The organism is Microbacterium sp. AB (assembly GCF_032878875.1).
GTDB classification, from domain to species: Bacteria; Actinomycetota; Actinomycetes; order Actinomycetales; family Microbacteriaceae; genus Microbacterium; species Microbacterium betulae.
The window spans coordinates 2432891-2658020 of sequence record NZ_CP118157.1 but is presented as its reverse complement, the minus strand read 5'-3'; the positions used below and the strand labels follow the sequence as shown (position 1 = coordinate 2658020).

Below are 225130 nucleotides of genomic sequence, written 5' to 3'. Positions count from 1 at the left end.
CCGCACCGACATCCGCCGAACGGGAACGGGCGCTCGGCACGGGATACGGGCTCGGCGCCTACGTGCTGTGGGGCGTCCTGCCGCTGTACTTCGTCTTCCTCGCGCCGACGGGCCCCTGGGAGGTCGTCGGCTGGCGCGTCCTGCTCTCGCTGGTGTTCTGCGCGCTCCTTCTCACGGCCACGCGCGGATGGGGGCGGATGCTCGCCGTGCTGCGCAACCGGCGGCTCGCGTCGTGGACGGCGCTGGCGGGCGTCCTCATCTACGTCAACTGGCAGGCGTTCCTCATCGCGACGCAGTCCGGGCACGTGATCGAGGTGAGCCTGGGGTACTTCATCAACCCGATCACGACCGTGCTGCTCGCCGTCGTCGTGCTGCGCGAGAGGCTGCGCCCCGCGCAGTGGGCCGCGATCGGCATCGCCGCCGTCGCGGTCGTCGTGATCGTCGTCGCATACGGCGCGGTGCCCTGGATCTCGCTCATCGTCACCGCGTCCTTCGGCGTGTACGGTCTCGTCAAGAACCGCATCGGCCCGGCGGTCGACGCGGTGAGCGGTCTCGCCCTCGAGACCATGTGGCTCGCGCCCATCGCCGTCGTGCAGCTCGTCGTCGTCGCCGTCACGACCGGCATCACGTACGGCTCCGCCGGCGTCGGGCACACGGTGCTCCTCTCGCTCGCCGGCGTCGCGACCGCCGTTCCGCTGCTGCTGTTCGCGTCCGGCGCGCGACGCGTGTCGCTCACGACCGTCGGCCTCCTGCAGTTCGCCGCGCCCATCCTGCAGTTCATCTGCGGCGCCTACATCCTGGGCGAGCCCATGCCGACCGAGCGCTGGATCGGCTTCGGCATCGTCTGGGTGGCGCTCGTCGTGCTCACCGTCGACATGGTGCGGAACGCCCGTCGCTCGCGCCGCCTCTCCGTGCGCGCGGCGGAGCCCGTCGTCTGACATCCGATTCCTCGCGGGAGGACGATGCCCGTGCGGGGAGGACGTCTGCGCGCGACTCCTCCTCCGCCGGAGCAGCGGATGCCGTGCTGCGACCCCGCGGTGCTGCCCGTCCGCGCCGGAGACGCGCCACACCGCAGATAACGATTGCATCGCGATGCGACCCTGGGTATCGCCTGTGGACGCAAACGGAAACACCCTCGTAGCAATGCATCGGTAGCGTGCCCGCATCGCGGTCTCCACCGCTACCACAACGATCCCCGGATCACTGAGAAAGGACGGGACCACATGGTTCGATCCAGGAAGGCGCTGCTCGGCGCCGTCGCGTTGGCAGGAGCGACGGCGCTCGTGCTGGCGGGCTGCGCATCGGGCGGCACCGACACGGCGGAGTCGGAAGAGCCGGACGACTCCACCTCGGCGGAGGTCGGGGGAGACCTCGCGCTGAAGATCGGGACGGCCCTGCCCGTGACCGGCTCGCTCGCGTTCCTCGGCCCGCCCGAGATCGAGGGCGTCAACTACGCGCAGTCGCTCATCAACGAGTACACGGAGACATCGGGCCTCGAGCTCGACGTCGTCCACGGCGACTCCGGCGACCTCGACAACAAGGCGTACGAGACCGAGATCCCGCGTCTCCTCAGCGAGAACGTGTCGGCCATCGTCGGGGCCGCGTCCTCGGGCGTCTCGCTCCAGTTCATCGACCAGGTCGTCGGCGCCGGGGTCGTCCAGATCTCCCCGGCGAACACCTCCGACGCCTTCACGACGTACGACGACAACGGCCTGTACTTCCGCACCGCGCCGTCCGACGTGCTGCAGGGCGACGTGCACGGCAACTTCGTCGCCGAGCAGGGGTACCAGACGCTCGGCCTCATCGTGCTCAACGACGCCTACGGCACGGGCCTCGCGAGCTACATCACGGAGGCGTTCGAGAACGCCGGCGGCGAGGTCGTCGCGAGCGCGACGTTCAACCCGGGCGACACGACGTTCGACTCGCAGATCTCCGAGGTGCTCGCGGCCGACCCCGACGCGATCTCGCTGATCACGTTCGACGAGGCCAAGGTCATCGTGCCGAACCTCGTGTCGCAGGGCTTCCCCGCGGAGGACCTGTTCTTCGTCGACGGCAACATGGCGTCGTACGAGGCCGACTTCGACCCGGGGACGCTCACGGGCGCCAAGGGCACCTACCCCGGTCCGACGCCGGACCAGGTGCAGGAGTTCGTCGAGGGGCTCGACGCGTACGTGGAGGAGAGCGGAGCCGATGCGCTGAGCGACTACACCTACGCCCCCGAGGCCTTCGACGCGGTGAACCTCATCGCCCTCGCGTCGCTCGCGTCGGGGTCGACCGATCCGGCCGACATCGCGGCCAAGCTGCAGGAGGTGTCGGGCGGCACCGGAGACGGCGAGAAGTGCGAGACCTTCGCCGCCTGCGCCGACATCATCCTCGACGGCGGCACGGCGGACTACGACGGCGTCTCGAGCCCCGTCACGTTCGACGACGTCGGAGACCCGACCGAGGGCATGATCAACATCTACGAGTACCAGGACGACAACACCTACGTGCCGTACGAGGGCTGATCCTCTCCCGGAAGGCCCCGGATCCCGTCGCGGACCCGGGGCCTTCCCCGCGTCCGGGCGCACTCCGCCGCCCCGCCGTCCCCGTCCCCTCCGCGTTCGAATGACGAAACCGTCCCGCTTCCGCCTGCGAGGCGGGACGACTTCGGCATTCGAACGGGGCGGCCCGGACGCACGACGGCCGGGATGCACGCAGGCGCAGGGAGACACGGGGCGATCGGCTTGTTTTCGGTGCGCCGAAAACGTAGGTTTTCGGTGTGCCGAAAAATCTCTTCCGCTCCTTCGGGAGCCTCGTCCTCCTCGCGGCGGCGGCCTCGGGCTGCGCGGCCGGCGGCGCCTCGGGGCAGGACGACCGACCGGTCGTCCTCACGACCTTCACGGTGCTCGCCGACATCGCCCGGAACGTCGCGGGCGACCGCCTCCGGGTGGAGTCCATCACCAAGCCCGGCGCCGAGATCCACGGGTACGAGCCGACGCCCGGCGACATCCGCCGCGCCGCCGACGCCGACCTCGTCCTCGACAACGGCCTGGGCCTCGAGGCGTGGTTCGCGCAGTTCGTCGAGACGGTCGACGTGCCCCACGTCGTCGTCTCCGAGGGCGTCGAGCCGATCGGCATCGCGGCGGACGCGTATGCCGGCCGCCCCAACCCGCACGCCTGGATGAGCCCGCTGAACGTGCAGACGTACGCCGACAACATGGCCGAGGCGTTCGGCGAGCTCGCGCCCGAGCACGCGGCGGAGTTCCTCGCGAACGCGGACGCGTACAGGGAAGAGCTCCAGACGGTGCAGGACGACCTCGTCGACAGGCTCGCCGGGCTCCCCGAGAACGAGCGGGCGCTCGTCACGTGCGAGGGCGCCTTCTCGTACCTCGCCCGCGACGCGGGGCTCACCGAGGCGTACATCTGGCCGGTCAACGCCGAGCAGCAGGCGACGCCGCAGCAGATCGCCGCGGCGATCGAGTTCGTCGAAGACGACGGCGTGCCCGCGGTCTTCTGCGAGTCGACCGTGTCGGACAGGCCCATCCAGCAGGTCGTCGACGCCACCGACGCGGTCTTCGGCGGGACGCTCTACGTCGACTCGCTCTCGGAGGAGGACGGGCCGGTGCCGACGTATCTCGACCTCATCCGCCACGACGCCGAGACGATCGTCGCGGGGCTGACGGGGAGCGGGTCGTGAGCGCGGCGATCGAGGTCGACGACGTCACCGTCCGCTATCGCGACGTCGTCGCGCTCGACCGGGCGACGCTCTCCGTGCCAGCCGGGCGCGTGACGGCGCTCATCGGCATGAACGGCTCCGGCAAGTCGACGCTCTTCAAGACCGTCCTCGGGCTGATCCGGCCCGATGCCGGCGAGGTGCGCGTGGACGGCGCGGCCCCGCTCCGGGCACGGCGGAGGGGGATCGTCGGATACGTGCCGCAGAGCGAGGACGTCGACTGGACGTTCCCCGTCTCCGTGCGCGACGTCGTGATGATGGGCCGGTACGGCCGGCAGGGGGTCACCCGGCGCGCCCGGCCGGAGGACCGCGTCGCCGTCGACGAGGCGCTCGCACGGGTCGACCTGACCGCGCTCGCCGACCGTCAGATCGGGCAGCTCTCGGGCGGGCAGCGCAAGCGCGCCTTCGTCGCGCGCGGCATCGCCCAGCTCGCGCAGGAGCGAGCGGAGCGGGCGCGCGTCCTCCTCCTCGACGAGCCCTTCGCGGGCGTCGACAAGCGATCGGAGGCCACCATCGTGGGCCTGCTGCGCGAGCTCGCGGCCGAGGGCTGCACCGTCCTCGTCTCCACCCATGACCTGCACGCCGTCCCCGATCTCGCCGACGAGGCCGTCCTGCTGCTGCGTCGCCCGCTCTTCCACGGCGGGGTGCACGAGGCGCTGCGCCCGGAGAATCTCGCCCGCGCCTTCGGACTCGGAGCGGACGCCGCATGAACCCCCTCGATCTGCTCCTCGAGCCCCTGCAGTACGACTTCATGGTCCGGGCGCTCGCCGCGACCGTCGTCGCCGCGATCGTGTGCGCCCTGCTGTCGTGCTGGCTCGTCCTCGTCGGATGGTCGCTCATGGGCGACGCCGTCTCGCACGCCGTGCTCCCCGGGGTGGTCATCGCGTACATCGTCGGGGCGCCGTTCGCCCTGGGCGCGCTCGTCTTCGGCCTCCTCGCCGTGACCCTGATCGGCGTGCTCCGCGACACGAGCCGCGTGAAGGAGGACGCGGCGATCGGCATCGTGTTCACGACGCTCTTCGCGCTCGGGCTCGCGCTCATCTCGGTGACCCCGAGCCAGACCGACCTCAACCACATCATCTTCGGCAACATCCTGGGCGTCTCGGACGGGGACCTCCTCCAGATCGGCGTGCTCGCGGCCGTCGCCTTCGCCGTGCTGCTGATCAAGCGCCGGGACCTCACGCTCTACGCGTTCGACCCGACGCACGCCTTCGCGATCGGGCTCTCGCCGCGGCTGCTCGGGGCGATCCTGCTCGGGGTGCTCGCGCTCACCGCCGTCGTGGCCCTGCAGGTCGTGGGCGTCATCCTCGTCGTGGCGATGCTCATCATCCCCGGCGCGACGGCGCACCTGCTCACCGACCGCTTCGGGCGCATGCTCGTCATCGCCCCGATCCTGTCCGCGTCGTCGTCGATCCTCGGCATCTACCTGAGCTACTGGCTCGACGCGGCGTCGGGGGCGCTCGTCGTCCTCGTCCAGGGCGCGGTGTTCGCCCTCGTGTACCTCTTCAGCCCCCGCCAGGGCGTCGTCGGGCGGCGTCTCGTGCGACGACGCGCCTGAGGGGGTCCCGCGGCGCGGCGCCGTCGGCGGTCCGCGGACGGGCGGGACCGGTGCGGCGGGTGAGCCTCGCGAGGGCGCTCGCGCCCCAGCGGCCCGCGGACCGGCCGCACGTCCCGGCCCCGAGCCGGTCGGGCTCCCGTCGTCAGACGCCGAGCGTGCCGAGGTAGAGCTGCGTCACCTTGGGGTCGCTCAGCAGCTCGCGCCCCGTTCCCGTGTAGGCGTCGCGCCCCTGGTCGAGCACGTAGCCGCGGTCGCAGATCTGGAGGCAGCGCCGTGCGTTCTGCTCGACCATGATGCACGTCACGCCGGCCCTGTTGATCTCCGAGACCCGGATGAACGCCTCGTCCTGGCGGACGGGGGAGAGGCCGGCGGAGGGCTCGTCGAGGAGCAGCACCTTCGGGTCCATCATGAGCGCCCGGCCCATGGCGACCATCTGCCGCTCGCCGCCCGAGAGGCCGCCGGCCCGCTGGCCCAGGCGCTTCGCGAGATCGGGGAAGATCGACGTCACGAAGTCGACGCGCTCGGCGTAGAGCTTCGGCTTCTGATAGGCCCCCATCTGCAGGTTCTCCGCGATCGTGAGCGAGGGGAACACGTTGTTCGTCTGCGGGATGAACCCGACGCCGCGGGCGACGAGCCTGTTCGCCCGGAGGTTCGTGATCTCGTCGCCCCCGAGGCGGATCGCGCCGTCGCGCACGTTCACCTGGCCGAAGATCGCCTTCAGGAGGGTGGACTTCCCGGCGCCGTTGGGGCCGATGATGCCGATGAGCTCGCCCTGGTACGCCTGCAGCGAGCATCCGTTGAGGATGTTCACGCCCGGCAGGTAGCCGGCGTGCACGTCCTCGACGGAGACGACGAGGTCGGCGGGGTTCGCTTCCGTGGTCACTTCGGGTCCTCCTCATCGGCCTCGGCCAGTCCCGCGGCGGCGATCGCCTCGGGCGTCGCCGCGGCGGACGCCGACGCGTCCGTCGTCGGGTCGGCGGCGAGGACGGGGATGCGCCCCGTCACGACGCCGAGATCGAGCTCCTGGTGCGCGCCCAGGTACGCGTCGACGACGGCGGGGTTCCTCATGACGTCGTCCGGCGGCCCCTCCGCCACGACCCGTCCCTCCGCCATCACGACGACCCAGTCGGCGATGTGGCGCACCATGTGCATGTCGTGCTCGACGAACAGCACGGTCATCCCCAGGTCCTTCAGATCGAGGATGTGGTCGAGCAGCGACTGCGTGAGCGCCGGGTTCACGCCGGCCATCGGCTCGTCGAGCATGACGAGGGTCGGCTCGGTCATGAGCGCGCGGGCCATCTCGAGGAGCTTCCGCTGACCGCCCGAGAGCGACGCGGCGAAGTCGTCCTTCTTCGCGTCGAGCTTGAACTTCCTCAGCAGATCGAGGGCGCGGCCCTCGATCGCGGTGTCCTGCGAGCGCCAGAGGGCGGGGATGAGGCTCGTCCAGAAGCGCTCGCCGACCTGGCCCTGCTGCCCGAGCTTCATGTTGTCCATGACGGTCAGCAGGCCCAGCGCCTTGGTGAGCTGGAAGGTGCGGACGAGGCCCATCCGCGCCACCTTGTGGGCCGGCGTGTTCGACAGCGATCGCCCGTCGAACGACCACGTGCCGGTGGCCGGCCGGTCGAAGCCCGTCAGCAGGTTGAACAGCGTCGTCTTGCCGGCGCCGTTCGGGCCGATGAGGGCCGTGATCGCGCCGCGCGGGATCTCGAGGTGCTCGACGTCGACCGCCGTGATCCCGCCGAACGTCCGCGTGATGCCGTCGGCGACGATGATCGGATCGGCCTTGCTGCAGCCGGGAACGGCCTCGCCGACATGGAGCCCCGTGGTCTTGGGGCGGGCGACGGGCGACGTGGGGGTCGGAGTGCTATCGGACAAAGGTCAGCTCCTTCTTGTTGCCCAGGATGCCCTGCGGCATGAAGACGACGAGCAGCATGAGCGCGACGCCGACGAGGATGAAGCGCAGCGTCCCCGCCTGGACGCTCGACATGAAGGGCAGCAGCCCCGCGTCCACGAGGGCGGGGAGCACGTTCGAGAGGAACGTCTGGATGACCCAGAAGATGAGCGAGCCGAGCAGCGGCCCGAACACCGTGGCCGCGCCGCCGAGCAGGAGCGCCGTCCAGACGAAGAACGTCAGCGACGTCACGTACACGCCGGGGTTGACCGCCGACGGCAGCGCGTAGACGATGCCGCCGGCCGCCGCGAGCACGCCGCCCAGGACGAGCGACTGCATCTTGTACGAGAAGACGTTCTTGCCCAGGGCGCGGATCGCCTCCTCGTCCTCGCGGATGCCCTTCATGACGCGGCCCCACGGGCTGCGGGTGAGCATCCACACGACGAGCGCGGCGAAGCCGAGGGTGAGGAGCCCCATGATGCGCACCCACCAGCCGGTCTCGTTGTACGTCCACGGTCCGAAGCCGTAGGTGCCCGCGGGGATCGGGTTCGACTCGCGGAAGCTGCCGTGGTAGCCGCTCAGGCCGTCGGCGGAGCCCGTGACGTCCTCGAACGCGGTCGTGAGGAACAGCAGGCGCACGACCTCGGCCGCCGCGATCGTGGCGATCGCGAGGTAGTCGCCGCGCAGGCGCAGGGTGGGCACGCCGAGGACGAGCGCGAACACCGCCGCGGCGGCGAGGCCGATGAGCGCGGCGAGCCACCAGGGCAGGCCGAACGTGAGGACCGAGATCGCGTATCCGTATGCGCCCAGCGCCATGAACCCCGCGATGCCCATGTTGATGAGACCCGCGTAGCCGAAGTGCACGGCCAGGCCGAGCGCCGCGAGGGCGTATCCGAGCGTCGCCGGGCTGAGGATCGAGGACAGCGTGTTGTCGAAGATCTGTGACCAGTTCATGAGCGGTACCTAGCCGATTCTCTCGCGTCGGCCGAGGATGCCCTGCGGCCGGATGAGAAGGATGAGGATGAGCACGACGAGGGCGCCGACGAAGCGCAGGTCGGCGGGGATCCAGAGGCTCGAGGCCTCCACGAGCACCCCGATGATGAGCGAGCCGACGAGCGCGCCGTACGCCGTGCCGAGACCGCCGAGCGTCACGGCCGCGAAGACGAGGAGGAGCACCTGCGCTCCCATGTCCCAGCGGATGCCCGGACGGTAGTAGGCGTAGAGGACGCCGGCGAGGCCGGCGAGCGCGCCGGAGACGATCCACACGACGCGCACGACGTGGTCCACGTCGATCCCCGACGCCGCGGCGAGCGACGGGTTGTCGGAGATCGCGCGCGTCGCCTTGCCGAGCCGGCTGTAGGTGAGCCAGAGCGCGAAGGCGACGATCACGACGACCGCGATGCTCATGGAGACCATCTCGGTGACGCTCAGGCCCACCGCGCCGAACAGCGGTATCCGCGCGGTGGGAGCCATCGCCGGCAGCTGCTCGGTGCCGCCTCCGATGAAGAACTGGAAGACGTAGCGCAGCGCGAGCGAGAGCCCGATCGACAGGATCATCAGCTGCACGGTGCCGACGCCGCGCCGACGCAGCGGTCGCCAGATGATGGCGTCGAGCACGAAGCCCAGCACGCCGCTGAGGACGACCGCGAGCGGGATGCCGATCCACACGGGGAGCGCGAGGCTGGCGGGCCCGATGAGCACGAGGGCGACGATCGCGCCGAAGGACACCATCTCGGCGTGCGCGAAGTTCGACAGGCGCGTCGTCCCGTACACGAGCGAGACCCCGACGGCGGCGAGCCCGAGCATGAGGCCGAAGTTGATACCCTGGACGACGCGCTGCACGATCTGGTCGAAGAAGCTCGTGACGTTGCGCTCGCCCTCCCCGATGAAGAAGTTCACGGCGACGCGGCCGCCGGCGCCGACCGTGACGTCCTTCTCGTTCGGCGTGTCGTCCTCCTCGTCCACGACCGCGATGCCCTCGGGCAGCGTGTTCTCGTCGAGCACGACCGTGTAGTCGTCGCGCTCGGGGACCTTCACCTGCCAGCGGCCCTCGGCATCCGTCTCCACCTCCTGCGCGCCGCCGGGGCCGTCGATCGTCAGGGCGACCCCGGGGAGGGGCTCCCCGTCGAGCTGGACGTTTCCGCTGATCGTGTACGGATCGCCCTCCGCGGCCTGCGCCGCCGTGGGCGACAGCAGGGCGAGCAGGAAGGCGGCGACGAGGGCGGCGAGCACGGCGAGCGCGCCGATCCTCACCCGCCCTCGGGTCAGAGCTTGGTGCGTCATGGATCCTCCGGTCCGGCGCCGGTGCCGACGGTGGTTTACGTCGGGCATCGGTGTCCGACGGTATGACCCTAATGTGTCCGCGTCGTTTCCTGGGTGTGGCATGTGAGGCACGTCGCGCCCGCGATCGGACGCGCCGGTAGAATTCGTGCACGGGGCGGCGATCCTTTCGGCTCAGGAAGCCCCCACCGCGTCGGCAGGAGAGAACCACCCATGACAGAACACGACCCGTTCGGCTTCGTCGGCCTGACCTATGACGACGTCCTGCTCCTCCCCGGGCACACCGACGTCATCCCCAGCGAAGCGGACACGTCGTCGAGGCTGACCCGCCGCATCCGCGTGGCGATCCCCCTCCTGTCGAGCGCGATGGACACCGTCACCGAGGCGCGCCTGGCCATCGCCCTGGCCCGCCAGGGCGGCATCGGCATCCTGCACCGCAACCTCTCGATCGCCGACCAGGCGGCCGCGGTCGACCGCGTCAAGCGCAGCGAGTCGGGGATGATCACCGACCCGATCACGACGACGCCCGACGCGACCATCGCCGAGGTCGACGCCATGTGCGCGAAGTACCGCATCTCCGGCCTCCCCGTCATCGACGACGACGGTCGTCTCATCGGCATCATCACGAACCGCGACATGCGGTTCGTCTCCGACATCCAGCGTCCCGTCACACGCGTCAAGGACGTCATGACGAGCGAGAACCTCGTCACCGGGCCCGTGGGCATCGCGGCGGAGCAGGTCATCGCCCTCTTCGCCCAGCACCGCGTCGAGAAGCTGCCGCTCATCGACGACGAGGGCAGGCTCGCCGGCCTCATCACGATCAAGGACTTCGACAAGAGCGAGAAGTACCCGCTCGCGACGAAGGACGAGCAGGGACGCCTCCGGGTGGGCGCCGCGATCGGGTTCTTCGGCGACGCGTGGGAGCGCGCCGAGGCGCTGCGCGACGCGGGCGTGGACGTCCTCGTCGTCGACACCGCCAACGGCCAGTCGCAGGGCGTCATCGACATCGTCCGCCGGATCAAGGCCGACGAGTCGTTCGCGCACATCGACGTCGTCGGGGGCAACATCGCCACGCGCGAGGGGGCGCAGGCGCTCATCGACGCGGGCGTCGACGCCGTCAAGGTCGGCGTCGGGCCGGGCTCGATCTGCACCACGCGCGTGGTCGCCGGCGTGGGCGTGCCGCAGGTCACGGCCATCTACGAGGCGTCGCTCGCCGCGCGCGCGGCCGACGTGCCGGTCATCGCCGACGGCGGCCTGCAGTACTCGGGCGACATCGCCAAGGCGCTCGTCGCGGGCGCCGACACCGTCATGCTCGGCTCCCTCCTCGCGGGAACCGACGAGTCGCCGGGCGAGCTCGTCTTCCAGAACGGCAAGCAGTTCAAGCAGTACCGCGGGATGGGGTCGCTGGGCGCGATGCAGACGCGCGGCAAGCAGACCTCGTACTCGAAGGACCGCTACTTCCAGGCCGACGTGCCCACCGACGACAAGCTCATCCCCGAGGGCATCGAGGGGCAGGTGCCGTACCGCGGACCGCTCTCGGCCGTCGCCTACCAGCTCGTCGGGGGCCTCCGCCAGTCGATGTTCTACGTCGGCGCCCGCACGATCGACGAGCTCAAGACGCGCGGCAGGTTCGTGCGCATCACCTCGGCGGGGCTCAAGGAGTCGCACCCGCACGACGTGCAGATCGTCGTCGAGGCGCCCAACTACAAGAAGTAGGAGGAGGCCGCCTCCGGGGGGATGAGCGATCGACGGCGGGTAGGCTGATCGGGTGAGCAGTGACATCGAGCTGGGCCGCGGCAAGCGGGGTCGACCCGCCTACACGTTCGACGACATCGCGGTCGTCCCGTCGCGGCGCACCCGCAACCCGGAGGACGTCTCGACGACGTGGGCCATCGACGCCTACGCGTTCGACGTGCCGGTCGTCGGCGCGCCGATGGACTCGGTCGTGAGCCCGAGGACGGCGATCATGCTCGGCAGGCTCGGCGGCCTCGGCGTCCTCGACCTCGAGGGGCTCTGGACCCGGTACGAGGACCCCGAGCCGCTGCTCGCCGAGATCGCCTCGCTCCCCGAGCGCTCGGCGACCGCGCGCATGCAGTCGCTCTACGCCGAGCCCGTCAAGCCGGAGCTCATCACGGCGCGCCTCGCCGAGATCCGCGACGCCGGCGTCACGGTGGCCGGCGCGCTCTCCCCGCAGCGCACGAAGGAGTTCTACGAGCCCGTCGTCGCCGCCGGCGTCGACCTGTTCGTCATCCGCGGCACGACGGTCTCGGCCGAGCACGTCTCGAGCGCGGCGGAGCCCCTGAACCTTAAGGAGTTCATCTACGAGCTCGACGTGCCCGTCGTCGTGGGCGGCGTCGGCACGTACACGGCTGCCCTCCACCTCATGCGGACGGGCGCCGCGGGCGTGCTCGTCGGCTTCGGCGGGGGAGCGGCGTCGACCACCCGTGCGACGCTGGGCGTGTCCACGCCGATGGCGACGGCCGTGGCGGACGTCGCGGGCGCGCGTCGCGACTATCTCGACGAGTCGGGCGGGCGCTACGTGCACGTCATCGCCGACGGCGGCGTCGGGACGTCGGGCGACATCGTCAAGGCGCTCGCGATGGGCGCCGACGCCGTCATGCTCGGCGTCGCGCTCGCGCGTGCGACCGACGCGCCCGGCAACGGATTCCACTGGGGACCCGAGGCGCACCACCCGAAACTGCCGCGCGGCCACCGGGTGAGGGTCGACCAGGTCGGCACGCTCGAGGAGGTGCTCTACGGCCCCGCACTCGTCGCCGACGGCACGGCGAACCTCATCGGGGCTCTGCGCAAGTCGATGGCGACGACGGGGTACTCCGACCTGAAGGAGTTCCAGCGTGTCGACGTCGTCGTGAACCCCGTTCACTGATGTCCGATCCCGCGTCCTCCGGCCCCGCCGTGAGCGATCCGGACGAGCCCCTCGTCTTCCCGCCCACCCTGCGGGAGGTCATGCTGCGGCCGCGCTGGATCGCGATGCTCCTGCTGTGCCTCGTCGTCGCCGGCATCTTCTCCTGGCTGCTGTCCTGGCAGCTCGAGCGGGCGATCGACACGGATCCGCCCGTGGAGGGCGCGACCGAGGCGGTGCTCCCGATCGACGAGGTCGCGCAGCCGGGCGAGTACCTCGACGACTCGCTCGTCGGGCAGCGGGTCGAGGTCGAGGGACAGTGGGTTCCGGAGGACTTCGTCGTCGTGTCCTCGCGTTTCAACGACGGCGTCGAGGGGTACTGGGTCACCGGCCAGCTGCGCGTCGCCGATGCCGAGCGTCCGACGTCGGTCGCCGTCGCGCTCGGATGGACGGAGTCGCGCGAGGAGGCGGACGCCGCCGTGGCCGCCTTCGACGAGGCCGCGACCTCCGGCGGCGCGGCAGATCTCACGGGCCGCATCATCGCCGACGAGGGGCCGCAGCTGCCGCCGGGGGACGACCCGACGGAGATGATCCGGATGTCCCCCGCCGCGCTCCTCGGCGTGTGGCACGACACCGTCGTCGACGGCGAGCCGATCGACGTGTACCGCCAGTACCTCACCTCCGAGGATCCCGTCGCCGGCCTCGCGGAGACCGACCTCGTCGCGATCTCCTCGCCGGCGCCCGAGATCGGCAGCCCCGTCAACTGGCTGAACCTCTTCTACGCCGCCGAGTGGGCCATCTTCGCCGCGTTCTCGTTCTACCTCTGGTACCGCCTCGCCAAGGACGCCCGCGAGCGCGAGATCGAGGAGCTGACGGGCGGCAGCCCGGACGACGAGGACGACCTCGACGAGTAGGCCGTCGCGGGCCCGTCCCGCCTCGGGCGAACGATCAGGCGCGAGCCGTTTATGATGTCAGTCATGCCACAGCCCCGGATCTCCACCTTCCCTCAGATCCGCCGGGCGCTTCGTCTCTACCAGGTGACGTCCGTCGTCACCGGCGTCGGGCTCCTGCTGCTCGTCGCCGAGATGGTCTTGAAGTACACGCCGATCCACGTCGAGCTGTTCGCCGGCGGATCGGGGGGGCTGCTCTGGCTCGCGGATGCGATCCCGTCGGCCGAGTGCCGGTGGTACTCGTTGTTCTTCCCCGGCAGCGACGGCTGCGAGATCGTCTCCGCGGGGGACGGCCTGAACCTGTCGCTCGGCATCCTCATCGTCCACGGCTGGTTCTACGTCGTGTACCTCTTCGCGTGCTTCCGCCTCTGGAGCCTGATGCGCTGGACGTTCCCGCGGTTCCTGAAGCTCGCGGGCGCGGGAGTGGTCCCCTTCCTCTCCTTCTTCATGGAGTACTTCGTCGCCCGCGACGTGAAGCGCTACCTCGCCGACCGCGAGAGGGCCGCCGCGGAGAAGAAGGCGGCCAAGGCGGCGCAGGCCGCGTCGGAGAACCCGTCCGCCGACCACGCGGATCCGTCCGCCTCATCCCAGGAGGTCGCACGATGAGTGCCGACACCGCCGCGCGCCCCGTCCTCGTCGTCGACTTCGGCGCGCAGTACGCGCAGCTCATCGCGCGCCGCGTGCGGGAGGCCGGCGTCTACAGCGAGCTGGTGCCGCACACCGTCTCGGCGGCCGAGATCGCCGAGAGGAACCCCGTCGCGATCGTCCTGTCGGGGGGCCCGTCGTCGGTGTACGAGCCGGGAGCGCCGACCCTCGACCCCGGCGTCTTCGAGCTCGGCGTGCCGACGCTCGGCATCTGCTACGGCTTCCAGGTCATGGCACAGGCGCTCGGCGGCGAGGTGGCCCACACCGGCCTGCGCGAGTACGGCGCGACGGACGCCGCGCTCGTCGGCGACGGCGGCGTGCTGCTGGCGGGGCAGCCGGCCGAGCAGAACGTCTGGATGAGCCACGGCGACCAGGTCGTGCAGGCGCCGGAGGGCTTCGAGGTGCTCGCCGCCACCGCGGTGACCCCCGTCGCCGCGTTCGGGAGCGCCGAGCGCCGCTTCTACGGCGTGCAGTGGCACCCCGAGGTGAAGCACTCCGACTTCGGCCAGCGGATCATCGAGAACTTCCTGCACCGGGCGGCGGGCCTTCCCGCCGACTGGAACAGCGGCAACGTCATCGAGGAGCAGGTCGCCCGCATCCGCGAGCAGGTGGGATCGGCGCGCGTCATCTCGGCGCTGTCCGGCGGCGTCGACTCGGCCGTCTCGACGGCGCTCGTCCACCGTGCGATCGGCGACCAGCTGACGGCTGTGTTCGTCGACCACGGGCTGCTGCGCAAGGGCGAGCGCGAGCAGGTCGAGCAGGACTACGTCGCCTCCACCGGGGTGCGTCTCGTCACGGTCGACGCGGCGGAGACGTTCCTCGGTCACCTCGCCGGGGTCAGCGACCCCGAGCAGAAGCGCAAGATCATCGGCCGCGAGTTCATCCGCGCGTTCGAGAAGGTGCAGCGCGAGCTCGTCGAGGAGGCGAAGGCCGAGGGCGAGCCCATCGGGTTCCTCGTGCAGGGGACCCTCTACCCCGACGTCGTGGAGTCGGGCGGCGGCGCCGGCACGGCGAATATCAAGAGCCACCACAACGTCGGCGGGCTCCCGGAGGACCTCGACTTCGCCCTCATCGAGCCGCTGCGCACGCTCTTCAAGGACGAGGTCCGCGCCATCGGCCGCGAGCTCGGCCTCCCCGAGGGGATCGTCGGCCGCCAGCCGTTTCCGGGGCCCGGCCTCGGGATCCGCATCGTGGGCGAGGTCACCGCTGACCGTCTCGAGATCCTGCGTGACGCGGACGCCATCGCCCGCGAGGAGCTGAGCGCCGCCGGCCTCGACGGCGAGATCTGGCAGTGCCCCGTCGTGCTGCTCGCCGACGTGCGCTCGGTGGGCGTGCAGGGAGACGGCCGGACCTACGGCCATCCGATCGTGCTGCGCCCCGTCTCGAGCGAGGACGCCATGACGGCCGACTGGACGCGCCTGCCCTACGACGTGCTGTCGAAGATCTCCAACCGCATCACGAACGAGGTGCGCGAGGTCAACCGCGTCGTGCTCGACGTCACGTCGAAGCCCCCGGGGACCATCGAGTGGGAGTGATCCCCTCTCGAAGGCCGTCGTCGCATCCGCGTCGGCGGCCTTCGCCGTTCCGCGAGCGATCGGCACGCGGGAGGATGGGGGGATGACGTCCTACCGCATGCGCGACCGGCTCATCCGCGACCACACCGTGACCGTGCCGCTCGACTGGAGCGCGGCCGGCGACGGCCGCACGATCGAGGTCTTCGCTCGCGAGGTCGCCCATGTCGATCGCGTGGACGCACCCCTGCTCGTCTTCCTGCAGGGAGGTCCCGGCGGGAAGGGGCCGAGGCCCCTGCCCGGCGGCGACTGGATCGACGAGGTCCTCAAGACGCACCGCCTGCTGCTGCCCGACCAGCGCGGCACGGGACGGTCGACCCGCGTCGAGCGGGCGTCGATCGCGGGGATGGACGGCGCGCGGGCGGCCGCGTTCATCCGCCTCTTCCGCGCGGAGCAGATCGTCGCGGACCTCGAGCACATCCGGCGCGAGGTGTTCGGCGGCGTCCGCTGGCAGACGCTCGGGCAGAGCTACGGCGGATTCCTCACGCTCACGTACCTGTCGTTCCACCCCGAGGCGCTCGCGGCCTCGTATGTCACGGGCGGGCTGACGTCGACGCAGCCCGACGCCGCCGAGGTCTACCGGCGCACGCTGCCGCGCGTCGCGGCGAAGACGGCGGAGTTCTACCGCCGTCATCCGCACGACGCCGACGTCGTCGCGAGGGTCGTCGACGTCGTCGAGGGCTCCGACGTGCGTCTCCCCGGCGGAGACCGGCTCACGGCGCGGCGGCTGCAGACGCTCGGTCACGAGTTCGGCATGAAGCCCGGGTTCGATCGTGTCCACTGGCTCCTCGACGAGGCGTTCTCGCGCCCCGGCGTGCTGAGCGATCACTTCCTCGCGGCCGTGGACGACGCGACGCAGTACTGGGGCAACCCGCTCTACGCGCTCCTGCAGGAGGAGATCTACGCCCACGGCCGGGGGGCGACGGCGTGGGCGGCCGACCGGATGCGCGCGGAGCTCGGGGGGTTCGAGCCGGATCTGCGCCCCGTGCCCTTCACGGGTGAGATGTTCTTCCCGTGGACGTACGACGAGGTCGCGTCCCTGCGTCCGTTCCGCGACGCCGCGCACGCGCTCGCGGAGGACGAGGACCATCCCCGCCTCTACGATCGCGAGCGGCTCGCGGCGAACGAGGTCCCGGTCGCGGCGGCGATGTACTACGACGACATGTACGTCGACTTCGGGCAGGCCGAGGAGACGGCGCGCTTCGTGCCGAACACGCACCTGTGGGTGACGAACGAGTACGAGCACGACGGCCTGCGGCAGGACCCGCGCATCGTCCGGGAGCTCATCGACCGCGTCGTCGCCGAGGGCGGGCCGCTGAGCTGACGCGCGCGGCCGTCCGGCGTGCGCACCCCCGGAGCCGTACGATCGGAGACATCCGCACGGGAGCGTCCCGCGAGAGCGGAGCGCCCCCCGGAGAGACATGACCACCCCGACGACCCCCGCGCCCTCGGCGCGCCGTGCCCGCGGCGCCGTCTCCGCGCTGTTCCTCACCAACGGCGCGATCTACGCCAACCTCATCCCGCGTCTTCCCGAGATCAAGGACGCGCTGGGCCTGAGCGACACCGTGTACGGACTGTCCATCGCGGCCATGCCGGCCGGGGCGCTCCTCTCCGGGCTCGCGGCGGCCACGCTCATCCGTCGCGTCGGCTCCGGACGCCTCGCGGTGCTCGGTTCCGTCCTCCTCGCCGTCGCGATGCTCGCGGCGGGGCTCGCCCCGCTCCCCGTGCTGTTCGCGCTCGCCCTCTTCGTCGTGGGGATGCTCGACTCCGTCACCGACGTCGCGCAGAACACGCACGGCCTGCGGGTGCAGCGGCGGTACGGCCGTTCGATCATCAACTCGTTCCACGCGGTGTGGTCGCTCGGGGCCGTCATGGGCGGGCTGATGTCGGCTGCGGCGATCGCCCTGCGACTTCCGCTCGGCGTGCATCTCGCGATCACGGGCGCGATCTTCGCCGCGACGGCGCTCGTCGCGTTGCGCTTCTGCCTCCCCGGCCCCGACGGCGACGCGCTGGAGGACGGCTCGCCTCCCGCCGTCGTGCTCCGCTCGCGGCCGTCGCCGCGTGTCGCGCTGACGCTGGCGGGGCTCGCCCTCGTCGCCATCGCCGGCACGACCGTCGAGGACGTCGGCAGCTCGTGGGCGACGCTGTACATGGGCGAGTCCCTCGGAGCGCCGGCGCCGCTCGCCGCCATGGGGTTCATCGCCCTCATCGGCTCCCAGTTCGTCGGCCGGATCGTCGGCGACCGCCTCGTCGACCGGCTCGGACAGCGGACGGTCGCCGTCGCGGGAGGCGCGCTCGTCGTGGCCGGGATGGGTCTGGCGCTCGCGTTCCCGTCGATCCCCGGCACCCTCGCCGGCTTCGCGGCAGCCGGGTTCGGCGTCGCGACGCTCGTGCCGGCCGCGATGCAGGTCGCCGACGAGCTGCCCGGGCTCCGCGCGGGAACGGGGCTCACGATCGTGACGTGGCTCATGCGGCTCGGCTTCCTCCTCTCGCCGCTCGTCATCGGCACAGTCTCCGATGCGACCGAGCTGCGGGTGAGCCTGCTCGTCGTCCCCCTCTCCGGGGTCTTCGTCATCGCGCTGTCCGGCGTGCTGCGGCGCCGCGGATAGGCGCGGCGCCCGTCGCCGCCTCCGGCCGCGCGTTCTGCCCTGGGCGGAACGGGGTGCGACGGGCGGCGACGTGCGTCTACCGTGAGGGCATGGCCGAACCGATCCCGCTCCCGTCGCGTCCTGCGGACCCCGACCCGCTCTGGCGGCGTCTCGCCGGTGACCGCCTGCGTCGGATGCGGCATGCACGGGGGGAGACGCTGGCCGAGGTCGCGCGACGCGCCGGTGTCTCGGTGCAGTACCTCTCCGAGGTCGAGCGCGGGCTGAAGGAGCCGTCGAGCGAGATCGTCGCGGCCGTCCTCGGCGCCCTCGACGGCACGCTCCTCGACCTCACGACGGGAGTCGCCGAGGACCTGCGCGCCTCCGTCCCCGCCTCCGTCGCCCTCTCCGGGCCCGGAGCGCTCGCGCTCGCGGCCTGACGCCCCGCCGCCTCACCGCATCGTGAGCACGAGGTCGGCGAGCCCGTAGTCCACGGCCGCCGTCGCGGTGAAGACGCGGTCGCGATCGGTGTCGTGGCGCAGCGTCTCCCGGTCGTGGCCGGTGTGCCGTTCGAGGACGCCCTCCATGTCGCCGCGCACGCGCACGAGCTCGTCGGCGTGCAGGATGAGGTCGGGAATGGCGCCGCGGCTCTCCGCCGCCGGCTGGTGCAGGACGACGCGGGAGTGCGGCAGCACGGCCCGCTTGCCCGCGGTCCCCGCCGCGAGCAGCACGGCTCCCACGCCGATCGCCTGGCCCACGCACGTCGTCGCGACATCCGGGCGGATGTACCGCATCGTGTCGTAGACGCCCAGCATGGCGGCGGGATCGCCGCCCTCGCAGTTGATGTAGAGCTGGACGTCCCGATCGTGGCCGTCCGCCTCGAGATGCAGGAGCTGCGCGATGAGGGCGTTCGCGACGCCGGCGTCGATCGGCGTGCCGAGGTAGATCACGCGCTCGGCGAGCAGGTGCGAGTAGACGTCCATGACACGCTCCCCGCGTCCGTCCCGGGCGATGACGTTCGGGATCGTGTAGGTGCTCATGCGGTCGCCTCCGCTCCGAGCCCGACGCGGGAGCGCCGGTCGGGCATCACCTCGTGGAACCCGCTCACGATGCCGTCGACGAAGCCGTACTCGACGGCCTCCTGCGCCGTGAACCAGTTGTCGTGCAGCGAGTCGTCGAAGACGCGGCCGACGGGCTGGCCGGTGTCCTCGCCGATGATGCTCAGCACCGTGTCGCGCAGCCTCCGCAGATCGTCCGCCTGCAGCTCGACGTCCGCTGCCGAGCCGCCGATGCCCGCCGAGCCCTGATGCAGGAGCACGCGCGCGTGGGGCAGTGCGCGCCGCTTGCCGGGAGCGCCGGCGGAGAGCAGGAACTGACCCGCGCTGCACGCGAGGCCGATCGCGAGCGTCGACACGTCGCAGGGGACGAGGCGCATGACGTCGCGGATCGCCAGCATCGACGGCACGGAGCCGCCCGGGGAGTGGATCCACAGCGCGATGTCGGTGTGCGGATCCTCGGCGGCGAGCGCGAGCATCTGGGTCACGAGGAGGACGCCGTTGTCGTCGTCGAGCACGCCGTCGAGCACGAGCACGCGGCGATGGAAGAGCTCTCGTCGTGTCTCCGCGGTGAACTGGGGGGCCTTCGCGTCGTCTGTCATGCCCTCAGCCTGCGTGCCCGGGCCGGTGCGCGCGGCCGAATCCGCCCCCGGCGGATCTGCCGGGGGCGGATGGGGCCGTGACACGTCGCAGGAGTCCCGGTGCCGACACGCCGTGGGGCACGGCGTGTCGGCACCGGACCGGCGTCGTCCTTCCTGCGTCGTGCTCGGCCGGCGGGCTCAGCGGCGCGGGCCTCCGCCGCCTCCGCCCATGCCGCCGGCGAGGGCCTCGCCGGTCGTGGCGGTCGCCACGGACGAGCCGTCGACCGAGAACGTGTACGTCTCACCCGACACGACGTCGGCGCTCGAGAAGACGACCGTCTCGAACTGCTTCGCGGCGGTCACGGTGGCGAGCACGGTGCCGTCGGAGGAGAGCACCTCGACGGTCGACCCGGCCGAGCCCTGCGCCGCGGCGGCGACCCAGGCCTGCTCCGACTCCGTCGAGGGCGTCTCCGCCATCCCCGCGGATCCGAGCGCGATGAGCGTGCCGCCCGACACGGTGAACTCGCCGTTGGTGTCGAGCGCGCCGTTGCCCGAGTCCGTCGGGCCGGAGACGATCGTGGTTCCGCCCGTGATCTGCATCGACCCGTTGGAGTCGAGGCCGTCGCCGGCCGCGTCGATCGTGACGGTGCCGCCCGCGATGAGCACGACCTCGCCGGTGTCGCCCATCCCGCCCCCGCCGCCGAAGGAGTCCTGCGCGTCGTCGGCGCTCGCGGTGTCGTCGCTCGTCCCGGCGGAGCCGTTGATGCCGTCGTCGGTCGAGGTGATGTCGATCGTGCCGCCGCCGATCGCGATGGTGCCGGCCTCGATGCCCTCCTCCGAGGAGATCGTGACGGCGCCGTCCGTGACGACGACGTCGGTGAAGCCGTCGATGCCGTCGCTGCCGGCCGTGATGTCCAGGGTGCCGCCCTCGATGTCGACGTAGCCCTTCGTCTCGTCGGAGTCCTGGTCGGAGGTGAGCCCGTCGCCCCCCGCGTCGACGGTGATCGTCCCGTCGCGCACGGTGAGCGAGTCCTTGCCACGCAGGCCGTCGTCGGCGGCCGTGACGTCGATCGTGCCCGAGAGGACGACGAGGTCGTCCTTGCTCGTGATGCCGTCGTTCGCGGAGCCGTCGACCGCGAGCGAGCCGGTGCCCGAGATCGTCAGGTCGGCGTCGCTGTAGATCGCCGCGTTCGCGTCCGCGTCCGCGGCGTATGCGCCGGTCGAGGCGACGGAGTTCTCCGAACCGTCGGCGAGGAAGACCGCCACGTCGTCCGCGGTGTCGATCTGGATGCCCGGGACGCCGTCCGCCTCGATCGACGCGCCGTCGAGGATGAGGACGACCTGCGCGTCGTCGGGCGCGGCGACGACGACGGATCCCGTGTAGTCGCCGGACAGGCGGTAGACGCCGGCCGCGGCGATGGTCACCGTGCCGTCCGCGACCGTGACGCCGGAGGCGTCCGTCGTCGCGTCCGTTCCCGACAGCGCGATGTCGACCGCGTCGTCCGTCGACCATTCGTCGTCGTTCACGACCGTCTGATCGGCGTTCGCGTCGAGGACGGCCGTGACGCTCGAGACGTCGGCCGCCGCGGCGGAGGAGGTCGCGGTGCTCGTCTCGGAGGAGGACGTCGTCCCCGTGTCGGTCGCCGCGCTGACGGCCGCCGAGCATCCGGTGATGGTCGCCACCGCGAGCGCGAAGGCCACTCCGAGGCCTGCGCGCACGGCGCGTGGTCGGCCGGAGGCGCCGGAGCGGCGTCGGTCGGTTCGGTTGTCGGTCATGGTGTTCTCCCGTCGTGAGGGTCTGGTTCAGGCGGCGTGGAGCGCCGGATGGGCGCTCTCGTCGAAGTGCCGGCGGAGCACGCGGCTCCACTTGTTGGAGGGAAGGTCGGGGCGCATCGCCGCGAGGCCGGTGCCGAACTTGCTGATGCCCACGGGGCGGATGCCGCCGCGCCAGAGCAGGCGGTCGAGGGAGGACGCCCGGGACGACGACTTGGTCTCGACGATGACGAGGTCGGGCCGGGCCATGCCGTCGCCCCATGCGTCCGTCCAGGCGAGCTCGGTGTCGACCGTGGCCCGCGCGCCCTCGGGCAGCAGCAGCGTGGTGCGCCGGTAGGCCGTGTGCAGCGTGGGCTCGAGCGCGTCGGCGACGGCTGCGCCCAGGCCGAGCGACTCGACGGCCTCGGCGGCGTAGGCGCGGCCCTCGTCGGTGAGCCGGTCGACGGCGTCGGCCGGCTGCTCGATGCGCTCCTTGACGGTCGTGCCGCGGCTGCCGCGCGTCTTCATCTCGAGGAAGGCCGCATCGGTGTCGACGTAGTGGCGCGAGCGCAGCTTGAATCGGCGCCGGCGTCCGTGGGCGGCGAGGCGATAGCTCAGGAGGTCGGGGGTGTCGAAGTACATCGTCCCGTACTGCGACGCGCGGTCTCCGTCGATCTCGAGCACGCGGGTGCGCTCGTCCACGCCGTCCAGGATCCGGACGGCCTCGTCGGCGGTCATGAGGTACTTGCGGTCGACGCGCGTGAGCAGCTCCGCCTCGGCGACGAGGTCCTCGAGCGCGATGGGCGCGAAGCGGCGGGCGAAGCGGTCGGACAGCCGCGTGGCGGCGTTCACGCCGTCACCTCCTCGTGCGCCGGGAGCGTCGTGCGGCGGGCCGGCGAGGACGCCGTGCCGCGGCCGACGCGGTACCGCACGTCGACGAGCGTCGTGTCGTTGACGAAGTCGATGTGCTGGACCGAGAGCGCCCTGATCTCCCCGCCGAGGCGCTCCTCGAGCGCCTCGCGCAGGGCGTCCTCGTCGCCGATGGCCTCGTCGAGCTGCACCGTGCGATGCCGGTAGGAGGAGAAGAGCGCGGGATGATCGACGACCGCCAGGGTGAGGACGACGACGCCGACGAACACGGTCGACACGAGGCTGAACGTCTGGGCGAGCCCCGTCAGCAGGCCGATCGCGAGGGCCGCGAAGTAGTAGGCGACCTCGCGCTGGGAGATCTCGCTCGACCGCAGCCGGATGATCGACAGCACGCCGAACAGCCCGAGCCCGAGTCCCGCCGCGATCTCCGCCGACGCGAGGACGTTTGACACCGCGAAGACGCCGATGTTGACGCCGAAGAACGCGACGACGAGGTCGCGCCGGCGGTGCCGGTGGAAGTACACCGCGACGGTCAGCAGCGTGATGGCCACGAGATCGACGAGGAGCATTGTGAGATCGGGCATGTCGTTCACCTTTCGTTCACCTCAGTGAAGTCATGCGGCCTATGCGTTCCCTATGCCGCCGTTAGGCGAGGACATAGGGTTTCGACGCGGGGCGCCGGGAGACGCGTCCGTGGGCGAAGACCCACGCCCGCTGCGCGGCGAAGCCCGCGAACCACAGCGCGATCTCGGTGACGACCTTGGCGGTCACGAGCCCGACGCCGAGCGCGTCGAGCAGGGTCATGAGACCGACGTTGGCGGTGAGGACCGCGCCGGCCAGCGTCGCGTAGCGGACGAGCTCGACCCGCAGGGGCGCGCGCTCGCGACCGCGTCCGAACACCCACGTGCGGTTCACGGCGAAGTTCACGGTGGCGCTCACGAGCCGCGCCGCCACGATCGCGCCCTGCAGCCATCCGGTCGTCGCGAGGAACAGCCACAGCAGCAGCGCGTCGAGCGTCGCCGCGATCAGGGAGGACCCGAGGAAGGCGGCGAGCGGCGCCATGACGCGGAGCGAGTCGCGCAGCGGCCGGAAGTGGGAGCTGCGGTTCTCGTCGAGGTAGACGGTCTCGATGGGCGTCTGCGCGAGCCGGAAGCCGGCGCGGCGTGCGTTCAGGAGCATGATCGCCTCGTATTCGAATCGTTCGCCCGGGAGCCGCGTCGCCCAGGGCAGCGCCTGCGGCGGAAGGCCTCTCAGGCCCGTCTGCGTGTCGACGACCCGCTCGCCGATCGCCAGGGCGAAGAGCCTGGCCGACACGGCGTTGCCGAACCGGCTGCGCAGCGGCACGTCGTCTCCCGTGAAGTCGCGGACGCCCAGCACGATGACGTCGCCGGACCGCTCGGTCTCGCGCGCGACCCGGACGATGTCGTCGGGGGCGTGCTGGCCGTCCGCGTCGGCGGTCACGACGGCGGTGCCGGGATGGGCCGTGCGCGCGTATCGGAAGAGCGTGTGGAGGGCGGCGCCCTTCCCGCGGTTCGACCCGTGGCTGAGCACGGTCACGCCCTCGGCCTCGAGGGAGGCGAACACCGGCGCGGAGGCGACGCCGCTCCCGTCGTCGGCCACGACGATGTCGAGGCCGGGATCGCGCGCCCGCAGCGCGGAGGCGAGGTCGACGAGCCGGTGGTCGGGCTCGTATGCGGGGATGGCGACGACCGTCACGACGCGCCGCCGATGTAGAGGATGTCGCTCGTCGCGCGCTCGCCGCCGTTGGACGGCCTGTTCACGACCTCGCCGTCGAACCACATCTCGCTCGACCCGCCGCCGTCGAGGTTGTACGCCGTCTGCGCGCCGAGGCCGACCATGATCTCCGCGAGCTCGGGCAGGGTCGCGCCGCGACTGTAGCCCTCGTCGCGTCCGTCGACGACGACGAAGACGAGGTGCGTGGCGTCGACGACGCCGATCGCCGTGCGCGGCTGCTCGCCCTGGATGGAGTGGTTGCCGAAGTTCGTGTCGACCTCCACCTCGTCGACGCCGTCGATCGCCGCGCCGTCGCGCACGAGGGCGGGTCCGAAGGAGAGCGTGGTCCAGACGCCCGCATCGACGAGCGCCTGGGCGGTGGTCGCCGTCTCGTCGTAGATCTCGGCGTGGCCGTCCCGGTAGAGCGCGAGTCCCTCGCGTGCCCCGGCGTCGCGGTACGCGACGCCGTTGCGGACCTCGATGCCGGTGTCGCGGAAGCCGTAGTAGTCGCCGTTGACGGCGAACACCGCGCCATGTGCCTCGGCCATCTCCGACACGAGCTGGGTGATGTTCTCGCCGAACTGGTCCTGGGCGAACGCGGAGCGCAGCGCGGTGGGGTCGTCGAGCGTCACGTGCGCGACGTAGTGCGTGACGGTGTCGCTCCCCGAGCCCGTCGTCACCGTCTCGATCGAGACGTCCGCTCCCGAGCTGTCGGCGGCCATGGCGTCGCCGTCGACCGTCGCCGTCGTGCCCGAGGAGGCCGCCGTCCCCGACTCCTCCTCGGCCTGGGAGACGCTCGTCACCTCGACGTGGGGGATGAGGAAGCGATCGGCCGCCCACCAGGCTGCGGCGCCGGCTCCCACGACGGTGGTCGCGCCGCCGATGAGGAAGGCCCTGCGCGTCAGGATGCGTCGATCGGTCATGGCTCGATGCTCCTCGCGACGGCTATGGGGCCGCTATGCGAGGCGAACGGACGCGCTCCGAGGATCCCCGGGAAACGCCGAAGGCCGTCCCGGCGAACCGGGACGGCCTTCGCTCGGGAGCGTGGCGACTAGTCGTTGCCGCGGAGGATGGCGATCATGCGCAGGATCTCCACGTAGAGCCACACGACGGTGACCATGATGCCGAAGGCGGCCTGCCAGCCGAACTTGCGCGGGACGCCGTTGCGGACGCCCTGCTGGATCTGATCGAAGTCGAGGACGAGCGAGTACGCGGCCATGAACACGACGAGCACGCCGATGATCACGCCGAGCGGGATGCCCATGATCTCGACGGAGGAGCGCAGGCCCCATGCGGCGCCGTCGCCGAGGGCGCCCGTGAACATGAGGACCATGTTCACGAGCGAGAAGACGAGGTAGCCGACCATGGCGATGAGCAGGATCTTCGCGCCGCGGGCGGACGCGCGCACCTTGCCGCTCGCGAAGAGGGCGAGCGTCACGCCGACGACGGAGACCGTCGCGAGCGTGGCCTGCATGATGATGCCGGGGAAGAGGACCTCGAAGTACGCCGAGATCCCGCCGACGAAGAGCCCCTCGAATCCCGCATACGCGAAGATCAGCGGAACGCTCGGGGTCTTCTTGAAGGCGTTGACGAGACCGAGGATGCCGCCGCCGATGAGGCCGATGATCCACGGCGCCAGCGTGATGTCGCCGCCGCTCAGCGCGGGCGCCAACGTCCAGAAGAAGCCGACGACGGCGAACACGAGCATGAAGGCGAACAGGCCCACGGTCTTCCAGATCGTGTCCTCGACCGTCATGCGTCCGGTCTCGTACGCTCCCGCGGGCGGCGCCGCGAGCGCGCCCTCCATCCGGGCGTTCGCCGCGGCGTCGACGCCCACGTGGGCGAACTGGCCGCCCTGCACGAGGCCGCCTGCTGCGGGCGGGGTGGTGGGGGTGCTGTACTGCGCAGCCTGAGCGCCACCGGGGTAGCTCTGGACCGCGCGGGGATCCTGTGAGAAGGCGGGATGGTTGAAACCGGGGCTGGCCATGCTGTGGTCACTCCTATGGTCTGCTGACGGCATCGGCGAGTTCGAGGGGGACTCCACGATGATGCTGTCCCCCTACATTAGTCACGCGATGTTATGCGTGGGCTGTGATTCACGGGACGTTCGCACCCGGCGAACTACCCTGGGCGGCATGCCCTCCCGCCCTCCGCTCGTCATCGGCCACCGCGGAGCGCCCGGGTACCGCCCCGAGCATTCGCGTTCCTCCTACGAGCTCGCCTTCGCCATGGGCGTCGACGCCGTCGAGCCCGATGTGGTCGCGAGCCGGGACGGGGTGCTCGTCGTCCGTCACGAGAACGAGATCTCCGGCACCACGGACGTCGCGGATCGTCCCGAGTTCGCCGGACGCCGCACGACGAAGACCGTCGACGGCCGACGCCTCGCGGGGTGGTTCACGGAGGACTTCACCTGGGAGGAGCTGGCGACCCTGCGCGCGCGGGAGCGGCTCCCCGCCATCCGCCCGTCGAGCGCGGCCTTCGACGGCTCCGAGCCCCTCCTGACCCTCGTCGAGCTCCTCGGCCTCGTGCGCGAGGCGTCCGCCGACCGCGGCCGGGAGATCGGCGTCGTGCTCGAGGTGAAGCACGCGACCCACTTCGCGGCGGCGGGGCTCGACCTCGTGCCGCTCGTCGAGCGCGATCTGCGGGCGACGGGATGGCTCGACGGCTCGCGTCCGCTCGTCGTGGAGTCGTTCGAGCCGACCGTGCTGGCCCGCCTCCGCGAGCGCGGCGTCCCGGCCGCATACGTCTCGCTGCTGGAGGCCGCCGGCGCTCCGTTCGACCTCGTCGCGAGGGATGGAGCCGCCGCGCGGACGTATGCGGAGGCGGTGTCCCCCGACGGGCTCGACGACCTCGCCGACGCGGTCGAGGGGATCAGCGTGGACAAGAGGATGCTCCTGGAACGCGATCCCTTCTCCGGGCAGCGCCGCGCGGCCCCGCTCGTCGCGGCCGCGCGGGAGCGCGGCCTCCAGGTCTACACGTGGACGTGCCGGCCGGAGAACGCCTTCCTCGCCCCGGAGTTCCGCGGCGCCGGGGGCGGGGCGGCGCACGGCGACTACGCGGGGGAGTGGCGGGCGCTCCGCGACTCCGGCGTGGACGGCGTCTTCGTCGACCACGCCGATCTGGGCGCGCAGGTCTTCCGAGCCCCGTCCCTCAGCTGATGGAGCGGTCGGGCTCGTGCAGGAACATCCGGCGCACGGCGTGCTCCGCGGCGTCGATGTCGCCGGCGGAGATGCCGCGCGTCAGGTCTCGGACCTGACGGGCGGCGGCCTCCGGCGCGTCGAGGAGCAGCCGGGCTCCCCAGCTGCACGCCAGCAGGTCGCGCCACGCCCGGTCGAACGCGACGCGCAGGACCGGGTTCGCCGCGGCCTCGACGATCGCGTCGAGGAACGCGAAGGCCCGCTCGTAGATGAGCGGCTTCGACAGCGGCGTGGCCAGGCAGGCGACTGCGACCCCGCCGCCGAGCATCGCCGCGAACTCCCGCACCGGCGCGCTCATCCGCGGAACGGCGATGCGCAGCGCGATGCTGACCTGCGAGCCGAGATACTCGACGGCGTCCCGGAAGTCGTCTGCGGAGGCCTCCGCCACCCGGCAGCGGCGAGCCGCGACGTCGTAGACCAGTCCGACGCGCCGCAGTCGCACCAGCGATTCCCGCACGAGGATGCGCGGAACGCCGAGCGACTCCGCGATGCGGGCGTCGTCGACACGGCTTCGCGGCGCGAGTGCACCGGAGACGATCTCGTCGCGGATGTGACCGAACACGTCCTCGATGGTTAGTGCACGCGAATCGACGACGCGCGTGACATTTATGGTGCGCCCCATGGGAACCCCTCCCCTTCGCACCACGGTAGCGCTCCGCCCGTCTTCAGGCCAGTTCCGCCTGCCTTTCGGGGGGCGGCTGTCCCACGGTCGCGTCGAAGATCTCGAGGATCGTCTGCTCGGCGCGATGCGCGTCGCGAGCGCGGATCGCGTCTCGCAGGTCGTCGAACAGCGGCGCGATCGCGCGGGGGTGCGCGTCCGGCGACACGCCCCCTCGGATGTTGCGCTCGAGCGTGAAGCGCGCCTCGTTGGTCGCCGACCGGAACACGGGATTGCCGGTGTGCTCGACGAGGAACAGGAAGCACGTGAAATAGCGCTCGTGGACGCGCTCCGCGTCGCCGGAGTCGACCGCCTCCCAGAGGCTGTCGACCAGGGCGATGCTCGCGTCCTGCTCCGCAGGCGTCATCCGGGCGATCGCGATCCGGGCGGCGATGCCGGTCTGGTGCCGCGCGTACTCGATCGATGCCGCGACCATGGCCGGGGTGATCTCGGTGACCCGCGTGTACCGGCTGGCCGACATCTCGATCAGCCCCTCGCGTTCCAGGCGTTGGAGCGCCTCGCGCACGGGCATGCGCGAGACCCCGAGACTCTCGGCGATGTCGAGGTCGCGTATCCGTTCACCGGGCGCGAGCGATCCGTCGACGATCGCCGCGGCGATCCTGTCGTAGACGGCATCTCCCAGCCGGGCCGGCGGCAGATCGACTCTACGGGTGAAATGCGGCATCCTCAGCTCCCACTCGACGCGAACGGATGCACTTTACCGTCAGATCCTATTGTATGGTGCAGCGGCGCGGGTGAGGTACCTGGGGAGCGCTGCTCCGTCGGAGGCCGCGCCTAGACTCGGAGGCGACATGACAGACGCCCTCTTCCCCCTCGCCCCCGACGCCGACGACCTGCTGGCGGGGCTCAACCCGCCGCAGCGCGAGGCCGTCGAGTACCGCGGGCCCGCGCTGCTCATCGTCGCGGGCGCGGGCTCCGGCAAGACCCGGGTCCTCACGCATCGCATCGCCTCGCTCCTGCGCAGCCGGGAGGCCTGGCCGAGCCAGATCCTCGCGATCACCTTCACGAACAAGGCCGCGGGCGAGATGCGCGAGCGCGTCGAGCAGATCGTCGGCGACGGCGCACGAGGCATGTGGATCTCGACCTTCCACTCGGCGTGCGTCCGCATCCTGCGGCGCGAGGCCGAGCAGTTCGGGTTCACGAAGGCGTTCACGATCTACGATTCCGGCGACTCGCGCGCCCTCCTGAAGAGACTCGTGAAGGAGCGTGAGGCCGATGCGTTCGGCCTCACGCCCGCGGGCGTCCAGTCGAAGATCTCCAAGCTCAAGAACGAGCTCGCCGACGCGGAGTCGTACGCCCGCGACGCGAACATGAGCGACCCCGCCGAGAGGGCGTTCGTCGAGATCTTCGGCGACTACCAGCGCGAGCTGCAGAAGGCCAACGCGTTCGACTTCGACGACCTCATCGGTCAGACCGTGTTCCTCTTCCGGGCGTTCCCGCATGTCGCCGACGTCTACCGCAAGCGCTTCCGGCACGTCCTCGTCGACGAGTACCAGGACACCAACCACGCGCAGTACCAGCTGATCCGCGAGCTCACGCGGCCGGTCCAGACCGACGTCTCGTCCGGCGGGGCGGCCGTCCTGATCCCCGAGGCCGACGGGGCCTCCCTCACCGTCGTCGGCGACTCCGACCAGTCCATCTACGCGTTCCGCGGCGCCGACATCCGCAACATCACCGAGTTCGAGCGCGACTTCCCCGGCGCCAAGGTCGTGCTCCTCGAGCAGAACTACCGCTCGACCCAGAACATCCTCGACGCGGCGAACTCCGTCATCCGCAACAACTTCGACCGCAAGGACAAGAAGCTCTGGAGCGATCAGGGCGAGGGCGAGAAGATCGTCGGCTTCACCGGCTACTCGCAGCACGACGAGGCGCAGTTCGTGGCGGACGAGATCGACCGGCTCCGGCGCGGCGGCGTCGACTATCAGCAGATGGCCGTCTTCTACCGCACGAACTCGCAGTCGCGTGCGCTGGAGGAGATCTTCATCCGCGCGGCCGTCCCGTACAAGATCATGGGCGGCACGAAGTTCTACGACCGCGCCGAGATCAAGGACGCGCTCGCCTATCTCGTGGCCGTCGCGAACCCGGCGGACGAGATGGCCGTCCGGCGCATCCTGAACAGGCCCCGACGCGGCATCGGCGATGTGACCGAGACGGCGATCGCGCGCTTCGCGACCGACAACGGGATGTCGTTCCGGGATGCGCTCGCGCACCCGGCGGAGATCGGCCTCGGCCCCAAGCTGCAGAAGGCGATCGCCCAGCTCGACGACGTCCTGAGGGAGGCGAGCGGCATCCTCGTCCCCGCCTCGGGCGAGCAGCCGTCTCCGAAGGCGGTCACCGAGGGGCTGCGGGTGCTGCTCGACAAGAGCGGCTACTCCGACGCGCTGCGACGGAGCCGCGACCCGCAGGACGAGGCGCGCGTCGAGAACCTCGACGAGCTCGTCGCGGTCACCAGGGAGTTCGCGCGCAACAACCCGGAGGGGACGATCGTCGACTTCCTCACCGAGGTCGCGCTCGTGTCCGACACCGACGACATCGACGACGCGTCGGGGGCGGTGTCGCTCATGACGCTGCACACCGCGAAGGGCCTCGAGTTCGACGCCGTCTTCCTCACGGGCGTCGAGGAGGACCTGATCCCGCACCGGATCTCGGCGGGCGAGCCGGGCGGGCCCCAGGAGGAGCGGCGTCTCTTCTACGTCGGGATCACGCGCGCGCGCAAGCGCCTCTACCTGTCTCTCGCCATGACGCGCGCACAGTTCGGCGAGGTCTCGGTCGCGATGCCGAGCCGCTTCCTGCAGGAGATCCCCTCGACCCTCGTCGACTGGCGTCAGTCGCCGGGCGACGTCAACTCGCGGGGCGGGCTCCAGTCGCGCGCGCTCAACGGGCGCCGCACGACGGGAGACCGGTGGGGTGTGAAGCCGCTGCCGGCCGGGGGAGGACTCACGCCGACCTCGACCGCCATGGACAAGTTCCCCGGTCTCGTCACCAACAAGATGCGCGACAACGGCGACCTCGAGCTCGCCGCCGGCGACCGCATCCGTCACGACGACTTCGGCGAGGGACGCGTCGACGCGGTCACGGGCGACGGCGCGAAGCGCATCGCGCACGTGCGCTTCGACACCGCCGGCTCGAAGAAGCTGCTCATCAAGGTCGCCCCGATCACCAAGCTCTGAGCGTGATGGGGCCGCGGCCGGCGAGCGAGCCCGTGCGGCAGAGGCCCGGCTCGTCCGCCGGGCGGGCCGCCGCCTCCGCGAGGAACCTGGGGGAGCTGTGCGAACCGGGCTGCGGGCGTTCGGTCGCCCCGTAGGCTGGGCGCATGGGCCTGTTCTCGAGGAAGAAGAAGACCGACCCCGCCGACCAGGAGCCGTCCGAGCCCTCGGCCGGGGCGGGGGAGACCGCCGAGAGCGCGCCCGCCGACGAGTCCCCCGAGGTCGGCATCTCGTTCTCGGCCTTCCGCGGGGTGGGCGCGCAGTCCGGCCCCGAGGTCGCTGCGCCGTCCGACGACGCCGCCACGCCCGAGGCGTCCCCCGCCCCCGAGGCTCCCGCCGCCCCGCGCGTGACGCGCACCCCCGCGCCCCAGCCGGGCCCTCCCGCGCGTCCGGCCCTCCCCAAGGCCCCCGCTGCGCCGCCGGTCCAGCTCGAGACCGTGCCGGGACTGCGCGACAACGCCCTGCTGCGCGACGCCCTCGCGGCGCTGCCCGAGAAGCCCAGCGGCCCCCAGGTGATGGGCGTGCTGCGTCAGCTGCTCCAGGGCCACGTCTTCCTGCGGGTGAAGGGAGACGCACGCCAGCAGATCTCCGAGGGCAAGGCCGTGACGTTCGGCGTCGCGCGCATCGGGGACAAGAGCTTCATCCTCGCCTTCAGCTCCGGCAAGGCGCTGCGCGAGGCGGTCCAGAGTGACGGCGACGCCGCGACCTCCGCCGTGTCGCAGCCCGTGTCGGCCCTGCTGAAGCAGCTCGTCGGCGGGGACTTCGGCGGCATCGTCATCGACAACGCCTCCGCTCCGCACCGGGTCGTGCTGCCTCGTGACATCGTCGAGCAGGCGGTCACGCAGGCCGATCCCGAGTTCCGCCTGAAGTCGCTGCTCACCGCGCCGCGGGAGGCGGACACCCCTCGCCGGGTCGCCGCCCTGCTCGCCGAGGCTCCGCCGCTGTGGGTCGCCGTGGGCTCGCTGACGGAGGACGACTCGAAGATGGGCATCGCGGAGGCGCGCCTGTCCGACGGCACGCGCCTCGTGCAGATCCACTCCCATCCGCTCGAGATCGTCGCGCAGGGCCGCGGCGAGAAGGCGCTTCCGATCCAGGTCGCCAAGCTCGGCAAGATGCTGCGCGAGCATGCCGACCTCGGCGGCGTGCTGATCGACCCCGCCGGTCCGCTCATCACGCTCACACGCGACGAGCTCGCCCCCGTGATGGCTCTGGGGGAGTAGGCACGCGGCCGCCGGAGCGGGCCGCGTCAGCGCTCGCCGCGACCGCCGAAGGTCTCGAGCAGGCGCTGGAGCGAGTCGACGCGCGCCGCCGGCAGACGGCCGTCCGCGACGGCCTCGTTGAGCGCGCAGTCAGGAGCGTCGGGAAGGTGTGTGCACCCGCGCGGGCACTCCTCGGCGGCGGCGTCGAGATCGGGGTACGCGCGCAGGATGTTGGCGGGATCGACGTGGCCGAGCCCGAACGAGCGGACGCCGGGGGTGTCGATGACCCAGCCCGTTCCCACCGCGTTCCGGTATCGGAGGGACACGGTGGACGAGGACGTGTGCCGGCCGCGCCCCGTCACCTCGTTGACGTGGCCCGTCGCGCGTCCGGCATCCGGCACGAGCGCGTTCACGAGCGTCGACTTGCCGACGCCGGAGTGCCCGACGAAGACCGTGGAGTGCCCCACGAGCGCCCGTCCGATCTCCGCGACGGGGACCTCTCCCTCTGCGCTGCGGAACACGCGCAGATCGTCGAGGCCGTCGAAGTGCCGGAGGAATCCCGCGGGATCGGCGAGGTCGGTCTTCGTCACGACGAGCAGCGGCCGCACGCCGGCGTCGAGCGCCGCGACGAGGTAGCGGTCGACGAGCCGCGGGCGCGGCTCGGGGTCCGCGGCCGCGACGACGAGGAGCATCTGGTCGGCGTTGGCGACGATCACGCGCTCGACCTGATCGGTGTCGTCGGCGCTGCGGCGCAGCAGCGACGTGCGCTCCTCGATCCCCACGATGCGGCCGAGCGTGCCCTCGCGTCCGGAGGTGTCGCCGACGACGCGTGCGAGATCGCCCGTGACGATGGGGCTGCGCCGCAGCTCGCGCGCGCGCGCCGCCGTGACCTCGTGCTCGTCGGGACCGTCCTCGTCCATGAGCACCGTGAAGCGACCGCGGTCGACGCCGAGCACGCGGGCGACGCGGGCGTCCTCATGGGCCGGACGGCGCTTTGTGCGCGGCCGGTTCGCCTTCGGGTTGGGGCGCACGCGCACGTCCGACTCGTCGAGCTCGTCGTCGACGTCGTCGGAGTCGTCGAGCCAGCTCACGCGGAGCCGCTCCCGGCATCCGTCTCCACGAGGGTCTCCCACAGCTGCACGAACTCGGGCAGCGTCTTCGCCGTGGCGCCGATGTCGTCGACGACGACGCCGGGCGTGCGCAGGCCGACGAGCGCGCCCGTGGTCGCGATCCGGTGGTCGTGGAACGCCCTCCACGTGCCGCCGTGCAAGGGACGCGGGACGACCCGGATGCCGTCGGGCAGTTCCTCGGCCTCGCCGCCGACGGCACGCAGGTTCTCGGCGAGAGCCGCGAGGCGGTCGGTCTCATGGCCGCGGATGTGCGCGATGCCGCGGAACGTCGACGGCCCGTCGGCGAAGGCCGCGAGACCGACGAGCGTCGGCGTCAGCTCGCTGACCGCCGAGAGGTCGAGGTCGACGCCCTGGATGTCCTTGCCCGCGGAGACGGTCAGCGCCCCCGCACGACGGCTCACACGGGCCCCCATGTGCGAGAGGATCTCCGTCAGCTGCACGCCGGGCTGCGTGGAGTGCGCCGGCCATCCCGTCACCGTGACCTGGCCGCCCGAGACGATGGCCGCCGCGAGGAACGGCGCGGCGTTCGAGAGGTCCGGCTCGATCGCGATGTCCTTGGCGCGGACGGGTCCGGCAGGGACGATCCACTCGCCGTGGCCCGCGCGCTCGACGAGCACGCCGCGATGGGCGAGGGACTCGACGGTCATGTCGATGTGGGGCACGCTCGGCAGATGATCGCCCACGTGGCGCAGCCGCAGGCCGACGTCGAAGCGGGGGGCCGCCAGCAGCAGGCCCGAGACGAACTGGCTCGACGCCGAGGCGTCGATGTCGACCTCGCCGCCGCGCAGGTGGCCGTGGCCGTGCACGCGGAAGGGGAGCGACCAGCGCCCCTCGTCGTCGATGTCGACGCCCAGGTCGCGCAGCGCCTTGATCATCTCGCCCATCGGCCGGTGCAATGCGCTCTCGTGCGCCGTGACGAGCACCTCGCCGGATGCCAGGCCCGCGAGCGGGGTGACGAAGCGCATGACGGTGCCGGCCTGACCGGAGTCGACCGTCCCGCCGCCGCGGAGCGGCGTGGCGGGCGTGACGTGCAGGTCGGGTCCGAACGGGCCGTCGCCCGGCACCTCCTCGATCCCGACGCCGAGCGCGCGGAGGGCGCCGACCATGCGGCGGGAGTCGTCGGAGTGGAGCGGATGGCGCAGGGTGCTCGGGCCGTCGGCGATCGCGGCGAGGACGAGCTCGCGATTGGTGAGGGACTTCGACCCCGGGATCGTGAGCGTCGCCCTCAGGGCGCCCTCTGCGGCGGGCGCCTCGTACGCGCCCTGCGTCCTGTTCGCGGCGACATGGCCGTCGGGGGAATACCCACGTGCACTCATCGCGTTCCAGCCTACTGAATGCATGAGAGGAGACGGATGTTCGCCACCCTTGCGAAGCCGCACGACGGGGTCTGGGACGACCCCCAGCTCGGCGTCGTCCGCACCCGCCTAGACTCTGCTTCCATGAGCGACGCACAGTCACCCTCCGACGCCTCCGCCGTGGCGGAGACGCGTGCGCAGTTCGAGGAGCAGGCGCTGCCGTTCATGGACCAGCTGTACGGCGCGGCGATGCGGATGACGCGCAATCCCGCCGACGCCGCCGACCTGGTGCAGGAGACCTTCGTCAAGGCGTTCGCGTCGTGGGGGTCGTTCACGCAGGGGACCAACCTCAAGGCGTGGCTCTACCGCATCCTCACGAACACGTACATCAACACCTATCGCAAGAGGCAGCGCGAGCCCTATCAGGGCACGATCGACGAGCTCGAGGACTGGCAGCTCGGAGGGGCGGAGTCGACGACCGCGGCGAGCAGCCGATCGGCGGAGGCCGAGGCGATCGACCGGATGCCGGCCTCCGTCGTGAAGGACGCGCTGCAGTCGATCCCGGAGGACTTCCGGATGGCGGTCTATCTCGCCGACGTCGAGGGCTTCGCCTACCAGGAGATCGCCGACATCATGAAGACCCCCATCGGCACCGTGATGAGCCGCCTGCATCGAGGCCGGCGGCTCCTGCGCGGGATGCTGGCGGAGTACGCGGCCGAACGAGGCATCTCGGCCGCCCGGACAGGAGTGGAGAAATGAGCGATTGCGGCTGCGACAAAGCGCGTCGTGACCTCGAGGCCTACCTTCGAGGCGCGATCGAGCTGTGCAAGACCCAGCACACCGACATCAAGGAGCACATCGACAGGTGCCCCAGCTGTCAGGACGAGGTCCTCGTCGAGCGCACGCTGACCGAGGCCATCCAGCGCTCCTGCCGCGAGGAGGTCGCGCCGGAGCAGCTGCGCGACCACGTGCTCGCACAGCTGCGGGCCGCTCATACGGTTTCCTGAGCCGATCCTGATCCCGGCGGTGCGGGGCACGCGGCCGCCGGGTGGACAATGGACAGCGTGGAAGAGCTCTTCGTCCTCCTGCTGGTGGTCGTCACCGCATTGGCATTCGACTTCACCAACGGTTTCCACGACACCGGCAACGCGATGGCGACGTCCATCGCGACGGGCGCTCTGAGGCCGAAGGCGGCCGTCGCGCTCTCCGCGGTCCTCAACCTCGTCGGGGCGTTCCTGTCGATCGAGGTCGCGAAGACCGTCGGCGGCGACGTCGTCGATCTGAACCAGGCGCGGGGCGAGGAGCTCATGCTCATCGTGTTCTGCGGCCTCGTCGGCGCGATCATCTGGAACCTCGTCACCTGGCTCTTCGGGCTCCCCTCGTCGTCGAGCCACGCGCTCTTCGGCGGTCTCGTCGGCTCCGCGCTCGTGTGGGGCGCCGCAAGCGGCGTGAACGGCGTCGTGTGGGCGGGCATCATCGGCAAGGTGCTCATCCCGGCGCTGCTGTCCCCCGTCATCGCCGCGCTCATCGCGGCGGTCGGGACGTGGTCCGTCTACCGGATCACCGCGCGCCTCCCCGGGGAGAGGACCGAGAAGGGCTTCCGCTGGGGCCAGATCGGCTCGGCGTCGCTCGTGTCGCTCGCACACGGGACGAACGACGCGCAGAAGACGATGGGCGTGATCTTCCTCGCCCTCATCGCCTACGGCGCCGTCAGCCCGGAGGACGACGTGCCCTTCTGGGTGAAGCTCACGTGCGCCGTCGCGATCGCCCTGGGCACCTACCTCGGCGGATGGCGCATCATCCGCACGCTGGGCAAGGGGCTCGTCGAGCTCTCCGCGCCGCAGGGAATGGCCGCGGAGACGTCCAGCGCGGCGATCATCCTCACCTCGAGCCACCTCGGCCTGCCGCTCTCCACGACACACGTCGCGACGGGCTCGATCCTGGGGACGGGCGTCGGCCGCAAGGGCGCGGAGGTGCGCTGGAAGCTCGCCGGGCGGATGGCGATCGCATGGCTCATCACGCTGCCGGCGGCCGCCGTGGTGGGCGGGGCGTGCTGGTGGATCGGCAGCGCCTTCGGCGGAGTGACGGGCGTGCTCATCGTGTTCGCGCTCCTCGTCGCGCTGTCGGCGTTCATGTTCTGGCGCTCGAAGCAGAACGCGGTCTCGCACCGCAACGTCAACGACGACTGGCAGCCCGCACCCGTCACGGTCGACACCGTGAACGTCACGAGTGTCGTCACGGCGGGGAAGTAGCGCGCATGGGCATCGATCTCGGCGGCATCCTCGGCTCGATCGCGCAGGTGCTCGTCGCGGGCCTCCTGCTCGGCGCCGGGCTGCCGTCGCTCTTCGCGCTCGGCGTGCGTCTGCTGACGGTGGCGCCGGAGCCGGGGGCGCGCGGTCTCTCGCCCGCGCGTGCCGGGGCCTGGGCCTGCTTCGGCCTCTGCCTCGCGGCGGCGCTCCTCGGCATCGTCGTGATCGTGTTCGGCAAGCAGATCTTCGGCGGCTGAGGACCGGGCGGGCGGACACGGCACGGGCGCCGGCCGTCGTCCGTGCGGAGGGACGGCCGTCGCCCGCGAGCCTGCTCAGCGGCGCACGGCGGCGGGGCGCGTGTCCGAGGACTCGGCGGCCTCGATCTCGCGGACGAGCGGGATGACGGTGCGTCCGAAGGCCTCGAGCTCCTCCTGGAAGTGCAGGAAGCCGAGGAGCAGGAGGTCGACGCCGCGCCGGCGGTACTCGACGATCCGCTCGGCGACCTGCTCCGGTGTGCCGATGAGGCGCGTGCGGAACCCGTCGTTGTACTGCACGAGGTCCTCGAGCGACGAGTCGGCCCACATGCCCTTCCCGTCGCGCGTGGAGGCCCCGGCCTCCTGCACGCTCTTGCGGAAGCCCTCGACGCTCTTCGCGTCGGCGTGCGCGATGATCTCGCGCAGCTGCTCCTCGGCCTCCTTCTCGGTGTCGCGGACGATCGCGAACCCGTTGAGCCCGAAGCGCACGCGACGCCCGTGCTCCACGGCGACGCGGGTGACGTCGTCGAACTGCTCCGTGAACCCGTCGAAGTCCTTGCCGTTGGAGAAGTACCAGTCGGCATGGGCGCCGCCGTTGAACCGCGCCGCGGTCGAGTTCCCGCCCTGGAAGATCTCCGGGTGCGCGCGGCCCTCGACCGGATAGGGCCCGGGCCGGAGCGTGAAGTCGTTCACGCGGTAGAAGTCGCCGTGGAACCGCACGTTCTCCTCGGTCCACAGCCGCCGCAGCACCGCGATGAACTCCGCCGAGCGGCGATAGCGCTCGTCGTGCTCCAGCCAGGGGAGACCGAGCTTCGTGTACTCGTCCTTGAACCAGCCGCTCACGACGTTGACCGCGGCGCGACCGTGCGAGAACTGGTCGGCGGTGAGGATGAGCTTCGCGAGCACGGCCGGCTCCCACAGGCCCGGATGGACCGCGGCGATGACTGTGAGGCGTTCCGTCGCGAGGAGCAGCGCGAGCGATGTGGCGGTCGACTCGTGCTGCTGTGCGGCCCCGTAGCTCGAGAGGTAGCGGACCTGGCTGAGCGCGTACTCGAAGCCGACCTCCTCCGCCGTGCGCGCGAGCCTCACGTTGTAATCGAGGTCGAAGGATGTGCGCTGCTCCACCGTCGAGATGACGAGCCCTCCGCTGACGTTCGGCACCCAGTACGCGAACTTCAGCGGATCGCGCAGGTTCTCCGGCTCTGCTCCCATGGGATTCCTCCTCGTCTCCGGGCGGTTCGTGCCGTCCAGTACAGCACCCGACGGGGGCGCACGTCGGAGGATGACGAATCATTTCCGGCGTCGCCCCGACGGCGTCCCGCCTCGCCGTCGCGAACGGGGTCCGCCCGCGCGTGCCGCCGCCGGACCGGCCTCCGCGTCGCCGCACGTAGGCTGAACGGGTGAGCACCATCGACCCGCGCGCCGTCCCCGCCGACACGACCTCCCAGGACCGCCTCGCGAAGGCGGGTCTCGACTACCGCGTGGTGGACGGCTCCGATCGCGCGGCGCTGGCGCGCACGCTGCAGGCCGTCTCGCGCGGATTCCTCGGGCCCGAGGTCGACGAGCAGTCGATCGCGGAGCAGCACGAGCAGCTCTCCGACCGTCGCTACGTCGGCGTCTTCGACACGTCGGTCGCTCAGGCCGACGTGCCCGTGGCGACGGTCGACTCGTGGGTCACGCCCCTCACGGTGCCGGGCGGCGAGATCGACATGTGGGCGATCAGCGGGGTGACCGTGAGCGCCACCCACCGGCGCCGCGGCATCGCGCGCGCCATGCTGGAGGGAGAGGTGCGCGCGGCCGCCGACGCGGGCCTCGCGATAGCGGGTCTGACCGTCACCGAGACGACGATCTACGGCCGCTACGGCTTCGGACCGGCGATCCCCGTCAGCTCCTGGACGATCGACACGCGTCGCGCCGGATGGGCGGGGTACGAGCCGCGGGGCCGGCTGGAGTTCGTCTCACGCGAGCAGCTCGCGCACGACCTCGGCAAGGTGCACGAGCGGGGTCGCGCGCGGCGCGCGGGCGAGATCGCCGGATGGCCGCGGCGCTGGCGGCAGCACGCGGGGCTCTCGACCTCGGTGAAGGACGGCGACGCCGTGCGCGGCGTGCGGTACCGCGACGCCGACGGCGTCGTCCGCGGGGCGATGGCCTATCGCGTGACGGAGGACGAGCGCGACTTCGCCCTGTCGCGCCTCGCCGTCCGGCACCTCGCCGCCGAGACGCCCGACGCGGCGGCGGCCCTGTGGCGCTTCGCGCTGCAGCACGATCTCGTCGCGGAGGTGACGGCCGAGCTCCGCCCCGTCGACGACCCCGTGCGCTGGCTCGTCCGCGACGAGCGGGGCGCGGCCCAGACCGTCCGGGACCACGGATGGCTGCGCATCCTCGACGTGCCGCGCACGCTGGAGGCGCGCACGTACTCCGCCCCCGTCACGACGACGTTCTCGGTGACCGACCCGCTCGGGCTCACGACGGGCTCGTGGCGGCTGGAGGTCGGCGCCGACGGGCGCGGACGGGTGTCGCGGGCACCGGGCGCCGACGCGGACCTCCGCCTCGACGTCGCGCAGCTGTCGTCGCTGTACCTCGGAGGGACGCCCGCGACGGGGCTGCTCGCGGCCGGTCGCGTCGCGGGCGACCCCGCGGTCGCCGCGGACCTGGACGTGGCGCTCCGCCCGCCCCAGCCGCCGACGCTCGGCATCTGGTACTGAGCCGCGCCCATCCGCATCCCCGGGTCGTCCGCATCCGGCCCCGTATCACCAGCATCCGCCCTTGGTCGGTCGTCGGCGCCGGAGATCCCGTGAACGCCGGACCGTATCGCGCCAAATCATCCGGCGTTCGCGGGATCTCCGGCGTTCGGGGGGCGAGGCATGGCCGGGCCTCGCGGCACCTGCGCCGGTGAACGCGAAAGCGGCCGGTCGGAGAGACGACCGGCCGCTTTCGTGCGAACGTCAGGCGAGGGCGCGCGCGAGCAGGTCGGCCTGCTCGACGGCGTGGATCTTCGACGAGCCCGTCGACGGCGCCGCCGCCGCCGGACGCGACACGACCGACACCGTCCGGCCGAGGCGGCCGGCAATCTCGAGCGAGATGAACGGCCAGGCGCCCTGGTTCTCCGGCTCGTCCTGCACCCAGAAGACCTCCGCGTCGGGGTACTCCGCGAGGACGGCCTGGAGCGCCTCGACGGGCGCCGGGTAGAACTGCTCCACGCGCACGAGGGCGATCGCGGGGTTCGGCTTCTTCTCCAGCTCGCCGCGCAGATCCCAGTGGATCTTCCCGGCGTGGAGGAGGACCTTCTTCACCGCCGACCGGTCGATGCCGCGCTCGTCGTCGAGGACGGGCTCGAAGCGGCCGTTCGCGAAGTCCGCCACCTCGCTCGTCGCGCCGCGCAGGCGCAGCATGGCCTTCGGCGTGAAGACGATGAGCGGCTTGCGCGGGCGGGCGTAGGCCTGTCGGCGCAGGAGATGGAAGTACGACGCGGGGGTCGACGGACGGGCGACGATCATGTTGTCCTGCGCGCACAGCTGCAGGAAGCGCTCGATCCGGGCGGACGAGTGGTCCGGCCCCTGTCCTTCGTAGCCGTGGGGGAGGAGGAGCACCACGCCCGACTCCTGGCCCCACTTCTGCTCGGCCGCCGAGACGTACTCGTCGAGGACCGACTGGGCCCCGTTGACGAAGTCGCCGAACTGCGCCTCCCAGAGCGTGAGCGTGTTCTCCGCCTCGACGGAGTAGCCGTACTCGTACGCGAGGGCCGCGTACTCGCTCAGCAGCGAGTCGTAGACCCAGAAGCGCCCCTGGCTCTCCGAGAGGTTGACGAGCGGCAGCCACTCCTGGCCGTTGACCCGGTCGTGGAACGCGGCGTGACGCTGCACGAACGTTCCGCGGCGCGAGTCCTGGCCGGCGAGGCGGACGTTCGTGCCCTCGAGCAGGAGCGAGCCGAAGGCGAGCAGCTCGCCGAACGCCCAGTCGACCTTGCCCTCTCGGCTCATCTGCACGCGCTTGTCGAGAAGCTGCTGCAGCTTGGCGTGCACGCTGAAGCCCTCGGGCTTGTTCGCGTGCGCGTCGCCGATCTGGTGGATGACCTCCACCGGCACGCCCGTGGTCTCCGGGGCGCCGACGACGGTCTCGTCGGGGGCATCCGGCGTCACGACGGCGTTCGCGCCGGTCTCGGCCGCATGCGTCTCGGCGAACGCGACCTCGAGGCGGTTCTGGAAGTCGGCCTTCGCCTGCTCGTACTCCTCCTCGGTGATGTCGCCCCTGCCGACGAGCGCCTCCGTGTAGAGGCGGCGCACCGAGCGCTTGGCCTCGATGAGGTTCGTCATGAGCGGCTGCGTCATCGACGGGTCGTCGCCCTCGTTGTGGCCGCGGCGGCGGTAGCAGATGAGGTCGATGACGATGTCGCGGTGGAAGCGCTCGCGGTACTCGAACGCGGTCTCCGCGGCGCGGACGACCGCCTCGGGGTCGTCGCCGTTCACGTGCAGGATGGGCGCCTGGATGGACTTCGCCGGATCGCTCGCGTAGTGCGAGGTGCGGGCGTCCTGCGGGAGCGTCGTGAAGCCGACCTGGTTGTTGACGATGATGTGCACGGTGCCGCCCGTGCGGTACCCCCGCAGCTGCGACATCTGCAGGGTCTCGAGGACGACGCCCTGGCCCGCGAAGGCGGCGTCGCCGTGCACGAGGATGGGCAGCCAGGAGAACGTCGCGATGGGGCGGCGGTCCTGCTTGGCGCGGGCGATGCCCTCGAGCACGCCGTCGACGGTCTCGAGATGGGAGGGGTTCGCCGCGAGGAGGACCTCGAGACCCGACCCGTCGTCGGAGGTGAAGGTGCCCTCGGTGCCGAGGTGGTACTTCACGTCGCCGGAGCCGCGCTTGTTCCCGGGCAGGGCGCCCTCGAACTCCTGGAACACCTCGCCGTACGCCTTGCCGGCGATGTTCGTGAGCACGTTGAGGCGGCCGCGGTGCGGCATGCCGATCGCCGCGCCCTCCAGGCCCGCGTCGGCGGCGCCCTGCAGGATGCGGTCGAGGAGGGGGATGAGCGACTCCCCGCCCTCGAGGGAGAAGCGCTTCTGGCCGACGTACTTCGTCTGCAGGAAGGTCTCGAACGCCTCGGCCTCGTTGAGCTTGCGGAGGATGCGCAGCTGCTCGTCGTGGTCGGGCTTGACGTACTTGACCTCGTGCCTCCGCTGGAACCACTCGCGCTGCTCGTAGTCGGCGATGTGCATGTACTCGAGGCCGGTGGTGCGGCAGTACGAGTCGCGCAGGACGCCGAGCACGTCGCGCAGCTTCATCTGCCGCTTGCCGCCGAAGCCGCCCGTGACGAACTCGCGGTCGAGGTCCCAGAAGGTCAGCCCGTGCGACTCGATCTCGAGGTCGTGGTGCTCGCGCTGGACGTACTCGAGCGGGTCGATGTCGGCCATGAGGTGGCCCCGGACCCGGTAGGAGTTGATGATCTCCTGCACGCGGCTCGTCTTGTCGATGCGCTCGGAGAGGTCGACGGCGACGTCGGGGTTCCAGCGGATGGGCGCGTACGGGACGCGCACGGCCGCGAAGACGCCCTCGTAGAAGCCGCGCTGGCCGATGAGCAGCTCGTGCACCTTCTTCAGGAACTCGCCCGAGCCCGCGCCCTGGATGACGCGGTGGTCGTAGGTGCTCGTGAGGGTGATCGTCTTGCCGACGGCGAGCTCATTGAGCGTGCGCGGGCTGGAGCCCTGGAACTCGGCGGGGTACTCGAGGGCGCCGGCGCCGATGATGCAGCCCTGGCCCTTCATGAGACGCGGCACGGAGTGCACGGTGCCGATGCCCCCGGGGTTCGTCAGCGACACCGTCGTGCCGGCGAAGTCGGCTGCCGTCAGCTTGTTCGCCCTGGCCCGCTTGACGAGGTCCTCGTACGCGTCGAGGTACTCGGTGAAGCTGAGGGTGTCGGCCTTCTTGACGCTCGGCACCATGAGCGCGCGCGAGCCGTCGGGGCGAGGCAGGTCGATCGCGATGCCGAGGTTGACGTGCGCCGGCGCCACGACCGACGGCTTGCCGTCGATCTCGGCGTAGAAGACGTTCTGGCTCGGGAACTCCTTGAGCGCCTGGATGAGCGCCCAGCCGATGAGGTGCGTGAAGCTCACCTTGCCGCCGCGAGCGCGCGCCATGTGGTTGTTGATGATGATGCGGTTGTCGATCAGCAGCTTGGCCGGGATGGTGCGGACGCTCGTGGCGGTCGGGACGGTCAGCGACTCGTCCATGTTCTTCGCGAGCGTCTTCGGCAGGCCCTTGAGCGCCGTGACCGTGTCCTCGTCGGTCTCGGCGGGCTTCTCGACGGTCGGGTTCGGCCTCGTCACCGGCTGGTCGGCGGGGATGGGGGCGGGGGCGGCGGGCCGGGCGGTGGTGCGCGCGACGGGCTGCTGCCCGACGACGGGGATGGGCGCCGTCGGCGGGTTCGCGGAGGCTCCTGGCGGGGTGGGCGCTGCGGCGGATCCCGACGCGGCCGCGCCGTACGCCTCGAGGACGGGCCACCACTCCTTGTCGACCGCGTTCGGATCGACCTTGAACTGCTCGTAGAGCTCTTCGACGAGCCATTCGTTGGCCCCGAACTCGCCCTCGCTCGATGATGCACCAACGCCCGTCACCTGGCTTGACACGGCAGGATCGCCCACTTTCATCCCTGAATCGATGGCGCGCATGCTCCCGAGACGGACTCCCCCCGAACCGGACCTCCCGAGACGGACTCGCCGCACCGGGAGGATGCGCGTGCGTTCGGGGAACCAGCCTAGCTCAATCGCCGCCCCCTGAGCCGCGACGCGGCGCGCCCCGGGGCGTTCCGGAGGCGGGACCGGGACGACACGGTCCAGGGCGCGGCACTACCGTGGGCGGCATGGAATTCATCGGCCAGCCCCCTTCGGTCGACCTCACCTACTCCGACGTCTTCCTCGCGCCGCGCAGGTCGGGCGTCACGAGCCGTCTGCAGGTCGATCTCGCACCCGGCGACGGCACGCCGGCGACCATCCCGATCGTGTCGAGCAACATGAACTCCGTCACCGGCCCCCGCCTCGCCGCGGCGCTCGCCCGCCGCGGCGGGCTGGGCGTGCTGCCGCAGGACATGCCGCTGCAGCTGCTCGACGAGGCCATCCGCTGGGTCAAGCGCCAGCCCGTGCGGTGGGAGACGCCGATCGTCGCCGGTCCCGGGACCACGGTCGAGTCCGCCCGGCGGCTCCTGCCCGCGCTCGAGGGGCACGGCATCGTCGTGGGGCGCGAGCCGGGACCGGACGGGCGTCTTCCCGACGTGGCCGACATCCTAGGCGTGCTGCCGGCGACGCGCCTGGCCACGGCGCTTCCCGACGCGCAGCTCGGCGACCTCGTGCGCGGGCCGTCGCCGTCGATCGACGCCGACGACGTGACCGACGCGCGCCACGCGTTCGACCTGCTCGTCGAGGCCGGCCTCGACATGACGACCGTCGTGCACCAGGGCGCGCTCGTCGGAACCGTCACGCAGCGGGGCGCGCTCCGCTCCACGCTGTACCGGCCCGCGGTCGACGCCGCGGGCCGCCTCGCGGTGGCCGCCGCCGTCGGCATCAACGGCGACGTCGAGGCGAAGGCGACGGCGCTGGCCGCCGCGGGCGTCGACGTGCTCGTCGTCGACACCGCGCACGGCCACCAGGAGGGGATGCTGCGCGCCCTCGCGATCGTGGCGGGCCTGGGGCTCGGCATCCCGGTCGTCGCCGGCAACGTCGTCACAGCGGAGGGCGTGCGGGACCTCGTGTCCGCGGGCGCGACCATCCTCAAGGTCGGCGTGGGCCCCGGGGCGATGTGCACGACCCGCATGATGACCGCGGTCGGGCGGCCGCAGTTCTCCGCCGTGCTCGAGACGGCCGAGGCCGCACGCGAGCACGGCGCGCACGTGTGGGCGGACGGCGGGGTGCGCTATCCCCGCGACGTCGCGCTCGCGCTCGCGGCGGGCGCGGCCAGCGTCATGATCGGGTCGTGGTTCGCCGGCACGATCGAGGCCCCCGGCGGCCTGCGGGCCGACGACGACGGCCGTCTCTACAAGGAGTCGTGGGGGATGGCGTCGACGAAGGCCGTGCAGGAGAGGTTCGGGCGGCTGGACGCGTACGAGCGTGCGCGCAGGGAGCTCTTCGCGGAGGGGATCTCGTCGTCGCGCATCTACCTCGATCCGCTCCGGCCCGGGGTGGAGGACCTCGTCGACATGATCACCTCCGGCGTCCGCTCGTCGTTCACGTATGCGGGCGCCGCGACCGTCCCCGAGTTCCACGAGCGCGCGCACGTCGGCCTGCAGTCCGCGGCCGGCTACGAGGAGGGGAAGGCCCTCCCCGTCAGCTGGTGACGGGGAGCCAGGGCGGGGGAGCGTGCGACCGCCTCCGGCGCGCGGTACTCGACGTCCCGAGCTCCGGCCATCACCCGCTGCGCCTCACGCGATCCGGCACGGGCAGCGGGGAGGCGGTGGGACGGCACCTCCTCGGCCATCCCGACGACCGCGCGACGCCGACCGGTTCGATGCCGCGATCGCCGCGCGGCGCATCCGCATCCCCGTCCTCGTGGGGGCGGCGCTGTGCGACCCGTCGGTCGATCCGCGCGGCCGGTTCGCCGTCTCCCACGCGCTCGGAGGGCCGAGACGGCTGTCGGTGCGCGAGTCGGGCCATCTCGACGGCGCGGTCGCGGAGGCCGCCGAGGCGCGGATCCGGCGGCACGCGGCGGAGTCCCTCGCCGTCGCCGACATCGGGACGATCCCCGAGCTGCGCTGAGCGTCCGGGAAGGGTCCCCCGCCGCTTCAGCGGCGGCGCGTGCGCTCCGTGGCGTCGTGCACCTCGCCGACGAGCTCCTCGATGATGTCCTCGAGGAACAGGACGGCGGTCGTCTCGCCCTGCGCGTCGCGCACGCGGGCGAGGTGACGGCCCGCGCGGCGCATGATCGCGAGCGCGTCCTCGAGGTCGGTCGTCTCCTGCACCGGCACCATGTGGTGGATGCGCTTGGCGGGGACGGGCTGTGCCGCCTTCTCGTCCGCGTCCTCGCCCCCGGCGGCGCGCAGGATGTCCTTGAGGTGCACGTATCCGACGGGATCGCCCTCCTCGTCGATGATGACGTACCGCGAGTAGCCGTGCTTCGCGACGGCGCGCTCGACCTCGTCCGGCGTCACCCGCTCCGGCAGCGTCACGATGCGCGCGAGCGGCACGGCGACGTCCTTCGCCTTCTTGTCGGTGAACTCCACGGCCGCGGTCACGGTGCCCGCCGCGTCGGCGAGGACGCCCTCACGACGCGACTGCGCGACGATCGTGGCGACCTCGTCGAGGGTGAAGGTCGACGCCGCCTCGTTCTTCGGCTCCACGCGGAACAGCCGCAGCACGGCGTTGGCGATCCAGTTCAGGGCCCAGATGACGGGGTGGAAGACCTTCGACACCCACACGAGCGGGGGCGCCAGCAGCAGCACGGCGCGGTCGGGGATGGAGAAGGCGATGTTCTTCGCCACCATCTCGCCGAACACGACGTGCAGGTACGAGACGAACACGAGCGCGATGACGAACGCGACGGTGTCGACGAGCGCCTCCGTCATCCCGGTGAGGCCCAGCGGCACCGCCAGCAGATGGTGGAGCGCGGGCTCGGAGACGTTCAGGATGAGCAGCGAGCAGATCGTGATGCCCAGCTGCGAGGTGGCGAGCATGAGCGTCGCGTGCTCCATCGCGAACAGCGCGGTCTTCGCGGCGCGGGACCCCTTCTCGGCGAGGGGCTCGATCTGCGAGCGGCGTGCGGAGATGACGGCGAACTCGCCGCCGACGAAGAAGGCGTTCGCGAGCAGCAGCACGACGAGCCACGCGAGGCCTGCCCAGTCGCTCATCGTCGTCCCTCCTCGTCGTCGGCGCCTTCCGGCAGCGGGTCGGGCGCGAAGCGCACGCGGTCGACCCGGCGGCCGTCCATCCGCTCCACCGTCAGCGTGCCCTCGTCGACGCGCACGGCGTCCCCCACGGACGGGACGCGCTCGAGCACGCTCATGATGTAGCCGCCGATCGTGTCGTACGCGTCGTCCTCGGGGACCTCGACCGCTGCGCGATCGCGCAGCTCGTCGGGACGCAGCTGCCCGGGGAAGGTGACGGAGTCGCGGTGGCGCACGACGCCGGCGAGGCGCCTGTCGTGCTCGTCCGAGACCTCGCCCACGATCTCCTCGACGAGGTCCTCGAGTGTGACGACGCCCGCGGTCCCGCCGTACTCGTCGACGACGACCGCCATCTGGTAGCCGCCCGCGCGCAGCTCCGCGATGAGCGCGTCGAGGTGCACCGTCTCCGGCACCCGGAGCGGCTCGTTCGCGAGCGCGGCCGCGGGGACCTCGCCCCTGCGCGACCTCGGCACGCCGATCGCGGCCTTGAGGTGCACGACGCCGACGATGTCGTCCATCGACTCGTCGTAGACGGGGAAGCGGCTGTGGCCCGTCTGCCGCGCGAGCTGCACGACCGCGTCGGCGGAGTCGCCCGCGGCGACGGCGTGCACGCGCGGGCGCGGCGTCATGACGTCGGCCGCGCTGTGACGGGCGAAGGTGAGACTGCGGTCGAGGAGCGTGGCGGTGTCCTCCTCGAGCACGCCGGCGAGCGCCGAGCGGCGCACGAGGCTCGAGAGCTCCTCGGCCGACCGCGCCCCCGAGAGCTCCTCCTTGGGCTCGATGCCCATGGCGCGCAGCACGCCGTTCGCGCTTCCGTTGAGGACGGAGATGATGGGGCGGAACACCGCCGTGAACGCGATCTGGAACGGTGCGACGACCTTCGCCGTCGCGAGCGGCAGGGCCAGGGCGAAGTTCTTCGGCACCAGCTCGCCGACGATCATCGACAGGACGGTCGCCACCGCCATCGCCACGACCGTGGAGATCGGGGCGACGACGCCCTCGGGGATGCCCCACGAGGTGAGGACGGGCCGCAGCAGGCTCGAGAACGCCGGCTCGAGGGTGTATCCGGTCAGCAGGGTCGTCAGCGTGATGCCGAGCTGGGCGCTCGAGAGATGCGTGGAGGTGTGGCGGAGGGCGCGGATCGTCAGCGCGAGACGGGTCTCGCCGCGTGCCTCCCGCGCCTCGAGCTCGGCCCGGTCGAGGTTGACGAGGGCGAACTCGCTCGCGACGAAGAGGCCGGTGCCGATCGTCAGGACGAGCCCGACGCCGATGAGGACGTAGTCCATCAGTCATCGCCTCCGAGGACCGCGGAGGGCGGGCAGTGGGGCGATCGTCGGTAACTCGGAGGGTCGTCCATCGTGCGCCTCAGCATACGGCACCCGCCCGTGGCCGTCGCGCGGATCAGCGCGGCCGGGGGCGCTCCCGATACGCGCGGACGTACTGCGGCGGCCACAGCGCCGCCGGGTCCTCGTGCAGCTCGCCCGCCGCGCGCAGCGCGAAGTGCGGGTCGCGCAGGAACTCCCTCCCGGCGAAGACGGCGTCGGCCTGACCGTCCTGGAGGATCCGCTCGGCCTGCTCGCCGCTCGTGACGATGCCCACCGCGGCGGTCGGAGCGCCCGTCGCCTCGCGCACCCGTGCGGCGAACGGGACCTGGTATCCGGGGCCGGTCGAGATCCGCTGATGCGCGACGAGCCCGCTCGACGAGACGTCGAACAGGTCGGCGCCCGCGTCCCGCGCCCAGCCCGCCACGGTCGCGACGTCGTCGACCTCGAGCCCTCCCGGCGCGGAGTCGGTCGCGGAGAACCGGACGAGCACGGGAACGGCCTCCCCGACCTCCGCGCGCACGGCGCGGACGACCTCGAGCACGATGCGCGCGCGGTTCTCGAGCGAGCCGCCCCAGCGGTCCTCGCGCTCGTTCGACAGGGGGGAGAGGAACTCGTGCAGCAGATAGCCGTGCGCGGCGTGCAGCTCGACCAGGTCGAAGCCGGCGTCGACGGCACGGCGAGCCGCCGCGCGGAAGTCGGCGATCACGCGCAGGATCCCCGGCTCGTCGAGGGCGGCCGGCACCGCGAATCCCTCGTACGCGATCGCCGACGGCGCGACAGCGGTCCATCCGCCCTCGGCCGCCGGCACGCTGCCCTGTCGTCCGGCGAAGGGCCACCACGTCGACGCCTTCCGGCCGGCGTGCGCGAGCTGGATGCCCGCCGCCGCGCCGCGCGCGTGGACGGCCGCGACGACGGGGGCCCACGCGTCGCGCCGGGCGTCGTCCCAGATGCCGGTGTCGCGCGGCGAGATGCGTCCCTCGGGCGAGACGGCCGTGGCCTCGCTCACGACCAGCCCCGCGCCGCCCGACGCGAACTGCGCGAGGTGCACGTGGTGCCAGTCGCCGGGGAAGCCGTCCTCGGCGCTGTACATGCACATGGGCGAGACCCACAGCCGGTTCCGGAAGGTCGTCTCGCGGATGGTCAGCGGGCTGAACAGCAGGCTCACAGGGGTTTCCGTTCCGTTGGTGCGCGTGTGCGCGACGAGTAGGGTGTGCACATGCCGGGAGGACACGCATCGCGCTCCGAGGAGTGGACGGCGCGTGACGCCGCGGGCGTCTTGCGGACGCCAACGGCGCGAGACCACAAGTATTCCCGAGGCGTCGTCGTGTTGCGCACGGGGTCGTCCGCGTACCCCGGCGCCGCCGTGCTGTCGGCCGAGGGCGCGTGGCGCGCGGGCGTCGGGATGGTGCGCTGGGACGGCCCGTCGGAGGTCGCCGGGCTCGTGCTGCAGCGTCGTCCGGAGACCGTGATCGGTCCCGGACGGGCGGATGCGTGGGTCGTGGGCTCCGGCGTGGACGCCCGCACCAGGGGCGAGGCGGAGACGCGACGGCTGCGGTCGTTCCTGCGCGAGGGCGCTCACCCGACCGTGCTGGACGCCGGCGCGCTCGATCTCGCGGCGGAGGCGGCGGGGCCCATCGTCGTGACGCCGCACGAGGACGAGCTGCGCGAGGTGCGCATCCCCCTGGGCTTCGGCATCGACGACGTGGAGGACGATCCGCTCGCGCCGCGCCTGCACGGCCCCTTCCGGGAGCGGCTGCTCGTCGTGCGCGAGACCGCCGTGGCGCTCGGCGGCGTCGTGCTGCTGAAGGGCTCGTCGACGATCGTCGCGACGCCCGGCGGATGGTGGACGGCCGTCCGGGCGGGGACGCCCTGGCTCTCCACGGCGGGCACGGGCGACGTGCTCGCCGGTGCGATGGGCGCCGTGCTGGCGGGGGCGGCGGCCGGCGCGCGTGTCGCGGGACGGAGGCTCGACGCCGAGGAGCTCGGGCCGATCGCCGCGACGGCCGCGTGGCTGCACGGCACGGCGGGACGCATCGCGGCGGGCCAGGCGACGGAGGACGTCGCGGGGACGGACATCCGCGGCGCGGATCGCGCGGCCGGTCCCCGAGGGGCCGTCGCCGATGCCCCCGCCGCGGCATCGGGTCGTCCGATCACCGCCCTCGACGTCGCCGCGGCGCTGCCGGCCGCGTTCGCCGCCGCGTTCTCCGCGTAGACGGGACGCATCCCGGCTCGGCGGGGGCGATGCGACCGGGCGGGGTCCGTAGGATGGGCGCGTGCCGAGGCGGATGCTGCTGTGGATCGCGTTCGCGGTCGTCCACGTCTGGGTGGCGGCGGCCGGCTGGTGGATGCCGAACCAGCCCATGGGCGACGTGAACCTCGTGTACGAGACCTGGTCGACGCGGGCTCTGTCCGGCGAGGGGATCGTCGGGGTCACCGAGGCGTGGGTCTACCCGCAGCTCGCGCTCGTGCCGATGCTGCTCACGCACCTCCTCTCCGGGATCGCCGGCTACAACGTCGGGTGGGCGCTCCTCGTGACGCTGCTCGACGCGCTCGCGTTCCGCATGCTCGTCGGAGACGGGCGCTCGCGCTCGCGCAGGCGGGCCGCGTGGTTCTGGCTCCTCTTCGCGGCGCTGCTCGGGCCCGTCGGCATGTACCGGCTCGACGCGATCACGGTGCCGGTGGCGATGGCCGGGCTGCTGCGGCTCGCCACGCGCCCGGCCGCGGCCGCGGCCCTGCTCGCCGCGGGGGCCTGGATCAAGGTCTGGCCCGCGGCGCTCGCGGCCGCGGCCTTCGTCGCGATGCGCCGCCGCGGCCGCGTCCTGGCGGGCGCGCTCGTCGCCAGCGCCGTGGTCGTGGTCGTGGTCGTGGCGGCGGGAGGCGCGGCGCGCCTGTTCGGATTCGTCACGCTGCAGACGGGGAGGGGGCTTCAGCTCGAGGCGCCCGTCAGCACCGCGTACCTGTGGGGGACGATGCTGCGCCTGCCCGGATGGTGGGTCTTCTACGACACGGACATCCTCACCTTCCAGGTCACGGGCCCCGAGGTCGACACGGTGATCTCGCTCATGACGCCGCTGCTCTTCCTCGTCATCGCCGTCATCGCCGCGCTCGGGTACGCGAAGGCGCGCCGGGGCGCGTCGTTCGTCGTGCTCTTCCCGCCGCTCGCCCTCGCGCTCACGCTCGCCTTCATGGTGTGCAACAAGGTCGGCTCGCCCCAGTTCCACGACTGGCTCATCGCGCCGCTCGTGCTGTGGCTCGTCGTCGACGCGCGCAGGGCGCGGGGTCCCGCGGCGATCGCCCTCGCATGCGCCGCGCTGACCCAGCTCGTCTACCCGCTGCTCTACACGGGGGTCATGTTCGCCGAGCCGGTCGCCGTCGTCGTCCTGACGCTGCGCAACGCGCTGCTCGTCGTCCTGCTCGTCTGGACCGTCGTGCGGATCGCGCGGGCGCCCGTCCGCGCGCGTGCGAGCGCCGCGGCCGAGCTCTCGCCATCCTGATCCATCCGCCATCCGCCATCCGCCATCCGAAGGGAAATCCCATGCTCCTCGCCTTCTCCGTCGCCCCCTCCGGCGGCGACGACCCGGACGGCTCGGTGCACGACGCCGTCGCCGCCGCCGTCCGGGTCGTCCGCGACTCCGGCCTGCCGAACAGGACGACGAGCATGTTCACCGAGATCGAGGGGGAGTGGGACGAGGTGTTCGACGTCGTCAAGCGGGCGACCGAGGCCGTCGCCGCCTTCGGACCGCGGATCTCGCTCGTCATCAAGGCCGACATCCGAGCCGGCTACGAGGGCGAGATCGACGGGAAGGTCGAGCGCCTCGAACGTGCGATCGAGGACACCCGCGACGAGCGTCCCTGATCGCCCGTAGAATCGGTCGGTGACCACCACCTCGACCCCCACGTCGAGGGGTGCGGCGATGTGGGCGCTCCTCTCGCTCGCCGTCGGCGCCTTCGGCATCGGCATGACCGAGTTCGTGTCGATGGGCCTGCTGCCCGGCATCGCCGGCGACCTGCTGCCGCAGGTGTACGCGGAGAGCCCGGAGGAGGCCCTCGCACAGGCCGGCATCCTCATCAGCCTCTACGCGCTCGGCGTCGTCGTGGGGGCCCCGACGATCGTCGCCTTCGTCTCTCGCTATCCGCGCCGCCGCGTGCTCATCGCGCTGGCCCTGGCGCTCCTCGTGTTCAACGGCCTCACGTTCGTCATGCCGACGTTCGGGCTGGTGGGGCTGTCGCGCTTCCTGTCCGGTCTCCCGCACGGCGCCTACTTCGGGATGGCCGCCGTCGTCGCCGCCGACCTCTTCGGCGCGGAGAGGCGCGGCAGGGCGATCGCGATCGTCATGAGCGGCCTCACGATCGCGAACGTCGTGGGCGTCCCCGGAGGCACGCTCCTCGGCCAGCTGATGGGATGGCGCGCGGCCTACCTCGTCGTCGCCGTGGTCTTCCTCGTCGCGCTGCTGATGATTGTGCTCTTCGTGCCGGCCCGGCCCGGCGACGCGGGCCGCACGGCCCGGCACGAGCTCGGCGTCTTCCGCATCCCGCAGGTGTGGTTCACGATCGCCGTCGGCTCGATCGGCTTCGGCGCGTTCTTCGCCGTGTACAGCTACGTGGCCACGCTCGTGACGGAGGTCGCGGGGGCGGAGGAGCGGGTCGTCCCGATCGCGCTCGTCTCGATCGGCCTGGGGATGACGATCGGCAACTTCCTCGGCGGCGTCCTGGCCGACATCAGCGTGCGGCGCACGCTCGTCTACGGCCTCGCGGCGCTCGCCGCGGCGGCGGCGCTCGTGGGCGTCGTGTCGCATGCCGTCGTGCCGCTCATCGTCGGGCTGTTCGTCTTCGCGACGGTGTCGGCGACCGCCACGCCGACCGTGCAGCTGCGCCTGCTCGACGTCGCGAAGGAGCATCAGGCGATCGGCGCGTCGCTCAACCACTCGGCGCTCAACATCGGCAACAGCCTCGGCGCGGCCCTGGGCGGTGCGGTGATCGCCGCGGGATGGGGGTACGCCGCACCCGTCTGGCTCGGCGTCGTGCTGTCGCTCATCGGCGTGGCCATCGCCGTGACGGCCTTCGCCGTCGAGCGCCGCGGCGACGCCCGTCCGCCCGCCGAGGTCGACGGACTCTCTTCGGAGGGGCCCGGCACCTCGCCCATCCCGACCGCCTGACGCCGCAGCGCGGCACAGGACGTCGATCCGCACGGCGGAGCGGCGGCGCATAGGGTCGGAGGGTGACCGTCGACCGATGCGCCTGGGTGCGCGATGCCATCCGGCTGCTCGAAGCCGACGCCAATCGCAACGCCGACACCCACCTGCACGTCTTCCCGCTGCCGGCGGAATGGGGCATCGACCTCTACCTCAAGGACGAGTCCGTCCATCCGACGGGGTCGCTCAAGCACCGGCTCGCGCGCTCGCTCATCCTGTACGGTCTCGTCAACGGCCGCATCGACGAGGCCACGACGCTCGTGGAGGCCTCGAGCGGATCGACGGCCGTGTCGGAGGCGTACTTCGCCCGCATGCTCGGGCTCGACTTCGTCACGGTGATCCCGCGCGGCACGAGCCGCGAGAAGATCGAGCTCATCCAGTTCTACGGCGGCCGCTGCCATGTGGTCGACGACCCCGCCACCATGTACGACGAGGCCCAGCGCCTCGCGGACGAGGCGGGCGGGCACTACCTCGACCAGTTCACGTTCGCCGAGCGGGCCACCGACTGGCGCGGGAACAACAACATCGCCGAGAGCGTGTTCGAGCAGCTCGCGGCCGAGCGGCACCCCGTCCCGAGCTGGATCGTCGTCGGCGCCGGAACGGGCGGCACGAGCGCGACCTTCGGGCGCTACGTGCGCTATCGCCGCCATCCCACGCGCATCGCCGTGGTCGACCCCGAGAACTCCGCGTACACCGCCGCGTGGCGCACGGGACGCCTCGACCACACGACGGGCGTTCCGAGCCGCATCGAGGGCATCGGACGTCCGCGCGTCGAGCCGTCGTTCGTCCCCGGCGTCATCGACGAGGTGCTGCCGATCCCCGACGCCGCCTCCCTCGCGGCCATCCGGCTGCTGAAGGATCGCACGCTCCACTGGGCGGGAGGATCGACGGGGACGAACCTCGTGGGCGCGTTCCGGCTCATCGCGCGGATGATCCGGGCGGGGGAGCACGGCAGCGTCGTCACGCTCATCTGCGACGGCGGCGCGCGCTACGCCCGCACCTACTACGACGACGCGTGGGTGGCCGAGCAGGGCTTCGACCTCGCTCCGCACCGCGAGCGGATGGAGCGCTTCCTGTCCACGGGGGAGTGGAGCTGACGGGTTCGCCACGACGTCGCTGGGAGAATGTGCAGGATGGCCGCCCGGCGACGCCGCGCGCATAGTCTCGGAGGATGGACGCCATCTACACGACAGAAGCACTCGCGACCGGAGCCGGACGGAACGGGCAGGTCGCCGTCGCGGGGACGGACCTCGCCTTCGACCTCGCGATCCCGAAGGAGATGGGCGGATCGGGCGACGGTGCGAACCCCGAGCAGCTCTTCGCCGCGGGCTACGCCGCCTGCTTCCACTCCGCGCTGCAGGGCGTCGCGCGCTCGCAGAAGGTCTCGATCGAGGGCTCCTCGGTCGGCGCCCGCGTCTCGATCGGCTCGAACGGGGAGGGAGGCTTCCAGCTCGCCGTCCAGCTCGAGGTCGTCATCCCGGAGCTCGACCACGAGACGGCGCAGTCGCTCGCCGACGCGGCGCACCGGGTCTGCCCGTACTCCAACGCGACGCGCGGCAACATCGAGGTGCTCGTCACCGCGACCGACGACTGACCTCCGGGGCCTTATGGCCCGCTCCCACATGCCTTGAATGACGAATTCGACCCGGTTTGCAGCGGCGACCGGGTCGAATTCGTCATTCGAAGGTCGATCGCGGCCGGTGGCCGTCGTCCGCGCAACGCGGGCCCGGCTATGCGGCGAGGAGGCGTCCGAGGTGGTGGGAGACGGCCTCCGTCTCGATGAGGAAGCCGTCGTGGCCGAAGTCGCTGTGCAGCACCACGGCCTCCTGCCCGTCCAGCGTGTCCGGCACGCTGCGCGCGATGCGATGCTGCCCCTCGACGGGGAAGAGGCGGTCGCTGTCGATCCCGAGGACGAGCGTCCGCGCCGTCACGTGCGAGAGCGCCTCCTCGACCCCGCCGCGGTCGCGTCCGACGTCGTGCGAGTCCATCGCCTCCACGAGACGGATGTAGCTGTTCGCGTCGAAGCGCCGCGTGAACTTGTTGCCGTGGAAGTCGAGGTACGACTCCACGGCGAAGCGACCGCCGTGGCCGATCGGGTTCACGCCCGACTGCCAGGAGCGCTGGAAGCGCTGGTTGAGCTCGGTGGGGCTGCGGTAGTTCAGCAGCGCCATGCGGCGGGCGAGGGCGAGGCCGCGGTGCGGGCCCTCGCCCGGCGCGGCGTCGTAGTACTCGCCGCCGGCGAACCGCGGGTCGATCTCGATCGCCTCGATCTGCACGGAGTTGAGCGCGATCTGGTCGGCTGTGTTGATCGGCGGCGACGAGAGGATCGCGAGCCGCTCGACGCGCTCGGGCTGCCCCACGGCCCACTCCAGCGCGTGCATCCCGCCCATCGACCCGCCGACGACCGCGGCCCAGCGGTCGATGCCCAGCGCATCCGCGAGCCGGACCTGCGCGGCGACCTGGTCGCGGATGGTGAGGTACGGGAAGCGGGCTCCCCAGGCCTCGCCGTCGGGGTGGACGCTCGCGGGGCCCGTCGATCCCTGGCAGCCGCCGAGGACGTTGGGGGCGATGACGAAGAAGCGGTCCGTGTCGATCGCGAGGCCGGGGCCGACGAGGTCGTCCCACCACCCGGAGGTCGGATGCCCGGGGCCAGCGGGGCCGCTCACGTGGCTGTCGCCCGTGAGCGCATGGAGGATGAGGACGGCGTTGTCGCGCGCCGGGCTCAGCTCTCCCCAGGTCTCGTACGCGAGGCGGAAGCCCGGGAGGACCGAGCCGCTCTCGGTGCGGAGCGCGCCGAAGGCGGCGAACGAGCGCCCGCCGGCGGGGTCGCCGTCGCGCCACGCGCCCGTCGCGGGGGGCCGCCCGGCCATGGACCGGGCATCGGCCTCCGTGACGGGAGCGGAAGGCACCGTGTCCTCGGAGATCTGCCAGTCCATCCGTCCATTGTCCCGTGCCGCGACAGCCGCCCGGGACACTGTTACGTGTCGGCGCGAGAATCCCGCGACGCATCGAGAATCCGCGTCCGCGTCGACGATCCGTCCGCCGCCGGCATTCTCGCGGCGTACCTGGATTCTCGCGTCGGCGCGCCCCGCGCTCGCACACAGATGCCCCGGCCTGTACTCAGCCCGGGGCATCCGAAGAGCGGTGCGGGTCAGACGCGCGCCGCGGCCGCCGTCTCCCGTGCGGCCGTGAGCGCCTGCTCGAGGTCGGCCTTGAGGTCGTCGACGCTCTCCAGGCCGACGGACAGGCGCACGAGGCCCGGCGTGACGCCGCTCGTGAGCTGCTCCTCGGGGGAGAGCTGGGAGTGGGTCGTCGAGGCGGGATGGATGACGAGCGAGCGCACGTCGCCGATGTTCGCGAGGTGGCTGAACAGGCTCAGCGAGTTCACGAACGTCCGGCCGGCGTCGACGCCGCCCTTGAGCTCGAACGAGAGCACGGCGCCCACGCCCCTGGGCGCGTAGCGGTTCGCGAGCGCGTACCAGGGCGAGGAGGGCAGGCCCGAGTAGTACACCGTGGCGACGTCAGGGTGGCTCTCGAGCCACTCCGCGATCTCCTGCGCGTTCTGCACGTGGCGCTCGATGCGCAGCGACAGCGTCTCGATGCCCTGGATGAGCTGCCATGCGCTCTGCGGGGCGATCGAGGAGCCGAGGTCGCGCAGCAGCTGGACGCGTGCCTTGGTGATGTAGGCGAGCTCGTCGCCCACGGCCGCCGTGTAGCTGGCTCCGTGGTACGAGGGGTCGGGCTCGGTGAGGCCGGGGAACCGCTCCACGTTCCGCGCCCACGGGAAACGGCCGCCGTCGACGAGGACGCCGCCGATGACCGTGCCGTGCCCGCCGAGGAACTTCGTGGCCGAGTGCACGACGATGTCGGCGCCGAACTCGAAGGGACGGATGAGGTAGGGCGTCGCGATCGTGTTGTCGACGATGAGCGGGACGCCGCTCTCGTGCGCGATGTCGGCGACCGTCCGGATGTCGAGGACGTTGATCGCCGGGTTGCCGATGGTCTCGGCGAAGAAGAGCTTCGTGTTCGGCCGGACGGCCGCGCGCCATGCGTCGGGGTCGTCCTGGTTCTCGACGAAGCTGACCTGGATGCCGAGGCGGCCGAGCGTGTACTTGAAGAGGTTGTACGTGCCGCCGTAGATCGAGCTCGAGGAGACGATGTGATCGCCGGCCTGGGCGATGTTCAGCACGGCGAACGTCTCGGCGGCCTGACCGCTCGAGACCAGCAGCGCGCCCGTGCCGCCCTCGAGGGCGGCGACGCGCTGCTCGACGACGTCCTGCGTCGGGTTCTGGATCCGCGTGTAGATGTTGCCGGTCTCGGCGAGGGCGAAGAGGTTCTTCGCGTGCTCGGCATCCTTGAAGACGTACGACGTCGTGTTGTAGATCGGCGTGGCACGTGCCCCCGTCGCCGGGTCGGGCTGGGCGCCGGAATGGATCTGCTTCGTCTCGAAGCGCCAGTTCTCGGTCATGGGTGTCTCCTGGTCTTCCGATGCGGCTCGCGTCGTCTGGGGCGCCCGGCACCGGGCACGCAAGCGACAGTACGGGGGCGGGGGAGGAGGGGCAACGCGCGGGAAACGGGGCGTCACATCCGGCGACACGGGGCGTCATGCGCCGACCCGCCCCGTCATGGCGGACCGCCGCGGCCACGGCATACTGGGGGGATGGCGAACAGACGTGCGGTCGTGACGGGAGCGAGCTCGGGGATCGGGGCGGCCACGGTGCGAGCCCTGCGCGCGAGCGGATGGGACGTCGTGGGCGTGGCGCGTCGCGCGGACCGCCTCGAGGCGGTCGCGCGGGAGACGGGCGCCGACGTCTTCGCGGCGGATCTCACCCGGCAGGCCGACGTCGACGCGCTCGCGGCGTATCTCGACGAGACCGGCCCCGTGCACGCCCTCGCGCAGATCGCGGGCGGCGCGCGCGGCGTGGACCGGGTCGAGTCGGGAGACCCCGACGACTGGACGTGGATGTACGAGGTCAACGTCCTCGCCGCGCAGCGCCTCGTCGCGGCGCTCCTTCCCCGGCTGCGCGCGACGGTCGACGGCGGCGCGGGCCACGCCGACCTGCTCTTCGTGACCTCGACGGCGGCTCAGCTGGCGTATCCCGGCGGCGGCGGGTACAACGCGGCCAAGGCCGGCGAGTCGATGCTCACCGCGGCCCTGCGCCTGGAGCTCAACGGCGAGCCCCTCCGCGTCATCGAGATCGCGCCCGGCATGGTCCACACGGAGGAGTTCACGCTCACGCGCCTCGGCGGCGACCGGGCCGCCGCCGACTCGGTCTACGCGGACGTCGACAAGCCGCTCACGGCCGACGACGTCGCAGACGTCATCGCCTACGCGCTGAACGCCCCCGGGCACGTGAACCTCGACCTCGTGACCGTCCGCCCCGTCGCACAGTCGGCGCAGTACCTGCTGCACCGGGGCCCGCTCGAGACGCGCAAGGGCCGATGACCCGCCACACCCCCACGACAAGGACGACCGACGTGACACACGACGCTGCGATCGAGCGCGAGACCCTCACCTGGGACGGGTTCGGCTCGGCCACCCGCGACCTCGCCCGGTCCATCATCGCCACCGGATTCGAGCCCGAGGTCGTCGTCGCGATCGCCCGGGGAGGCCTCCTGCCCGCAGGCGCCATCGCGTACGGCCTGGGGGCGAAGAACTGCGGAGCGATCAACGTCGAGTTCTACACCGGCATCGGCACCGTCCTCGACGCGCCGGAGGTGCTGCCGCCCGCGCTCGACATGGAGTACCTCGACGGGCGCCGGGTGCTGCTCGTCGACGACGTCGCGGACTCGGGGCGCACGCTCGCGCTCGCGGTCCGGCTGCTGAAGGACAAGGGCGCCGACGTGCGCTCCGTGACGATCTACACGAAGCCGTCCACGATCGTCCAGCCCGACTACGCCTGGAAGGACACCGATCTGTGGATCGACTTCCCGTGGTCGTTCCAGGGCACGGTCCGCGAGGAGGACCTCGGCCTGCCCCCGACGGCGTGAGCGAGGCCGAGATGCCAGGAAAGACCCTTCCCGAGCTCGCCGAGGCGGGCCTCATCGACGGCGGATGGGCGCGGGCGCTCGAGCCCGTCGCCCCCGACATCGCGTCCCTCGGGGACCGTCTGCGCGCGGAGGTCGCCGCGGGCCGCCGCTACCTCCCCGCGGGCGACCGCGTGCTGCGGGCGTTCCAGCAGCCGTTCGACGACGTCCGCGTGCTCGTCGTCGGGCAGGACCCCTATCCCACGCCCGGCCATCCCATCGGCCTGTCGTTCGCCGTCGAGCGGGACGTGCGCCCCATCCCGCGCAGTCTGCAGAACATCTACGCCGAGCTCCAGGCCGACCTCGGCGTCCCGCCCGTGCCGCACGGCGACCTCTCCGCCTGGAGCACGCAGGGGGTCATGCTGCTCAACAGGGTGCTCACGGTCCGCCCCGGAGCCCCGGCCTCGCACCGCGGATGGGGTTGGGAGAAGGTGACGGAGGTCGCGATCCGCGCCCTGGCCGCACGCGGCACGCCGCTCGTCGCCGTCCTCTGGGGCCGCGACGCGGCGAGCCTCAAGCCGCTGCTGGGCGCCGTCCCGTCGATCGAGTCGGCCCATCCGTCGCCGCTGTCGGCGAGCAGGGGGTTCTTCGGGTCGAGGCCGTTCTCGCGGGCGAACGACCTGCTCGTGCGGCAGGGCGCGCGGCCGGTCGACTGGAGCGTCCCGGCGTAGGGTTGACCCATGCTGGAGGAGGAGTATCAGAGGAGGCGCAGGCTCCCCAGGCACCTGCGTCCGAAGCCCGAGCCCGAGCGTCCCTTCTCGTACACGATCCGGTCGGCGGAGCCGGAGGACATCGAGGACATCCGCGAGATCTACAACTACTACGTCACCAACTCCGTCGTGACCTTCGACGAGAAGAGGTGGACGCACAGGCAGTGGCGGGAGAAGTTCCTCCACCTGCAGAAGCTCGGCCTCCCGTTCCTCGTCGCGGTCGCTCCGACGGGTCAGGTGCTCGGATACGCGCTCGTCGCGCCGTGGTCGGGGAAGTCGTCGTACCGGTACACGGTCGAGAACTCCATCTACCTCGGGCACGCCGCCACGGGCAAGGGCCTCGGCAGGGCGCTGCTCGCCGCGCTCATCGAGGCGTGCGAGGAGAAGGGGCTGCGCGAGATCGTCGCGGTCGTGAGCGACAAGGGCGCGGAGGGGTCGCTCGCCCTGCACGAGCGCTTCGGCTTCGAGGAGGTCGGGCGGATGGGCAGGGTCGGCTTCAAGTTCGGCCGCTGGCTGGGGACGATCTACCTGCAGAAGTCGCTCGCGCCCCGGAAGAGGCCCGGCGTCCTGGCGCGGATGTTCGGCGGCGGCGACGCCTGACCCGCACCTCGACCGGACCGCCGGCGCGATCGTGCGGCGGCTCAGGCCGCCGGCGGATCGATCGTCGGGATCGCGGCCAGCAGGCGCCTGGTGTACTCCTCGCGGGGGGCCAGCAGCACCTCGGGCGTCGGGCCGTGCTCGACGACGCGGCCGTCCTTCATGACGACGACCGTGTCGCAGAGGCTCTGCACCACGCCGATGTCGTGCGAGACGAGCACGAGGGTCATCCGCTCGCGGGCACGGAGATCGGCCAGCAGCGCCAGGATCTGGGCGCGCACCGTGACGTCGAGCGCCGAGAGCGGCTCGTCGCCGAAGAGCGTCTCCGGACGGTGCGCGACGGCGCGTGCGATCGCGATGCGCTGACGCTGCCCTCCGGAGAACTCGTGCGGATAGCGGTCGGCCGTCCCGGCCTCCAGGCCGACCTCCTCGAGCACCTCGCGCACGCGGGCGCGGTGGTCGCCGTCGACGCCGAGCGCCCAGAGCGGCTCGGCGACGATGCGGCCGACGCTCATGCGCGGATCGAGCGACGCGTACGGATCCTGGAACACGACGCCCGTCGCCCGTCGCAGCCAGTGGAGCGAGCGCGCCCGCGCGCGGGCGTCGACGGCGCGGCCGTCGTACTCGACCGTGCCCGCGGTGGGGGCGTCCAGGCCCAGCAGCAGGCGGACGAGCGTGGACTTGCCGGAGCCGGACTCGCCGATGACGCCGACGGCGTCGCCGCGACGGATGTCGAGGTCGGTCGGATGGAGCGCGACGGTCTCTCGTCTCGGCTCGAACGGCGTGGCGCGCGGCGCGGCGTGCCGACGCTCGAGTCCGCGTGCGCGGATCAGCACGTCAGCCATCCGCCCCTCCTTCCCGCGAGAATCCCCCTGCGCCGCGAGGATCCGTCCGCCGCGTGCCCTCTCCCGGTCCGGATGGGTTCTCGCGGGACGAGCGGCCGGGGCCGGGGCGCCAGAGCGTCGCCGTCGCGTCGCGCAGGAGCCCCCGCGTCACGGGATGCGCCGGAGCCGTGAGCAGACGGGACACCGTTCCCTCCTCCACGACGCGTCCGCGCTCGAGCACGATCGCGTGCGTGGCGACCTGCGAGAGCACGGCGAGGTCGTGCGTGATGAAGACGAGCGACATCCCCGAGTCCTCCACGAGTGCGAGGAGCAGCCGCAGGATCTCCGCCTGGATGGTCACGTCGAGCGCCGTCGTCGGCTCGTCGGCGATGAGGATCCGCGGATCGCCGGCGAGGGCCGTGGCGATGGCGACGCGCTGGCGCTGGCCGCCCGAGAGCTGGTGGGGGTAGCGGGCCACGATCCGCTCCGGATCGGGGAGCGCCACGCGCCGCGCCGCCGCGACGGCGATCGCGGCCGCCTCGCGCTTCGAGACGCCGCGGTGGATGCGGACGGACTCCGAGATCTGCCGCCCGACGGTGCGGATGGGGTTGAGCGCGGTCTGCGGCTCCTGGAAGACCATGCCGATCTCGTCGCCGCGCAGGCGGGCGATCTCGCGGTCCGGTCGGCCCAGGATCTCCCGGCCCTGCCAGCGCACGCTCCCCGTCGCGGTGGCCCCGGCGGGGAGCAGGCCCATGATCGCCAGCGCGGTCAGCGACTTGCCCGACCCGGATTCGCCGATGATCCCCGTGCGCGTCCCGTCCGGGACGGTGAACGAGACGTCGTCGACGACGCGGCGCCCCGAGATCTCGATCGTGAGTCCCGACACCTCGAGGCTCATGCGATCACGACCGGCTGGCGGTGGTGGGGCTTCGCGCCGTCGCGGCTGAGGGTGGGGTCGGTCGCCTCCCGCAGCGCGTCGCCGAGCAGGTTCAGGGCGAGGACCGTGATCGTGATCGCGAGCCCGGGCCACAGCACGGACAGCGGATGGAGCGTGATGTAGCGCTGCGTCTCGCCCAGCAGGAGACCCCAGCTGGGCTCCGTGACGGGCGCGCCGAAGCCGAGGTACGACAGCCCGGCCTCCGCGAGCACGGCGGCGGCCATCGACCACGACAGCTGCACGATGAAGACGGGCAGGACGTTGGGCAGGAGGTGCCGGGTGAGCGTCTGCACCGTCGTGAGGCCCGAGGCGCGCGCGGCGAGCACGAAGTCGCTGCGCTGCACGCGGCGCAGCTCCGCCCGGGCGACGCGGGCGACGTTCACGCCGTACCCCACGCCGACCGACCACACGACGATCCACAGCGATCCGCCCCACACGGCGGAGAGCATCATCGCGATGAGCAGGACGGGGAAGGCGATGAGGATGTCCACGAGCACGGCGACGGCCTCGCGGACCGGCCGGGCGGTGAGGGCGCCGAGAGCGGCGAGCAGCACGCCGACGGCCGTGGCGACGGCGCCCGCGCCCGCCGCGACGAGCACGGTCGTGCGCGCGCCGATCATGAGGAGGCTCAGGATGTCCCTCCCGTTCGAGTCCCCGCCGAGCAGATGGGGCCATCCGGGTCCCGTCCAGCGGACGGAGAGGTCGACCGTCTTGGGGTCGAAGGGCGTCCAGAACAGCGAGACGAGCGCGACGAGCCCGATCGCCGCGACGACGATCGCGCCGAAGCGTCCCGTGCTGCTCCGCCAGAGCCTCGCCGGCCATGCCTCGGGTCTCATGCCGCCTCCCTCTGTCGCGGATCGATGATGCGGTGCACGAGATCGACGACGAAGCCGATGACGAGGACGATGCCGGTGAGGACGAGCAGCTCTCCCTGCACCTTCACGAGATCGCGTGCCCCGACGTCCGTCACGAGCATCCGCCCGATCCCCGGCAGGTTGAACACCTGCTCGATGACGACCGCCCCCACGACGATGCCGGCGATCTGCAGGCCGAGCACCGTGACGATCGACAGCCCGACGGACGGGAGCCCGTGCCGGATGAGCGCCTGCGTGCGCGTGAGGCCCTTCGCCGCGGCCGTCCGCACGTGGTCCTCGCCGAGCGCCTGGAGCGTCGCGCTCCGCACGAAGCGCAGCAGGAGCGCCCCCTCCACGACGCCGATCGTGAGGGCGGGGAGGAGGAGCGAGCGGATGGCCTCGCCGGGACCCGACCATCCGCCGCGGGGGAACCCCTGCGCCGGCAGCCAGCCCAGCGTGACGGCGAAGACCACGACGAGCATCATGCCCGCCCACACGACGGGCACCGCGGCGAGCAGCTGGGCCGCGATGCCGATCGCGGTGCCGTCCGCCTTCCCCCGGCGCACGGCGGAGACCACGCCCAGCGGCACGGCGATCGCGAGCGCGACGAGGAGGGACAGGACGCCGAGCGGGACCGTGACCTGCGCCTTGGAGGCCAGCTCCTGCGCGACCGGCGTGCCGGTGAGGAGCGACCGGCCGAGGTCGCCCCTCGCGATCCCCCCGATCCACTCGGCGTACTGGACGAGGGCGGGCCGGTCGAGGCCGAGGCCCTGGCGGATGGCGGCGACCTGCTCGGGGGTGCCCTCCGTCCCCGCGACGAGCTGTGCCACGTCGCCGGGGAGCACCCTGAGGGTCGTGAAGATGAGCACGCTCGCGAAGACGAGCCCCAGGACGAGAAGCGCGAGTCTTGTGAGCGTGTACCGGATCACGTGCGGGGAGGCGGTGCGCTCAGCCGGCGATCGTCACGGACGACAGATCGATGCGCGAGCTGACGGAGTCCACGGGGAAGCCCGACACGCCCGGCCCGACCGCGACGATGGTCTCGCCCGTGTAGAGCCAGTCCGCCGCGTGGTCCTCCGAGACGATGCGAGCCGCCTCGGCGAGGAGCTCGGCCGACTCGTCGGCGTCGATCGTCTCCGACGCCTGCGCGTAGAGGTCCTGCACCTCGGCGTTGTCGTAGTGGAAGTAGTAGTCCGGGTTCGCCCAGGCGCCGAAGTCGCGCGGCTCCACGTGGTTCACGAAGCTCAGCTGGTAGTCGCCGTTGGCGTAGACGTCCTGCAGCCACGTCGAGAACTCGACGGGGTTCACCGTCAGCTCGACGCCGATGTCGTGGAACGCCGACACGAGGAACGTCGACGCCGTCGTGCCGTAGAACGACGGGATGGTGAGCTCCAGCTGGAGATCCTCCTGGCCGGCCTCGGCGAGCAGCTCCTGCGCCCGAGCGGGATCGAACGGCGCGACGCCGGAGAGGTCCTCGTATCCGGGATCGAGCTCCGGGATGGGGCCGTACTGCGTGGTGCCGGCGCCGATGGCCTCGATGAGCGCGTCGTGGTCGATCGCGAGACGGAGGGCCTCTCGCACGCGGACGTCGTCGAGCGGCGCGACCGCGTTGTTGAAGCCGAGGATGAACTTGTCGGTCGTCTTCCCCCTCGTGAGGGTGAATCCGTTCGTCCCGTCGAGCTGTGGCGCGAGCTGCGGGTCGACGCCGGTCAGCACGTCGAGCGATCCGTCGAGGGCCGCGTTCACGCCCGCCGTGTAGTCGGGGATGTAGCTCGCGACGACCTCGGCGACGCCCGCGGGGTCGCCCCAGTAGGCGTCGTTGCGCGCGAGCACGATGCTGTCGCCCTGGTTCCACTCCTCCAGCGAGAAGGGGCCGGTGCCGTTGGCGGCGGTCTGCAGATCGGTCGTGTCTCCCTCGTCGAAGACGAGGCCGGCGGGGCCGGTGAGCGCGAACAGCAGGTTCTGGTTCGGCTGCGAGAGCGTGATGACGACCGTCGTGTCGTCGGGGGCGTCCACCGACGCCACGCCCGTGAGGTCGTCGTGACCGACGATCGACTCGTCCGCGACGACCTCGTCGATCGACGCCACCGCGTCTGCGGCCGTGAGGTCCGCTCCGCTGTGGAAGGCGACGCCCTCGGCGAGCGTGAACGTGTAGGTGAGGCCGTCGTCCGAGACGTCCCACTCCGTCGCGAGCGACGGGACGATCTCGTTCTCCTGCGTGCGGGTGACGAGCCCCTCGTAGACGTTGCCGACGAGGATCTGCTCGAGCGCGGCGCCCGAGGTGTGACGGATGTCGAGGTTGGTCGGCTCGAGGACGAGGCCCAGGCGCAGGGTCGCGTCGGGATCGGGCTCGGCGGCGGGCGCGGTCGTCTCTCCGGCCGTGCCGCCGGTGCAGCCGGCGAGGACGAGCGCGGGGACGACGAGAGCCGCGCCCGCGGCTGCGCGGACGGTGCGGGATGTGCGGGTCATGCGGAGGGCGTTCCTTCCGGGGCTGCGCCCGCCGGTGCGGCGAGCGGCGCGATGAGAGCGGCGAGGTCGTCGAAGGCGACCTCCTGGACGTTGTGGGGCGCGTCGATCGCGACGACGTTCGCGGAGGGGAGCCGGTCCGCGAACTCGGCGGCATCGGCGTCGCTGAGATAGCCCGAGGTGCCGCGGACGAGCGTCAGAGGCGCCTCGGTGCCCGCCAGATCCGCCCATCCGTCCGCCGGGGAGAACGCGAGCGCCTTCGGCGCCTCGTCGGCGCCCGCGGGGGAGAGCAGCCGTGCGTAGTGGTGCTTCCACTCCGCCCGCCCGTCCTCGCGCACGCGCGTGTTGAGGAGGACGCCGCGCCGCGCCTGGTCCAACGAGCCGCCGAGGCCGAAGGCCACGGCGCGCTCGACGATCTGCTCCCGCGTGTCGAACACGGTCTCCTCGTAGAAGCGCCGCAGCTCCTCGGGGCCGCCGAGAGCCGTGACGGCGGGGGTGATGTCCACGACGACGACCCGTGAGACGAGATCGGGCCGGGCGGCGGCGAGCGCGGCCGCCGTCAGGCCGCCGAGGGACTGCCCGACGAGCACGACGGGGGCGTCGGCCCACGCCTCGATGCCGGCGGCGACGTCTTCGGCGAGCCCGCGGGGGGCGTAGACGGCGTCCTCGCGCCAGGAGGAGTCGCCGTGCCCGGCGAGGTCGACGGCGAGCGCGGGGATCCCGAGGGCGATGACGGTGCTGTCCCACGTGTGCGCGTTGAGCCCCGCGCCGTGCAGCAGCACGACCCGCGGCCGTGCCTCTCCGTAGGCGAGGGCGCTGAGCGCGCGTCCGTCGGCGAGATCGATCGCGACCCTCCGGGCGGACGGCGCGGGTCGCCGCTGCGCCGCGGCCTGCTCGTGCAGGAAGGAGAACTCGTCGAACGGGTCGCCCGGGACGATCGAGGCTGCGGGGCTCATGGGTCTCCTCGGAGAGAGGGTTGCGGGACGCGACCATTGTGACGACGGAATCGGTTCGGAGAGAAATCGGAGATCAATGTGCCACGAGTGAGCGTGTAATATTTGAGCGTAATGCCTCAAAATCAAAGTTTCTGCTTGTCGTTCTGGTTTCGCGATCTCCCCGTGGCCCCTGCGTGCGGGGCTTCCTGGGAGTCCCGCGCGATGAGGTAAGGCAATCCTTCTCGAGGTGTAGACTCAGAGCGTCATGGACATCATCGAGACCTCGGAGCACGGCGCGAAGACCTGCCGCACGTCGCGTCACGCGCGCGTGCAGCACCTCGTCACGGCGGACGAGCATGCGCTCGTCGATCTCGAGACGCTCATCGCGACGCTTCCGATCTGCTCGACGGGGCGCATCTTCATCGAGGTGCCCGACGCGTCCTGGATCGGTCGCCTGGACGCACCGGCCCGGATGATCGTCACCTGGCTCGATCGGTCGCAGCGGACGGGGGATCCGGGGACGGGTCGCACGTGCGCGCCCGGTCAGGCCCTCGCGCGTGCGGTCAACGCCTGGGCGGACGAGATGATGTGCGCGGGCGACGACACGACCCGCGTCACGCTCCTCGGAGGCTTCCTCGGCACGGCCGACATCGCCGACCACCTCACCGAGGCTCTCGGCACCCCGGCCGACGCCATCCACGTGCCGGACGCGTTCGCCGGGCTCATCCGCTGACGTATCCGCCGTCCTCCAGCCCCGCCTCGATCTCGAAGCGGTTGGCGAGGGGGTTCCTCCCCGCCAGCAGGTAGAGCACGGGCATGAGGAATCCGTAGCGGCGCCACTGGCGACCGTGCACCGCCTCATGCCGCAGGAGCCCCGGCGGAAGATCGCGGTCCCCCGTCAGGAAGCACGCCCCCACGCAGACGCCGCCGCGCGGGAACGTCCACGCCGGCATGCCGCGGAAGACCCACAGGCCCTCGCGACGCTCCACGCGCCCCCGGCTCCACAGTCCTCCCCACAGCCACCCGACCGCCGTGCCCCAGAGGCGGCCGACGCGGCTCGCCGGCGAGTCGAGGAGCCATGGCGGGATGCGCGCGTCGAGCGCGCGGCCGTGCTCGACGCGCAGCTCGGCGATCTCGCGCCAGTGGCGGGGGACGGGGTCAGCCGGAAAGGCGATGCGGAGGCGCATGAGCCCATCCTCTCGCACGGACGTCGGGCGTTCGTCTCCCATCCGCCCGCGGCGCGCCGTCGGCCAGCGCGGGCGGATGCGCGGCGCGCGTGCGACCGCCGGCGCCGGATCGCGTTCGGATCCCACGGGCACGGTGCTCCTCCGCTCGTGCGGCCGGGGCGTCCCGGTCAGTAGAACTCGACGGTGTCGACGACGTTGCGGAGCGGTTCGCCGTCGAGGAGCCGGCGCGCGTTGTCGGCGAAGAGGCGTGCGATGCGGACGTCCTCCTGCGTGGACAGGGCGGCGGTGTGCGGGCTGACGAGGACGCGCGGATGGTCCCACAGCGGGCTCCGCGACGGGAGCGGCTCGGTCTCGAACACGTCGAGCGCGGCGTACGAGACGCGGCCGTCGTCGAGCGCGCCGAGCAGGGCGCTCTCGTCGACGACGGTGCCGCGGCCGACGTTCGCGAGGATGACCCCGGGCTTCGCCGCGCGCAGCACCTCCTCGCCGATGAGGTGCTCGGTGCCGTCGGTGCCGGGGAGGGTGACGACGATCGCGTCGACGTCCGACACTGCCGTGACCAGCTCGTCGACGGGGACGATGCGATCGACGCCCTCGACGGCGCGTCCCGAGCGGTTCGTCCCCCACACCGTGGCGCCGAACGCGGCGAAGCGCTGCGCGGCGGCCTTGCCGATGCCGCCGAGGCCGACGACGAGCACGGTCATCTCGTCGAGGTGGCGCATCGTCCAGCGGTCATCCCATGTGCGCGCGTGCTGGGACCGCTGCAGCCGCGGGAGGTCCTTCGCCCCGGCGAGCACGCCGAGCACCGCGAACTCGGCCAGCGTGGAGCCGTGCACGCCGGCGCTCGTCGTGAAGGTCACGCGGTCGAGCTCCTCGTCCGAGAGCCCGGCCGCCTTGACCTGCGCGCCGCCGCCGGCGGCCATGACGTGCACCCAGCGCAGGGCGGGGTTGGCGCGCACGGTGCGGGCGAGCGCAGCCGGATCGGCGTCGGGGATAGAGAAGAGGACCTCGGCGGAGTCGACGAGATCCTCGAAGGCCGCCTGCTCCTCGGCGGAGCGGACGCGTGCCGGGTCGCCGCCCCAGTCGGCCGGCCAGCGCATGGGCCGGTAGAGCCGGTGGTCGCGCACGATCTCGAGGCGGGGCTCTCGCCGCTCGATCTCCTGGCACAGCCGCTCGGACAGGTCCGTCGCGACGACGGCGCGCAGCCGCGGGGTGCTTGCGGTCATGGCCGTCCTCCTCGACGTGGGATGTCCTTCCACACTAGACGGCGGGTGCGGCGTCCTGGACGCGTTCCGCAGGCTCGCCGACTCGCGTCCACGTCGCAGGACGACGCCGCGCGGGCCGGCTGCGCTCAGCGGGCGAGCGAGCCGATGATGCGCAGGATGGTCCCGAGGTCGTCGAGCGCGGCGGCGGGGGATGCCGGGGCGAAGCCCGCCACCGACGCCCCGGCGAGGGGCAGCTCCGCCCGCAGCGCGGCGATCGCGGCGACGAGCGTCGACGGCTCGAGCCCGAACGGGTGGGGCTCGGTCACACCCGACACGTGCGCAGGGTCGAGGACGTCGAGGTCGACGTGCACGTAGACGCGTGACGCTCCCGTCGAGGTCACGGCCTCGACGAGGGCGTCGGGCGTGAGCGATGCGGGAGCGAGGCGGCGCAGCCCGCTCGTCTCGATGAAGTCCGCCTCCGCCTCCTCGAGCGAGCGAGCCCCCGCGAGGACCACGCTCTCCGCGGCGACCGCGCCGGGGGAGAGGGAGAGACCGTCGGGGCCCTCGCCCAGGACGCTGCGCAGGGCCATCCCCGAAAACGCTCCGGAGGACGAGGAGCGCACGTCGTGGAGGGCGCCGTGGGCGTCGAACCAGACGACCGCGAGATCGCCGTCCGCGACGTGTCCGATCGCGGGGACGGACACCCCGCCGTCGCCCCCGATCACGATGACGGGCTCGCCCTCCGCGGCGAGCGCGGCGGCGATCCCCTCGCGGACGCGCAGCAGCGCGCTGGCCCGCAGCACCCCCGTGCCGAGGGAGTCCCCGGCCTCCAGCGGGACGTCGACCGAGGAGCACGCCGCGCGGGGGAGATCGCCGGCGATCGCCTCCGCGCCGTCGATGTGGGCCATCGCCCGTGCGGAGGAGGAGCCCTGCCACTGCGGGACCACGAGGAAACGCGCCATCCCCCCATCCTGCCCGCCCGGCACCGCGCGCGCGACTCCCCCCGGGCCGGAGCGCGTCGTCGTCGGCGCCGATCCGTGCGTGCGCTCCTCGGCGGACGCGACGCCGCGAACGGCGGACGCCGCCCCCCCCGAGGGGAGGGCGGCGTCCGAGGGAACCGCGGGTCAGGCGCCGATCTGCCCCTGGGGGCCGCCGGCCTTGAGGGCGGCGAGCCGCGCCTCGACCTCGGTGAGCTCGCCCACGTCCTCGAGCGACTCGAACTGCGCGTCGAGGCTCGACGCGGCGATCTCGGCCTTGCCGGTGGCGAGGGCCTCCTGACGGCGGACCTTGTCCTCGAAGCGGCCCAGCTCGCTCGTCGGGTCGAGCACGTCGATCGACTTGACGGCGTCGTGCACCTTGTTCTGCGCCTCGGCGGTCTTGGCGCGTGCGAGCAGCTCGGCGCGCTTGCCCTTGAGCTGCTCGAGCTTCACCTTCATGCCGTTGAGGCCGTCCTTGAGCTTGGCGACGACCTCCGTCTGCTGCGCGAGCTGCGGCTCGACGGCCTTGATCTCGTTCTCGCTGGAGAGCTGGCGCTGCAGCGCGACCTTGGCGAGGTTGTCGAACTTGTCGGCGTCCGCGGCGTTGCCGGAGGCGCGCAGCTCATCGGCCTTGCGGCTGGCCGCGAGGGCCTTGTTGCCCCACTCGGCCGCGGTCTGACGGTCCTCGGCGGTGTCGCGCTCGAGGAGGCGCAGGTTGCCGATGGTCTCCGCGATGGCGGCCTCGGCGTCGGCGATGCTGTTGGTGAAGTCGCGGACGAGCTGGTCGAGCATCTTCTCCGGATCCTCGGCCTGATCGATGAGCGCGTTGACGTTGGCCCTGATGAGGGTCGAGATGCGTCCGAAGATCGACTGCTTGGTCATCGGTTTTCCCTTTCCATGGGGTGGTGACGTTCGGTGGGTGGGGGGAGCGGAGCGCTGCGCGGTCCGCGGCGGATGCCGGGAGCTCGTGTCGTGGGTCTCAGAAGCGGCCACCTCCGCCGCGTCCGCTGCGTCCGCCGCCGGAGCGGCCTCCGCCGAAGCCGCCGCCGCCGGAGCGGCCGCCGCGTCCGCCGAACGAACCGCCTCCGCTGCGACCCGACCGGCCGCCGCCGTAACCGCCGCCGCCGAAGACGCCGCCTCCGCCCCATCCGGAGCTCGAGCGCCGGTTGCCGCCGAGCGAGCTGCCGATGAGCCCGCCGAGCAGGCCCCCGAGGAAGTCGTCGCCCGACGAGCCGGACGACGCGCCCCGGGCCGGGTAGCGGCTCTCGAACACGCCGACGTCGCTCTGCGCGAGCTGGACGGCCTCCTGCGCGTGCCGCAGCGCGGACTGGGCGTGGACGAGGGCGGTCCCGGGATCGGACTGCTGGAGTCCCTCCGCACGCGCGAGCTCCGACCCCGCCTGCGCGAGCCTCGTCCGGGCGTCCGCTCCGACGCCGCCCCGGCGGGCCGCGAGGAACTGCTCCGCGGAGGCCACCTGGCTGCGTGCCTGGAGGACGGTCTGGCCGAGAAGCTGCTCGGCGCGCTGGCGCTTCTGCACCGCGTCGCGCCCGCCGGCGATCGCGTGGTCGATCTCGTCGTCGGCCTTCTGCAGGCTCTCGAGCAGGACGAGCGGCCTCCGGCCCGTGCCGGAGAGGTTCTGTCTCGCGTGCTCCACCTGCTGCTCGGTGCGCGCGATGGCGGCGGCCACCGAGCCGTCGGGGTCCGGGAGCTGCTTCGCGGCGGCCACATCGCCTTCGAGCTCGACGACGAGGGCGTTCGCCTGCTTCTCGCCCTCGGCGAGCGCCGCGCCGAGCTCGTCCACGGCGGTGCGCAGGCCCCGCGCCTGCGCGATGGCCTGCTCCGCGTTGCGGATGGCCACGGCGGCCTCGCCCGCCTTGGCCGAGCCGATGAGCCTCTGCGCGGAGGCGAGCTGCTCGTCGGCGAACACGAGACGCGTCCGCGCCTGCTCGGGGTTGTCGGACACGGTGTCGAGCGCCTCCGGCGCATACCGCGTCAGGAGGACGCCGAGCGCCTGCTGCGCCTCGGCGGCCAGCTGCGTCGCCTGCGCGCGCTTCTCCTGCACCTGCGCGAGGGCCTCCGGGGCGTTCTGCTCGAGCTGTCGCAGCTGGGCGAACGCCTCGGCCTTCTCCTCGAGCGAGGCGCCCGCGTGCTCGCAGAGGGAGACGATCTCGGCGTTCCCCGCGCGCACATCGCTCTCGGCGTCCTCCTCTCCGTCGTCGAGCTTCTGCTTGAGCTCGAACGCGCGGCCGAGGTCGGCCTTCGCCGTGGCGAGCGCCTCCTGGAACTCGGTCGTCGCGCCCTCCCCGAACTGCGCGATCGCGAAGCCGAGCTCCTGCTCGCTCGCCTTGACGGCGTCGTCCGTGGCGATGAGGAGCGACGCTGCGCGCCGCTGCAGCTCTGCGAGGGGGACCTCGGGCTCTGCGGGCGCCGATCCCGGCGTGCTCGACGGGCTCTTCCGCCGGTTCCGCGTCAGCAGCACGACGACGATGACGACGCCGGCGACCACGACGAGCCCGATGATCCACGGCCATCCGCTCGATCCCGAGCGTGCGTCCTCGAGGCCGTCGGCCGCGACGTCCACGGCGCCGGCCCAGTCCCCGTCGCCGAGGACGTCGAGGAGCTCCTCCTCGATCGCGTCGAGGCGGGAGTCGCCGACGGGGCCGTCCTGGGCGGCGGAGATGTAGAGCTGGCGTCCCTCCGTGGCGATCGCGAGGAGGTACTGGTCGGTCCCGAGCCCGTTGAGCTCTGCCGTGTCGTCGGCCCACTGCACGCGGTCCGACGGGTCCTCGAAGTCGTCGACGTACACGACCCACAGGTCGACGTCCGTCTCGTCCGAGAGCTGACGCAGGCGGTCGTCCGCGGCCTGCTCCTCGTCGGAGGTCAGGACGTCCGACCCGTCGTACACGTACGCGTCGTCGAGTGCGACGGGGCTCTCCGCGAGCGCCGCCGTCGCGGACCCTCCCAGCAGCACGGCCATGCCGGCGCCCAGCATCACGGTCCACCTCGCCCGCATGGCGGCATCCCCTCCGCGGGCGACCACGGGCCCGCCCTCCGATCCTATGCGCGGGCCGGCATGGGGAGGAAGCCGGGGTCGGCGTCCACAGGAGATTCATCGCGCGGGGCGGACGGGCGGGCGGAGAGCGGCGCCCGCCCGCGGGCCGGCGCCGCTCTCCGCCCGGCGGCGACTCCCGTGCCGGTCACCGCACGCTGCGGATGCGCGTGATGAAGAAGGCGCCCAGCAGTGCGGCGACGATGGCGACGGGGAAGACGACGCCGTAGCCGCCCGTGCCCACGACGATCCAGGAGGTGACGAGCGGGCCGATCGTCTGTCCCGCCGTGGTGGAGAGGTTGAGGATGCCGAGGTCCTTGCCCGCCTCCTTCTGGCTCGGGAGCACGTCGACGTTGAGCGCCTGGTCGACCGAGCTGTAGACGCCGTAGCCGAAGCCTGCGATCGCGGCGAAGAGGAACATCCCCGTCGAGGTCGGCCAGATCCACGGCATGGCGATCCCGAGCGCGAAGAGGAGGCTCGCGGCCACCACGATGGGGCGGCGGCGCTTGAGGAGGTCGGACAAGGGGCCCGACGCGAGCGAGCCGACGAGGGAGACCACCAGGGTGATGATCGACATCGTCGCGATCGTCGCCGCGGACTCCGAGACGGTCTGGCCGAGGTGATCCTGCACGATGTAGAGCTGGTACGCCATGATCATCTGGTAGCCGAGCAGCATGAACAGCCGGCTCCCGAACGCGCGGTAGAAGTCGGGCGCCTTGCGCGGAGGGCGGAAGGAGCGCACGAGATCCCCGAGCCCGCCTCCTGCGGCGGGCAGGTCCTCGGCGGACGGCTCCCGCGGCCAGACGATGAGGCAGACGAGCGCGGATCCGAGCATGAGGGCACCGGCGAGGACGAAGCCGGGAATCGGATTCGTGATGAACGAGGCCCCGACGATGCTGCCGAGGGGCGCCCCCGCGACGGCGCCCGCCCCGAAGAAGCCCGACATCGTCCCGCGCAGGCGCATCGGGATGCGGTCGGACAGGACGGCGACGCCCGGCGCGAGCATCATGTTGAGCCCCACCATGCAGAGGCAGTAGACGACGGTGATGGCGACCGGGCTCTCGATGAATCCGATGGCGGTGAGCGAGGCCCCGCCGAGCAGGCCGCCGCCGAGGATCCAGGGGCTGCGGCGGCCGAACCGGCTGCGCGTCCGGTCGGACAGGTTGCCGAAGACGAGGTTCGACACGAGCGAGACGATGGCGGTGATCGCCATCATCGTTCCCAGCAGCGCCTCGGGAGAGGCCACGCCGATGTCTCGGAGGCGTTGGGGGAGAAGGACCGCCGCGACGATCTGGAGGCCGAGGATCCACAGGATGCCGAAGACGAAGAAGCCGACGCCGAAGCGTGCGATGCGCGTCGTGAGCAGGATCGTGCCGGTGTCCGGCGCGACGTCCTGAGAGGGGCGCGTCTCGTGCGTCTTCGCCGTCGCTGACGCGTTGTGCGGGTCCATTCGATCTCCTTCGGTCGGCTCTGGCACACCGGCGGTCGTGGGGTCGCCGTGATACCGTGGCCAGGTTACCACTCGGTAGGTATTTGCGAGAGACGTGAGGAAGAGCCCGTGCGCAACCCCCTGATCCCCGGCTTCCATCCCGACCCGAGCGTGTGCCGGATCGGCGACGAGTACTACATCGCGACGTCCACGTTCGAGTACCTGCCCGGCATCCGGATCTTCCGCTCCCGCGACCTCGAGAACGTCGAGCTCGCCGGTCATGTCGCCGTGCGCGACGGCCAGGTCGGGGCCGTGGGCGTCCCCACGGGGGGCGGGGTGTGGGCGCCGACGATCCGCCACCACGGGGACAAGGTGTGGCTGGTCGTGCCCGACATGATGGGAACGGGACGCGGCAACGTCCTCTTCACCGCGGACAGCCCCGAGGGGCCGTGGTCGGACGGCGTCGTGATGGACGTGTTCGGGATCGATCCGGACATCGCGTGGGACGAGGACGGCGTCTGCTACGTGACGATGTCGGGTCTCGGCGTCAACGACGACGGCACGATCGTCCACCTCGGGATCACGCAGGTGCGCTTCGACCCCGAGACCGGGAAGGCCCTGTCCGAGCCGCGCTCTATCTGGTCCGGCACCGGCGGGATGTTCCCGGAGGCGCCGCACCTCTATCACATCGGCGACTGGTGGTACCTCCTCATCGCCGAAGGCGGCACGGAGCGCGGGCACTCGGCGTCCATCGCGCGCAGCGCGTCGCCGGAGGGGCCCTTCGAGGGGTTCGAGGGCAATCCGCTCGTGACCGCCCGCGGCACCGACCGCGCCGTTCAGAACACCGGACACGGCGATCTCGTGCAGCGGCCCGACGGCTCCTGGGCGATGGTGCTGCTGGGCACGCGTCCGCGGTCTTCGACGCGGGCGTTCGCGCCGCTGGGGCGCGAGACCTACCTCACCCCGGTCGCATGGGGCGAGGACGGATGGCCCCGTGTCGAGCCCGTCCTCCTCGGAGACCGCCGGGACGTCGTCGAGCGCGACTACGTCTTCCCCGCCGACGGCCCCGCGGCCCTGGACGGTTTCGACGGGGACGTCATCGCCGTCCGGGCCTTCCCCCGCGACGTCGCCGATCTCGACGCCCGCCCGGGATGGGCGCGTCTCGAGGGGCGAGGAGCCGGGATGGAGGACGAGCATCCCGTCTTCCTCGGCGTCCGTCAGGTGACGGAGGCGAGCGAGATCGAGGTCGTCCTCGACGTCTCAGCCGGGCGCGGAGGGATCTCGATGCGTTACGACGAGGACTCGCACCTCGACGTGGATGCGGACGCCGAGTCGGTCACCATGACCATGACGGCGCGGGGCCTGCAGCAGAGCTGGACGCGGCCCCGCGCGGAGACCGGTTCCGTCGTGCGGCTGAGGATCGTGGCCGATCCTCCCGCCGTCGGGGTGGTGACGGCCGGCGCATCGTGCGACCGCCTGCGCGGAGAGGTCTTCGACGAAGGCGGATGGGCGGAGATCGCCGGCGTCGACGGCGCCTTCCTCTCCTCCGACTTCTGCGAGTCCTTCACCGGCCGCGTCGTCGGGCCGTACGCGCGTCACGGCGTCGTCGACGTCGAGAGGATCCGCTACGCCGGGCAGGACATCCTGCGCTGACGAGCGAGGCCCGCTCCGCGATCAGGCGGGTCTCTCCCGCAGCACCGCCGACAGGTACGACCGGAGGTGCGCGGCCATGTCGACGCGCTCTCGTCCCTCGCTGCCCAGCGAGTACAGCCACTGGATCTGCAGGCCGTCCATGAGCGCGGCGAAGTTGCGCGCGACGTGCTCGGGGTCGAGCCCCGGTGCGAGCTCGCCCCGTTCCGCGCGCGCGAAGAACTCGTCCCGGATCTCGGCCATCGTCGTCTCCGAGCGGTCCGCGAAGTAGCGGTGGGCGGGATGGCCCTCGGTCGTCGCCTCGGCCTCCAGGGCGGCGAACGCCTCGATCAGCGGACGCCGCAGGGCGTTGCGCTCCACGATCCGCACGAAGCTCTCGATCGGGTCGATGCCGCGCTGGGCCTCCTCGTCGACGGCCGCGCGGTCGCTCTCGTCGCGGTAGGCCAGGACGGCCTGGAGCAGGGCGGCCTTGTCGGGGAAGTGATGGAGGAGGCCCGGGTGCGTCATGCCGACGCGCGAGGCGAGCTCGCGCAGCGACGCCGCGTGGTAGCCGACCTCCGCGAAGAGCAGGATCGCCGCCTCGACGATCGCGTGGCGTCTCGACCGCCCTTTTGCGTACCCCACATGCGCCATGGTATCCGCCGGCATCCCACCACTCCGGCGGGAGCGCACGGGAGCGATGTCGTCGGCGGCCGCGTGCCGCAGGCGGGCGGCGGGTGCGCCCCGTGGTGGGATGGACGAGGCGGGAAGGGCGTGGATGGACGACAGATACGGCACGGACGTGCTCGCGGCCGGATGGCGCGACAAGGGCAGGAAGACGTCGAGACCGGTGGCCGCCGAGCTCGACCTCGTCGTCGAGGTCGCCGGCGACGGCTACTGCGGCGCGATCACGCGCGTCGAGAACGGCAACGTGGAGCTCGAGGACCGGAAGGGGCGCACGCGCGTCTTCCCGCTCGGCGCCGGCTTCCTCGTCGAGGGCGAGCCCGTCGCGCTCGTCGTGCCGACGGCGCAGCCGCGGGGGCGCCGCCGCACGGCGTCGGGGTCGTTCGTCGCGGACGACGGACGTGCCCGCGTGGCGCTGCCGAGCCGCATCCTCGTCGAGGGCAGGCACGACGCCGAGCTCGTGGAGAAGGTGTGGGGCGCCGACCTGCGCACCGAGGGCGTCGTGGTCGAGTTCCTGCAGGGCGTCGACCTGCTCCACGACCTGCTCCGCGACGAGCCGCCGACGGCGGAGCGCCGCTACGGCGTGCTCGTCGATCATCTCGTGCCAGGGTCGAAGGAGACACGGATCGCCGAGCAGATCGCGCGCGGGCCGCACGGCGTGCACGTGAGGATCGTGGGCCATCCGTTCGTCGACGTGTGGCAGTGTGTGAAGCCCGCCGCCCTCGGCATCGCACGCTGGCCCGAGGTGCCGCGGGGGCAGGACTGGAAGACCGGCATCTGCCGGGGGCTCGGATGGCCGTCCGAGACGAAGGAGGACCTCGGGCTCGCCTGGCAGCGCATCCTGAGTCGCGTGACGACGTACCGCGACCTCGAGCCCGCGCTCCTCGGTCGCGTCGAGGAGCTCATCGACTTCGTGACGGCGCCCTGACGCGCCGCGTCCGAAGCCGGGAAAGTACTCTGGGAGGCATGCCCGAGCCCCGCACGTTCCGCGACCATCCCGTCTCGTTCGTCCGCCGCAGCGGGCGGATGTCGGACGGCCAGGAGCGGGCGTGGGCCGCGCTGTCGCCGCTGTACGTCCACGACGTGCCGCGCGGCCTCGCCGCGACGTCCGTCCATCCCGACGCGCGCTTCGATCCCGTCGCCGTGTACGGGCGCGAGGCGCCGCTCGTCGTGGAGATCGGCTCGGGGCAGGGGCACGCGATCGTCCACGCCGCGTCCACGCGGCCCGACGCGGACTTCCTCGCGGTCGAGGTGTTCCGCGCCGGCCTCGCGCGCACCATGCTCGACGCCGACCGCGCGGGGGCGCGCAACCTGCGCCTCATCGAGGCGAACGCCCCCGAGGTGCTCGAGACGCTGCTGCCGGAGGGAGCGGCCGACGAGCTCTGGATCTTCTTCTCCGATCCGTGGCACAAGAACCGCCACACCAAGCGCCGGATGGTCCGGCCGGGCTTCGGGGCGACGGCCGGACGCGCGCTGCGCGACGGCGGCGTCCTGCGGCTCGCGACCGACTGGGAGGACTACGCGCGGCAGATGCGCCAGGTGCTCGACGACGCGCCCGAGCTCGAGCGCGCGTTCGACGGCGACTGGGCGCCGCGCTTCGACGGCCGCGTCATGACCGCGTTCGAGCGCAAGGGCGTCGAGCGGGGGCGCGACATCCGCGACCTCGCCTATCGCCGCGTCGCGCGGGGCTGAGCGGATGGCACGGGCGACGGGGCAGGCCGCGGAGCGGCCGGTGCGCGCGCTGCCGCTCGTCGCCGCGCTCCTGACGTGCCTCGCCGCGCCGGCGTTCTTCGTGCTGCTGATCCCGTGGCTGGGATGGACGCTGCTGGCGGCGGGACTCGCGGTCGCGGTCGTCGCCGACCGCGCGGACGGCCACGTGCCGTGGCGACGCGCGGCCGCGTCGCCGTCATCCGGCGCCCCCGCGCCGCGCCCGTCCCTCGCACGCGACCTCTCGCTCATCGCGGCGGGCATGCTCGTCGTGAGCGCCATCCCGCTCGCCGCCGAACTGGACAACGCCGCGATGCTCCGCTTCACGCTGGCGCTGGGCGGCGCGGTCGTCGTCCCCTACGTCGTCTCGCGCTTCGTCTACCGGGACCGGGCCATCCGCTTCCCCTGGCGCGGGGGAGGCCGCTGGCGGCCCATGCAGTGGGGATGGCTCGTCGCCGTGCTCGCGCTCGGCTGGCTCATCCTGCCCTTCTACTTCGTCACCTCGGGCGTCTATCTCAACTGGCCCGTCGTCGACACCCCCGACCTCATCGCGCGGCTCTTCGTGGGCGTCGGAGCCGTGGGCATCTGGGACGAGCTGTTCTTCATCTGCACGGTGTTCGCGCTGCTGCTGCGGCACTTCCCGACGGCGGTCGCGAACGGGCTGCAGGCGATCGTCTTCGTCTCCTTCCTGTGGGAGCTCGGCTACCGCGCCTGGGGCCCCGTGCTGACGATCCCGTTCGCGCTGCTGCAGGGGTGGATCTTCCTCCGCACGCGCTCGCTCGCCTACGTCGTGACGGTGCACCTGCTCTTCGACGCCGTCGTCTTCCTCGTGCTCGTCCACGCGCACAACCCCGGGGCGCTGCCGCTGTTCCTCGTGTGAGAGACCGACGTCGCGTCTGTGGGTGGAAAAGGCCGCTTTCCCGGCGCGGAAAGCGGCCTTTTCCACCCACGAACGCGTCGGCGGGCGGATGCCGCGGAGGGGCATGTCGGACGCCCGTGCCAGGCTGGGGCCATGACGGCTGACGCGACGACCGACATCCGCGAGGCGGCGCTCGCCGCGCTCCGGCAGCTCGTGGGGCGTGAGGACGCGCGGTTCCACGACGGGCAGTACGAGGCGATCGAGGCGCTCGTCGCGGGACGCCGTCGCGCGCTCGTCGTGCAGCGGACGGGATGGGGCAAGTCGGCGGTCTACTTCGTCGCGACACGGCTGCTGCGCGACGGCGGCGCGGGCCCCACCGTGCTCGTCTCGCCGCTCATCGCGCTCATGCGCGATCAGATCGCGGCGGCCGGGCGCGCCGGAGTGCGCGCGGTCGCCATCAACTCCACGAACGCGCACGAGTGGACGGAGGTCCTCGCGCGGCTCGACGCCGACGAGGTCGACGTGCTGCTCGTGTCGCCCGAGCGCCTGAACAACCCGTCGTTCCGCGACGAGCGGCTTCCGGCCCTCGTGCGGCGCGTCGGCATGCTCGTCGTCGACGAGGCGCACTGCATCAGCGACTGGGGGCATGACTTCCGCCCCGACTACCGGCGCCTGCGCGACCTCATCGCGCAGATGCCGCCGTCCGTCCCCGTGCTCGCGACGACGGCGACGGCCAACAGCCGCGTCGTCGCCGACGTCGTCGACCAGCTCGGCGCCGAGGGCGTGACGACGATCCGCGGTCCCCTCGCCCGCTCGTCGCTGCGCCTCGGCGTGCTGCGGCTGCCCGATGCGACGGCACGTCTGGCGTGGCTGCTGAGCCACCTCGACGAGCTCCCGGGCTCCGGCATCGTCTACACGCTCACGGTCTCCGCGGCCGTCGACACGGCCCGGCTGCTGCGCGAGCAGGGGCACGAGGTGCGTGCCTACACGGGGCAGAGCGACGCCGACGAGCGGGAGGAGTCGGAGGGGATGCTGAAGCGCAACGAGGTCAAGGCGCTCGTCGCGACGAGCGCGCTCGGCATGGGCTTCGACAAGCCCGACCTCGGCTTCGTGCTGCACCTCGGCGCGCCCTCGTCGCCCGTCGCGTACTACCAGCAGGTCGGCCGCGCCGGCCGCGCGACGGAGTCCGCCGACGTCCTCCTGCTGCCCGGCCCCGAGGACCGCGACATCTGGCACTACTTCGCGACGGCGTCCATGCCAGACGAGGAGCGGGCCGAGCGGGTCCTGTCGGCGCTCGGAGCGTCCGATCGCCCGCTGTCGACGGCCGCGCTCGAGGCGGTCGTCGACATCCGCCGCACGCCGCTCGAGCTGCTGCTCAAGGTGCTCGACGTGGACGGCGCCGTGCGGCGCGAGAAGGGCGGATGGATCGCCACCGGCGAGCCGTGGACCTACGACGCCGAGCGCTACGGACGGATCGCCGCCGAGCGTCGCGCCGAGCAGGATCACATGCTCGAGTACGAGACGACGACGGCGTGCCGTATGGAGTTCCTCCAGCGGCGCCTCGACGACGACACCGCCGTGCCGTGCGGGCGCTGTGACAACTGCGCCGGCCCGTGGATCTCCGCGGAGGTCGGGCAGCGCGTGTCGGAGTCGGCGGCCTCGGCGCTCGATCGCGTGGGCGTGCCGGTCGAGGCGCGTCGTCAATGGCCTTCGGGCCTCGACCGCCTCGGCGTGCCGCTCAAGGGGCGGATCCCCGCCGAGGAGCAGGCGTCGGAGGGCCGGGCGCTCGCGCGCCTCACCGACCTCGGATGGGGCGGACCCCTGCGCGAGCTCTTCGCCGCGGGCGCTCCCGACCAGGCGGTGCCGCGACGGCTGCTCGACGCGTGCGTCCGCGTCCTCGCCGACTGGGGATGGCAGGAGCGCCCGGTCGCGGTCGTGTCCCTGCCGTCGCGGACCCGTCCGCAGCTCGTGGCGTCGCTGGCGAACGGGATCGCGTCGATCGGACGGCTGCCGTACATCGGCGAGCTGGCGGGCGAGCCCGGCGCGCCGGCCGGACGTCCGAGCGGCAACAGCGCCTTCCGCGTCGCCGAGCTGCACGACCGGTTCTCCGTCGCAGGTCTCGACGTGCCCGCCGGGCCGGTGCTGCTCGTCGACGACCTCGCCGACAGCCGGTGGACGCTCACGGTCGCCGCGCGCGACCTCCGTCGTGCGGGCGCCGCGTCCGTGCTGCCGTTCGTGCTGGCGCTGCGGGGCTGAGGGCGGGGCCCGCCTCCTCGCGGGACCTTCGGCCCTTCCCGTCGATGCGGCCGACGCGATAGCGTTCGAGCGTGGGCGCGGGACGCTCACGACAGCAGATCTCGAAGGCGAGGACATCATGAACGACACGGTGGTCGTCGGCGTGACCGAGACCGAGGGCTCGCGGCGGGCTGTCGACTGGGCGGCGCAGCGCGCCGCGGAACGACGGGACCGTCTGCTGCTCGTCTCGGTGGTCGGCGGTGCGACCGGAGTGGTCGGCGAGGAGCCGGTCGTCGGCGAAGCGGCGCGCGCAGCGCAGTCGCTCCTCGACGCCGAGGCTCGACGGATCGCAGACCTCGGCGTCGACGTGCAGACGCGCGTCGAACGCGGACGCCCCGTCGAGCGGCTCATCGCCGCATCGGAGAGGACGGCGCTGCTCGTCATCGGCAGCGAGTACCGCGGTCCCCGGTCCGGCCGGTCGCGGGGACCCCACGGCGTGCGGATCACCGCGGGCGCGCACGTTCCGGTCGTCGTGGTCCCCGACGTGGGACTGGGAACGCGATCGGGCGTCGTCGTCGGCGTCGACGGGTCGGAGACCTCCGAGAAGGCGCTCGCGTTCGCCGCGGCCGAGGCCGACCGGCAGGGCGAGCCGCTCATCGCCGTGAGCGCGTGGTCGACGGTGCCGGTGCCGTTCGTGATGACGAGCTACCCGCCGTCGTACCTGGACAGCCTGCAGGCGATCGCGGAGCAGAACCTCGGGCTCGCGCTGTCCGGCGTGCCGCAGGACTATCCCGACCTCGAGGTGCGCCGCGTCGTGGAGAAGGGGCAGCCCGCCGACACCCTCACCCGGCTCGCGGCGAGCGCACGTCTCGTCGTGGTCGGCAGCCACGGCCGCGGCCCCGTCGGACGGTTCCTCCTGGGCTCGACGAGCGAGATCGTCCTCGCCCGGATGGCGACCGTCACCGTCGTCGTGCGGTAGCCCGCGATCCGCGGGGCCGTGGAACGCACGGTGTCGTCGCCTCGCTCACCCGACCGTGACGAGCGTGCGCTGCCATCCCGTCGCGCCGTCGGGCGCGATGGGGGTGCGCTCCTCGACCTGGATCCCGCCGTCCTTGTCGGTGGCGCGCACCGTGACGTAATGGGCTCCCGGCTCCGCGTCCCAGTCGAGTCGCCACTGCACCCACGTGTCCTCGTTCAGGGGAGACGACAGGGTCGCCTCCTGCCACGCGCCGTCGTCGACACGGACCTCCACGCGCTCGATCCCCACGGTCTGCGCCCAGGCGACGCCCGCGATCGGCACCCGGCCGGCCGTGACCGACGCGCCCGCGCGGGGCGTGTCGATGCGCGAGGAGAGCTTGATCGGCGCCTCGGCGCTGTAGCCGCGGGGCGTCCAGTACGCCTCGTCGGCCGCGAACGTCGTGACCTTCAGCTCGGTCACCCACTTCGTCGCCGACACGTAGCCGTAGAGGCCCGGCACGACCATCCGCACGGGGAAGCCGTGCTCGAGCGGGAGCGGCTCGCCGTTCATGCCGACGGCGAGGATGGCGTCGACGCCGTCGTCCGTGAGCGAGGCGAGCGGGGTGCTCGCGGTGTACCCGTCGACGCTGCGCGAGAGCACCATGTCGGCGTCGGGCCGGACGCCGGCCATCCGCAGCACGTCGCGCACGGGGACGCCGAGCCAGATCGCGTTGCCGACGAGGTCTCCTCCCACCTCGTTGGAGACGCACGTGAGCGTGATGGCGTACTCGTCCAGGCCCATCGCGACGAGCTCGTCGAAGCCGATCTCGACGCGTCGGTCGACCATCCCGTCGACCACGAGGCTCCAGGTCGCGGGGTCGACGGCGGGGACCGTGAGCGCCGTGTCGACGCGGTAGAAGTCGGCGTTCGGGGTGAAGAGGGGCGAGAGGCCGTCGACGTCGAGCTCGGCGCCGTCGGGCACGGAGACCGTCGAACGCGGCGAGGGCAGACGGAGGGCCTCGCGCAGTGCGGTGACGGAGGAGGACGCGGCGTTGAGCGCTCTCGCGCCGAGGCCGACGACGAGCGCCGAGGCGCCGGTCAGGGCCGCGATCACGAGGAACCCTCTGCGGCTCGTGCCCTTCTCGGGCGGGGCCTCCGACGGAGCGCCGGCGCCGGCGTCGTCGCCGCGCCGGAGCCGACGCGAGAGCAGCACGAGAGCGACCGAGCCGGCGATCGTGCCCGCCACGGCGGGCGCCCACGCGAACGCCGTCGCGCCCGGACGCGTCACGGTCGCGGCGAGCGACGCGGCTCCCGCGACCGCGACGACCACGACCCCGAGGGGCGGCCGCAGACGCTCGAGCACGCCGGCGATCGCCGCGGCGACCAGCACGGCGAGGGCGAGCCCGAGGAGCAGGGCGTCCTTGTCGCGCTCGCCGAACGTGGAGATCGCGAACTCCTTCAGGGGCTGCGGCACGACGTCGACGACGAAGCCGCCGACCGCGAGGATCGGGCTCCCCTCGCGCGCGACGAGGAGGGCCGTGAGCTCGGCGGCCGCGAGGAAGACCGCCGCCGACGCCGCCCCGGCCAGCATCGCCCCGTACCTCGACGATGCCCGCTCACGCGATCTCTCCATGCGTCCCCCTTCCGCTCATCCTGTCATTCGGAGCGGTCGCGTGGACGGATGGCGGCGATCCGAGGATCATCCGAAGGGCGGCGCGGCGCCCTCCCACATGCCGAGGAACGCCATCCACGCGCCGCCCGCCACCGTCCACACGGCGATGATCACGACGGACATGAGGAACGCCACGCGGAACCACTCGCCGACCTTGACGTACCCCGACCCGTAGATCACGCCTGATGGTCCCGAGGCGTAGTGCGAGAGCGCGCCGAAGAGGTTGCCGATGAAGCCGAAGACGAGGGCGGCGAACGTCGGGGGCGCTCCCGCGGCGATCGCGGCGCCGACGAACACGGCGTACATCGCGACGATCTGCGCGGTGTTCGAGGCGAAGAGGTAGTGCACGTAGAAGTACACGAGCGAGAGGATCGCGAAGGCGACGATCCAGGGCATGCCGCCGACGAGGCCCGACACGACCGCGCCGATCCAGTCGATGACCCCCAGCGTGTTGAGCTGCCCGGCCATCCCCACGAGCACGGCGAAGAACACGAACGTGTTCCATGCCGAGGAGTTCCTCGCCATGTCCTTCCACGTGAGCACGCCGCTGAGGAGCAGGATCGCGATGCCGACGAACGCGGCCGTCGTCGCGTTGACGTCGAACGTCGATCCGAGGACCCACATGAGGAGCAGGAGGACGAAGGTGCCCGTCATCACGATCTCGCCCGAGGACATCCGCCCCATCGCGCGGAGCTCCTCGCGCGCCATCGTCGGCGCTTCGGGCGTCTTCTTCACCGTCGGGCCGTAGAGCTTCGTCATCGCCCACGGGACGATCGCGAGGCTCAGGATGCCGGGGACGAGCGCCGCGAGGGCCCACGTGCCCCACGAGATGTCGATCCCGAGGTCCGCGGCAGCCTGCTGCGCGACGGGATTGCCCGCCATCGCCGTGACGAACATGGCGCTCGTGATGACGTTGACGTGCGCGGCGGTGAACGTGAGGTACGAGCCGAGCCTCTTCCGGGACTCGTCGGTCTCCGGGGTCGATCCCTGCACCTCGGCGATCGAGCGGATGATCGGATAGACGACGCCTCCGGCACGCGCCGTGTTCGAGGGGGTCGCGGGGGCGAGGACGAGATCGGTCACCGCCATGCCGTACGCGATGCCGAGCGGAGATCGACCGAGCCAGGAGACGAACATCAGCGCGATGCGGCGTCCGAGGCCCGTGAGCAGGAAGCCGTCGGCGATGAAGAACGCCGCGACGATGAGCAGCACCGTGGGGTTCGCGAAGCCGCTGAGCGCCTCGCCGGAGGCGACGTCCATGGCGCCGGTGATCATCGCGGCGGCGAGCCCGATGAGCGCGACGGACGGCGTGGGGAAGGGCTGGAGGATGAGCCCGATGATCGTCGCGACGAAGATCGCCAGCATCTGCATGCCTCGGTCGTCGACCCCGGCGGGCGGCGGGACGAAGAAGATCCCGAGCGTCACGACGAGCATGACGCCGAGCTTCCACAGACGGGAGACGTTCGCCGCGCCGAGGCCGCGGCGTCCGGTGTCCTGCTGCGTGGTCAACGTTCTCCCCGTCGTCGCGACGACATGCGCCGGCTCGCCTCTGGCCGTTTCGATCCTAATGACGCGCAGCGGGGCGGGCGAGCGGCATGCCGGAGAGCCGCATCCCGGTGTCCGCGTCGACGAACAGCCGGTCCCGCATCGATGGGACGCCCGATCGGCATCGTCTGCAACGCCGGAGGGAATGGGCACGAGGGCACCGGGGTTCGGTTCTGTCATGGAGCTCGAGGTGGTGCTGCCCGACGAGTCGCCGTCGATGCCGGTGGAGAGGCTCGTCGAGCTGGCGCGAGCCGCCGAGGAGCTCGGGTACGCGACCGCGTGGTTGCCCGACCACGTGCTGCCGCCGGGCGCGTACGGCACCGCCTTCGGGGGCGTGTACGAGCCGCTCGTGACGATCGGGCATCTGTCCGCCGTCACCGAGCGGCTGCGCCTGGGCACATCGGTGCTCGTGGCTCCGCTGCGCGACCCGTTCGTGCTCGCGAAGCAGGTCGCGACTCTGCAGCAGCTCTCGGCCGGACGGGTGATCCTCGGCGTCGGCGTCGGATGGAACGAGAAGGAGTTCGACGCGGTCGGAGCGGACTACGCCCACCGCGGCGCCGTCACCGACGATGCGCTCGCCCTGTTGCGGCACCTGCTCGGGGGAGGGGCGGCGCCCTACCGTGCGCGACGCTTCTCCTACGAGCAGGGAGTGTTCGCTCCGACGCCGGACCATCGGGTCCCGGTCATGGTCGGCGGCGACAGCGATGCCGCGTTGCGCCGTGCGGCTCGGTCCGGCGACATCTGGCAGGGGCTCCCCACCAGCCCCGGTGCCTTCGCCGAGCGGGCCCAGAGGCTGGCGGGGCTCGCCGTCGACCGCGACGTCCTGGCCACGTTGCGGATCGGCTGGGACGGGACGGCGCCCGTCGGCCGGATCGCCGACGAGGTCGTCGCCTATCGCGAAGCGGGGGCGGCTCGGGTGGCCGTCCATTTCGGGGAGCACGACGGGACGCGCGTGCGGATGGCGGCGCTGGCGGAGGCGCTGAGCGAGCGCTGACGCTCGGCCCGGCGATCCTGTCAGGGCCGTCCTCGTGCGGCGTCCCCCGTGGCGCGTCGGAACAGGTCGATGGCGTCGTGGATCGCCTCCCGGCCACCGGCGGCGTCGACGGGGGAGCCTCGGCGCTTCCGCATGACGTAGTGCAGCACGGTCATCGCGAGCCCCACCACCATGCGCGCCTCGTCCTCGAGCCCCGGCTCCGCGTCGGGCGTGCGACCGCCGGCCGCGAAGCGATCCAGGAGCACCGCGGCGTACTGGTCCTCGAGATCGCTCATCCGGGCGATCATCCGGTCGACCAGCTCGGGGCTGCGCTGGATGGCGAGCCTGCGCGTCCGGGAGAGCTCCGGATGGGGCTCGTGGACGGACAAGGCGGTGGTGACCATCGTCAGGAAGTCCTCCAGCACGCTCGGACCGCTCGCGCGGACGAACGCGTGGACCGCCTCGTCCGGCGGGAAGGGCGGCAGGGCGCCGAGGACGACCCCCTCCTTCGAGCCGAAGTAGTTGAAGAAGGTGCGGGGGGAGACCGTCGCGGCCTCGCAGATCATGTCGACCGTGACGTTCTCGTAGCCGCGCTCGAGCACGAGCGCGAGGCCGGCGCGCTCGATCGCGGCCTGAGTGGCCGCGCGTTTGCGCTCGCGCAGCCCTCCGGTCCGCGCCGTCTCACTCATACCGCAGGGCGTCGATCGGATTCTGCCGTGCGGCGCGTCGGGCCGGCAGGGTCCCCGCCAGGAAGGCGATCCCCATCACGACCAGGATGATCGTCGCGACCGACGCCGGAGCGAACTGCATGACCTGGAGGCCCTCGAGATCCGTCAGGACGGTGTCGGCGAGCACGGTGCTGATGAGGCTCCCGAGGCCGATCGCCACCACGGCTCCCAGGGCGCTCCCCAGGAAGCCGATGAACACGGCCTCGGCGCTGAACAGCGCGAACACGTTGCCGCCGCTCATGCCCATGGCCTTCATCAGGCCGATCTCGCGGGTGCGTTCCTGGACGCTCATGAGCAGCGTGTTGACGATCCCGAAGCCGGCGGCGATCAGCGCGATCACCGCGAACGCGTTGAGCACCCCGATGATGCCGTCGATCACGGACTGCACCGCGCCGATCTGGTCGGTCACGGTCTGCGCCGAGAAGCCCTCATCGGCGAGGTCCGCCTTGAGGGCGGCGATCTGCGCGTCGGTGGCGTCGGGGTCGAACGTCGCGGTCGCCGCGGCGTAGCCCTGCTGCAGGCTGTCGGGCACGCCGGTGTCCTGGACGGCGACGAGCTCGTCGGTCAGGCTCTGGCCGAGCGCGGCGCCCGAGGAGAAGAGCGACTCGTTCTGGACGCCGACGACGACGGCGTCCACCTCGTGCATCTCGCCGAGGTAGTCCGAGATCCCGATCGTGACGGTCTGCCCGACGGCCTCGTCGGCGGCTCCCAGCTCCAGCGCGTCGAGGTACGAGGTGGGCAGCAGGATCTCGTTCGCGTCCGAATCCGCCGACAGCTCCGCGCCGGCGGCCAGGTCGGGGACCGACACGGCGGCGCTCGCGTTCGCGCTCAGCTCGAACCTCTCGCCGCCCCCGTGCGAGATGTACGACGTGTTCACCGACACGACGGGGCTCACGGCGAGGATCCCGTCGACGGCGGCGATGGCGTCGAGATCGTCGTCGTCGAGCACCTCGGTGGCCGCGGCGCCGGGCATCCCCTGGCCGCTGCCCGCGGCGGCGTCCGGATCGTAGGGCGCCGGACCGCCGTCGTCGGCCGCGGTCTCGTCGGCGGCGTGCGTCACGGTCAGCACGTCGGTCGAGCCGATCGAGGACACCTGCGCGTCGATGTAGTCCGAGACCCCCGTCCCGATCGCGCTGGTGATCGTGAGCGTGAAGGCGCCGAGGAAGATGGCCACGACCGTCAGCGCTGTGCGCGTCGTGCTGCGGAAGCTGTTGGACACGGCGGAGGCGAGGACGTCCCAGATCTTCACGACCGTGCCCCCGCCCCGTCGAGAGCCGGTCCCGAGACCGCGTCGATCAGGCCGTCGCGGACGAACACCTGCCGATCGCAGCGCCCGGCGAGGTCGGGATCGTGGGTCACGATCACGAGGGTGATGCCGTGTTCGCGATGGAGGTCGAAGAGGATGTCCTCGACCAGCGACCCCGTCGCCGTGTCGAGGTTCCCCGTGGGCTCGTCGGCGAAGATCACCTTCGGGCCGGTCACCAGTGCTCGTGCGATCACGACGCGCTGCTTCTGGCCACCCGAGAGGTTCGTCGCCCTGTTCCCGGCCTTGTCCGCCAGCTGGAGCTGCTCCAACGCCGCCATGCCGCGCTGCTTGCGCTCCCGCGCGCCCACGCCGGCGATCTTCAGGGGGAGGACCACGTTCTCCAGCACGGTGGCGTTGGGGATCAGGAAGAACTGCTGGAACACGAAGCCGAAGTCCTCGTTGCGCAGCCTGCTCACCCGCCGCGCGCCCAGCGCCGCCGCATCCTCGCCTCCGACCAGCAGCGCGCCCCCGTCGGGAGCGTCCAGCAGCGCCAGCAGGTGCATGAGGGTGGACTTGCCCGACCCGCTCTTGCCGACGATGGCGATCGACTCGCCCTCGGCGATCTCCAGGGACACGCCCTTGAGCGCCTCGAATCGCGCCTGGCCCTTCCCGTACGTCTTGCGTATGTCGCGCGCTTCCAGGATCGGGCTGCTCATCGGGATGCTCTCCTCGTCGTCGGTCCAGCGGGCGGGGTCCAGCACAAACGTGCAGAGCCTGCAAGTTTATAGTAACTGCACTTCTCTGGTTCGTCGCCGGACTCAGCGGACGCGTGCCGCCAGGGCGTCGGCGATCGCGGACATGCCCGCTTCGTTGGGGTGGAACGAGGATGCGGTCTTCTTGACCGAGGGCTGGAAGCCGAACACCCAGGGCTCCGTCGAGCCGAGACCGTGGCCCGTGCTCAGCTTCGAGGCCCGGACGAGCTCGGCGCCGGCTCGCTCGGCGGCGATCTCGTGGCCGCGGACGAGGGCGTCCTGGATGCGGAGGAACACGGCTGTCTCGGCGTCGGAGAACAGCGGATCCTCGCCGTGGTCTCGACCGTCGAGGACGGTCAGGTAGTCCACCAGCACGACGCGCGCGTTCTCGGCTCGGGCGCGCACCCCCGCCACGATCGCGACCAGTCCCCGCGCCACGGCGTCGACGCTCTCCTCCGTCGGCTCGGGGACGCCGCCGGAGAGCCCCTGGGTGAGCATCGTCGCGATCGGGCCGTCGGGTTCGAATCGCGACCACGCGGCGTGCAGCATCGAGCCCGCGAACTGGAGATCGTTTCCTCCGGCCGTCACCGTGACCAGGTCGGCGTCCGGGGGCACGCCGTCGATCTGCGGAGGGAACTCCACTCCGGCCGCGATCGTCTGCGGAGTGTGGAGGATGGTGGCGGTCGTCGCGCCGGAGACCGACAGGTCGGTCAGCTCCGCGCCGAGACGATCGGCCAGCAGATGAGCGTAGTTCCGGGACGATCGCATCGCGTTCGCATCTTCCACCGGCTCGACCCCGGGCCCCGCGGCGAAGGAGCTGCCGAGGCCGACGATCTTTCGATGCTCCGTCATGGCCAGATCATCTCAGAGCGGTCGCCGTGACGGAGCCGAGGAGGGCGGGCACCACGTGCGGGCGGTCGTGCACGCCGCCGGCATCGGCCCGCAGATGGGCGCACCCGGGAAGATCGTGCGCATCAACGGCATCGGGACCGTCGGCGTCGGGCCGCTTCGACGCCGCGATGGGAGAGCTCGAGGAAGACCACGGCGCCTCGGACTTCCTGAAGGTCGCCGCCATCAGACGGTTCGGCAGACGGGAGGAGATCGCCGCCGTCCTCGCCTTCTGCGCCGGCGAAGCCCCGGGCCATCTCACCGGCACCGACATCCTCGTCGACGACGGCACGCGCACCGGGCAGGACTTCACGAAGAAGCGGTGAGCCGCGAGCGGCAGCGGGGCGTCCGACCGGGGCGGCCGGCGTCGGGACGGCGACACGATCCGACGTGCCGCACGTCCCGACTCATCGGAGACGCCTGTCCCGACTCCTCACACACTGTGCCCCCGGAGGGATTCGAACCCCCGACCTTCGGTACCGGAAACCGGTGCTCTATCCCCTGAGCTACGGAGGCGCACTGATCGAGGATATCAGCGCGACGGAGTGCTCTCGTCCACATCCGGCACGGGCTGCTGCTCGGCGGCCTCGACGCGGAAGGGCTGCGCGATGTGCGCGATCGCGTCCGCGAGACGGCCGGCGAGATACGCGTGACCGGCGTCGCCGGGATGGTTCGTCCCCGTCTCGGAGGTGTCGATGACCCAGTCGTAATCGGCCTCGGTGATCCACTCCTCGGACACGGGCGAGATGTACCACCATCCCCGTGTCGACGCGAGGGCGGCGAGCTCGGCGTCGATGCGCGCCGTCGTCTCCTCGACGGGCAGCACCTGCGGGGCGGGTCCCAGGACGACCACGGCCGCATCCGGGTACAGCTCGACGAGCGCGTCCCACGCGCCGTTCACCGCGTCGGCGTAGCGGGAGAGGTCCTGGCGGCGGTCGTTGATGGAGCCCTGCAGGATCACGAGATCGGGGTCGAGAGCCGGGTCGAGCGCCGCGATGCGGTCGCCGTAGTCCGGCCCGTCGATGCCGGGCTTCAGATATCCGCTGCTGCGCACGCCGTCGACGATCGTGTCCCAGCCGAGGCTCTCGCCGACGAGGTAGGCGTACCCTCCCTCGGGATCGGTCGCGGCGGAGCCGTACGTCCACGAGTCGCCGAAGATCAGCACCGTCGGGTCGTCGGCCAGGAGGATCGGCGCGGGCTGGACCGCGGCGGTCTCCGCCCCGCCGGCGGCCTGCGGGGTCGCGACGGGGGCCCACGGCCGCCACACTCCGAGTGCGACGGCGCTCAGCAGGGTGACGCCGACCGCCGCGAGCGCCGCGACGGACCGGCGGCTCCGGCGATCCGCGGTCATGTGAAGAGGATAAGCGCCGGATGTGAGGACGCCGTCATGGTTGCGGAATGCGTCGGCCTAAACTTGACGGGTTATGAACCCGGAAGCCCTCGCAGCAGCCCTGCTCGCCATCCTCACGCCGATCGCCGAGCGCCGCCGTCCCGAGGAGCCGCTCGCGCTGGAGGCCGCCGATCTCGCGTTCGACCGGCCGAAGAACCGCGACCACGGGGACTGGGCGAGCAACGTCGCGCTCAAGCTCGCCAAGCCTCTCGGCACGAGCCCGCGCGAGCTCGCCCAGGAGATCGCCGACGCGCTCGCGGCGACGGACGGCGTCGCCTCCGTCGAGGTCGCCGGCCCCGGGTTCGTCAACATCCGCCTGGAGACCGCCGCCGCAGGAGCCCTCGCGAGGACGATCGTCGAGGCGGGCGCCGACTACGGCCGCAACGACACCCAGGCCGGCAACAGCATCAACCTCGAGTTCGTCAGCGCGAACCCCACGGGCCCGCTGCACATCGGCCACACGCGCTGGGCCGCGCTCGGCGACTCCATCGCGCGCGTGCTGAAGGCCAGCGGCGCCGACCTCGTCAGCGAGTACTACGTCAACGACGCGGGCGCCCAGATGGACAAGTTCGGCGCGAGCGTGCTCGCCGCCGCGAAGGGCGAGCCCACCCCGGAGGGCGGATACCCCGGGCCGTACATCGCCGACCTCGCCGCATACGTCCTGGAGCGCCGCCCCGACCTGCTCGAGCTCTCCGACGAGGAGCAGCTGAGCACGGCGCGCGAGCTCGCGTACGCGAAGCAGCTCGATGAGATCAAGGCGTCGCTGGAGGCGTTCAACGTCCACTTCGACGTGTTCTTCAGCGAGCGCATGCTGCACGCGAAGAACGCCGAGACCGGGGCGAGCCTCATCGACGACGCCGTGGAGCGCCTGCGCGCCCAGGGGCACGTGTTCGACGAGGGCGGCGCGGTGTGGGTGCGCACGACGGCCTTCGGAGACGACAAGGATCGCGTCGTCCGTCGCTCGGACAGCGAGATCTACACGTACTTCGCGGCGGACGCCGCGTACTACCTGAGCAAGTCGGACCGCGGCTACCGGCACAAGATCTACCTCCTCGGGGCCGACCACCACGGCTACGTCCACCGTCTCAAGGCGCTCGCGGGCGCTGCGGGCGACGACCCGCAGAAGGACATCGAGGTGCTCATCGGCCAGCTCGTGTCGGTGAACGGCGCACGGCTCTCCAAGCGGGCGGGCAACGTCATCGAGATGGACGACCTCGTCTCGTGGATCGGTGCCGACGCCCTCCGCTACTCCCTCGCGCGCTACCCCGCGGACTCGCCTCTCGCCCTCGACCCCGAGCAGCTGCGCAGGCGCACGAACGACAATCCGGTCTTCTACGTGCAGTACGCGCACGCCCGCACGGTCAACGTCGCCCGCAACGCGGCCGAGGCGGGGGTCGACCGCTCGGAGTTCGCCCCGGAGCTGCTCGCCCACGAGACCGAGGCCGCGCTCCTCGGCGCGCTGCAGGAGTTCCCGCGCCTGGTGGCGTTCTCCGCCGAGCTGCGGGAGCCGCACCGCATCGCGCGGTATCTCGAGGAGCTCGCGGGCCTCTACCATCGGTGGTACGACACCTGTCGCGTCACGCCCCTGGGCGACGCCCCGATCGAGGCCGTGCACCGCACGCGCTTGTGGCTGAACGACGCGACGGGACAGGTGCTGCGCAACGGCCTCGACCTGCTGGGCGTGAGCGCGCCCGAGCGGATGTGACATGGCGCGCCGTCCGGTTCGCGGTCTCGTCATCGCAGGCGTCGTCGTCCTCGCGGCCGTCGCGGCGTTCTTCGTCGGCGACGCGATCGCGCGCGCGATCGTGCAGGACCGCGTCCGCGACACGATCGTGTCCGAGCTGGCGCTGCCGTCGGACCAGCGGATCGACGTCGCCGTCGGCGGCCTCGTCATCCCACAGCTCGTCGTCGGGCGCCTCGACGACGTGCACGTGGCGGCCGAGGACGTCGCGCTCGAGGGGCTCTCGGGCGACATCGAGGGCGACGCGCACGGCGTGCCGACGCGCGGCGACGACGTGACGGCGCTCGGCGCCACGGCGACGATCCGGATGGACGCCGAGGACGTCGACGCGCTTCTCGCGACAGCCGGCGGGGAGTGGACGTCATGGGGCGACGTCTCGGTCGCGCTGCCGGGGCCGGCGGCGACGTTCTCGGCCGAGATCAACGTGTTCGGCGCATCGCTCCCGCTCGAGTTCAGCGCCGTCCCCGGCGTCTCGGACGGCGACGTGGTCGTCGTGCCCGACGCCGTCCGGATCGGGGACCTCGAGCTCGACGCCGCGAGCATCGCGCAGGCCCCGGTCGATCTCAGCGCGCTCGCCCAGCCGCTCACCGTCTGCCGCGGCGACACGCTCCCGTCCGGCGTCGAGGTCACGGCCGCCGACGTCTCCGACGAGCGCCTCGTCATCCGCCTCGCGCTCGCCGACGGCTTCCTCGACGGCATCGAGACGTTCGACGCCGCCATCTGCGCGTGACCCCGCCCATTCCGGCACGTGCGGCCCATCCCGCCGGCGAGGATCCATGCACGCCGTGAGGATGCGGGCGCCGCGTGCCCTCTCACGGTGCAGGTGGATTCTCGCGGGAGAAGGCGGTGCCATACACTCGAAGACACCGCGACGATGTGACCATTCCGTCCCGCGGAGAACTCCCGTCCACTGATTGGTGACCCGTGTCCTCGTCCGCCCTCGCGCCCGAATGGCTCACGACGCCCGCCGACCCGAACGATCTCGCGGCCGGCGTCTGGCCGGCCTCCGCGGCGCGGGACGCCGACGGGGCGATCGAGCTGGCCGGGATGCCCGCGACCGCCCTCGTCCGCGAGTTCGGCACGCCGCTCGTCGTGATCGACGAGGACGAGGCCCGTCGGAGGGCGGCCGAGACGCTCCGTGCGTTCACCGGCGCCGCGGCACGGCGCGGGGGGGAGGCGCGCGTGTACTACGCCGGGAAGGCGTTCCTCAGCGCGGAGATCGCGCGGTGGATGGTCGAGGCCGGGCTGAACGTCGACGTGTGCTCCGGCGGCGAGCTCGCGGTCGCGATCGCCGCCGGCGTCCCCGCCGCGCGGATCGGCTTCCACGGCAACAACAAGCAGGTCTGGGAGCTCGAACGCGCCGTCACGGCCGGCGTGGGCACGATCATCGTCGACTCGTTCATCGAGATCGAGCGCATCGCGGCCATCGCCGAGCGCATCGGCGCCACGCAGACGGTGCTCGTCCGCGTCAACAGCGGCGTGCACGCCGAGACCCATCACTTCCTCGCCACGGCGCACGAGGACCAGAAGTTCGGCTTCGCCCTCGCCGCGGCCGAGGAGGCCGTCGCGCGCATCCGCGAGCTCCCCCGTCTCGCGTTCGCCGGCCTGCACTGCCACATCGGGTCGCAGATCTTCGGCCTGGCGGGCTTCCGCGAGTCCGCGTCGCGCGTGATCGAGCTGCACGCCCGCCTGCGCGAGGGCGGCGACGTCCCGCTGCTCAACCTCGGGGGAGGGTTCGGCATCGCCTACACGCGCGCGGACGACCCGTCGCCCATCGACGGGCTCGCCGACGGCATCGTCGGCGTCGTCGCCGACGAGTGCGCCGTCCGCGGCATCCCCCTTCCGGCTCTCGCCTTCGAGCCGGGGCGCAGCATCATCGGCCCCGCGGGCGTGACGCTGTACGAGGTCGGGACGACGAAGCCCGTCGCCGTGCCGACCGGGGACGGCGAGGCCGAGCGGCTCTACGTGAGCGTCGACGGCGGCATGAGCGACAACGCCCGGCCCGCCCTCTACGGCGCGCAGTTCTCGGCGCGCATCGCGTCGAGGGAGGGCACGGGCGCGCCCGCGCTCGTGCGGGTGGTCGGCATGCACTGCGAGTCCGGCGACGTCGTCGTCGACCACGAGTACCTGCCGGGCGACGTCGTGCCGGGCGACCTGCTGGCCGTCCCGGCGACGGGCGCGTACACGGTCCCGCTCGCGAGCAACTACAACCACGTTCCGCGGCCGCCCGTCGTGGCGGTGCGCGCGGGCCGGGCCCGCGTGATCGTGCGCGGCGAGACGATCGACGATCTGCTCGCGCGCGACGCGGGCCTCGTCACCGACGCCGGCCGGGAGGCCGGAGGGGGAGAACGATGATCGACCACCGCACGCTGAGGGTCGCCCTTCTGGGCGCAGGCTCCGTCGGATCGCAGGTCGCCCGCCTGCTGCTCGAGAGCGGCGCCGACCTCGCCGAGCGCAGCGGCGCGAGCCTCGAGCTCGCGGGCATCCTCGTGCGCGACGTCGACGCTCCGCGCGACGTCGAGCTGCCGCGGGAGCTCCTCACGACCGACGCCGAGAGCCTCATCGTGGGCGCCGACATCGTCATCGAGCTCCTGGGCGGCATCGAGCCCGCCCGCACGCACATCCTCGCGGCGCTGACGTCGGGCGCCGACGTCGTCACCGGCAACAAGGCGCTCCTCGCGACGCACGGCGTGGAGATCTTCGACACCGCCGACCAGGTCGGCGCCTCCGTGTCGTACGAGGCCGCCGTCGCCGGCGCGATCCCGATCATCCGCCCCCTGCGCGACTCGCTCGCGGGCGACCGCATCGTGCGCATCTTCGGCATCGTGAACGGGTCGACGAACTACATCCTCGACCGGATGGACCGCGAGGGGCTCTCCGCGGAGGACGCCCAGCGCCTCGCGACGGAGCTCGGCTACCTCGAGGCCGACCCGACCCTCGACCTCGAGGGCTACGACGCCGCGCAGAAGGCCGCCATCCTCGCGAGCCTCGCCTTCCACACCCGGGTGTCGATCGACGACGTGCACCGCGAGGGCATCGAGGGCATCACGGCCGACATGATCGACGGCGCGCGCCGCGCCGGGTTCGTCATCAAGCTGCTCGCGGTCTGCGAGCGACTCGAGGGGGCGGCCGCCGACGGCGAGGACGAGGCGATCTCGGTGCGGGTCTACCCCGCGCTCGTCGATCGCGAGCACCCCCTCGCGAGCGTGCACGGCGGCAACAACGCCGTGTTCGTCGAGGCCGAGGCCGCAGGCCCCCTCATGTTCTACGGCGCGGGCGCGGGCGGCGTCCAGACGGCCTCCGCCGTGCTCGGCGACGTCGTCTCGGCGGCCCGCCGCCACATCGCCGGCGGCGTCGGCGTCGGCGAGTCGGCGCGGCAGAGCCTGCCGACGGCTCCCATCGGGCGCATCTCGACGCGCTACCAGATCACCCTCGAGGTGTCGGACGAGCAGGGCGTCCTCGCCACGATCGCCGGCATCCTCAACGACGGCGGCGTCTCCGCGGCGACCGTCGAGCAGACCGTCGACGACGAGGGCACCGCCCGCATCGTGATCGGAACACACAGGGCTCGGGAGCAGGCGCTCAGCGACACCGTCGCGCGTCTCGCCCAGAGCGACGTCGTCGAGCGCGTGGCCTCCGTGCTGCGCGTGGAAGGAGAATGACCATGGCCCATGTCTGGCGCGGAGTGCTGCGCGAGTTCGCCGACCGCCTGGGCGTCACCGACGCCTCCACCGTCGTGACGCTGGGCGAGGGCGGCACGCCGCTCATCCCCGCGCCGTCGCTGTCGCAGCGCACGGGCGCGGACGTCTGGATCAAGTTCGAGGGCATGAACCCCACGGGCTCCTTCAAGGACCGCGGCATGACCGTCGCGCTCTCGCGCGCCGTCGAGCACGGCGCCAAGGCCGTCATCTGCGCCTCCACGGGCAACACGTCCGCATCGGCGGCCGCCTACGCCGCGCACGCGGGCATCACCGCCGCGGTGCTCGTCCCCGAGGGCAAGATCGCGATGGGCAAGCTCAGCCAGGCGGTCATCCACGGCGGTCAGCTCATCCAGATCCGCGGCAACTTCGACGACTGCCTGGAGATCGCCCGGGAGCTCAGCGAGCGCTATCCCGTGCATCTCGTCAACTCCGTCAACCCCGATCGCATCGAGGGGCAGAAGACCGCGGCGTACGAGATCGCGTCGCAGCTCGGCGACGCGCCCGACTTCCACTTCATCCCCGTCGGCAACGCGGGCAACTACACGGCATACTCGCGCGGCTTCATCGACGACGCGCAGGCCGGGACCACCACGCGCGTGCCGCGCATGTTCGGCTTCCAGGCCGAGGGCTCCGCGCCCATCGTCCGCGGCGAGATCGTCAAGGACCCCGAGACCATCGCCACGGCCATCCGCATCGGCAACCCCGCGTCGTGGGAGCTCGCCCTCGACGCCAGGGAGAAGACCGACGGCTACTTCGGCGCCATCTCCGACTCGGCCATCCTCGCCGCGCAGAAGCTGCTCGCGGGCACGGTCGGCGTGTTCGTCGAGCCGGCGTCCGCGATCGGCGTGGCCGGCCTCCTCGAGCGCTCGGCGGCGGGCGTCGTCCCCGCGGGCTCGCGGGTGACCGTCACGGTCACCGGCCACGGACTGAAGGACCCGCAGTGGGCCCTGAAGCAGGAGGACGGGTCGGAGGTCACGCCGACCGTCGTGGACGCGTCCACGGGCGATGTGGCGGACGTCCTCGGGCTCGCACCCGTCGGGGCGCCCGCGTGAGCTCAGCCCGGCGCACCGTGCAGGTCCGCGTGCCTGCCACGAGCGCCAACCTCGGGCCCGGGTTCGACACCCTCGGGCTCGCGCTGTCGATCTACGACGATCTCGCCGTCACGGCGCTGGCGGACGGCGAGCTCGAGATCGAGGTGTCGGGGTCGGGGGCGGACGAGATCCCGCGCGACGAGTCGCACCTGATCGTCCGCGTCATCCGTCACGTCTTCGCCTCCGTGGGGCGCGCAGCGCCCGGGCTGAGGATCGTCGCGCACAACGGCGTCCCGCACGGTCGGGGCCTCGGGTCGTCGGGAGCGGCGGTCTCGGCCGGCGTCCTCGCGGCCAAGGGGCTGCTCGAGGGCGACGTCGACCTCTCGGAGAACGACCTGCTGCGCCTCGCGACGCAGCTCGAGGGGCATCCCGACAACGTCGCGCCGGCGCTCTTCGGCGGCCTCACGATCGCATGGCTCGACGAGCAGGCACGCCCCCAGCACAAGAAGCTCCTCGTGCATCGTGGAGTCGCCCCCGTCGTCTTCGTCCCCGAGACGACCATGTCGACCTCGCTCGCCCGGAGCCTGCAGCCGCTGCAGGTGCCGCGCGAGGACGCGGTCTTCAACGTCTCCCGGTCGGCCCTGCTCATCGCCGCCCTCACCCAGAGCCCGGAGCTGCTTCTCGCGGCGACCGAGGACAAGCTGCACCAGAGCTACCGGGCGGAGGCGATGCCGGAGACGGACAGGCTCGTCCGGACGCTCCGTGGAGCCGGGTTCGCCGCCGTCGTCTCGGGGGCGGGGCCGAGCGTGCTCGTCCTCGCGGACGGCCCCGGTCGCCGTCTCGAGGCCGCGGAGCTGGCGGGGCGCGTGACGGATGCTCCGTGGGAGGCGCTCATGCTCGCCGTCGATTTCAAAGGTGGTACAGTGAGGGACATATCGGTGGGTGCTGACTAGCACGATCAAAGCCACCGTCGCAATTCTGCGAAGCCCCCCGCATGATCCTCGCCGTCTGAACAGACAGGCCGGGATCCACGCGCCTCGTGGCGCGCGTCAGGCGAATCTCGCCCGTGCGGTTCGGGTCATGCCACGCAAGACGACAGGAGTGCTCGTGGGGTCGATCTCCGAGATCCAGGACGACGCCGCCGACGCGGCGAACGAAGACATCCAGGCCGACGTGCGGACGGAGGCCGCTCCGGCCGCCGAAGCTCCGGCCGTCGAGCCCGCCGCGGCCGAGGCGCCTGCGGCGAAGCCCGCGCGCAAGCGCGCCCCGCGCCGCACGAAGAAGGCCGAGCCCGTCGAGGAGCCTGCCGCCGAGGCGGCTCCGGCGGACGAGAGCGCCCCGGCTCCGGCCGAGGAGGCGCCCGCACAGGAGGAGAGGCCGTCCGCTCCGGAGGAGACGCACGACGTCGCGCCGCGCGAGACGCCCGACGGCGAGACGACGGCGGAGGCCGAGCAGGCGGACGCCGCCGACGCGGCGCCTGCCGAGCAGGCCGAGGCGACGGAGGGCGGCACCGGCAGGCGCGACGGCCGAAGGACCGGCAGCCGCCAGGCGGGCGGCGACAGGACCGCCGCCGAGAAGGCCGACGAGGCGCAGGCCGGCAAGACGGACTCCGCCCCGCAGGACGGCGACCGGCCCGAGGGCGATGCCGACCGCTCGGACGACTCGACCGGCCGTCGGGGCCGCAACCGCAACCGCCGCAACCGCAGCAAGAACGGCGGCGAGGCGCAGGGCGACGACGGCCGCTCGACGCAGGACGACGCCAAGGACGACGAGGGCGACCGCTCCGACCGCGGGGGCCGTCAGAACCAGGGCCAGCGTCAGGGCCAGGCGCAGAACCCGGACCAGGGCCGTGGCCGCGGACGCAACAAGCGTCGCGGGGGAGCGGACGACGAGTTCGACACCGAGATCGGCGACGACGACGTGCTCGTGCCGATCGCGGGCATCCTCGACGTCCTCGACAACTACGCGTTCGTGCGCACCACCGGCTACCTCCCCGGCCAGCAGGACGTGTACGTCTCGCTCGGCCAGGTGAAGAAGTACGCCCTGCGCAAGGGCGACGCCGTCGTCGGCGCGATCAAGCAGCCGCGCGAGGGCGAGCAGCCGGGCCGCCAGAAGTACAACGCGCTCGTCAAGGTGGACTCCGTCAACGGGCTGTCCGTCGAGGACGCCGCGGGCCGGGTCGAGTTCGGCAAGCTCACGCCGCTCTACCCGCAGGACCGCCTGCGTCTCGAGACGGCGCCCGAGAAGCTGACCCAGCGCATCATCGACCTCGTCGCCCCGATCGGCAAGGGCCAGCGCGGTCTCATCGTCGCCCCGCCCAAGGCGGGCAAGACGATCGTGCTGCAGCAGATCGCGAACGCGATCGCGCAGAACAACCCCGAGGCGCACCTCATGGTCGTGCTCGTCGACGAGCGCCCCGAAGAGGTGACCGACATGCAGCGGTCGGTGAAGGGCGAGGTCATCGCCTCGACCTTCGACCGCCCCGCCGAGGACCACACGACGGTCGCCGAGCTCGCCATCGAGCGCGCCAAGCGCCTCGTCGAGCTGGGTCGCGACGTCGTCGTGCTGCTCGACTCGATCACGCGTCTCGGCCGGGCCTACAACGTCTCCGCACCGACCTCGGGGCGCGTGCTGTCCGGCGGGGTCGACGCCTCCGCGCTCTACCCGCCGAAGCGCTTCTTCGGCGCCGCGCGCAACATCGAGAACGGCGGCTCGCTCACCATCCTCGCCACGGCTCTCGTCGAGACCGGGTCGAAGATGGACGAGGTGATCTTCGAGGAGTTCAAGGGCACGGGCAACATGGAGCTGCGCCTGTCGCGCCAGCTGGCCGACAAGCGCATCTTCCCGGCGGTCGACGTCAACGCGTCCTCCACGCGCCGCGAGGAGGTGCTGCTGTCGCCCGACGAGGTGAAGATCACCTGGAAGCTCCGTCGCGCCCTCGCCGGACTCGACCAGCAGCACGCGCTGGGCGTGATCCTCGACAAGCTGAAGGAGACGCAGTCCAACGTCGAGTTCCTCGTGCAGATGCAGAAGTCGATCCCGGCGCCGGCCGGAGGCCGGGGCTCGGGCCATGAGAACGACATCCGCTGACGCGTGTTCGAGTCCGTCCAGGCGCTGATCGACGAGCACGGCCGGGTGCAGGAGGAGCTCTCCGACCCGGCCGTGCACGCCGACGCGGCGCGCGCCAAGCGCGTCAACCGCCGCTACGCCGAGCTCAGCAGGATCGTGCGCGCCCACGAGGAGTGGACGGCGGCGGGGGACGACCTCGCGGCCGCTCGCGAGCTCGCGAAGGAGGACGACGCGTTCGCGGAGGAGATCCCCGGGCTCGAGGAGCACCTCGCGGAGACGCAGGAGGGGCTGAGGCGCCTCCTCATCCCGCGCGATCCGGACGATGCGCGCGACGTGATCATGGAGATCAAGGCGGGCGAGGGCGGCGCCGAGAGCGCGCTGTTCGCGGCCGACCTGCTGCGCATGTACACGCAGTACGCGGCGTCGCAGGGATGGAAGACGGAGCTGCTCGAGCGCGACGAGTCCGATCTCGGCGGCTACAAGAACGTCCAGGTCGCGATCAAGGGCTCGTCCAACGACCCCGCGCAGGGCGTCTGGGCGCACCTCAAGTACGAGGGCGGCGTGCATCGCGTGCAGCGTGTGCCGGCGACCGAGTCGCAGGGGCGCATCCACACGTCGACGACGGGCGTGCTCGTCTTCCCCGAGGTGGACGAGCCGGAGGAGATCCACATCGATCCGAACGACCTGAAGATCGACGTCTTCCGGTCGTCCGGCCCGGGCGGCCAGTCGGTCAACACGACCGACTCGGCCGTGCGCATCACGCACGTGCCGACGGGGATCGTCGTGTCGATGCAGAACGAGAAGTCGCAGCTGCAGAACCGCGAGGCCGGCATGCGCGTGCTGCGCGCGCGTCTGCTCGCGAAGCAGCAGGAGGAGCTCGCGGCGGTCGCGGCCGATGCGCGCAAGTCGCAGATCCGCGGCATGGACCGTTCCGAGCGCATCCGCACGTACAACTTCCCCGAGAACCGCATCGCCGATCACCGCACGGGCTACAAGGCCTACAACCTCGATCAGGTCATGGACGGCGCGCTCGCACCCGTCGTCGCCTCCTGCATCGAGGCCGACGAGGCCGAGCGCCTCGCCGCGCTCGGCGACTGAGGCGCCCGGCTCGCACCGATCGGCCGGTCAGGGGTGCTTGTCGCCCACGTCGCGCCCCACGGCGAACGCCGCGGGCTCGGCGCCGTTGAGGGCGTGGTCGCCGAGGAGGCGCGCCTTGAACGGGTAGGGGTTGTGCGACGCCACGGCGCGCGCGTTCCGCCAGTGCCGGTCGAGGCCGAGGCCGGTGTCGAGCGACGACGCGCCGAGCACGTCGAGCAGGTGCGCCGTCGCGTCGAGGACCTGCTCCGAGATCGTCACCTGCGCCGAGGCGACCGCGAGCTCGACGTCGACGAAGCGCGCGTCGACGTCCTCGGGCGCCGCGTCGCGGTCCAGCCACAGCGACCAGGCGGCCTCCATCTCGCGGGCCACGCCGTCGAGGACCCAGCGCGCGGCGTCCGCGGTGGCCCTCAGCCGGCCGACGTGCTCCTGCACGACGGCGTCGTGGCGCGGCAGCTCGCCCGTGCCGGTGAAGTACACCCGGGTCTTGCCCCGCAGCTGCGCCGTCACCTCTCGTGCGGCCGACTCGGCGATCCCCGCGAGCGTGGCGAGCAGCACGGCCTGATGCAGTCCCGAGCCTCCGCGTCTCGGACCCTCCGCGGCGAAGCGGCGGACCTCGTCCTCCTCGACGCGCACGTCGTCGAAGACCGTCGTGCCCGTCGCGGTGAGCCGCTGGCCGAAGCCGTTCCAGTCGTCGACGATCGACACGCCCGTGCGGTCGGCGGGGACCACGGGCACGACGGGCGTCCCGCTCTCGTCGACGGCGCCGACGGGGAGCCACTGCGCGTACGCGTTGCCCGTGCCGTAGATCTTCCGCCCGTCGAGGCGGTATCCGCCGCCGGGACGTCTCGCGAGCACCGTCCCGACCTCGCCGAGGGCGGAGCCGCGCGGCTCCGTCGTCGCGCTGCCGAACAGATCGCCCGCCGCGACGCGCTCCAGCCACACGCGGCTGCCTGAGTCGTCCGCGTCTCGGAGCAGGAGCTCGACCTGGAAGAAGTGCTGCCGCAGCGCCTGCGGGATGTTCGAGTCCGCGGCCGCGAGCTCGCGCAGGAGGACGAGCAGCTGCCGCAGGCTCACCCCGTGCCCGCCGAGCTCCTGCGGGACGCGCAGGGCACCGAGGCCGGCCTCGCGGAGGGCGCGGACCTCGTCGTGCGGGAGCGCCCTGGCCTGTTCGCGTGCCGCGGCGCCCTCCGCGATGCGGGAGAGGAGCGGCGCGAAGCGCGCGAGCAGCTCGGCGTCGGAGACGGCGTCCGCGCTCATCGCGCGCCCTCGCTCCGCCGCAGCGCGGCGAGCGCCGCCCGGTGCCGCCGGGCCGGATGGCTCTCCGGCAGGAACGGCCCGGAGCCCGTGACCTTCTCTCGCGCGGTGCCGGGGGTGTACTCCGCCCGCATCGTCCCGCGCTCGACGAGGACGGGACGGACGTGGTCGACGAAGTCGGCGAACGACCCCGGCGAGACGAGGTACTGCAGGTTGATGCCGTCGACGCCGGCGTCCTGCCAGGCGTCGATCTCGTCGGCGATCTGCTCGGGGGTCCCCACGACGTGCCGGTTCGCCGCCCAGCGGACGAAGCGCTCGAAGTCCCACGACGCGTCGGGGGCGGTGCCGAGCACGGTGCGCAGCAGCGCGCCGGGGTCGGACGACGCGCGCAGCTCCGCGACCGTCGCGCGCAGGGGGTAGCGGTCGAGGTCCTCCTGCCAGAAGCCGCTCAGCTTGACGAGGATCGACTCGAGCGACTGCGTCTCCTGCAGCTCGCGGTCGAGGCGCCGAGCCTCCTCCTCCGTGCTGCCGACGACGACGCCGAGGCCGCCGAGGATCTTGACGTCCTCGGCCGACCGCCCCTGCGCGACCGCCGCGGCACGCAGCTGGCGCACGCTCGCCGGCGCCTGCTCCCTGCCTCCCGACGTGAAGAGCACCTCCGCGTTCGCCCCCGCGAACGAGATGCCCGTCCCCGACGCCGCGGCGTTGAAGAGGAACGGCGTGCGCTGCGGGCTCGGCTCGGTGAGATGCGGCCCCGGCACCGTGTAGTACGGTCCGACGTGGTCGATCGTGTGGACCTTCGACGGATCGGCGTAGACGCCGCGGGCGCGATCGGCGATCACGGCGTCGTCCTCCCAGCTCGCCTCCCACAGCTTGAAGACCGCCGTGACGTAGTCGTCGGCACGACCGTACCGCTCCTCGTGGCTCGGGAGCCCGCTGTGCCCGAGGTTCCGCCCCGCGCCGGGCAGGAAGCTCGTCACGATGTTCCACGCGACCCGGCCGTCGCTCAGGTGGTCGAGCGTCGACATCTTGCGCGCGAACGTGTACGGCGGCTCCTGCAGGATGTTCTCGGTGAGGACGAACGACAGGTCCGTCGTCTCGTGGGCGAGGATCGGGATGAGGACGGCCGGGTCGTTCACGGGCGTCTGCATCCCGGTGGCGATCGCCGCATCGCGGCTGCCGCGGTAGATGTCGTAGGGCGCGAGCACGTCCGCGAAGAAGAGGAAGTCGAACCGGCCGCGCTCGAGCGTCTTGGCGAGGTCGATCCAGAACGCCGTCGTGTTGAGCTCGGTCTGGCGGCTGTCGGGGCGGCGCCAGGCGCCGTGGTCGTGGTGCGAGAGCACGAACTCGTTGAAGGCGCTGAAGATGAGCGGCGGGCGGGTCATCGCGTGTTCTCCGTTCCGAGGATCTGCTTGCCGATGACGCCGGAGAGCACCTCGGTCGAGTAGGCCATGAGCTGTCCGGCCTCCGCGTCGCGGAGATGGCGCTGGATGGGCGAGGTGCGGAGGTACCCGCTCGCTCCGCCCACGCGGACGGCGAGCTGCGCCGTGTCGACCGCGACGCGGTTCGCGAGGAGCTTCGCCCGGTCGAACTCGCCGGCGTGCTCGGGGACGCCCTCGTCCGCGTGACGGAGCGCCTGACGCCAGTACGCGCGGACGGCCTCGATGCGGCTGTGATGGTCGGCGACGGCGAACTCGACCCACTGCTGCTCGGCGAGCGGCCGGCCGAGGATGACGCGCGAACGGGCATGGGCGACGAGGGCGGCGAGCGCGGCGTCGGCGATCCCCAGCGAGATGCCCGCGAGCCCCGCGCCGACGTAGTTGCGGTGTCCGGGCCCGGGGAGGCCGCCGCGTCTCTCTGCGGGCAGCGGCGTGCCCCGGAACGACAGCAGCTGGCTGCGCGTGCCGCGCAGGCCCAGGGAGTCCCAGATGGGGATGACGGAGATCGTCTCGTCGGGCTCGACGCCGAAGAACGCCGGGACGCCGTCGATCGCGACGTTGACGAGCAGGTGGTCGGCGATCTCGCTGCCCGAGACGAAGCGCTTGGCGCCGTCGAGCGTGTGCCCGCCGGGGGCGGGCGCGGCCTCCTGCTGGGGATTGAGGAAGCGGTTGCCGCTCGTCGGCTCCGACAGCGCGTTCGCGAAGCGGTCGCCCGCGAGGAGCGCCCGCGCGTAGTGATCGCCGAGGGTGTCCTTCGTGAGCTGTGCGAGGCCCACGGCCGCGCCCAGATGCATCGTCCAGATCGTCGCGACGGCCGGGTCGGCCTCGGCGAGCGCCCGCACGACCTCGCCGAAGAACGCATGGCTCGCGCCTCCGCCGCCGAGCTCCTCGGGGAGCGCCGCGGCGTCGAAGCCCTCGGCGTGCAGCTGACGCAGCCGGGCCTCGGGCAGCCGCGCCCGCTCGTCGTTCTCCGCCGCCTCGGCGGCGATGCCGGGCAGGAGCTCCTCCAGTCGGTCGCGCAGGCGTCGCTCGTCCTCCCGGACGAGCACGTCGGATGCGGTCGTAGCCATAGCGGTCCTCTCCGTCAGGGGGTCTCGCGTCCGCCGAAGCGGGCGAGCACGAGCTCCTCGAGCGTCGTGACGAGCGTGTAGACGATGGTGGTCGCGAAGATGAACACGGCCGCGGTCGACCACAGCGCGACGTACTGGGAGGTGCCGGCGGCACGCATGAGCTGCGAGCCCGCGCCCGTCCCGGTGATGAGCCATTCGGCGATGAGCGCCGCGGACAGCGACTGCGGGATGGCGAGCCTCGCGGCCGTGAAGAAGGCGGGGAGCGCCGACGGCAGGCCCACCTTGAACACGCCGGCCCACCGTCCTCCGCCGAAGACGGCGACCACGTCGAGCGCCTGCCGGGACGCTCCCGCGATGCCGAACGAGATCGTCACGAGCGCGGAGAAGAACACGACGATGAAGCCGATGGCGGCGAGCCCCGCGACCCCGCGCCCGAACGCGAGCACGATGAGCGGCGTCAGCGCGACGAGCGGGAACGTCCGCAGCACCATCGCGACGGGCATGAACGCCGTCGACAGGGCGGGGAAGAGCGCGAACAGCGTCGCGATGACGGCGGCGCCGCCGAGCCCCGCGACGTATCCGATGCCGGCGTCGTGGGCGGTGACGAGCAGGCCGTCGAGGACCTGCGCGCGGTTGAGGGCGGCCTCCCCGTCCGTCCAGAGGAACGCCCAGACGTCGGCGGGCGACTTCGCCACGAACGGGCTGACGCCCGTCACCACGAGCAGCGCCTGCCAGACGACGAGGATGAACACGACGGTCCCGAGGAAGACGCCGGCTCGGCGGAGCACGGCGGACGAGACGCCCGCGGCCCGGTGCGGGGGCGCGACGCGGGCCGGTGTCACGCGAGCGGCGCTCATCCGAGTCTCCGTGCGGCGGCGGACCAGGGGAGCAGCGCGCGGCCGAGCACGCTCAGCAGCGCATAGCCGATGCTCGTGACGAGGGCCGCGCTGAGGCCGAAGATCCACGTGCGCTCCACCTGGATGGAGCGCTGCGCGACGGCGAGCGCGACGCCGACGCCCGAGTCGACGCCGCCGAGGTACTCGCCGATGATCGCCCCGAGGATGGCGGCGGGGATGCCGATCTTCAGGGCGTTGACGGTGGCGGGCAGGGCGGCGAACAGCTTCACCTTCCGGAAGAGGTCCCATCGGTTCCCGCCGTACACGGCGATCACGTCGACCTCGATGCGGCGCGTGGCGCGGGCGCCGAGCAGGGCGCCGACGAGGGTCGTGAACAGCACGGCGATCGCGGCGAGGAAGATCGAGGGCGTCCGGCCCTGCACGACGGCGAGGACGACGGGGCCGATCGCCGCGGCCGGCGCGCATTCGACGAAGAGCGCGAGCTGGCCGACGGGACTGGACAGCGCGGGGAGCACCATGACGACGACGGCGAGCAGGAGCGCCACGCCGGCGCCCCAGAGGTATCCCTGGCCGGCGCTGGAGAGCGTCACGCCGATCTGCGCGAGATAGTAGCCCGTGCCGTCCTCGGCGATCTGGCGGACGAGGTCGGGCGGTGACGGCACGACGCCGTTGACGGCGAAGGCGGTGTCGGCCGCGATCCACCAGGCCGCGATGACGACCGCGAAGCCGGTCGCGCCGAGCGCGGCCCGCACGACGGTGCTACGCGGCATCGTCGTCCTCTTCCCGTCCCGTGCGGAACAGCAGCTCGACGAGGCGATCGCTCACGGCGTGGAACTCGGGGGAGCGGATGACGTCGACCGTGCGGGGGCGCGGCAGGTCGATCGGGACGAGCTCGACGATCCGGCCGGGGCGCCGCGACATCACGGCGACGGCGTCGGAGAGGAGGATGGCCTCCTGGATCCCGTGGGTGACCATGAGGGTCGTCGACGGACGCTCGGACCAGATGCGCTGCAGCTCGAAGTTGAGCCGCTGCCGCGTCATGTCGTCGAGCGCGCCGAACGGCTCGTCGAGCAGCAGCAGCTCGGGCTGCACGACGAGGGCGCGGGCGATCGAGACGCGCTGGCGCATGCCCCCCGAGAGCTGCGCGGGGCGGGCGTGCTCGAAGCCCGAGAGCCCGACGAGCCGGATGAGCTCGTCGACGCGCGCGCGGTCGACCGAGCGTCCCGCGAGCTCGAGCGGAAGGGCGACGTTGCGTCGCACGGAGCGCCAGTCCAGGAGCGCGGCGTCCTGGAAGGCCACGCCGACGTCGTCGCGCCTGCGGCCGCCGACGACCTCTTCGCCGTGCACGCTCACGCTGCCGCCCGACGGCGCGTCGAGGCCGGCGAGGATCCGCAGCACGGTCGACTTGCCGCATCCCGACGGGCCGATGAGCGAGACGAAGCCCCCTCGCTCGATCGAGAGGTCGACGCCTGCGAGCGCCTCGACGGGACGGCGCCCTCCGAACGACTTGCGCAGGTCCCGGATGTCGAGACCCGCCTCCGGCCCCGCCGAGGCGGGGCCGGAGGGATGCGGCGCCGGGGTCACTCGGCTCCGATCACGAGCTCGGGGCGCTCCGCGTACACGTCGGCGATGAGCGAGGTGTCGAAGAGGTCCTCCTCGGCGACGTCGTAGCCGACGAGCGCCAGGCTGTCGATGTTCCGCTGGACCGCGTCGTCGCTGATCGTCCCGATGCCGTTCTCGAGGGACTCGTCCGTGAGGATGAGTCGCTCCTGCTGCTCCCAGGATAGCTCGATGTCCTCGCGCGCGTAGTTCTGGTCCTTGCCGTAGTCGTCGACGACGAGGTCGATCGTCCCGTCGACGTCGTCGAAGGCGTCCTTCCAGCCGCGTGCGTAGGCCGTGAGGAACGCCTCCACCTCGTCGGCCTCGTTCGCGAGCGTCTCGGCGGTGACGACGACGGCCTCGCCCGAGTACGCGAGCCCGTAGTCGGCGAGGAGGAACTCCTGCGCGCCGAAGCCCGTGGCACGCAGCGGGGCGCCGCCGTCGCCGTAGCCCATGAAGCCGTCGATGTTGCCGAGCTTCAGATCGTTCTGCGCATCGCCGTAGGGGACGCGGTCGACGTCGTCGGGGTCGATGTCGTTGGCCGCGAGGAACGCTTCCCAGTTGGTCGCGCTCGAGTCCGCCACCGCGATGGTCTTGCCGACGAGGTCTGCCGGCGTCTCGATCGGGTCGGAGTCCGCCGAGACGAGGGTGAAGGGGTTCTTCTGGTAGGTCGTCGCGACGATCCGCAGGTCGGCGCCCTCGGCGTTCGCCTGGGCGACGTCGGAGGGGGAGGCGATGCCGACCCACGCGCTGCCGCTCGTGAGGGCGGTCGCGGCGGGCACGCCGCCGATGCCGCCCGCGACGAGCTCGACGTCCGCGAAGCCCGCCTCCTCGAAGTAGCCGCGGCGGTCGGCCTCGAAGTACCCCGAGAACTCGTGGTTCTTGAGCCACGAGAGCTGCACGGTGATGTCGCCGTAGTCCGCGGAGCCCTCTTCGGCCGTGCCGGACGAGGCGCACGAGGCGAGGGACGCGACGAGGGCGCCGGCGAGAGTCAGGGCGCCGAGCGCTCTGGCCGCTCGGGGACCACGGGGATGGGGCATGGCTGGCCTCTCTTGCTGTGCCGGACCGCAGGGCGTGGTCGGCATGACTTGTCAACAGGTAGGGCCACACTAGAGGGAGAGCGCCGACCGGGAGTCTGGTGTTTCCATGTGTTACACCGAGTTTTCCTGCGCGCAATCGTCCGGCGCGCTCGCTGTCGGAGGGGCTTGTCAACAGGTTGTAGCCTGGTGCGATCCGGGAGGCGCCCGGAGGAGGGGGCTCCCAGGTGACCGCTGTGTCCGCAGGTCTCGTGTCGATGCCGGGCATCCGCTCGCTGCCGAAGGCGGAGGTGCACGTGCACCTCGAGGGGGCGATCGAGCTCGCCGACCTGCTGGAGGCGGCGGCTCACACGGGCGTCGCCCTCCCGGGACCGGCTGCGACCCTGTTCGACACCTCGACGCACGAGCCCTCAGCCCGTCCGTCCGGGGCCACGCCCCTGTCGGCTTTCCTCCGATTCCTCGACTGGGAGGGGTCGCTCTTCTCGACGCCGCAGCAGCTCGCGCGGCTCGCGTACCGGTTCGCCGCCAGGCAGAGCGCCTCCGGCATCTCGTACACCGACGTCATCGTGAACCCCGCCCACTGGGCGTCCTGGCGCCGTCGGCCGGCCGCCTTCCTGGACGCCCTCGGCGCGGGCTTCGCCGATGCCGCCGCTGACGGCCTCTGTGCCGTGGGGATCTGCGCGTCCATCCTGCGGACGGCGTCGTCCGCCGAGGCGGAGGAGCTCGTCACGACGCTCCTCGGCGAGCGTCCGCAGGGCCTCGTCGGCGTGTCCGTGGACGGCGACGAGCGGGTGTCCGGGCGCACGGCGCCCCGCTTCGCCGACGCCTTCGGCCTCGCACGCCGCGGCGGGCTCCGGCGCACCGTGCACGCGGGGGAGTCGAGCGGCCCTGAGGGCGTGTGGGACGCGCTCACCCTGCTGCACGCGGAGCGCATCGACCACGGCGTGCGGGCGGTGGAGGATCCGCGTCTCGTCGATCGTCTCGCCGCGGACGGCGTGCCGGTGGGCGTGTGCCCGACCTCGAACATCGCCCTCGGCCTGTACGCGCGGCTCGACGAGCACCCGGTCGACGCCCTCGCGCGGGACGGCGTGACCGTGACGGTCAACACCGACGACCCGGCGGCCCTGGGGACGCGGATCGAGACCGAGTGGCTGCTGTGCGCGCAGGCGTTCGGATGGGACGATGGGCGTGTCGTCGGCCTCGCCCGGGACTCGTTCCGGGCGAGCTTCGCGCCGGACGGCGTGCGCGAGGAGGGCCTCGAGGCGCTCGCCCGGCGGGCGGACGCCATGGGCGCGGGGGAGAGGGAGCGATGACGGCGGATGCCGAGAGGCTGCGGCGGGCCGTGCTCGCCATCGCCCGCGAGACGGTGCGGCAGGGGGTCTCGCTGCCGGGCGAGCACGAGCTCGCGCGGCGGCTCGAGACGAACCGCCCCCAGATCCGCCGGGTCCTCGCCCTGCTGGAGCAGCAGGGGATCGTGCGCAGGCACCAGGGGGCGGCGACCACGGTCGATCCCGTCGCCCTGCGGATGACCGTCCGGCTGGAGGAGCAGATCGAGCACAGCCGGCTGCTCGACCGGCTCGGGTTCCAGCCGGGCGTGGCGGTGCTGGACCAGCGCGTCGAGCGCCTCGGCCCCGAGCTGGCGGACGTCCTCGACGAGCATCCCGACGCCCCCGTGCTCCGCGCGCGCAAGCTGTGGTCCGCCGACGGACGTCCCGCGATGCTCGCGGAGAACACCGTCGTGCTGCCCGACGGCGCCGCGCCGGACGCGCGGATCTCGGCCTTCGACCTCGTCGCGGAGCTGTGGGCCGAGCCCGTCGTCTGGGAGGTCGCGACGCCCGGCGTCGAGAACGTCTCCGGCGCCGTCGCGGGCGAGCTGGGCCTGGCGGACGGCGCCGCGTGCATGCTCCTCACCATCGTCGGCATGCTCCGGTCGGGCCGGCGCGTGTTCCACGCCGTCGAGCGGCACCATCCCGACATCGTGCAGTACTCCGTCGTGCGCCGCTTCCCGGAGCCGTGGTCGTGAGCGACGGCCGGCTGGACGCCGTCGACCTCTGGGACGGCCGGACGCACCGGGGGACCGTCGCGCTGAGCTGGTCGGACGGGCGGATCGACGACGTGTCCTCCGTCGGCGGCCCCGGCGGCGGGCTCAGCGTCATCCCGGGCCTCGTCGACACGCACGTGCATCTCGACGTCGCGGTGGCCGAGGCGGTCGCCGACTCGGCGTGGGCCGTCGTCACGCCCGACGCCGAGAAGTCCCTCCACGTCCTCGGAGGCGCGCTCCGCTTCGCGGCGGCGGGCGTCACGACGCTGCGCGACCTGTACGCGACGGGCCCGCAGCTCGCCGCGGCGCGCGCGCTCGCCGCGGGCGTCGTCGACGGGCCGCGGCTCCTCGCGTACGGCCCCGTCAGCATGACGGCGGGCCATGGCGACCTCTTCACCCCGCACGGCGCCCCCGTGCGCCCGCCCGTCGCCGACGGCGTGGACGAGTGCCGGCGGCTCGTCCGGCGATGGGCGAGGGAGGGCGCCGACGGCGTCAAGATCTACACCTCCGGCGGCATCCTCTCGCTGGGCGACGAGGTCGGATGGCGCAACCACACGCGCGCGGAGACCGAGGCGATCGTGGACGAGGCGCACGCCCTGGGCAGGCGCGTGGCCGCCCACGCCCTGAGCGCCGAGGGCATCAGGACCGCGCTCGAGGTCGGGGCGGACTCGATCGAGCACGCCACGGGCCTCGCGCGGGAGGAGATCGCCGAGGTCGTCGCGGCGGGCGTGCCGATCGCGCCCACGCTCGTCGTCCACGAGGCCATCCTGCGCGGCGACGACCCGCGTCTGGAGGCGGCGCGCGCCCAGACCAGGACGGTGGTCGCGGGGCGGGACGCGAACCTCGCGGCCGCCGCGCGCGCCGGGGCGCGATTCGTCCTCGGCACCGACGCGAACGGGCGTCTCGTCCCGTACACGGGAGCGCACGCCGAGCTGCGGAGGATGCGCGACCTCTTCGGGTGGTCGGCGGAGCGCGCGCTCGTCGCCGGCACCTCCGACGCGGCCGCGAGCCTCGGTCTGGGGCGGACGACGGGCGTCGTCGCGCCCGGCCTCTCCGCCGACCTGCTCGTCGTGCGCGGACGACCGTGGGAGGACCTCGACGTGCTCGCGCCGGAGCGGATCGTCGCGGTCGTCGCGAAGGGGCGGCTGCTCCACGGGCGCCTCCCGTCCGCCTGAGCGTCCGCGTCGTCCGCGGCGCGACCCGCTCCCGCGTGCGAGAGGATGAGCGGATGGACGAGCTGCACGAGCTGAGCGCGGTGACGCTGGCGGGCCTCCTGCAGCGCGGCGACGTCACGCCGCGCGAGGCGGCGGCGCACTTCCTCGCGCGCATCGCGCGGGCGGACGACGCGCTCGGCGCCTTCGTGGAGGTGACCGCCGAGCGGGCGCTCCGGCGGGCCGGCGCCCTGGGCGCCCCCGACCCGTCGCGGCCGCTGTGGGGGATGCCGCTCGCGGACAAGGACCTCACGGCGCGGGCCGGCGTCCCGACCCGGTACGGCTCGCGCGCCTTCGCATCGTACGTGCCGGAGCACTCCGACCCGCTCGCCCGGGCGCTCGACGACCTGGGCGCGGTGAGCCTCGGCAAGACGAACACCCCCGAGTTCGGGATGACCGGATACACCGAGTCGCGTGTCGCGCCTCCCGCCCGGAACCCGTGGGACACGACGACGGGCGCGGGCGGATCGAGCGGAGGCGCGGCCGCGGCCGTCGCCGCGGGGCTGCTGCCCGCCGCGCCCGCCTCGGACGGCGGCGGATCGATCCGCATCCCCGCCGCGACGGTGGGCGTCGTGGGGCTGAAGCCGTCGCGGGGGCGCCTCCCCGTCGGATCCGGGATGGACGCGCCGGGCGGCCTCTCGGTCGCGGGCCCCATCGCCCGCACCGTCGAGGACGCCGCCTTCCTGCTCGACGCCCTCGCGGCATCCGGCCCGTACCCGTATGCGACGCGCGCGCCCGGATCGGGTCCCTTCCACGACGCCGCACGCCGTGGGCCCGGGCGCCTGCGCGTCGGGGCGACGACCGTCACCCCGTGGGACGGCTGGACCGACACGACCCTCGACCCCGGTGCGCGTGCGGCGTTCGACGCCGGCGTCCGGCTGCTCGAGGCCGCGGGTCACGACGTCGCGGACGCCGGATGGCGGCCCCGGGGGTACCCCGCGCTCTTCGCGACGATCTGGCGGGCGTCCGCGGCGCGCATCCCGGTCGCCGACGAGCGGCTCGACGATCTGCTCGAGCCCCTCACGGCCTGGCTCGTCCGCGAGGGCAGGGCGCTTCCGGCCGAGCGCGTCCTCGCGGCGTACGCCGAGGCGGCCGTGTTCGAGCGGGAGACGATCTCGGCCTTCTCCCCGTTCGACGTCGTCGTCACGCCCGCGCTCGCGCTGTCGCCGCGGCCGGTCGGCTGGTATCCCGCCGACGATCCCGAGCGCAACTTCGCGCAGCAGTGCCGGTACGCGCCGCACACGAGCTTCGTGAACGTGGCGGGGCTGCCGGCGATCACCGTGCCGCTCCATCCGGACGCGACGGGGCGTCCCGTGAGCGTGCAGCTGATCGGCCGTCCGGGCGGCGAGGCCGTCCTGCTGTCGCTGGCCGCGCAGCTGGAGGCCGCTCGCGGGCCGTTGCCGCATCCGCCCGTCTGGTGAGCCGTCGGGCCCGCCCGCGTCGGGCCCGCTCGCCCGGGTCATTGGTGCCGAAGTGCGGTTGTCCGGCGTCATAACGACACTCCCGCACCGACGAGGGAAAGGGTGTCCGGGCGCGCGACCTCGCGTCAGATGTGGTACTCCGGCGCCATGAGGACGGCGCGGGCGTCGTCGCCGGACTGCCGCGCGCGGGCCTTGGCGGGGATGCCGACGAGCACGGTGTCGGCCGGGGCGCTGCGGGTGACGACGGCGTTCGCCCCGACGATCGACCGGGCGCCGATCACGACGGGGCCGAGCACCTTCGCGCCGGCCCCGACGGCGACGCCGTCGCCCAGGGCCGGATGGCGCTTGCCGGAGTCGTGCGTGCGACCCCCGAGCGTGACGCCGTGATAGAGCATGACGTCGTCGCCGATCTCGGCGGTCTCGCCGATGACGACGCCCATGCCGTGGTCGATGAAGAGCCGGCGGCCGATCACGGCGCCGGGATGGATCTCGATGCCCGTCAGCAGGCGGGTGAGCTGCGACCCGGCGCGGGCGACGAAGCGGAGCCGTCCGCGCCACAGCCGATGCCAGAGGCGGTGCGCCCAGACGGCGTGCAGCCCGGGGTAGAGCAGGGCGATCTCGAGCCCCGAGCGCGCAGCGGGATCCCGCCGCTTGGCGGCGGCGATGTCCTCGCGTACGCGGATCCAGACGGTCATGTGCGACTCCGAGGGGGCCTCAGCCTTCGCGGAGGTCCTCGAAGAGCGCCGTCGAGAGGTAGCGCTCGCCCGTGTCGGGGATGATGACGACGATCTTCCTCCCGGCGTTCTCCGGGCGCTGGGCGACCTCGAGCGCCGCCCAGACGGCCGCGCCGGCGGAGATGCCGACGAGCAGACCCTCCTGCGCGGCGAGGGCGCGCGCGGTGGAGAGGGAGTCCTCGAAATCGACCGTGACGACCTCGTCGTACACCTCGGTGTCGAGGATCGGGGGCACGAAGTTCGGGCCGATGCCCTGGATCTTGGCGGGACCGGGCGTCCCGGTGGACAGAAGCGGCGACGCGGTCGGCTCGACGGCGATGACCTGAACGCCGGGCTTGCGCTCCTTGAGCACCTGGCCGACGCCCGTGATGGTGCCGCCCGTGCCGACGCCCGCGACGAAGACGTCGACGTCTCCGTCGGTGTCGCGCCAGATCTCCTCCGCGGTCGTCCTGCGGTGGATGGCGGGGTTGGCCTCGTTGGCGAACTGCTTGGCGAGGATGGCGCCGGGGGTCTCCGACACGATGCGCTCGGCCTCGGACAGCGCGAGCTTCATGCCGCCCGTGGGGTCGGTGAGGACGAGCTCGGCGCCGAACGCCTTGAGGAGCACACGGCGCTCCTTCGACATCGAGGCGGGCATCGTCAGGATCACCCGGTAGCCGCGTGCCGCGCCCACGAGGGCGAGCGCGATGCCGGTGTTGCCGCTCGTGGACTCCACGATCGTCCCGCCGGGCTGGAGCTCGCCCGACTCCTCGGCCGCGTCGACGATCGCGATGCCGAGCCGGTCCTTCACGCTCGACCCGGGATTGAAGAACTCGAGCTTCGCGTAGACCTCGGCGCCGGCGCCCTCCGTGACGTGGTTGAGGCGGACGAGCGGGGTGTTGCCGAATGCGGTGGTGACGTCGGGGTGGATACCGGACATGACGGCCTTTCTGCGGAGGAGATCCTTCGATCGGAATCACCCTATGGCAGATCCGCCGAGCCCGCCCCGCGGGCGTCGTCGGGTTACGGGGCTCCCGCGGAACATAGACTTGACCGGCCATGACGATCCCCGCGGACGATCCGCCCCTCCCGATCCGCGCCGCCGTCGCGCAGGCCGCCGAGCGCCTCTCCCTCGCGGGCGTCCCCGATCCGTCCGTCGACGCCGAGCTGCTCCTGGCGCATCTGCGCGGCGACAGCCGCGGCGGCGTCCAGGCCGCGACCGTCCGGGGCGACCTCCTCGCCGGGGCGGACGCCGCGGCGTTCGCGGCGCTCGTCGAGCGGCGTGCGGCACGCGAGCCGCTCCAGCACATCACGGGTGCGGCGTACTTCCGCCACCTCGCGCTGTCCGTGGGCCCCGGGGTCTTCGTGCCGCGTCCCGAGACCGAGACGGTCGCGCAGCTGGCGATCGACGCGCTGCGCGCCGACCCCGCGCCCTCGCCGATCGGCGTCGACCTCGGGACGGGCAGCGGCGCGATCGCGTTCTCCCTCGCCACGGAGGTTCCCCACGCGCGGGTGTTCGCCGCCGAGCGGTCGCCGGAGGCGTTCGCGTGGGCCGCGCGCAACGCCGCCGCGGTCGGCGCGGACAACGTGCGGATCGTCCTCGCCGATCTCGCCGACGCGTTCGCCGATCTGGACGGCACGGTCTCGGTCGTCGTCTCGAATCCTCCCTACGTCCCGGACGACGCCGTCCCCCGTGACCCCGAGGTGCGGCTCCACGACCCCGCGGCCGCGCTCTACGGCGGGCCGGACGGCCTCGACGTCGTGCGCGTGCTGAGCGGGGTGGCCGCCCGGCTGCTGCGGCCCGGGGGCGTGCTCGTGATCGAGCACGGCGAGTGGCAGGGCGCGCCCGTCCGGGAGCTGCTCGCGGCGGACGGATGGCGCGCGACGGCGACGCATCCCGATCTCACCCTGCGGGACCGGGCCACCACGGCCGTCCGTCCCTGAGCGGCCGATCCGCCCGCTGTTCTCAGCGCGTGCGCCGTAGACTTGAGCCGCTATGTCCCCCCTCTTCGATCTGCGCGACGAGACGCAGCTCCTCCCCGGCATGCGCCAGGCGCGTCAGTCCATCGGCCGCGGCGAGCTCATCGTGCTGCCGACCGACACGGTCTACGGCGTCGCGGCCGACGCGTTCAGCCCGGCCGCCGTGCAGCGGCTCCTCGACGCGAAGGGGAGAGGCCGGCAGCAGCCCCCGCCCGTGCTCGTCGCGAACGCGGCTGCCATGCGCGCGCTCGTCGAGGACGTCCCCGAGCCCGTGCAGCGGCTCGTCGAGCGGTTCTGGCCGGGCGCGCTCACGATCGTGCTGCCCGCGCAGCCCTCGCTGAGCTGGGACCTGGGCGAGACGCGCGGCACGGTCGCGGTGCGGATGCCCGACCACAGGATCACCCTCGAGCTGCTCAGCGAGACCGGGCCGCTCGCCGTCTCCAGCGCGAACCTCACGGGTCGCCCCGCGGCCGTGACCGTCGACTCCGCGATCGGGATGCTCGGCGAGAGCGTGGCGGTCTACCTCGACCACGGCGCCTCGAAGACGGGCGTCGCCTCGACGATCATCGACGCCACCTCCCTCGTCGGCGTCCACGACGAGCCCCTCGTGCGCGTCCTCCGCGACGGGGCGGTCTCGCGCGGCGACCTGCGCGAGGAGCTCGGCGACCTGCTCGAGCCCGAGGCGGCGAGCGACGCGTGAGGCAGTACGTCTTCATCATCATCCTCACCGCCGCCCTCACCTTCGGCGTCGCGTGGGCGGTGTGGAAGCTCGCGATGCGCTTCAAGCTCTACCCCGGCATCCGCGAGCGCGACGTGCACAAGACGCCGACCCCGCGCCTGGGGGGAGTGGCGATCTTCCTCGGCATCGCGACGGCCTTCGCGGTGTCGGCGGCCAACCCCTACTTCGGCATCTTCTGGGACGAGCCGCAGCGGGTGTGGTCGATCCTCGGCGCGGTCACCCTCATCATGCTCGTCGGCGTCGCGGACGACCTGTGGGACCTCGACTGGATGATCAAGCTCGCCGCGCAGTTCCTCGCGGCCGGGATCATCGCCGTCGGCGGGCAGCTTCAGATCTACGCGCTGCCGCTGGGCGGGATGACCGTGTGGTCGAGCTGGGTGAGCATCGCGCTGACGGTCCTCTCGATCGTCGTCGTGATGAACGCCGTCAACTTCATCGACGGCCTCGACGGCCTCGTCGCCGGCGTCAGCCTCATCTCCAACGCGGTGTTCTTCGTCTACTCCTACCTCGTCGTGCGGGACACGGGGGCGACGGTCTACTTCAACCTCGCGACCTTCATCGCCGCCGTCCTCATCGGCGCGTGCATCGGCTTCCTCCCGCTGAACTGGAGCCCCGCGAAGCTCTTCATGGGAGACTCCGGCGCGCTCGTGCTGGGCCTGCTCATGGCCACGAGCGCGATCGCGATCACGGGCCAGCTGCCGCCGTCGATCCTCAACCCCGACGCCTTCGGCCGCTCGCAGCTGCTCGGCGCGTTCATCCCGATCCTGCTGCCGATCATCGTCGTCGTCCTGCCCCTGCTCGACTTCGGGCTCGCGGTCATCCGCCGCATGAGCGCGGGCAAGTCGCCGTTCTCGCCCGACCGCAAGCACCTGCACCACCGCATGCTCGACATGGGGCACAGCGGACGCGACGCGACGCTCATCTTCTACGCGTGGACGGCGATCTGCTCGCTGGCCGTGCTGCTCATGTACATCTCCACGCGCGAGGGCTGGCCCGGGGACTGGTGGATCGGCCTCGTCTTCGCCGCCGTCGGCATCGCCGCGTGCCTCGTGGTGACCTTCGTCCCCTCGCGCCGTTCGCCCCGTCGCACCGACGCCGTCCCGACGCCTGCCGGCGCACCGACCCCCCAGGAGGCCTGATGTCGCCATCGCCCGTCACGAGCACACCCGTCCTGCGCGCCGCGCTCGTCTGGGGCGCGATCGCCGCGGCGGTCGTCGTCGTCGCCTCGGGAGCGATCGGGCTCGCCGTCGCGGGTTCGCCCGGGCTGTGGAGCGGCGTGCTCGGCGCCGCGGTGGGCGCCGTCTTCCCCGGCCTGACCGCTGCGACGATCCTCTTCGCGAACCGGTGGTTCGGGACGCCCAACTACCCCGCGATCTTCTTCGGCGTCTTCCTGGGCGGATGGCTCGTCAAGTTCGTCGTCTTCATCGTCGTGCTCTTCGTGCTCTTCGGCCAGGCGTGGGCCGTCCCCGGCGTCCTGTACGGCGCGCTCGTCGCTGCCGTCGTCGTGTCGTTCGCGGTCGACGTGCTCGTCATCTGGCGGATCCGGGTCCCCGCCGTCTCGGACCCGCGCGTCGACGGCGACGCCGGCGACGAGGCGTGAGCGCCCGATTTCTACGAGGCGTCAAAGCCGGTCCGGACCTTTGATAGGCTTGATCCGCCCCTGTGAGACATCCGCAGCGCTGCTGAAGCGCAGAGGGTGGATAGGGAGCTCACTGATGAAAACGCACCGTGTCGACGTCGTTCGGCACGAGAAGCTGGAGCCACTCCGTTGACTCAAGCGATACCGATCGCCCCGATGTCCGCAGACGACGTCGAGTTCCATCCGCCGTCGATCTCGGAGTTCTTCCCCCCGGCGATCCTCTTCGAAGGCACGCCCTTCGAGTTCACGCGCATCAACCTCGCCCAGGTCATCGCGACCGTCGTGCTCGTGGCGATCCTGCTCATCGGCACGCGCAGGCTCCGCGTCGTGCCGGGGCGGTTCCAGAGCGTCGTCGAGTTCGGCTTCGGCTTCGTGCGCGAGCAGATCGCCTACCAGGTGCTGGGGAAGAAGGACGGGCAGCGCTTCGTCCCGATCCTCACCACCCTGTTCCTGGGCATCCTGTTCATGAACATCACGGGGATCATCCCCGGCATCAACATCGCGGGCACGAGCGTCATCGGCGTCCCGCTGCTCCTCGCCCTGACCGCGTACGTGCTGTTCATCTACGCGGGCATCAAGAAGCACGGCTTCGGCGGGTTCATGAAGGGCTCGCTCGTCCCGAGCGGGGTGCCGGTCTACCTCGTCCCGCTCATGGCGATCATCGAGTTCCTGTCGACCTTCATCTTCCGGCCGATCTCGCTCACGCTCCGACTGCTCATGAACATGATGGTCGGGCACCTCATGCTCGTGCTGTTCTTCGCGGCGACGCACTTCTTCCTGCTGAGCTTCAACTGGCTCACGCCGCTCGCCGTCGGCTCGCTGGCGCTCGGCTTCGCCTTCACCCTCTTCGAGGCCTTCGTGGCCTTCCTCCAGGCATACGTCTTCACCATCCTCACCGCGGTCTACATCCAGCTCGCGGTTGCGGACGAGCACTGACGGAGAGCCGTCCGGCCCTCCGCCCTACGAAAGGAAAAAACCAGTGGACGCTACGACCGTTCTCGCCGAGATCAGCGGCAACATCGCGACCGTCGGCTACGGCCTCGCTGCCATCGGACCCGCCATCGGCCTCGGCATCGTCGTGGGCAAGACCATCGAGTCCACGGCGCGCCAGCCCGAGCTCGCCGGCCGCCTCCAGACCCTGATGTTCATCGGCGTCGCCTTCATCGAGATCCTCGCCTTCATCGGCATCGCGACGCCGTTCATCTTCAACGCCCTCTGATCCATTCCGCGACTCACACGTAAGGAGACAGGATGCTGAACGCTCTTGTCACTGTCGCGGCGGAGGAATCGCCGAACCTGCTGCTCCCCGCGGTATACGACATCATCTGGTCGGGAGTCTGCTTCATCGTCATCCTCGGTGTCGTGGTGTTCGTCGCCCTCCCGCGTCTGACGAAGGTGCTCGACGAGCGCTCGGCCGCCATCGAGGGCAACATCGCGAAGGCGGACGAGGCCCAGAAGCAGGCCGAGGCCGCGCTCGAGGAGTACACGCGACAGCTCGCCGAGGCTCGCAGGGAGGCCGGCGAGATCCGCGAGGCCGCCCGCGAGGACGGCAAGAAGATCGTCGCCGAGGCCAGGGACAACGCCTCCGTCGAGGCCGAGCGCATCCAGGCCAGCGCGCATTCGCAGATCGAGGCGGAGCGCCAGTCGGCGATCGTGTCGCTGCGCGGCGAGGTCGGCTCGCTCGCCCTCGACCTCGCGGGCAACGTGATCGGCGAGGCGCTGAGCGACGACCGGAAGGCGCAGTCCGTGGTGGACCGCTTCCTCGCCGACCTCGAGTCGTCCGAGAAGGCGGCCAGGTAATGGGAAGCGCGACGACTCAGGCGCTCGCCGCGAGCGCGGACGCGCTCGCGAGCGCGCAGGTCGACCTCGACACGGCCCGCGAGCTGTTCGCGGCGTCGCGTGCCGTCGCCGGCTCGCCCGCCCTGAGCGGCGCGCTCGTCGACCCCGTCGCGACCCCCGATGCGCGCAGCGCGCTCATCGCCCAGGTCTTCGGCTCGCTGTCGCAGACGGCGCGGTCCCTCATCGACCGGCTCGCGGCCCACCGCTGGTCCTCGTCGTCCGATCTCGTGTCGGGCGTGGAGGAGCTCGCGATCCGCGCGACCGCGAAGGCGGAGCCGGGCGACGTCGAGGGGGAGCTGTTCCAGGTCTCCCGCATCGTCGCGTCGAGCCCCGAGCTCGAGTTCGCCCTCGGCAGCCGGCTCGGCGACGACGGGAAGAAGGGCGAGCTCATCGCCTCGCTTCTCGACGGGAAGACCAGCGCCGGCACGACGCTCATCGTCTCGTCGCTCGTGCAGCAGGTCCGAGGGCGTCGCGTGCGCGCCCTGCTCGCGCGCGCCCTGCGGATCGCCGCCGCGGAGCGTGGCCGCACGGTCGCGACCGTGCACACCGCCGTCCCGCTGACCGCCGCGCAGAGCGAGCGGCTCGTCGCATCGCTCTCCACGCGCTACGGCGGGGACATCACGCTCAACACCGTGATCGACCCGGCCGTCGTCGGCGGCGTCCGCATCCAGGTGGCCGACGACGTGATCGACGGCAGCATCTCGTCCCGCCTCGCCGACCTCCGGCAGAGGCTCGCAGGCTGAAAAGCCCTCCTCCCGCCCCGGCGGACGGCTCAGGGGCCGCAAGCTGCCCCACAACACGAAGGAAGACAATGGCAGACATCACCATCAGCCCCGACGTCATCCGTGACGCGCTGAAGGACTTCGTCGCCGCCTACGAGCCCACCGGTTCCGCGGCGAACGAGGTCGGCACGGTCATCGACGCGGCGGACGGCATCGCCCACGTGGAGGGACTGCCGGGCGTCATGGCGAACGAGCTCATCCGCTTCGCGGACGGCACCCTGGGCCTCGCGCAGAACCTCCACGAGGACTCGATCGGCGTCGTCGTCCTCGGCGAGTTCACGGGCATCGACGAGGGCCAGCAGGTCACCCGCACAGGCGAGGTCCTCTCCGTCCCGGTCGGCGAGGGGTACCTCGGCCGCGTCGTCGACCCGCTCGGCGCCCCGATCGACGGCCTCGGCGACATCACGGGCCTCGAGGGCCGTCGCGAGCTCGAGCTGCAGGCCGCGGGCGTCATGCAGCGCAAGAGCGTGCACGAGCCCATGCAGACCGGCATCAAGGCCATCGACGCGATGATCCCCGTCGGACGCGGACAGCGCCAGCTCATCATCGGCGACCGCCAGACGGGCAAGACGGCGATCGCGATCGACACCATCATCAACCAGAAGGCGAACTGGGAGTCGGGCGACCCGACGAAGCAGGTGCGCTGCATCTACGTCGCGATCGGCCAGAAGGGCTCGACGATCGCCGGCGTGAAGGGCGCCCTGGAGGACGCCGGCGCGATGGAGTACACGACGATCGTCGCGGCTCCCGCCTCCGACCCCGCGGGGTTCAAGTACCTCGCGCCGTACACCGGCTCGGCCATCGGCCAGCACTGGATGTACCAGGGCAAGCACGTCCTCATCGTGTTCGACGACCTGTCGAAGCAGGCCGAGGCGTACCGCGCCGTGTCGCTCCTCCTGCGTCGTCCGCCGGGGCGCGAGGCGTACCCCGGCGACGTCTTCTACCTGCACTCGCGTCTGCTCGAGCGCTGCGCGAAGCTCTCGGACGAGCTGGGCGCGGGCTCGATGACGGGCCTGCCCATCATCGAGACGAAGGCGAACGACGTGTCGGCGTACATCCCGACCAACGTCATCTCGATCACCGACGGCCAGATCTTCCTGCAGTCCGATCTGTTCAACGCCAACCAGCGCCCCGCGGTCGACGTGGGAATCTCGGTGTCGCGCGTCGGCGGCGACGCCCAGCTCAAGCACATCAAGAAGGTCTCGGGAACGCTCAAGCTCGAGCTCGCCCAGTACCGCTCGCTGCAGGCGTTCGCCATGTTCGCGAGCGACCTCGACGCGACCTCGCGTCGTCAGCTGGACCGCGGCGCGCGTCTGACGGAGCTGCTCAAGCAGCCGCAGTACACGCCGTACCCCGCTGAGGAGCAGGTCGTCTCGATCTGGGCCGGGACGAACGGCAAGCTCGACACGATCGAGGTGGAGGACGTCCTCCGCTTCGAGCGCGAGCTGCTCGACCACCTCAAGCGCAACACGTCGATCCTCGACACCCTGCGCGAGTCGGGCAAGCTCGAGGACGAGACGGTCGCCGAGCTCGAGAAGCAGGTCGACTCCTTCGTGCTCGAGTTCAAGCGCGGCGACGGCAGGCACCTCACCGACCCCGGCAGCGAGGTCATCGAGCCCGCCGTGTCGACCGACGTGAACCAGGTGCAGATCGTCAAGGGCCGCAAGGCGTAGAGCCTTCGGAGACGACGCATCATGGGCGCACAACTCAGGGAGTACAAGCAGAAGATCTCTTCTGCCCAGACGACCAAGAAGATCACGAAGGCGATGGAGCTCATCGCGGCTTCGCGGATCCAGAAGGCGATGGCGCGCGTGCGCGCCTCGTCGCCCTTCGCCCGCGAGGTCACGCGCGCCGTCTCCGCGGTCGCCACGCACGGCGACGTCGACCATCCCCTCACGCGCGAGCCGGAGACGGTGAAGCGCTCGGCGGTCGTCATCATCAGCGGCGACCGCGGTCTCGCGGGGGCGTTCAACTCGCAGGTGATCCGCGAGGGGCTGGAGCTCGCCGAGCTGCTGCGGTCCGAGGGCAAGGAGGTCTCCTTCTACCTCTTCGGGCGCAAGGCCGTCGGCTACTTCCAGTTCCGGAAGATCGCCACGACCGCGGAGTGGGTCGGCGACGCCGACACCCCGCACTTCGAGACCGCCGAGGAGATCACGCGGGCGCTGCTCGAGGCGTACGAGAAGGATGCGGACGACGGCGGCGTCGACGAGATCCACGTCGTGTACAACCGCTTCGTGAGCATGATGACGCAGACCCCGGAGACCGTGCGGCTGCTTCCTCTCGCGATCGTCGACGCGGGCGCGGACTCGGAGGCGCACGAGGTCTACCCGCTGTACGAGTTCGAGCCGGACCCGTACGAGGTGCTCGACGCGCTGCTGCCGGTCTACATCCAGAGCCGTGTCTTCAACGCGCTCCTGCAGTCGTCGGCGGCGAAGCAGGCCGCGACCCAGAAGGCGATGAAGTCGGCCAGCGACAACGCCGACAACCTCATCACCGACTACACCCGCCTGCGCAACAACGCACGCCAGGCCGAGATCACGCAGCAGATCGCCGAGATCGTCGGCGGCGCCGACGCGCTGGCGTCCTGAGCTGCAGACCCACCAGGAAAGAGACGAAAGTATGACTGCCAACGCCACGGCTGAGATCACTGCGGTGGTCGGGCGCGTCGCACGCGTCACGGGCCCCGTCGTCGACATCGAGTTCCCGCACGACGCCATCCCCGAGGTCTACAGCGCGCTGAAGACCACGATCACGATCGGCGACGTGTCGACCGAGATCACCCTCGAGGTCGCGCAGCACCTCGGCGACGACGTCGTCCGCGCCATCTCGCTGAAGCCCACCGACGGAATGGTCCGCGGCCAGGAGGTGCGCGACACCGGCGCGCCCATCTCGGTGCCGGTGGGCGACATCACCAAGGGCAAGGTCTTCAACGTCATCGGCGAGGTCCTCAACCTCGGCGAGGGCGAGACGCTCGAGGTGACCGAGCGGTGGCCCATCCACCGCAAGCCGCCGAGCTTCGACCAGCTCGAGTCGAAGACGCAGCTCTTCGAGACGGGCATCAAGGTCATCGACCTCCTGACCCCGTACGTCCTGGGCGGCAAGATCGGCCTGTTCGGCGGCGCCGGCGTCGGCAAGACGGTCCTCATCCAGGAGATGATCTACCGCGTCGCGGCCAACCACGGCGGAGTGTCCGTGTTCGCCGGGGTCGGCGAGCGCACGCGTGAGGGCAACGACCTCATCCACGAGATGGAGGAGGCGGGTGTCTTCGACAAGACCGCGCTCGTCTTCGGCCAGATGGACGAGCCGCCGGGGACGCGTCTGCGCGTCGCCCTCTCGGCCCTGACGATGGCGGAGTACTTCCGCGACGTGCAGAAGCAGGACGTCCTCCTCTTCATCGACAACATCTTCCGCTTCACCCAGGCGGGCTCCGAGGTCTCCACGCTGCTCGGCCGCATGCCGTCCGCGGTGGGATACCAGCCGAACCTCGCCGACGAGATGGGTGTGCTCCAGGAGCGCATCACCTCGACGCGCGGTCACTCGATCACCTCGCTGCAGGCGATCTACGTGCCGGCCGACGACTACACCGACCCGGCGCCGGCGACCACGTTCGCGCACCTCGACGCGACCACCGAGCTCTCGCGTGAGATCGCGTCGAAGGGACTGTATCCCGCGGTCGATCCGCTCGCCTCCACGAGCCGCATCCTCGACCCGCGCTACATCGGGGCCGACCACTACCGCGTCGCCACGGCGGTGAAGCAGATCCTCCAGAAGAACAAGGAGCTGCAGGAGATCATCGCGATCCTCGGCGTCGACGAGCTCTCGGAGGAGGACAAGATCGTCGTGTCCCGCGCACGCCGCCTCCAGCAGTTCCTCTCCCAGAACACCTACACGGCGGAGAAGTTCACGGGCGTGGCGGGTTCGACCGTGCCGCTGAAGGAGGCGATCGAAGGGTTCGACGCGATCGTCCGCGGCGACTTCGACCACGTCGCCGAGCAGGCGTTCTTCAACGTCGGCGGCATCGGCGACGTCGAGGCGAAGTGGGCGCAGATCCAGAAGGAGAACGCCTGATCATGGCGCTCAACGTCACCCTCGTCTCCGCCGAGGCGGAGGTATGGACGGGCGAGGCGAGCCTCGTGGTCGCCAAGACCACCGAGGGTGAGATCGGCTTCATGCCGGGGCACGAGCCCGTGCTGTCGATCCTCTCCCACGGGCAGGTCCGCATCACGCGGGTCGACGGCACGAAGGTCGTCGCGGATGCGCGCGACGGCTTCGTGTCGATGGAGGGCGACGAGCTCACCATCGTGGCCGGCAACGCTCAGCTGATCGACTGACAGACGTCGCTCCGCCGGCCCCGGGATCCGCCGATCCCGGGGCCGGCGACGTCCGTGTGCGCACCGCGGGTGCGCGGAAGGGGTCCTCCGTGCTCGTCCTGCTCCCGCCCTCCGAGACGAAGCGCCCGGGAGGCGACGGCGCGTCCCTGGACCTCGCCACGCTGCGGCTGCCCTCGCTGCGTCCGTTGCGCGAGACGGCCGTGGAGGCGCTCGTCCGCCTCTCGGACGACGCGGACCGGGCGGCACGCGCGCTCAAGCTGAGCGAGCGGCAGCGCGGCGAGGTCTCGGTGAACGCGGCGCTCAGGCGTGCCGCGACGATGCCGGCGATGGACCGGTACACGGGGGTGCTGTACGACGCGCTCGGCGCGTCCGCCCTGCCCGCGGGCGATCGTGCCTGGCTCGCGGACCATGCGCTCATCCAGACGGCTCCGTTCGGGCCGGTGGGGGCGGGCGACCCCGTCCCCGCGTACCGGCTCGCCGCGGGCACCTCGCTCCCGGGGCTGCCGCCTCTCCGGCGGCACTGGGCGTCGGCGACGACCGAGGCGCTGCGCGAGGCGGCGGACGGTCTCGTCGTCGATCTGCGGTCGAAGGCCTACGTCGAGCTGGGCCCCGTGCCGTCGGGCGTCGAGTCGGTCTACGTCTCCGTCGTCACCGCGGAGGCCGACGGCACGGTGCGCGCCCTCAACCACTTCAACAAGAGGGCCAAGGGGGAGCTCGCGCGCCTCCTCGCCGCGGACAGGCCTCGTCCCGCCTCGGCGGAGGACCTGCTCGAGTGGGCGGCCTCGGCGGACGTGGACCTGCGTCCGGGGACGGCACGCGGCGAGATCCTGCTCGTCGCCGGGCGGTAGCGCGGCATGCGTGCACTCTGGCATCGTGGGGGTGTGGCCGAGACCGGTCGCAGATAGGGGAGCACCCATGGACATCTACGGCCCCAATCCCGGCGACGCCGCCGTGGTGGCCTTCCTCGCGTTCGTCGCGATCGTCGGACCGATCGTGGGCATCGCCGTCTACGTCGTGACGTCGTGGTTCACGATGAAGGTCTTCGACAAGGCGGGAGTGCAGGGCAGATGGCGGGCGTGGGTGCCCGTCTACAGCACGATGATCTTCTTCAAGCTCGGCGATCTGAGCCCCTGGCTGGTGCTGTACGGGCTCGGCGGGACGCTCCTTCTCAGCTGGATCGGGGTCGGCTTCCTCTTCAGCCTCGCGCTCGGCGTGCTGTCGCTCCTCGCGGCGTACCGTGTCGGCCTCAAGCTCCAGAAGGAGGGCGCCTGGGTCGTCCTCTACTTCTTCCTCGCGCTCGTGTGGCTGGGCATCAACGCGTTCGACAGGTCGCGCTGGAACCCGAACGTGCCTCCCGCGAGCTGGGCGGGCAACGGCTTCCTCGGCGACCGCACCGTCTGGGACGGCGTCCCCGTCCAGCCGGGCGCGGCCGTCCGTCCCGGCTACGGACAGCAGCCCGGCTACGGACAGCAGCCCGGCTACCCCCAGCCCGGCTACGGACAGCAGCCCGGCGCGTACCCGCCTCCCGCGCCCGGCGCGTACCCGCCGCCCCCCGCCGGCGGCTATGCGCCGCCGACGCAGGCCTTCACCCCTCCGGGGCAGACTCCCACGACGCCGCCTGCGCCGCCCTCCCCTCCCGCTCCGCCCGTCGCGCCGTCGCAGCCGCCCGCCGAGGACGACGCTCCCGACGAGCAGCCCCCCGCTCGGCCGTGACGGACGGCCGTCCTCCCGCGGAGGTCCGCGCCGATCGGTGCGGCCCTCCCCGGCCTGAGGCGGGCGATCGGGTCCGCCCCTCGACTAGGATGTGATGATCCGCGCTCGCACAGCCGAGCGCCCCCGACCCCCGGAGGCGATTGACGTGCCAGACGCACCGCTGACGACGCAGACGAGGACCGTGCGCAGGTCCGGCGGCGACGTCACCGTCTCGTGGGCCGCGGTCACCGATCGCGGACGCAAGCGAGAGGTGAACCAGGACGCCGTGCTCGCGCAGTTCCCGCTGTTCGTCGTCGCCGACGGGATGGGCGGGCACATCGGCGGCGAGATCGCGAGCGCCAGCACGGTGGAGCGGCTGCAGGCCATGGTCGATCACGGCGCCGTCTCCCCTGACGGCATCGAGGAGGCCCTGCTGCGCGCCGTCGGCGACATCGGCGACCATCCCGAGACGACGGACGAGGGCACCGGGACGACGGTGACCGGGATCTACCTCGACGCCTCCGGGGACGAGGACGCGTGGGTCGTCCTCAACATCGGCGACTCGCGCGTCTACATCGACCGCGACGACGCCCTCGAGCAGGTCACCGTCGATCATTCGCTCGTGCAGGAGCTCGTGGCGTCGGGGAGGCTGAGCCCGGAGGAGGCGGAGAACCACCCGTACGGCAACGTCATCACGCGTGCGGTCGGGCCGAGCGAGAGCGTCGTCCCGGACTACGTGCGCATCGACGTGCGCGCGGGCGATCGCTTCGTGATCTGCTCGGACGGCCTCACCAAGGAGCTCACGGACTTCGGCATCCTGCACTTCCTCCGTCAGAACGCCGATCCGGCGGCCGCCATCGACGCCATGCTCGAGGCCGCCATCGAGAACGGCGGGCGGGACAACATCTCGATCATCGTCGTCGACGTCGCCGAGGCGGGAGCCGACTCCGCGACGCGGCAGCTTCCCGTGGTCGAGGGCGCCGACGCCGCGTCCCCAGGCCCGCAGCCCGCGTAGATCCCTCCACAGATCCGGCCGCGCCGCCGCAGCGCCCGCTCCCGCCCGCTGGGATGGAGGGATGACGAGTCCCCTCGACCCCCGTATCGACGAGCCGCTGTCCCTGCCCGCGCCGGCGCCTCCTCCCCGGCGCGCGCCGTGGCCGTTGCTCGCGGCGATCGTGCCCGTCGTCGGCGGGGTCGCGATGTGGCTCGTCACGGGGTCGATCCTGTCGCTGTGCTTCGCCGCCCTCGGGCCGCTCATGGCGGTCGCGTCGATCGTCGACGGGCGTCGCGGCTCGCGGCGCGAGAAGCGCAGGGCGGATGCGGAGCACGCCGAGGCGTGCGCGCGCGTCGAGCAGGAGGTCGCGCGCCGGCACGAGCGCGAACGCGCCGAGCTGCTGCGGCGCGACGTCGACGCGGGTGCGCTGCTGGCGGACGAGCGCCGGGTCTGGCGCGTGCCGGCGGACGAGCTGGTCGTGGGCCGCGGCGACGTCGGAAGCCGTGTCCGCGTGACCGGAGGCGAGGGGGAGCGGGCGGACGGCCTGCGGGCGCGGGCGAGCGTGCTCGCGGACGCTCCCGTCACGATCGCCCTCGACGAGGGCGTCTGCGTGCGCGGCGACAGGGTGACCGCGCGGGCGGTCGCACGGGCGCTTCTCCTCCAGCTCTGCCTGAGGTCGCCGCCGGCCGCGCTGGCGGTGGTCGCCGCTCCGGAGGACGAGGACTGGGCCGCCCGGCTGCCGCATCGGCGCGCCGACGCTCCCGACGGCGTGCATCGTGTCGCGTTCGCCGTCGACGCGGCCGCGACGCGTGTCCGCGCCGGCACCGTCATCGCGGCGACGGACGCCGACGGCGTCGTCCCGGACGCCTGCGGGGCGATCATCGAGGTCGACGGGCCGCTCCGCGGCCGGCTGCTGCGGGGCACGCAGACGCGCTCCCTCGCGCTCGAGGCGGTGTCGGCGGCGCAGGCCGGGGCCGCGGCCGACGCGCTGGCCGAGAGGAGCGGGGCGGACGGACGAGACGCTCCCGACCCGCAGGTCACCCTGGGCGCGCTCGAGCCGGTCGCCGCGGCTGCCGGAGGCGCGCGGCTGCCGGTCGTCATCGGCGCGTCGGGAGGGTCCCCGGCCGTGGTCGACATCGTCGCAGACGGTCCGCACGCGGTCGTGGTCGGCACCACGGGCGCCGGCAAGAGCGAGCTCCTCACGACCTGGGTCGCGTCGCTCGCGCGGACGTACACCCCCGATCGCGTCGTGCTCCTCCTCGCCGACTTCAAGGGAGGCACCGCGTTCGAGCCGCTCGCGCACCTGCCGCACGTGACGGGGGTCATCACCGACCTCGACGGGGCCGCGTCGCGTCGCGCCGTCGAGAGCCTGCGCGCGGAGCTCCGGCGGCGCGAGGCGCGGATCGCGGGCGCCGGAGCCCGCGACGTCTCAGACCCGGGGGTGGGGCTGCCCCGTCTGGTGATCTTCGTCGACGAGTTCGCGGCGATGCTGCAGGAGCACCCCGATCTCCACGCCGTCTTCTCCGACGTCGCCGCGCGCGGCCGTGCGCTCGGGATGCACCTCGTGCTCGGCACACAGCGTTCCAGCGGCGTGCTGCGCGACGCCCTCGTCGCGAACTGCCCGTTGCGGATCGCGCTGCGCGTCGCCGAGCGGGCCGAGAGCCGCGGCGTCATCGGCTCCGACGAGGCGGCCGAGCTGTCCGGGGGAGAGGCGGCGAGAGGCCTGGCCTACGTCCGCAGGGCGGCGGACGTAGCCCCGCAGCTCACGCGCATCGCGCTCACCACGGCGCCGGATCTCGCGGCGATCGCCGCGACGGGGGCGCGGACGCGTGCATCCGGTCCCTGGCTGCCTCCCCTTCCGTCCGCGATCGGCTTCGACGCGGCGCTCGCGCGGGCCCGTGACGAGGGGGCGGACGGCGACGCCGTGATCCTCGGCGTCGCCGACGACCCGGAGCGGCAGCGGCAGCCGGTCGTGCTGCTGCGTCCCGGCGTCGACAGGGGGCTCGTCGTGATCGGCGGGGGAGGCAGCGGCAAGACGGGCATCGTGCGCCTCGTCGCGTCGCAGACGCCCGATGCGCTCGTCGTGCCGCGCGACGCGGAAGGGGCGTGGGACGCCGTCGCGCGTGCGGAGAGCGAGCCTGCGCGCCTGCTCGTCGTCGACGACGTGGACGCGCTGCTCGGGCGCTACCCGCACGACTACGCGCAGATCGTCGCAGAGCGGCTGGAGGGCCTCGTCCGGGACGCAGGCGAGCTGCGGATGACCGTGCTCCTCACGACGGCCCGCATCACGGGAGCGGTCTCGCGCATCATCGATCCGCTGCCGCGCCGGGCGCTCCTCGCCCTCGCCACCCGCGCGGAGCATGCCGCGGCCGGCGGCGACGGCGCGAGCTTCGTCCCGGGCCGACCGCCGGGCCGCGGCGTCCTCGACGGCGGCGAGGTGCAGTTCGCGCTCGCTCCGGACGCGGCGTCCGCGCCGGCCGATCGGCAGCGGTCTCCCGAGCCGCGTCCGTGGCGCCCGACGGCCGAGATGACGGCGCTCGTCGTGCGCGCGCCCCATCGGCGGCGTGTCGCGCTCGCCGAGGGATGGGGCGCGGACGTCCGCATCGTGCTCGTGGACGAGATCGCGACGGGCATTCCTCTCGGCCGGCTCGCCGAGGCCGGCGCGCATCCCGTCGTCGTCGCGGGCGACCCCGAGTCGTGGCAGCGGCAATGGGGCCTGCTGCAGGAGGCCCGCGCGAGACTGCCGATCGTGGTCGGCGCCGAGTGCGCGGCGGAGCTGCGCGCCGTCACCGGGGAGCGGGAGCTCCCGCCCTATGCGCGGACGCGCGCGTCCCGGGCGTGGCTCCTCGCCGACGGACGGCCCCCGGAGCGGATCGTGCTGCCGTGAGCCCGTTCAGACGCTCGCGCGGATGCGCCCGACCTCGACGCCCCCGCCCTGGACCTCGAAGAGCGGATGCGTGCGCGCGAAGGCGTCGACGGCGTCCGCCGAGAGCGCCCCCGCGCGTGCCAGGAGCGTCAGCGCCACGAGGACGCCCGCGCGCGTCGATCCGTCGAGGACCTTGAGGGCGACGGTCGTGCCGTCGGGGGCGACCATCGTCTGCACGCCCTCCGCGCCGTACTTCGCGTAGACGCCGAACCGCTCGACGGCGATCGTGTCCGGACGGCCCGGTCCGTCCACGGCCCACGGGTGCTCGCGCACGGCGCGCACGAGGGCGCCGGCCACGCGATGCATGGCGAAGGGCGAGCGCTCGGAGGAGCTGCCGACGCGGTGGATCGCGCGGGCGAGGCCCGAGAGGGTCAGCGCGTGCACGGGCGCACCGCAGCCGTCGATCACGGTCGCGGCGACGCGCTCGCCCGCCAGCCGCTCGACGACCTCGCGGATGTGCACCTGCAGCGGATGCGCGACGTCGAGGTAGCCGTCGACTGGCCATCCGGCGGCGACGCAGGCGACGAGCATCGCCGCATGCTTGCCCGAGCAGTTCATCCGGACGCGCGAGGGCTCGAAGCGGTCGCGCACCATCGCGTCGCGCGTGGCGGAGTCGCTCGGCCACTGTGCCGGGCAGCCGAGCGCGTCCTCGCTGAGCCCGACCGAGCCGAGCATGTCGCGGACGACCGCGGCGTGCCGATCCGTCCCCGTGTGGCTCGCCGTCGAGAGGGCGAGCCGCTCGCCCTCGAGCGAGGCGCCCGCCGTGACCGATCCGATCGCCTGCAGGGGCTTGAGCGCGGAGCGCGGCAGCACGAGCGCCTCCGGGCGGCCGACGATCGCGGCGACCTCTCCGTCCGGACGGAGCACCACGGCCGCTCCGGCATGGCGGGACTCGACGAAGCCGCCGCGCTCGACGACGGCGAGCTCGGCGGCGTCCTGGGCGGCGAAGGTCTCAGCACTCACCAGACAACCCTAACGAAGCGACGTTCCGGGCGACGCCGGCCGCCCCGCGGGGTGCCAGGATGGGGTCATGCCCGGCGAACACCACTATGCGCTCACGACCACCTGGACGGGCGACCGCGGCACCGGCACGTCCGGCTACCGCGACTACGACCGCGCCGTCACCATCCGCGTCGACGGTAAGCCGGAGCTGCTCGCCTCGGCCGACACCCCGTTCCGCGGGGACGGGACGCGGTGGAACCCGGAGGATCTCCTGCTCGCCTCGCTGTCGGAGTGCCATCTGCTGTCGTACCTCCATGCCTGCGTCGGGCGCGGCGTGATCGTCACGTCGTACGTCGACGACGCCGTCGGCACGATGCGCCAGGAGGGCAACGGCGGGCGGTTCGAGTCCGTCACCCTGCGCCCGCGCGTGACCGTCTCCGACGCGTCGATGATCGACGCGGCCGTCGCCGCGCACGACGACGCGCACGAATGGTGCTTCATCGCGAGCTCGGTGAGCTTCCCCGTCCGGCACGAGGCGGTCGTCGAGGCCGGCTGACCCCTAGCGGCGCTCGTGCGGCAGCGCTCGCCTGATCTTCTCCAGCGTGTTGCTCGCCGGGAGCTCGTTGTAGACGCCGGCGAGCTCCTGCTCCGAGAGCGCGTGGATGGCGGTCATGATCTCGTCCGTGGCCGCGCGCCGCGCCTTGCCGGAGGAGGCGGGACCGTGCACGGACAGATCGAGCGGCTCGCCGAACCGCACTGTGACGCGCTCCGTGAGCGACGGCATCTTGGCGCCGACGGGCATCACGCGATCGGTGCCGATGAGGCCGATCGGGACGACGGGCGCTCCCGTCTCGAGCGCGAGGTAGGCGACGCCCGTGCGTCCCTTGTAGAGCCGGCCGTCGCGGGAGCGCGTCCCCTCAGGATGCAGCGCGACGGCCGCTCCCGTGTCGAGGATCTCCCGCTGCCGGTCGAGCGCGTCGAGCGCGGCCTGGCCGGCGCCCCGGTCCACGGGGATGGCGCCGACGGCGGTGAAGAAGGTCCGCGAGAACCAGCCCTTGAGACCCCTGCCCGTGAAGTAGTCGGACTTCGCGAGGAAGTGGACGGGACGCGGAGCCGCGGCGATCGGGATGACGATCGAGTCGATGAACGAGAGGTGGTTGCTCGCGAAGATCACCGCCCCCTTCGGCGGGATGTTCTCGCGGCCCTCCATCTTCGGACGGTAGACGGTCCGGGCGAGAGGCGCGAGCACGACGCGACCCAGCGTGTAGACCCAGCTGGGCCGGACGGGGGCGTCGCCGGGCTCGGCGGACTGCGCCTGCACGTCGTCGGTCATCCCTCCAGCGTACTGCGGCCGTATGCCGCGCCGGGAATCCCCGTTCGCTGGCGCGTTCAGCCCTTCCGGAGGCGAGATCGGGGAGGATGAGGGGAATCCCCGACGATTGAGGTTCCCGTGCGCTTCCGCTCCCTTGGCCTGATGTCCACCGTCGCCGTCGCGGCGCTCGCCCTCGCGGGCTGCACGTCGTCCGGCGACGCCGAGACGGACACGGAGGCCACCGCCGCGCCCGCGGACCTGTGCGACGCCGTGTCCCCCTCGGGAGACGCGGTCGAGTCCGTGACCGTCGACGGAGAGGTCGGAGAGCCGTCGACCGCCACGTTCGACGCACCGCTGGAGGTGCCCGAGCTCCAGAGCCTGCAGATCTCGGAGGGGGAGGGCGACCCGATCGAGTCCGGCGACTACATCAACTACGCGATGACGGCGTACGACGCCGCGTCCGGCGAGGAGCTCGGCCAGCTCGGCTACGACGAGGGCGAGCTGCTGCCCAGCTCGGTGGCCCCTGAGTCGCTCGGCCCCTACATCGGCTGCGCCTCGATCGGCTCGCGCTTCGTCCTGGGGTTCCCCGCGACGACCGACTCCACCACCGGCGCCGAGCTCACGGCGCAGGTCTACGTCTTCGACGTCCTGAGCGAGAACCCGACGGCCGCGTGGGGCGAGCCGCAGGAGCCCGTCGAGGGCCTGCCGACGGTCGAGCTCGCCGAGGACGGCGCCCCAACGGTGACGATCCCGGACGGCGCGACCGCCCCCGAGACGACCGAGCTCGAGACCCTCAAGCTCGGCGACGGCACGACCGTGGAGTCGGGCGACAACGTGCTCGTGCAGTACACGGGCGTCAAGCTGTCGGACGGAACGGTCTTCGACTCCAGCTGGGACGCCGGAACCCCCGCGCAGTTCTCCACCGCGGGCGTCGTCGAGGGATTCCAGAAGGCGCTCGAGGGGCAGACCGTCGGCTCCCAGGTGCTCGCGGTGATCCCGCCGGCCGAGGGCTACGGCGTCGAGGGCCAGGAGGAGAACGAGCTCTACGACGAGACCCTCGTCTTCGTCGTGGACATCCTCGGCACGCAGCACGCCGTCGCCGCGGAGTAGCACGCGCATGCGCCGCGTCATCGTCCTCGGCTCCAGCGGGTCCATCGGCACGCAGGCGCTCGACGTCGTCCGGGCGAACCCCGACCGGTTCCGTCTCGTGGGCCTCTCCACCGGCTCGAACGCCGAGACGCTCCGGGCCCAGGCCGCGGAGTTCGGCGTCGAGCACACGGCGCTGGGGGCGGAGGCGTCGGCGCAGCTCGTGCGCGACGTCGAGGCGGACGTCGTGCTCAACGGCATCACCGGCTCGGTCGGCCTGGGCCCCACGCTCGCCGCGCTCGAGGCCGGGCGGACGCTCGCGCTCGCGAACAAGGAGTCGCTCATCGTGGGCGGCACGCTCGTCAAGGCGCTGGCGCGGCCGGGGCAGATCGTGCCCGTCGACTCGGAGCACTCCGCGATCGCCCAGGCGCTGCGCGCGGGCGAGAGCCGCGAGGTGCGCCGCCTCGTCGTGACGGCGTCGGGCGGGCCGTTCCGGGGCCGCACGCGATCCGGGCTCGCCGGTGTGACGCCCGCGCAGGCGCTCCGGCACCCGAACTTCGCGATGGGCCGCGTCATCACGACGAACTCGGCGACGCTCGTCAACAAGGGGCTCGAGGTCATCGAGGCGCATCTGCTGTTCGACGTGCCGTACGACCGCATCGACGTCGTCGTGCATCCGCAGCAGCTCATCCACTCGATGGTCGAGTTCCACGACGGATCGACGATCGCGCAGGCGGGTCCGCCGCGCATGCTCGTGCCGATCGCGCTCGGGCTGTCGTGGCCGGAGCGTCTCGCCGACGTCGACGTCCCCATCGACTGGACGAGGGCGCAGACCTGGGAGTTCGAGCCGCTCGACGACGCCGCCTTCCCCGCCGTGCGCCTCGCGCGCCGTGCGGGCGAGGTCGGGGGCACGCATCCGGCCGTCTACAACGCGGCCAACGAGCAGGCCGTCGACGCCTTCCACGAGGGGCGCCTGCCGTTCCTCGGGATCGTGGACACGATCGAGGCCGTGCTCGACCGGCACGAGACGCCCGCCGGGCTCTCGCTCGAGACCCTCGCGGACGCCGAGTCGTGGGCGCGCCGGACCGCCGACGCCCTCATCGCGGCGCGCTGAGCCGCTCTGCCCCGGCTCTCAGTCCGCGTAGGGAACGCGCCAGGAGGGCTCGGGCACATCCCATCCGGCGTCGCGGAGCGCGCGGCGGGCGAGCTCGCGGGCCGAGTAGGGGGTGCGCACGCCCCTGATGTCGCGGTAGTCCTGGTGGCCGGGGCCGGCCCAGAGGATGGCGTCGCCGGGGCCGACGAGCTTCACGGCCTCGACGATCGCGGTCTCGGGGGGCGAGAACTCGTAGATCGGATGATCCGGCCCGGCCGCCCTGGCGCCCTCCAGGAGCGTGGCGCGGATGGCCGCGGGGTCCTCGTGCCTGGGGTGGTGGTCGGTGACGACGACGATGTCGCTGCCCTCGACCGCTGCGCGCCCCATGTCGTGCCGCTTCGTCTTGTCGCGGTCGCCGTCGGCGCCGAAGAGCATGAGCACCGTGCCGGGCGTCACCCGACGCACGGCGGCGAGCGTCTTCTCGAAGGCGTCCGGGGTGTGTCCGAAGTCGACGTACACGGCGGGACCCTCCGGACCCGACACGAGCTGGGTGCGGCCGGGGAGGAAGGCCCGGATCCCGCCGTCGCGTTCCAGGGCCGCGGCGATGCGGTCCCCGTCGTAGCCGGCTTCGAGCAGCATGACGATCGCGGTCCCCGCATTCGACGCCATGTGCGGTCCGATGACGGGCACGGTCGACGTGAGGGCGCGGCCGTCCGGCCCCGTGAGGGTGAAGCGCGTGCCCTCCTGGCGCTCCTCGTCGATGGTGACGATCCAGTCGGCGCCCGCCGCGAGAGCGGGGTCGGCCGCGATCGACGGCGTCGCGATCGTCACGACCGGCACCGTGGCGCGCCGCGCGTACTCCGCGCCGGGCGTCGAGTCGAGGGACACGACGGCCCTGCGCGAGCGCTCGCGCGTGAAGAAGGGCGCCTTCGCCTCGAAGTACTCGTCCATGTCGGCGTAGTCGTCGAGGTGGTCGTGCGTGAGGTTGGTGAACGCGGCGACGTCGAAGACGATGCCGTCGACCCGGTGACGGGTCAGCGCCTGGGCGCTCACCTCGACGGCCACGGCCTCCACCCCGCGCTCGCGCATGAGGGCCAGCAGCGCGTGGAACTCGCTCGCCTCCGGCGTCGTCAGCCGTGAGACGATCACGTCGCCCGCGATGTGCCGCTCCGCCGTGGAGGACAGGCCCGTCACGACGCCGAGCTGGTTCAGGACGCCGTCCAGCAGGTGCGTGACCGAGGTCTTGCCGTTCGTGCCGGTGGTCCCGAGCAGCAGCGGGAGGTCGTCGTCGCGCCCGGTCCGGTAGACCCACGCGGACAGGGCTCCGAGGACGGCACGCGGATCGTCGACCACCACGACGGGGAGCCCGGAGCCGGCGGCGATCTCCGCGCCGCCCGCGTCCGTCACGACCGCCACGGCGCCCTTCTCCGCGGCGACGGCGGCGAACTCCGCCCCGTGCCGGTTGACGCCGCGGATCGCGACGAAGGCCTCGCCGGGGCGCAGATCGGCCGTCGCGAGGGTCACGCCGCTGACCTCCACTCCGGACGCGTCGCCGCGCAGCTCTCCGCCGAAGCGCTCGGCGAGCGCGGTCAGCGGGCGCTTCGGCGTGTTCTCCGGCCGCAGGACGGGGGGCAGGTTCGACGGTGACTCGGACATCCTCCCCATCGTCTCACGCGCTCCGGAGGCGACCGCGCGGGGCATCGACGGGTGTCGCCGGCGACGCCCCGCGGCGGCTCAGCCGCGCGCGCCCCGGCGGTAGGCGAGGACGCTCACGACGAGTGCCGCGACGCCCGCGACGAACCCGCCCGCGCCGAGCGCTCCGACCGCGACGGGCAGCGCGGAGGCGCCGTCGGCCTCGGCCGTCCCGGCGTCGGCCGTCCCGGCGTCGGCGGTCTCCTCGCCGTCGCCGTGGCCGTGGGACGATGCGCCCGCCTCCGCCGGGGTCTCGGCGAGCGTCACCACGGGGGCCGCCGCTTCGAGGTCGTCGGGATCCTGGCCCTCCTCCGCGATCTCGGACCATGAGGCCGACCCCTCCTCGCAGACCTGCTCGACGGGGAACGCGAGCGACTCGGGCGCATCCTGCGCGTATCTCACGGAGAGCTCGACGGCCGCCCGCATCGCGTTGGGCACGGGCTCGTCGGCCGTGTAGGTGATCGTCGAGACCACGCCCGTCGACGCGTCGCGGTCGACGTCGATGCTCCATCCGGCCTGGACGGTGGGCACGGCGGAGTCGAGGCCCTCGTCGGGCGTCGAGATGACGAGCGCCGTCGTCGGGGAGTCGTCGCAGCCATGGCTGAACGAGAACGTGAGGACGTCGGACGCGCCGGCGACGGGGGTGTCGGGAGAGACCGAGACGTGCGCCTGCGCGGCGACGGGAGCGGCGACGACGAGGGCTCCGGCGAGCGCGGCGGCGGCCGCACGGCGGCCGCGACGGCGACGGCGGGTGGCGTTGACGGTGGTGGGGACGGTCATGAGGGTTCCTTCTGGCTCTGTTCGATCCGGACGCGCACGGACATGCGCATCCGCGGCGCATGCGCGCCGGAAGCGACACGGCCCGGAGCGGATGCTCCACGGGCGCGTCGGCGGGGCCCCGTCGGGACGGGGCGATCAGGAGGCGGCGGAGACGGGCGGCCCGCGCTGCAGGCGGGCGTCGTGGCACAGCCGGCTCGCCCGCGACGCGGGTGCGGCGGCGGGGAGGGACGGCGGCGCGGACGGCAGGACCGGCGCCGGGTCGGCTGCGCGGCGCGCCACCGCGACCGCCCACGACGCGATCGCGCGGAGCGCGTGCTCGCCGCGCCGGAGCAGGACGATCGTGGCGAGCGCCGACACCGCGTGCGCCGCCATCATGGCCGCGCCGGCCTGCCCGGCGAGAACGGCGGCGCTCGACGACGAGCCGAGCGCGGAGGGCGCCGCGAGATCGTGGACGTGCGCGGATGGCGGGGAGGACGCGGGACGCGAGACGGGGGCTCCGAGCGCGACGAACGTCAGGTGGAACGCGGCCTGCGACGTCAGCACCGTCGCGACGAGCCGCGGCAGGCTCGTCCGGCGCCCCATGAGCACGACGGCGGGCGGCGTCAGCAGCGCGGCCATCGCGAGGACGAGCAGGGGAGCGGGCGCCGCGCCCCCTCCGAGCGTGTGCGACACGGCGGCCAGCACGGTCGCCGTGCCCGATGCGGCGGCGCCGCGGAGGGCGCGCAGCTGCCGGGCGGTCACCCGCCAAGGATAGAGCGCCGGCGCGCATCGCGTCATGCGGGCGTTTCATAGCCGACACGGCTAGCGTGTCGGGGTGGGTGTGCTCGCGTTCCTGATCGGCGTGGTCGTCATGGTCATCGGCCTCGGCGTCTCCATCGCGCTGCACGAGATCGGTCATCTCGTGCCGGCGAAGCGGTTCGGCGTGCGCGTGGGCCAGTACATGATCGGCATGGGGCCGACCGTCTGGTCGAAGCGACGCGGCGAGACCGAGTACGGCCTGAAGGCGTTCCCGATCGGCGGCTACATCTCCATGGCGGGCATGTATCCGGCGGCGAGCGCCGACGCGAAGGCGCCCGCGCTCGCGGGGGCCGCCTCCGCGCGGGAGACGCGCAGGCGCAGCATCTACGCGACGCTCGTGCAGGACGCCCAGGCCGCGAACGAGGAGACCCTCGACGGCGTCGACGCGTCGCGCACCTTCTCCGGCCTGTCGGTGTGGAAGCGCGTCGTGATCATGCTCGGCGGGCCCCTCATGAACCTCGTCCTCGCCGTCGTCCTCTTCGCCGTGCTCTTCAGCGGCATCGGCATGCAGCAGGCCACGACGACCGTGTCCTCGGTCGCGGAGTGCGTGCTCCCTGCCGGCTCGACGGCCACCGAGTGCGCCGACGGCGACGCCGCGGCCCCGGCGCTCGCCGCGGGCATCGAGCCGGGCGACAGCCTCGTGTCGCTGGACGGCACCGCCGTGTCGACGTTCGCCGAGGCGTCCGCCATCATCCAGGCGAACCCGGGGCGGCCCATCCTCGTCGTCGTCGAGCGGGACGGGGCGGACGTGACCCTCACGCTGACCCCGATCGAGAACCGGGTCGAGGTGACGGCCGACGACGGCAGCACGTCGGTCGAGACCGTCGGCTACGCCGGCATCACCTCGTCCGTCGAGCGCGTGCGCGAGCCGATCTGGGCGGGGCCGCAGGCCGCCTTCGAGAACGTCGGAGCCGTCGTGCAGATCGTCGCCAACCTGCCGGCGCGCCTCTACGACACGGCATACGATCTGTTCACGGGCGGCGAGCGCGACGCGGACGGCCCCATGAGCGTCGTCGGCGTCGGGCGTCTCGCGGGCGAGGTCGCGGCCGCCGACGCGCCGATCATGGACCGTGTCGGGGTGATGGTGAGCCTGCTGGCGTCGCTCAACATCGCGCTGTTCGTCTTCAACCTCGTGCCCCTCCTGCCGCTGGACGGCGGGCACATCCTCGTCGCGCTGTGGGACGGCGTCCGGCGCGCGTTCGCGAAGCTCTTCCGCCGTCCGCCCCCGGCCCCGACCGACGCGACCCGGCTCGTGCCGGTCACGCTGGTCGTCGTCGTGCTGCTCGTCGGCATGGGCGCGCTGCTCTTCGCCGCAGACATCTTCAACCCCGTGCAGCTGCTCGGCGGCTGAGCGCGGGAAAGCCGGTAGCGTGACGGGGTGAACGTCGCTCCTGCCGTCCGGCCGTGGGTCGGCGTCCTGGCCCTCGTCGGAGCCACCCTCGCGTGGGCCGGCAACTTCCTCATCGGGGGCACGGCCGTCGGCGAGATGGGCGTCATCAGCCTCGTGTGGATGCGCTGGGCGCTCGCCGTCGCGCCGCTCTTCGTGGTCGCCCAGGTCGTGGAGAGGCCGGACTGGCGGCTCGTCCTCCGCAACTGGCCCCGCACCGTCCTCCTCGCGGTCTTCGGGATCGCCGCCTACAACGTCTTCCTCTATCTGTCGCTCGACGCCGACACGGCGCTCAACGCCTCGCTCATCAACGCGTTCAATCCCGCGCTCATCGCGATCGCCGCAGCGGTGTTCCTCCGCGCACGAGCGGGCGTGCGCGGCGTGATCGGCATCGCGACGGCGTTCGCGGGCGTCGTGTGGATCCTCACCGGGGGCGACCCGTTCGCGCTGGCGTCGCATCCTCTCTCCGCGGGCAGCCTCTTCATGCTCGTCGCGATCGTGGCGTGGACGGTCTACACGGTCCTGGGCCGCACGGGTCCGCGGCTGCCTCCCATCGCGTCCGTGGCGTCGCAGGCGCTCGTCGTGGCGGTCGGGATGGCGCCGTTCGCGCTGTTCTCGGGGCTCGACCTGCCCGACACGGCCGCGGGCTGGGGGTCGCTCGCGTACATCGCGGTCTTCCCCTCCCTCGTCTCCTATGTGCTCTGGAACATCGCGCTCCAGGTCATCCCCGCCCCGAGCGCGGGCGTCTTCCTCAACCTCATCACCGTGTTCACCGTGGCGGGGAGCATCCTGCTGGGCACACCGGTCACCGTCGACGAGGTCGTCGGCGGTGCGCTCGTGCTCGTCGGGGTCGCGCTGACCTCCGAACGGCGTCGATCCGGGTAAGACGCGCCGGGCCGCCGAGACGAACGACGAAACGGCCGCCCCGCAGCCGGCCCGGCGTCCGCCCCGCCCGGCGGCGAGACGCGCCGCGTCTCAGCCGAGCGCGTGGGTCACGAGGCGCTCGAGCGTGCGCAGGCCGTCGCGCGAGAGGATCGACTCGAGGTGCCCCTGCACCGATGCGAAGCCCTGGCCCCGCAGCGCGTACACGTCGCCCGTCGCGGCGTCGGCGGCGATCTCGACGGCGCCGACCTCCCCGCAGCGCGTCTCGCTCGGCGTCAGCCGGCTCACGCCGGGCGTCACGCGCGCCGTGAAGGTGTTGTAGAAGCCGATGGACGCCTCCTCCCCGAACAGGTCGACGCTCAGCTGCAGACCCTGGTGCGGGCTCGCGAGCGAGCCGAGCCCGATGCCGATGCGATCGGCGACGATCTGATGGCTCAGGCACACGGCCAGCAGCGGGCGATGCCGCGCGAGGCGGCGCGAGACGACGTCGCGCATCCGTGCGATGCGCTCGTTGCCGTCGTCTCGCGGGTCGCCCGGGCCGGGGCCGGCGACGACGAGCTCCGCGGCGTCGAGGCGCGAGGCCGACGCCTCGCTCCAGTGCACGATGTCCACGTCGAGGCCGAGATGGCGCAGCTGATGGGCGAGCATCGTCGTGAAGCGGTCCTCGGCGTCGACCACGAGCGCGCGGTGCCCCGCGAGCGGGGTCGCGTCCGACGCGCCCTGCTCCTGCATCCAGAACGGCGCGAGGCGCACGTTGCGCGAGGCGAGGAGGGCCGCGACGGCCGGGTCGTCGGCGAGCCGGCGAGCCGGTGCCGGCTCGTCGTCGTCCGGGACGATCGTGATGGCGCGCGGAATCGCGCCGATCGCGCCGAGCACGCCTGCGGCCTTGCCGTGGGTCTCGCTCACCTCGCCGTACGGGTCGGAATGGCGCACGAGCGTCGCGCCGACCGGCACGCGGAGGCGTCCGTCCTCGAGGTAAGCGGTGCGGATGAGGATCGGGGCGTCGAGATCGTGCCCGCCTTCGGCGTTCGGCGTGAAGAGCGCGGCGACGCCGGAGTAGTAGCCGCGCGGCGTCCTCTCGTGGCGGCGGATGACGGCGCACGCGTTCTGCATGGGGGAGCCGGTCACGGTCGGCGCGAACATCGTCTCGCGCAGGATCTCCCGCGGGTCGAGCCGCGATCGCCCGCGCAGCACGTACTCGGTGTGGGTGAGGCGCGACATCTCCTTGAGATGCGGTCCCGTGATGCGGCCGCCGTCGCTGCACACGGCGCTCATCATCTTGAGCTCCTCGTCGACGACCATGAAGAGCTCCTCGGTCTCCTTCGTGCTGGAGAGGAACTCGGTGAGCGTCTCGACCGTCGCACCGCCCGGGGGATGGCGGAACGTGCCGGAGATCGGGTTCATCGTGACGATGCCGTCCTGGGCGCTCACGTGCGCCTCGGGGCTCGCACCCACGGCGACGTGCCCGGGCGTGACGATCGCGAACGTCCAGTAGGCGCCGCGCTCGTGTTCGAGGAGCGCCCGGAACCACGTGAGGGCGGCGGTGCGCGGGTCGGCGTCGACACCGGCGACGTAGTCGCGGCGGATGACGAAGTTCGCGCCCTCGCCCCGGCCGATCTCGTCGGAGATGACGCGGCGGACGATGCCGGCGTACTCCTCGTCCGTGAGGTCGAAGCCGGCGTCGGCGAGCGGGATGGTGGCCGAGGGCAGCGAGGCGACGGCATCCGCGAGGGGCACGGCGGCGTGCGCGTCGACGGTGAGGCAGCGCAGCGGGGCGCCGTCGTCGTGCGCCTCGAACCCGCGCTCGCGCACCTGCCGGTAGGGGACGAGCGCGAGCACCTCTCGGGGCCTCCCGTCGCCATCCGTCAGCGGGATGTCTCCGAGCAGCTCGACGTCGATCGCCTCTCCCTCGAGCACCTCCACGGAGTCGCCGCCCTCGCGGGCGATGAGCGCGAACGAGGCGGCGGGATCTGCGGCCAGGCGCGCGATGATCGCAGCCGTGGCGGGGGTGGGGGCAGGGTGCCCGGTCATGCGTCGTACTCCTCTTGGGCGAGGCTGCCCTCAAACAGAGAAGACCGCCCCATCCGGTTGAACTGGGCGGTCGGTATCGAGGTTCGCGAGAGCGCCGCCGGTCAGGCGTGCCACCAGGTGCGGTTCGCGATCATGCGCCCGAAACTACCACAGGCGCGCGATGTGCCCCGTCGACGGCTCGTCTGCGCGGCCCGCTTCCGCGTCTCCGACCCCCTCGCGGGGAGCCGACGGACGCGGAGGCGTTCGTCGGCGAGCCGCCGCCGTTCTGACCTCGTCGGCCGTCCAGGCCGCTTCCACCTCATGCGGCGTAACCTGGGGACCGTGCCTGCAGTCAACATCGGTATGCCCCGCGTCCCCGAGACCCTCGCCCCGCGGCGGAAGTCCCGCCAGATCCGGGTGGGGAAGGTCCTCGTCGGCGGAAACGCGCCCGTCAGCGTGCAGTCGATGACGACGACGCCCACGACCGACATCAACGCCACGCTGCAGCAGATCGCCGAGCTGACCGCGTCGGGCTGCGAGATCGTCCGCGTCGCGGTGCCCAGCCAGGACGACGCCGACGTGCTGCACATCATCGCGAAGAAGAGCCAGATCCCCGTGATCGCGGACATCCACTTCCAGCCCAAGTACGTCTTCCAGGCGATCGACGCCGGCTGCGCCGCCGTGCGCGTGAACCCGGGCAACATCCGCAAGTTCGACGACCAGGTCGGCGCGATCGCGAAGGCCGCCCAGGCGGCCGGCGTCTCGTTGCGCATCGGCGTCAACGCCGGATCCCTCGACAAGCGCCTTCTCGAGAAGTACGGCAAGGCGACGCCCGAGGCGCTCATGGAGTCGGCCGTGTGGGAGGCGAGCCTGTTCGAGGAGCACGACTTCCACGACTTCAAGATCTCGGTCAAGCACAACGACCCCGTCGTCATGGTGAAGGCCTATCGCCTCCTCGCCGAGCGCGGAGACTGGCCGCTGCACCTCGGCGTCACCGAGGCGGGGCCCGCGTTCCAGGGCACGATCAAGTCGGCGACCGCCTTCGGCATCCTCCTCTCGGAGGGCATCGGGGACACCATCCGCGTGTCGCTGTCGGCGCCCCCCGCGGAGGAGGTCAAGGTCGGCCACCAGATCCTCCAGTCGCTGAACCTCCGCGAGCGCAAGCTCGAGATCGTCTCGTGCCCGTCGTGCGGGCGTGCGCAGGTCGACGTCTACACGCTCGCGAACGACGTGACGGACGGTCTGAAGGACATGACCGTGCCGTTGCGCGTGGCCGTCATGGGCTGCGTCGTGAACGGCCCCGGTGAGGCGCGCGAGGCCGACCTCGGCGTGGCGTCCGGCAACGGCAAGGGCCAGATCTTCGTCAAGGGCGAGGTCATCAAGACCGTCCCGGAGGCCGACATCGTGCAGACCCTCATCGACGAGGCGAATCGCATCGCCGACGAGATGGGCCCCGCCGCCCCCACCGGAACCGCGCAGGTCGTCACGGTCTAGGACCGCTCGCCCGCCCGTCCCCGCGGCCGTCCCGCCGTCATCGATCCAGCGGGCTTCCACGCGGCCGCGCGATCAGGCGACGTGCACCGCCACCTCGGCGAGGAAGCGGTCGCTGAGGTCCTGGATCCTCGCGACATCGTGGACGCCCGTCAGCGGCAGGATGAACTCGTCGACGCCCGCCTCGGCGAACGCCGCGATCGTGTCCACGAGCTGCGACGGCGTCCCTCCGATCGCCGGGCGGGCCGACCGGGCGGCTCTCTCCGCACCGTCGTCGCCCTGGAAGGTGAGCGCCTGCGTGGTGCGCCACAGCGTCGCGGGGTCGCGGCCGGCGTCCTCGAGCGCGGCGGTGAAGATCCGGTTCTTCGCCGCGAACAGGTCCGGCGTCGACCACATGTTCCATTCGTCGGCGTAGCGCGCGACGAGCTTCGGCATCACCTTCTCGCCCTTGCCGCCGATCAGGATCGGAAGCGGGGGATGCGGCTTCGGGTTCAGCGACGCGTGCTCGAGACGGTAGCGCTCGCCCTCGAAGTCGGCGAACTCCTCGTCCCGCAGGGCGGTGATCACCTGCAGCGCCTCGCGGAACCACCGGATCCGCGCGGGCACGTCGCCGAACTCGAGGCCGAAGGCGCGGTGCTCGTTCTCCTGCCAGCCGGCGCCGAGTCCGAGCACGAATCGACCCTGGCTGATGTCGCTGATCGCCGCCGCCTGTTTCGCGACGACGGCCGGGTGCCGGTAGGTGTTGCCGAGCACGAGCGAGCCGATCCGCACGTCCGGAACGGTCGCCGCGAGGGCGGTGAGCTGCGTCAGCGCCTCTCCTCGCGCGCCGTCGTTCGGCTCGTCGGTGTTGTCCATGAAGTGGTCCTCGAGCCACAGGCCGCGCCAGTCGACGGATCCCGCCCTCGGCGCTGCGGCATGGGCCGCGGCGGCACGAAGGTCGTGCCAGGACAGATTCGCGGGCAGCCAGAGACTGAACTTCATGCTCTGAGCGTAGCGATGCGGCGTGCTCGGCGAGCGGGCCCTCCTCCGGGTCGTGCTCAGTGCAGCGTGCCGGCGGGGACGGCGAGGTCCTCCTCCGAGTCGAGCGCGGCGCGGAGGGCGAGGGCGAGCGCCCGAGCGATGGTGGCGGTCGGCAGCGCGGGGGAGTCGTCCGGCACGGTCTCGGTCGACCAGGGCACGTGGATGAACCCGGCGCGCAGCCCCGGGTGCGCGGCGGCGAGGCCGGACGCCGCGTAGAAGACGTGGTTGCAGACGAAGGTCCCCGCCGTGTGCGACAGGGAGGCGGGGATGCCGTCGTCGGCGATCGCGCGGACGATCGCCTTGACCGGGAGCGACGAGAAGTACGCGGCAGGGCCTCCCTCGACGCACGGGGCGTCCGCGGGCTGCTGCCCGGCATTGTCGGGGATCCGGGCGTCGCGGAGATTGATCGCGACGCGTTCGGGCGTCACCGCGTCGCGCCCGCCGGCGAGACCCGTCGCGATGACGAGGTCGGGCGCGTGCTGCACGACGAGCCGGCGCAGCTCTTCCGCCGCAGCGTCGAACGCCACGGGAAGGGCGGCCGTGACGAGCGTCTCGGGGCCGCTCCACTCGCGTCCGACCTCGGCGACGGCCTCCTCGGAGGGATTGCGCGCGTCGCCGCCGAAGGGCTCGAATCCGGTCAGCAGCACGGTGGTCATCCGAACAGCCTAGGAGCAGGCGCGCCCTGCTCGATGCGGAGCAGGCCGGTTCAGAGGAGCTGGTTCCACGCGTCGAGCCGCTCGCGCAGCACGGTCTCGGTCAGGTGCGCGCGGCCGATCCCGGCGTAGTTCGGCGCCCAGGTCTCGACGCGGTCCTCCGCCCGCGCGCCGGCGTGGACGTCCCAGGCGCGCATGTCGTCGATCCGGACGCCCGCATGCCTCTCGTACTCGCGCAGCAGAAGGTGCGCGGCGTCGTGCGATCCGAGAAGCACGAGGTCTTGGCGGCACCAGGCGAGGTCGACCCCGCGCGGCCCGTCGCTCGCTCCGGACCAGTCGACGATGCCGGTGAGGGAGCCGCTCCGCCAGACGGCGTTGCCGCTCCAGAAGTCGGTGTGGGCGAGGACGCGCTCGCTCGTGTCGAGCCCCTCCCAGCCGTCTCTGCTGCGGCGTGCGAGCGGCCCGTCGCCGCGCGGGGGCGCCACGGGGTTGTGCGGGAGGCCGGATCCGGGGAGCGCATGGATGCGGGCAAGCACGCGCGCCATCTCGCGGGCGATCCGGTCCGGATCGAGCCCGGGCGGCGGCGTGGTGCCGCCGAGCATCGTCGTGACGATGAGCGGATGCTCCGCGTCGCCGTCGTGCGCGACCAGCTGCGGGACGAGGGCGCCGAGCGACGCGAGCCGGGGGAGCGTCGCGGCCTCGCGCGCGACGGCGTCGTCTCCGGGCGGGAACCGACGCACGACGAGAGGCCGTCCCTCATCGAGCACGACCGCCGTGACGGCGTGCTGCCCTCCGGACAGGAACCGGTCGAAATGCACCCGGCGGCCGAGGAGCTCCGCGGCATCGCGCACGAGCGACGCGACGTCCTGCTCGTCATTCCCCATCCGACCATCCTCTCAGGGGTCCCCTCGGAGTCGGAAGGCGCGCGTGAGCTTCTCGGGGTTCGCGACGCGGCGCAGCTCGCTGATGCCTCCGTCCGGCGAGAATTCGAGCACCAGGACGTCGTGCACGCCGTGCAGGCTCAGCGACAGCGCGGGCTGGCCGTTGACATCCACCGCCGCCACGCCAGGAGTGCCGCTCTCGGAATCCGCCCACGCCTTGTCGAGGATGCCCAGGAAGAACCGCGCGATGCGATCGGCGCCGAAGATCGGGTTGAGCGCGCTCTTGACCCGGCCGCCGCCGTCCGTCCACAGCACGGCGTCCTCGTCGAGCAGCGCCAGGACGCCCGTCACGTCTCCCTGCTCGATCGCGCGCACGATCCTGGCAACGGCTTCGGGGTCTCCGCAGGCGGGGGCGGGGGCGTGGTCGTCGATCCTCAGACGGCGCTCGCCGCGTGAGATGAGCTGCCTCACCGCGTCGGGGGAGCGATCGAGAAGCGGTGCGATCTCGACGGCGCTCATGCCGAAGGCGCGGTGCAGCACGACGGCGGCACGCGCTTCGGGAGTCAGCTGTTCGGCGAGGTGCAGCACCGTGATCGACAGCAGCTCGCGGTTCGCGACGACCTCGTCCGGCAGCAGCCCGGTGGCGACGGGCTCGGGGAGCCATGGCCCCGGATACTCCTCGCGCGTGGCCGCGAGCTGCCGCAGCCGGTCGATCGAGCGGCGTACGCACGTCGTGGTGAGCCAGGCCGGCCAGGAGCGCACGTCGGTGTCCGTCTCGGCGCGCAGCGCCTCGACGGCGACCTCCGAGACGACGTCCTCCGCATGGCCGAAGTCGCCCAGCATCCGGTAGGCGATGCCGACGAGCCGGTCGCGCTCTCCCCGCCACGCGGTCGCGGCGGGGGACGTGGACGGCATGGAGCCCACGCTAGCCATGCGCCGGATGCCTGTCGTCGACGGGCGGCTCCATCTCCGTCGCGATCGCGATGCGGTTCCACACGTTGATCGTCGAGATCGCGAGCACGAGGGCTCCCAGCCCCGCGTCGTCGAAGAGGCGCGCCGCCTCGTCCCAGATCTCGTCCGTCACCGTGTCGGGGCCGAGGCGCGTGATCGCGTCCGTGAGGGCGAGTGCTGCCCTCTCCCGGTCGTCGAAGAGCGGGCCCGCATGCTGCCATCCCGCGACGGCGGCGAGCTTGCGGTGCGGGATGCCTCGGGACCGGCCGTCGGTCACGTGCATGTCGATGCAGAACCCGCATCCGTTGACGATGGATGCGCGGAGCTTCACGAGCTCGTAGAGCTCGCGGTCGACCGCGCCTCTCGCGTAGGCCTCCAACGCGCCCACGGCGGCATAGCCGAGTCTGTTCGTGCGCCCGATGCTGATCCGTGTCATGGGTTTCTCCTCGTCGGCCGTCCGCCGGGTGCGGTGCGCCTCATGACAGGTGTCGGACGGCGCCGCCGGAGTGTGACGCCCCACGCCCGCGGGGAGCAGGACGGTCCCGCAGCCACGGCCTAGACTCGTTCCGTGGTCACCCGTCTGTCGCATCTCTTCGTCCGCACGCTCCGAGAGGACCCCGCCGAGGCGGAGGTCGCGAGCCACCGGCTGCTCGTGCGCGCGGGGTACATCCGACGCCAGGCGGCAGGCGTCTTCGCCTGGCTGCCGCTGGGCCTGCGCGTCAAGGCGAGGATCGAGCGGATCATCCGCGAGGAGATGACGGCGGCCGGGGCGCAGGAGGTGCACTTCCCCGCGCTCATGCCGCGCGAGCCGTACGAGGCGACGGGACGCTGGGACGAGTACGGAGACCTCCTCTTCCGTCTGCAGGACCGCAAGGGCGGCGACTACCTGCTCGCGCCCACGCACGAGGAGGCGTTCACCCTGCTCGTGAAGGACCTCTACAACTCGTATAAGGACCTGCCCCTCACGCTCTTCCAGATCCAGGACAAGTACCGCGACGAGGCCCGTCCGCGCGCGGGGCTTCTGCGCGGCCGCGAGTTCACGATGAAGGACGCGTACTCCTTCGACCACACCGACGAGGGCCTCGACCGCAGCTACACGGCGCAGCGCGACGCGTATGAGCGCATCTTCCGGCGCCTCGGCCTCGAGTACGTCATCGTGCAGGCCGACGCCGGCGCCATGGGAGGCTCGCGCTCGGAGGAGTTCCTCCACCCGACCCCCGTCGGCGAGGACACGTTCGTGCGCACGGAGGGCGGCTACGCCGCCAACGTGGAGGCGTTCACCACGACGGCGCCCGAGCCGATCCCGTTCGACGGCCTGCCCGACCCCGTCGTCTTCGACTCGCCGGGGACCACGACCATCCAGACCCTCGTCGACCACGCCAACGAGGTGCTCGATGGCGAGCGGACGGCCGCGGACACGCTCAAGAACGTCGTCCTCGCGCTCACGCATCTCGACGGGACGCGCGAGATCGTCGTCGTCGGCCTCCCGGGCGACCGCGACGTCGACGCCAAGCGCGCCGAGGTGGCGTTCGCGCCCGCCGAGGTCGAGCCCGCCACCGAGGAGGACCTCGCCCGTCACCCGCTCCTCGTGCGCGGCTTCATCGGGCCGTGGAGCCCGCAGGGCCCGATGCTCGGCGAGGAGTCGGCCACCGGCATCCGGTACCTGCTCGATCCGCGCGTCGTCGACGGCACGAGCTGGATCACGGGAGCCAACGAGCTCGACAAGCACGTGCACGGCCTCGTCGCGGGCCGCGACTTCGCGTCGGACGGCTTCGTCGAGGTCGCCTCGGTGCGCGACGGCGACCCCGCACCGGACGGCTCGGGTCCCGTCGCGCTCGCGCGCGGCATGGAGATCGGCCACGTCTTCCAGCTCGGGCGCAAGTACGCCGAGGCGCTCGGTCTCAAGGTGCTCGACGAGAACGGCAAGCTCGTCACGGTCACGATGGGCTCGTACGGCATCGGCGTGACGCGCATCCTGGCGATCATCGCCGAGCTCTCCCACGACGACAGGGGCCTCATCTGGCCCGAGACCGTCTCGCCCTTCGACGTGCACGTCGTCGCGACGGGCAAGGGGGACGACGCGTACCGGCTCGCCGAGCAGCTCGTCGCCGATCTCGAGGCCGCCCGTCTCGACGTGCTCTACGACGACCGGCCGAAGGCGTCGCCCGGCGTGAAGTTCGGCGACGCCGAGCTCATCGGGGTCCCGAGGCTCGTCGTGGCGGGTCGCGGCGCGGCCGACGGCCAGGTCGAGCTCTGGGACCGTCGCACGGGCGACCGCGAGGTCGTGTCCCTCGCCGACGCCGTGACGCGTCTCACGTCGCGCTGAGGGCGGGCGGACGCGGCGAGAGGAGGACGTCCTCGTCGCCATCCGCCGCCCCCACGGGATCGTCCTCCGCTGGGCGGCGTCGCACGCTGCGGGGCGCGCCCGGCGTGGCCTCCTCGCAGGTTCTCCCGGGCCGGATCCGGTATCGTTGCGGTGATATCGGCGTGACGTCTGCCGGTGAGAGCTGAATACGGAGGACGCTGTGGATATCGATCTCGGATTGCTGCGAACGGTCGAGCGCGAGAAGGAGATCCCGTTCGAGGAGCTCGTACGGATCATCGAGCAGGCGATCCTCACGGCTTACGGCAAGCACGTCTCCGACGACGGGCAGATCCCCGAGGGTGCGCGCGCGCATCTCGACCGCAAGTCCGGCCACGTCGCGATCCTCATCCCCGTGAGGGACGAGGAGGGCGCGGTCGTCGGGGAGGAGGAGACGACCCCCGAGAACTTCGGGCGCATCGCCGCCTACGCGGCCAAGCAGGTCATCAGCCAGCGCCTCCGCGACATCGCGGACGACGCCGTGCTCGGCGAGTTCCGCGGCAAGGAGGGCGACATCGTCGCCGGGGTCGTGCAGCAGGGCCCCAACCCCCGGATGATCCACGTCGACCTCGGGTCCGTGGAAGCCATCCTCCCGCCGGAGGAGCAGGTCCCCGGCGAGGACTACGCGCACGGCTCGCGTCTGCGCGTCTACGTGACGAGCGTCGCCAAGGGCACCAAGGGGCCGCAGATCACGGTGTCGCGGACCCACCCGGGCCTCGTCCGCAAGCTCTTCGCCCTCGAGGTCCCCGAGATCGCGAACGGCCTCGTCGAGATCACGTCGCTCGCCCGCGAGGCGGGACACAGGACCAAGATCGCCGTCGTGGCCCGCGACCCCTCGATCAACGCCAAGGGCGCGTGCATCGGCGAGCTCGGACGCCGCGTGCGCGCCGTGACGGAGGAGCTGAGCGGCGAGAAGATCGACATCGTCGACCACGACGACGAGCTTCCGAGGTTCGTCGCGAACGCCCTGTCGCCCGCGAAGGTGACCAGCAGCTTCGTCCTCGACGCGACGACCAAGGCCGTCCGCGCGCTCGTGCCCGACTACCAGCTGTCGCTGGCGATCGGCAAGGAGGGCCAGAACGCCCGCCTGGCCGCGAAGCTCACGGGGGCGAAGATCGACATCCAGCCCGACAGCATCCTCGAGCAGGGCTGAGCCCCGCGGAGGAGTCGGCCCGACCGCGGCCGTCCGCGACACGCGAGCGGCGGCGGCTCCGATACCGAGGTGTAGGATGGAACCCGTACGGATGTGCGTCGCCTGTCGCACGCGTGCTTCCCGAGCCGCTCTGCTCAGAGTGGTCGTCATCGACTCGGAACTCGTCCCAGACGAGGGAGCGGTCATGCCGGGAAGAGGCGCGTGGGTTCACCCGACGAACGATTGCATCGGAATCGCCCTCAAGCGCCGCGCCTTCGTGCGCGCATTGCGCGTGTCAGGCCCGCTTGACACGCAGACCTTCGAGAGATGGCTGAGCAGCTATGGAAATCAAGTGAACGGCTCGAAATGAGACCCGTCCGCCTTTAGAGGTCTGCCCTGTCCGGGGCGGGCCGCCCTGACAGGAGAATTGTGGCAAAACCACGCGTACATGAGATCGCCGCGGAGCTGGGCGTCGACAGCAAGCTCGCGCTCGCGAAGCTGAAGGAGCTCGGCGAGTTCGTGAAGAGCCCGTCGTCGACGATCGAGCCCCCCGTCGCGCGCAAGCTGCGCGCGGCGCTCGAGTCCGAGGGCGCCGCCAAGCCCGCCGAGGCCGCAGCCGCTGCGAAGCCCGCCTCCGCGCGCCCCGGACCGGCGGCCCGCCCCGGCGCCTCCCGCGCGCCGCGCCCCGGCGCGCCCACGCCCGGCCCCGCCAAGCCCGCGGAGAAGCCGCAGGCCGAGCAGGCGGACGCTCCGGTGGCGGCCGCCCCGGCCGCGCCCGAGGCCCCCGTCGCGGACGAGGCCCCGGTGCCCGCATCCTCGGCGCCCGCATCCTCGGCGCCCGCATCCTCGGCGCCCGAGGAGACGGCTCCCGAGGCCGACGGCCCGACCCCCGGACCCCGTCCGGGCGGACCGCGCCCCGGCAACAACCCCTTCGCGTCCCAGCAGGGCATGGGCAAGCGTCCTGCGGGCCCGCGTCCCGGGAACAACCCGTTCGCGTCCCAGCAGGGCATGGGCCAGCGCCCGTCGCCCGGCAACATCCCCCGTCCCCCCAAGCCGCAGGCCCCGCGCCCCGGTGCTCCCCGTCCGGGCGCTCCGCGCGCCGGTCGTCCCGGCGGCGCAGGCGGCGGTCGTCCCGGCGCTCCGTTCCAGCAGCGTCCCGGCGGCGCGGGCGCCGGTCGTCCCGGCGGTCCCGGGGCAGGCGGCGGCTTCCGTCCCGGCGGCGCGCCGGGCGGCGGCGGCTTCGCCGGTCGTCCCGGTCCCGGCGGTCGCGGTCGCGGCGGCACGGCAGGAGCCTTCGGCAAGGGCGGAGGCAAGTCCAAGCAGCGCAAGTCGCGTCGTGCGAAGCGTCAAGAGTTCGAGATGCGGGAGGCGCCGATCGTCGGCGGCGTCAAGGTCCCCCGCGGCGACGGCAACACGATCATCCGGATGCGCCGCGGCGCGTCGATCTCGGACTTCGCCGACAAGATCGAGTCGATCACGGGCATGACGGTCCAGCCGGGCAACCTCGTCACGGTGCTGTTCCACCTCGGTGAGATGGCGACGGCGACCGAGTCGCTCGACGAGGCCACGTTCGACGTGCTCGGCTCGGAGCTCGGCTACAAGATCCAGATCGTCTCCCCCGAGGACGAGGACAAGGAGCTCCTGGAGGGCTTCGGCCTCGACCTCGAGAAGGAGGAGCTCGAAGAGGACGAGGCCGACCTCGAGATCCGTCCCCCGGTGGTCACCGTCATGGGGCACGTCGACCACGGAAAGACGCGACTGCTCGACGCGATCCGCAAGACGAACGTCGTCGCGGGCGAGGCCGGCGGCATCACGCAGCACATCGGCGCCTACCAGGTGTGGACGGAGCACGAGGGCTTCGAGCGCGCGATCACCTTCATCGACACCCCGGGTCACGAGGCCTTCACGGCCATGCGAGCCCGCGGCGCCGAGGTGACCGACATCGCGATCCTCGTGGTCGCGGCCGACGACGGCATCATGCCCCAGACGGTCGAGGCCCTGAACCATGCGCAGGCGGCCGGCGTGCCGGTCGTCGTCGCGGTCAACAAGGTCGACAAGCCCGATGCCAACCCGGCCAAGGTGCGTCAGCAGCTGACCGAGTACGGGCTCGTGGCGGAGGAGTACGGCGGAGAGGTCATGTTCGTCGACGTCTCCGCTCGCGAGAACGTCGGCATCCAGGATCTCCTGGACGCCGTGCTCCTCACGGCCGATGCCGGGCTCGACCTGCGTGCGAACCCGAACAAGGCCGCCCGCGGCGTCGCGATCGAGGCGAAGCTCGACAAGGGGCGCGGCTCCGTCGCCACGGTGCTCGTCCAGGCGGGCACGCTGCGCGTCGGCGACCCGATCGTGGCAGGCACGGCCTACGGCCGCGTCCGCGCCATGATCGACGAGAACGGCGACGCCGTGGACGAGGCCGCTCCGTCGCGCCCCGTCCAGGTGCAGGGCCTCAGCTCGGTGCCCCGTGCCGGTGACACGTTCATCGTCACGGACGACGACCGCACGGCGCGTCAGATCGCCGAGAAGCGCGAGGCCGTCGAGCGCAACGCCCAGCTGGCCAAGGCCCGCAAGCGCATGTCGCTCGAGGAGTTCACGCGTGCCCTCGAGGAGGGCAAGGTCGAGTCGCTCAACCTCATCATCAAGGGCGACGTCGCCGGTGCCGTCGAGGCGCTGGAGGAGTCCCTCCTGAAGATCGAGGTCGACGACAGCGTGCAGCTGCGGATCATCCACCGCGGCGTGGGCGCGATCACGGAGTCGGACGTCAACCTGGCCACGATCGACAACGCGATCGTGATCGGCTTCAACGTCCGGCCCGACGCGAAGGCCCGGGAGGCCGCTGCACGCGAAGGCGTGGACGTGCGCTTCTACTCGGTCATCTACAACGCGATCGACGATGTCGAGCAGTCCCTCAAGGGCATGCTCAAGCCGGAGTACGAGGAGGTCCAGTCGGGCGTCGCGGAGATCCGCGAGATCTTCCGGTCCTCGAAGGTCGGCAACATCGCCGGTGTGATCGTCCGCTCCGGCACGATCACGCGCAACGCGAAGGCGCGCGTCATCCGCGACGGCGTCGTGGTGGCCGACGGCCTGGCGATCGAGTCGCTGCGCCGCTTCAAGGACGACGTCACCGAGGTCCGCACGGACTTCGAGGCGGGCATCGGCCTCGGCAAGTACAACGACATCCAGGTCGGCGACGAGATCGAGACGACCGAGATGGTCGAGAAGCCGCGTTCCTGACGCGACTTCCGCACAAGGGCCCTGCCGGGCGGCCTCGGCCGCCCGGCAGGGCCGTCCCATCCTGAGGAGGACACCATGGCAGGACAGGAACGACAGGCGCGTCTCGCGGATCGCATCCGCGTCATCCTCGCCGAGCGGCTCGAGAAGGGCCTGCGCGACCCGCGTCTCGGTTTCGTGACGCTCACCGACGTGCGCGTCTCCGGCGATCTGCAGCACGCCTCGGTGTTCTACACGGTCTACGGCTCCGACGAGGAGCGCGAGGCGAGCGGGGCCGCGCTGAAGGCGGCGACGGGCATGCTGCGCAGCGAGGTCGGACGGCAGCTGAACACCCGGCTCACCCCGTCGCTCGAGTTCATCCCCGACGCGCTGCCGGAGACGGCGGACCATCTCGCGGAGCTGCTGCGGGAGGCGCGAGAGCGGGACGAGGCCGTGGCGGGCATCGCCGCAGGGGCCCAGTACGCCGCGGGCGAGGACCCGTACGTCAAGCCGCGCGAGGGCGACGAAGAGGACGCCTGAGCCTCATCGGGGCAGGCGCAGCATCCCGTCGGCGGACTCGATGAGCCCGTCGGAGAGGAGCGAGAGGACGGCCCGGTCGCGCTGAGCTCGGTCGGGCCATCCCGCGAGCAGGGCTCCCTCCGCGATCGCGGACGGATCGCGCTCGCGGAGCGCGCGGAGGGCCGCCCCGCGTGCCTGCCGGTCGCTGCCCTCGTAGCGCGCCTGGCGACGTCGCGTGTCCGGCGTGCCCGGTCTGCCGGCGGTCAGCCAGGCGCATGTATGCCGGATCGGGCATGCGTCGCAGCGCGGGGCGCGGGCGGTGCAGACGATCTGCCCGAGCTCCATGGCGGCGGCGTTCATGACGGCCGCCTCCGACGGCGCCGAGGGGAGCAGCCGCTCCATCGCCTCGAGGTCGCGTCGGTGCGGCGGCCCCGGCTGCGCGCGGCCGTCGACCGCCCGGGCGATCACGCGTCGCGTGTTCGTGTCGACCACGGGATGCCGCTCGCCGTACGCGAAGCTCGCGACGGCGCGCGCGGTGTAGTCGCCGATGCCGGTGAGCGCGAGCAGCGCGTCGACGTCGCGCGGGACGATGCCGTCGTGGCGGTCGCGGATCTCCACGGCCGCGCGGTGCAGCCACAGCGCGCGCCTCGGATAGCCCAGGTTCGCCCATTGCCGCACGGCCTCCGCCGGCGGGTCGTCGGCCAGCGCCGCCGGCGTCGGCCAGCGCGTGAGCCACGCCTCCAGATGCGGGACGACGCGGGCGACCGGCGTCTGCTGCAGCATGAACTCGCTCACGAGCGTGCCCCACGCCCCGTACCCGGGACGCCGCCACGGCAGGTCTCTCGCGTGCTCCCGGAACCACGGCACGAGCGTGTCGGAGAGGGCGCTGGCGGGCATCCTCCCAGCCTACGTGCGGGCGCATCCGACATCGCCCCGTGCGCGGTCAGCGTGCGTACAGCCGGGCGCGACCGAAGCGTTATCGGACGGCGTCCTAACCGTTACCGAGTGCGCGGATCCTGGCACTACCGTCGATGAGGGGACGCGGAGAGGAGATCATCATGACGCACGTGACCAGGGGCATCGCGTTGGCCGGAGCGCTGACGCTGGCGCTGGTCGGCTGCGCGGCGGGGGATGACGCCGCCGACGAAGTCGTGACGGAGACGCCCTCGCCGACCTCGGGCGCGTCCGCGGAGGAGACCCCGAGCTCGCCGCCCCCGACCTCCGCCAGGCCGGGCGAGGTCGAGGAGGATCCCGCGGACCCGTCGACGTGGGAGATCGAGGACGGGGAGATCGGGCCCGTCGAGCTGGGGGAGAGCTTCGCCGACACCCTGGCCGAGCTGCCGAGCGATTGGATCAACGACTCGGCCTGCGCATGGGTGGCGTACTGGAGCGCGTCGGACGGCTCCTATCTCGTCTCGTTCCAGCGCGACCAGACGGAGGACGACGGACCGGTGACGGGGGTCACGGTCGAGTGGCTCAGCGACGTGACGGCCATCGGGCCCCGCACGGACGAGGGCCTCGGCGTCGGCGCCACGCGGGACGACGTGCTCGCGTCCCTCCCGGAGGCGGTCGAGGTCGACTCGCCCGTCGACGGGCTCTCGTTCCTCCGCGTCGCGGGCGACGACGCGGACGACGGTGCGCTGTTCTTCGAGTTCGCCGACGGCCAGGCCGGCGCGCAGTCGGTGACGGTCACCGCGCTGGAGACCCCCGCGTACGAAGCCTGCGCGTAGGGATCCGCACGCCCGCATCCCGCCGACGCAATACGCTGGACGGATGGCGTCACGAGATCCGAGCCCCGGAGGAGTCCTCCTCGTCGACAAGCCGGGCGGCATCACCAGCCATGACGTCGTGGCGCGATCGCGCCGGGCGTTCGGCACGCGGAGGATCGGCCACGCCGGGACCCTGGACCCGATGGCCACGGGGCTGCTCGTCCTCGGCATCGAGGGGGCGACGCGGCTGCTGACGTACCTCGTCGGGCTCGGCAAGACCTACACGGCGACGATCCGCCTGGGGCAGGCGACGACGACGGACGACGGCGAGGGCGATGTGGTCTCCGCGGCGGACGCGCAGGCGGTCGCGCAGGTCTCGGACGACGCGATCGCGGCGGGGGCGGAGCGCCTGACGGGCACGATCTCCCAGGTGCCGAGCGCGGTGTCGGCGATCAAGGTGGACGGACGGCGTGCGTACGACCGCGTCCGCGCCGGCGAGCGGGTCGAGCTCGCACCGCGCGAGGTGACCGTCTCGCGGCTCGACGTCGTCGCCGTCCGCCGCGGCGAGGGGTCCGTCGACCTGGACGTCGTCGTCGACTGCTCGTCCGGCACCTACATCCGGGCCCTCGCCCGTGACCTCGGCGCCGATCTGGGCGTCGGCGGGCACCTCACGGCGCTCCGCCGCACGCACGTCGGCCCGTTCGACGTGGCGCAGGCGGTCGCGGTCGACGACCTCGACGCCGCGACGCCGCAGGATCCGGCGGAGATCGCGGCGCGCGTGCTGGGACGCTTCGACGCGACGGCCGAGGAGGCGCGCGATCTGCGACACGGCAAGCGGCTGGAGGGCGCCGCCGCGCGGCTCGACGGGTCCCTCGCGGCGGCCGTCGATCCGGACGGCGCGCTCATCGGCGTCGTCGAACGACGCGGGTCCGCCCTCAAGAGCGCGATGAACATGCCGGAGCCTCGGGCGGGCCGCGCATGATCCTCTGGTTCACGATCGCGCAGGTCGCCGTCGCCACCGTCGCGGGCGTCCTCTGCGTCGTGCTCGGGCTCGCCGGGCGCCGCCCGGGCGACGTGTCCGTCGGAGCCCTGGCCCTCGTGCAGGTGCTGCTCATCGCGCAGATCGTGGTCGCCATCGTGGCCCCCCTCGTCGGCAACCCGCCCACGGGCGACCTGCTCGAGTATTGGGCCTATCTCGTGACGGCGGCGATCCTGCCGATCGCCGGCGTCGTGTGGGCCTTCGTCGACCGCACGAGGTGGAGCGTGGTCGTCATGGGCGTGCTCTCGCTCGCGGTGGCGATCATGGTGTACCGCATGCACGTGATCTGGACCATCCAGATCGCCTGACGGGACGCCGCGGACGCGCGGGATGAGCTGTCCGCGCGCCGACAGGAACTAAAGTGGACCCGTTATGACAGAACCCTCGCGCACCCGCCGCATGACCGGCGTCGGCATGGTCCTCGTGTTCGTCTACGGCATCCTGGCGCTGGCGGCCACCGGGCGTTCGACCGTGCAGATCCTGCGGGATTTCGACGAGGCGCCGCTCGCCTACTCGCTGTCGGCGGTGGCGGCCGTGGTCTACATCCTCGCCACGCTCGCGCTCATGTTCGCCAAGAGCCGCGTGTGGTACCGCATCGCGTGGGTGTCGGTGGTGTTCGAGCTCGTGGGCGTCGTCGTCGTGGGGACGCTCAGCATCGCGGCGCCCGAGCTGTTCCAGCACGCCACCGTGTGGTCGCTGTACGGGAGCGGCTACTTCTGGGTGCCGCTCGTGCTGCCGTTCTTCGGCATCTGGTGGCTCGTCGTGCACCACGGCCCCTCCCGCGTGCCGGCGGAGCAGGCCGTGCCGGTGGAGCAGACGCGGTGATCCTCTTCCGGGACGCCGCCGAGGTGCCGGAAAACTTCGGTCCGTCGGTGGTGGCCATCGGCAAGTTCGACGGCGTGCACGCCGGGCACCGCGCGATCATCGAGCAGATGCTCGTCGACGCCGTCGGCACGGGGGCGCGCACGGTCGCGGTGACGTTCGACCGGAATCCGCTCGCGCTCATCGCCCCGGAGAGATGCCCGCAGCCGCTCGTCGGCGTGAGGCAGAAGATCGACCTGATCGAGCGCACGGGGATCGACGCGACCCTCGTCCTCACCTTCGACGAGGCACTCGCATCCGAGGAGCCGGAGGCGTTCGTCGAACGCGTGCTCGTCGGCGCCGTCCGCGCCGAGCGGGTGCTGGTGGGCGGCGACTTCCGCTTCGGCCGGGGCGGCGCCGGCGACGCCGCGCTGCTCGAGCGGATGGGGGAGGAGCACGGCTTCTCCGTCGAGGTCATGCCCGACATCGCGAGCTCGGGCGACGGCCGTCGCGTCTCCTCGTCGTGGATCCGAGAGCTCCTCGCCGTCGGGGACGTCGAGCGCGCCGCGAAGCTGCTCGGGCGATTCCACACGGTGCGCGGGGAGATCGTGCACGGCCTCAAGCGCGGCAGGGAGCTCGGCTTCCCGACCGCGAACCTCTCTCCCGACTCCGAGGGCTTCGTCCCGGCCGACGGCGTCTACGCCGGCTGGCTCGTGGCGCCGCGCGGCGGCCTCGGATCGAGGGTGAGATACCCCGCGGCCGTCTCCGTCGGGACCAATCCGACCTTCGACGACGTGGAACGGCGTCAGGTCGAGGCGTACGTGCTCGACGAGGACGACCTGGACCTCTACGGTCTGCAGGTCGAGGTGCAGTTCGCCGCGCGCATCCGCGGCATGGTCGCCTTCGAGGGCATCGAGAGGCTCGTCGCGCAGATGACCGACGACGTCGTGCGCGTGCGCGAGGCGCTCCGGTAGGCGACCCGCCTCCGTGCGGGCTGGGCGATCGTCAGGAGCGCTGCGCCCCCGCCGCGCTCGCCGGGGTGAGGATCTCCACCTCCGCTGCGAGCAGCGCGCGGGAGAGGTCGTCGGGCGGCGACGCGTCCGTGACGAGGAACGACGCCGCGCCGAGAGGGGCCACGCGTGCGAAGAGGCGGTGCCCGAACTTCGACGAGTCGGCGACGACGGCCACGCGCGCCGCGTGGGACATCATCTCGGACATCATCGCGGCGTCGGCCAGGTTGCTCGTGCTGTATCCGTCGGGTGAGACGGCTCCCACCCCGATGATGGCGAGGTCGGCCCGGATGTCCATGTCCGGGCCCGCCGCCGTCGGGCGGAAGCTCACCGGTCCGGTCGTCGCCTGCGTGATCGTGCGGACCGAGCCGCCGAACACGTAGAGCTCGCGCAGCGCCGTCGGCGACACCTCGCCGGGGAGGACGAGGCTGTTGGTCGCGATCGTCAGATCGCGGTGATCGCGCAGATGGCGAGCGACGGCGAGCGTCGTCGTCCCCGAGTTGACGACGACCACCGCGCCGTCGGGCACGAGCCGCGCGGCGAGCTCGCCGATCGTCTCCTTCTCTTCGGCGCGCATGCGCATGCGGACGCCGAGACCCTGGTCCGGAGGTGCACCGGCGTCCGTGCTGACGGCGCCTCCGTGCGTGCGGATGAGCCTGCCCTCGGCGTCCAGCTGATCGAGGTCGCGTCGCACCGTGTCGATCGACACCGCGAAGCGCTCGGCGAGCTCGGCGACGGTGACCTGGCGGTTCGCCGCGACGTACGCGGCGAGCTCCGCCTTCCTCCCCGCGGGAAGGCGCCGTTCTCTGCGCTTGCCGTCCGCGTCCCCCGCCGTCATGCCGCCTTCCTATCACAGAGGACGGCTGTCCCCCGACTCGGCTGCGCGCAGGGAGCGGCGAAAGTGATGCTTGAAATCTGCGAAAGGTTGCAGCTAGCATGCCTGTAGCTGTACAAAACAGCATAAAGCTGTAGATAAACGCAGATACGGGAACCTGAGCAAAGGAGCTCACATGAACCACATGCGCACGGCCGCTGCGATCCTCGCGACGGCCTCGCTCGCCCTCGCCGGCTGCGCCGGCTCCGGGCCGTCCGAGTCGGGCGGCGACGTCGTCCTGGAGTTCGCCCAGTGGTGGGAGCCCGAGCTCCCCGACGGCGCGCTCCGCGGGCTGCTCGACGCCTTCGAGGCGGAGAACCCCGGCATCACCGTCGAGCTGCTCAGCGGGCCCTACGCCTCCACCCGCGAGCAGCTGTTCGCCGGAGCGGCGTCGGGGACGATGTCGGACGTCGTCGGTCTCGACGGCGCCTGGGTCAACGACTTCGCCAGGCAGGGCGCCATCGCCGACCTCACGGCGCTCATGGCGGATGAGGGGTACGACGACGGCGCCCTCGCATCGCAGGTGCAGGTGGACGGGGCGACGTACATGCTCCCCGTCGTCAACTTCGTCTATCCGCTGTACACGAACGACGCGCTGCTCTCGGCGGCGGGCGTCGACGGGCCTCCGAGCGACCGCACCGCGTTCGCGGAGGCGGCGCAGGCCGTCACCGACCTCGGCGACGCCTACGGCACGGCGATGCCGCTCTCGCTCGAGACGCCCAGCGGCATCCAGAACCAGGTCATGTCGTGGGTCTGGGCGTCGGGCGGGTCGATGCTCGACGAGGGCGAGCCCGACCTGACGAACGACGAGGTCACGAGCGCGGTGGGCTATCTCGCCGACCTCTACGAGGACGGCGTCTTCGCGCCCGGCGCCTTCACGATGAAGGAGCAGGACATGGTGGAGGAGTTCGCCAACGGGCGCGTGGGGATGATGATCGACTCCCTCGCGCACCTCACGACGATCCGCGAGGCGAACCCCGATCTCGAGTTCAGCATCAGCGCGCTCCCCGCCGAGGACGGGTACGAGGGCGAGCGCGGCATCCCCTACGCCTCCTGGGGCGTCGGCGTGTCGGAGAGCTCCCCGCACCAGGCCGAGGCCTGGAAGCTCGTGGAGTTCCTCATGAGCGAGTCCGGCAACGCAGAGCTTGCGTCCGCCGCCAAGGCGTTCCCGGGCAACGTGAACGCCGTGCCCGACTTCGTCGACGACGACGAGCTCTTCGCGCAGGCGTTCGAGATCTACCAGGACGGCTACCCGGCCAACGAGTTCACGGGGCTCCCCGTCGCGGAGGAGCTGATGCGCCAGTTCGACGAGCAGTTCCAGCGCCTGCTGGACGGCGAGATCGCGCTCGACGAGATGCTCTCGCGCACGCAGGAGTCGTGGGAGGCGGAGTTCTGATGCTCTCCGTCGCGGAGGAATCGCGAGAGATCGCCGCGCCGGGGACGTCCCGCCCGCCGGCGCGGGAGGCGGGCGCGCGCCGCCGGCGGATCGGCCGGCGAGCGGAGCCGTACCTCTACATCGCTCCGACGGCGATCCTCATCGGGGTGCTCCTCGTCGTGCCGATCGCGACGGTCATCGGCTACTCCCTCTTCGACAACGTCATCAGCGACCCCGACCCGCGGTTCGTCGGCCTCGCGCACTTCGCCGACCTCCTCGTCGACCCGCGCTTCCACACGTCGATCCGCAACACGCTCGTGTTCACCGTGACGAGCGTCGCGGCGCACCTCGTCCTCGGTCTCGCGTTCGCCCTGCTGCTCGACTCTCGCCTCCTGGGGCGCGCGAGCATCGCGATCTACCGCACGATCTACGTCCTGCCCTGGCTCTTCACGGTCGCGATCGTCGCGGTGCTCTGGCGTCTCCTGCTCAACCCGAACGGCGTGGTCAACCACCTGCTCTCCTTCCTCGGCGCAGGACAGATCGAGTGGCTCGCCGATCCCTCGCTCGCCCTGGGCGCCGTGACGTTCGTCAACATCTGGGCCGGCTACCCGTTCTTCATGGTGAGCCTTCTCGCGGGGCTCCAGGGCATCCCCTCGGAGCTCTACGAGGCGGCACGCGTGGACGGGGCAGGCCCCTGGCAGCGGTTCACGGCCGTCACCCTGCCGCAGCTGCGGCCGATCATCGTGAGCATGTCGCTGCTGGACCTGATCTGGACGTCTCAGCAGTTCGCCCTCATCTGGATGACGACGGGCGGCGGCCCCGTCGACGCCACGGAGCTGGTGAGCACCTTCACGTACAAGCTCGCGTTCACGCGGTACGAGTTCGGCGCGGCATCCGCGAGCGCGGTCATCGTCCTCGCGCTGTCGATGGTCCTCGCCGTGTTCTACGCACGGCATCAGCGGAGGAAGGACTGAACGATGGCGATCACCGCCTCGGCCACGACCACGCAGACCCTCGTCACGAGCCGGCGCGTCCCCCGCAGGGCCGTGTCGCGCAGGGCCCGCCGGACGACCGCGAAGGCCCTCACGGCGCTCGGCCTGTTCGCCGGCGCCCTCTTCGCCGGCCTCCCGATCCTGTGGATGCTCGCGAGCTCGTTCAAGTCGAACACCGAGATCTTCGCCTCGCCCCCGCGGCTCGTGACGGAGTCGTTCTCGTTCGCGGCGTACACGTCGATCCTCACCGACCCCGAGAAGCTCCGGTTCTTCGTCAACAGCTACGTCGTCGCGCTCGCGGTGGTCGCGTGCACGCTCGTCGTGGCCATCCTCGCCGCATACGCGTTCAGCCGGTTCGACTTCCGGTTCAAGGAGCCCCTCAACGTCATCGTCGTGAGCGTGCAGGCGGTCCCGCCCATCACGCTCCTCATCCCGTACTTCGGCCTGATCGTGGCGCTGGGCCTGTACGACACCTATCCGGGCCTCATCCTCACGTACCTCGTCTTCACGCTGCCGTACGCGATCATCATGATGACCGGCTACCTCAACACCCTGCCGCGGGAGCTCGACGAGGCGGTCCGGGTCGACGGGGGCGGCACCTGGACGGCGCTGTGGCGCGTCCTCGTGCCCGTGGCGACTCCCGGCATCGTGTCGGTCGGCATGTACACGTTCATGCTCGCCTGGAACGAGTACCTGTTCGCGCTCACGCTCACGCGCACCGTCGACATGCGCACCGTCCCCATCGGCATCCAGCTGCTCATGGGCCAGCACTCGTACGAGTGGAACGAGATGATGGCGATGAGCGTCGTCGGATCGATCCCCGTCCTGATCCTGTTCCTCTTCTTCCAGCGCTACTTCATCGGCGGTCTCACCGCCGGATCCGTGAAGAGCTGACGCCCCAGAGGACCCACGACCCCACCCCAGAAGGAGAGACACCCATGCTCGTATCCGGCAAGGACCTGCTCGACGTCGCCAGCGCGAACGACTTCGCGATCCCCGCGTTCAACGTCGCCGACTACCACATGTTCAACGGCCTCGTGGAGGTCAGCGAGGACAGGGGCGCCCCGCTCATCGTCGCGATCCATCCCAACGAGATCGACCTGCTCGGCTTCGACGTGATCCATGCCATCCGCAACCGCCTGCACCGCTCGCCGATCCCCGCCACGATCCACTGGGACCACGGGGCGAGCCACGAGCAGATGGTCGCGGCGATCCAGGGCGGGTTCACCTCGGTCATGCTCGACGCGTCGGCGGAGCCCTTCGAGCGGAACGTCGCGTGGACGCGGCGTGCCGTCGAGACCGCGCACGCCGTCGGCGTCTCCGTGGAGGGCGAGCTCGGCACGATCGGGAAGATGGAGTCGGCCGACGGGGGGATCGTCTACACCGACCCCGAGGACGCCGTCGCCTTCGTGCGCGAGACGGGCGTCGACAGCCTCGCGATCGCGATCGGGACGCGTCACGGCATCTACCCCGCCGACATCACGCCGCAGCTCAGGCTCGATCTGCTGCGCGAGATCAAGGCGGCCGTCGGGATCCCGCTCGTCCTCCACGGCGGGTCGAACAACCCCGACGACGAGGTCGGGGAGGCCGCGCGCAGCGGCGTGAACAAGATCAACATCTCCAGCGACATCAAGGTCGCGTACCACGAGGCGCTCCGCGGGGTGCTGGAGGACCGCGGCCTGCGCGAGCCCGATGCGATCGTCCCGCCGGCGATCGAGGCCTTGAAGGCGGTCGCGGCGCAGAAGATCGACCTGTTCGGCGCGGCGGGCAAGGCCGCGCTCTACCGGCCGCTGCCCGCGCGGAAGGCCGACCTCTTCACGTCGGGACAGACGGCGACGGCATGATGCGCGCCGCGGCGGGGGAGGGGAGGGGATCGTGAGGCCCGTCGTCCTGGGGCTCCAGGGCACGGTCGACTATCTCATCGAGTGGGACGGCGCGACGATCGAGGCGCTCGCCGACGAGTACGCCGTCGCCGTGGGAGAGCTCGCCGCACCGGGGTCCGTCGTCGACGAGAGGAGCCTGCTCGTGACGCTGCTGAGCTTCCTCGCCTCCGGCCGCGGCGGCGAGCGGCATGCGGCGTCGTCGGAGGTCGTCGAGCGGTTCGCCGCCCGCTTCCGCACCGAGGTCGCGCTCGGCGGCACGAGCGTGCGGGCCGCGCTCCTCCTGCGCCGCCTCGGCGTCCCGTCGCTCCTCCACCTCGTGAGCCGTGACGACACCGTCCGTCGTCTGCTGCCCGCGGAGTGCGCGTCCATCTCGAGCGCGACCGAGGACACCCTCGACCCGCACCTGATCGTCCAGTACCGTGAGGGCGATGGCGCACGGATCGGGGAGGTCGCGATCGTCGCTCCGAGCGCGAACCGCGTCATCGTCGCCGACGACCCTCCGGCGAGCGCGCTGCGTCTCGCGCCCGAGCTCGGCGATCGCGTCGCGGAGGCCGGGGTGTTCCTCGTCTCCGGGTTCAACACGATCCAGGACGAGGGGGTCCTGCGCGAGCGGCTCCGTGAGATCCGCGAGGTCATCGCGAGGATGCCGGAGGGCGGCGTGGTCGTCTACGAGGACGCGGGCTTCCACGACCAGCGCTTCGCACCGCTCGTGTCGCGCGCGCTCGCGGATGTCGTGGACGTGTTCGGCATGAACGAGGACGAGCTCCAGGCGAGGCGGGGCAGGACGCTCGACCTGCTCGACGTCTCGGCCGTGGCCGCCGCGGTCGAGGAGATGAAGGCGGAGCTGGGGCAGGCGACGCTCGTCGTCCACACGCGCCACTGGACCGTCGTGGCCGGGGAACGGGCGGCGTCGTTCGCGGCGGCGGCCGACGCGGGCAACGCCGCCGCGGGGGCCCGGTACCTGTACGGCGACGACATCGGAGACGCGCACGTCTCCTCGGTCGCCGCTCGCGAGCGCCAGCCCGCCGCGCGGGCGTTCGCCGCCGAGCTGGAGCGGCGCCTCGGTCGTCGCGCGCGGTGCCTCCCGGCGTTCGACCTGCATCCGGATCGGCCGACCACGATCGGCCTGGGCGACACGTTCGTCGGCGGGTTCATCGCCGAGCTGGCACGGGAGGACGCTCCCTGATGGACCTCGTCGTCCTGCCCTCCAACCGTCCGGCGCACCGGTTCTACCGGGGCGGACAGCGGATCACCGCGCTCAGGGGCGAGCCCGACGCGGGGAGCCACGAGCCGGAGGACTGGGTCGCCTCCGTCACGGCCGTGGCGGGCGAGGCGCCGCAGGGACTCACGGCGCTGCCCGACGGACGGCTTCTGCGCGATGCCGTCGAGGCGGATCCCGTCGCCTGGCTCGGCGATGCGCACGTCGCCGCCTACGGCGCGGACACCCGCCTGCTCGTCAAGCTCCTCGACGCGGGTCAGCGGCTCCCCGTCCATGCGCATCCCGACGACGTGTTCTCGGCGCGCGAGCTCGGGCGTGCGCACGGGAAGGCGGAGGCGTGGTGGATCCTCGAGGGCGGATCCGTCCATCTGGGGCTGAGGGAGACGGTCTCGCCGGCGGATCTCCGTGCGCTCGTGGAGGGGCAGGACACCGAGCGTCTGCTGGCGCTCCTCCATCGGCGGGACGTGGCGCCGGGCGACGTCGTCTTCGTGCCTCCCGGGGTGCTCCATGCGATCGGCGAGGGCGTGCTCCTGCTCGAGGTGCAGGAGCCCGAGGACCTGTCGATCCTGCTCGAGTGGCGCGGATTCGCGATCGACGGCGCGAAGGACGGGCACCTCGGACTCGGCCTCGACCGTGCGCTGGACGCGGTGGAGACGACGGCGCGGACGGGCTCGGACGTCGACGGGCTCGTCCATCGGGCCTCGGCCGGTCGCCCGCTGCCCGACGCCGCGGATCCGTACTTCCGGCTGGAACGTCGCGAGGCGCGCGGCGGCGCGGAGCTCGCGGCGGGATTCGCCGTCGTGCTGGTCGTCTCCGGCGACGTCGTGCTGCGGCCCGCGACGGGCCGGGATGCGCGGTGCGCTCGCGGGGCGACCGTGCTCGTGCCGCACGGCGCCGGCGTCGTCCGCCTCGAGGGTCGCGGCGACGTCCTGATCGCACGGCCTCCGGCGCCGTGAGACCCGCCTAGTACGAGCCGGCGTCCTCCGTGCCGGTCGCCGGACCGCCCGCCGCGCGGGCGCGCAGCTCGCCGAGGATGATGGCGCTGGCGCTCGTGCCGAGGCGCGTCGCACCCGCCTCCAGCATCGCGACGGCGGCTTCGAGCCCCCGGACGCCGCCGGAGGCCTTGACCTGCACCGCGGGGGAGACGCTGCGGCGCATGAGGGCGATGTGCTCGGCCGTCGCGCCGCCGCCGGCGAAGCCCGTCGACGTCTTCACGAACGTCGCGCCGCCCGCCTCCGCGAGGCGGCTGCCGCGGACGATCTGCTCGTCGTCGAGGAAGCTCGTCTCGAGGATCACCTTCGTGACGAGGCCGCCCGCGGCGTCGACGACGGTGCGGATGTCCGAGACGACGCGCTCGTCCTCGCCGCCGAGGAGCGCGCCGATGTGCACGACCATGTCGAACTCGGACGCGCCGTCCTCGTGCGCCTGCCGGAGCTCGGCGACCTTCGCCGCGGTGGACGTCGTGCCGTGCGGGAAGCCGATGACGGTGCCGACGGCGACCGCCGTCCCCGCGAGACGCCGCACGGCGTAGGAGACGTCGGACGGACGCACGCATACGCTGAAGACGCCCCACTCCGCGGCGACGTCGAGCTCGCGGTCGACGTCGGCCCGGGTGAGGTCGGGCTTGAGGATCGCGTGGTCGATGGCGGCGGCGACAGCCGTCTCGGTGAGCTCGATGGCCATCGCACCAGCGTACCCGGCGCCGCGGGCGGGACACCCCTCGTGGGGGCCTTCGCGGCGGCGGCGAGCGTCCGCCGATCCGACGCGATTGCATCACGATCGGCGGGCGTCGTCGCCGTCCGGGGGACGGCTCCGCTAGCGTCGGCCCTATGAAGCGCCGCGTCCTGCCCCTCCTCGCCGCCGGGATGCTGCTCGCCCTCGCCGGGTGCGCGAGCGGCGGCGTCGGCACGACGCCCGACGCCACGGGGGCCCCGACCCTCCCCGCGGAGACGCCGACCGTCACCTCGGCGCCGACGGCGAGCGCCGACCCCGAGTCCACGGAGGATCCCCCGGCGGCCGGCGACATCGCGCTGCCGGCGTCGTGCGAGCAGGTGTGGACGGAGCGGGGGCTCGGCATCCTCAGCGAGGAGGTCGCCCCGCTCAACGACGAGAGCCTCACCATGCTCTCCACGGAGGTCGTGCCGGCGCTCGAGGTCCTCGACGTCGCCCCGAGCATCCGCTGCACGTGGGGCGCGGCGAGCGAGGTCGGCACCGCGACCACCGTCGCGATCGTCGACGCGGCCCAGGCCGAGACCGTCCGCACGGCCCTGCGGGACGCGGGCTTCGCGTGCGAGGACCGCGACGTCGTCACGCGCTGCGACCGGGAGCAGACCCTCGAGGGCGAGACGACGGCGTCCTCGGGCGAGGTGCACGTGCTCGGCGGCAACGGCTGGGTGGCGACGCATTGGCTCAACACGAATCTCGAGCCCGACTACACCGAGGACATCATCGCGAGCCTCTGGGGATGACGCGCGCGCCGCTCGCAGGAGACGGCGCCGCGCATGCCGTAGAATGCCCGTGAGGCCTCCGCTCATCCGATCGACGCGACAGCGCCGGAAGAGCGGGCCGCGTCATCGGATGCCGAGTGGAAGAGCGACTCGGTCGCCGTCCGGCGAGAAGGCGGGCGACACCACCCGCAGCCTGGCAGCGCGTGACGCACGCACGACTTCGACCGGCAGGGCTCATGGAGCAGCCGGCAGCGACGCTCAGGAGGAGCATGCCGACCACGGCACCCGCGCGACAGCGCAAGACGTCCTCGTCCGCACGACGCGACGAGGAGGCCCCGATCATCCCGATCCTCGCCCGCAAGGTCCGCGAGATCGAGGCGAAGGCGCAGCGCAACAAGCTGGGCCCCACCAACCGGGTCAAGTTCCAGGTGATCGCGTTCCTCGTCCGCGAGGAGCGCGCGAGGGTGAAGGCCGACGCGGCGCTCGCGGACGGCGTGCGCGCCGAGCTCCTCAAGCGGCTCGACGGCGTGGCCACGATCCTCGCCAAGACCGCCGCCCGCGACACCTCGCTCATCCAGCTGCTCGAGGCCGACCACGCGACCTCGCCCGTCGCCCGCCGCATGCGGCGCGACTGGCTGCTCGAATCGGGCGCCGATCTGCCGCCGGAGGAGCTCGTCATCACCGACGACAAGCCGGTCATCGCCACGCCCGTCGTGTCCGTGGTCGTCTCCGAGCGCGCCGTCACGCCGCCGCAGGTGGAGGCCCGCCTCGACGCCAACCCGTTCCTCGCCCCCGACCTCGAGCGCGCCGTCCCCGCGCCGTCGCCGCGTCGCCGTCTCGACGGCTGGGAGCTCATGGGGCCGCTCTACAAGTCGTTCGAACAGGGAGCCGGCGGGGGCGCGGCCACCATGCCGCTGCCCCCCGTCCCCGAGTTCGACAGGCTCTCTCCCAAGGGCCTCGAGGTGATGCCGCACCAGTCCCGGTTCCTCGAGGCGGTGCGCGAGGGGCACCGATCCTTCCTGCTCGCCGACGAGCCCGGCCTCGGGAAGACCGCGGAGTCGGTGCTCGCCGCATCCGTCGCCGAGGCGTACCCCCTCGTCGTGGTCGTCCCGAACGTCGTGAAGATGAACTGGGCGCGCGAGGTCGAGCGATGGACGCCGCAGCGTCGCGCCACGGTCATCAACGGCGACGGGCGCGACGTCGACGCCTTCGCCGACGTGTTCATCGTGAACTACGAGATCCTCGACCGGCATCTCGGATGGCTCGCCACGATCGGCCTGCGCGGGATGGTCGTCGACGAGGCGCACTTCATCAAGAACCTCACGTCGCAGCGCTCGCAGAACGTGCTCGCCCTCGCGCAGCGCGTCCGCGAGACGACGCCGGGAGGCGATCCGCTGCTGCTCGCCCTCACGGGGACCCCGCTCATCAACGACGTCGAGGACTTCGACGCCATCTGGCGCTTCCTCGGCTGGACCAACGGCGAGAAGCCCGGCGCGGAGCTCATGGAGAAGCTCGACGAGACGGGCCTCACCCCCGCCGACAAGGCCTTCTACCCGGAGGCCCGCAACGCCGTCATCTCGATGGGCATCGTGCGCCGTCGCAAGAAGGACGTCGCCAAGGATCTCCCGGACAAGCTGGTCGCCGACCTCCCGGTGCAGCTCGACGACGAGTTCGGCCGAGGCATCCGCGCGGCGGAGCGCGAGCTGGGCGAGCGGCTCGCCGCCCGCTACCGCCGGATCATCGAGGCCAGAGGCGACCGCGGTCTCGCCGCCGGCGAGATCGACGACGACATCGTCCGCCTCGTCGCGCAGGGCGAGCTCGAGGAGTCGAAGGCCGCGGGCACGGAGGGCGACAACGTCTTCGCGATGGTGCGCCGCATCGGCCAGGCGAAGGCGCTGCTCGCGGCCGACTACGCCGCCCAGCTGCAGCGCTCCGTGGGCAAGGTCGTGTTCTTCGCCAAGCACATCGACGTCATGGACCAGGCGGAGGCGCACTTCGCCGCCGCGGGCATCAAGGCCGTCTCGGTGCGCGGCGAGCAGACGAGCGTCGTCCGCCAGGCCGCGATCGACGCCTTCAACAGCGACCCCGACGTCGGCATCGCCGTCTGCTCGCTGACGGCCGCGGGCGTCGGCGTCAACATGCAGGTGGCGTCGAACGTCGTGCTCGCCGAGCTCAGCTGGACCGCGGCCGAGCAGACGCAGGCGATCGACCGCGTGCACCGCATCGGGCAGGACGAGCCGGTCACCGCGTGGCGCATCATCGCCGCCCACACGATCGACACGAAGATCGCCGAGCTCATCGACCGCAAGCAGGGTCTCGCCGGCCGTGCGCTCGACGGCGAGGCGTTCGACGACGCGTCGAGCGACTCCGTCCAGCTCGCCGCCCTCATGCATCTGCTGCGTCAGGCCCTCGGCGGCGAGTAGCCGTTCGGGATTCGTCGCCCGGAGGGTGAATCGCACCCTCCGGGATGCCCTAGCGTTGATGTCATGAAGATCGGCATTCTGACGAGTGGTGGCGACTGCCCCGGCCTCAACGCAGTCATCCGCGGCGCGGTGCTCAAGGGCACCGAGGCCTACGACATGGAGTTCGTCGGGATTCGCGACGGGTGGAAGGGCCTCGTCGAGGCCGACTTCTCCCCGCTCACGCGTCGCGACGTCAAAGGCCTCTCGAAGGTCGGTGGCACCATCCTCGGCACGAGCAGGACGAACCCCTACGAGGGCGACCGCGGCGGCGCCGAGAACATCGCCAAGACGCTCTACGGGCACAAGCTGGACGGCATCATCGCGATCGGCGGCGAGGGCACCCTCGCGGCGGCGCAGCGGCTCAACAACGACGGCATCCCCGTCCTCGGCGTGCCGAAGACGATCGACAACGACCTGCGCGCGACCGACTACTCGTTCGGTTTCGACACCGCCGTCAACATCGCCACCGAGGCGATGGACAGGCTGCGCACGACGGGAGACTCGCACCAGCGCTGCATGGTGGCCGAGGTCATGGGGCGTCACGTCGGGTGGATCGCGCTGCACTCGGGGGTGGCGGCGGGCGCCCACATCATCTGCATCCCCGAGGTGCCGCTCTCGCTCGACGAGATCACGAAGCAGGTCCTCGCGGCGCACGAGCGCGGCCGCGCCCCGCTCGTCGTGGTCGCGGAGGGCTTCAAGATCGAGGGCCAGGACGAGGCGTACAGCGACAAGGGCCTCGACGCGTTCAACCGCCCGCGTCTGGGCGGCATCGGCGAGGTCCTCGCCCCGCTCATCGAGGAGGCCACGGGCATCGAGACGCGCGCGACCGTGCTCGGCCACATCCAGCGCGGCGGATCGCCGTCGGGCTTCGACCGGGTGCTCGCCACCCGCCTGGGCCTGCACGCCGCCGACGCCGTCGTGGACGGCGCCTGGGGTCAGATGGTCGCCCTCAAGGGCACCGACATCGTGCGCGTTCCGTTCGACGAGGCGCTCGGCGAGCTCAACAGCGTGCCGCTGTACCGCTACGAGGAGGCGGCCGCCCTCTTCGGCTGATCCGCGTCGGCGCGGCGTCGTAGGCTGGCGGCATGCTTCAGCTCGGTCAGCATCCGCCGGCCTCCCGGACGATCGTCCATCTGAGCGACACCCACCTCGTCGGGGGCGGCCGCCGTCTCAGCGGCACGATCGACGCGGACGCCAACCTCGTCGCGACCCTCGAGCGCGTCGAACGCCTCTCCGGGGGCGTCGACGCGCTCGTGTTCACGGGCGACCTCGCCGACCTCGGCGAGCCGGAGGCCTACGTGCGCCTCCGGGAGCTCGTCGATCCCGTCGCCGCGCGGCTCGGGGCGCCCGTCGTCTGGGTCGCCGGCAACCACGACGAGCGGCCGGAGCTGCGGCGAGACCTGCTGGGCCTCGCGTCGACGCAGGAGCCGCTCACGGGCGTCTGGGACCTCGGCGGCCTGCGTCTGGTCGCGCTGGACTCGACCGTGCCCGGATGGCACCACGGCGATCTCGACGACGCGCAGCTCGCGTGGCTGGCGGAGGTGCTCGCGGAGCCGGCGCCGCTGGGCACCGTCCTCGCCCTGCACCATCCGCCGCTTCCGAGCCACATCCCGCTGTTCGACGTCCTCGAGCTGCGCGACCAGGGCCGGCTCGCCGCCGTCATCGCCGGAAGCGACGTGCGCGCCATCCTGGCCGGTCATCTGCACTACTCCACGAGCGGGACCTTCGCGGGCGTCCCCGTCAGCGTCGCATCCGCCTCCTGCTACACGATGGACATCTCGCTGCCCGCGCAGCGGGTGAACGGGATGGACGCGGGGCAGTCGTTCCATCTCGTGCACGTGTACGAGGACACGATCACGCACTCCGTCGTGCCCATCGCGTCGGCGGAGCCCGGCGACGCGTTCACGCCCGCGTGGTACGCGGCCATGGCCGCGCTCACGCCCGAGCAGCGTCTGGACGCCTTCTCGCGCAAGCCGTCCTGACGCCCGGCCCGCCTATTCGGCCAGTCCCACGGCCTCGAGCAGCCAGGCCAGCTGGAACGCGCGGTCGTGCCAGGCGTTGTACCGGCCGCTCACCCCGCCGTGGCCGGCGACCATCTCGCACTTCAGCAGCGCGTCGGCGCCGGCCTCGCGCAGGCGCGCGACCCACTTGGCGGGCTCGACGTAGAACACGCGCGTGTCGTTGAGCGACGTCGTGGCGAGGATGCGTGGGTACGCCACGCCCTCGCGGACGTTCTCGTACGGCGTGTACGACTTCATGTACGCGTAGACGTCGGCGTCGTGCAGCGGATCGCCCCACTCCTCCCATTCGATCACCGTGAGGGGGAGCGAAGGGTCGAGGATGGTCGTGAGCGCGTCGACGAACGGCACGTCGGCGAGGACGCCGGCGAAGAGCTCCGGGGCGAGGTTCGCGACCGCGCCCATGAGCAGGCCCCCCGCCGACCCGCCCTCGGCGACCATGCGGTCGGGCGACGTGTAGCCGCGGTCCACGAGGAAGCGCGCCACGTCGACGAAGTCCGTGAAGCTGTTGCGCTTGCGCGTCAGCTTGCCGTTCTCGTACCAGGCGCGTCCCATCTCGCCGCCGCCGCGGACGTGCGCCACGGCGAAGACGACGCCGCGGTCGAGCTCGGAGAGCCGCGCATAGGAGAAACCGGGGTCGATCGAATGCTCGTACGATCCGTAGCCGTAGAGGTGGACGGGCCGCGGGGCCTCGCCGGGCGCGCCGAAGGAGCGCTTCCAGACGAGCGAGACGGGGATCTCGGTGCCGTCGCCCGCGGGCGCCCACAGGCGCTCCTGCCCGTAGTCCGCGGGATCGTAGCCGCCCAGCACCTCCACCTGCTTGAGCTCGCGCAGCTCGCCCGTGGCGACGTCGTAGTCGAAGACCGTGCCGGGTGTCGTGAACGAGCCGTAGCTCAGGCGCACGACCGGCTGCGTCCACTCCGGGTTGCCGCCCGAGCCGGCGTCGTACAGCGGCTCGTCGAACGCGATCTCGCGCACCGCGTGGGTCGCGTAGTCGAGGATGCCGACACGCGGGATGCCGCCCGAGCGGTATTCGACGATCGCGAAGTCGCGCAGGCAGTCGACGCTCTCCAGGCGCGTGCCGGGGGAGTGGGGGATGACGACCTCGGGCTCGGCGTCCTCGTCGTCGGCGGGCAGGCGGATGAGCTCGAAGTCGAGCGCGTCCTGGTTGTGGAGGACGTACAGCCAGTCGCGCCCCTCGATCACGGCGTGGTCGACGGAGTACTCGACCTTCGCCGAGCGATCCCAGATCGAGACGGCGTCGACGGCCTCGGGGTCCGCGAGGAGGAGCGGCAGGTCGGATGCCGCGATGACGTCGATCTCGCTCGTCGTGTTCGAGGCCGACTCGATGACGAGGTACTGGCGGCTGCGCGTGAAGCCCGCGCCGATCCAGAACGCCTCGTCGTCCTCGTGCGCGATCTCGACGTCGTTCTCGCGTCCCGCCTCGCCGACCCGGTGCAGCCAGACGCCGTCGGGGCGCCACGCGTCGTCGACCGTCGAGTAGAGGACGAACGCGCCGTCGGGCGTGAACCGGGCGCCGCCGCCGACGCCGTCGATGACGTCCGGCAGCAGCTCGCCCGTGGCGATGTCCTTCACCCGCACGGTGTACCGCTCGTCGCCCTGCGTGTCGACGCCCCACAGCAGCCGCGTGCCGTCCGTGGTGACGCTGAACGCCCCGAGCGAGAAGAACTCGTGCCCCTCCGCCTCCGCGTTCCCGTCCAGGAGCACCTCCTCGCCGGGCACGTCGACGCCGGCCTCGAGCCGCGGCGGCGTCCAGTCGTCCTCGCTCGCGAGCGGAGCCCGGCACTGCAGCCCGTACTGCCGGCCCTCGAGCGAACGGCCGTAGTACCACCATCCGCCCTGCCGGACGGGCACCGTCAGGTCGGTCTCCCGCACGCGCCCCTTGATCTCCTGGAAGAGCGTCTCGCGCAGCGGCGCGAGGTGCGCCAGACGCGCGTCGGTGTACGCGTTCTCCGCCTCGAGATGCGCGATGACGTCCGGGTCCTCCTTCGCGCGCAGCCATTCGTACCGGTCTTCGACGTCGTCGCCGTGGTGCGAGCGGACGACGGGGCGCCGGGCGGCGACGGGGGCGGTGGGCTGGGCGGGGGTTGCTTCGACGGTCACACGACAACGCTATCCGTGCGGGGGGCGGTCGACGGCGTGTCCGTCCACGACGTACAGATCGCTCCCATCCGCTGTACATCGCGGAGATCGGATGCCCCGGGGCCCCGGGTAGGATCGGGGCCATCCGTCCCACATCGCCGTGAAGACCCACGAGGAAGACATCACATGGCCCACGACGCCACGTCCATCCGCATCGAGACCGACTCCCTGGGATCCCTCGAGATCCCGGCCGAGGCGTACTGGGGCATCCACACGGCCAGGGCGCTGGAGAACTTCGACATCTCCAAGCGGCCCATCTCGGTGTACCCCGAGCTCGTGGTGGCGCTCGCGATGGTGAAGCAGGCGGCGGCGCGGGCGAACCGCGAGATCGGCGTGCTCGACGACGAGCGCGCCGAGCTCGTCGACAAGGCGGCGCAGCTCGTGATCGACGGCGAGCACCACGAGCAGTTCGTCGTGGGCGTCGTGCAGGGCGGCGCCGGCACCTCGACCAACATGAACGCGAACGAGGTCATCACGAACATCGCCCTCGAGCTCGCCGGGCGCGAGAAGGGCGACTACGCGTACCTCTCGCCCATCGACCACACGAACCGCAGCCAGTCGACCAACGACGTCTATCCGACCTCCATCAAGATCGGCCTCTCGCTCTCGCTCCGCTCCCTGCTGGAAGAGCTCGACCTGCTGCGGCGGTCGTTCCTCGCCAAGGCCGTCGAGTTCCACGACGTGCTGAAGGTGGGCCGCACCCAGCTGCAGGACGCCGTGCCCATGACGCTCGGCCAGGAGTTCCACGGCTTCGCGACGACGCTCGACGCGGACTACCGTCGTCTGCGGGAGAACGCCGTGCTCCTGCACGAGATCAACATGGGCGCCACGGCGATCGGCACGGGCATCACGACGCATCCCGGATACGCGTCCGCGGTGGAGCGCCATCTGTGCGAGATCACGGGACTCGACCTCGAGACGGCGAGCGATCTCGTCGAGTCCACGAGCGACACCGGCTCGTTCATGTCGTTCTCCGCGTCGCTCAAGCGCAACGCGATCAAGCTCTCCAAGATCTGCAACGACCTGCGGCTGCTGTCGTCGGGCCCGCAGGCCGGTCTCGGGGAGATCAACCTCCCCGCACGCCAGGCGGGTTCGAGCATCATGCCCGGCAAGGTCAACCCGGTCATCCCCGAGGTCGTCAACCAGGTCGCGTTCGCCGTGGTCGGCGCGGACGTGACCGTGACGATGGCGGTGGAGGGCGGCCAGCTGCAGCTGAACGCCTTCGAGCCGATCATCGCGCACTCGATCTTCCAGTCCATCATCTGGATGCGCCAGGCGATGCGCACGCTGCGCGTCAACTGCGTCGACGGCATCACGGCCAACCGCAAGCGCCTCGGCGCGATGGTCGGCTCCAGCGTCGGCGTGATCACGGCGCTGACGCCCTTCATCGGCTACGCGGCGGCGGCCGCTCTGGCGAAGACCGCGCTGCTGACGAACCGCAACGTCGCGGATCTCGTCGTCGAGGCGGGGCTCATGGACCGTGCCGAGGTCGACAAGCAGCTGAGCCCGCTGCGGCTGTCGGGACTCGAGCCGATCACCAGCGTCATCCCCGTCATCGCTCCCGAGGACGTGCCGACGACCCCCTGAGCCCGGTCCGGCTCAGTCCGTCATGCGGCAGTGGGTCGTGAGCTCCCCGATGCCGTCGATGCCGACGGTGACCGTGGAACGGTCGCGCAGCAGCACCTGCGGCGTGCGGGAGAAGCCCGAGCCCCCGGGGCTCCCCGTCGAGATGAGGGTGCCGGGGAGCAGTGTGACGCCCTGCGAGAGGTGCGCGATGAGCCGGGCGACCGTGCGGACCATCTGGTCCGTCGACGCGTCCTGCATCATGTGGCCGTCGACGCGGGTCCAGATGTGGAGATCCTGCGGATCGGCGATCTCGTCGGCCGTGACGACGTAGGGACCCACCGGGGTGAAGCCGTCGAGCGACTTGCAGCGGCACCACTGCGCCTCGGAGTACTGGATGTTGCGCGCCGAGATGTCGTTGACGACGGTGTACCCGAACACGTAGTCGAGCGCCTCCTCCTCCGTCACGTCCTTGGCGGGCCGCCCGATGACGACGCCGAGCTCGGCCTCGTAGTCCACGGTCTCGCTCAGGCGTCGCGACCAGGTCGTGGTCTGGTCGTGGCCCTGGAGGGAGTTGGGCCAGAACGTGAAGACGGTCGGGGTGTCGTCCGTCTTCAGGTTCAGCTCGCCCGAGTGGGCGGCGTAGTTCAGCCCGACCGCGAGCATGGTCGGCGGGGTCAGGAGAGCTGGCGCGAAGTCGAGGTCCGCGACGGGCGTCCACGCCCCCTCGTACCGCCCGGCGGCCTCGTGCAGGGCGTCGAGCGCCGCGTCCCCGCCGGCGATGAGCTGCTCGACGGTGCGGGGGCCGTCCTCGACGAGGGCTGCGACGTCGACGGCTCCGTCGAGGTCGACGAGCGCAAGGGAGGGGGCGACGCCCCCGGGGAAGGTCACGTGGGCGAAACGCATGGTCTCAAGGCTATCGGGCATGGCGACGCCGCCGACGCCCCGCTGCGACCGATATGAACAATGCGTTCCGCCGTAAAGTGTGAGCCATGACCTCCGGCACCGGCCTCCCCCCGTCGTCGCAGGAGCCGTTCGCCACTCCGCTCGACCAGCCCCGCCGGGCGGACGGGGCGTCGATCCCGCCGGGCGGGCATGTTCAGCCGCACCTGCCGAGGCTGCCGGTGCCCTCGCGGAGCGGCCGGACCGCCTGGTTCTGGCTGTGGGGCGTGCTCGCCCTCCTGCTGCTCGGCCTCGTGTCGTACTTCACGAGCGCCCTGGGGGCGGCGGCCTCGGTCGTCGGCCTCGTCCTCGCGCTCGTCCCCTTCGCCGTCGTCGTGTCGGCGATGCTGTGGGTCGACCGCTGGGAGCCGGAGCCCAGGAGCCTCGTCGTCTTCGCCCTCGCATGGGGCGCGATCGCGTCGGTGGGCTTCGCCCTGCTGTGGGACCTCGGCGTGACGCTCGCCCTCCCGCAGCTCGCCGCGCTCGAGTCCCTCGGCACGGTCGTGCAGGCGCCGATCGTCGAGGAGCTCGCGAAGGGCGTCGGCGTGCTCCTCGTGCTCCTGATGGGGCGCCGCGCCTTCGACGGTCCCGTCGACGGCGTCGTCTACGGGGCTCTCGTGGGCGCGGGCTTCGCCTTCACCGAGAACATCCAGTACTTCGCGGTCTCCGCCATCGAGGGCGGCGCCGCCTCGCTGACCTGGACGTTCGTGCTGCGCGGTCTCATGTCGCCGTTCGCGCACGCGATGTTCACCGCCGTGACGGGCTTCGCGCTCGGGCTCGCCGCGCGGCGCGGCGCCTCGTTCGGCGCGTCCCTCCGGACGTGGCTCGCGGGCCTGATCGGCGCCATCGTGCTCCACGGGCTGTGGAACGCGTCGGCCACCTTCACCGATCTCGGCGGCTTCCTCCACCTCTACGTCGTGCTGCAGGTGCCGCTGTTCGCGATCTTCCTCCTCATCCTCATGCGACTGCGGCGCGAGGAGGAGCGGCTGACGAAGCAGCGGCTGGGGGAGTACGCCGCGGCCGGCTGGTTCACCTCCCCGGAGGTGGAGATGCTCGCGACGCCCTCCGGACGGCGGGCGGGGATGGCGTGGGCGCGCTCGCTGCGCGGCGACCGGTCCGCGCTCATGAAGTCGTTCATCCGAGACGCGACGGCGCTCGCCGCGACGCGCCAGCGCGCGATCTCGGGGCGCGATCCGAAGGCGGCCGACGACGAGCGCGTGCTGCTCGTGCGCGCCGCCCATACGAGGCAGGCCCTGCTGTCGTCCTGAGCGCCCGAGGGAGGCCTTGACAGGCGCGCGCGCCGGGAGGATCCTGGTCTCAGATCAACTCAGCGCTCGGAAGTCTCGCAGGCATCGCCGCGGCCCGGGCGCTGAGTCCTGTCCGGGCCTCGTGCCGGCCGCGGTGCGCGTCCGCTCGCGAGCAGGCAAGATGGACGTATGAGCGCAGAACGCACGAGACCCGAGTTCGACGCACCCGAGGGCCCCGCCCCCGCCGAGCTCGTCATCCGAGACATCATCGTCGGCGACGGTGACGAGGCGAATCCCGGCGACACCGTCACGGTGCACTACGCGGGCGTCGAGTACGAGACCGGCGACGAGTTCGACTCGTCGTGGAACCGCGGCGAGAGCATCCAGTTCCCGCTGCGCGGCCTCATCCAGGGCTGGCAGGAGGGCATCCCCGGCATGAGGGTCGGGGGGCGGCGCGAGCTGGTCATCCCGCCCCACCTGGCGTACGGCCCCGCGGGATCCGGGCACTTCCTCAGCGGGAAGGCCCTCATCTTCATCATCGATCTCATCGACGTCGCCTGATCCGCTTCCCCGAGGGCGCCGCACGGACGACGAGCCGTGCGGTGCCCCGCGCGTCCCCGGGATGTCACCGGGAGTTCTCCCGCGTGTCTGGAATATATGCGACTGAATGCGTATTGTTCTGTCGTATGCCGCCACTGTGGGGCGGTCCGATCTTCAAGGAGAACCGATGACCATCGACATCCCCGGCTACCGTCCCGGCACCTACCAGCTCGACCCCGCGCACAGCGAGGTGGGCTTCGAGGTCCGTCACATGATGATCTCCAAGGTGCGCGGCGCCTTCGCGGTCAAGCAGGCGACCATCGTCCTGCCCGAGAACGTCCTCGAGGCCTCGGTGACGGCCACGGCGGACGCGGCCTCCATCGACACGAAGGACGAGGGGCGCGACCAGCACCTCCGGTCCGCCGACTTCTTCGACCCCGAGACGTACCCCGCGATCACGTTCACGAGCACGGGCGTCCGTCACGAGGGCGGGGACTTCTTCGTGGACGGAGACCTCACGATCAAGGGCGTCACGAAGCCCGTGACGTTCGCGCTCGAGCTCGGCGGCTTCGGCACCGACCCCTGGGGCAACTACAAGGCCGGGGCGACGGCACACGCGACGATCAACCGCGAGGACTTCGGCCTCACGTGGAACGCCGCGCTCGAGAGCGGCGGCGTGCTCGTCGGCAAGGACGTGAAGATCGTCCTCGACCTGCAGGGCACCCTCGAGGCCTGACCTCCTCCCTCGGGGCCTGACCTCCCCCACCACCCGCGAGAATCCATCCCCGCCGCGAGAATTCCGGCGGCGGGGATGGATTCTCGCGCGTGGGATGGAGTCTCGCGGACCGGATGCCGCGGCCGGGCGCGCTCAGGGAGCGGGGGACTCCGCGTCGTAGGCGAGGAACGACGGCGACGCCCTCAGGACGAGCGTCGCGACGAGGACGACGAGGACGCCGCCGAGCAGCGGCGGGAGCCACGTGCTCGGCACGCCTCCGAACCAGTCGGCCGAGACCGTCGCGAGCGTCCCGGCGTAGAGCGCGCCGAGGCGGGGGCCGCCCGTCACGACGACGATGAAGACGCCCTGCAGGCGTCCGCGGACGGCGTCGGGGACGGCGGACTGCAGCATCGTCTGGCGGTAGATGGAGCTGACGTTGTCCGCCGCGCCGGCGAGGGCGAGGCAGATCATCGCGACCGCGATGAGCGGGATGCTCGGGCTCCCCGGCCCGGCGGCGTCGGATCCGAGCCATCCGACCGCGCCGGCCGCGAGGACGAGACCGAACACGGCGGTGACGACGCCGAACGCCTGGACGGCGCGTGCGATGCCGAGCCCGTGCCGGCGGTACGCGGAGACGCGTCCCGAGAACAGGCTCGACCCGAAGGCGCCGACGGCGCCCGCCGCGACGAGCAGGCCGGTCGTCACCTCCCCTCCGCCCAGCAGCACGGCCCCGATCGCGGGGAACAGGGCGAGCGGGTTGCCGAAGGTCATCGCGACGATGTCGAGGAGGAACTGCGTGCGGATGTTCGGGGCGCGCATCAGGAAGCGCGTGCCGTCCACGAGCGACGCGAGGCCGGGGCGGGCGGTCTCGCCCTCAGGGCGCAGGCGGGGAAGCGTCCAGAGGCCGAGGAACAGCGAGAGCATGAGGACGAGGTCGAGCGTGTACGTCACGGGGTACCCGAAGAGCGCCACGAGGACGCCGCCGAGAGCCGGGCCGACCATGACCATGACCCCGACCGTGATGCCGTTGAGCGCCGCGGCGGCGGGGATGAGCGCGGCGCCGACGAGCCTCGGCGTGATCGCCATCTTCGTCGCCGAGACGATCGAGTTCGCGGCGGAGTTGACGATCGACAGGCCGTAGAGCCACCAGGCGCCGACGTGTCCCGTCCAGGCGAGGACCGCCAGCAGCGCGGTCGAGAGCCAGGTGACCGTCGCCGCGATCAGGGCCACGAGCCGTCTGTCGAAGAAGTCGGCGAGCATGCCGCCGTACAGCCCCGCGACGATCATGGGCAGCAGCCCCGCGACCGCGATCATCGCCACCGCGAAGGTCGATCCCGTCAGGTGGTACATGTGCAGCATCACAGCGGTGATCGTGAGCTGGCCGCCGAGGCCGCCGAGGGTCGACCCGACCCAGAGCCGGGCGAAGGCGGGGTGCTGCGTCAGGGGACGCGTGTCGAGGAGGACGCGCGACGCCATCAGCGCCGTCCCTCCGCGAGATGCTCCACGAGAGACGAGGCTAGCGGTTCGCCCGCGCCGTCCCGCTGCGGTAGACTCGTGTGGTTGCCGTTCGATCGGCCGCGGAGAAAGAGAGCCCACGCATCAGGCGATGGGCGCCGCGCAACGAGGAGAGAGGGGATCGAATCTATGGCTCTCGAAGCAGATGTCAAGAAGGCGATCATCGAAGAGTACGCGACGCACCCCGGTGACACCGGATCCCCCGAGGTGCAGGTCGCACTGCTGACGCAGCGCATCAAGGACCTCACCGAGCACCTCAAGGAGCACAAGCACGACCACCACTCGCGTCGTGGCCTGTTCCTGCTCGTCGGTCAGCGCCGTCGTCTGCTCGGCTACCTCCAGGACATCGACATCGCACGCTACCGTGCGCTGATCGAGCGTCTCGGACTCCGCCGCTAGGCAGAGCGCGACCAGCGTTCAATCGTCTTCCCGAAGGCCCGTCCCCGGTGTGGGGCGGGCCTTCGTCGTCATCCGGCGCGCTGCGGTCGTCGCTTCGCGCGGCGCGACCCCGTGGGGTCGTTCCGGCGGCCCGGGAGCAGCCCGGGGCTCGCGAAGAGCCAGCGGGGACGAGGCTCCACGAGGGGTCCCGTCAGCCAGCGCACGGGCCTCGTCGCGAGCAGCGTCGCGACGGCGATCGAGAGCAGGCACATGACGGGCAGCCAGAACCACGTCGGGTCGAGGCCGCGCAGCACGCCGGACTCCCGGAACGGGTAGAGCACGAACGAGTGAAGCAGGTACACGTACATCGTGTACTGCCCCAGCCGGGTCCAGGGGGTGCGCCGCCGGGGGACGAGGGAGAAGAACGCGGCGGAGAGCGCCACGCCGATCGCGATCGTCGCGAGCCGCACGGCCCCCGCCCACCACATGTGGTGCGAGAGGAGGTCGACGTACGCGTCGTCGTAGAAGAACCAGTACCGCAGCTCGACCTCGCGCCAGAGGTCGATGCCGGCCCACGCGACCCATCCGGCGAGGGCGAGCAGCCCCGCCGCGCCGACGGAGAGCCACCACGGGCGGCGCCGCAGCAGCCCGAATCGTTCGACGACGTCGTGCCGTCGCAGCCACCATCCGAGCACGAAGAACGGCAGGAAGCCGAGCGTGCGCGACAGGGAGAACGTGCTGTCGATGTTCGGCAGGTAGCCGGCCCCGACGGAGATCAGCACCGACCACGCGAGCGGCCAGCGCAGCAGGGCCAGATAGGGCAGCACGAGGCGGAAGATGCCGAGCGCGAGGAGGAACCAGAGCGTCCACGAGGGCTGCGTGATGTTCGGCTCGGCCCGTCCCTCGACGAGCCACTTGGCGAACCACCACAGCACCTCGAAGACGATGTACGGCAGGAGGATGTCGGTGACGACGCGCACCATCTGGCGACGCGACGGCGGTCCGGATCTCGAGAAGTACCCCGAGATGATCGCGAACGCGGGCATGTGGAACGCGTAGACCGCGAGGTAGAGCGCGTAGGCGACGTCGGAGTCGTAGACGAGGCGCTGGATCGCATGGCCGAGCACGACGAGGACGATGCACGCGAACCGCGCGTTGTCCCAGAACGGCACGCGCCGACCGCGCCGGGCGGTCGTCCCCGTCGACGTCGTGACCGTGGGCTGCGCCTCGCTCGTCATCGCGTCCTACGCTACCGATATCGGGAGGCGGACGTCGTCCGGTCCGCCGGTCGGGAATGGATTCACGTCCCGTCCGTTGTACCGGGTATATTCATTCGCATGGAACGGCGAGCGGGCGTCCGCGCGCGGAATCGGAGGCACTGATGAGCGACACGACCCCCCGGGCCGGGATGCAGTTCGGACTCATGTCCGTGAGCGACATCACGCGCGACCCCACGACCGGACACACGCCGAGCGAGGCGGAGCGCATCCGCGACGTCGTGACGATCGCCAAGCACGCGGAGGACGCGGGGCTCGACGTGTTCGCGATCGGAGAGCACCACAATCCGCCGTTCTTCTCGTCCTCGCCCACGACGACGCTCGCCTACATCGCGGCGCAGACCGAGCGCCTCGTCGTCTCGACCTCGACGACGCTCATCACGACGAACGACCCCGTGCGCATCGCCGAGGACTACGCGATGCTGCAGCACCTCTCGGGCGGGCGCATGGACCTCATGATGGGCCGCGGCAACACCGGCCCCGTCTACCCGTGGTTCGGCAAGGACATCCGTCAGGGACTGCCCCTCGCGATCGAGAGCTACAACCTGCTCCACCGGCTGTGGTCGGAGGACGTCGTCGACTGGCAGGGCAAGTTCCGCACGCCGCTTCAGGGATTCACCTCGACGCCGCGTCCCCTCGACGACGTCGCGCCCTTCGTCTGGCACGGCTCCATCCGCACCCCCGAGATCGCCGAGCAGGCCGCCTACTACGGCGACGGCTTCTTCGCGAACAACATCTTCTGGCCCAAGGAGCACTACCAGCGGCTCATCGACCTGTACCGCCAGCGCTACGCCCACTACGGACACGGGGCCCCGGAGGAGGCGATCGTCGGCCTCGGCGGCCAGGTCTTCATCGCGAAGAGCTCGCAGGACGCGGTCGATCGGTTCCGCCCGTACTTCGACGCGGCCCCCGTCTACGGCAACGGGCCCTCGATGGAGGACTTCACGGAGATGACGCCCCTGACGGTGGGCTCGCCGCAGCAGGTGATCGACCGCTACGCGTCGATGCGCGACACGTTCGGCGACTACCAGCGCCAGCTGTTCCTGACCGATCACGCGGGGCTCCCGCTCAAGACGGTGCTCGAGCAGATCGACTTCCTGGGCGCCGACGTCGTGCCCGTGCTCCGCGAGGAGCTCGCCCGCAACCGGCCGGCGAACGTCCCGGACGCCCCGACGCACGCGGCGCGCGTGAGGGCGAAGTACGGCGACGCCGAGCCGCGGCAGCCGCGGCCCAACGCGAACCGGGGCGACAACGTCACGGGCGGCTCGCCCTACCAGGACACCGACGGCGCGGCGTCCGCGCCGGGCTCGGCGTTCGGCGCGGCGGCCGGCAGGGGCGACGGGCGATGACGGCCAGGCGCCTCGTCGTCGTCTCGGCGGGGCTCTCCGATCCCTCCTCCACGCGGCTGCTCGCCGATCGCCTGACGAAGGCCGTCGTCGACGACCTGGCGTCCCGCGGGGTCGAGACGGAGGTCTCCGTGTTCGAGCTGCGCGACCACGCGCACGACATCGTGAACGACATGCTCACGGGCTTCGCGCCGAGGCCGCTCGCGGAGGTCATGGAACGGGTGGCGTCCGCCGACGGGCTCATCGCGGTGACGCCGATCTTCTCGACGTCGTACTCGGGGCTCTTCAAGTCGTTCGTCGACGTGCTCGACCGCGACGCGATCGAGGGCACGCCCGTGCTGCTCGGCGCGACGGCGGGGACGGCGCGGCATTCCCTCGCGATCGACTACGCCATCCGCCCGATGTTCACGTACCTGCACGCCGAGCCCGTCTCGACGGGGGTGTTCGCGGCGTCCGACGACTGGGGGCAGGGCGCGGACGCCGTCGCCCCGTTGCAGAAGCGCGTCGACCGCGGGGCGCGAGAGCTGGCGGACGCGATCGCCGGCCGCGGCGAGCGCCGAAGGGCCGACCCGTACGACCCCGAGACCTATCTCGGCGGCGGCTCCTCCTTCGAGTCCCTCCTCGGCGACGGCTGACCGACGCCTTCGGACGACGTCATCACGGTCCGACAGGGGAGCCGGGTCGATTCCGCCATTCGGACGGCGCCGTCGGCGCCGAGCCGCTCAGCCCGTGACCGGGAGCACGCGGTCCGCGAACACGAGCTCCGCGGCTCCGACGAGCATGAGGGACGAACGCAGCTTCGACCGCTCGAGACGCACGGATCGCGTCTCCCCGCCCACCGGATGGACGCGGACCGCATCGGTCAGGCGCTCCCTGCTCACGGAGAGCAGGTTGCCGAGATAGCCGGACAGGACGACCATGTCGGGGCTGAAGAGGTTCACGAAGTCCGTGAGCGCCTCGGACAGCAGCTCGGCCTGGCGCGACACCTCGGCCAGGAGCGCCGGGTCGCGCGAGAGGCCGAGGGCGATGTCCAGCTCGTCCTCGTCGATGTGCGTGCGGGCGAGGTGCGGGAGCAGGCGCTGCAGGCTGACCTCGGCCTCGAGGCAGCCCCGGCGTCCGCAGTGGCAGCGGGCGCCGTTCCTGTCGACGACGGTGTGGCCGAGCTCGCCCGCGAAGCCCTCCGTGCCGTTCAGCACCTCCCCGCCGATGATCACCCCGCCGCCGATCCCGGCCGACGTGCCGTTGGCGAAGACGATGTTGCGCACTCCTCGCCCCGCGCCGAACACCGATTCGCCCCGGGCGCCCACGCTCGCGTCGTTCGCGGCGATGACGTACCGCCCGAGGCTCTTCGAGAGGGCCTCGGCGATGCTCTCGTCGCGCCAGCCCAGGTGCGGCGCGAGCAGCACCCTGCCCGTGCGGGAGCGGACGAGGCCGGGCACGGCCACGCCGACGCCGACGATCCTGTGGTCGCGCTCGAGGTCCGCGCTCATCCCGTCGACGATCGAGCGGACGACGCGCACGGTCTCGCGCGCCGACGCCGGGGCGGGCGTGTCGTAGCGCACGCGACGCAGGACGCCCCCGCCCAGGCCGACGACGGCGACGGTGATCGCGTCGGACTCCGGATGCACCGCCACCGCGGCCACCTCCGGGTTCGCCTCGACGAGCACGCCGGGGCGTCCGACGCGGCCGGACCCTCCCCGCGCCGGTCCGTCGCGGATGAGACCCATCTCCATGAGCTCCGCCGTCAGCACCGTCATCGTCGACCGCGTGAGGCCGGTGCGCCGCACCAGCTCGGCGCGCGAGTGCGGGCCGTCGTGATGGAGGATGCCGAGCACGGTCGACAGGTTCCGCTGACGCACGTGCGCGTTCGTGGACGCGGCGGCGGGCTGGAGGGCTCCGCCGGCCCGCTCATCCGTCATGGTCGGCTGCGCCACGGTCGCTGTCCTCGGAGCGGTGGGGGAGGGGTCGCACAGCAGATGCTAACGCGCGGCGCCTCGACGCTTGTTGAAGATGTCGAACGCGACGGCCAGCAGCAGGACGAGCCCCTTGATGGTCATCTGCCATGCGGCGTCGACCGAGAGGATCGAGAGCCCCATGTTGAGCACGCCCATCACGAGGCCGCCGATGACCGCGCCGATGACGGTGCCGATGCCGCCCGTGACCGCCGCCCCTCCGATGAACACCGCCGCGATCGCGTCGAGCTCGAAGCTCTGCCCGGCGCTCGCGACCGCGCTTCCGGCGCGGGCCGTGCTCACGACGCCCGCGAGGCCTGCCAGCAGCCCCATGTTCACGAAGATGAAGAAGTCCACCCAGCGGGTGTTCACCCCGCTCATCCCGGCGGCGAAGCGGTTGCCGCCCATGGCGTAGATCCTCCGCCCGAACACCGTGCGGTTCAGGACGAAGGTGTAGACGAGGATGAGCACGGCCAGGATCAGCAGGATGATCGGCGTGCCGCTGTAGCCGGCGAGCAGCCACGCGAGCAGCAGGATCGCGACGCCCGCGACGGCGGTCTTCCCCCAGAACGTCAGGTCGCCCTCGCGGGGCAGCTCGAGCCGGCGCAGGGTCGCGCGCGTGCGCGCCTGCCGCGCCACGAGGCCGGCGACCGCCAGCGCCCCGATCACGAGCGTCAGCACGTCGCGGCCGCCGGCGATCTCGCCGAGCGCCGGCGGGAGCCAGCCCGCCCCGATCGCGGTGAAGTCGCGCGGCAGGCCGCCGATGGTGCCTCCCGTGAGCAGGACGAGGGTCAGCCCCCGGAAGAGGAGCATCCCCGCGAGCGTCACGATGAAGGCGGGGATGCCGACGAAGGCGACCCAGAACCCCTGCCAGGCGCCGATCAGCGCTCCGACCGCGAGCCCGAGGAGCACGGCGACCCATGAGGGCAGGGCCCAGTGCACGATCGCGATCGCCGTCACCGCTCCGACCATCGCGACGACGGAGCCGACCGACAGGTCGATGTGGCCCGCGATGATGACCATGACCATGCCGATCGCGAGGATGAGCACGTAGGCGTTCTGCTGGATGAGGTTGTTGACGTTGCCGGGCATGAGCAGCCGGCCGTCGGTCAGCGCCTGGAACAGCGCGACGATGACCACGAGCGCGGCGAGCAGGCCGTACTGGCGCAGGCTGATGGTGATCTTCGGGAGCTTCCGGCGCGCGGATGCGGATGCGTTGCTCACGGTGGTCAGTTCCTTCCGGCGGTCATGTAGTGCATGAGGGTCTCCTGGGTGGCGTCCGCGCGGGCGACCTCGCCCGTGATGCGCCCCTCGGAGATGGCGTAGATGCGATCCGAGAGGCCGATGACCTCGGGCAGCTCCGAGGAGATGACGACGATCGCCTTCCCCTGCGCCGCGAGCTCGTTGATGATGCCGTAGATCTCGTACTTCGCGCCCACGTCGATGCCTCGCGTGGGCTCGTCGAGGATGAGCACGTCGGGGCCCGCGAAGATCCACTTGCTCAGGACGACCTTCTGCTGGTTGCCGCCCGAGAGCTCGCCCGCGAGGGAGGCGACGGTGGGCGCCTTGATGTTCATCTTCTGGCGATAGCTCTCGGCGACCTTGTACTCGCGGTGGGGATCGATGACGCCGAACCGCGCGAGACGCGCGAGGGCGGCCGCCGAGACGTTCACGGTGATGTCCCCGATGAGGTTGAGCCCGTAGCGCTTGCGGTCCTCGGTCGCGTACGCGAGGCCGTTGCGGATGGCCTCCCGCACGGTGCGGAGCTGGATCTCGCGGCCGTTCTTGTACGCCCGGCCGCTGATGTTCGTGCCGTACGAGCGGCCGAAGACGCTCATCGCGAGCTCCGTGCGGCCCGCGCCCATCAGACCGGCGAAGCCGACGATCTCGCCCGCCCGCACGACGAAGCTCGCGTCCTCGACGACGGCCCGCCCGGGATCGAGGGGATGGTGGACCGTCCAGTTCTCGACGCGGAACAGCTCGTCGCCGATCCGCGGCTCCCTGGGCGGGAACATCCTGTGCAGGTCGCGGCCGACCATCGCCCGGATGACCCGCGCCTCGGTCGCCTCCTCCCTCGGCATCGACTCGATCGTCCTGCCGTCGCGGATCACGGTGATGGTGTCGGCGATCCGGATCACCTCCCTGAGCTTGTGGGAGATGACGATGCAGGTGATGCCCTGGGCGCGCAGCTGATCGATGAGATCGAGCAGGTGGCCGGAGTCCTCGTCGTTGAGCGCGGCGGTCGGCTCGTCGAGGATGAGGAGCTTGACGCGCTTCGACAGGGCCTTCGCGATCTCCACGAGCTGCTGCTTGCCGACGCCGAGCTCGGAGATGCGCGTCGCGGGGTTCTCGTCGAGGCCCACGCGCTCCAGGAGCTTCGCCGCCTCCCGATTGGTGCTGTTCCAGTCGATGACGCCGCGGGTGGCGACCTCGTTCCCGAGGAAGATGTTCTCCGCCACGGACAGGTGCGGGCTCAGGGCCAGCTCCTGATGGATGATGACGATGCCCTCGGCCTCGCTGTCGTTGATGCTCCTGAACGCCGCGGGGCGGCCCTCGAACTCGATCGTGCCGGCGAAGCTCCCGACGGGGTGCACGCCGCTGAGCACCTTCATGAGCGTCGACTTCCCCGCGCCGTTCTCGCCGCAGACGGCGTGGACCTCGCCGCGCCGCACGTCGAGCGAGACGCCGTCGAGCGCCCTGACTCCGCTGAACTCCTTCGTGATGTCGACCATCCGGAGGATGAGGTCGTCGCTCATCCGTCCTCCTTCGTTGCGTCGTTGCTGCCGTGACAGGGGGCGCCGGCATCCCGCGGTCGGCGCGGGATGCCGGCCGTCGCCTCAGAGGCCGAGATCGTCGGCGTCGATGAAGCCGGAGTCGACGAGCTTGCTCTCGACGTCGTCGGCCACGACCACCTCCGGCTCGAGCAGGTACGAGGGCACGACCTTCACCCCGTTGTCGTAGGTCTCGGTGTCGTTGATCTCGGGCTCCTCGCCGGCGTCGATCGACTGGATCATCTCGAACACCTGGTTGCCGAGGGCCCGCGTGTCCTTCCACACGGTCATCGCCTGCTCTCCCGCGAGGATGGCCTGGACGTTGGCGACGTCGGCGTCCTGTCCGGTGACGATCGGCCAGTCCTCGCCCACCGTGTAGCCGGCGGAGCGGAGGGACGCCTCGATGCCGAGCGCCAGGCTGTCGTTCGGCGACAGCACGACGTCGACGCGCTCGCCGCCCGTGTAGAAGGAGGTGAGCCGGTTGTCCATCTCCGCCTGAGCGTCGTCGGACGCCCAGCCCGGGATCCCGATGCTCGCCCATCCCGCCGAGCTCGAGGGCGCGCGGCCGCTGGGCACGACGAGCTGACCGCCCTCGACGTACGGCAGCAGCAGATCCCACGCTCCGCCGAAGAAGAACGCGGCGTTGTTGTCGTCGGGGCTGCCGGCGAACGGCTCGAGGTTGAAGGGCCCCTCGCCGTCGTCGAGGCCGAGCTGGTCGATGATGAACTGTCCCTGCAGCTGGCCGACCTGGTAGTTGTCGAAGGTCGCGTAGTAGTCGACGTTCTCGCTGCCGTTGATGAGCCGGTCGTAGGCGATCACCGTGGCCTCCTGCCCCGCGGCCTCCTCGAGGACCGGTCCCAGCGCCTCCCCGTCGATCGCGGCGATGACGAGGATCTTGGCGCCGCCGGCGATCTGGTTCTGGATCTGGCTGATCTGCTGGTTGACCTGGTTGTCCGCGTACTGCAGGTCCGTCGTGCATCCGGCGTCGTCGAGCAGGGCCTTGAGCTGCTCTCCGTCGTTGATCCAGCGTTCGAGCGAGCGGGTGGGCATCGAGATGCCGACGTTGCAGTCGGCGAGAGCGTCGTCTCCGCCGTCTCCGCCGCCGGACGCGCAGGAGACGAGGCCGAGCGCGAGCGCCGCGCTCGCCCCGAGCGCGAGGAGCTTCTTGTTCGTCATGGTGGTGCGTTTCCTCTCTGAAATGCGCGTGACGAACCGGCGGCGACGTCGCGCCGCCGGTCGGAGGGGCCCGCCGCCTTCCGCGCCTCCACTGGCGCCGGAGACGGGGCGCCACCCCGTCGTTCACGCTCTCACCGGTCGCCGGCTTATTGTGCCGACGCCGCGAACATATCGCAGCCGCTATTTGTTCTCTACTCAAACAAATAACGAATTGGTCTCGGTCCGGCCGCGACGCGCGCCGTGACGGCGGCGCCCGCCGTGCGGGCGTCGCGGTAGTGGCCGACGAGCTGCGCCGTGAGCGCGGCCCACGTGCGGGAGCGGACGCGCGCGTGCGCCGCGGCGCCGAACGAGCGCCGCTTGGACTCGTCGCCGAGGAGGTCCGTCACGCGACCGCGCAGATCGCCGAGGTCGCCGGGGCGGTAGAGCCAGCCGTCCACGCTGCTCCGCACGAGGTCGACGGGGCCGCCGCGACCCGTCGCGACGACGGGGACGCCGCTCGCGAGCGCCTCCTGCACCGTCTGGCAGAACGTCTCGCTCTCGCCCGGGTGCACGAAGACGTCGAAGCTCGCGAGCGCCTCCGCGAGGTCGGCGCCGCCGAGGAAGCCGGTGAACACGGCGCCGGGCAGCAGGCGCTCGAGCCGCGCTCGCTCGGGGCCGTCGCCGACGATGACGAGCCGCGCCCCGGGGATGTCGCTCACCGCGCGGAGGTCCTCGACCTGCTTCTCGGGGGCGAGCCTCCCGACGTAGCCGACGATCCGCTCGCCGGGAGCGACCCGCGCCCGCCAGCTCTCGGAACGTCTCGCGGGGGAGAAGCGCTCGGCGTCGACGCCGCGCCCCCAGCGCCGGAGACGGCCGACGCCGAGGCCCTCGAGCTGTGCCTGCGCGGCCGACGAGGGGACGAGGGTGAGAGTGGAGCGCCTGTGCAGGCGCGCGACGTGGGCCGCCGCGACCGACGCCGCACCCGGCACGCCGTACCGCTCGGTGTAGGAGACGACGTCGGTCTGATAGACCGCGACCGTCGGGACGCGCAGGGCGTCGGCGGTCACGGCGGCCTGCCAGCCCAGGACGAACGGCGACGCGAGGTGCACGACGTCCGGCTCGAAGCCCTCGAGGATCCGGCGCACGCGCCGGGCGGGGGCGAGCGCGATGCGCACATCGGGGTAGGAGGGGAGTGGGAAGGAGGGGACGAGCGTCGTGCGCCCCTCCGCGGCGTCCGGCCTCCGGCGAGCCGTGCCCGGCGCGACGACGAGCGTCTCGTGCCCCGCCGCCTCGAGATGGCGCACCACCTGGAGGACGGAGTTCGTGACCCCGTTCATGTGGGGGAGGAAGGATTCGGCGAAGAGCGCGACTCTCACGACTCCAGGGTGGCGGCGGCGCGACCGCGGCGGATGCCCGCCGGACGCCCGTTCCCGCGATGTTCACCGGATGTCCGGACGCGTTCAGCGGGGCGCCATCTGTCGGGCCCCGGGCGCCCGCACCGGACGCCCGCGCGATGTCAGGCGGTTCCGAGGGCGACGCTGATAGGGTGGGGTGGGCCGCGCGGACGTGCGGCCCGCAACTCAACACGACATGGAGCAGGCTGGCAGGAAGCTGGTCCCCTGAAGTGGTCTCCCGGGCGCGCGGCGCCCGGTGGATTTCTCCTGGTGGCCAGCGCAGGTGAGCGCGAGGCCTCGGTTCCGGCCATGCGGCCTATATCTGCCTGTTCCCGCTCCTTCGCATGAACCTCGCCCGTCACACGGGCGGACGAGGCTAAACAAAGAAGGAGAGACCTCTTGGAAGGTCCTGAAATCACCGCCGCCGAGGCCGTTCTCGACAACGGCCGCTACGGCACCCGCACAATCCGCTTCGAGACGGGCCGTCTCGCGCAGCAGGCGCAGGGCGCCGTCGCCGCGTACCTCGACGAGGAGACGATGCTGCTCTCCGCGACGAGCGCGTCGAAGAACCCCCGCGAGGGCTTCGACTTCTTCCCGCTGACGGTCGACGTCGAGGAGCGCTCGTACGCCGCCGGGAAGATCCCCGGCTCGTTCTTCCGCCGGGAGGGCCGCCCCTCCACCGAGGCCATCCTCGTGTGCCGCCTCATCGACCGTCCGCTGCGCCCGTCGTTCGTCGACGGCCTCCGCAACGAGATCCAGATCGTCGTCACGGTGCTCTCGATCGCGCCGGGCGAGTTCTACGACGCCCTCGCGATCAACGCCGCATCGGCGTCGACGCAGATCTCGGGCCTGCCCTTCTCCGGCCCCATCGCCGGCGTGCGCCTCGCCCTCATCCCCGGCCAGGCCGGGAACGACGACCAGTGGGTCGCGTTCCCCAACGCCGAGCTGCTCGAGTCGGCCGTCTTCGACCTCATCGTCGCGGGCCGCGTCGTCCAGGGGGCCGACGGCTCCGAGGACGTCGCGATCATGATGGTCGAGGCCGAGGCCACGGAGGCGAGCTGGAACCTCGTCAAGGCCGGCGCGACCAAGCCCAACGAGGAGATCGTCGCCCAGGGCCTCGAGGCCTCCAAGCCGTTCATCAAGCAGCTCGTCGCGGCGCAGGCCGAGATGGCCGCGAAGTCGTCGAAGGCCCCGCTGGAGTTCCCGGTCTTCCCGCCGTACAGCCAGGAGACCTACGACTTCGTCGCCGCGGCGGCGCAGGACGACCTGGAGAAGGTCTACCGGATCGCCGACAAGCAGGAGCGCCAGAGCGCGGACGACGAGGTCAAGGCCCGCGTCAAGGCCGCCCTCGTGGAGAGGACGGAGGCCGGAGATCTTCCCGCCGCCGCCCCGCTCGAGTTCGGCGCGGCGTACAAGTCGGTCACGAAGAAGATCGTCCGCGGGCGCATCCTCGCCGAGGGCGTCCGCATGGACGGCCGCGGTCTCGCGGACATCCGCCCGCTCGACGCCGAGGTGCAGGTCATCCCGCGCGTGCACGGGTCGGCGATCTTCCAGCGCGGCGAGACCCAGATCCTGGGCGTCACCACGCTGAACATGCTCAAGATGGAGCAGCAGATCGACTCGCTCTCGCCGGTGACGCACAAGCGCTACCTGCACCACTACAACTTCCCGCCGTACTCGACCGGCGAGACCGGCCGCGTGGGAAGCCCCAAGCGTCGCGAGATCGGCCACGGCTTCCTGGCCGAGCGCGCGCTCGCGCCCGTGCTCCCCAGCCGCGAGGAGTTCCCCTACGCCATCCGTCAGGTGTCCGAGGCCCTCGGGTCGAACGGCTCCACCTCGATGGGCTCGGTCTGCGCGTCGACGCTGTCGCTGCTCAGCGCCGGCGTGCCGCTGCGCGCTCCCGTCGCGGGCATCGCGATGGGTCTCGTCTCCGACGAGGTCGACGGCCAGACCCGCTACGCGGCGCTGACCGACATCCTGGGCGCCGAGGACGCGCTCGGCGACATGGACTTCAAGGTGGCGGGGACGAGCGAGTTCGTCACGGCGATCCAGCTCGACACCAAGCTCGACGGCATCCCCTCGGAGGTGCTCGCCGGTGCGCTGACCCAGGCGAAGGACGCGCGTCTGCGCATCCTCGAGGTCCTGAACGCCGCGATCGACGCCCCCGACGAGATGGCTCCCACGGCTCCGCGCGTCATCAGCGTGCAGATCCCGGTCGACAAGATCGGCGAGCTCATCGGCCCCAAGGGCAAGACGATCAACTCCATCCAGGACGAGACGGGCGCCCAGATCTCGATCGAGGACGACGGCACCGTGTACATCGGCGCGGTCGACGGGCCCTCGGCCGAGGCCGCCCGCGCCTCGGTCAACGCGATCGCCAACCCGACCAACCCGGAGATCGGCGACCAGTTCCTCGGCACCGCGGTCAACATCGCCAAGTTCGGCGTGTTCGTCTCGCTGCTCCCGGGCAAGGACGGCCTGCTGCACGTCACCGAGCTGCGCAAGCTCAACGGCGGCAAGCGCGTCGAGGCCATCGAGGACGTCGTGAGCGTGGGTCAGAAGATCCTCGTGCGCATCTCGAAGGTCGACGACCGCGGAAAGCTGTCGCTCGAGATCGTCGACGAGGACGCGGCCCCGGCCGTCGAGACGTCCGACGAGGTTCCCGTCGACGCCTGATCCGACGGCTCGCGCAACGGCCCGGTCGCACATCGTGCGGCCGGGCCGTTGCGCGTCCGCGGGAGCCCGTGGCCGCGCCCGTGATGAAAGAGTTATCGCGGCCTCCGCCGTGCACCGTCCGTCATCCGCTTCAATGGGACCTCGGGGGACGCGGGTCTTCGTCGCACCCTCGGCGAGGAGCGACATGGATGCAGGTTCACCGCGCGAGCGGCCCGATGCCTCGCCCGTCCGCGACCTCGACGAGGCCGCCCGCCTCGCGTCGGCGGCGGCGCCGACGCAGGCGATCCGCATCGGCGCCGATCGTCATCCGTCGGCGCCGCTTCCCGCCGTCGGCCCCGGCGTCGGCGCGGGGGTGCGTGCGCCCCTCGGCGGCTCCGGGATCGACGTCTTCCCGCTCATGCTCGGGGGCGCGGAGTTCGGCTGGAACATCGACCGGGCGGCCGCGTTCGCCGTGCTCGACCACTACGCGGAGCTCGGCGGCAACGCGCTGCACACGGCCGACAGCTTCGGCGCCGGCCGCAGCGAGCTCATCCTCGGGCAGTGGGCGGCGTCGCGCGGCGTGCGAGACGACATCGTGCTCGCGGTGCGCGTCGGAGGGCACCCCGACAACCCGGGGCTCGGCTCGGTGAACCTCGTCCGCGCGGTCGAGGCCTCGCTCGAGCGCCTCGCGACCGACCGCATGGACGTGCTCTACCTGGACGCGTCGAGCTCGCCGCCCGGCTCGCTCGAGGACGCGCTCGCCACGGCCGAGTGGCTCGTCGAGACGGGGAAGGTCCGCGCCGTGGGGGCTTACGGCCTCGCGGCGGATCAGCTCGTCGAGGCGCGCATCCTCTCCTCGGCGGGCTATCCCCGGCTCGAGGCGATCGACATCCCCTACAGCCTCATGCGCCGCGCCGACTACGAGGGCGACCTGCGCTTCGTCGCGGGGGCCCAGGGGCTCGCCGTCACGCCGTCGCATGCGCTCGGGCACGGCTTCCTCTCCGGGGTCCACCGCTCGCGTCTCGGCATCGGCCACTCGGTGCGCGCCGAGCAGCTGTCGAAGCTCATGAACCGCCGCGGGACGAAGGTGCTGAGAGCGCTCGACACGGTCGCGGCCGAGCTGGAGCTGCCCCATGCCGCCGTCGCGATCGCCTGGCTGCTGGCGCAGCGCGGGGTGGTCGCGCCGATCGTCAACGCCTTCACCCCGGCGCACGTCGACGAGCTGATGCGGGGAGTGGGCGTGCTCCTCGGGCGGGCGCATCGCGCGGAGCTGGCCAGGGCCGCCGACTGAGCGGACGCACCGCGTAGCAGAGTTCCGCCGTCGGCGTAACCGCCTCGGAATCGCGCTCGCCGGTGTCATAGGGTGGACGGGCCCGCGCGGTCCGCCCATGCGGCGACACGGACCGGCCGCGCGAGACGGGAGCGGGAGTGACGCACTACATCTACCTCGTCCGGCACGGTGAGCATCAATACGCCGAGCACGGGCTCGAGGACGGTCCGCTCTCGGCGCGCGGCGAGCGGCAGGCGTCGCTCCTCGCCGACAGGCTGTCCGGCGTGCCGTTCGACGACGTCTGGCACTCGCCCCTCGTCCGTGCGGCCGAGACGGCCCGGATCATCGCCGAGCGGATGCCCGCGGTCGAGCCGGTGCCGCACGCCCTGCTGTTCGACTGCGTCCCGACCGGCATGACCGATGAGACGCCCGCGGTGTTCGAGTCGTTCTTCGGCGGAATCACCGACGAGCAGATCGAGGCGGGCAAGGCGCAGATGGCCGACGCGGTGAACCAGTTCCTCGTGCGCAGGAACGGCGACGTCCACGAGCTGCTCATCACGCACAACTTCGTGATCGCCTGGCTCGTGCGCGAGGTCCTCGGCGCCCCCGACTGGCGCTGGATGACCCTGAACCAGGCGAACTGCGGTCTCACGATCATCTCGCAGCGCCAGGGGCGGCCGTGGAACCTCGTCGCCTACAACGACCTCGCGCACCTGCCGTTCGAGCTGCGCACGGGGCTCCCCGAGACGAGCCCCGTCTGAGGCGGCGGGAGCGGCGCGCCTAGGATGGACGCATGACGACACGCGTGGCCCTTGTCGGCGGCACCGGCAAGCTCGGCGGCATCATCCGCGGGGTCGTCGACGACCTCGACGGCTTCGAGGTCACGGCCGTGCTCGGCTCCCGCAGCGACCTCTCGGAGCTGGACGGGGCGGGTCTCGTGATCGACGCCTCCACGCCCGCCGTGAGCATCGACGTCGTGCGCGCCGCGGCCGCGCGCGGCGTCAACGTGCTCGTCGGCACGAGCGGATGGTCGTCGGAGCGCCTCGCCCTCGTGCGCCCGCTCATCGCCGCCGCCGGCACGGGTGCCGTGTTCATCCCGAACTTCTCGCTCGGCTCCGTGCTGGGCACGGCGCTCGCCGCGGCGGCGGCGCCGTTCTTCCCGTTCGCCGAGATCGTCGAGGCGCATCGCGACACGAAGATCGACTCGCCCAGCGGCACGGCGGTGCGCACGGCCGAGCTCATCGCGGCCGCCCGCGCGACACCCGTCGAGGCGCCCCACGTCGACCAGCGTGCGCGCGGCCAGCAGGTCGCGAGCGTCCCGGTCCACTCCCTCCGGCGCCCCGGCGTCATCGCGCGCCAGGAGGCGATCCTCTCCGGGGCCGGCGAGTCGCTCTCCTTCGTGCACGACACGGTCGACTCCGCCGCCGCGTACACGCCGGGCATCCGCATCGCGGTCGCCCACGCCGCTCGTGCACGGGGCGTCGTGGTGGGCCTGGAGAGCTTCATCGACATCGGCATCGGAGTCCCTGCGGCGGCCGTCGCACAGCCGTCCGACGACGCCCTGGCGCGGGCCGAGACCGCGGCCGGATCATGAGGACCCGCGTCGGCGTCGTCGTGATGGCGGCCCTCCTCCTCCTCTACATCGTCGTCGTCGGGCAGAAGGCGGTGGCCGCGCTCGGCATCGGCATCTCCACGCGCCAGCCGGTGCTCGTCGTCATGGGCGCCGCGATGATCGTGCTCCCGCTCATCGCCCTCTGGGGGCTCGGCCGGGAGCTGTGGTTCGGGTGGCGCGCGGAGCGGCTCGCCCGCCGTCTCGAGCACGAGGGCGGGCTCCCGACCGACGTCGTCGGCGCCTCGCCGACCGGCAGGATCACGCGCGCGGACGGCGACGCCCTGTTCCCGAAGTACCGTGCGCAGGTCGAGCGGGACGAGGGCGACTGGCGTGCGTGGTACCGCCTGAGCCTCGCCTACTCCGCCGCCGGCGACACCCGGCGCGCCCGTGGAGCCGTCCGCGAGGCCATCCGGCTCGAGGGCGCGGAGTCGACCGCGGAGGCCGCGCGCTGATCCGCGCTCAGGGCGCGGGGACGACTGCGGCGATCGCCGTCTCGACGGACTTCTGCGCGAACGCGTAGCCCGACCCCTGCAGCACCGCCGGCACGACGTCGGCGTCGGACAGCAGCATGGCGTCGGCGAAGTCGCGGCCGAGCAGGGCGCGGACGCCCCACGCGGGAGCCGGGAGCCAGAACGGGCGCCGGAGCCGGCGGGCGAGCGCGCGGACGAACCCGCTCGCGGTGACGGGGGCCGGGCCGGCGAGGTTCACCGGGCCCGTGAGGCGATGCTCGAGGACGTGCCGGACGGCGCCGACGGCGTCGTCGAGCGAGATCCAGGCCCAGACCTGGTCTCCCGGGCCGAGAGGGCCGGCGGCGCCGAGCCGCGCGAGGGGGATGAGGGGCTTCAGCACCGCGCCGGGATGGACGACGGGCGCCGTGCGCAGCGAGGCGACGCGGTCGCCGGCCTCCCGGGCGGCCTCCTCCCAGTCCCGGCAGAGCTCTGCCAGGAAGCCGTCGCCCGGTCCGGCGTCCTCCGCGAGCCGGCGTCCCGGTGCCGAGCCGTAGATGCCGGCCGCGCTCGCGGAGACGAACAGGGGAGGCTCCTCGAGCTGGCGGATCGCGCGGGCGAGGACGCGCGTCGGCGTCAGCCGCGAGGCGCGGAGCTCCCTGCGGTACCCCGGCGTCCAGGGCAGACGCCCGACGCTCGCCCCGCAGAGGTTCACGACCGCGTCGGCACCGGCCAGGACGGCGGGGTCGATGCTCGGCGCGTCGAGCCAGCGCACCTCGTCCGGGGCGGAGGGCGCTCTGCGGACCAGCCGCGTCACGTCGACGCCCGAGGCGCGCAGGTCGTCGACGAGCGCGCGTCCGATGAGGCCGGATGAGCCGGCCACGACGACGCGGGACAGGGTCGAGCCCGTCATCGGCGTCACGCGAGCACGGCCTCGAGGGAGATCTCGACCCCCGCGAGCGCTTGCGAGACCGGGCAGCCGGTCTTGGCGTCCTCCGCGATCCGCTGGAACGCCCCGGCGCCGAGGCCCGGGACGACCGCGCTGACGTTGAGGTGGCTGCCCGTGATCCCGGTGCCGGGCTTGAACGTGACCGACGCCGTGGCGTCGATCCTCTCCGGCGGGGTGCCGTTCCGGGCGAGGGCGCTCGAGAGCGCCATGCTGAAGCAGGACGCATGCGCCGCGGCGATGAGCTCCTCGGGCGTGGTCGTGCCGGCGGACCCCTCGCTGCGCGCCTTCCAGTCGACGGGGAACGCCCCGACGCCCGAGGAGAACGAGACGGTGCCCGATCCCTCGAGGAGGGGGCCGGTCCAGACGGTGCTGGCCTCGCTGGTGACGGTCATGTCGGTCCTCCGTGCGATTCGCGGTGGGGCGGTCAGCGGTCAGCCTATCCGCGGCGTCCGACGCACGGAACGGGCTTGCGCGGGGCGGATCCGCGTCATATTCGGCCTTCCGGCGCCCCGGCGGCCCTGCCGGTCGTATCATCGCCTCGATGTCTCCTCTCCTCGCTCTCGTCCTCCTCGTCGCGATCGTCCTCGTCGCGACGGTGGTCGGCGTGCTGCTGCGGCGCGGGGACGGACGGGCTCGCACGGTCCGCGCGGGCGCCCTGACACCGGACCAGCTCGCGCTCCCGCCGAGCGCCTTCGGCGAGCGGGCGACCATCGTGCAGTTCAGCACGGAGCTGTGCGCGAAGTGCCCCGCGACGCGGCGCCTCCTGGCCGGCATCGCCGGCGGTCGCGACGGCGTCGTGCACGTCGACGTCGACCTCACGCACCGGCCGGACCTCGCGCAGCGCTTCCACGTGCTGCAGACCCCCACCACGCTCATGCTCGACGAGCACGGCGTCCCGCGTGCCCGCATCGCCGGGGCGCCCGCACGCTCCACGGTCGCGGACGAGCTGGACCGCATCGAAGGGACCATCCATGCCTGAGAGCCCGTCGCCCGCCGGCATCGACCCGCGCAGCCCACGGTTCGCGGCGTCGATCACGAGCGTGCTCCTCCTCGTCGCGACCTTCCTGTCGTTCGTCGGCGTCTCGCCCGCGGCCGGGCAGGCGTCGCTCGCGCAGCGTGCCGCCGACCCGGGCTTCGTGGCCGTCCTCGTCGTCGCGCTGCTCTTCCTCTGGGGCGTCGTATCGCCGGGGACCGCGCCGTGGGGCGTGCTGTTCCGCAGGTCCGTCCGCCCGCGGCTGCAGCCGCCCGCCGAGCTCGAGGACCCGCGTCCGCCGCGCTTCGCGCAGGGCGTCGGCCTGCTCGTGACCGGCGTCGGCCTCCTGCTCCACCTCGCCGGCGTGCCCTGGGCGCTTCCCGTCGCGGCGGCCGCGGCGTTCGTCGCGGCGTTCCTCAACGGCGCCTTCGGGTACTGCCTCGGCTGCCAGATCTATCTCCTGCTCCAGCGCGCGGGGATCGTCGGCCGGCAGCGAGCCGCCTGAGCCGTCCGGGGCGTTCGCGGACTAGCCTGGACACCATGACCGGCGCCATCCCGACACCCTACGAAGACCTGCTGCGCGACGTGCTCGCGAACGGCGTGCACAAGGACGATCGCACGGGCACGGGCACGACGAGCGTCTTCGGGCGGCAGCTGCGATACGACCTCGCGCAGGGCTTCCCGCTCATCACCACGAAGCGCGTGCACGTCAAGTCGGTCGTGTACGAGCTGCTCTGGTTCCTGCGCGGCGAGTCCAACGTGCGCTGGCTGCAGGAGCACGGCGTGTCGATCTGGGACGAGTGGGCCGACGAGGACGGCGAGCTCGGCCCCGTCTACGGCGTGCAGTGGCGCTCGTGGCCGACGCCCACGGGCGAGGGCATCGATCAGATCGCCAAGGTCGTCTCCCAGCTCCAGACGAATCCCGACAGCCGCCGTCACATCGTGACGGCCTGGAACCCGGCGGAGGTCGACGACATGGCCCTGCCGCCGTGCCATGCGCTGTTCCAGTTCTACGTCGCGGACGGCAGGCTCAGCTGCCAGCTCTACCAGCGCAGCGCCGACCTCTTCCTCGGCGTGCCGTTCAACATCGCCTCCTACGCGCTGCTGACCCTCATGGTGGCGCAGCAGACGGGCCTCGAGCCCGGGGAGTTCGTCTGGACGGGCGGCGACTGCCACATCTACGACAACCACCGCGAGCAGGTCGCCGAGCAGCTCTCGCGAGACCCCTTCCCGTACCCGTCGCTCCGCCTCGCGCGGAAGCCCGCCTCGATCTTCGACTACTCCTACGAGGACGTCGAGGTCGTGGACTACCGGCACCACCCGGCCATCCGCGCGGCCGTCGCGGTCTGACCCGTGACGATCCGCTCGATCTGGGCGCAGTCCCGCACGCGCGCCATCGGCGGCGACGGCGGCATGCTGTGGCAGCTGCCCGAGGACACGGCGTTCTTCAAACGCGCCACGACGGGGCTCCCCGTCGTGATGGGACGGAAGACCTGGCTGTCGTTCCCCGAGCGGTTCCGGCCGCTGCCGGATCGTCCCAACATCGTCGTGACGAGGGACGAGGCCTTCCGGGCCGACGGCGTGATCGTCGTCCACACCCTCGAGGACGGGCTGCGCGCCGCGGCGGCGATCGACGACGAGGTCTGGGTCATCGGAGGCGCCGAAATCTACCGGCAGGCGATGGGCGTCGCCGACGAGCTGTGGGTGACCGAGGTCGACACCGACGCGGAGGGCGACGCCTACGCCCCCGAGATCGGGGACGAGTGGGAGGTCGTGCGCTCCGACCCCGCCGATCGCGACGCATGGCTCACGAGCCGCACCGGCACGCGCTACCGGTTCCTCGTGTACCGCCGCGCTGCCGCCTGACGCGTCGTGGGCGGAGCGCCCTCCGAGACGATAGCCTTGACTCCATGACGCACACGGGGAATCCCTTCGGACAGGTTCTCGTCGCGCTCGTCACCCCCATGACGGCCGACGGCGAGGTCGACTGGCCCGGCGTCGAGAAGCACATCGACGCGTGCATCCGGCAGGGCGCCGACGGCATCGTCGTCACCGGCACGACGGGGGAGACCTCGACCCTCACCGACGCCGAGAAGCTGCGGCTCGTCGAGGTCGGCAAGGACGTCTCCGCGGGACGCGCGAAGATCATCACGGGCGGCGGCTCGAACGAGACGGCGCATGCCATCGCCCTCTACCAGAAGAGCGAGAAGGCGGGCGCGGACGGCATCATGATCGTCACGCCGTACTACAACAAGCCGACGCAGGCCGGGATCCTCACGCACTTCCGCCTCATCGCCGACTCGACCGACCTCCCGGTCATCCTCTACGACATCCCCGGCCGCACGGGCGTGCCGATCCGGTACGAGACCATCCTGCGTCTCGCCAAGCACCCGAACATCCTCGCCGTGAAGGACGCCAAGGGCGACCTCAGCGAGGTCAGCCGCGTCCTGAACCAGACCGATCTGCTGTACTTCTCGGGCGACGACGCGAACGCGCTGCCCGAGCTCGCGATCGGCGCGACGGGCCTCATCGGCGTGACGGCGAACATCGTCTCCGGCCCGTACCGCACGATCGTCGACGCGGTGAACCGCGGCGATCTCGCGGCGGCCACCGCGCAGCACAAGAAGCTCGAGCCCCTCGTGCGCGCCGTCATGACGCACGTCCCCGGCACGGTCGCGGCCAAGTACGTCCTGCACGGCCTCGGCCGCATCTCCAGCCCCCGCGTGCGCCTGCCGCTCGTGGGCCCGGAGGAGTGGGAGGCCGCGATCATCGAGGACGAGCTGGCGCTCGTGAAGGGCGTCGACGGCGTCGACTTCTCCAACTTCCGCCCCGACCGCAACGCGGCCGCCGGCGGCGCGCTGCCCAAGGTGCCCGGCGCGACGCGCTGACGCTTCCGCAGCGGCGCCGGCCGCTGTGACAACACCGAACAACGACGAACCGGATGCCGGAGGGCATCCCGGAAGGCGGACGATGTCCATACCGGTTTTCGATCCAGCCGATCTCGCTCCCGGAGCCCTGCGGGTCACTCCGCTCGGCGGTCTCGGCGAGGTGGGTCGCAACATGACGACCTACGAGATCGACGGCAAGATCCTCATCATCGACTGCGGCGTGCTCTTCCCCGAGGAGCATCAGCCGGGGGTCGACCTCATCCTCCCCGACATGGAGCCGCTGCGCGGACGGCTCGGCGACGTCGTGGGCGTCGTGCTCACGCACGGGCATGAGGACCACATCGGCGCCGTGCCCTATCTGCTCAAGCTGCGCGCCGACATCCCGATCATCGGGTCCGCGCTCACGCTCGCGCTGACGGCCGCGAAGCTCAAGGAGCACCGCATCACGCCCGTCGCGCAGGTCGTGAAGGAGGGCGAGCGCCGCGAGGTCGGGCCCTTCGACCTCGAGTTCGTCGCCGTGAACCACTCCATCCCCGACGCGCTCGCGGTCGCGGTGCGCACCGATGCCGGCCTCGTGCTGCACACGGGCGACTTCAAGATGGACCAGCTCCCCCTCGACGGCAGGATCACCGATCTGCGCGCCTTCGCGCGCCTGGGAGAGGAGGGCGTCGACCTCTTCCTGCCGGACTCGACGAACGCCGACGTCCCGGGGTTCACGCCCCTCGAGCGCGACATCGGCCCGGTCCTCGACCAGGTCATCTCCAAGACCGCGGGCCGCGTCATCGTCGCGAGCTTCTCGAGCCACGTCCACCGCGTCCAGCAGGTGCTCGACGCGGCCGCGACGAACGGCCGCCGTGTCGCGCTGCTCGGCCGGAGCATGGTGCGGAACATGACCATCGCCGCCGACCTCGGCTACCTCGACGTGCCGGACGGGGTGCTCGTCGACTACAAGAAGGCGCGCGACATCCCCGACGACGAGATCGTGTACATGTCGACGGGATCGCAGGGCGAGCCGATGGCCGTCCTCAGCCGCATGGCGAACCTCGACCACGAGATCGAGCCGGGCGAGGGCGACACCGTCATCCTCGCGTCGAGCCTCATCCCGGGCAACGAGAACGCCGTCTACCGCGTGATCGACGGCCTCACGAGGCTCGGCGCGAACGTCGTGCACAAGGCGAACGCCAAGGTGCACGTCTCGGGCCACGCCGCGGCGGGCGAGCTGCTGTACTGCTACAACATCCTGAAGCCGCGCAACGTGCTCCCCGTGCACGGGGAGTACCGGCACCTCATGGCGAGCGCCAAGCTCGCTCAGGACACGGGGGTCGACCCCGCGCGCACGATCATCGGCGCGAACGGCACCGTGCTCGACCTGAAGGACGGCGTCGCGCGCGTCGCCGGCCAGCTCGACCTGGGCTTTGTCTACGTCGACGGCTCCACGGTCGGCGCGATCACCGACGCCGACCTCAAGGACCGTCGCGTCCTGGGCGAGGAGGGCTTCGTGTCCGTCATCGTCGTGGTCGACGCGCAGACGGGCAAGATCATCACGGGACCGGAGATCCACGCGCGGGGCATCGCCGAGGACGAGCGCGTCTTCGACAAGGTCAAGCCGAAGATCGTCGCCGCGCTGGAGGAGGCCGCGCAGAAGGGCGTCCGCGACAACCACGCGCTCTCGCAGACGGTGCGCCGTGCGACGGGACGCTGGGTCAACCAGGCGCTGCGCCGCCGTCCGATGATCGTCCCGCTCGTCATCGAGGCCTGAGGCCGCCCGCTCGTCTCCGGATCGGCGCGGAATCCCGCGCCGATCCGCGTCGTTCAGGGCGGATGTCGGTGCGGGGACGTACCGTGGAGGAATGCCACGAACGTCCGCCGCGCCCAAGAGCCAGGGAACGAAGAACACGCGCGCGGCCTCGAAGAAGGATGAGGCCGCGTCCGGCTCGCGCGCTCGGAAGAAGGCCGAGCCGGCGCCCCAGCGGTACGCCGACGACACCGAGAGGGACGGCCTCCTCGTGCGCGGCTGGAACGGGCTGGCGCGTGCCGTGGGCGGGCTCTTCCGGGCGTTCGGCCCCGAGGCGCTCGACAAGGACCAGCGCCGGGACGGCTTCCCGCTGCTGCTCGTGCTCCTCGCGGTCGTCGGCGCCGTGGTCGAGTGGTTCCTCATCCTCGACGAGGTCGCGGCGAACGTCAGCGCCTACACGTTCGGCGGGCTGATCGGACGCGCCGCCTTCGTCTTCCCCGTCCTCCTCCTGCTGCTGGCGGGATGGTTCTTCCGGCATCCGTCGTCGGTGAACGACAACGGCAGGGTCGGCATCGGCTTCGGGATGCTCACGATCACGATCGCCGGCTTCCTCCACATCGCCGGCGGGCGCCCCAAGCCGGTGCAGGGCATGCCGGCGCTGAGCGAGGCGGGCGGCCTGTTCGGCTGGCTCGTGGCCGAGGCGATGGCCTTCCTCATCACCGAGGTCGGCGCGTACATCGTGCTCTCGCTCCTCGCGATCCTCAGCGTGCTCATCATCACGAAGACGCCGCCGAACCGGATCGGGCAGCGCCTCGGCGAGCTCTACCTGTGGATGTTCGACGCGGAGCGCGCCGATCCCGGGGACGCGTCCGCGGGGGAGACGGCGCCCACGAAGGTGCTGGAGAAGGACGACGACGCCGAGAAGGACTCGGGCCTGCCGTGGTGGCGTCGCAACAAGTCGGGCCGCGAGGAGGATCCCGATGTCGTCGGCGAGCCGCAGGACCTCACCGATCTCCTCCCGAGCCAGTCCGACGGCGGCTACGACCAGGCCATCGTCACGGCGGAGGACACGCGTCCCGCGGCGGCCGACGCCGTGACCGAGGTGCTCACCGACTCGGTGCTCGCAGGCCTCCGCGGCACGGCCGACCTCGGCGAGAGCCGCACGGGCCTCGTCGGAGACGGCGAGGACCTCGACGGGGGAGAGGACGGGCTCCCGGGCTTCACGGGCTTCGGCACGGAGGGGCCGGGCGGCAGGGGGCCGCAGCCCCCCGCACAGCCGTACGTGCTGCCGTCGCCGGCGTCGCTCGCGGCCGGCCCGCCCGCCGTGGCCCGCTCGGAGGCGAACGACCGCGTCGTCGCGCAGATCACGAACGTCTTCGAGCAGTTCAAGGTGGACGCGACCGTCACCGGCTTCTCGCGAGGCCCGACCGTCACGCAGTACGAGATCGAGCTGGGCCCCGGCGTCAAGGTCGAGAAGATCACGCAGCTCTCGAACAACATCTCCTACGCGGTGGCCTCGAACGACGTGCGCATCCTCGCGCCGATCCCCGGCAAGAGCGCGATCGGCGTCGAGATCCCCAACGCCGACCGCGAGACGGTCGCGCTGGGCGACGTCCTGCGCTCCGCGGCGGCGCACAAGTCGACCCACCCCCTCACCATCGGGGTCGGGAAGGACGTCGGCGGCGGCTTCGTCGTCGCGAACCTCGCGAAGATGCCCCACCTGCTCGTGGCGGGATCGACGGGCTCCGGCAAGTCGAGCTTCGTGAACTCGATGATCACGAGCCTGCTCATGCGCGCCAAGCCGAGCGAGGTACGGATGGTGCTCATCGACCCGAAGCGGGTCGAGCTCACGAACTACGCGGGGGTGCCGCACCTCATCACCCCCATCATCACGAACGCGAAGAAGGCCGCCGAGGCCCTCCAGTGGGTCGTGAAGGAGATGGACATGCGGTACGACGACCTCGCGTCGTTCGGATTCCGCCACATCGACGACTTCAACAGGGCCGTCGTCGCGGGCGAGGTCGACCTGCCGGCCGGCAGCGAGCGCGTGCTCAAGCCGTATCCGTACCTGCTCGTCGTGGTCGACGAGCTCGCAGATCTCATGATGGTGGCCCCTCGCGACGTCGAGGACTCCATCGTCCGCATCACCCAGCTCGCCCGCGCATCGGGCATCCACCTCGTTCTGGCGACGCAGCGTCCGTCCGTCGACGTCGTCACGGGGCTCATCAAGGCCAACGTGCCGTCGCGCCTCGCGTTCGCCGTGACGAGCGTCACCGACAGCCGCGTCATCCTCGACCAGCCGGGGGCGGACAAGCTCATCGGCCAGGGCGACGCGCTCTTCTCGCCCATGGGCTCCTCCAAGGCCCTGCGCGTGCAGGGCGCCTGGGTCACCGAGGACGAGATCGAGAAGGTCGTCGCGCACGTCACCGGTCAGGCGCGGCCGGAGTACCGCTCGGATGTCGCGGAGGCCCTCGAGGCGAAGAAGAAGGAGGTCGACGAGGACATCGGGGACGACCTCGAGCTCCTCCTCGCCGCCGCCGAGCTCATCGTCACGAGCCAGTTCGGCTCGACCTCGATGCTGCAGCGGAAGCTGCGCGTGGGCTTCGCCAAGGCCGGACGCCTCATGGACCTGCTGGAGTCGCGGGAGATCGTCGGCCCCTCCGAGGGATCGAAGGCCCGCGACGTGCTCGTGACGCCGGAGCAGCTGCCGGGCGTGCTCGCGAAGCTCAGGGGCGACGAGCCGCCGTCGGCTCCCGCGCCGGACGCTCCCTCCGCCGGTCCTGCGGCCGAGGACGACGAGGACGACCGCTACGCCGACGACCCGGTCGAGGCGCAGTTCGCCGGTCGCGACACGGTGGACGAGAGCGAGTCCGAGGACGCGTGGGGTCTGACGGGACGCGACGAGCCGCGATACTGACCGCCGGCGACCCTCTGACAGACTGAGCCGATGGCCATCCACCCGCAGCTGCCCAACGCGATCACCGTCGCGCGCATCCCGCTCGCGATCGTGTTCTTCGTTCTGCTGCTCGTCGCCGGCCCGCTCGGCGATCCGCATCCGGTCCTCCGCTGGGCGGTCGCCGTGCTCTTCATCGTCGGCATCTCCACCGACTGGGTCGACGGCTATCTCGCGCGCAGGTACGAGATCGTCAGCGACTTCGGGAAGCTCTGGGACCCCATCGCCGACAAGCTCCTCACGGGAGCGGCCTTCGTCGGGCTGGCGATCCTCGGCGAGGTGTGGTGGTGGATGGTCGTCCTCATCCTCGTGCGGGAGTGGGGCATCACCGTCCACCGGCTGATCGTGTCCAGCCGGCACGTCGTCGCCGCGGCGTGGATGGGCAAGGTGAAGACGGCGTTCCAGGGCGTGGCGCTCTCCTGGGCGCTGCTCCCGCTGCACAGCCTCATCGGGCTCGAGGCATGGGCCACGGTGACCCTCGTGCTCATGTGGATCGTCGTCGTCCTCACGGTCGCGAGCGGCATCGACTACATCGTCGCGCAGGTGCGCGGCGCTCGGGGCGGGACCCCGTGAGCGCGACGCGGCGAGAGACGGCCGCGGTCGCGACCGAGCTCCTCCGCCGGTTGAGCGCGCGCAACTGGAGCCTGGGGACGGCGGAGTCGCTCACGGGCGGGCTCCTGGCGTCGGCGATCGTGGAGATCCCCGGCTCGTCCCAGCGCATGCGCGGGGGCGTCGTCGCCTACGACACGGCGATCAAGCACTCTGTCCTGGGAGTCGACGGCGACCTGCTCGCCGAGCACGGCGCCGTGCATCCCGAGGTCGCCCGGCAGATGGCCGAGGGCGTGCGACGGCTGCTCGCCCTCGGCGACGAGGACGCCCAGGTGGGCGTCTCGACGACGGGGATCGCCGGGCCGGACTCGCCGGACGGGCAGCCCGTCGGAACCGTTCACGTCGCCGTCGCGACGCCGGAGGGGGTCGCGACCACGTCGCACGAGTTCGACGGGGACCGGGCGTCGGTGCGCGCGCAGGCCGTGCTGGCGGCGCTCGACCTCGCCGTCTCGCGGCTCTGAGCGGGTTTCCGGCACGTAACTCTTCGTGGTTTCCTCGCCTTCGTCCAGGAGGCGGGATTAAATTGATGTCATCGGTGTTGTACTCTGGTGCACCCGGCGGGTGATCGGGCGTGAGGGCGGTTCGGAGTGAGGAGGGGAATGTCATGATCCTGGTTCGTCAAGAGATCGGCGATGTGCTGCGCGGCTTCCGCCAGCAGAAGGGCCAGACCCTCCGGCAGGTGGCCAGCAAGGCGAGTGTCGCGCTCGGATACCTCAGCGAGGTGGAGCGCGGGCAGAAGGAGGCCTCGAGCGAGATCCTCGCCTCGGTGGCCGACGCCCTCGACGTGCCCATCTCGACCATCTACCGCACGGTCGGAGACCGGATCGCCGTCCTCGAGGGCTCCCCGTTCCCCGACGTCGTCCCCGACGACCTCATCGCGGAAGTCGAGCCCGAGCTGTCGCTGCGCTGAGCGATCATGCGTCGCAGTGAGTTCCTGCGCGCGGTCGACGTGGAGTTCGGCGCACGCGGCTCGGCGATCGTGAACGACCTCGTGCTCTCCGGCATCGGCCGCACCTCGTCCGAGGCGCTCGACGCGGGCGTGCCTCCGCGCGACATCTGGTGGGCGCTGTGCGCGGACATGGACGTGCCCGTCTCGCACCGGCACGGCGCCGGTCGGCTCGAGCCCCGCCGCTGACGGCGCGCACGCCGACCGTTCGACTCTCGTGCGCCAGCGATCGGCGTGTCGTCGAAAATCTGTTCGAAGGGCGCGTAGCCTCGTGCACAACGTGGTTCTCGGACGAAATCGCTCCACAGCCTCGGGCGTCCGCCGACGATGTCGGTGGTGCTCCGTAACGTGGGATTCGGCGGCAGCGCCACGCGCCTTGTCGTAGATCCCGGCCATCCCGGTCGGGGCACGACAGCCTACAGGCGGCGGTTCACGAGTGGAGAAGGAGCAGAAATGCCCGCAGCAGCAGACCGCGAGAAGGCCCTCGAATCGGCCCTCGCGCAGATCGACAAGCAGTTCGGCAAGGGCTCGGTCATGCGACTGGGCAGCGACGACCGGGCGCCGGTCGAGGTCATCCCGACGGGCTCCATCGCCCTCGACGTCGCGCTCGGCGTCGGCGGCATCCCCCGGGGCCGCATCATCGAGATCTACGGCCCGGAGTCGTCGGGCAAGACGACGCTGACGCTGCACGCCATCGCGAACGCCCAGCGCGCCGGCGGCATCGCCGCCTTCATCGACGCGGAGCACGCGCTCGACCCGGAGTACGCGAAGAAGCTCGGCGTCGACATCGATCAGCTCCTCGTCTCCCAGCCCGACACGGGCGAGCAGGCGCTGGAGATCGCCGACATGCTCATCCGCTCCGGCGCGATCGACCTCGTCGTCATCGACTCGGTCGCCGCTCTCGTGCCGCGCGCCGAGATCGAGGGCGAGATGGGCGACTCGCATGTCGGCCTCCAGGCCCGCCTCATGTCCCAGGCGCTCCGGAAGCTGACGGGCGGTCTCAACCAGACCAGGACGACGGCGATCTTCATCAACCAGCTCCGCGAGAAGATCGGCGTGTTCTTCGGCTCGCCCGAGACGACGGCCGGCGGCAAGGCGCTCAAGTTCTACGCCTCCGTGCGCATGGACATCCGGCGGATCGAGACGCTCAAGGACGGCACGGACGCGGTCGGCAACCGCACGCGCGTGAAGGTCGTCAAGAACAAGATGGCCCCGCCCTTCAAGCAGGCCGAGTTCGACATCCTCTACGGCGTGGGCATCTCGCGCGAGGGCAGCCTCATCGACTTCGGCGTCGATCACGGCATCGTCAAGAAGTCCGGCTCCTGGTACACCTACGACGGCGACCAGCTCGGTCAGGGCAAGGAGAACGCCCGGGCCTTCCTCATCAAGAACGCCGACGTGGCCCTCGAGATCGAGAACAAGATCAAGGAGAAGCTCGGCATCGGGCAGCGGGTCGCCCCGCAGGCGGACGCCGTCCCGCCTGTGGTGGAGCCGGTGCGCCGTACGGCGTGAGGCGCATCGCATCATGACAGACGTGGCTGACGGGGGTGGGGACGACCTCGCCCCCGTGATCCCGCTCTTCGGACCGAGCACGCCGGCGTCCGCGCCCCATCACCCGACGAAGCGGGTGCGTCCCGCGGTCGCCGTGGAGCAGGACGACCTGGCGGTGGGCGTCGACGACGAGTCCGGCGAACGATGGCACACGACGTGGCGCGATCTCGGCGCGGGGGAGCGGCGCGTCGCCACGGCCCCCTCGGTGACGACGACGATCCGCGACGGCGTGCGCTTCGTCGAGCTCGACGAAGCGCACGCCGACACCGCGGGCGAGGACGACGCCGGGGCCGCAGCCGAGCGGCTGCTCAAGGCGCTGCGCACGCGATCGCTGTCCGTGAGCGAGGCCCGCTCCCGCCTGCGTCAGGACCGTGTCGCCCCGGAGCTGATCGACGACGTCATCGCGCGGATCGTGCGGGTCGGCGCCCTCGACGACGACGCCCTCGCGGAGCAGCTCGTCCACGTCGGCACGAGTCGCAAGAGCCAGGGGCGTCGCGCGATCGCGCAGACGATGGCGTCGCGGGGGATCCCCCGCGACGTCGTCGACGCCGCTCTCGCAGGCCTGCCGGACGACGATGCGGAGCGCGCCCTGGAGTTCGCGCGCGGCAAGGCGCAGAGCCTCGTCCGCTACGACGAGGCCACGGCGCTCCGCCGTCTCGTCGGGCAGCTGGGCCGCCGCGGCTTCGGCGGGTCCCTCGCGATGTCGTCGGCTCGGCAGGCGCTCGACGAGGCCAGGCGCGGTCCGAGCGGTGTGCGATTCCGCTGAGAGTCCTCGGCGGGCGAGCGTCGGCGGGAACGTAGAATGACCTGGTCATGACTACGCCATCCAGCGCCCCGACCCTCATCGCGCCGTCGCCGGCCGCTCTCGACGCCGCGGGGCGTCCGCGCTCGTACGAGGTGCGCACCTTCGGCTGCCAGATGAACGTGCACGACTCCGAGCGGCTGGCGGGATCGCTCGAGAGCGCGGGATACGTGAAGGCGTCCTCCGGCGAGGAGGCCGATCTCGTCGTCATCAACACGTGCGCGGTGCGCGAGAACGCGTCGGGCAAGCTGTACGGCACGCTCGGCCACCTCAAGTCGCGCAAGGACGAGCACGAGGGCATGCAGATCGCCGTGGGCGGCTGCCTCGCGCAGATGGACAAAGACGCCGTCCTCGACAAGGCGCCGTGGGTCGACGTCGTGTTCGGCACGCACAACATGGGTTCGCTGCCGCAGCTGCTCGAGCGCTCACGGCACAACGGCGAGGCCGAGCTCGAGATCCTCGAATCGCTCGAGGTCTTCCCCTCCACGCTCCCGACCAAGCGCGACTCCTCCTCGTCCGGCTGGGTGTCGATCTCGGTCGGCTGCAACAACACGTGCACGTTCTGCATCGTCCCGAGCCTGCGCGGCAAGGAGAAGGACCGCCGCCCCGGCGACATCCTGAGCGAGATCGGCCTGCTCGTCGAGGACGGCGCCGTCGAGGTCACGCTCCTCGGCCAGAACGTCAACACGTACGGCGTGGAGTTCGGCGATCGCGAGGCGTTCGGGAAGCTGCTGCGCGCGGCGGGACGGATCGACGGCCTCGAACGCATCCGATTCACGAGCCCGCACCCGGCGGCGTTCACCGACGACGTCATCGACGCGATGGCCGAGACCCCCGCCGTCATGCCGCAGCTCCACATGCCGCTGCAGTCGGGCAGCGACCGCATCCTCAAGGCGATGCGCCGCTCCTATCGCAGCGCGAGGTTCCTGGGGATCCTCGACCGCGTCCGCGAGAAGATGCCGCACGCCGCGATCTCCACCGACATCATCGTCGGGTTCCCCGGTGAGACCGAGGACGACTTCGAGGACACGATGCGGGTCGTCGAGCAGGCGCGCTTCGCGAACGCGTTCACGTTCCAGTACTCGATCCGCGAGGGGACCCCTGCCGCGACCATGCCCGGACAGGTGCCGAAGGAGGTCGTGCAGGAGCGGTACGACCGTCTCCTCGCTCTCCAGGCGCGCATCTCGCTGGAGGAGAACGAGAGGCAGCTCGGGCGTTCCGTCGAGGTGCTCGTCTCGACGGGCGAGGGCAGGAAGGACGCCGAGACGCACCGGCTGACGGGCCGCGCCGAGGACAACCGGCTCGTGCACTTCGAGCTGCCGCCGGGGTCGGAGCACCCCCGTCCGGGCGACGTCGTGACGGTCGAGATCACGCATGCCGCGCCGTCGCATCTGCTCGCGGACAGCCGCGACGGAGCGCCTCTGCGCATCCGCCGCACACGTGCGGGAGACGCGTGGGATCGTTCGCAGGCGGAGTCGTGCGCGGCCCCCGCCGCCGGCTCCGGCGGGACCGGCCCCGTCCGCCTCGGCCTGCCCGCGATCCGCGTGGGCGTGTGACCCGAGACGTCGGACCGCGGCTCTGGGCCGTCGTCGGGGCGACCGGCACGGGCAAGAGCGATCTGTCGCTCGACCTCGCGGAGGAGCTCGCCGCACACGGCGGCGGCGCGGAGATCGTCAACGCGGACGCCATGCAGCTGTACCGCGGCATGGACGTCGGCACCGCCAAGGTCCCGCCGGACGAGCGACGCGGGATCGCGCATCACCTCCTCGACGTCCTCGACGTCACGCAGGACGCGGCGGTCGCCCGGTATCAGACGGAGGCGCGCCGTGTCGTCGACGACATCCTCGGCCGAGGCCGCGACGCGATCCTCGTCGGGGGATCGGGGCTCTACGTCTCGAGCGTGCTCTTCGACTTCCGGTTCCCGCCGCGGGACGAGGCGTTGCGGGCCGAGCTGGAGGCCGAGCTCGCGGCGCACGGAGCCGGCGCGCTCTTCGCGCGGCTGCAGCGCGAAGACCCGGCGACGGCGGAGCGCATCGATCCGCGGAACGCCCGGCGCGTCGTCCGCGCGCTCGAGGTGATCGCGCAGGGCGAGCGGACGCACGGCGCCGCTCTGCCGGAGAGGCCCGTGCTCTGGCGGAGGGCGACCGTCATCGGGCTCGCCCTGGACCGCGCATCGCTCGTCCGGCGACTGGACGGACGCGTCGAGCGGATGTGGGCGGAGGGGATGCTCGACGAGACCGAACGGCTGCGCGCGGAGGGGCTGGAGCGGGGAACGACGGCGCGGCGCGCCATCGGGTACGCCCAGGCGCTCTCGCAGCTGGAGGGCGCGCTCACGCAGGCGCAGGCGATCGCGGAGACCCAGGCGCTCACGCGCCGCTACGCGCGACGCCAGGTGAGCTGGTTCACCCGCTACGACGACGTGCGGTGGCTCGAGGCCGGCTCCGCCGACGCGGCCGCGCTCGTCGCGCGCTGACCGCCTGCGCCGCTCTCCGCCCGGAAGAGGCCGAATAGACTGAGGCGATGACGGAGATCCAGTTCACCAAGGGGCACGGCACCGGCAACGACTTCGTGATCGTCGCCGACCCCGACGGTGAGCTCGATCTCACCGACGACCAGGTCGCGGCCCTGTGCGACCGACGGTTCGGGATCGGCGGCGACGGCCTGCTGCGCGTCGTGCGTTCCGCGCGCCTCCCGGAGGGAGCCGCGGCCCTCGCCGAGGAGCCCGGCGCGGAGTGGTTCATGGACTACCGCAACGCCGACGGCTCGAAGGCCGAGATGTGCGGCAACGGCACCCGCGTGTTCGCCCGCTATCTCCTCGACACCGGCCTCTCCGAGCTCCCCGCGGGATCCGCCCTTCCGATCGGCACGCGCGCCGGCGTGAAGGACGTCACCCGCAGCGAGACGGGCTTCCAGGTCGATCTCGGCCGCTGGCGCGCGGATGCGGGGGATCCGCTCGTGCGCGCGAAGGGACTGGGCGTCGCTCGCCCCGGGCTCGGCATCGACGTGGGAAACCCGCACGTCGTCGTGGCGCTCGCCTCCGAGGAGGAGCTCGAGACGCTCGATCTCACGGTGCAGCCGATCGTCGACCCCCTGCCGCCGCACGGCGCCAACGTGGAGTTCGTCGTCCCGCAGGGCGTGAAGGACGGCATCGGGCGCATCCGGATGCGCGTGTTCGAGCGCGGCGTGGGCGAGACCCTCTCGTGCGGCACGGGGACGGCGGCGGCGGCGCTCGCCGTGCGCGACTGGGCGGGTGCCGGAGCTCCCGACTTCTGGCGGGTGGAGGTCCCGGGCGGCACGCTCGGCGTGCGGATGTTCCCGACAGAGGAGGGCGAGCACGTCGCGCTCTCGGGCCCCGCGACCCTCGTGTTCTCGGGAGCGGTCGCGCTCGCCTGATCAGGCGGCGGCGAGCCCCGTGGCGAGCCCCAGCATGACGACCGCGATGGCGCCGTCGAGGATCCGCCACGACACGGGCGAGCGCAGCCACTTCGCGGCCACCCGGGCCAGCGCCGTGAGGAACGCGAACCAGATCGCGCTGCCGAGGACGGCCCCCGCCCCGAAGAGCCACCGGGCGTCCCCGTAGCCCGTGGAGACCGACCCGAGGAGCAGCACGGTGTCGAGGTAGGTGTGCGGATTGAGCCACGTGATGGCCAGGCACGACAGCAATGCGGGAATCAGCGTCGACGTCGTCGTCTGCGCACGGACGATGGTCGCGGTCGCGGTCGCGGTGCCGCCGCCGCTGCCGCCGCCGGTCGCGGAGTCGTCGGGGGCGGCGTGCGCCGAGACCTCGATCGCCTCGGCGCGGGGACGCACGGCCCGCCACGCCGCGGTCAGCGCGTAGCCGAGGAGGAACACCACGCCCGCCCACTTCACGAGCCGGAACAGCCAGGGCAGGTTCTCCACGACGACGCCGAAGCCGGCGACGCCCGCGGCGATCAGCAGGATGTCGCTCACGAAGCACGTGATCGCCAGGGCGATCACGTGCTCACGCCGGATGCCCATCTTGAGGAGGAAGACGTTCTGCGCGCCGGGGGCGATGATGAGGGACAGGGAGAGGCCGAGCCCGGCGAGGAGAGCGCTGATCACGTCTGGAGACGCTACGCCGATGGGCGCCGAGATGAAAAGCAGATCTAAGTATTCTCAGGCTGGTTAAGATCTGCTTATGTGGATCTCCCCGGAGCTCGCCGAGACCGTCGCCGCGATCGTCGACGAGGGGAGCCTGGAGGGCGCAGCTCGTGCGCTGCGGATCACGCCGTCGGCCGTGAGCCAGCGGCTGCGCGCGCTCGAGGCGCAGCTGGGCCGGGTGCTCGTCGTCCGCTCGAAGCCGGCCCGGCCCACGGAGGCGGGGTCGGTCGTCGTGCGGCTGTCGCGTCAGTACGCGCTGCTGGGGCACGACGCCGGCGTCGCGCTGGGCCTCGAGGGCCCCGGCCGGATGAACGTGCCCATCGCGGTCAACGCGGACTCCCTCGCGACCTGGCTGCTGCCGGGGCTCGAGCCCGTGACGCGGAGTCACGACGTCGCGTTCGAGCTGCGGCGGGAGGACGAGGACCGCACCGCGGACCTGCTCGAGGCCGGCGCCGTGATGGCGGCCGTCACGTCGCAGCGGGAGCCGATCGCCGGCTGCACCGTCACGCCTCTCGGCCTCGTGATCTACGACGCCGTCGCGACGCCGGGGTACGTCGCGCGCTGGATGCCGGAGGGCATCACCCGGAGCGCGCTCGCACGCGGCCCGCTCATCGACTTCGACCGCGCGGACGACATCCAGTCGGCCTGGCTGCGGGAGCGCGGCGTCGAGCCGCGGCAGCCGCCGCGCCACTACGTGCCGGCCTCGGAGGACTACGCCGCGGCGGTCAGACTGGGCCTCGGCTGGGGGATGCTGCCGCCGCAGCAGTCACAGCCGTCCATCGAGGCGGGGCTGCTCGTCCCGCTGGGGGAGCCGCGGATGCGGGTGCCCCTGTACTGGCAGCAGTGGAACCTGCGCTCGCCCCTGCTCTCGGACATCCGCGAGGCGGTCGTCTCCGCGGCGCGTGCGGCGCTCGAGAGCGGGGAGTCCTAGACGACGTCGACGGGGCCGGACGGCGGTGCGCCGTGACGGCGCACCTGGAGCACCCGGAAGCCCTTGGACGTGGCATGGCGCTGGACGCTGAAACCCGCGTCCAGCGTCGCCGCCAGCCAGCGCTGCAGCGAGTCCGAGCCGAGGTTGCGCTGCACGACGAGATAGGCGTCGCTGCGCGGGCACAGGCGGGGCAGCCAGGTCTCCAGGATCTCGTGCAGCACGGCCTTGCCGACGCGGATGGGCGGATTCGACCAGATCGTGCGGAACGCGATGTCGTCGGGAACATCCTCGGGCCGTGCGGCGTTGACGTTGTCGAGGCCGAGCTCGGCCGCGTTGCGGCGCACGAGGTCGAGGGCGCGTTCGTTCACGTCGACCGCCCAGATCCGCGCACGCGGAGCGCGCAGGGCGAGGCTGAGCGAGACGGGCCCCCAGCCGCAGCCCAGGTCGAGGAACTCGCCCCCGGGAGGAGGATCCGGAGCATTGCCGAGCAGCACCTCGGTGCCGACGTCGACGTGATCGGGGCTGAACACCCCGCGCGCCGTCAGCACGTCGAGGTCTCGGTCGGCCAGCGACACCCGGATCCGGCGGAGCTCCTCAGGGGCGGAGGGATGCTCGCTGAAGTAGTGATCCGCCATGGTGACCGAGATTACCGGAGGAGTCCCGGCCATGTGAAGCCGTATCGAGACCTCGCCTCCTTACCCCCGATCGCGCGCGAAGCTAGTCTGGAAGGCTCAGCGACCGCGTGCACCACGGCGGGCCGACGGACGTCGGCTCCCAGCGAACGAAGAAGGGCACCCTTTGACCGACACCATCCATCCCGACGCACAGGCCGATCCGACGACGGATCCGGTCGACCGCGTGCTCTCGCACGCCGACTCGCGTTCGGGCGTCCGCATCTTCGGGGCCGCTCAGGCGCTGCAGGATGCCGGGACGGCGGCCGGGTCGACCAGCGACGGAGACCAGTGGGACCTCGAAGCGCGTCACGCGCTGCGGCGTGTCACGGGGCTCTCGACCGAGCTCGAGGACGTCACCGAGGTCGAGTACCGCCAGCTGCGACTCGAGAACGTCGTCCTCGTCGGCGTGTACCCGCAGGGCGCGCTCGTGGACGCCGAGAACTCGCTGCGCGAGCTCTCGGCGCTGGCCGAGACGGCAGGCTCCACCGTGCTCGACGGCGTGCTGCAGCGTCGTCCCCATCCGGACCCCGCGACGTACATCGGCCGGGGCAAGGCCGAGGAGCTGAAGGACATCGTCACGTCCGTCGGCGCCGACACCGTGATCGCCGACACCGAGCTCGCGCCGAGCCAGCGGCGCGCGCTCGAGGACGTCATCAAGGTCAAGGTCATCGACCGCACGGCCGTCATCCTCGACATCTTCGCCCAGCACGCCAAGACGCGGGAGGGCAAGGCGCAGGTCGAGCTCGCCCAGCTCGAGTACCTCCTGCCGCGACTGCGCGGCTGGGGCGAGTCGATGAGCCGCCAGGCCGGCGGACAGGTGGGCGCGGGCGGAGCCGGCATGGGCTCGCGCGGTCCGGGCGAGACGAAGATCGAGCTCGACCGTCGCCGCATCCGCACGCGGATGGCCCAGCTCCGCAAGCAGATCAGGGGCTTCGGTCCCGCGCGCGATGCGAAGCGGTCGGAGCGCAAGCGGAACACCATCCCCTCCGTCGCGATCGCCGGCTACACGAACGCCGGGAAGTCGTCGCTGCTGAACCGGCTCACGAGCGCGGGCGTGCTCGTGGAGAACGCGCTGTTCGCGACGCTCGACGCGACGGTCCGCCGCACTGAGACGGCGGACGGCCGCGTGTTCACGCTCGCCGACACCGTGGGCTTCGTGCGGAACCTGCCGCATCAGCTGGTCGAGGCGTTCCGCTCGACCCTCGAGGAGGTCGCCGGCGCCGACGTGCTCGTCCACGTCGTCGACGGGAATCACCCCGATCCCGCCGGCCAGATCGCCACGGTCCGCGATGTCATGGCGGACGTCGGCGCGCGAGACATCCGCGAGATCGTCGTCTTCAACAAGGCGGATCTGATCGACGACGACACCCGCCTCGTGCTGCGAGGGCTCGAACCGGATGCCGTCTTCGTCTCCTCGCGCACGGGGGAGGGCATCGCCGAGCTCCGCGGCGTCGTCGAGGACGCGCTGCCGGTGCCCGCCGTCGAGGTGCACGCGCTCGTGCCCTACAGCCGCGGCGATCTCATCTCCGCGATCCACGAGACGGGCGTCTTCCTCTCGCAGGAGCACGAGTCGGGCGGGACGCGGGTGCACGTGCGCGTCTCGCAGCGTCTCGCCGCGGAGCTCGGGGCGTTCGCGGCCGACGCCGCGTGAACGGCGTCGCCTTCGTCAGAGGTCAGACGGAGGCCGCGCCGAACCACACGAGAGCCGTGACGGCGAGGGCGAGTGCCCAGCTCACCATGCTCCCGACGAGGAAGTACTCCGCCTGCGTGCCCCGGTCGCGGTCGCGCGAGATCTCGGGGAATCGGACGATGCCCTTGGCGGCGATGAGAGCGGCGACGACCGGGTAGGCCTGTGCGAGCAGCAGCCCCGCGAGCACGACGCGCTCGAGCGGCCCGATCAGGCGTCCTCCTCGCAAGGTGTGCACCGCCTGCCCGTCGGGAGGGGGCGCCGGGCCATCGCGCGCGACGAGGCCGGAGAACAGCCGTCGTCGCGGTGTCGGCGTCTCCTCGTCGGAGGGCACGTCCTCGAAGCGCAGGGCGGTGCGCACGACGCGGTTGGCGGAGTCGAGCAGGAAGAGCCCGCCGCCCACGGCGAGCAGCGCGAGCGACACCGGCAGCTCCCCGTCGCCGCCCCACGGGATGACGAGGTCGGGGCGCGCCGGCCGCAGCAGCATCGCCGCCACGGCGATCGCCGCCGCGCCAGCCAGGGGCAGGAACCCGAGCCGCGATCCGTCGGCGCGCATCGTGACGATCCATCCGGCGGCCGCCGCCACGGGGACCGTCGCGAACAGGAGGGACGACCACGATCCGGCGCCGAGCGCGGCGCCCGCCAGCGCGCAGAGCAGGAGGACGGCGGCCACGCCCAGGGCGCGGCTCCGACGGCCGCGCACGCCACGGCGCACGAGGTCGGCGGCGCCGATGGCGGCGAGCACGAGTCCTGTCAGTTCCATCGCCTCAGAAGGTACCGCCGCGCGCCGACATCCCGTCGAGGGCGAGCTCCGGCACCCCCGGTGCGTCGAAGCCGAGCACGGCTCCGAGGAACGCGACCTCGGCCTCGAGGGACCGGACGATCGCCTCCCTGCCGCGGAAGCCGTGCGACTCGCCGTCGAAGAGGATGTACGCGTGCGGGACGCCGTTGGCGGCGAGCGCGTCGCGCAGCGCCTCCGACTGCGACGGCGGCACCACCGGGTCCTCCGCTCCCTGGAGGATGAGGAGGGGCGTGCGGAGCGTCTCGGGCCGGGAGAGCGGCGAACGGCTCACGTAGAGCTCCTCCGCCTCCGGGAGCGGCCCCACGAGCCCGTCGAGGTACCGGGCCTCGAAGTCGTGGGTCTCCGCGACGAGCATCCGCAGGTCGGCCACGCCGTAGCGGCTGATCCCCGCGGCGAACGCGTCGGTGCCGGCGACGGCGCACAGCACCGTCCACCCGCCCGCCGACCCGCCGCGGATCGCCAGACGCCGGCGGTCGGCGAGCCCCGCCTCCGCGATGCCGGCCGCGGCGGCCGCGGCGTCCGCGACGTCGACGACGCCCCATCCGCCCTTCAACCGCTCCCGGTAGGCACGGCCGTACCCCGTGGAGCCGCCGTAGTTGACGTCGAGGACGCCGATGCCGCGGCTCGTGAAGTACGTCACGGCCAGGGAGAGGGATCCCGACACGTGCGCCGTCGGGCCGCCGTGCACGAGCACGAGGTAGGGAGGGAGCTCGTCCGCCGGCCCCCGCGCCTCCGGGCTCGTCGGCGGGTACGCGAAGGTGTGCACGTCGCCTCGCGGACCGGTGAACGACATCGCCCTGGCCTCCGGCAGCCATCGGGGATCGAGGTCGGTCACTCCTCCGCGCACGGGCTCGACCGTGCGCGCGTCGACGTCGAGCAGCCAGATGCCCCCGGGCGTGCGCGGACCGGCGCCGACCAGGAGGACTCGCGACCCCCTGACGTCCGCCACGAGGATCTCCCCGAGAGGCGTCTCGAGCTCGGCGACCGCGCCGCTGGCCGGGTCGAGGAGCACGAGCCGGGACCGTCCGTCGGTCTCCACCGCGACGATGCGGCCGTCCTCGAGCGGTGCGTACCATCGGGTCCCGAGGTTCCACAGCGCGCCGCCCGTGTCGGCGTCGGCGACGTGGACGGGGGCGATCGACGTCTCCCCACGCGCTCCCCGCGTCGCCCGGCTCAGGTTCCAGCGCGAGGGCGCCCCGGCGGCCTCGCCGATGGGCGGGTCGGACACGAACAGCAGCTCGCCGTCGCCCGTCCACTCGGGCTGCAGGGCGGAGACGTCCGCCCCTCCGGCGGCGCCCCGGCCTCCGGCGACGACGCTCCATTCCGCCACCCGGCCGGATGCGTCGATGCGCCCCACGCGGAGCTCCGTCGCGTCCCAGGGCATGTCGGGATGGTCCCAGGCGATCCAGGCGAGGCGGTCGCCGCGCGGCGCGGGGTACGCGACGAAGTCGCTTCCGGCGACGACGCTGAGGACGGCGGACGCGTCGTCCTGCGCGCTGCCGTCGAGGGGCACGACGACGATGTCGCGCGGCGGGACGGGCGACCCGTCGTGCGTCTCGCGGACGGCCCAGAGCCGGCCGTCCGCGAGGACGAGGTCGCCGAAGCCCATGCCGCCGGATGCGGGGGTGAGCGCACGGGGCTCGCCGCCGGGGGCGAGCGCGTACACGCGCTGGTCCGACTGCTCGACGAACAGCAGGACCCCGTCGTCGGTCGCGGTCCAGGCCCCGCCCCCGTACTCGTGGACGCGGGAACGGGCGCTCCACGGAGAGGGGAGGACGCTCTCTCCGTCGCTCGCGCGCAGCACCGCGGTGCGTCCGCGCTCGGCGGCGACGCCCTCGGCCCACCAGATGTCGTCTCCCACGAACCGGGCGTCGCCGAGCCGGGGCGAGCTGCGCGCGATGTCGGCCGCGGCGATCGGCGACGGCCAGGATCCGTACGGGAGCGTCTGCGTCATGCTCCCACGCTAGGTCACCCTGGCTTCGACACGTGAAGACGACCTCGCCGCCCCCGCGGATCCGCGGAACGACGGGCCCGGACGGCGATCCATGTGAGCGCATATGACATGCGGCGTCATAGAGTTCCCGCCCCGCGTCGCGGCGCCGCTAGCGTCGCGTGAGGTGTGTCGGGAACGCCGACGGCAGCGCGTCGCCATGGCGGCGGAGGAGCAGGGGAGGACACGGATGACGCCGTTCTCCTTCGAGCTGTACCCGCCGCGCACCCCTGCGCGCACGGCGGCGCTGGAGGGGACCATCCGCCGGCTCGCGGCGGCGGGCCCGGACTTCCTCTCCGTCACGTACGGCGCCGGCGGCTCCACGGGCGGCGAGTCGCTGCGCGTGCTGCGCTGGATCCGCGAGAACACCGACGTCGATCCTCTCGCCCACCTCACATGCGTCGGCAACGACTACGTCACGGCCAGCGCCCTCATCCGCGAGTTCCTGGACGCCGGGATCGAGCGCTTCCTCGCCGTGCGCGGCGACCCGCCGGCGGGCAAGGACGAGGACGACGCGTTCCTCGGAGACCTGCGCACCTCGGCGGAGCTCGTGCAGCTCATCCACCGGGTGCAGGCGGAGCGCGCGCCGTACGGCGAGACCGCGATCCCCGGCCAGCCCGACGCCGTGCGCGTCGACCCTCGCCCGCGGGCGCGCACCACCGTCGCCGCGTTCCCCAACGGCCACCCGCGCTCGCGCCATCCGAGGGAGCATCTGGACGCCCTGCTCGCCAAGCAGGCCGCGGGGGCCGATGCGGCGATCACCCAGCTGTTCTTCCACGCCGACGACTACCTGAGGTTCGTCGAGCGCGCCCGCGCCGCCGGCGTGACCATCCCGATCCTGCCCGGCGTCATGCCCGTCACGTCGCCCGCCAAGCTGCGCCGGATGCTCGAGCTGACGGGCGAGCCGCTGCCCGCCGAGCTGTCCGTCTCGCTCGAGGTCGAGCCGACGCCGGAGGGCCGGCGCGAGGTCGGCGTCGCCTACGCCGCGCGCCTCGCGCGGGACGTCCTCGCCGGCGGGGCTCCGGGCATCCACCTGTATGCGTTCAACGAGCACGAGACGGTTCTCGCCGTCCTCCGCGAGGCGGGCGTCCCGCTGCGCGAGGCGGGCGTCCCGCTGCGCGAGGGCGCCGCCGCGGACGCACCCCGGACCGACCCCCATCCGGCGTTCGCCGGATCGACGAAGGAGACCACGCGATGACCGCCTTCCCCCATGGAACGATCCTCGGATACCCGCGCATCGGGCGCCGCCGCGAGCTCAAGCGCGCCGTGGAGACGCACTGGGCCGGCACGATCGACGAACAGGAGCTGCGCGATCGGGCGGCGGCCCTGCGCCGCGAGACGCGCGCGCGGCTCGTCTCGCTCGGGCTGGACGAGGACTCGGCCGTGCCCGAGACGTTCTCGTACTACGACCAGGTGCTCGATGCGGCCCTCGCGGTCGGCGCCCTCCCGGAGCGGTTCGCGGGTCTGCGCGAGACCGACGGCACGATCGGGCTCGCCGCCGAGTTCGCGGCCGCCCGCGGCGACGGGGAGCAGCCGCCGCTCGAGATGACGAAGTGGTTCGACACCAACTACCACTACCTCGTGCCGGAGATCGGCCCCGGAACCGTCTTCTCGGCGCAGCCGGCGCGCTATGCCGGCCTCGTCGCGGAGGCCGCGGCCGACGGGCTCGTCACGCGCCCCGTCGTGGTCGGCCCCGTCACGCTGCTCGCGCTCGCGAAGCCCGACGACGACGCCCCGGAGGGCTTCCGTCCGCTCGACCGTCTCGACGACCTGATCCCGGTCTACCGGGAGATCCTCGCGGCCCTGCGCGCGGCCGGCGCCGAATGGGTGCAGCTCGACGAGCCGGCTCTCGTGAGCGAGACGCTCGACGTCGCCCCCGGCGAGGTCGCCGCTGCCGCCGCCCGCGCCTATGCCGTGCTTGGCGCGGCCGAGGACCGCCCGTCCCTCCTCGTCGCCGCGCCCTACGGGGCTCCGAGCGCGGAGGGATGGGAGGCGCTGGCCGCCGCCCCCGTCGAGGCGATCGCCCTCGACCTCGTGCGCGGCGGAGTCCCCTCCACGGCCGACGGCGTCGCCGGCAAGACGATCGTCGCCGGCGTGATCGACGCGCGCAACGTCTGGCGCGGTGACCTCGACCGTGCCTGGGCGCGTCTCGACCAGGTCCGCCGGCTCGGCGCCGCCGAGGTCGTCGTGGGCACGTCGAACTCGCTGCAGCACGTGCCGCACGACGTCGACGACGAGCCCGACCT

General features: G+C 72.1%; 209 protein-coding genes and 1 tRNA gene (2 of these 210 cut by a window edge). 128 read left to right on the top strand and 82 right to left on the bottom strand.

Features of this window, described 5'->3' with window-relative positions; translation table 11 throughout:
• The 5 genes from rarD to N8K70_RS12570 all read left to right on the top strand — a co-directional run.
• Positions 1-938: the 3' portion of an EamA family transporter RarD gene (gene rarD, locus N8K70_RS12590; RefSeq protein WP_317141224.1), read on the top strand. Its footprint begins 10 nt before the window's first position; only the last 938 of its 948 coding nucleotides appear in the window; its start codon lies off the left edge, out of view; the stop codon is at positions 936-938.
• Positions 939-1223: 285 nt separating this feature from the next.
• Positions 1224-2507, top strand: a complete 1284-nt coding sequence (locus N8K70_RS12585; RefSeq protein WP_317138691.1) for an ABC transporter substrate-binding protein — start codon at positions 1224-1226, stop codon at positions 2505-2507.
• A gap of 254 nt (positions 2508-2761) precedes the next feature.
• The gene (locus tag N8K70_RS12580; protein ID WP_317138690.1) at positions 2762-3679 is read left to right on the top strand and encodes a metal ABC transporter substrate-binding protein; all 918 of its coding nucleotides are present in this window, start codon (positions 2762-2764) and stop codon (positions 3677-3679) included.
• Complete coding sequence (locus tag N8K70_RS12575) at positions 3676-4425, top strand: metal ABC transporter ATP-binding protein (protein WP_317138689.1); 750 nt, start codon at positions 3676-3678, stop codon at positions 4423-4425. The genes N8K70_RS12580 and N8K70_RS12575 overlap by 4 nt, the downstream gene beginning before the upstream one ends.
• Entirely contained in the window at positions 4422-5273 is an 852-nt protein-coding gene (locus N8K70_RS12570; RefSeq protein WP_317138688.1) for a metal ABC transporter permease, read from the top strand. Before N8K70_RS12575 ends, N8K70_RS12570 begins: the two co-directional genes overlap by 4 nt.
• A 142-nt stretch (positions 5274-5415) precedes the next feature.
• On the opposite strand, the gene N8K70_RS12565 is transcribed toward N8K70_RS12570, so the two are convergent.
• From N8K70_RS12565 to N8K70_RS12550, 4 genes are read right to left on the bottom strand one after another with little or no spacing between them, the layout of a single operon-like run.
• Positions 5416-6156: an ABC transporter ATP-binding protein gene (locus N8K70_RS12565; RefSeq protein ID WP_317138687.1), complete on the bottom strand. Its 741-nt coding sequence runs from the start codon at positions 6154-6156 to the stop codon at positions 5416-5418.
• Complete coding sequence (locus N8K70_RS12560; RefSeq protein WP_317138686.1) at positions 6153-7148, bottom strand: ABC transporter ATP-binding protein; 996 nt, start codon at positions 7146-7148, stop codon at positions 6153-6155. Before N8K70_RS12560 ends, N8K70_RS12565 begins: the two co-directional genes overlap by 4 nt.
• Entirely contained in the window at positions 7138-8118 is a 981-nt protein-coding gene (locus N8K70_RS12555) for a branched-chain amino acid ABC transporter permease (RefSeq protein WP_317138685.1), read from the bottom strand. Before N8K70_RS12555 ends, N8K70_RS12560 begins: the two co-directional genes overlap by 11 nt.
• A gap of 9 nt (positions 8119-8127) precedes the next feature.
• A complete protein-coding gene (locus N8K70_RS12550; RefSeq protein WP_317138684.1) occupies positions 8128-9447 on the bottom strand; it encodes a branched-chain amino acid ABC transporter permease in 1320 nt (439 codons plus the stop codon).
• Positions 9448-9657: 210 nt separating this feature from the next.
• Here N8K70_RS12550 and guaB point away from each other — a divergent pair, with 210 nt between their 5' ends.
• The 8 genes from guaB (at position 9658) to N8K70_RS12510 (ending at position 18498) form a co-directional block, all read left to right on the top strand.
• Positions 9658-11160 (top strand): IMP dehydrogenase, encoded by a 1503-nt coding sequence (gene guaB / locus N8K70_RS12545; protein WP_317138683.1) that lies wholly within the window; start codon positions 9658-9660, stop codon positions 11158-11160.
• Between the two features lie 52 nt (positions 11161-11212).
• Positions 11213-12331 (top strand): GuaB3 family IMP dehydrogenase-related protein, encoded by a 1119-nt coding sequence (locus tag N8K70_RS12540; protein ID WP_317138682.1) that lies wholly within the window; start codon positions 11213-11215, stop codon positions 12329-12331.
• The gene (locus N8K70_RS12535; RefSeq protein ID WP_317138681.1) at positions 12331-13221 is read left to right on the top strand and encodes an SURF1 family protein; all 891 of its coding nucleotides are present in this window, start codon (positions 12331-12333) and stop codon (positions 13219-13221) included. Before N8K70_RS12540 ends, N8K70_RS12535 begins: the two co-directional genes overlap by 1 nt.
• Positions 13222-13284: 63 nt before the next feature.
• On the top strand, positions 13285-13863 hold the full coding sequence (locus tag N8K70_RS12530) for a DUF3817 domain-containing protein (protein WP_317138680.1): 579 nt from the start codon (positions 13285-13287) through the stop codon (positions 13861-13863).
• Complete coding sequence (guaA, locus tag N8K70_RS12525) at positions 13860-15437, top strand: glutamine-hydrolyzing GMP synthase (RefSeq protein WP_317138679.1); 1578 nt, start codon at positions 13860-13862, stop codon at positions 15435-15437. The genes N8K70_RS12530 and guaA overlap by 4 nt, the downstream gene beginning before the upstream one ends.
• An 82-nt stretch (positions 15438-15519) precedes the next feature.
• A complete protein-coding gene (locus tag N8K70_RS12520) occupies positions 15520-16797 on the top strand; it encodes an alpha/beta fold hydrolase (protein WP_317138678.1) in 1278 nt (425 codons plus the stop codon).
• A gap of 97 nt (positions 16798-16894) precedes the next feature.
• A complete protein-coding gene (locus N8K70_RS12515) occupies positions 16895-18082 on the top strand; it encodes an MFS transporter (RefSeq protein WP_317138677.1) in 1188 nt (395 codons plus the stop codon).
• An 89-nt stretch (positions 18083-18171) separates the two neighbouring features.
• The gene (locus tag N8K70_RS12510) at positions 18172-18498 is read left to right on the top strand and encodes a helix-turn-helix domain-containing protein (protein WP_317138676.1); all 327 of its coding nucleotides are present in this window, start codon (positions 18172-18174) and stop codon (positions 18496-18498) included.
• Positions 18499-18510: 12 nt separating this feature from the next.
• Here the strand turns inward: N8K70_RS12510 and N8K70_RS12505 are convergent, their stop codons facing one another.
• The 8 genes from N8K70_RS12505 to N8K70_RS12470 form a co-directional block, all read right to left on the bottom strand.
• The gene (locus tag N8K70_RS12505) at positions 18511-19098 is read right to left on the bottom strand and encodes a ClpP family protease (RefSeq protein ID WP_317138675.1); all 588 of its coding nucleotides are present in this window, start codon (positions 19096-19098) and stop codon (positions 18511-18513) included.
• Positions 19095-19715: a ClpP family protease gene (locus N8K70_RS12500; protein ID WP_317138674.1), complete on the bottom strand. Its 621-nt coding sequence runs from the start codon at positions 19713-19715 to the stop codon at positions 19095-19097. The genes N8K70_RS12505 and N8K70_RS12500 overlap by 4 nt, the downstream gene beginning before the upstream one ends.
• 177 nt (positions 19716-19892) lie before the next feature.
• Positions 19893-21470: a carbohydrate-binding domain-containing protein gene (locus tag N8K70_RS12495; protein WP_317138673.1), complete on the bottom strand. Its 1578-nt coding sequence runs from the start codon at positions 21468-21470 to the stop codon at positions 19893-19895.
• A 27-nt stretch (positions 21471-21497) separates the two neighbouring features.
• A complete protein-coding gene (locus N8K70_RS12490; protein WP_317138672.1) occupies positions 21498-22298 on the bottom strand; it encodes a polyphosphate polymerase domain-containing protein in 801 nt (266 codons plus the stop codon).
• Positions 22295-22900, bottom strand: coding sequence for a DUF4956 domain-containing protein (locus N8K70_RS12485; RefSeq protein WP_317138671.1), 606 nt, complete (start codon positions 22898-22900; stop codon positions 22295-22297). Before N8K70_RS12485 ends, N8K70_RS12490 begins: the two co-directional genes overlap by 4 nt.
• 61 nt (positions 22901-22961) lie before the next feature.
• Positions 22962-24032, bottom strand: coding sequence for a bifunctional glycosyltransferase family 2/GtrA family protein (locus tag N8K70_RS12480; protein WP_317138670.1), 1071 nt, complete (start codon positions 24030-24032; stop codon positions 22962-22964).
• Positions 24029-24973 carry a phosphodiester glycosidase family protein gene (locus N8K70_RS12475; RefSeq protein WP_317138669.1) on the bottom strand — a complete coding sequence of 315 codons (945 nt, stop codon included), beginning with the start codon at positions 24971-24973 and terminating at the stop codon, positions 24029-24031. The genes N8K70_RS12480 and N8K70_RS12475 overlap by 4 nt, the downstream gene beginning before the upstream one ends.
• A 128-nt stretch (positions 24974-25101) precedes the next feature.
• Positions 25102-26037 (bottom strand): Bax inhibitor-1/YccA family protein, encoded by a 936-nt coding sequence (locus tag N8K70_RS12470; protein WP_317138668.1) that lies wholly within the window; start codon positions 26035-26037, stop codon positions 25102-25104.
• A gap of 148 nt (positions 26038-26185) precedes the next feature.
• On the opposite strand from N8K70_RS12470, the gene N8K70_RS12465 reads away from it, so the two are divergent.
• Entirely contained in the window at positions 26186-27208 is a 1023-nt protein-coding gene (locus tag N8K70_RS12465; RefSeq protein WP_317138667.1) for a glycerophosphodiester phosphodiesterase family protein, read from the top strand.
• On the opposite strand, the gene N8K70_RS12460 is transcribed toward N8K70_RS12465, so the two are convergent.
• Both N8K70_RS12460 and N8K70_RS12455 read right to left on the bottom strand, forming a co-directional pair.
• Complete coding sequence (locus N8K70_RS12460; protein WP_317138666.1) at positions 27201-27809, bottom strand: GntR family transcriptional regulator; 609 nt, start codon at positions 27807-27809, stop codon at positions 27201-27203. The genes N8K70_RS12465 and N8K70_RS12460 overlap by 8 nt on opposite strands.
• A 103-nt stretch (positions 27810-27912) precedes the next feature.
• Entirely contained in the window at positions 27913-28590 is a 678-nt protein-coding gene (locus tag N8K70_RS12455; RefSeq protein WP_317138665.1) for a GntR family transcriptional regulator, read from the bottom strand.
• Positions 28591-28717: 127 nt separating this feature from the next.
• On the opposite strand from N8K70_RS12455, the gene N8K70_RS12450 reads away from it, so the two are divergent.
• Positions 28718-31096 (top strand): ATP-dependent helicase, encoded by a 2379-nt coding sequence (locus tag N8K70_RS12450; RefSeq protein ID WP_317138664.1) that lies wholly within the window; start codon positions 28718-28720, stop codon positions 31094-31096.
• A 143-nt stretch (positions 31097-31239) separates the two neighbouring features.
• Positions 31240-32352: an SseB family protein gene (locus N8K70_RS12445; RefSeq protein ID WP_317138663.1), complete on the top strand. Its 1113-nt coding sequence runs from the start codon at positions 31240-31242 to the stop codon at positions 32350-32352.
• Positions 32353-32378: 26 nt separating this feature from the next.
• Here N8K70_RS12445 and rsgA read toward each other — a convergent pair whose 3' ends face one another.
• Both rsgA and aroA read right to left on the bottom strand, forming a co-directional pair.
• Positions 32379-33422, bottom strand: coding sequence for a ribosome small subunit-dependent GTPase A (gene rsgA / locus N8K70_RS12440; protein WP_317138662.1), 1044 nt, complete (start codon positions 33420-33422; stop codon positions 32379-32381).
• Complete coding sequence (aroA, locus tag N8K70_RS12435; RefSeq protein WP_317138661.1) at positions 33419-34777, bottom strand: 3-phosphoshikimate 1-carboxyvinyltransferase; 1359 nt, start codon at positions 34775-34777, stop codon at positions 33419-33421. Before aroA ends, rsgA begins: the two co-directional genes overlap by 4 nt.
• 123 nt (positions 34778-34900) lie before the next feature.
• Between aroA and N8K70_RS12430 the strand changes: the two genes are divergently transcribed.
• The 4 genes from N8K70_RS12430 to N8K70_RS12415 are packed head-to-tail and all read left to right on the top strand — an operon-like array spanning position 34901 to position 37262.
• Complete coding sequence (locus N8K70_RS12430) at positions 34901-35515, top strand: sigma-70 family RNA polymerase sigma factor (protein ID WP_317138660.1); 615 nt, start codon at positions 34901-34903, stop codon at positions 35513-35515.
• The gene (locus N8K70_RS12425) at positions 35512-35763 is read left to right on the top strand and encodes a zf-HC2 domain-containing protein (RefSeq protein WP_317138659.1); all 252 of its coding nucleotides are present in this window, start codon (positions 35512-35514) and stop codon (positions 35761-35763) included. Before N8K70_RS12430 ends, N8K70_RS12425 begins: the two co-directional genes overlap by 4 nt.
• A gap of 48 nt (positions 35764-35811) precedes the next feature.
• Positions 35812-37008: an inorganic phosphate transporter gene (locus N8K70_RS12420; RefSeq protein ID WP_317138658.1), complete on the top strand. Its 1197-nt coding sequence runs from the start codon at positions 35812-35814 to the stop codon at positions 37006-37008.
• Between the two features lie 5 nt (positions 37009-37013).
• Positions 37014-37262 (top strand): hypothetical protein, encoded by a 249-nt coding sequence (locus tag N8K70_RS12415; RefSeq protein WP_317138657.1) that lies wholly within the window; start codon positions 37014-37016, stop codon positions 37260-37262.
• 75 nt (positions 37263-37337) lie between these two features.
• On the opposite strand, the gene sfnG is transcribed toward N8K70_RS12415, so the two are convergent.
• The gene (sfnG, locus tag N8K70_RS12410) at positions 37338-38471 is read right to left on the bottom strand and encodes a dimethylsulfone monooxygenase SfnG (protein ID WP_317138656.1); all 1134 of its coding nucleotides are present in this window, start codon (positions 38469-38471) and stop codon (positions 37338-37340) included.
• 188 nt (positions 38472-38659) lie between these two features.
• Here sfnG and N8K70_RS12405 point away from each other — a divergent pair, with 188 nt between their 5' ends.
• Positions 38660-39964, top strand: coding sequence for a GNAT family N-acetyltransferase (locus N8K70_RS12405; protein ID WP_317138655.1), 1305 nt, complete (start codon positions 38660-38662; stop codon positions 39962-39964).
• Between the two features lie 240 nt (positions 39965-40204).
• On the opposite strand, the gene N8K70_RS12400 is transcribed toward N8K70_RS12405, so the two are convergent.
• Positions 40205-43879, bottom strand: coding sequence for a multifunctional oxoglutarate decarboxylase/oxoglutarate dehydrogenase thiamine pyrophosphate-binding subunit/dihydrolipoyllysine-residue succinyltransferase subunit (locus N8K70_RS12400; RefSeq protein WP_317138654.1), 3675 nt, complete (start codon positions 43877-43879; stop codon positions 40205-40207).
• Positions 43880-44112: 233 nt separating this feature from the next.
• Between N8K70_RS12400 and guaB1 the strand changes: the two genes are divergently transcribed.
• Together guaB1 and N8K70_RS12390 are read left to right on the top strand one after the other, a co-directional pair.
• Positions 44113-45579 (top strand): GMP reductase, encoded by a 1467-nt coding sequence (guaB1, locus tag N8K70_RS12395; protein ID WP_317138653.1) that lies wholly within the window; start codon positions 44113-44115, stop codon positions 45577-45579.
• 211 nt (positions 45580-45790) lie between these two features.
• Positions 45791-45997 (top strand): hypothetical protein, encoded by a 207-nt coding sequence (locus tag N8K70_RS12390; RefSeq protein ID WP_317138652.1) that lies wholly within the window; start codon positions 45791-45793, stop codon positions 45995-45997.
• A gap of 26 nt (positions 45998-46023) precedes the next feature.
• Here N8K70_RS12390 and N8K70_RS12385 read toward each other — a convergent pair whose 3' ends face one another.
• The 3 genes from N8K70_RS12385 to N8K70_RS12375 all read right to left on the bottom strand — a co-directional run bounded on the left by N8K70_RS12385 (position 46024) and on the right by N8K70_RS12375 (position 49611).
• Positions 46024-47085, bottom strand: coding sequence for a hemolysin family protein (locus N8K70_RS12385; protein ID WP_317138651.1), 1062 nt, complete (start codon positions 47083-47085; stop codon positions 46024-46026).
• Positions 47082-48407 (bottom strand): hemolysin family protein, encoded by a 1326-nt coding sequence (locus tag N8K70_RS12380; RefSeq protein ID WP_317138650.1) that lies wholly within the window; start codon positions 48405-48407, stop codon positions 47082-47084. Before N8K70_RS12380 ends, N8K70_RS12385 begins: the two co-directional genes overlap by 4 nt.
• Positions 48408-48522: 115 nt before the next feature.
• Positions 48523-49611 carry an NADH:flavin oxidoreductase/NADH oxidase gene (locus N8K70_RS12375; RefSeq protein ID WP_317138649.1) on the bottom strand — a complete coding sequence of 363 codons (1089 nt, stop codon included), beginning with the start codon at positions 49609-49611 and terminating at the stop codon, positions 48523-48525.
• 51 nt (positions 49612-49662) lie between these two features.
• Between N8K70_RS12375 and N8K70_RS12370 the strand changes: the two genes are divergently transcribed.
• From N8K70_RS12370 to N8K70_RS12345, 6 genes are all read left to right on the top strand, one after another.
• Positions 49663-50658, top strand: a complete 996-nt coding sequence (locus N8K70_RS12370; protein WP_317138648.1) for an ADP-dependent NAD(P)H-hydrate dehydratase — start codon at positions 49663-49665, stop codon at positions 50656-50658.
• Between the two features lie 61 nt (positions 50659-50719).
• On the top strand, positions 50720-51940 hold the full coding sequence (locus N8K70_RS12365; protein ID WP_317138647.1) for a hypothetical protein: 1221 nt from the start codon (positions 50720-50722) through the stop codon (positions 51938-51940).
• 41 nt (positions 51941-51981) lie between these two features.
• Positions 51982-52302, top strand: a complete 321-nt coding sequence (locus N8K70_RS12360; RefSeq protein WP_317138646.1) for a thiamine-binding protein — start codon at positions 51982-51984, stop codon at positions 52300-52302.
• 58 nt (positions 52303-52360) lie between these two features.
• Positions 52361-53602 carry an MFS transporter gene (locus N8K70_RS12355; protein WP_394357839.1) on the top strand — a complete coding sequence of 414 codons (1242 nt, stop codon included), beginning with the start codon at positions 52361-52363 and terminating at the stop codon, positions 53600-53602.
• Between the two features lie 62 nt (positions 53603-53664).
• The gene (locus tag N8K70_RS12350) at positions 53665-54735 is read left to right on the top strand and encodes an L-cysteine desulfhydrase Cds1 (RefSeq protein WP_317138644.1); all 1071 of its coding nucleotides are present in this window, start codon (positions 53665-53667) and stop codon (positions 54733-54735) included.
• Positions 54736-54809: 74 nt separating this feature from the next.
• Positions 54810-55232, top strand: a complete 423-nt coding sequence (locus N8K70_RS12345; protein ID WP_317138643.1) for an organic hydroperoxide resistance protein — start codon at positions 54810-54812, stop codon at positions 55230-55232.
• A 136-nt stretch (positions 55233-55368) separates the two neighbouring features.
• Here the strand turns inward: N8K70_RS12345 and metX are convergent, their stop codons facing one another.
• Positions 55369-56574, bottom strand: a complete 1206-nt coding sequence (metX, locus tag N8K70_RS12340; RefSeq protein WP_317138642.1) for a homoserine O-acetyltransferase MetX — start codon at positions 56572-56574, stop codon at positions 55369-55371.
• A gap of 215 nt (positions 56575-56789) precedes the next feature.
• Positions 56790-58223, bottom strand: a complete 1434-nt coding sequence (locus tag N8K70_RS12335; RefSeq protein ID WP_317138641.1) for a bifunctional o-acetylhomoserine/o-acetylserine sulfhydrylase — start codon at positions 58221-58223, stop codon at positions 56790-56792.
• A 75-nt stretch (positions 58224-58298) separates the two neighbouring features.
• On the opposite strand from N8K70_RS12335, the gene N8K70_RS12330 reads away from it, so the two are divergent.
• Genes N8K70_RS12330 through N8K70_RS12315 form a run of 4 tightly spaced genes read left to right on the top strand, consistent with a single transcriptional unit; the run spans position 58299 to position 60975 of the window.
• The gene (locus N8K70_RS12330; RefSeq protein WP_317138640.1) at positions 58299-59084 is read left to right on the top strand and encodes an SDR family oxidoreductase; all 786 of its coding nucleotides are present in this window, start codon (positions 58299-58301) and stop codon (positions 59082-59084) included.
• Entirely contained in the window at positions 59081-59629 is a 549-nt protein-coding gene (locus N8K70_RS12325; RefSeq protein ID WP_394357781.1) for a phosphoribosyltransferase, read from the top strand. The genes N8K70_RS12330 and N8K70_RS12325 overlap by 4 nt, the downstream gene beginning before the upstream one ends.
• Before the next feature lie 11 nt (positions 59630-59640).
• The gene (locus N8K70_RS12320) at positions 59641-60336 is read left to right on the top strand and encodes a uracil-DNA glycosylase (protein ID WP_317138638.1); all 696 of its coding nucleotides are present in this window, start codon (positions 59641-59643) and stop codon (positions 60334-60336) included.
• A gap of 9 nt (positions 60337-60345) precedes the next feature.
• Positions 60346-60975, top strand: a complete 630-nt coding sequence (locus tag N8K70_RS12315; RefSeq protein ID WP_317138637.1) for a GNAT family N-acetyltransferase — start codon at positions 60346-60348, stop codon at positions 60973-60975.
• Positions 60976-61016: 41 nt separating this feature from the next.
• Here N8K70_RS12315 and N8K70_RS12310 read toward each other — a convergent pair whose 3' ends face one another.
• Genes N8K70_RS12310 through N8K70_RS12285 form a run of 6 tightly spaced genes read right to left on the bottom strand, consistent with a single transcriptional unit; the run spans position 61017 to position 67009 of the window.
• Positions 61017-61817 (bottom strand): ABC transporter ATP-binding protein, encoded by an 801-nt coding sequence (locus N8K70_RS12310; RefSeq protein ID WP_317138636.1) that lies wholly within the window; start codon positions 61815-61817, stop codon positions 61017-61019.
• Positions 61810-62694: an ABC transporter ATP-binding protein gene (locus N8K70_RS12305; RefSeq protein ID WP_317138635.1), complete on the bottom strand. Its 885-nt coding sequence runs from the start codon at positions 62692-62694 to the stop codon at positions 61810-61812. Before N8K70_RS12305 ends, N8K70_RS12310 begins: the two co-directional genes overlap by 8 nt.
• A complete protein-coding gene (locus N8K70_RS12300; protein ID WP_317138634.1) occupies positions 62691-63569 on the bottom strand; it encodes an ABC transporter permease in 879 nt (292 codons plus the stop codon). Before N8K70_RS12300 ends, N8K70_RS12305 begins: the two co-directional genes overlap by 4 nt.
• Positions 63566-64516 (bottom strand): ABC transporter permease, encoded by a 951-nt coding sequence (locus tag N8K70_RS12295; RefSeq protein ID WP_317138633.1) that lies wholly within the window; start codon positions 64514-64516, stop codon positions 63566-63568. The genes N8K70_RS12300 and N8K70_RS12295 overlap by 4 nt, the downstream gene beginning before the upstream one ends.
• A 19-nt stretch (positions 64517-64535) precedes the next feature.
• Positions 64536-66056 (bottom strand): ABC transporter substrate-binding protein, encoded by a 1521-nt coding sequence (locus N8K70_RS12290; protein WP_317138632.1) that lies wholly within the window; start codon positions 66054-66056, stop codon positions 64536-64538.
• Positions 66053-67009, bottom strand: a complete 957-nt coding sequence (locus N8K70_RS12285) for an alpha/beta fold hydrolase (RefSeq protein WP_317138631.1) — start codon at positions 67007-67009, stop codon at positions 66053-66055. The genes N8K70_RS12290 and N8K70_RS12285 overlap by 4 nt, the downstream gene beginning before the upstream one ends.
• Positions 67010-67253: 244 nt before the next feature.
• On the opposite strand from N8K70_RS12285, the gene N8K70_RS12280 reads away from it, so the two are divergent.
• On the top strand, positions 67254-67721 hold the full coding sequence (locus N8K70_RS12280; RefSeq protein WP_317138630.1) for an SIP domain-containing protein: 468 nt from the start codon (positions 67254-67256) through the stop codon (positions 67719-67721).
• On the opposite strand, the gene N8K70_RS12275 is transcribed toward N8K70_RS12280, so the two are convergent.
• The 6 genes from N8K70_RS12275 to N8K70_RS12250 all read right to left on the bottom strand — a co-directional run bounded on the left by N8K70_RS12275 (position 67711) and on the right by N8K70_RS12250 (position 74856).
• Positions 67711-68175: a Fe-S oxidoreductase gene (locus N8K70_RS12275; RefSeq protein ID WP_317138629.1), complete on the bottom strand. Its 465-nt coding sequence runs from the start codon at positions 68173-68175 to the stop codon at positions 67711-67713. The genes N8K70_RS12280 and N8K70_RS12275 overlap by 11 nt on opposite strands.
• Positions 68176-68342: 167 nt before the next feature.
• Positions 68343-69401, bottom strand: a complete 1059-nt coding sequence (locus N8K70_RS12270) for a D-2-hydroxyacid dehydrogenase (protein WP_317138628.1) — start codon at positions 69399-69401, stop codon at positions 68343-68345.
• Between the two features lie 125 nt (positions 69402-69526).
• Positions 69527-70342, bottom strand: coding sequence for an arginase family protein (locus N8K70_RS12265; RefSeq protein WP_317138627.1), 816 nt, complete (start codon positions 70340-70342; stop codon positions 69527-69529).
• A 162-nt stretch (positions 70343-70504) separates the two neighbouring features.
• Positions 70505-71239 (bottom strand): PspA/IM30 family protein, encoded by a 735-nt coding sequence (locus N8K70_RS12260; protein ID WP_317138626.1) that lies wholly within the window; start codon positions 71237-71239, stop codon positions 70505-70507.
• A gap of 97 nt (positions 71240-71336) precedes the next feature.
• Positions 71337-73370: a TPM domain-containing protein gene (locus tag N8K70_RS12255; RefSeq protein ID WP_317138625.1), complete on the bottom strand. Its 2034-nt coding sequence runs from the start codon at positions 73368-73370 to the stop codon at positions 71337-71339.
• Positions 73371-73554: 184 nt separating this feature from the next.
• Entirely contained in the window at positions 73555-74856 is a 1302-nt protein-coding gene (locus N8K70_RS12250; protein WP_317138624.1) for an MFS transporter, read from the bottom strand.
• 108 nt (positions 74857-74964) lie between these two features.
• Here N8K70_RS12250 and N8K70_RS12245 point away from each other — a divergent pair, with 108 nt between their 5' ends.
• Complete coding sequence (locus N8K70_RS12245; protein WP_317138623.1) at positions 74965-76488, top strand: glycoside hydrolase family 43 protein; 1524 nt, start codon at positions 74965-74967, stop codon at positions 76486-76488.
• Positions 76489-76509: 21 nt separating this feature from the next.
• Here the strand turns inward: N8K70_RS12245 and N8K70_RS12240 are convergent, their stop codons facing one another.
• A complete protein-coding gene (locus N8K70_RS12240) occupies positions 76510-77118 on the bottom strand; it encodes a TetR/AcrR family transcriptional regulator (RefSeq protein ID WP_394357837.1) in 609 nt (202 codons plus the stop codon).
• A 124-nt stretch (positions 77119-77242) separates the two neighbouring features.
• Here N8K70_RS12240 and N8K70_RS12235 point away from each other — a divergent pair, with 124 nt between their 5' ends.
• The 5 genes from N8K70_RS12235 to N8K70_RS12215 all read left to right on the top strand — a co-directional run bounded on the left by N8K70_RS12235 (position 77243) and on the right by N8K70_RS12215 (position 82928).
• Positions 77243-78076 (top strand): DUF3097 domain-containing protein, encoded by an 834-nt coding sequence (locus N8K70_RS12235; RefSeq protein WP_317138621.1) that lies wholly within the window; start codon positions 77243-77245, stop codon positions 78074-78076.
• 38 nt (positions 78077-78114) lie between these two features.
• Positions 78115-78840 carry a tRNA (guanosine(46)-N7)-methyltransferase TrmB gene (gene trmB, locus N8K70_RS12230; protein WP_317138620.1) on the top strand — a complete coding sequence of 242 codons (726 nt, stop codon included), beginning with the start codon at positions 78115-78117 and terminating at the stop codon, positions 78838-78840.
• Between the two features lie 4 nt (positions 78841-78844).
• Positions 78845-79735, top strand: a complete 891-nt coding sequence (locus N8K70_RS12225) for a CPBP family intramembrane glutamic endopeptidase (RefSeq protein ID WP_317138619.1) — start codon at positions 78845-78847, stop codon at positions 79733-79735.
• Positions 79736-79867: 132 nt separating this feature from the next.
• Entirely contained in the window at positions 79868-81970 is a 2103-nt protein-coding gene (locus tag N8K70_RS12220; RefSeq protein ID WP_317138618.1) for a RecQ family ATP-dependent DNA helicase, read from the top strand.
• A gap of 118 nt (positions 81971-82088) precedes the next feature.
• Positions 82089-82928, top strand: coding sequence for a universal stress protein (locus N8K70_RS12215; RefSeq protein ID WP_317138617.1), 840 nt, complete (start codon positions 82089-82091; stop codon positions 82926-82928).
• Positions 82929-82973: 45 nt separating this feature from the next.
• Here N8K70_RS12215 and N8K70_RS12210 read toward each other — a convergent pair whose 3' ends face one another.
• A complete protein-coding gene (locus N8K70_RS12210; RefSeq protein WP_317138616.1) occupies positions 82974-84539 on the bottom strand; it encodes a molybdopterin-dependent oxidoreductase in 1566 nt (521 codons plus the stop codon).
• Positions 84540-84605: 66 nt separating this feature from the next.
• Positions 84606-86012 carry a DASS family sodium-coupled anion symporter gene (locus N8K70_RS12205; RefSeq protein WP_394357836.1) on the bottom strand — a complete coding sequence of 469 codons (1407 nt, stop codon included), beginning with the start codon at positions 86010-86012 and terminating at the stop codon, positions 84606-84608.
• Positions 86013-86301: 289 nt separating this feature from the next.
• Here N8K70_RS12205 and N8K70_RS12200 point away from each other — a divergent pair, with 289 nt between their 5' ends.
• Positions 86302-87117: a TIGR03619 family F420-dependent LLM class oxidoreductase gene (locus tag N8K70_RS12200; RefSeq protein ID WP_317138614.1), complete on the top strand. Its 816-nt coding sequence runs from the start codon at positions 86302-86304 to the stop codon at positions 87115-87117.
• A gap of 20 nt (positions 87118-87137) precedes the next feature.
• Here N8K70_RS12200 and N8K70_RS12195 read toward each other — a convergent pair whose 3' ends face one another.
• The 4 genes from N8K70_RS12195 to N8K70_RS12180 form a co-directional block, all read right to left on the bottom strand.
• Positions 87138-87785: a TetR/AcrR family transcriptional regulator gene (locus N8K70_RS12195; RefSeq protein WP_317138613.1), complete on the bottom strand. Its 648-nt coding sequence runs from the start codon at positions 87783-87785 to the stop codon at positions 87138-87140.
• Entirely contained in the window at positions 87778-89073 is a 1296-nt protein-coding gene (locus tag N8K70_RS12190) for an ABC transporter permease (protein WP_317138612.1), read from the bottom strand. The genes N8K70_RS12195 and N8K70_RS12190 overlap by 8 nt, the downstream gene beginning before the upstream one ends.
• Positions 89070-89786, bottom strand: a complete 717-nt coding sequence (locus N8K70_RS12185) for an ABC transporter ATP-binding protein (RefSeq protein WP_317138611.1) — start codon at positions 89784-89786, stop codon at positions 89070-89072. The genes N8K70_RS12190 and N8K70_RS12185 overlap by 4 nt, the downstream gene beginning before the upstream one ends.
• A 102-nt stretch (positions 89787-89888) precedes the next feature.
• A complete protein-coding gene (locus N8K70_RS12180; protein ID WP_317138610.1) occupies positions 89889-90674 on the bottom strand; it encodes an SGNH/GDSL hydrolase family protein in 786 nt (261 codons plus the stop codon).
• A gap of 167 nt (positions 90675-90841) precedes the next feature.
• Here N8K70_RS12180 and N8K70_RS12175 point away from each other — a divergent pair, with 167 nt between their 5' ends.
• On the top strand, positions 90842-91036 hold the full coding sequence (locus N8K70_RS12175) for a hypothetical protein (RefSeq protein ID WP_317138609.1): 195 nt from the start codon (positions 90842-90844) through the stop codon (positions 91034-91036).
• A gap of 117 nt (positions 91037-91153) precedes the next feature.
• Here the strand turns inward: N8K70_RS12175 and N8K70_RS12170 are convergent.
• Positions 91154-91226, bottom strand: a tRNA-Arg gene (locus tag N8K70_RS12170).
• 16 nt (positions 91227-91242) lie between these two features.
• Positions 91243-92061, bottom strand: coding sequence for an SGNH/GDSL hydrolase family protein (locus N8K70_RS12165; protein ID WP_317138608.1), 819 nt, complete (start codon positions 92059-92061; stop codon positions 91243-91245).
• Positions 92062-92134: 73 nt separating this feature from the next.
• On the opposite strand from N8K70_RS12165, the gene argS reads away from it, so the two are divergent.
• From argS to prfA, 8 genes are all read left to right on the top strand, one after another.
• Entirely contained in the window at positions 92135-93805 is a 1671-nt protein-coding gene (gene argS / locus N8K70_RS12160) for an arginine--tRNA ligase (RefSeq protein ID WP_317138607.1), read from the top strand.
• A 1-nt stretch (position 93806) separates the two neighbouring features.
• On the top strand, positions 93807-94571 hold the full coding sequence (locus N8K70_RS12155; protein ID WP_317138606.1) for an LmeA family phospholipid-binding protein: 765 nt from the start codon (positions 93807-93809) through the stop codon (positions 94569-94571).
• Between the two features lie 194 nt (positions 94572-94765).
• Positions 94766-96196, top strand: coding sequence for a diaminopimelate decarboxylase (gene lysA / locus N8K70_RS12150; RefSeq protein ID WP_317138605.1), 1431 nt, complete (start codon positions 94766-94768; stop codon positions 96194-96196).
• Positions 96193-97503: a homoserine dehydrogenase gene (locus N8K70_RS12145; RefSeq protein WP_317138604.1), complete on the top strand. Its 1311-nt coding sequence runs from the start codon at positions 96193-96195 to the stop codon at positions 97501-97503. The genes lysA and N8K70_RS12145 overlap by 4 nt, the downstream gene beginning before the upstream one ends.
• 2 nt (positions 97504-97505) lie before the next feature.
• Positions 97506-98594, top strand: a complete 1089-nt coding sequence (gene thrC, locus N8K70_RS12140; protein WP_317138603.1) for a threonine synthase — start codon at positions 97506-97508, stop codon at positions 98592-98594.
• The gene (thrB, locus tag N8K70_RS12135; RefSeq protein ID WP_317138602.1) at positions 98591-99526 is read left to right on the top strand and encodes a homoserine kinase; all 936 of its coding nucleotides are present in this window, start codon (positions 98591-98593) and stop codon (positions 99524-99526) included. Before thrC ends, thrB begins: the two co-directional genes overlap by 4 nt.
• Before the next feature lie 127 nt (positions 99527-99653).
• Positions 99654-101663 carry a transcription termination factor Rho gene (rho, locus tag N8K70_RS12130; RefSeq protein WP_317138601.1) on the top strand — a complete coding sequence of 670 codons (2010 nt, stop codon included), beginning with the start codon at positions 99654-99656 and terminating at the stop codon, positions 101661-101663.
• Positions 101664-101666: 3 nt separating this feature from the next.
• Positions 101667-102740 carry a peptide chain release factor 1 gene (gene prfA, locus N8K70_RS12125; RefSeq protein ID WP_317138600.1) on the top strand — a complete coding sequence of 358 codons (1074 nt, stop codon included), beginning with the start codon at positions 101667-101669 and terminating at the stop codon, positions 102738-102740.
• 27 nt (positions 102741-102767) lie between these two features.
• Here the strand turns inward: prfA and N8K70_RS12120 are convergent, their stop codons facing one another.
• From N8K70_RS12120 to N8K70_RS12090, 7 genes are read right to left on the bottom strand one after another with little or no spacing between them, the layout of a single operon-like run.
• Complete coding sequence (locus N8K70_RS12120; RefSeq protein ID WP_317138599.1) at positions 102768-103997, bottom strand: acyl-CoA dehydrogenase family protein; 1230 nt, start codon at positions 103995-103997, stop codon at positions 102768-102770.
• Entirely contained in the window at positions 103994-105379 is a 1386-nt protein-coding gene (locus N8K70_RS12115; RefSeq protein ID WP_317138598.1) for an NtaA/DmoA family FMN-dependent monooxygenase, read from the bottom strand. The genes N8K70_RS12120 and N8K70_RS12115 overlap by 4 nt, the downstream gene beginning before the upstream one ends.
• Positions 105376-106503, bottom strand: coding sequence for an acyl-CoA dehydrogenase family protein (locus tag N8K70_RS12110; protein WP_317138597.1), 1128 nt, complete (start codon positions 106501-106503; stop codon positions 105376-105378). The genes N8K70_RS12115 and N8K70_RS12110 overlap by 4 nt, the downstream gene beginning before the upstream one ends.
• Positions 106504-106517: 14 nt before the next feature.
• Entirely contained in the window at positions 106518-107360 is an 843-nt protein-coding gene (locus N8K70_RS12105; protein WP_317138596.1) for an ABC transporter permease, read from the bottom strand.
• Positions 107357-108130, bottom strand: coding sequence for an ABC transporter permease (locus tag N8K70_RS12100; protein WP_317138595.1), 774 nt, complete (start codon positions 108128-108130; stop codon positions 107357-107359). Before N8K70_RS12100 ends, N8K70_RS12105 begins: the two co-directional genes overlap by 4 nt.
• On the bottom strand, positions 108120-108944 hold the full coding sequence (locus N8K70_RS12095) for an ABC transporter ATP-binding protein (protein WP_317138594.1): 825 nt from the start codon (positions 108942-108944) through the stop codon (positions 108120-108122). Before N8K70_RS12095 ends, N8K70_RS12100 begins: the two co-directional genes overlap by 11 nt.
• Entirely contained in the window at positions 108941-109999 is a 1059-nt protein-coding gene (locus N8K70_RS12090) for an ABC transporter substrate-binding protein (RefSeq protein WP_317138593.1), read from the bottom strand. The genes N8K70_RS12095 and N8K70_RS12090 overlap by 4 nt, the downstream gene beginning before the upstream one ends.
• Before the next feature lie 224 nt (positions 110000-110223).
• On the opposite strand from N8K70_RS12090, the gene add reads away from it, so the two are divergent.
• The 4 genes from add to N8K70_RS12070 are packed head-to-tail and all read left to right on the top strand — an operon-like array spanning position 110224 to position 114669.
• Entirely contained in the window at positions 110224-111309 is a 1086-nt protein-coding gene (gene add, locus N8K70_RS12085; RefSeq protein ID WP_317138592.1) for an adenosine deaminase, read from the top strand.
• Positions 111306-112019 carry a GntR family transcriptional regulator gene (locus N8K70_RS12080; protein ID WP_317138591.1) on the top strand — a complete coding sequence of 238 codons (714 nt, stop codon included), beginning with the start codon at positions 111306-111308 and terminating at the stop codon, positions 112017-112019. The genes add and N8K70_RS12080 overlap by 4 nt, the downstream gene beginning before the upstream one ends.
• On the top strand, positions 112016-113212 hold the full coding sequence (locus N8K70_RS12075) for an amidohydrolase family protein (RefSeq protein WP_317138590.1): 1197 nt from the start codon (positions 112016-112018) through the stop codon (positions 113210-113212). Before N8K70_RS12080 ends, N8K70_RS12075 begins: the two co-directional genes overlap by 4 nt.
• Before the next feature lie 53 nt (positions 113213-113265).
• Entirely contained in the window at positions 113266-114669 is a 1404-nt protein-coding gene (locus N8K70_RS12070) for an amidase (RefSeq protein ID WP_317138589.1), read from the top strand.
• Between the two features lie 125 nt (positions 114670-114794).
• Here the strand turns inward: N8K70_RS12070 and epsC are convergent, their stop codons facing one another.
• Both epsC and cysK read right to left on the bottom strand, forming a co-directional pair.
• Complete coding sequence (epsC, locus tag N8K70_RS12065) at positions 114795-115364, bottom strand: serine O-acetyltransferase EpsC (protein ID WP_317138588.1); 570 nt, start codon at positions 115362-115364, stop codon at positions 114795-114797.
• Between the two features lie 19 nt (positions 115365-115383).
• The gene (gene cysK / locus N8K70_RS12060; RefSeq protein WP_317138587.1) at positions 115384-116322 is read right to left on the bottom strand and encodes a cysteine synthase A; all 939 of its coding nucleotides are present in this window, start codon (positions 116320-116322) and stop codon (positions 115384-115386) included.
• Positions 116323-116441: 119 nt separating this feature from the next.
• Between cysK and prmC the strand changes: the two genes are divergently transcribed.
• The 16 genes from prmC (at position 116442) to N8K70_RS11980 (ending at position 132265) form a co-directional block, all read left to right on the top strand.
• Positions 116442-117326 carry a peptide chain release factor N(5)-glutamine methyltransferase gene (prmC, locus tag N8K70_RS12055; RefSeq protein WP_317138586.1) on the top strand — a complete coding sequence of 295 codons (885 nt, stop codon included), beginning with the start codon at positions 116442-116444 and terminating at the stop codon, positions 117324-117326.
• A gap of 52 nt (positions 117327-117378) precedes the next feature.
• A complete protein-coding gene (locus N8K70_RS12050) occupies positions 117379-118062 on the top strand; it encodes an L-threonylcarbamoyladenylate synthase (protein WP_317138585.1) in 684 nt (227 codons plus the stop codon).
• Positions 118059-119240, top strand: a complete 1182-nt coding sequence (locus tag N8K70_RS12045; protein ID WP_317138584.1) for an MraY family glycosyltransferase — start codon at positions 118059-118061, stop codon at positions 119238-119240. The genes N8K70_RS12050 and N8K70_RS12045 overlap by 4 nt, the downstream gene beginning before the upstream one ends.
• Positions 119240-119701: a hypothetical protein gene (locus tag N8K70_RS12040; protein ID WP_317138583.1), complete on the top strand. Its 462-nt coding sequence runs from the start codon at positions 119240-119242 to the stop codon at positions 119699-119701. The genes N8K70_RS12045 and N8K70_RS12040 overlap by 1 nt, the downstream gene beginning before the upstream one ends.
• A gap of 195 nt (positions 119702-119896) precedes the next feature.
• Entirely contained in the window at positions 119897-120676 is a 780-nt protein-coding gene (gene atpB / locus N8K70_RS12035; protein ID WP_317138582.1) for a F0F1 ATP synthase subunit A, read from the top strand.
• 43 nt (positions 120677-120719) lie between these two features.
• Positions 120720-120959: an ATP synthase F0 subunit C gene (gene atpE, locus N8K70_RS12030; RefSeq protein ID WP_317138581.1), complete on the top strand. Its 240-nt coding sequence runs from the start codon at positions 120720-120722 to the stop codon at positions 120957-120959.
• A gap of 32 nt (positions 120960-120991) precedes the next feature.
• Positions 120992-121540: a F0F1 ATP synthase subunit B gene (locus N8K70_RS12025; protein WP_317138580.1), complete on the top strand. Its 549-nt coding sequence runs from the start codon at positions 120992-120994 to the stop codon at positions 121538-121540.
• On the top strand, positions 121540-122322 hold the full coding sequence (locus N8K70_RS12020) for a F0F1 ATP synthase subunit delta (protein ID WP_317138579.1): 783 nt from the start codon (positions 121540-121542) through the stop codon (positions 122320-122322). Before N8K70_RS12025 ends, N8K70_RS12020 begins: the two co-directional genes overlap by 1 nt.
• A 68-nt stretch (positions 122323-122390) precedes the next feature.
• Positions 122391-124034, top strand: coding sequence for a F0F1 ATP synthase subunit alpha (gene atpA, locus N8K70_RS12015; RefSeq protein ID WP_317138578.1), 1644 nt, complete (start codon positions 122391-122393; stop codon positions 124032-124034).
• 21 nt (positions 124035-124055) lie between these two features.
• Complete coding sequence (locus N8K70_RS12010; protein WP_317138577.1) at positions 124056-124949, top strand: F0F1 ATP synthase subunit gamma; 894 nt, start codon at positions 124056-124058, stop codon at positions 124947-124949.
• 31 nt (positions 124950-124980) lie between these two features.
• The gene (atpD, locus tag N8K70_RS12005; protein ID WP_317138576.1) at positions 124981-126429 is read left to right on the top strand and encodes a F0F1 ATP synthase subunit beta; all 1449 of its coding nucleotides are present in this window, start codon (positions 124981-124983) and stop codon (positions 126427-126429) included.
• Positions 126430-126431: 2 nt separating this feature from the next.
• On the top strand, positions 126432-126692 hold the full coding sequence (locus N8K70_RS12000) for a F0F1 ATP synthase subunit epsilon (RefSeq protein WP_317138575.1): 261 nt from the start codon (positions 126432-126434) through the stop codon (positions 126690-126692).
• Positions 126693-126781: 89 nt separating this feature from the next.
• The gene (locus N8K70_RS11995) at positions 126782-127540 is read left to right on the top strand and encodes a YaaA family protein (protein WP_317138574.1); all 759 of its coding nucleotides are present in this window, start codon (positions 126782-126784) and stop codon (positions 127538-127540) included.
• A 67-nt stretch (positions 127541-127607) separates the two neighbouring features.
• Entirely contained in the window at positions 127608-128405 is a 798-nt protein-coding gene (locus tag N8K70_RS11990; protein WP_317138573.1) for a large exoprotein, read from the top strand.
• Positions 128406-128550: 145 nt separating this feature from the next.
• The gene (locus N8K70_RS11985; protein WP_317138572.1) at positions 128551-129399 is read left to right on the top strand and encodes a PP2C family protein-serine/threonine phosphatase; all 849 of its coding nucleotides are present in this window, start codon (positions 128551-128553) and stop codon (positions 129397-129399) included.
• 61 nt (positions 129400-129460) lie between these two features.
• Entirely contained in the window at positions 129461-132265 is a 2805-nt protein-coding gene (locus tag N8K70_RS11980; protein WP_317138571.1) for an FtsK/SpoIIIE domain-containing protein, read from the top strand.
• Positions 132266-132271: 6 nt separating this feature from the next.
• On the opposite strand, the gene N8K70_RS11975 is transcribed toward N8K70_RS11980, so the two are convergent.
• Positions 132272-133267, bottom strand: coding sequence for an asparaginase (locus N8K70_RS11975; RefSeq protein ID WP_317138570.1), 996 nt, complete (start codon positions 133265-133267; stop codon positions 132272-132274).
• Between the two features lie 67 nt (positions 133268-133334).
• Here N8K70_RS11975 and N8K70_RS11970 point away from each other — a divergent pair, with 67 nt between their 5' ends.
• The gene (locus N8K70_RS11970) at positions 133335-133802 is read left to right on the top strand and encodes an OsmC family protein (protein WP_317138569.1); all 468 of its coding nucleotides are present in this window, start codon (positions 133335-133337) and stop codon (positions 133800-133802) included.
• A gap of 3 nt (positions 133803-133805) precedes the next feature.
• On the opposite strand, the gene N8K70_RS11965 is transcribed toward N8K70_RS11970, so the two are convergent.
• Positions 133806-134579 (bottom strand): lysophospholipid acyltransferase family protein, encoded by a 774-nt coding sequence (locus N8K70_RS11965; protein ID WP_317138568.1) that lies wholly within the window; start codon positions 134577-134579, stop codon positions 133806-133808.
• A gap of 141 nt (positions 134580-134720) precedes the next feature.
• Here N8K70_RS11965 and N8K70_RS11960 point away from each other — a divergent pair, with 141 nt between their 5' ends.
• Positions 134721-135668, top strand: coding sequence for an FKBP-type peptidyl-prolyl cis-trans isomerase (locus tag N8K70_RS11960; protein ID WP_317138567.1), 948 nt, complete (start codon positions 134721-134723; stop codon positions 135666-135668).
• Positions 135669-135675: 7 nt separating this feature from the next.
• Positions 135676-136758, top strand: a complete 1083-nt coding sequence (gene dxr, locus N8K70_RS11955; protein WP_317138566.1) for a 1-deoxy-D-xylulose-5-phosphate reductoisomerase — start codon at positions 135676-135678, stop codon at positions 136756-136758.
• A gap of 18 nt (positions 136759-136776) precedes the next feature.
• Here the strand turns inward: dxr and N8K70_RS11950 are convergent, their stop codons facing one another.
• The 3 genes from N8K70_RS11950 to N8K70_RS11940 all read right to left on the bottom strand — a co-directional run bounded on the left by N8K70_RS11950 (position 136777) and on the right by N8K70_RS11940 (position 139950).
• The gene (locus N8K70_RS11950; protein ID WP_317138565.1) at positions 136777-138393 is read right to left on the bottom strand and encodes a Mur ligase family protein; all 1617 of its coding nucleotides are present in this window, start codon (positions 138391-138393) and stop codon (positions 136777-136779) included.
• Positions 138394-138471: 78 nt separating this feature from the next.
• Complete coding sequence (locus N8K70_RS11945) at positions 138472-139209, bottom strand: DUF1775 domain-containing protein (protein ID WP_317138564.1); 738 nt, start codon at positions 139207-139209, stop codon at positions 138472-138474.
• 135 nt (positions 139210-139344) lie between these two features.
• Positions 139345-139950, bottom strand: a complete 606-nt coding sequence (locus tag N8K70_RS11940) for a hypothetical protein (RefSeq protein ID WP_317138563.1) — start codon at positions 139948-139950, stop codon at positions 139345-139347.
• A gap of 73 nt (positions 139951-140023) precedes the next feature.
• Here N8K70_RS11940 and N8K70_RS11935 point away from each other — a divergent pair, with 73 nt between their 5' ends.
• Positions 140024-141358 (top strand): M50 family metallopeptidase, encoded by a 1335-nt coding sequence (locus tag N8K70_RS11935; RefSeq protein ID WP_317138562.1) that lies wholly within the window; start codon positions 140024-140026, stop codon positions 141356-141358.
• Positions 141359-141385: 27 nt separating this feature from the next.
• The gene (locus N8K70_RS11930) at positions 141386-142279 is read left to right on the top strand and encodes a DMT family transporter (RefSeq protein ID WP_317138561.1); all 894 of its coding nucleotides are present in this window, start codon (positions 141386-141388) and stop codon (positions 142277-142279) included.
• 90 nt (positions 142280-142369) lie between these two features.
• On the opposite strand, the gene N8K70_RS11925 is transcribed toward N8K70_RS11930, so the two are convergent.
• Positions 142370-144307 carry a chorismate-binding protein gene (locus tag N8K70_RS11925; protein WP_317138560.1) on the bottom strand — a complete coding sequence of 646 codons (1938 nt, stop codon included), beginning with the start codon at positions 144305-144307 and terminating at the stop codon, positions 142370-142372.
• 321 nt (positions 144308-144628) lie between these two features.
• Between N8K70_RS11925 and ispG the strand changes: the two genes are divergently transcribed.
• Entirely contained in the window at positions 144629-145780 is a 1152-nt protein-coding gene (ispG, locus tag N8K70_RS11920) for a flavodoxin-dependent (E)-4-hydroxy-3-methylbut-2-enyl-diphosphate synthase (protein WP_317138559.1), read from the top strand.
• Positions 145781-145852: 72 nt separating this feature from the next.
• On the opposite strand, the gene N8K70_RS11915 is transcribed toward ispG, so the two are convergent.
• From N8K70_RS11915 to N8K70_RS11895, 5 genes are read right to left on the bottom strand one after another with little or no spacing between them, the layout of a single operon-like run.
• Positions 145853-146758, bottom strand: coding sequence for an LLM class flavin-dependent oxidoreductase (locus tag N8K70_RS11915; RefSeq protein WP_317138558.1), 906 nt, complete (start codon positions 146756-146758; stop codon positions 145853-145855).
• 56 nt (positions 146759-146814) lie between these two features.
• Positions 146815-147453: a pyroglutamyl-peptidase I gene (pcp, locus tag N8K70_RS11910; protein ID WP_317138557.1), complete on the bottom strand. Its 639-nt coding sequence runs from the start codon at positions 147451-147453 to the stop codon at positions 146815-146817.
• A gap of 50 nt (positions 147454-147503) precedes the next feature.
• Complete coding sequence (locus N8K70_RS11905; RefSeq protein ID WP_317138556.1) at positions 147504-148334, bottom strand: phosphotransferase family protein; 831 nt, start codon at positions 148332-148334, stop codon at positions 147504-147506.
• Positions 148335-148346: 12 nt separating this feature from the next.
• Entirely contained in the window at positions 148347-149246 is a 900-nt protein-coding gene (locus N8K70_RS11900) for a sigma-70 family RNA polymerase sigma factor (RefSeq protein WP_317138555.1), read from the bottom strand.
• A 10-nt stretch (positions 149247-149256) separates the two neighbouring features.
• Positions 149257-149718 (bottom strand): carboxymuconolactone decarboxylase family protein, encoded by a 462-nt coding sequence (locus tag N8K70_RS11895; protein WP_317138554.1) that lies wholly within the window; start codon positions 149716-149718, stop codon positions 149257-149259.
• A 132-nt stretch (positions 149719-149850) separates the two neighbouring features.
• On the opposite strand from N8K70_RS11895, the gene N8K70_RS11890 reads away from it, so the two are divergent.
• The 5 genes from N8K70_RS11890 (at position 149851) to rbfA (ending at position 156523) form a co-directional block, all read left to right on the top strand.
• A complete protein-coding gene (locus N8K70_RS11890) occupies positions 149851-151608 on the top strand; it encodes a proline--tRNA ligase (RefSeq protein WP_317138553.1) in 1758 nt (585 codons plus the stop codon).
• Positions 151609-151807: 199 nt separating this feature from the next.
• Entirely contained in the window at positions 151808-152797 is a 990-nt protein-coding gene (gene nusA, locus N8K70_RS11885) for a transcription termination factor NusA (RefSeq protein ID WP_317138552.1), read from the top strand.
• Between the two features lie 76 nt (positions 152798-152873).
• Entirely contained in the window at positions 152874-153146 is a 273-nt protein-coding gene (locus N8K70_RS11880) for a YlxR family protein (protein ID WP_317138551.1), read from the top strand.
• 59 nt (positions 153147-153205) lie between these two features.
• Entirely contained in the window at positions 153206-156007 is a 2802-nt protein-coding gene (gene infB, locus N8K70_RS11875) for a translation initiation factor IF-2 (RefSeq protein WP_317138550.1), read from the top strand.
• 75 nt (positions 156008-156082) lie between these two features.
• A complete protein-coding gene (gene rbfA / locus N8K70_RS11870; protein ID WP_317138549.1) occupies positions 156083-156523 on the top strand; it encodes a 30S ribosome-binding factor RbfA in 441 nt (146 codons plus the stop codon).
• 3 nt (positions 156524-156526) lie between these two features.
• Here the strand turns inward: rbfA and N8K70_RS11865 are convergent, their stop codons facing one another.
• On the bottom strand, positions 156527-157399 hold the full coding sequence (locus N8K70_RS11865; RefSeq protein ID WP_317138548.1) for an HhH-GPD family protein: 873 nt from the start codon (positions 157397-157399) through the stop codon (positions 156527-156529).
• A 161-nt stretch (positions 157400-157560) separates the two neighbouring features.
• Here N8K70_RS11865 and N8K70_RS11860 point away from each other — a divergent pair, with 161 nt between their 5' ends.
• From N8K70_RS11860 to N8K70_RS11840, 5 genes are all read left to right on the top strand, one after another.
• Complete coding sequence (locus N8K70_RS11860; RefSeq protein WP_317138547.1) at positions 157561-158232, top strand: hypothetical protein; 672 nt, start codon at positions 157561-157563, stop codon at positions 158230-158232.
• Between the two features lie 43 nt (positions 158233-158275).
• Entirely contained in the window at positions 158276-159193 is a 918-nt protein-coding gene (gene truB / locus N8K70_RS11855) for a tRNA pseudouridine(55) synthase TruB (protein WP_317138546.1), read from the top strand.
• Positions 159190-159558: a hypothetical protein gene (locus N8K70_RS11850; protein WP_317138545.1), complete on the top strand. Its 369-nt coding sequence runs from the start codon at positions 159190-159192 to the stop codon at positions 159556-159558. The genes truB and N8K70_RS11850 overlap by 4 nt, the downstream gene beginning before the upstream one ends.
• A gap of 64 nt (positions 159559-159622) precedes the next feature.
• Positions 159623-160075 (top strand): hypothetical protein, encoded by a 453-nt coding sequence (locus N8K70_RS11845; protein ID WP_317138544.1) that lies wholly within the window; start codon positions 159623-159625, stop codon positions 160073-160075.
• The gene (locus tag N8K70_RS11840) at positions 160072-161025 is read left to right on the top strand and encodes a bifunctional riboflavin kinase/FAD synthetase (RefSeq protein ID WP_317138543.1); all 954 of its coding nucleotides are present in this window, start codon (positions 160072-160074) and stop codon (positions 161023-161025) included. Before N8K70_RS11845 ends, N8K70_RS11840 begins: the two co-directional genes overlap by 4 nt.
• 31 nt (positions 161026-161056) lie before the next feature.
• Here the strand turns inward: N8K70_RS11840 and N8K70_RS11835 are convergent, their stop codons facing one another.
• Positions 161057-161899 (bottom strand): DeoR/GlpR family DNA-binding transcription regulator, encoded by an 843-nt coding sequence (locus N8K70_RS11835; RefSeq protein ID WP_317138542.1) that lies wholly within the window; start codon positions 161897-161899, stop codon positions 161057-161059.
• Positions 161900-162071: 172 nt separating this feature from the next.
• On the opposite strand from N8K70_RS11835, the gene N8K70_RS11830 reads away from it, so the two are divergent.
• Genes N8K70_RS11830 through N8K70_RS11805 form a run of 6 tightly spaced genes read left to right on the top strand, consistent with a single transcriptional unit; the run spans position 162072 to position 168360 of the window.
• On the top strand, positions 162072-163331 hold the full coding sequence (locus N8K70_RS11830; RefSeq protein WP_317138541.1) for an ABC transporter substrate-binding protein: 1260 nt from the start codon (positions 162072-162074) through the stop codon (positions 163329-163331).
• Positions 163331-164284 carry a carbohydrate ABC transporter permease gene (locus N8K70_RS11825; RefSeq protein ID WP_317138540.1) on the top strand — a complete coding sequence of 318 codons (954 nt, stop codon included), beginning with the start codon at positions 163331-163333 and terminating at the stop codon, positions 164282-164284. Before N8K70_RS11830 ends, N8K70_RS11825 begins: the two co-directional genes overlap by 1 nt.
• A gap of 3 nt (positions 164285-164287) precedes the next feature.
• Complete coding sequence (locus N8K70_RS11820; RefSeq protein WP_317138539.1) at positions 164288-165196, top strand: carbohydrate ABC transporter permease; 909 nt, start codon at positions 164288-164290, stop codon at positions 165194-165196.
• 44 nt (positions 165197-165240) lie between these two features.
• A complete protein-coding gene (locus tag N8K70_RS11815; RefSeq protein WP_317138538.1) occupies positions 165241-166146 on the top strand; it encodes a ketose-bisphosphate aldolase in 906 nt (301 codons plus the stop codon).
• Positions 166147-166177: 31 nt separating this feature from the next.
• Positions 166178-167371, top strand: coding sequence for an ADP-dependent glucokinase/phosphofructokinase (locus N8K70_RS11810; protein ID WP_317138537.1), 1194 nt, complete (start codon positions 166178-166180; stop codon positions 167369-167371).
• Positions 167371-168360, top strand: a complete 990-nt coding sequence (locus N8K70_RS11805; RefSeq protein ID WP_317138536.1) for a class I mannose-6-phosphate isomerase — start codon at positions 167371-167373, stop codon at positions 168358-168360. The genes N8K70_RS11810 and N8K70_RS11805 overlap by 1 nt, the downstream gene beginning before the upstream one ends.
• A 7-nt stretch (positions 168361-168367) precedes the next feature.
• Here the strand turns inward: N8K70_RS11805 and deoC are convergent, their stop codons facing one another.
• Positions 168368-169087, bottom strand: a complete 720-nt coding sequence (deoC, locus tag N8K70_RS11800; protein ID WP_317138535.1) for a deoxyribose-phosphate aldolase — start codon at positions 169085-169087, stop codon at positions 168368-168370.
• 146 nt (positions 169088-169233) lie between these two features.
• On the opposite strand from deoC, the gene N8K70_RS11795 reads away from it, so the two are divergent.
• The 4 genes from N8K70_RS11795 (at position 169234) to N8K70_RS11780 (ending at position 174295) form a co-directional block, all read left to right on the top strand.
• Positions 169234-169872 (top strand): hypothetical protein, encoded by a 639-nt coding sequence (locus N8K70_RS11795; RefSeq protein ID WP_317138534.1) that lies wholly within the window; start codon positions 169234-169236, stop codon positions 169870-169872.
• A gap of 248 nt (positions 169873-170120) precedes the next feature.
• A complete protein-coding gene (locus N8K70_RS11790; RefSeq protein WP_317138533.1) occupies positions 170121-172274 on the top strand; it encodes a DEAD/DEAH box helicase in 2154 nt (717 codons plus the stop codon).
• Between the two features lie 63 nt (positions 172275-172337).
• Positions 172338-173366, top strand: a complete 1029-nt coding sequence (locus N8K70_RS11785; RefSeq protein WP_317138532.1) for a 6-phosphofructokinase — start codon at positions 172338-172340, stop codon at positions 173364-173366.
• Between the two features lie 32 nt (positions 173367-173398).
• Positions 173399-174295, top strand: a complete 897-nt coding sequence (locus tag N8K70_RS11780; RefSeq protein WP_317138531.1) for a phosphodiesterase — start codon at positions 173399-173401, stop codon at positions 174293-174295.
• Between the two features lie 12 nt (positions 174296-174307).
• On the opposite strand, the gene N8K70_RS11775 is transcribed toward N8K70_RS11780, so the two are convergent.
• Complete coding sequence (locus tag N8K70_RS11775; protein ID WP_317138530.1) at positions 174308-176455, bottom strand: S9 family peptidase; 2148 nt, start codon at positions 176453-176455, stop codon at positions 174308-174310.
• A gap of 165 nt (positions 176456-176620) precedes the next feature.
• Here N8K70_RS11775 and N8K70_RS11770 point away from each other — a divergent pair, with 165 nt between their 5' ends.
• Positions 176621-178081, top strand: coding sequence for an aspartate ammonia-lyase (locus N8K70_RS11770; RefSeq protein WP_317138529.1), 1461 nt, complete (start codon positions 176621-176623; stop codon positions 178079-178081).
• A gap of 12 nt (positions 178082-178093) precedes the next feature.
• Here N8K70_RS11770 and N8K70_RS11765 read toward each other — a convergent pair whose 3' ends face one another.
• Positions 178094-178963: a fumarylacetoacetate hydrolase family protein gene (locus N8K70_RS11765; protein ID WP_317138528.1), complete on the bottom strand. Its 870-nt coding sequence runs from the start codon at positions 178961-178963 to the stop codon at positions 178094-178096.
• Between the two features lie 86 nt (positions 178964-179049).
• Between N8K70_RS11765 and N8K70_RS11760 the strand changes: the two genes are divergently transcribed.
• From N8K70_RS11760 to N8K70_RS11750, 3 genes are all read left to right on the top strand, one after another.
• Positions 179050-180267 (top strand): PrsW family intramembrane metalloprotease, encoded by a 1218-nt coding sequence (locus N8K70_RS11760; protein ID WP_317138527.1) that lies wholly within the window; start codon positions 179050-179052, stop codon positions 180265-180267.
• A gap of 168 nt (positions 180268-180435) precedes the next feature.
• Positions 180436-180807: an FKBP-type peptidyl-prolyl cis-trans isomerase gene (locus N8K70_RS11755; RefSeq protein ID WP_317138526.1), complete on the top strand. Its 372-nt coding sequence runs from the start codon at positions 180436-180438 to the stop codon at positions 180805-180807.
• A 166-nt stretch (positions 180808-180973) separates the two neighbouring features.
• A complete protein-coding gene (locus tag N8K70_RS11750) occupies positions 180974-181522 on the top strand; it encodes a YceI family protein (protein WP_317138525.1) in 549 nt (182 codons plus the stop codon).
• Between the two features lie 132 nt (positions 181523-181654).
• On the opposite strand, the gene N8K70_RS11745 is transcribed toward N8K70_RS11750, so the two are convergent.
• Positions 181655-182977 carry an MFS transporter gene (locus N8K70_RS11745; protein WP_317138524.1) on the bottom strand — a complete coding sequence of 441 codons (1323 nt, stop codon included), beginning with the start codon at positions 182975-182977 and terminating at the stop codon, positions 181655-181657.
• A gap of 168 nt (positions 182978-183145) precedes the next feature.
• Between N8K70_RS11745 and rpsO the strand changes: the two genes are divergently transcribed.
• Complete coding sequence (gene rpsO / locus N8K70_RS11740) at positions 183146-183415, top strand: 30S ribosomal protein S15 (RefSeq protein WP_271174217.1); 270 nt, start codon at positions 183146-183148, stop codon at positions 183413-183415.
• Positions 183416-183483: 68 nt separating this feature from the next.
• Here the strand turns inward: rpsO and N8K70_RS11735 are convergent, their stop codons facing one another.
• Entirely contained in the window at positions 183484-184632 is a 1149-nt protein-coding gene (locus N8K70_RS11735) for an acyltransferase family protein (RefSeq protein WP_317138523.1), read from the bottom strand.
• A 170-nt stretch (positions 184633-184802) separates the two neighbouring features.
• Between N8K70_RS11735 and N8K70_RS11730 the strand changes: the two genes are divergently transcribed.
• Both N8K70_RS11730 and N8K70_RS11725 read left to right on the top strand, forming a co-directional pair.
• Positions 184803-186020: an LLM class flavin-dependent oxidoreductase gene (locus tag N8K70_RS11730; protein WP_394357835.1), complete on the top strand. Its 1218-nt coding sequence runs from the start codon at positions 184803-184805 to the stop codon at positions 186018-186020.
• A complete protein-coding gene (locus N8K70_RS11725) occupies positions 186017-186652 on the top strand; it encodes an FMN reductase (protein WP_317138521.1) in 636 nt (211 codons plus the stop codon). The genes N8K70_RS11730 and N8K70_RS11725 overlap by 4 nt, the downstream gene beginning before the upstream one ends.
• A gap of 87 nt (positions 186653-186739) precedes the next feature.
• Here the strand turns inward: N8K70_RS11725 and N8K70_RS11720 are convergent, their stop codons facing one another.
• From N8K70_RS11720 to N8K70_RS11700, 5 genes are all read right to left on the bottom strand, one after another.
• Positions 186740-187951, bottom strand: coding sequence for an ROK family transcriptional regulator (locus N8K70_RS11720; protein WP_317138520.1), 1212 nt, complete (start codon positions 187949-187951; stop codon positions 186740-186742).
• A gap of 45 nt (positions 187952-187996) precedes the next feature.
• The gene (mmsB, locus tag N8K70_RS11715) at positions 187997-189193 is read right to left on the bottom strand and encodes a multiple monosaccharide ABC transporter permease (protein WP_317138519.1); all 1197 of its coding nucleotides are present in this window, start codon (positions 189191-189193) and stop codon (positions 187997-187999) included.
• A 5-nt stretch (positions 189194-189198) separates the two neighbouring features.
• Positions 189199-190725 (bottom strand): multiple monosaccharide ABC transporter ATP-binding protein, encoded by a 1527-nt coding sequence (mmsA, locus tag N8K70_RS11710; RefSeq protein WP_317138518.1) that lies wholly within the window; start codon positions 190723-190725, stop codon positions 189199-189201.
• A gap of 81 nt (positions 190726-190806) precedes the next feature.
• Entirely contained in the window at positions 190807-191916 is a 1110-nt protein-coding gene (chvE, locus tag N8K70_RS11705) for a multiple monosaccharide ABC transporter substrate-binding protein (RefSeq protein ID WP_317138517.1), read from the bottom strand.
• A 191-nt stretch (positions 191917-192107) separates the two neighbouring features.
• Positions 192108-193271 carry a glycosyltransferase family 4 protein gene (locus N8K70_RS11700; protein WP_317138516.1) on the bottom strand — a complete coding sequence of 388 codons (1164 nt, stop codon included), beginning with the start codon at positions 193269-193271 and terminating at the stop codon, positions 192108-192110.
• Between the two features lie 417 nt (positions 193272-193688).
• Between N8K70_RS11700 and N8K70_RS11695 the strand changes: the two genes are divergently transcribed.
• From N8K70_RS11695 to N8K70_RS11675, 5 genes are all read left to right on the top strand, one after another.
• A complete protein-coding gene (locus tag N8K70_RS11695) occupies positions 193689-195965 on the top strand; it encodes a polyribonucleotide nucleotidyltransferase (RefSeq protein WP_317138515.1) in 2277 nt (758 codons plus the stop codon).
• Positions 195966-196149: 184 nt separating this feature from the next.
• Positions 196150-197235, top strand: coding sequence for an aldo/keto reductase (locus N8K70_RS11690; RefSeq protein ID WP_317138514.1), 1086 nt, complete (start codon positions 196150-196152; stop codon positions 197233-197235).
• Between the two features lie 137 nt (positions 197236-197372).
• Positions 197373-197975, top strand: a complete 603-nt coding sequence (locus tag N8K70_RS11685) for a histidine phosphatase family protein (protein ID WP_317138513.1) — start codon at positions 197373-197375, stop codon at positions 197973-197975.
• A gap of 32 nt (positions 197976-198007) precedes the next feature.
• Entirely contained in the window at positions 198008-198808 is an 801-nt protein-coding gene (locus N8K70_RS11680) for a 4-hydroxy-tetrahydrodipicolinate reductase (RefSeq protein WP_317138512.1), read from the top strand.
• On the top strand, positions 198805-199278 hold the full coding sequence (locus tag N8K70_RS11675) for a tetratricopeptide repeat protein (protein WP_317138511.1): 474 nt from the start codon (positions 198805-198807) through the stop codon (positions 199276-199278). The genes N8K70_RS11680 and N8K70_RS11675 overlap by 4 nt, the downstream gene beginning before the upstream one ends.
• A gap of 7 nt (positions 199279-199285) precedes the next feature.
• On the opposite strand, the gene N8K70_RS11670 is transcribed toward N8K70_RS11675, so the two are convergent.
• Both N8K70_RS11670 and N8K70_RS11665 read right to left on the bottom strand, forming a co-directional pair.
• A complete protein-coding gene (locus tag N8K70_RS11670) occupies positions 199286-200185 on the bottom strand; it encodes a TIGR01777 family oxidoreductase (protein ID WP_317138510.1) in 900 nt (299 codons plus the stop codon).
• 5 nt (positions 200186-200190) lie between these two features.
• On the bottom strand, positions 200191-200613 hold the full coding sequence (locus N8K70_RS11665; RefSeq protein WP_317138509.1) for an OsmC family peroxiredoxin: 423 nt from the start codon (positions 200611-200613) through the stop codon (positions 200191-200193).
• A gap of 149 nt (positions 200614-200762) precedes the next feature.
• Here N8K70_RS11665 and N8K70_RS11660 point away from each other — a divergent pair, with 149 nt between their 5' ends.
• From N8K70_RS11660 to dapF, 16 genes are all read left to right on the top strand, one after another.
• Entirely contained in the window at positions 200763-201200 is a 438-nt protein-coding gene (locus tag N8K70_RS11660) for a thioredoxin family protein (RefSeq protein WP_317138508.1), read from the top strand.
• On the top strand, positions 201193-201699 hold the full coding sequence (locus N8K70_RS11655) for a DUF4395 domain-containing protein (RefSeq protein ID WP_317138507.1): 507 nt from the start codon (positions 201193-201195) through the stop codon (positions 201697-201699). Before N8K70_RS11660 ends, N8K70_RS11655 begins: the two co-directional genes overlap by 8 nt.
• A 35-nt stretch (positions 201700-201734) precedes the next feature.
• Positions 201735-202544 (top strand): thymidylate synthase, encoded by an 810-nt coding sequence (locus N8K70_RS11650; protein ID WP_317138506.1) that lies wholly within the window; start codon positions 201735-201737, stop codon positions 202542-202544.
• 3 nt (positions 202545-202547) lie between these two features.
• Complete coding sequence (locus tag N8K70_RS11645) at positions 202548-203060, top strand: dihydrofolate reductase (protein WP_317138505.1); 513 nt, start codon at positions 202548-202550, stop codon at positions 203058-203060.
• 44 nt (positions 203061-203104) lie between these two features.
• Positions 203105-204082 (top strand): 4-hydroxy-tetrahydrodipicolinate synthase, encoded by a 978-nt coding sequence (gene dapA, locus N8K70_RS11640; RefSeq protein ID WP_317138504.1) that lies wholly within the window; start codon positions 203105-203107, stop codon positions 204080-204082.
• An 82-nt stretch (positions 204083-204164) separates the two neighbouring features.
• Positions 204165-205841: a ribonuclease J gene (locus N8K70_RS11635; protein WP_317138503.1), complete on the top strand. Its 1677-nt coding sequence runs from the start codon at positions 204165-204167 to the stop codon at positions 205839-205841.
• 91 nt (positions 205842-205932) lie between these two features.
• Positions 205933-208734 (top strand): FtsK/SpoIIIE family DNA translocase, encoded by a 2802-nt coding sequence (locus N8K70_RS11630; protein WP_317138502.1) that lies wholly within the window; start codon positions 205933-205935, stop codon positions 208732-208734.
• A gap of 30 nt (positions 208735-208764) precedes the next feature.
• The gene (gene pgsA, locus N8K70_RS11625) at positions 208765-209343 is read left to right on the top strand and encodes a CDP-diacylglycerol--glycerol-3-phosphate 3-phosphatidyltransferase (RefSeq protein WP_317138501.1); all 579 of its coding nucleotides are present in this window, start codon (positions 208765-208767) and stop codon (positions 209341-209343) included.
• Complete coding sequence (locus N8K70_RS11620; protein WP_317138500.1) at positions 209340-209840, top strand: CinA family protein; 501 nt, start codon at positions 209340-209342, stop codon at positions 209838-209840. The genes pgsA and N8K70_RS11620 overlap by 4 nt, the downstream gene beginning before the upstream one ends.
• A gap of 143 nt (positions 209841-209983) precedes the next feature.
• A complete protein-coding gene (locus N8K70_RS11615) occupies positions 209984-210289 on the top strand; it encodes a helix-turn-helix domain-containing protein (RefSeq protein WP_317138499.1) in 306 nt (101 codons plus the stop codon).
• A 6-nt stretch (positions 210290-210295) separates the two neighbouring features.
• A complete protein-coding gene (locus tag N8K70_RS11610) occupies positions 210296-210514 on the top strand; it encodes a DUF3046 domain-containing protein (RefSeq protein ID WP_317138498.1) in 219 nt (72 codons plus the stop codon).
• A gap of 264 nt (positions 210515-210778) precedes the next feature.
• Positions 210779-211837 (top strand): recombinase RecA, encoded by a 1059-nt coding sequence (gene recA / locus N8K70_RS11605; RefSeq protein WP_317138497.1) that lies wholly within the window; start codon positions 210779-210781, stop codon positions 211835-211837.
• A gap of 13 nt (positions 211838-211850) precedes the next feature.
• Positions 211851-212642 (top strand): regulatory protein RecX, encoded by a 792-nt coding sequence (locus tag N8K70_RS11600; RefSeq protein WP_317138496.1) that lies wholly within the window; start codon positions 211851-211853, stop codon positions 212640-212642.
• Between the two features lie 47 nt (positions 212643-212689).
• Entirely contained in the window at positions 212690-214234 is a 1545-nt protein-coding gene (miaB, locus tag N8K70_RS11595) for a tRNA (N6-isopentenyl adenosine(37)-C2)-methylthiotransferase MiaB (protein ID WP_317138495.1), read from the top strand.
• On the top strand, positions 214231-215151 hold the full coding sequence (gene miaA / locus N8K70_RS11590) for a tRNA (adenosine(37)-N6)-dimethylallyltransferase MiaA (protein WP_317138494.1): 921 nt from the start codon (positions 214231-214233) through the stop codon (positions 215149-215151). The genes miaB and miaA overlap by 4 nt, the downstream gene beginning before the upstream one ends.
• Positions 215152-215198: 47 nt before the next feature.
• The gene (gene dapF / locus N8K70_RS11585) at positions 215199-216071 is read left to right on the top strand and encodes a diaminopimelate epimerase (RefSeq protein WP_317138493.1); all 873 of its coding nucleotides are present in this window, start codon (positions 215199-215201) and stop codon (positions 216069-216071) included.
• Here dapF and N8K70_RS11580 read toward each other — a convergent pair whose 3' ends face one another.
• Entirely contained in the window at positions 216072-216761 is a 690-nt protein-coding gene (locus N8K70_RS11580) for a LysE/ArgO family amino acid transporter (protein WP_317138492.1), read from the bottom strand. It abuts the gene before it with no gap.
• A gap of 76 nt (positions 216762-216837) precedes the next feature.
• Between N8K70_RS11580 and N8K70_RS11575 the strand changes: the two genes are divergently transcribed.
• A complete protein-coding gene (locus tag N8K70_RS11575; RefSeq protein WP_317138491.1) occupies positions 216838-217731 on the top strand; it encodes a LysR family transcriptional regulator ArgP in 894 nt (297 codons plus the stop codon).
• Here N8K70_RS11575 and N8K70_RS11570 read toward each other — a convergent pair.
• Complete coding sequence (locus N8K70_RS11570; protein ID WP_317138490.1) at positions 217728-218366, bottom strand: class I SAM-dependent methyltransferase; 639 nt, start codon at positions 218364-218366, stop codon at positions 217728-217730. The two genes, N8K70_RS11575 and N8K70_RS11570, sit on opposite strands and share 4 nt — an antisense overlap.
• A 163-nt stretch (positions 218367-218529) precedes the next feature.
• On the opposite strand from N8K70_RS11570, the gene hflX reads away from it, so the two are divergent.
• Complete coding sequence (gene hflX, locus N8K70_RS11565; RefSeq protein WP_317138489.1) at positions 218530-220056, top strand: GTPase HflX; 1527 nt, start codon at positions 218530-218532, stop codon at positions 220054-220056.
• Positions 220057-220078: 22 nt separating this feature from the next.
• On the opposite strand, the gene N8K70_RS11560 is transcribed toward hflX, so the two are convergent.
• Both N8K70_RS11560 and N8K70_RS11555 read right to left on the bottom strand, forming a co-directional pair.
• Positions 220079-220855, bottom strand: a complete 777-nt coding sequence (locus tag N8K70_RS11560; RefSeq protein WP_317138488.1) for a hypothetical protein — start codon at positions 220853-220855, stop codon at positions 220079-220081.
• Positions 220856-220859: 4 nt separating this feature from the next.
• Entirely contained in the window at positions 220860-222848 is a 1989-nt protein-coding gene (locus N8K70_RS11555) for a S9 family peptidase (protein ID WP_317138487.1), read from the bottom strand.
• A gap of 226 nt (positions 222849-223074) precedes the next feature.
• Between N8K70_RS11555 and N8K70_RS11550 the strand changes: the two genes are divergently transcribed.
• On the top strand, positions 223075-224082 hold the full coding sequence (locus N8K70_RS11550; RefSeq protein WP_317138486.1) for a methylenetetrahydrofolate reductase: 1008 nt from the start codon (positions 223075-223077) through the stop codon (positions 224080-224082).
• Positions 224079-225130, top strand: partial view of a 5-methyltetrahydropteroyltriglutamate--homocysteine S-methyltransferase gene (gene metE / locus N8K70_RS11545; RefSeq protein ID WP_317138485.1) — the 5' portion only. 1264 nt of this gene lie beyond the right edge of the window; only the first 1052 of its 2316 coding nucleotides appear in the window; its start codon is at positions 224079-224081; its stop codon lies off the right edge, out of view. Before N8K70_RS11550 ends, metE begins: the two co-directional genes overlap by 4 nt.

Excerpts from the sequence above, each read along its gene's own strand:
- N8K70_RS12585 (WP_317138691.1), top strand. The coding sequence starts at position 1,224 with ATGGTTCGATCCAGGAAGGCGCTGCTCGGCGCCGTCGCGTTGGCAGGA.
- N8K70_RS12570 (WP_317138688.1), top strand. The coding sequence starts at position 4,422 with ATGAACCCCCTCGATCTGCTCCTCGAGCCCCTGCAGTACGACTTCATG.
- N8K70_RS12555 (WP_317138685.1), bottom strand. The coding sequence starts at position 8,118 with ATGAACTGGTCACAGATCTTCGACAACACGCTGTCCTCGATCCTCAGC.
- N8K70_RS12550 (WP_317138684.1), bottom strand. The coding sequence starts at position 9,447 with ATGACGCACCAAGCTCTGACCCGAGGGCGGGTGAGGATCGGCGCGCTC.
- guaB (WP_317138683.1), top strand. The coding sequence starts at position 9,658 with ATGACAGAACACGACCCGTTCGGCTTCGTCGGCCTGACCTATGACGAC.
- N8K70_RS12535 (WP_317138681.1), top strand. The coding sequence starts at position 12,331 with ATGTCCGATCCCGCGTCCTCCGGCCCCGCCGTGAGCGATCCGGACGAG.
- N8K70_RS12530 (WP_317138680.1), top strand. The coding sequence starts at position 13,285 with ATGCCACAGCCCCGGATCTCCACCTTCCCTCAGATCCGCCGGGCGCTT.
- guaA (WP_317138679.1), top strand. The coding sequence starts at position 13,860 with ATGAGTGCCGACACCGCCGCGCGCCCCGTCCTCGTCGTCGACTTCGGC.
- N8K70_RS12520 (WP_317138678.1), top strand. The coding sequence starts at position 15,520 with ATGACGTCCTACCGCATGCGCGACCGGCTCATCCGCGACCACACCGTG.
- N8K70_RS12515 (WP_317138677.1), top strand. The coding sequence starts at position 16,895 with ATGACCACCCCGACGACCCCCGCGCCCTCGGCGCGCCGTGCCCGCGGC.
- N8K70_RS12510 (WP_317138676.1), top strand. The coding sequence starts at position 18,172 with ATGGCCGAACCGATCCCGCTCCCGTCGCGTCCTGCGGACCCCGACCCG.
- N8K70_RS12505 (WP_317138675.1), bottom strand. The coding sequence starts at position 19,098 with ATGAGCACCTACACGATCCCGAACGTCATCGCCCGGGACGGACGCGGG.
- N8K70_RS12500 (WP_317138674.1), bottom strand. The coding sequence starts at position 19,715 with ATGACAGACGACGCGAAGGCCCCCCAGTTCACCGCGGAGACACGACGA.
- N8K70_RS12495 (WP_317138673.1), bottom strand. The coding sequence starts at position 21,470 with ATGACCGACAACCGAACCGACCGACGCCGCTCCGGCGCCTCCGGCCGA.
- N8K70_RS12485 (WP_317138671.1), bottom strand. The coding sequence starts at position 22,900 with ATGCCCGATCTCACAATGCTCCTCGTCGATCTCGTGGCCATCACGCTG.
- N8K70_RS12475 (WP_317138669.1), bottom strand. The coding sequence starts at position 24,973 with ATGACCGATCGACGCATCCTGACGCGCAGGGCCTTCCTCATCGGCGGC.
- N8K70_RS12470 (WP_317138668.1), bottom strand. The coding sequence starts at position 26,037 with ATGGCCAGCCCCGGTTTCAACCATCCCGCCTTCTCACAGGATCCCCGC.
- N8K70_RS12465 (WP_317138667.1), top strand. The coding sequence starts at position 26,186 with ATGCCCTCCCGCCCTCCGCTCGTCATCGGCCACCGCGGAGCGCCCGGG.
- N8K70_RS12455 (WP_317138665.1), bottom strand. The coding sequence starts at position 28,590 with ATGCCGCATTTCACCCGTAGAGTCGATCTGCCGCCGGCCCGGCTGGGA.
- N8K70_RS12450 (WP_317138664.1), top strand. The coding sequence starts at position 28,718 with ATGACAGACGCCCTCTTCCCCCTCGCCCCCGACGCCGACGACCTGCTG.
- N8K70_RS12445 (WP_317138663.1), top strand. The coding sequence starts at position 31,240 with ATGGGCCTGTTCTCGAGGAAGAAGAAGACCGACCCCGCCGACCAGGAG.
- aroA (WP_317138661.1), bottom strand. The coding sequence starts at position 34,777 with ATGAGTGCACGTGGGTATTCCCCCGACGGCCATGTCGCCGCGAACAGG.
- N8K70_RS12430 (WP_317138660.1), top strand. The coding sequence starts at position 34,901 with ATGAGCGACGCACAGTCACCCTCCGACGCCTCCGCCGTGGCGGAGACG.
- N8K70_RS12425 (WP_317138659.1), top strand. The coding sequence starts at position 35,512 with ATGAGCGATTGCGGCTGCGACAAAGCGCGTCGTGACCTCGAGGCCTAC.
- N8K70_RS12420 (WP_317138658.1), top strand. The coding sequence starts at position 35,812 with ATGGACAGCGTGGAAGAGCTCTTCGTCCTCCTGCTGGTGGTCGTCACC.
- N8K70_RS12415 (WP_317138657.1), top strand. The coding sequence starts at position 37,014 with ATGGGCATCGATCTCGGCGGCATCCTCGGCTCGATCGCGCAGGTGCTC.
- sfnG (WP_317138656.1), bottom strand. The coding sequence starts at position 38,471 with ATGGGAGCAGAGCCGGAGAACCTGCGCGATCCGCTGAAGTTCGCGTAC.
- guaB1 (WP_317138653.1), top strand. The coding sequence starts at position 44,113 with ATGGAATTCATCGGCCAGCCCCCTTCGGTCGACCTCACCTACTCCGAC.
- N8K70_RS12385 (WP_317138651.1), bottom strand. The coding sequence starts at position 47,085 with ATGAGCGACTGGGCAGGCCTCGCGTGGCTCGTCGTGCTGCTGCTCGCG.
- N8K70_RS12380 (WP_317138650.1), bottom strand. The coding sequence starts at position 48,407 with ATGGACTACGTCCTCATCGGCGTCGGGCTCGTCCTGACGATCGGCACC.
- N8K70_RS12370 (WP_317138648.1), top strand. The coding sequence starts at position 49,663 with ATGCCGGGAGGACACGCATCGCGCTCCGAGGAGTGGACGGCGCGTGAC.
- N8K70_RS12360 (WP_317138646.1), top strand. The coding sequence starts at position 51,982 with ATGCTCCTCGCCTTCTCCGTCGCCCCCTCCGGCGGCGACGACCCGGAC.
- N8K70_RS12355 (WP_394357839.1), top strand. The coding sequence starts at position 52,361 with ATGTGGGCGCTCCTCTCGCTCGCCGTCGGCGCCTTCGGCATCGGCATG.
- N8K70_RS12345 (WP_317138643.1), top strand. The coding sequence starts at position 54,810 with ATGGACGCCATCTACACGACAGAAGCACTCGCGACCGGAGCCGGACGG.
- metX (WP_317138642.1), bottom strand. The coding sequence starts at position 56,574 with ATGGACTGGCAGATCTCCGAGGACACGGTGCCTTCCGCTCCCGTCACG.
- N8K70_RS12330 (WP_317138640.1), top strand. The coding sequence starts at position 58,299 with ATGGCGAACAGACGTGCGGTCGTGACGGGAGCGAGCTCGGGGATCGGG.
- N8K70_RS12325 (WP_394357781.1), top strand. The coding sequence starts at position 59,081 with ATGACCCGCCACACCCCCACGACAAGGACGACCGACGTGACACACGAC.
- N8K70_RS12320 (WP_317138638.1), top strand. The coding sequence starts at position 59,641 with ATGCCAGGAAAGACCCTTCCCGAGCTCGCCGAGGCGGGCCTCATCGAC.
- N8K70_RS12315 (WP_317138637.1), top strand. The coding sequence starts at position 60,346 with ATGCTGGAGGAGGAGTATCAGAGGAGGCGCAGGCTCCCCAGGCACCTG.
- N8K70_RS12310 (WP_317138636.1), bottom strand. The coding sequence starts at position 61,817 with ATGGCTGACGTGCTGATCCGCGCACGCGGACTCGAGCGTCGGCACGCC.
- N8K70_RS12305 (WP_317138635.1), bottom strand. The coding sequence starts at position 62,694 with ATGAGCCTCGAGGTGTCGGGACTCACGATCGAGATCTCGGGGCGCCGC.
- N8K70_RS12300 (WP_317138634.1), bottom strand. The coding sequence starts at position 63,569 with ATGAGACCCGAGGCATGGCCGGCGAGGCTCTGGCGGAGCAGCACGGGA.
- N8K70_RS12290 (WP_317138632.1), bottom strand. The coding sequence starts at position 66,056 with ATGACCCGCACATCCCGCACCGTCCGCGCAGCCGCGGGCGCGGCTCTC.
- N8K70_RS12285 (WP_317138631.1), bottom strand. The coding sequence starts at position 67,009 with ATGAGCCCCGCAGCCTCGATCGTCCCGGGCGACCCGTTCGACGAGTTC.
- N8K70_RS12280 (WP_317138630.1), top strand. The coding sequence starts at position 67,254 with ATGGACATCATCGAGACCTCGGAGCACGGCGCGAAGACCTGCCGCACG.
- N8K70_RS12275 (WP_317138629.1), bottom strand. The coding sequence starts at position 68,175 with ATGCGCCTCCGCATCGCCTTTCCGGCTGACCCCGTCCCCCGCCACTGG.
- N8K70_RS12270 (WP_317138628.1), bottom strand. The coding sequence starts at position 69,401 with ATGACCGCAAGCACCCCGCGGCTGCGCGCCGTCGTCGCGACGGACCTG.
- N8K70_RS12265 (WP_317138627.1), bottom strand. The coding sequence starts at position 70,342 with ATGGCGCGTTTCCTCGTGGTCCCGCAGTGGCAGGGCTCCTCCTCCGCA.
- N8K70_RS12260 (WP_317138626.1), bottom strand. The coding sequence starts at position 71,239 with ATGACCAAGCAGTCGATCTTCGGACGCATCTCGACCCTCATCAGGGCC.
- N8K70_RS12255 (WP_317138625.1), bottom strand. The coding sequence starts at position 73,370 with ATGCGGGCGAGGTGGACCGTGATGCTGGGCGCCGGCATGGCCGTGCTG.
- N8K70_RS12250 (WP_317138624.1), bottom strand. The coding sequence starts at position 74,856 with ATGGACCCGCACAACGCGTCAGCGACGGCGAAGACGCACGAGACGCGC.
- N8K70_RS12240 (WP_394357837.1), bottom strand. The coding sequence starts at position 77,118 with ATGGCGCATGTGGGGTACGCAAAAGGGCGGTCGAGACGCCACGCGATC.
- N8K70_RS12235 (WP_317138621.1), top strand. The coding sequence starts at position 77,243 with ATGGACGACAGATACGGCACGGACGTGCTCGCGGCCGGATGGCGCGAC.
- trmB (WP_317138620.1), top strand. The coding sequence starts at position 78,115 with ATGCCCGAGCCCCGCACGTTCCGCGACCATCCCGTCTCGTTCGTCCGC.
- N8K70_RS12225 (WP_317138619.1), top strand. The coding sequence starts at position 78,845 with ATGGCACGGGCGACGGGGCAGGCCGCGGAGCGGCCGGTGCGCGCGCTG.
- N8K70_RS12220 (WP_317138618.1), top strand. The coding sequence starts at position 79,868 with ATGACGGCTGACGCGACGACCGACATCCGCGAGGCGGCGCTCGCCGCG.
- N8K70_RS12215 (WP_317138617.1), top strand. The coding sequence starts at position 82,089 with ATGAACGACACGGTGGTCGTCGGCGTGACCGAGACCGAGGGCTCGCGG.
- N8K70_RS12210 (WP_317138616.1), bottom strand. The coding sequence starts at position 84,539 with ATGGAGAGATCGCGTGAGCGGGCATCGTCGAGGTACGGGGCGATGCTG.
- N8K70_RS12205 (WP_394357836.1), bottom strand. The coding sequence starts at position 86,012 with ATGCTCGTCGTGACGCTCGGGATCTTCTTCGTCCCGCCGCCCGCCGGG.
- N8K70_RS12200 (WP_317138614.1), top strand. The coding sequence starts at position 86,302 with ATGGAGCTCGAGGTGGTGCTGCCCGACGAGTCGCCGTCGATGCCGGTG.
- N8K70_RS12195 (WP_317138613.1), bottom strand. The coding sequence starts at position 87,785 with ATGAGTGAGACGGCGCGGACCGGAGGGCTGCGCGAGCGCAAACGCGCG.
- N8K70_RS12185 (WP_317138611.1), bottom strand. The coding sequence starts at position 89,786 with ATGAGCAGCCCGATCCTGGAAGCGCGCGACATACGCAAGACGTACGGG.
- N8K70_RS12180 (WP_317138610.1), bottom strand. The coding sequence starts at position 90,674 with ATGACGGAGCATCGAAAGATCGTCGGCCTCGGCAGCTCCTTCGCCGCG.
- N8K70_RS12175 (WP_317138609.1), top strand. The coding sequence starts at position 90,842 with ATGGGAGAGCTCGAGGAAGACCACGGCGCCTCGGACTTCCTGAAGGTC.
- N8K70_RS12165 (WP_317138608.1), bottom strand. The coding sequence starts at position 92,061 with ATGACCGCGGATCGCCGGAGCCGCCGGTCCGTCGCGGCGCTCGCGGCG.
- argS (WP_317138607.1), top strand. The coding sequence starts at position 92,135 with ATGAACCCGGAAGCCCTCGCAGCAGCCCTGCTCGCCATCCTCACGCCG.
- N8K70_RS12155 (WP_317138606.1), top strand. The coding sequence starts at position 93,807 with ATGGCGCGCCGTCCGGTTCGCGGTCTCGTCATCGCAGGCGTCGTCGTC.
- N8K70_RS12145 (WP_317138604.1), top strand. The coding sequence starts at position 96,193 with ATGATCGACCACCGCACGCTGAGGGTCGCCCTTCTGGGCGCAGGCTCC.
- thrC (WP_317138603.1), top strand. The coding sequence starts at position 97,506 with ATGGCCCATGTCTGGCGCGGAGTGCTGCGCGAGTTCGCCGACCGCCTG.
- rho (WP_317138601.1), top strand. The coding sequence starts at position 99,654 with ATGCCACGCAAGACGACAGGAGTGCTCGTGGGGTCGATCTCCGAGATC.
- N8K70_RS12120 (WP_317138599.1), bottom strand. The coding sequence starts at position 103,997 with ATGAGCGCGGACGCCGTCTCCGACGCCGAGCTGCTCGCGCGCTTCGCG.
- N8K70_RS12115 (WP_317138598.1), bottom strand. The coding sequence starts at position 105,379 with ATGACCCGCCCGCCGCTCATCTTCAGCGCCTTCAACGAGTTCGTGCTC.
- N8K70_RS12110 (WP_317138597.1), bottom strand. The coding sequence starts at position 106,503 with ATGGCTACGACCGCATCCGACGTGCTCGTCCGGGAGGACGAGCGACGC.
- N8K70_RS12105 (WP_317138596.1), bottom strand. The coding sequence starts at position 107,360 with ATGAGCGCCGCTCGCGTGACACCGGCCCGCGTCGCGCCCCCGCACCGG.
- N8K70_RS12100 (WP_317138595.1), bottom strand. The coding sequence starts at position 108,130 with ATGCCGCGTAGCACCGTCGTGCGGGCCGCGCTCGGCGCGACCGGCTTC.
- N8K70_RS12090 (WP_317138593.1), bottom strand. The coding sequence starts at position 109,999 with ATGCCCCATCCCCGTGGTCCCCGAGCGGCCAGAGCGCTCGGCGCCCTG.
- N8K70_RS12080 (WP_317138591.1), top strand. The coding sequence starts at position 111,306 with ATGACGGCGGATGCCGAGAGGCTGCGGCGGGCCGTGCTCGCCATCGCC.
- N8K70_RS12070 (WP_317138589.1), top strand. The coding sequence starts at position 113,266 with ATGGACGAGCTGCACGAGCTGAGCGCGGTGACGCTGGCGGGCCTCCTG.
- epsC (WP_317138588.1), bottom strand. The coding sequence starts at position 115,364 with ATGACCGTCTGGATCCGCGTACGCGAGGACATCGCCGCCGCCAAGCGG.
- cysK (WP_317138587.1), bottom strand. The coding sequence starts at position 116,322 with ATGTCCGGTATCCACCCCGACGTCACCACCGCATTCGGCAACACCCCG.
- prmC (WP_317138586.1), top strand. The coding sequence starts at position 116,442 with ATGACGATCCCCGCGGACGATCCGCCCCTCCCGATCCGCGCCGCCGTC.
- N8K70_RS12050 (WP_317138585.1), top strand. The coding sequence starts at position 117,379 with ATGTCCCCCCTCTTCGATCTGCGCGACGAGACGCAGCTCCTCCCCGGC.
- N8K70_RS12040 (WP_317138583.1), top strand. The coding sequence starts at position 119,240 with ATGTCGCCATCGCCCGTCACGAGCACACCCGTCCTGCGCGCCGCGCTC.
- atpB (WP_317138582.1), top strand. The coding sequence starts at position 119,897 with ATGTCCGCAGACGACGTCGAGTTCCATCCGCCGTCGATCTCGGAGTTC.
- N8K70_RS12025 (WP_317138580.1), top strand. The coding sequence starts at position 120,992 with ATGCTGAACGCTCTTGTCACTGTCGCGGCGGAGGAATCGCCGAACCTG.
- N8K70_RS12020 (WP_317138579.1), top strand. The coding sequence starts at position 121,540 with ATGGGAAGCGCGACGACTCAGGCGCTCGCCGCGAGCGCGGACGCGCTC.
- atpA (WP_317138578.1), top strand. The coding sequence starts at position 122,391 with ATGGCAGACATCACCATCAGCCCCGACGTCATCCGTGACGCGCTGAAG.
- N8K70_RS12010 (WP_317138577.1), top strand. The coding sequence starts at position 124,056 with ATGGGCGCACAACTCAGGGAGTACAAGCAGAAGATCTCTTCTGCCCAG.
- atpD (WP_317138576.1), top strand. The coding sequence starts at position 124,981 with ATGACTGCCAACGCCACGGCTGAGATCACTGCGGTGGTCGGGCGCGTC.
- N8K70_RS12000 (WP_317138575.1), top strand. The coding sequence starts at position 126,432 with ATGGCGCTCAACGTCACCCTCGTCTCCGCCGAGGCGGAGGTATGGACG.
- N8K70_RS11990 (WP_317138573.1), top strand. The coding sequence starts at position 127,608 with ATGGACATCTACGGCCCCAATCCCGGCGACGCCGCCGTGGTGGCCTTC.
- N8K70_RS11980 (WP_317138571.1), top strand. The coding sequence starts at position 129,461 with ATGACGAGTCCCCTCGACCCCCGTATCGACGAGCCGCTGTCCCTGCCC.
- N8K70_RS11970 (WP_317138569.1), top strand. The coding sequence starts at position 133,335 with ATGCCCGGCGAACACCACTATGCGCTCACGACCACCTGGACGGGCGAC.
- N8K70_RS11965 (WP_317138568.1), bottom strand. The coding sequence starts at position 134,579 with ATGACCGACGACGTGCAGGCGCAGTCCGCCGAGCCCGGCGACGCCCCC.
- N8K70_RS11960 (WP_317138567.1), top strand. The coding sequence starts at position 134,721 with ATGTCCACCGTCGCCGTCGCGGCGCTCGCCCTCGCGGGCTGCACGTCG.
- dxr (WP_317138566.1), top strand. The coding sequence starts at position 135,676 with ATGCGCCGCGTCATCGTCCTCGGCTCCAGCGGGTCCATCGGCACGCAG.
- N8K70_RS11950 (WP_317138565.1), bottom strand. The coding sequence starts at position 138,393 with ATGTCCGAGTCACCGTCGAACCTGCCCCCCGTCCTGCGGCCGGAGAAC.
- N8K70_RS11945 (WP_317138564.1), bottom strand. The coding sequence starts at position 139,209 with ATGACCGTCCCCACCACCGTCAACGCCACCCGCCGTCGCCGTCGCGGC.
- N8K70_RS11925 (WP_317138560.1), bottom strand. The coding sequence starts at position 144,307 with ATGACCGGGCACCCTGCCCCCACCCCCGCCACGGCTGCGATCATCGCG.
- N8K70_RS11915 (WP_317138558.1), bottom strand. The coding sequence starts at position 146,758 with ATGAAGTTCAGTCTCTGGCTGCCCGCGAATCTGTCCTGGCACGACCTT.
- pcp (WP_317138557.1), bottom strand. The coding sequence starts at position 147,453 with ATGACCACCGTGCTGCTGACCGGATTCGAGCCCTTCGGCGGCGACGCG.
- N8K70_RS11905 (WP_317138556.1), bottom strand. The coding sequence starts at position 148,334 with ATGGGGAATGACGAGCAGGACGTCGCGTCGCTCGTGCGCGATGCCGCG.
- N8K70_RS11900 (WP_317138555.1), bottom strand. The coding sequence starts at position 149,246 with ATGCCGTCCACGTCCCCCGCCGCGACCGCGTGGCGGGGAGAGCGCGAC.
- N8K70_RS11895 (WP_317138554.1), bottom strand. The coding sequence starts at position 149,718 with ATGACACGGATCAGCATCGGGCGCACGAACAGACTCGGCTATGCCGCC.
- N8K70_RS11880 (WP_317138551.1), top strand. The coding sequence starts at position 152,874 with ATGGAACCCGTACGGATGTGCGTCGCCTGTCGCACGCGTGCTTCCCGA.
- rbfA (WP_317138549.1), top strand. The coding sequence starts at position 156,083 with ATGGCAGGACAGGAACGACAGGCGCGTCTCGCGGATCGCATCCGCGTC.
- N8K70_RS11865 (WP_317138548.1), bottom strand. The coding sequence starts at position 157,399 with ATGCCCGCCAGCGCCCTCTCCGACACGCTCGTGCCGTGGTTCCGGGAG.
- N8K70_RS11860 (WP_317138547.1), top strand. The coding sequence starts at position 157,561 with ATGACGCACGTGACCAGGGGCATCGCGTTGGCCGGAGCGCTGACGCTG.
- truB (WP_317138546.1), top strand. The coding sequence starts at position 158,276 with ATGGCGTCACGAGATCCGAGCCCCGGAGGAGTCCTCCTCGTCGACAAG.
- N8K70_RS11850 (WP_317138545.1), top strand. The coding sequence starts at position 159,190 with ATGATCCTCTGGTTCACGATCGCGCAGGTCGCCGTCGCCACCGTCGCG.
- N8K70_RS11845 (WP_317138544.1), top strand. The coding sequence starts at position 159,623 with ATGACAGAACCCTCGCGCACCCGCCGCATGACCGGCGTCGGCATGGTC.
- N8K70_RS11835 (WP_317138542.1), bottom strand. The coding sequence starts at position 161,899 with ATGACGGCGGGGGACGCGGACGGCAAGCGCAGAGAACGGCGCCTTCCC.
- N8K70_RS11830 (WP_317138541.1), top strand. The coding sequence starts at position 162,072 with ATGAACCACATGCGCACGGCCGCTGCGATCCTCGCGACGGCCTCGCTC.
- N8K70_RS11825 (WP_317138540.1), top strand. The coding sequence starts at position 163,331 with ATGCTCTCCGTCGCGGAGGAATCGCGAGAGATCGCCGCGCCGGGGACG.
- N8K70_RS11820 (WP_317138539.1), top strand. The coding sequence starts at position 164,288 with ATGGCGATCACCGCCTCGGCCACGACCACGCAGACCCTCGTCACGAGC.
- N8K70_RS11815 (WP_317138538.1), top strand. The coding sequence starts at position 165,241 with ATGCTCGTATCCGGCAAGGACCTGCTCGACGTCGCCAGCGCGAACGAC.
- N8K70_RS11805 (WP_317138536.1), top strand. The coding sequence starts at position 167,371 with ATGGACCTCGTCGTCCTGCCCTCCAACCGTCCGGCGCACCGGTTCTAC.
- deoC (WP_317138535.1), bottom strand. The coding sequence starts at position 169,087 with ATGGCCATCGAGCTCACCGAGACGGCTGTCGCCGCCGCCATCGACCAC.
- N8K70_RS11795 (WP_317138534.1), top strand. The coding sequence starts at position 169,234 with ATGAAGCGCCGCGTCCTGCCCCTCCTCGCCGCCGGGATGCTGCTCGCC.
- N8K70_RS11790 (WP_317138533.1), top strand. The coding sequence starts at position 170,121 with ATGCCGACCACGGCACCCGCGCGACAGCGCAAGACGTCCTCGTCCGCA.
- N8K70_RS11785 (WP_317138532.1), top strand. The coding sequence starts at position 172,338 with ATGAAGATCGGCATTCTGACGAGTGGTGGCGACTGCCCCGGCCTCAAC.
- N8K70_RS11780 (WP_317138531.1), top strand. The coding sequence starts at position 173,399 with ATGCTTCAGCTCGGTCAGCATCCGCCGGCCTCCCGGACGATCGTCCAT.
- N8K70_RS11770 (WP_317138529.1), top strand. The coding sequence starts at position 176,621 with ATGGCCCACGACGCCACGTCCATCCGCATCGAGACCGACTCCCTGGGA.
- N8K70_RS11765 (WP_317138528.1), bottom strand. The coding sequence starts at position 178,963 with ATGCGTTTCGCCCACGTGACCTTCCCCGGGGGCGTCGCCCCCTCCCTT.
- N8K70_RS11760 (WP_317138527.1), top strand. The coding sequence starts at position 179,050 with ATGACCTCCGGCACCGGCCTCCCCCCGTCGTCGCAGGAGCCGTTCGCC.
- N8K70_RS11755 (WP_317138526.1), top strand. The coding sequence starts at position 180,436 with ATGAGCGCAGAACGCACGAGACCCGAGTTCGACGCACCCGAGGGCCCC.
- N8K70_RS11750 (WP_317138525.1), top strand. The coding sequence starts at position 180,974 with ATGACCATCGACATCCCCGGCTACCGTCCCGGCACCTACCAGCTCGAC.
- N8K70_RS11745 (WP_317138524.1), bottom strand. The coding sequence starts at position 182,977 with ATGGCGTCGCGCGTCCTCCTCGACACGCGTCCCCTGACGCAGCACCCC.
- rpsO (WP_271174217.1), top strand. The coding sequence starts at position 183,146 with ATGGCTCTCGAAGCAGATGTCAAGAAGGCGATCATCGAAGAGTACGCG.
- N8K70_RS11735 (WP_317138523.1), bottom strand. The coding sequence starts at position 184,632 with ATGACGAGCGAGGCGCAGCCCACGGTCACGACGTCGACGGGGACGACC.
- N8K70_RS11730 (WP_394357835.1), top strand. The coding sequence starts at position 184,803 with ATGCAGTTCGGACTCATGTCCGTGAGCGACATCACGCGCGACCCCACG.
- N8K70_RS11725 (WP_317138521.1), top strand. The coding sequence starts at position 186,017 with ATGACGGCCAGGCGCCTCGTCGTCGTCTCGGCGGGGCTCTCCGATCCC.
- mmsA (WP_317138518.1), bottom strand. The coding sequence starts at position 190,725 with ATGAGCGACGACCTCATCCTCCGGATGGTCGACATCACGAAGGAGTTC.
- chvE (WP_317138517.1), bottom strand. The coding sequence starts at position 191,916 with ATGACGAACAAGAAGCTCCTCGCGCTCGGGGCGAGCGCGGCGCTCGCG.
- N8K70_RS11690 (WP_317138514.1), top strand. The coding sequence starts at position 196,150 with ATGGATGCAGGTTCACCGCGCGAGCGGCCCGATGCCTCGCCCGTCCGC.
- N8K70_RS11680 (WP_317138512.1), top strand. The coding sequence starts at position 198,008 with ATGACGACACGCGTGGCCCTTGTCGGCGGCACCGGCAAGCTCGGCGGC.
- N8K70_RS11675 (WP_317138511.1), top strand. The coding sequence starts at position 198,805 with ATGAGGACCCGCGTCGGCGTCGTCGTGATGGCGGCCCTCCTCCTCCTC.
- N8K70_RS11670 (WP_317138510.1), bottom strand. The coding sequence starts at position 200,185 with ATGACGGGCTCGACCCTGTCCCGCGTCGTCGTGGCCGGCTCATCCGGC.
- N8K70_RS11665 (WP_317138509.1), bottom strand. The coding sequence starts at position 200,613 with ATGACCGTCACCAGCGAGGCCAGCACCGTCTGGACCGGCCCCCTCCTC.
- N8K70_RS11660 (WP_317138508.1), top strand. The coding sequence starts at position 200,763 with ATGTCTCCTCTCCTCGCTCTCGTCCTCCTCGTCGCGATCGTCCTCGTC.
- N8K70_RS11655 (WP_317138507.1), top strand. The coding sequence starts at position 201,193 with ATGCCTGAGAGCCCGTCGCCCGCCGGCATCGACCCGCGCAGCCCACGG.
- N8K70_RS11650 (WP_317138506.1), top strand. The coding sequence starts at position 201,735 with ATGACCGGCGCCATCCCGACACCCTACGAAGACCTGCTGCGCGACGTG.
- dapA (WP_317138504.1), top strand. The coding sequence starts at position 203,105 with ATGACGCACACGGGGAATCCCTTCGGACAGGTTCTCGTCGCGCTCGTC.
- N8K70_RS11635 (WP_317138503.1), top strand. The coding sequence starts at position 204,165 with ATGTCCATACCGGTTTTCGATCCAGCCGATCTCGCTCCCGGAGCCCTG.
- N8K70_RS11630 (WP_317138502.1), top strand. The coding sequence starts at position 205,933 with ATGCCACGAACGTCCGCCGCGCCCAAGAGCCAGGGAACGAAGAACACG.
- pgsA (WP_317138501.1), top strand. The coding sequence starts at position 208,765 with ATGGCCATCCACCCGCAGCTGCCCAACGCGATCACCGTCGCGCGCATC.
- N8K70_RS11615 (WP_317138499.1), top strand. The coding sequence starts at position 209,984 with ATGATCCTGGTTCGTCAAGAGATCGGCGATGTGCTGCGCGGCTTCCGC.
- N8K70_RS11610 (WP_317138498.1), top strand. The coding sequence starts at position 210,296 with ATGCGTCGCAGTGAGTTCCTGCGCGCGGTCGACGTGGAGTTCGGCGCA.
- recA (WP_317138497.1), top strand. The coding sequence starts at position 210,779 with ATGCCCGCAGCAGCAGACCGCGAGAAGGCCCTCGAATCGGCCCTCGCG.
- N8K70_RS11600 (WP_317138496.1), top strand. The coding sequence starts at position 211,851 with ATGACAGACGTGGCTGACGGGGGTGGGGACGACCTCGCCCCCGTGATC.
- miaB (WP_317138495.1), top strand. The coding sequence starts at position 212,690 with ATGACTACGCCATCCAGCGCCCCGACCCTCATCGCGCCGTCGCCGGCC.
- dapF (WP_317138493.1), top strand. The coding sequence starts at position 215,199 with ATGACGGAGATCCAGTTCACCAAGGGGCACGGCACCGGCAACGACTTC.
- N8K70_RS11575 (WP_317138491.1), top strand. The coding sequence starts at position 216,838 with ATGTGGATCTCCCCGGAGCTCGCCGAGACCGTCGCCGCGATCGTCGAC.
- N8K70_RS11570 (WP_317138490.1), bottom strand. The coding sequence starts at position 218,366 with ATGGCGGATCACTACTTCAGCGAGCATCCCTCCGCCCCTGAGGAGCTC.
- N8K70_RS11560 (WP_317138488.1), bottom strand. The coding sequence starts at position 220,855 with ATGGAACTGACAGGACTCGTGCTCGCCGCCATCGGCGCCGCCGACCTC.
- N8K70_RS11555 (WP_317138487.1), bottom strand. The coding sequence starts at position 222,848 with ATGACGCAGACGCTCCCGTACGGATCCTGGCCGTCGCCGATCGCCGCG.
- N8K70_RS11550 (WP_317138486.1), top strand. The coding sequence starts at position 223,075 with ATGACGCCGTTCTCCTTCGAGCTGTACCCGCCGCGCACCCCTGCGCGC.